Origin of the sequence: Haloarcula sp. CGMCC 1.2071, from assembly GCF_037078445.1 — an archaeon.
GTDB lineage: Archaea > Halobacteriota > Halobacteria > Halobacteriales > Haloarculaceae > Haloarcula > Haloarcula amylolytica.
In genome coordinates, this window is sequence record NZ_JAYMGY010000003.1 from 1 (window position 1) to 220974 (window position 220974).

Consider the following 220974-nt stretch of genomic DNA (forward strand, 5'->3'; position numbering starts at 1 on the left):
ATGCCGAAGAAGGCCGTCTGCGAGCCCAGCCCCACGAGCAGGTAATCGTACTCGACGGTGTCAGAATCGGCGAGGGCCACTTCCTGGGCGTCGGTGTCGATACCGACGACCTCGTCCTGGACGAACGCCGTCGAGGGCTGCTTGATTTCGTGGACGGGAATAGCGATGTTCTCCTGGACGCTCGGGTCCCGAATGCAGCGGTGGGACTCGTGCAAGACCAGATGATAGTCCGTCTCAGAAATCCAGGTCACATCGACGTCTGCCACACCGTCTAGCTCGTCCTCTAAACTCTTGATTGCCCCCGCGCCAGCGTACCCCGCACCGAGCACGACCACGTTCTCTGTCATACCGGAGACTCCGCAACCGACTGATACAAACCCTTTGAAATCCCTCTCAGCGGGGGAACGATTCTCCAGCGAGACTGTGGCAAATACGGTATGTCGCGGCCCCGGTGACCGCAGGAAAACAATTCAAAAGACCAGTGACACGTACTAGTGTTCCGGTTCGCCCGCCGGTGCCCGCATATCGTCGATAGCGAGGATGAGTTTGTTGTTGGTGTCGTCCTTGCCTTCGAGGGTCCCGATAATCTGGAGCTTCGACAGCGGTGTCGGACCGACTGTCACCGAGTCCCCCTCGTGGAATTCGGACATCGTACCCTGCAGCTGAATCTCCGCGCGGCATTCCTCGGGATGGTGGACGCTGGTCAGGTCGATCTCCTCGACGTTCGAGTGTTCGACGAGCTCGCCGTTGTGGCGCAGCGGAACCTCCGCGGCCTGGTCCATGTCCTGAATCTGGAGTGCGTCGTAGGCGTTGGCGGTGGGCTTGTACCCACCTTTGGGGCCGGGGACGCCCTCGACAAGCTGCAGGGCTTTGAGGCTCTGCATCTGGTTTCGAATCGTCCCGGGGTTGCGGTCGACCTTCTCGGCGATGTCCTCGCCTTTGACAGCGCTTTCACTTTCCCGATAGAGATTTACCAGTTCCTGCAGAATGTTCTTTTGACTGGGTGTCAGTTCGATAGATGACATAATCTGTTGTTCGGTACAGCCGTCCTTAAATGCGACGGTAAACCGTCTGGAACCGTCCCAGAATCGCGGAAAACGTTAGTACTTTATTCCAGCGCTGACCTGACACAGATATGGAAAATCAACGCGTTCTGGTGACCGGCGGTGGGGGGTTTATCGGGGCGAACCTCGCGAACAAACTGGCCGAGAACAACGAGGTCATCGCCCTCGATGACGGCTACCTCGGCACGCCGGAAAACGTATCAGAAGACGTAGAGTACGTCGAGCAGAGCGTCCTCGAAGACGACCTGCCGACCGACGTGGACGTGGTATTCCACCTCGCAGCGCTCTCGTCCTACGCGATGCACGAGGACAATCCCACCCACGGCGCTCGCGTGAACGTCGAGGGGTTCGTCAACACAGTCGAGCAGGCCCGGGACGACGGCTGTGACACCATCGTCTACGCCTCGACGTCCTCAATCTACGGCAGCCGGACCGAACCCTCGCCGGAGGACATGGATGTGACGGTCAACACCGGCTACGAGGCCTCGAAGATGGCCCGGGAGACGTACGCGGAGTACTTCCAGAACCACTACGACCTCTCGCTGGCCGGGATGCGCTTCTTCTCGGTGTACCAGGGCTACGGCGGCGCGGAGGAACACAAGGGCGAGTACGCGAACGTCATCGCCCAGTTCGCCGACGACCTTGCCGGCGGCGACGCGCCGAAGCTGTACGGCGACGGCGAGCAGACCCGCGATTTCACCCACGTCGACGACATCGTCCACGGGCTCGTTCTGGCCGCCGAACACGAACTGAACGGCGTGTACAACCTCGGCACCGGCGAGGCCTACGACTTCAACACCGTCGTCGAGATGCTGAACGACGAACTCGGTACCGATATCGAACCGGAGTACGTCGAGAACCCGATTCCCGAGGACGTCTACGTCCACGACACCTGCGCTGACTTCTCGCGGATGCACGACGCGACAGGCTGGGAACCGGAGATCAGTTTCGAGGAGGGCATCGAACTGGTCTGTGCGCCCTACACGTAAGTTATCGGAGAACAGGCAAACACTGATATTTAGTCCTGGCCCGTCGAAGCACGAGTATGGACACACAGGTTCGCGTCCTCGGCGTTCCGATGGACCTCGGCGCCGACCGGCGCGGCGTCGACATGGGCCCGTCAGCGATACGGTACGGCGGCCTCGCCGACCAGTTGGCGAGTGCCGGTATCGACTGTATCGACGGCGGTGACATCGCTGTGCCGCGACCGGAGGAATCCGACCCGGACGCGGGCGGTCTCCCATCCGGTCGTGCCAAGTTCTTCAGAGAGACGAAAGAAGTGTGCGAAGACGTGGCAACGGCCGTCGACGCCACGCTCATGGACGGCCAGTTCCCGCTCGTGCTGGGCGGCGACCACTCTATCGGTATCGGGACCATTGTCGGCGCAGCCCGTGATGATGAGGAACTGGGTGTCATCTGGTTTGACGCACATGGCGATTTCAACACGCCGGAGACCACGCCAAGCGGGAACATCCACGGGATGTCGCTGGCGGCTGTCCTCGGCGACGGGGCGTTTGCCGACCACGACTGGGCCCACACCCCTGCGGTGCGCGAGGAGAATGTTGTTCTCGTCGGCTTACGGGATGTCGATGACGGAGAGCGCCGCCGTTTGTACGAGAGTGACGTGACCGCGTTCACGATGTCGGATATCGACACCCGCGGCGCACCGGAGGTCGTCGCGGAGGCACTAGAAATCGCGACTGACGGGACGGACGGGATACACGTCTCGCTCGACCTCGACTGGCTCGACCCGACAGAAGCTCCCGGCGTCGGCACGCCGGTTCGCGGCGGTGTCTCCTACCGTGAGGCCCACATCGCGATGGAGTACGTCGCCGAGTACCACGACCAACTGCGCTCGATGGAAATGGTCGAGGTGAACCCGATTCTCGACGAACACAACCGCACTGCAGAACTGGCCTGTGAGCTCGTCGCCAGCGCCTTCGGCAAGCGCGTGCTGTAGCTATCCGAACCCCTCGTACTGCATTTCGGACTCGGGAATCCCGACGCTTCGCGCGGCCCGGACCAGCGTCGATACCATCGCGCTGATGCCACAGGCGTACAGTTCGACGTTCGCCGGATCAATGCGGGCGTCGACGCCGGACTGGGGGCGCTGCTCCCGAACGGCGTCGAACCGCGCCGGCAGGTCCGCACCCTCCAGTGCGTCGCTCGCGACGTAGTTGACGAACACCGACTGGACGTAGTCGGTCTCGCCGTCCCAGTCGGTCAAAAGCGGTTCGCGAGTGAGCGTCGGAACGAAATGGAAGTGGTCGTACTCGGCGTCGAGTCGCCGAAAGTGTTCACGGTGGGGCAGGTCGTCCTCCCAGCCACAGCCCAGAAACAGCCAGATGTCGCGGGGCTCGCCGTCGACCACGTCCCGCCCCTGCTCGAACGTGTAGTCGATCATGCTCTTGAACGGCGCGACGCCGGTCCCAGTCGCCAGAAAGACCATATCGCGGCTCGATGGCGGGTCCAGTACCATGTCGCCGTTCGGCCCGCGAACGACGACGTCCTCGCCGACGTCGACGTGTTCGAACAGCCCACTGGTCAGTTTCCCGCCGGGGACCAGTCGGATGCAGAACTCCAGTTCGTCCTCGCTCGGGGAATTTGCCAGCGAGTACGCCCGCGGCGTGCCGTGAAGCCTGAGCGTCACGTACTGGCCGGGCGCGAAATCGAGGTCTACGTCGGGTTTAACACGCAGTCGCAGCAGGGAGGGATAGGGGCGGTCGAAGCGCTCGGCCAGCGTCTCGATTCGCGCGAGCCGCCGTTTCGACGCCCCGGCATCGCGCAAGCGGTCGAACAACGCCGACCACCGGATTGTCGAGCCGTTTCGGGCGGCCGCCAACCACGACCGGTCTCCAACAGGTGCGATTTGCTCGCGGACCGCGGACAACACCTCGTTGTTGCGGTTACGGTCCATCGGTTCGACGAGCGTCACCCGTGCGTCCTCGGTGACCAGCGGCAACTGCGCCGCCCGGTCGTGCTGTGAGAGATGCCGGGGCAAGTCCATAAACGGGGTACGACACCGACACGGGTATGTCTGGCCCACCACCTTTTTCATCGTCGCCGTTCCTCGCTCGCTTTGCTCGCTGCGGGGACGGCTCCTCGAAAAACGTGGGCGAAAAAGGCGCGAATCGCGAAGCGATTCGCGTGAAACTCGGCGCAAGCGCCGAGTATGCTACTATTGGCTTGACGCCGCGCCGTCCGTCTCTTCGCCGCTTTCCGCCGGCACGACCGTCACACTTGCCACACGGTCGTCGTCTTCGAGACCCATAATCGTCACACCCTTGGTGTTCCGACCGACCTGGGACACGTCGCCGGCGCGGATACGCATAATCTGGCCCTGTTCGGACATGATGACCAGATGGTCCTCGTCAGTGACGGCCTTGGCGGTCGACACCCGGCCGTTCCGGTCGTCGGTCTTGATGTCGATGAGGCCCTTGCCGTAGCGGGATTGGGTCCGATACTCGTCGAGTTTGGTGCGCTTGCCGAAGCCGTGTTCCGTGACAGTCAACAGCGAGCGGCGGTCGTCGCCGTCGGTGGCGACCATCGCCGCGACCCTGTCGTCGCCCTGCAGTTTGATGCCGTTGACGCCGCGTGCGGACCGACCCATCTCGCTGACCTCGCTCTCGCTGAAGCGGATAGTCATCCCCGCCTCCGTGGCGATGACGAGGTCGCCGGTGCCGTCGGTGACGTCCACGTCGATGAGTTCGTCGCCGTCTTCGAGCTTGGCGGCGATGATTCCGGTCGAAAGGATGTTCTCGAACTCCGAACAGCAGGTCCGCTTGACGTAGCCGTTCCGGGTCACCATCGTGATACACTCGTCCTCGCCGAACTCGTCGGTCGAGACGACGGCGGTCAGTTCCTCGCCGTCGTCGAGGTCGATGAGGTTGATGGCGGACTTGCCCCGCGCTGTACGGGACATCTCCGGGATCTCGTAGGTCTTGAGCCGGTAGACCTGCCCCTGGTTGGTGAAACAGAGCAGGTAGTCGTGGCTGTTGGCCCGGAACACCTTCGAGACGCGGTCGTTCTCCTTGGGGTCTGCGCCGATGATCCCCTTGCCGCCGCGGTTCTGGGGATCGAAGTTCTCGACCGGCATCCGCTTGATGTAGTCGTCCTCGGTGATGACGACGACGCAGTCCTCCTCGGGGATGAGGTCCTCGTGGGTGACCTGGCCCTCGTCCTCGATGATGCTCGTCCGGCGGTCGTCGTCGTACTCGTCTTTGACTTCCTGCAGTTCGTCGGCGATGACGCTGTCGAGCTTCTCGCGGCTGTTGAGGACAGATTCGAGGTAGTCGATAGTGTTCTGTACGTCCTCGTACTCCTCCTCGATTTCCGTCGCTTCCATCGAGGTGAGCGAGCCGAGTTGCATCCGCACGATGTGAGCGGCCTGTTCCTCGGAGAACTCGAAGGACTCCTGCAAACCGGCTCGGGCGGCGTCGCGGTCCTCGCTGTTTTGGATGAGTTCGACCACGTCCTCGACGTTTTCCAGCGCTTTTAGCCGGCCTTCGAGGATGTGTGCGCGGTCCTCGGCTTCGGCGAGGTCGTACTCGGAGCGCCGGCGGACGACCTCGCGTCGGTGGTCGATGTAGTGCTGCAGGGTCTCTTTCAGCGAGAGGACTTTCGGTTGGCCGTCGACCAGCGCGAGGTTGATGACGCCGAAGGTGGATTCGAGATGGTGGTCGAGTAGGCGGTTCTCGACCACGTCGATGTTCGCCCCACGCTTGAGTTCGACGACGATTCGGACGCCGTTTCGGTCGGACTCGTCACGGAGGTCAGCGATACCCTCGATTTTCCCCTCGTTCACGTCGTCGGCGATGCGCTCGACGACGCGGGCCTTGTTCTCCTGGTAGGGGAGTTCGCTGATGACGATGCGCCCCTCTTCGGGGTCGACTTCGTATTCGGCGCGGACCCGTAAGCGGCCTCGGCCGGTCGCATACGCCGAGTAGATGGCGTCGCGGCCGACGATGTTGCCGCCGGTCGGGAAGTCCGGTCCCTTGATATGCTCCATCAGGTCCTCGACCGTGCAGTCGGGGTTTTCCAGCAGTTGGACCGTCGCGTCGACCAGTTCGCCGAGGTTGTGCGGCGGGATGTTGGTCGACATCCCGACGGCAATCCCCGAGGACCCGTTCAGCAGGAGGTTCGGGACTTTCGACGGCAGCACGTCGGGTTCCTGTAGGCGGTCGTCGTAGTTGCTGGAGAAGTCGACGGTGTCCTTCTCGATGTCTTCGAGCAGCTCCTCGGCAAGGGGATCCATCCGGGCCTCCGTGTACCGCATGGCGGCCGCGGGGTCGCCGTCCATCGAGCCGAAGTTCCCCTGGCCGTCGATCAGCGGGTACCGCATCGAGAAGTCCTGTGCCATCCGGACGAGCGTGTCGTAGATGGCCGAACCGCCGTGTGGGTGGTAGTCACCCATCGTGTCGCCGACAATCGAGGAGGACTTCCGATGGGCGGTGTTCGAGGAGACGCCCATCTCGTGCATTGCGTAGAGGATGCGCCGATGGACGGGCTTGAGGCCGTCCCGAACGTCCGGGAGTGCTCGACCCGCGATGACTGACATCGCGTAGTCGATGTAGGACTGCTCCATCTCGTCCTCGATGCGGACGTGCTTGATCTGCTCTGCCGGGGCGTTCGCGTCGTTAGCGTCGGAACTCATATATCGACCCACTCCGCTTCAGGCGAGTGCTCCTTGATAAATTCCTTGCGCGGTTCGACGGCGTCGCCCATCAGGATGTTGAACATCTTGTCGGCGGCCGCGGCGTCCTCGATGGTGATCTGCTTGAGAATCCGGTTGTCGGGGTTCATCGTCGTCTCCCAGAGCTGTTCGGGGTTCATCTCACCGAGGCCCTTGAACCGCTGGACGTGGGTGGGGTTGCCGTCACACTTCTCTTCGATGATCTTGTCCCGCTCTGCATCCGTCATCGCGTCGTAGGTGTCTCCACGGTAGCGAATCCGGTACAGCGGCGGCTGGGAGGCGTACACGTAGCCGGCTTCCAGCAGCGGCTTCATGTGTCGGTAGAACAGCGTCAACAGGAGCGTCCGGATGTGTGCCCCGTCGACATCCGCGTCTGTCATCAGGATGATCTTCTCGTAACGCAGGTCGTCGATGTCGAACTCGTCACCGATGCCGGTCCCCAGCGCGGTGATGAGGTTCCGGATTTCGTTGTTCTCCAGAATCCGGTCCAGCCGGTGTTTCTCGACGTTCAGAATCTTCCCTTTGATGGGGAGGATGGCCTGGAAATCCGGGTTTCGACCCTGTTTGGCGCTGCCGCCCGCGGAGTCACCCTCGGCGATGAACAGTTCGGCTTCCTCGGGGTCACGCGTCTGGCAGTCCGCGAGCTTGCCGGGCAGTGCGGTCGAGTCGAGCGCCGACTTCCGCCGGGTGAGCTCCTCGGCCTTCTGTGCGGCCTTCCGTGCCTTGGCGGCCTCGACGGCCTTCCCGACGATGGCTTCGGCCGTATCGGGATTCTCCTCGAAGAAGGTCGCCAGCCCGTCGTGCATCGCCGATTCGACGATGCCGCGGACCTCGCTGTTGCCGAGTTTCGTCTTGGTCTGGCCTTCGAACTGCGGGTCGGGATGTTTGACAGAAATGACGGCCGTCAGCCCTTCACGGATGTCGTCGCCTTTGAGCGTGTCGTCAAGGTCTTTCAGCAGATTATTGTCGGTCGCGTAGTCGTTGACGACCCGTGTGAGCGATGTTTTGAATCCTGTGAGGTGTGTCCCGCCCTCGCGCGTGTTGATGTTGTTGGCGAACGCGTGAATCGAACCCTGCAGGTCGTCGGTCCCCTGCATGGCGATTTCGACCTGGACCGGCCCCTCCGCGATCTCCTCTTCGTCCTCGAAGTAGATGATATCCCGGTGGAGCGGGTCCTTGGTTTCGTTCAGGTACTCGACGAACTCACGGATGCCACCGTCGTAGGCAAATGTCTCCGTTTCGCCGTCGCGCTCGTCGATGATAGAGATGGCGACACCGGAGTTGAGGAAGGCGAGTTCGCGCAGTCGAGACGACAGCGTCGAGAACTTGAACTCGCCGGTCTCGAAGATTTCGTCGTCGGGCCAGAACCGGACCGTCGTGCCCGTCTCCTCGTCGGGTTCGAGGTCGCGGACCTTCTTCAGGTCGTACTCGGGCTTACCGTGGTCGAAGCGCTGCTTCCAGAGCGCGCCGTCGCGCCTGACTTCGACTTCGAGCCACTTCGAGAGGGCGTTGACGACGCTCACACCGACCCCGTGGAGGCCACCGGAGACCTGGTAGGACTTGTTGTCGAACTTCCCGCCAGCGTGGAGAATCGTCATCACGACCTCGACGGCCGGACGGCCGTGCTCTTCGTGGGTATCGACGGGGATTCCCCGCCCGTCGTCGCTGACGGAGACTGAGCCGTCGTCGTGAATCGTTACGTCGATGTTATCACAGTAGCCGGCGAGCGCCTCGTCGATCGCGTTGTCGACCACCTCGTAGACGAGATGATGGAGGCCGCGAGCGTCCGTCGACCCGATATACATCGCGGGTCGCTTCTGGACGGCTTCCAGCCCTTCGAGGGTCTGGATCGACTTTGCGCCGTACTCATCAGACTCTCCTGACATAGGAACTTACCCGTCCTAATAGAGGGGGACGTATAAAGCTCCCGCACGCGCGCGGGACAGCGATTGTCGGGGACGGCGTTTACTTTCACTCCGGTGGCGATTACCTTTTAACCCCGACGCGGGTACGTACCGCACGACAATGACCTCGTATCAGTCGCGACTCGGCGAGGGCGAGGGGATCGCCGAGGAGTTGGCCGAATCCCAGCGGGCCATCTCCATTGCCGAGTTCTTCGAGAAGAACAAGCACATGCTGGGCTTCGACTCGGAGGCCCGGGCGCTCGTCACGGCCGTCAAAGAGGCCGTCGACAACGCGCTCGACGCCTGCGAGGAGGCCGGTATTCTCCCCGATATCTACGTCGAGATTCAGGAGTCCGGCGACTACTACAAGCTGGTCGTCGAGGACAACGGCCCCGGTATCACGAAGGAACAGGCACCGAAAATCTTCGGGAAGCTCCTCTATGGCTCCCGCTTCCACGCCAGAGAGCAGAACCGCGGACAGCAAGGTATCGGGATTTCTGCGGCCGTCCTCTACTCCCAGCTCACCTCCGGCAAGCCGGCGAAGATCACGTCCCGACCGAAGGGCCAGGACAAGGCGCAGTATTTCGAACTCATCGTCGACACGGACACCAACGAACCGGAGATCAGCGTCGACGAGACGACGACGTGGGAGCGGCCCCACGGGACACGAATCGAACTGGAGATGGAGGCCAACATGCGGGCCCGGTCGACGCTGCGGGACTACATCCAGGACACCGCCGTCGTCAACCCCCACGCCCGCATCGAGTTTGACGAACCGGGGCTGGACGAGTCCCTGAAGTTCGAGCGGGCCGAGCGCGCCGAACTCCCCGACGAGACCGAGGAGATACGCCCGCACCCACACGGCGTCGAACTGGGAACCCTGCTAAAGATGCTCGAAGCCACGGACTCCTACTCCGTCTCTGGGTTCATGCAGGAGGAGTTCACCCGCGTCGGCGGGAAGACCGCCGACAGCGTCATCGCGAACTTCAACGACCGCCACTACGGCCGCGGCATGGCCTGGCAGCCGCCGAAAGTCGGCGAGGACGCAGACATCGAGGCCGCCGTCGAGGACGCCGTGGCGAACAAAGGGGCTGAAACCACGGCGACGTTCGCCGCCGCTGTCTCCGATGCCATCCACGACCGCGACCGGGTCGCGTACCACGAGATCGAATCTATCGTCGATGCGGCAGCCGAAGACGCCGAAGCGGACAGCGACACCACCTTCGGCGCGACGGTTCGAGAGAACGCCGTCGACGCCGCCTGGGGAGCCGTTAGCGAGGATCTATCCAGCGACCTCTACGCCCTCGTCGACGACGTGACGACGAAACGCAAGGACGACGCCGCAATCGAGGGGCTGGCGAGCCGACTGGCCGACAAATTCGACGACGACGGCCGCCACCGGCTGACCCGCGACGGACTCCGGGGCTACATCGACCGCGCGGCCGACATGACCGAGGAGCAGGACGACGCCACCTTCGGCGACACGGCCCGCGAAAACGTGCTTGAGGCGCTCTGGACGGCCGCCGAGGGCGTTCCGGAAGAGCCGCCGAAGGTCTCAGACATCGCCGACGACCGCGACACCGCCAGCCAACTGCTATCGGCGATGCGCGAGACGGACATCATCGCACCGCCGACGGACTGTCTCTCCCCGATCAGCGCGGAACTCGTCGAGGAAGGACTCCGGAAGGAGTTCGACGCGGACTTCTACGCCGCCTCGACGCGGGACGCGTCGGTCCACGGCGGCGACCCGTTCATCGTCGAGGCCGGCATCGCCTACGGCGGCGAACTCGAAAGCGAGGGGACCGTTGACGTGATGCGGTTCGCCAACCGCGTCCCGCTGGTGTATCAGCGCGGAGCCTGTGCGACGACTGACGTGGTGAAGTCTATCCGCTGGCGCAACTACAACCTCGACCAGCCCGGCGGCTCCGGCATCCCGAAGGGGCCGGCCGTCATCATGGTCCACGTCGCCTCGACGAACGTCCCCTTCACCAGCGAGTCCAAGGACGCCATCGCGAACGTCCCCGAGATGGAAGACGAGATCGAACTCGCCATCCGGGAGGCCGCCCGCGAACTCAAGAGCTACCTGAACAAGCGCCAGTCGATGCAACAGCGCCGCGAGAAGCAGGACAAACTCGCGACCATCCTGCCGGAGATGGCCGAGAAGCTCACCGAAGTCACCGACAACGACGAACTCCACATCGACGACTCGCTGGCCCGTATCATGAACAACGTCCTCGTCGAGCGCGAAGTCGAGGACGACACGGTCCGGGTCCGCATCGAGAACAACGACGACACGAACGCGGACGTGGAACTGACCGACATCGTCACCGCCGAACCGCAGGTCGCCAACGGCGCGAACGTCGTCGAGATAGACGGCGAGTGGTTCGTCAAGTGGTCCCCGACCGTCGGGGCCGGCGAGACCGCCGTCCTCGAATACAGCGTGACCGACGAGGCCGAGTTCACCGTCTCGGTCGACGGCATCGAAGAGGAGAAACTCACGGTGAACGCCTGATATGAGCACCGACTCAGACACCACACCCGACACCGAGGAAGCGCGCGAGCAACTCATCGACCTCGCGGCGGACTTCTACGACCAGTTCGCCGACGGCGAGGTGCCGACGATGACCATCCCCACCCGGACCAAATCGAACATCGTCTTCGACGAGGACGAGCAGGTCTGGGTGTACGGCGACCGGAACTCCACGCGGTCGGCCAAGACGATCTCCGGGGCCGAAAAGATCCTGAAGGCCGTCTACACCATCGACTTCCTCTCCCAGCAACTAGAGGAGGACCGCTCCTCGACCCTGCGTGAACTGTACTACCTCTCGGAGTCCTGGGACCTCGACGAGGCCCAGTTCAACACGCAGGACGAGTCGAACAACCTCATCGAGGACCTCGAAATCGTCTCCGACGTCAAACGCGAGGACTTCCACATGCGTCCGGAGGAGTCCGGTGCGAAGGTGATGGGGCCGCTGCTCCTCCGCGAGCAGACCAACCGCGGCGACCGCGAGATCCACTGTCAGGACGACGTGGGACAGGGCGGCTACCAGATCCCGAACAACCCCGACACCATCGAGTTCCTCGACAACGACGCGAAGTTCGTCCTCTGCGTGGAGACCGGCGGCATGCGCGACCGACTCGTCGAGAACGGCTTCGACGACGAGTACGACGCGCTGGTCGTCCACCTCGGCGGTCAGCCCGCGCGGGCGACCCGGCGGCTCATCAAACGGCTCCACGACGAACTCGACCTCCCGGTCACGGTGTTTACTGACGGTGACCCGTGGTCGTACCGTATTTTCGGGTCGGTCTCCTACGGCTCCATCAAGAGCGCACACCTCTCTGAGTATCTGGCGACCCCCGAGGCCCAGTTCATCGGCATCCGCCCGGAGGACATTGTCGAGTACGAACTGCCGACGGACCCGCTGTCGGACTCCGACGTCAACGCCCTAGAGAGCGAACTGGAGGACCCGCGCTTCCAGACTGATTTCTGGGAAGAACAGATCGAACTCCAGTTGGACATCAACAAGAAGGCCGAGCAGCAGGCACTCGCGTCTCGAGGTCTGGACTTCGTGACGGAGACGTATCTGCCCGAGCGGCTGGACGAGATGGGCATACTGTAGGCACGGCATCGACGGAGCGTTCTCGGTTATTCTAGCGCGTACACGGTATCGGCAGCGGCGACGTAGGCCCCATTTTCGTCGACGGACAGATCGGTCAGGTCGCTCCCGACATCGAACGCCCACCGTTTCGTTCCGGCCGTCGCGTCGACTGCGAACTTGAATCGGTTCCGCGGGTCGCCGTCCGTCCACGAGTCCACGTACAGGGTGTCGGAAACGACCGCTGCCGGCACCACCCCTTCAACGTCTACGTCGGGCTCCCACGTCCATCTCTGTTCGCCGTTGCTACCGTCGTAGCCACGTATCTTGTCACCACCTGCATAGAGGACGCCGTTCTGAACCGGGGCTTGTTGGACGTAGCCGGACTGCTCCGCTTGCCACTGTTGCTCGCCACTCGCGGGGTCGAGCGCAGCGACGTGTGTGCCACCGATATAGAGCGTTCCATCGTGAAGTGTCGTCGATGCGACGGACCCCTCGTCGTGTCTCCAGACGGTCTCACCGGTGTCGGCAGCGACGCCGATTAGCGTGCCGCGGGTCTCGTCCACGTCGGCGGCATAACAGAGCGTGTCGTCGTCGGCGACCATCGTCTGGGAGTAGTAGTCGGAAACGTCAGTGACCCACTGTTGCTCACCGTTTTCAGCGTCGTACGCGTAGAACCGGCCGTACGACGCCACGTATATCGTCCCGTTGCGCACGACGCCTTCGTACTGGTCACCGACTTCGCCGGACCATTGTACCGACCCGTCAGAAACAGCGAGCGCGTAGAGCGTCCGTCCCTGCTTCGACGGGGCGTCGGTGTTGGTCCCGACGTACACCATCTCCTCGGTCGCGCCGAGCAACTCCAGCCACCACTCTCCGGGCGAGAACGTCCACTGCTTCGCGCCGCTTTCGGCGTCGAGTGCCACCACGATGTGATCCTCGTACAGCCCTTCTTTCCCGCTTACGACGAAGACGGTGTTCCCGACGCGTAGCGGCTGCGAGCGGATGGGGTCGCTCGCGTCGTATGACCACTGCTGGCTCCCGTCAGCAGTTGCGAGTGATTTGACCGTTCCCGACTCAGTCCCGACAGACAGACCGCTCCCCGTACTAACTGGCGGGGCAGTGATCGCTGAACCGAGTGATTGCTGCCAGGCGACGAACGGTTCCGTTTCCCCGCTACGCTTGTGGGCGGCCGTCCCAGCCTCTGATTCCGGTGTCGTCTCAGTTCCAATCGGTGAAGTCTCTATGTACCCGTTCGAACCGAGACAGCCAGCGGACGCCAGTCCGAGGGTCGCCACACAGCCACGAAGGTATCGCCGACGGGAGGAGGGCATTAGGAGTCCATCTCCTGTCTCTCGGTAAGTGTTTTCTGTCGAGTGGAAAACGGGAACAGTCGTGGTGAGACCGGTGCGCAATTAGTGTACTACCCGGAACGACTGACCGGCAAAACGAATCCGCGTTTGCTCGGTCGAGAATCCATCAGTCGCGATCGACTGACCGGTCTTGTGGCGGTAGTTTCAGCAGAGAGCGGACATGTCGCCGGAACCAGTTCCGTATGTTCGCACCGACCGGGGTGAACACCAGCGTCGCGGCGAGACAGATAGACACGAGTTGGACAGCAATCGTAACCCACGGTGTAAAGGTCGGAACGAAGACCGTAACGACCCCGACAGCCAAGACCAGATAGATACTCAGTTCCGCGACAAAATAGCCGAAACTGGCCCTGAGTGAGGGCTGAAAGCCGGCGGTCCAGAACGACACGACGACTATCGTTCCGAACAGCAGGCCGGCTCCCATCGTCGACAGCGGCAGTTCGGCCTGAATCGCATCGGCCACGGCAGAACCAAGGGACCACAGCGACGGCCCGACAAGGAGCCAGACAAGCAGTAGGTGACCGAGCGAGGGCGTTCGTTCGGCCGAGGAACGTGCTTCCCCTGCTCGGTCACTGGCGCGTTCCATGTCGGTGGTGTTCTGCTGAACCCTTCAATGTTGTTTTGACTGACAAATAGACCGACCACCGTCTCGGGTCGCCACAGACGGGTTCGCCAGTCAGTTCTCGTCAAGTACGACCGGGACGCCGCGTTTCGCGACGTCTTCGGCGAACGCACCGGAATCTGCCTCCAGTGACTCGAACGTGTTGTAGTGCATCGGCAACACGAGGTCCGGGTCCATCTCCTCGGCCAGGTCGGCGGCTTCGTGGCGGTTCATCGTGTAGTTCTTGGCGATAGTGGGGACGAACAGCGACACGTCGAGTTCGGCGTGGCCGTCCAGCACGTCGGTGTCGCCGGGCCAGAACGCGCGGGTGTCGTCCAGCGAGACGAGGAAGCCACAGCCGATACCCTTCGGGTGGATGGGGCTGCCGTCGTCTTTCACGTTCCGGCCGTCCTCGTGGTTGTACGCCGGCATGGTCCAGATGGGCACGTCGTCGACTAACACGTCGGCCTCCATCCCTACTTTGCGGACCTCGTAATCGAGGTCGGCGAGGCGGTCGAGGTCGCGGTCGGTCGCGTGGACGTTGATACCCTCGAATGCGACGACGGTGGCGTCCTCGCCCGCGACGCGGCGGATGCCGTCGGGGTCGTAGTGGTGGATGTGGGTCACACAGACGATATCCCCGTCTTTGGGGGCGTAGTCCTGCGTCGGTGGGTGGCCGACGCCGGGCGTGTCCGGTTCCCACTCGCCGGTCAGGACGCCGTACCGACCGGGGTCAAAGTAGACGACCGTCTCCTCGCCTTCCAGCCGCAGCGTCGCGTAGCCGAGCCACTCCGCGGTGATGCCGTCGTGTCTGACTGTCATGTACGGTCGTTCTCGGAGACGGCCATTACGCGTGTCGGTCCGTCGCGGACCAGCACCGGCGGCGTTACTGTGACGCCGCCAGCCGCTCGACGCGCCCCAGCGAGTCGGCGCTGTCAGGCGTCTTGTCCTCGCGGACGGAGAGGAACCGCGGGAACCGGAGCGCATAGCCCGAATCGTAGGACTGGGAGGCCTGAATCTCCTCGTAGCCGACCTCGAACACGATTGCTGGGTCGAGCACCACGTCGCGGCCGTCCTCGCTCCGGATGTGCGGTTCGAAGCGCTCGGTGAGGTCGTCCAGTTCCTCGTCGGTGATACCCGTGGCAACGTTACCGACGGTGGCGTAACCGTCGTCGGTCCGCACGGAGAGTTCGAACGAGCCAAGGACGTTCGCCCGGCGGCCCTCGCCCCACTCCGCGCCGGTGACAACACAATCCAGCGTCTCCACGTCGGGCTTGCGCTTGCGCCAGTGCTTGCCCCGCTTTCCGGGCGAATACGCCGCTGTCGGGTCTTTCAGCATGATTCCCTCCTGTCCAGCGGCGAGGGCTTCTGCCTCCAGGTCCGCGATCTCGTCGGGGTCGTCGGACAGCCACATCTGTGAGACGACATCTCTCCCGGCAGGGAAGAGCGATTCGAGGCGGTCGTGGCGCGTCTCCAGCGGGGCATCGAGCAGGTCCTCGCCGTCCGCGTGCAGGCAGTCAAAGGCGTGCAGGCGGACGGCCACGTCCTCGCGGGCCGCGGCCACGTCGTGCTTCCGGCGGAAGCGCCGCAGCACCTCCTGGAACGGGAGCGGGTCGCCGTCCGCGTCGACCGCGACCACCTCGCCGTCGAGGATCGCCGGCGTGTCCAGCGTCGATTCGACAGTGTCGACGACTTCCGGAAGCGGGTCCGTGACTTCCTCCATGTTCCGGGAGAACAGCCGGGCGTCCTCGCCGTCGAAGTGGATCTGCACGCGAGCGCCGTCGTACTTCCACTCGACCGCGGCGCGGTCCCAGTCGTCCAGTGCGCCGGCGACTGTGCCCGCCTGCGCCAGCATCGCCTGCACGGGCCGACCGATTTCGAGCGTGATAGTGGCCAGTCCGGACTCGCCCTCGTCGCGGGCCACTTCGGCGACCATGCCGTAGTCGTTCGACACCTGCACGGCCCGTTCGACGGCCGCGACCGGCACGTCGAAGGCCGCCGCGACGGCGTCCCGGACCGTCCCCTCGCCGACGCCGATGCGCATCTCCGAGAGGACGAGCCGTGCGAGGTAGCTGGCTTCGGCCGGCGAACACCGCGAGAACAGGCCAAAGAGGATGTCGACTTTCGTCCCCTGGCTCCCGCTGCCGTCGACGGCCGCCAGGTCCCGGAGCGTCTCGTCGAGTTCGGCGACGGTCAGTGCGTCGCTCCCGCTCCCGCCTGCTCCGAACGCGGCGAGTCCCCGCTGGCCGCCGAGGTCGTAGCTGGCCGCGACAGCCCCTATTTCGCCCATGTCGGCGAGGCGCTGCTCTACGTCGTCAGCGCTGACATTCTGGCCGGCCGCCCGGGCAATCGCCTCGTAGCAGAGCCGCGGCCCGATATCGAGCGTGCGGGACTCGTAGGCCGGAAACACCCGTCCCTGGACGAAGCGGGTGAGCGTTGGCAGGTCCGGCCCCGCATCTGTGAACAGGTCGGTCACTGCCTCAGCTATCGCGGTGTCGGCGCTCTCGGCTTCGATTGTTTCGGCCCGGTCGGCGAAGGCGGCGAACTCCATCAGCGCCTCCTACCCGATTGGGCACCGTAAATCCAGCGTCACTCGACCGTGTGTTCGACGGTGACGTTCTCGCCGGCTGTCGACGACGAGTATGGTCGGTCCGGCGATCCCGAATTGTCGCCGAAGGGGTAGTCGAGTTGCTGGTTCCCGTTGGTGTCCTGATGGGCGACGAGCACGAGTGACTGCCCGGTCGACGGCGGTCTGTCAAGCGTTATCTGTACGTCGCTGTGGGACCCCGAAGAGAGGTACTCGGAGGTCCCGAGCACCCGGCCGTCTTCCTCGAACTCGCGGACAACGATGAACCCCCCCTCTGACAGCGACGCCGATTCGACCGTTATCTGGTCGCCGGAGACGGCGGGGCTGGTGACCGTCATCGAGGCGACGGGCGAGGACAGCAGGATGAACGCGACGTACGCCACACCCAGCAAAATTGCGGCGTGTTTCGCGCCGTCCTTGAGCGTTCCCTCACCGAGTTGGCCGCCAATGAAGCCTGTGAGGACGGCCTGAATGAGGGCGGTGTGGAAGAACACGAGCGTGTACGCGGCTTTGTCCACGCGCCCGAAGCGGGCGAACTGGTCGACGTTGACGCCCAGTCGGTTCGACTCCCCGGCCGGCGTCGGCACGCTGGAGGGCAAACTCGGGACGAGCACCTCCTGGACAGCGACGATAATGACCAGAAACACCAGGAAGGCGACGTAGATGACGACGAGGTAGGTGAGCATCTGCTGGCGTCGCCGGCGCTTCAGCCGGAGGTCCGCCCGCGACTGGGTGGCCGCGATGCGGAACACCGGCCCGAGCTGGCCCGAGGCGTGCATCGCGTGGGTCAGCAGCGTCACGATCCGCGTGACGGCCGTGGTCTGGACCCGGCGGCCGAACCGGACGAGCGCGTCGTCGACGTTCGCACCCATCCTGATGTCGGCCCAGATGCGGTGCATCTCCTGGGTGAGCACACCGATGTCACTGCCGCGGACCCGGCGGAGGCTCTCCACGACGGTCATCCCGGCCTCGTTCAGGCTTGCCAGCCGTTCGAGCAGGTCCGGCGTCGCGTCCTCAATGCGGGATAGCCGCTGGGTGTAAATGAACCGCACCAGCGCGAACGGCCCCAGAATCAGCAGCACTGACTGGATGACGAGGTCGTCGAGGAGACGGACGTTGACCGTCGACGCCTGAAACGCTGTCGGGGCGCGGACGAGCAGCAGCACCACGGCGATTGGCACGGCGAGGTAGATGACGTACACGGGGTTCCAGACCAGCGACTGAATCGGGGAGCTGAGCAGCTCCCGCAGCGACTTGACGCGGTCGTAGAACCGGAGTCGGAGCCAGTTCGCCTCGTCGGCCGGGACGACGCCGCCGTCGGGCAGGCCGAGACGGCCGGCCCTCAGGCTGGGTTTCCCCAGCGTCGCCGTCTCGTACTTGTTCAGGATAGTCGTCGTCCCGCCGTTCCCGATGCCCAGCGACTGGAGCTTGCTATCGAGATACACCATGAACCCGACATTGGCCAGCGGGATGACGAGATACGCCATCAACTGCAACAGCCAGAGCGTGTCCGTCGTCGTCAGGCCGAAGACGAGCAGAATCGTCATCAGGAAGAGCACGGCGGCGACGAATACGGTGACGTACGCCTCGGCGACGGTGGCCAGCCGTTCGAGCAAGTCCTCCTGACGCTCGGCGGCCTCTTCCTGATGGCGCTCGTACTGCTCGCGGAGGAACGGGGCCAGCGACTGGCCGCTCTGGAGGACGCTGGAGAGGTTCTCGGTGAAGGTCTTGAACTGCTCACTGGGTGTCCGCCGGGAGACGTGTTCGAGCGCCGAGATCATGTCCCGGCCGAACAGGTCCATCTCCCTGACGGCGACGCCGACTTCCTTCGCCGTGTCGCCGTAGATTTCCTGATTGCGGGCCAGCACACGCATCACGTCCGGGAAGGACATCCCACCGCGGGACAGCGCGTACATGAAGGCGATAGTGCGGGCCATCCCCTCGTCGATGTTCCGACTCCGCACGTCCGCCTGATTCTTGAGCCGCTCCCAGCGGTAGAGGTACGTGAGTCCGGCCGTCGCTGCGCCCGATAGCACACCGCCGCCGATGAGTATGTAGAGGGTCTGAGTCGGTGTCAGGACGAGTTCGAACGTTCGCAGGCCGAAGGCGTTCACCATCGTCGAGGGAAGCCCCTGTGCGAGGTTCACCAGCACCGGCAGCACCAACAGAAAGCCGCCGATGGCGTACGCGCCGGTGATAGCGCCGGCGACGGCCCCTACACAGGCGTACACCAGCGTTCTGGCGGCGTACCCGCGATAGGTCTCGTCGATGTAGGCGGCTTCGAGCTGTCGTTCGCGTTTGGGCGATTCGCCCACGTACCGACCGAAGAGCCGTCGGGACAGCCGCGTGACGTTGCGGTCGAAGCGCTCGTTGACGGAGCTGTAGCCGATAAGCCCGAGAATCCCGACGACGACGGCGAGCGGTGCCAGACCGAGCGGGTTCAGCGCCATGTCAGGCTATCGCATCGTCGATGTTCGCCATGACCTGTTGCTTGTCCGCGTAGTACTTGTTGACCATCGCCGTGAACTTCCGGTAGTCGGTGATGCCTTCGGACTGGAGATAGCGGAGGAACCGCTGGCGGTTTCGGAGTTCGGTCAGCAGCTCCGACTGCGTCCAGCCGCGTTCCTCGCGGATTTCGTCCAGTAGCTCGCTGTTGTTCTCGGAGAAGCGGTCCTCGGTGGCCCGCCAGTTGTACGTCGTCGAGTAGTCCAGTTCGCCGGTCCGCTGGTCGATGCCCTCGATCTCGGCGAGCGTTTTCGCACGGCGGACGCGCTCGTCACCGGAGCGGGCCAGCACCTGCACACAGAGGATGTCGAGGCTCTGGACCATCGGCCGCGGGACGTTGATCGGCTCGTTCTCAAGCCGGTTGATGACGGTCTGGACCGAGTCCGCGTGCATCGTTGAGAACGTCGTGTGACCGGTGTTCATCGCCTGGAACAGCGTAATCGCCTCCTCGCCGCGGACCTCGCCGACGATGATGTACTCGGGGCGGTGCCGGAGCGCGGACCGCAGCAGGTCGTACATCGTGATGTCCGAATCGTCCAACCGCTCGCGGGTGACCGAGGAGAGCCAGTTGTCGTGGTACAGGGACAGCTCGCGGGTGTCCTCGATTGAGAGCACCTTCGACCGGGGCGGGAGGAACATCGCCAGCGCGTTCATCGACGTGGTCTTACCGGCGGCGGTCCCGCCGGCGAAGATGAGCGACTTGTTGGACTCGATAGCCAGCCAGAGGTAAGCGAGCATTTCGACGGAGAACGTGCCGTACTCGAGCAGTTCAATCGGCGTGAACGGTTCGTCGGCGTATTTCCGGATGGTGAACGCGGAGCCGCGCGGGGTCACTTCCTCGCCGAGCGCCAGTTCGATACGCGAGCCGTCCGGGAGCGTCGTCGAGACGACGGGGTCCGAGACGGAGACGTGCCGACCCGAGCGCTGGGCCAGTTGGATGACGAAGTCGTTCAGTTCGTCGGCGTCGTAGACGATGTTCGTCTCGATGTCCGTGTACCCGTCGTGGTAGACGAAGATGGGGAGGTTCGCCCCGTCACAGGAGATGTCCTCGATGTCCGGGTCGTGCATCAGGGGGTCGATGTGACCGTAGCCCTGGAAGGAGCGATGCAGATAATAAAACAGGCGGTAGAACGTCTCGGGCTCGATGACGACGCCGTACTCCTCCAGCCTGGCTTCGAGTTCTTCGGCGAGGACGCGCTCTGGGTCGGTGTCGACGTCGTCACGGTAGATGAGCGGGATGCGGATGTCCTCGAACAGGCGGTCGAGCAGTTCTCGCTCGATGTCGGTCAGCGACGGCTCGACGACCTGATACAGATGCTCGTCGCGCTCCGGATCGTGGTTGATAGAGGCGAAGGCGAAGGGGACGTTCAGCCAGTAGCGTTCGACCTCGTTGTAGCCGTCCAGGCCGTCGAACTCGACCAGTGACCCGTGGCGGCTGGGGTCGTAGTTCGCCGTCGGGACCGCCGACCCGCTCAGTACCGTCGCGGTCCGCGAGAGCCACGACTGGATGTGGCCGAGCGGGTCCGAAACGAAGTCACCGGGTTCGGGGGTTTCTGGGTTCGACATCGGTGGTCCATAGGGAGCGAACACGGCGCTCCGCGGAATATACCTCTGCTATCGTATCCACCTACTTAAATTCGCTCGCCAAATTATCAGGAGTATAATCGCCAGCGGTCGGACGAACGGGACGGCACTGCCCGTCAGGCTCGGTCGACGGTCAACAGGAGATAGGCGAACACGAGTGCGACGAGCGACCCGACGGGAACGGTGATGCCGGGAAACGACGTGATGAACAGCCCGCTGGCCGCGAGCGTGAGGACGCCCACGAGCCCCAGCAGCCCGCCGAACAGCCGGACAGGGTCGACGGGTAGGGTCGCTTCGACGCGGTCCTCAGCGGCGTAGTAGTAGAGACTGAGTCCGAGCGGGAGCAGGAAAACGGCCAGGGCTGCGACCCCGAGTGTTCCGGCGAGCGCAAGCGGGTCCGACTCCTGAAACGCGGCGACCTGCCAGGCCCAGAGAAAGGGCCGCTCCCCGGGGAGTGTCGCGCCGAAGATGAACTGGAACCGAAACGGGAGAAACCGGAGCCCGATGACAGTCAGCCCCTCAATCTCGAACAGTGACACCGACCACGGGGCCAGCCCCACGAGCCACGTCGCAAGCACCGCGAACTCGCCGGCGTACTCTGACTTCACCCAGGCCATGCTACTGTCAGAGGGTGGGCCGGTCCGGTAAAAGCTACCGATACCGACAGTCGGTGCGCCGTTACGTTCATTTGGCCGGGCCACGTACCGGTAAACACCGGAATGAGGCGTGATTACTTCACCGTCGACATCCAGGCTTCGGCCACCGACAACGACGACCCGACGATCGCGATCGTATACGATGGGCCGACAGGAGAGCTCCGCGAGCGCCTCACCAAAGTAGACGGCGGTACACTCGATGGCGAGGATATCGACGTGACCTTCCGCCGACAACCCGAAAGCGACGGCGTGCTCTCGCTGACGAACCGCCTCACCGGCGAGTACGTCTTCGAGGCAACAGCACCGACAGCGGACATCGACGCGCTCGTGTCCGCGGCGGACGCCCAAGAAGACCCACAGTTTACAGTCCGTCTCACCGACGGCGACGGCGAGTCACGGACCTACGAGCTGGGGACGCTACTCGTCTACGACCCCGACGGGAGCCTCCTGCGCGGGCAGAGCCTGATTCCCGGCGGCGTCGAGCTGTAGACCGCCTCCGCGCTGTTACACCCGTTCGACAATCGCCGGAAGGACATGCGTGACATCCGCACGAAGGACGTGCGCCGCACTCGCGTCACGCGGCGTCTCCTCGTAGTTTATCACGACCAGCGTGCTGCCCGCCTCTGCAGCGATTTTCGGAAGCAATGACGCGGGCTGTACCGACAGCGACGACCCCACGGCCAGAAACACGTCGCTGTCTCGGGCGAGACGCTGTGCTTCGTCCTTCTGCGTGAGCACAGCGTCGAGATGGCCCGCTGATTCGAGCCCCGCCAGCGCCTCGTGGGCGGCGTTGGGTTCGGGGTCTAAATCGCCGTAGATAGACTCCCGAAGCGATATTCGGTCCGCCCAGAAGCCTGCCGGGTCGGCGTCGAGTCGCCGGCGGTGGAAGTCCGCCGGGTCGTGGCGCTCCCAGATACCGTCGTCGCCGCGAAAGGAGGGGATGCCCGACGCCGTCGAGACGCCCGCGCCGGTGAGGGCGACGCCAGTTTCGGCGGTGCGAAGCGCCTCGGCCACAGCATCCAGCGTCTCGTCGTCGACGTCGTCGGTCCCGTGCCTGTCGTCGGCCATACGCTCGCTTCGCAGTGTGGCGCTGTGGGTCTATCGGATGTGACTCGGACAGTGAAGTCAGTTGTTGACGCCCCTTTGACGTCCCGACCCCCACGAACCAATCGTATCACGCCGCAGTGGGCCCCTGAATCGCTATCCCCACCCACAGAAAACTGGGGCGGATTCCGCGTGGTCGCAGGAAGAGAAACGGACGGATTTAAATCGCCACCGCTCGGCTTTCTGCATGACATGCGCTTGCACGAATACCAGGCGAAGCAAGTCTTCGCTGACGCGGGCATCCCGACGCCCGCCTCGCAGCTGGCCGAGACAGTGGACGAGGCCGTCGACGCGGCCGAGGAAATCGGATATCCGGTCGCCATCAAGGCACAGGTACACGTCGGCGGCCGCGGCAAGGCCGGCGGCATCAAGCTCGTCGAGTCCAAGGAAGAGGCTCGCGAAGCTGCCGAGGACATCATCGGGATGGACCTCAAGGGCTACCACGTCTCGAAGGTGCTCGTCGAGGAAGCCGTGGACTTCGTCAACGAGCTGTACGTGGGCGTGACGATGGACCGCAACGAGGGTCGCCCGGTCGCCATGGTCTCCACCAAGGGCGGCGTCAACATCGAGGAGGTCGCCGAAGAGAACCCCGACGCCATCGCCCGAGAGCACATCGACCCCGCCTTCGGAATGCACCCGTTCCAGGCCCGGAAGGTCGTCTACGAGGCCGGCGTCGACCGCGAGGTCGCAAACGACGTGGCGAGCGTCCTCACGACGCTGTACCAGCTCTGGGATGACCGCGACGGCGCGGACACGGAGATTAACCCGCTGATGATTACGGCCGACAACGAGGTCATCGCGGCCGACGCCGTCATGAACATCGACGGCGACGCCCTGTTCCGCCAGCCCGAGATCGCCGAGATGGGCGAGGAGGCTGCGGAGGGCGACGAACTCGAACAGAAGGCCGACGAGTACGGCTTCGACTACGTCCGACTGGACGGCAACGTCGGCATCATCGGCAACGGTGCGGGCCTCGTGATGACGACGCTCGACCTCGTGGATTACTACGGCGGCGAGCCCGCCAACTTCCTCGACGTGGGTGGCGGCGCGAAGGCCGACCGCATCGCGAACGCGCTCGATATGGTGTTCTCCGACGAGAACGTCGACTCGGTCGTGTTCAACATCTTCGGCGGTATCACCCGCGGCGACGAGGTCGCCAACGGCATCAACCAGGCGCTGGAGCAGTTCGACGAGATCCCGAAGCCGGTCACCGTCCGACTCGCAGGGACCAACGCCGAGGAGGGGATGGAGATTCTGAACGAGGACCTGGTCACGGTCGAGCACACGCTGGAGGACGCCGTTCAGCGTGCGGTCGAGTACGCAAAGGAGGTGGAAGCATGAGTGTTCTAGTCGACGAAGACACACGCGTCGTTGTACAGGGAATCACCGGCGGAGAAGGGAAGTTCCACACCGAACAGATGCTTGAGTACGGCACGAACGTCGTCGCCGGCGCAGTGCCCGGCAAGGGCGGTCAGGAGGTCGCCGGCGTGCCGGTGTTCGACACCGTGCAGGGCGCGGCCCGCGAGGAAGACGCCAACGCCGCCGTCGTGTTCGTACCGCCCGCGTTCGCGGCCGACGCCTGTTTCGAGGCGCTGGATGCGAAGGGCATCGACCTCGTCGTCGCCATCACCGAGGGTATTCCGACACAGGACATGGCCCGGGTCTACCGCAAACTGCAGGAGACCGACACGCACCTCGTCGGTCCGAACTGCCCCGGCGTCATCACGCCCGGCGTCGCCAAGCTCGGCATCCTCCCGGGGAACATCTTCTCGTCCGGGAACGTCGGTCTCGTCTCCCGCTCGGGGACGCTGACCTACCAGGTCGTCGACAACCTCACCAACCGCGGCATCGGCCAGTCGACGGCCATCGGTATCGGCGGCGACCCGATCATCGGGACGGACTTCATCGGCGCGCTCGAACAGTTCGAGGCCGATCCCGACACCCACGCCGTCGTCATGTGTGGCGAAATCGGCGGCGAGGACGAGGAAGAGGCCGCTCGCTACATCGGCGAGCACATGGACACGCCGGTCGCCGGTTTCATCGCCGGTCGGACCGCGCCGCCCGGAAAGCGGATGGGCCACGCCGGCGCTATCGTCTCCGGCTCCGGCACCGGGACCGCGCAGTCGAAGATCACCGCGCTAGAGGACAACGGCGTCCCGGTCGGTGACACACCGGAAGAAGTCGCCGACCACGTCGAAGACCTGCTGTAGGGCAGATTTAGGCGGCTTTCGCCGGACACTTTTTCTGATCAGTTCGAATAGGTTTGTGCGGACGGACAACGGCGTCCTCGCGAGCGAGTCGAGGACGACCAGCGGGAGACCTCGACGCGATACGGCGAACGCAGTGAGCCGTGATGCGGAGCGAGCGAGGGCTCGATAGACGAACGGAGCGAGATCGACCGATGGGAGATCTCGATGTGACGCGGCGAGCGAAGCGAGCCGTGGAACGGAGTGAGTCTATCGGTGTCCCGGTCGGTGACACACCGGAAGAAGTCGCCGACCACGTCGAAGACCTGCTGTAGGGCACCGTCGGTTTCTTGTCGCCCGTTTTCGTAGTGCCGGGGCATGACGCCTGCTCGTGGGACCGCCTATCTCGTAGCCGGTACCGAAGCGACAGACCTAGCTGCAGTTCTCTCCGAGGCGCTGCCAACGGACGGGGCAACAGCCGAGGCAGTCCGAGACACGAGCGTCGTACAGGACCGGCTGAGTGATGGGGATGTCAGAGGTGTCGTCGCCAGTGACGACGGCGACCACGACGGGGTTGCAGTATTCGAGGAACTGCGAGCGGCCGGGGCCGAGATTCCGATTGTGCTCGTCGCGACCGACCCCGAACCTGACCGGGTCACCGAGGCGCTCCGGGCCGGCGTCACCGATTACGTGACCGCGGAGACGCCGGCATCCCTGCTGGCCGCGAAACTCGAAGCGTACGCGACCCGGTGGCCGACCGACTGGCGGGTCGGTGCCGTACAGTGGGACGACATATCGAGCGGCGTCTCTCACGACGCGAAGAACCCGCTGAACGTCGTTATGGGCCGGTTAGAGCTACTCGACATCGGTGAGCCCCACGAAGACGCATTGCATCGGTCCGTTCGCCGAGTCGAGACGCTGCTCACCGACCTCTCGCGCATCGGGAGCACAGCGTGTCCTGTCTCGGAAACGGACTCGCTCTCGCTTTCTGACGTAGCCACTGAGGTCTGGGCCGCAGAGAGCTACGAGAATGCGACGCTGGAAGTGGTGACTGACGCGTCTGTCGACGCCGAAAACGACCGACTGCAGTTGCTCCTCCGCGAACTGTTCGACAACGCGGTCACACACAGCGAGGGACCCGTAACCGTCACCATCGGTGCCACCGAGTCCGGGTTCTACGTGGCCGACGACGGCCCGGGGATTCCCGAAGCGGACCGCGACGAAGTGTTCGACCAAGGCTTCGGGACGACGCGGGAGGGGGAGGGATACGGACTGTTCCTCGTCGACACTGCGGCGCGCGCCCACGGGTGGACGGTATCGGTCGGGAGCGGCGAATCCGGCGGCACGCGGATCGACGTGACGACAGCCTAGCGGTTTTCTCACCCACAATCGCTGTCGGTATCTGGAAGACGGCGGCTGGGCTGGTCCCGAACTGGCTGTTGCCGAGATATGTCGATAGCTATTCGGCCCTGACAACCATTACTGTCCAAGATATGAGATGTATGTGGTGCCGAAAACCGACGGACGGCGGCCGACCTGAACCTTCCGTCAACGGAAAGAAGCGGCCGTGAACGTTCCGGTATCGCTATAAGGGATGAATCTGTAGTTTCGAATATGCCTCATATTTGTCGGAACTGCAAGCGGACCTTCGGCACAGAACTCGAACTCGAACTCCACCGCGACACATGTTCGGACGGGCAGCTCTACTGCGACGAATGTGGCGACCGGTTTACCGAGCGAGCGGCAACGGAAGACGGCTGGCACTATCGATGTCCGAATGACGACTGTGACGGCACCGGGATCGACGACGACATCCACAAAGTATCGGACGCACGCGTAACCAAACAGTAGCTGGCAGGAAAACAGGCCGAGCCGACAGTAACACCGACGATAATGCTGGGAAATACGCCGCACACCTGTTCCGCTGGCCAGCAGATGTAAATGCACGTCTAACAAATCGATGCGGAAGTGACAGACCCAGATCGCCGCTCAGATCGCCTGCCAGCCCTTATTCAGGGAGTCGGGTGGCTGCTCCTCCTCGGAGGCGTCGCTAACTATTTTTATTTCTCTGATTCCGGCTTATCAGCGCTTGTTACTGCTGATTTCGTGGTCAGTATGCTGGCAATCGTTCCGTTTGCAGCGGCGATCATCGTCGGCGGGTTCTGGCTCAGTAACTCGGAGATCGATCCGGACCACTACCGGCGTATCGGGGTCTGGTTCGCTGGGGGGCTGGTTTCTTTTCTGCTGTTGAATGTGGCGATGATTCTAACCTGGCCAACGGGGTCGCTAAGTGAAGACATCGGCTGGGCGCTGTTTGCGGCTATCGTCGGCGGCTTCGGTGGCCTCATGATGGGAATCTTCGAAGCGCGCGCGATATCCCGAGCCGTCGAGGCCGAGCGACAGCGACTCCATCGGGAGGCCATCGAGCAGCGCAACGAACGCCTCGACGAGTTCGCGGCCGTCGTGGCACACGACCTCCGGAACCCGCTCAACGTCGCATCTGGTCAGCTGGAACTCGAACGAATGGACCGCGACTCGGAACAGCTGGAGACGGCTGCGACAGCGATGGACCGAATGGAAACGCTCATCGACCGGACGCTGACGCTGGCTCGAAGCGGACACGTCATCAGCGATACGGAGGCCGTTGATCTGGCAGAACTGGTCGATAGCTGCTGGGAGGCCGTGCCGACGATGGACGCGACGCTCGAAAACGAAGTGACAGCCGTCATCGACGCCGACCCGGATCGGCTCCGTCACCTGTTCGAGAACCTGTTTCGGAACAGTGTGGAACACGGGTCCACGAGCGCTCAAGCGAAGTCCGACGACGCCATCGAACGTGGCAGTGCTGACCTGACGATTCGTGTCGGCGAGATATCTGGTGGGTTTTACGTCGCCGATGACGGCTCCGGAATCCCGCCCGAAAAGCGTGATGCGGTGCTCGACGACGGCTACACCACCACGGACGGCGAAGGCGGGCTGGGGCTGGCAATCGTCCAGCGCATCGTCGAAGCCCACGGCTGGGACATCGACGTGACCGAAAGCGACGGGGGCGGGACACGCTTCGAGATTACGGACATCACGAGAACGGATAGCTCCGAGAAAGACACCTACACGCGCTCGAAGACGCCGATACAGCCCTGACGGGTCGACGCGGTCGCTGCCTACGCCTCGCGTCGCCGTGCGATAGCAGCGACGTGCTGGCACGCTCGGGCACACACCGGAGCGTAGCCAGTCGCCAGCGGCGGAATCTCGAACCCAACGACGGAGCCGGCAGCCCGTTCCTCGGCGAAGTGACCTGTTGCGGGGAGCCGAGCGACGTTCCACGTCCAGCGATACGGCGCACACGCCGTCACTTCAAACGGGAGCCACACCACGCCAGCAGCGCGAACGCGGCCGGTCGTCCCGTCATCGATGTATCGGGTGTCTGTCTCGACGGCTGTGACCGACGGCCCCCAGTCTGACCAGCAGTCGGTGTCGGTCAGGACATCCCACACGGTGTCGACCGACGCATCGACGTCGTGGCGGACGATCAGCCGTCGCCCGTCCGGTGTTTGCTCGAGTGAAACGCGGCTGCCGCCGAGTTCGAGTGCCATTATCAGAAGCAATAGGCCGGAGCCAAGGTATAGGTTGGTTCACTCACAATCAATCGCCAGATGATTGACGCCCGGGACATTCGGAAGGAGTACGGCGGTTTCGTCGCTGTACAGGGCAGTTCGTTTTCGGTCGACCGCGGCGAGGTGTTCGGTATCATCGGGCCGAACGGGGCCGGCAAGACGACGACGCTGAAGATGCTGGCGGGCCTGTTAGAGCCGACGAGCGGCTCCGCCGAGATAGCGGGGCTCGACACAGAAACCGCGGAGATGCGCCAGCAGCTGGGCTTTCTGCCCGAGGAATCGCCGCTGTACGAGGAGATGACACCGATATCCTATCTGAAGTTCTTCGCGGACCTCTACGACGTGGACCCGGACGTGGCGGAAGAGCGGATGCACGACACGCTGGACGAACTCGAACTCGAACACCGCGACCGGAAACTCGGCGACATGTCCAAGGGAATGAAACGGAAGGTCGCTATCGCCCGATCGCTCATCAACGACCCCGACGTGCTCATCTACGACGAGCCGGCATCGGGGCTGGACCCGCTGACGACGAACTACGTCATCGAGTTCACCGAGCAGTTGGCGAAAGAGGGTAAGACCATCGTTTTCTCTGCACACAATCTCTTTCACGTCGAATCTATCTGTGACCGGGTCGTCATCATGAACGAGGGCGAAATCGTCGCCCGCGGCGACCTCGAACAGCTTCAGGCCGAGTACGGCCACACGCGGTATCACGTCTACACCACCGTCGACGTGCCCGGCGCAGCCAAGGAAAACGGCACCTACGAGCGCGTCGTCGAGAGCATGGAGGCAGTCGAAACGACACGCAGGCAGGCCGAGAACCGGGGCGGCGACGTGGTCGACATACGGACGGAGGAGTCCAGCCTGGAGGAGGTGTTCCTCAACGTCGCCGAGGCCGGGACCCGCGGCACGCGGTACGTCGAGGAGGACGCGGAGTAGATGCAACCCGACAAGCTCCTGCGCGTCGCGAAGTGGGAGGTGACGAAAAACGCTGGCGGTGTCGACAAGCGGACTATCGTCGTGATGGCGCTGTCGCTCGTTGCGATGGGCGCGGTCGCCGCGATAGCCGTCAGCGGCGGTACCGGTGCGGGCATGGACGACGGCATCTACCGTATCGGCGTCGACGAGAGCAGTCCCTACTACGGCGTCGCGGCCGACGACCGGACGTTCGACATCCGTGAGCCTGACCCCACCGCCATCGAGCGACGCCAGCAGGAACTCCTGTATCGGGGAAGCCAGCTCCAGAGCGTTCCACGGACGGCCAAAGAGCGAGCGGCGCTGGCCGAACTCCGCGACAGTACGGCGCAGTACAACGACCGGACACTCGCTCGGGACGACAACCAGACCGCCGCGTTCCCCGTTTCTGTGACGCTCGTCTACGAGCAACAGTCGGGGAGCAGCCAGCTCGACCCCCGAGGCGGCGACAGCAGTGACGGGTCGGGTTCTGCGGACGGCAGTGGGACGAGTACCGGCGGCAGCGGTGACGGGTCGGACACGGGCGGCACTGGCGGCTCAGCCACGAGCAGCAGCGGTGACGGCGGAACCGCCGGTGGCAGCGGTGCGAACCTCGGCGCTATCGGCGCGCGATTGACCGGCGACGTGCAGGGTGGTACCCCCTCGGACATCTCGCCGCCGTTCCCCTTCGAGTCGCTCGTGCTCGCCTTCCTCTACATCGTCCCGATGAACTTCGTTATCCAGGCCTACGGCTCGTCGATGCTCTCCGAACGGCTGAACCGCCGCGGCGAACTCCTGCTGGTGACGCCCGCCTCGCGGGGGGACATTATCGGCGGGAAGACGCTCCCGTACTTCGTGGGTGCTGTCGGCGTAGCGGCGCTCATCACCGCGGCGCTGCGGTTCGGGAACATCGCGCCGGCGGGGAGCTACGTCGCGGTGCTGGCGGTGGTCCCGCTCGTCGTTCTGTTCCTCTCGGCGACGTTCTGCGGGGCGATGTTCGCCCGCTCGTTCAAGGAACTCACCTTCGTGACGGTGACGATAACGGTGACGCTGACCTCGTACGCGTTCGTCCCGGCCATCTTCACCGACGTGACGCCGATTGCGCTCATCTCGCCGCTGACGCTGGTCGTGCTCGACCTGACCGGCCAGTCGGTCGGGCTCTCGTCGTTCGTGTTCTCGGTGACGCCGCCGCTGCTGACCGGGCTGGTGCTGTTCGGTCTGGGAGCCGGTCTGTACCGGGAAGAGGATATGTTCACCCAGCGACCGATTCCGCTGAAGGTGCTCGACGCGCTGGCCGGTGGCATCAACTCCCGCCGGAGCGCGCTAAAGATGAGTATCATTCTGCTGCCGCTGGTCATCGTCGCCGAACTGGCAGCCATCGCGTTCCTGTTCGTCCTCGATTCGGTGTCGCTGAACGTCTTCGGGACGAACCAGTCGCTCGGCATCGTGCTCGTACTCGGCGTCATCGTCGTCGTCGAGGAACTGGCAAAGAGCCTGCACGTCTACGCCGGCTACGAGCACGCCCGCTACGAGCGGACGCTCCGGTCGGCGCTCGGCATCGGCGCGCTCTCCGGGCTCGGCTTCTTCATCGGAGAGAAAGGCCTGCTTATCGCCAGGCTCTCCGACCTCGAAAGCCTGCCCATCGGGGAAGCCGCCCTGCAGGGCGCGACGTTGCCTGCCGGCCTGCCGCTGTGGGTTGCTGGGTTGCTGTTCCTGCTCCCGCTGGCACTGCACACGGTGACAGCGGCCATCTCGTCGGTGGGCGCGAGCCGCGGGCGACGGGCCTATCTCGGTGGATTGGTGCTGGCTATCGTCATCCACTTCGCCTACAACTTCGCGGTGGTGAGCACCCTTGTCTGACGACCGCCCCATCTGGCGCGACCCGCGGGTCGTCGTGGCCCGGCGGGACATCCGGTCGCTGTCCCGCGAGAAGACCATCGTGCTGGCGCTGCTCATTCAGCTGTTCGTCGCGGGGTTCTCCTCGTTCCTCGTCGTCGGCCTCACGTCGCTGTACGACCCCAGCTCGGTCGCGGCCGGTGAGGTGGAGATGGCCGTCACCGGTGACGCCCGCGAGGAACTGGAGGCCGCGGCCGCTGAACAAGATGGGACCAGCGTCACCGCCTTCGAGAACGAGACCGCCGCACAGCGGGCGTTCAATCAGCGCCGGGTGGACGCGATACTGCGCGGCGACTACGTCCCGTCGACGCGCGGGCCAGGGGAGCAGATAGCGGTCACCGCTGTCGTGCCGGAGGGGAGCATCCGGTCGACGCTCATCGTCGTCGAAGTGCGCCGGGTCCTCAGCGGGCTGGAGCGCCAGGAGCGCCTGGAGCGGACGCCGTATCTCGATAAGCCGCCCGTGCCGCTCCCGGACACTGTCAGCGCGAGCCAGTACTTCGGGTTCACCTACACCATTCTGATTCCGCTGCTCCTGTTCCTCCCGCCGTTCATCAGCGGCTCAGTAGCCGTCGACACCGTCACCGAGGAAATCGAACGCGGGACGATGGAACTGCTCCGCGTGGCCCCGGTGTCGCTGCTCGACATCATCGACGGGAAGGCCCTGGGCATGGTGTTACTCGCTCCTGCGCAGGTGCTACTGTGGCTCGGATTGCTGTCCACGAACGGCATCGCCGTCTCGAACCCGGCGGCGATTCTGCTGTTCATCACTGCCGTCACCGTCGTCGTCGTGACGCTCGGGGTCGTGCTGGGCATCACGCTCCAGAACCGTCGCCCGGCGCAGTTGCTGTTCTCCGTGCTCACTCTCGTGCTGTTCGGCGGGGCCGTGCTCCTCCCGGAACACCCGGCGACCACGGTGGCGAAGCTTGCGGTCGACAGCCCGACCTTGCTGACCTACGGCCACGTCGGTGGCGCAGTGCTGGTGGCGGTCGCTGGCTACGCTGCCGCAAGGGTGTACATCGGCCGCATCGCCGCGGAAGCGCTGTAGAACGGAGGGAAGAAGAGCAGGCGTTACCCGTGGCCGTGTGGCTCCGCCGCCTCGTCGCGGATGACCATCACCTTCACTCGGCGGACGGCGTCGAAGTCCCGTAGCCGATAGGTGAGGTCCCGGACCCGCTCGGCCGGGCCGCGACAGAACAGCGATTCGAGACACCACTCGCCCTGATGGGTGTGACTGGTGTTGAGAATCACGTCCTGAAACGTGTGCTGGACGGCGTGGAGGTCCCGAATCACGTCGGCGTGGCGGTAGTCGAACCCGATCAGCGCTACCACGTCGCCGTCCATCGCCGCGAGCCGTGAGTGTCGCTCGACGTACTCCTCCATAGCCTCTCGCACCGCCCGCGAGCGGTTTTCCAGGTCCTGTTCGCGCCAGACGCGGTCGAACTCCGCGAGAAGGCCTTCGGGGATGTTGACGCTCGTTCGCATACCCGGATTGCCGTCGCCGGCCACAAAGGTCCCCGTATTACGCAGCCCTCGATTCCGTAGTAACAACCCTTAGGCAGGACCGTAGCGTCGGTGTGGTACATCGATGGCATACAGCGAGGCACTCGGCCTGTTTCTCGGGGCAATCGCCCTCGGCGCGGTTCACGGGCTCGAACCGGGCCACGGCTGGCCGGTCGCCGCGTCCTACGCCCTCGACCAGTCCAACGCGTGGCTGTCCGGCTTCGCGGCGAGCCTCCTGCTGGGCGTCGGCCACCTCGTCAGCAGCATCGCGATGGTGTTCGCGTTCTTCTACGCCAAGGCCTACTTCGACCTCACGCAGGCCAACGAGCCGCTGGAACTGGCCGCTGGCGTCCACATCGGCGGGCCGGTGAGCATCGTGGCCGGCTGTCTGCTTATCGTGCTTGGCATCCGTGAGTATCGGTACGGCCACGACCACGGGCATGGTGGGTCGACAGGAGACCCCAGACAGGGCGGGACGGCGGAGAACCACGACGGTGGAGCGCCGGCCAAACACGACCACACTCACTCTGAAACGCGTGCCCACCAACACCAGCACCAGCATCCCCGCGGCAGTGACCACTCTCATGGGACCGGCAGCGACGGCGACAGCGGCGGCCTATGGTCGCGGGTGTTCGGCAGACTCCCGCTCGTCGGCGGCCACTCCCACGCGCACGATGGTCTGGACGATGCCGCCGACCGGGGGCTGTTCGGCATCGCCTGGTTCGCCTTCCTGCTGGGGTTCGCCCACGAGGAGGAGTTCGAGATTATCGCCCTCTGTGCCGGCTCGCCGTACTGTCTCGAACTGATGAGCGCCTACGCGGTCACGGTCGTCGTCGCGCTCGTCGGCCTGACGATGGCGCTCGTCGCCGGCTACCAGCACCACGAGGCCGCCGTCGAACGGTATACGCCCTACCTCCCGTTGGTCTCCGCCGTCGTGCTCGTCACGATGGGTCTGGGGTTCGTGGCTGGCGTGCTCTGACGGACGGTTTCTCACCGCGGTCCGGCCGCTCGCCCCATCCTTTTTGCTCGGAGCGCCCGGGGTGGGGAACATGGAGTACACGACACTCGGGTCGACTGGTATGGAGGTCAGCCGGCTCTGTCTGGGCTGTATGAGCTTCGGAACCTCGGAATGGCGCGACTGGGTGCTCGACGAAGCGGAGAGCCGCGAGGTCATCGAGCGGGCCATCGACCTCGGCATCAACTTCTTCGATTCGGCCAACATGTACTCGATGGGCGAGTCCGAGCGCGTCCTCGGGACTGTCCTCGACGACTACGACCGCGACAGCCAGGTCGTGGCGACGAAGGGGTACTTCCAGATGGACGAGGACGACCCCAACTCCGGAGGGCTCTCGCGGAAAGCCATCGAGCAGGAACTGTCGAACTCGCTTTCCCGGCTCGGGATGGACACCGTCGACCTCTACCAGATACACCGCTGGGACTACGACACGCCAATCGAACAGACGCTCCGGGCGCTGGATGACGCCGTCCGGCGGGGACAGGCGCGCTACGTCGGCGCGTCCTCGATGTGGGCCCACCAGTTCGCTGACTCTCTCCGGACGAGCGAGCGCGAAGGATTGGAGCGGTTCGAGACGATGCAGAACCACTACAACCTGCTGTACCGCGAGGAGGAACGCGAGACGCTCCCGCTGTGCGAGAAGGAGAACGTCGGCGTGATGCCGTGGAGCCCGCTGGCCCGGGGCTATCTCACCCGCCCGCACGAGCAGGTCGAGGAGACGGTCCGGGGCGAGACGGACGATTACGCCCGCGAGCACCCCTACTTCGAGGGTAACGGCCGCGAGGTCAACGAGCGCGTACAGGAACTGGCCGACGAGTACGACGCCTCGATGGCACAGATCGCGCTGGCCTGGGTGCTCGACAAGGAGTGGGTCGACGCGCCGATTATCGGGACGAGTAGCCTCGAACACCTCGAAGAAGCGGTCGCGGCGCTCGAAATCGACCTCTCTGCGAGCGACGTGGAGTGGCTGGAAGACCCGTACGAACCAGTTCGGGTGTCTGGCCACGAGTGAGCCGCCGAAACGGTTAACCCGCTGTGTGATGAAGCACTAGTTTGAGGACAGGTAACAATGACCAATGCTCGGGGGCCGAGCAGCGAGACACTCGAGGAGACGGCGGGCAGTGACGCCTGCGTCTGCTCGATAGGTAACGCGGTCGAACACTACGTGACCGGGATACTGGGGCTCGTCGCGACGCTCGTCATCGGCGTGCAGGCCTACCCCTGGCTCCAGGCCACCGCCGGCCCGTCGTATCTCGGGTCGACGTGGCTGGTGTTCAGTTTCGCCGCGGTCTGGCTCGTCTGCTGGATCGCACTGGAAGTCGCCTGGGAGTGGCGCGCCGGGCGCGTACACCTGCTGTGACAGACCGCTAGTCGCGAACGCCAGCCGCGACTCGTTGCATCCCTTTGAAGTCGTCGTCGGAGTAGGCGATGAGTCGCACGTCTGTCAGGGAGTCGGGCTGGAAGTCGCTGGTCTCCTCGCAGATGATTCGGATACCCTCCTCGAAGTCGAATCCGGCGATACCACAGCCGATGGCCGGCAGGACCAGCGACTCACAGTCCAGCGCGTCCGCTTCTGCCAGTGCGTTCCGGGTTGCGGCGCGGATGCTCTCGGCGGTCGACTGGCCGGCCGGCGGCATCGCGGCGGCGTGGATGACGTACTCGGCGTCGAGGTCGTAGGCGTCGGTCGTCGCGACACCGCCGAGGTCGACCGGCCCCTTCGCGACGGCCTCGTCGTTCAGCCCCGACCCGGCCGCCCGCTTGAGCGCCCCGGCGACACCGGAGCCCATCTGCAGGCTCGTGTTCGCCGCGTTGACCAGTGCGTCCGCCGACTGTGCAGCGATGTCGCCCTGGATTACCTCGAACTCCATGCGCGATGCTGGGGGTGGAACGGTCAAAGTTTTAGCGCCGAAGCGACCGAGCGTATGGTAGTGAACTGTCACCGCGTCCCACGCCAGGCAGAAACCTGCTTGGCCCTTACTACCAGATATGGACCTGCTGACGATGACGTGGCGGGACGTGGGGTTCATGCACTGGCCGGTCGAGCCCGACATCGTCCAGTCGACGCTGCCGGACGGGCTCGCCGTCGACACGTACGACGGGCAGGCGTGGCTCAGTGTGGTCCCGTTCCAGATGGCGGACATCAGGCCGCGAGGCAGTCCGATCGGGCGGTCCTTCGGCGAACTGAACCTCCGGACCTACGTGGTCGCCGACGGGACGCCGGGGGTGTACTTCTACAACCTGGACGCCGACGATCGGCTCAGCGTCACGCTGGCCCGGCGGCTGTTCCAGTTGTCGTACTACCGGGCATCGATGCGGGTCCGGACCGACGGCGACAGCGTCGAGTTCCGGAGTAGCCGGACCAGTTCGCGCGCACCGCCGGCGGATTTCCACGCCACCTACGAGCCGACTGAGCCGCCGTCGACGCCCGAACCGGGCTCGGTGGAGTCGTTCCTCGTGGAACGGTACCGCTTCTACGCCGCGAGCGACGACAGGACGGTGTACTACGCCGACATCGACCACGAGCCGTGGCCGCTTCAGGCGGGACGAGCGGATATCCGGACGAACGGGCTCTTCGCCGCATCGGGGTTCGACAGTCCCGACGGCGAGCCGCTCGTCCACTACTGCGCCGAGATCCCGGTGACTGCGGGGCGACTCCACCGGCTCGACGGGGTCGCCCAGTACACTGATTAGCGTGTCGGCCCCAGTGAGGGTGTGGTCGCCCTCCGTCCGCTGCAGGTCACGCTCGACGACGTTTGCTTCTGTCATTGGCCGGTCCCCGAGACAGCGGTGCAGGCGGCAGTCCCCGACTGGCTCACCGTCGAGACGGTCGACGGCGACGCCTGGGTATCAGCCGTTGCGGCAACTGTCGACCGCGTCGAGACGTTCGGTATCGAGGTCGCCGGGCCGTCGGAGTTGCTCACGGTTCGGACCTACGTCCGCGGGCCGACCGGTCAGCGCGGGGTCTGCGTGCTGGCGCTGTTCGGTGACGACAGGCGGACAACGACGGCGGTTTCGGAGCTGTTTCGCATCACAGTCGGTGACGCTACCCCGCGAACGCTCTCAACGGCCGACCGTCGCCGGGTCCTCGACGCCGGGGAGCGGCGACTGTTCGAGTGCTGGTACACGGCTGGCGGTGAGCCAGTGGCGATTCCACCGGACTCACTGGCCTCGTTCCTCGTCGACCGACAACGGTACTTCACAACCGGGCGCTTCGGGACGCATCTCGTCGGCAGCGTCGGCCACGACCCGTGGCGACTCGACCGCGTTGACGCCACTGTGACCGGGTCAGTACCCTCACTGGTTGATATATCTGATCGTGAGGCAGAGCCGTTAGTCCATCACAGTCCTGGACTTCGGGTTTCGATTGCCCCACCGGTACCGCCCTAGCCGGGACCAGCGGGCAACCTAGCTCCCTTGAAATATAAGTACGGACAGGCCGTTGGGGGAACAAGGACCCTGCCGCCCATATGACATCTGAAAGTAATATACGAACGCTTGTTGTTGACGACAGCGATTTTTTCGCGGAGATGACCGCTGATACGCTCACGCAACAACACGGCATCGAGTCCGTTGCTGCAAACAGCGCTACGGAAGCGCTGGAGCGACTCGACGGGGGCGGGTTCGACTGCGTCGTCAGTGACTACGAAATGCCAGAGATGGACGGGCTGGAGCTCCTCGAAGCGATCAGGGAGACAAACCCGTCTATCCCGTTCATTCTGCTAACCGGGCGAGGGGACGAAGAGACGGCGAGCGCGGCTATTGCGGCGGGAGTCGCCGACTACCTCCTGAAGCTCGAAGTCGTCGAAGACAAGCAGTACGGTCGGCTTGCAAACCGGATCGAGAACGTCGTTTCACAGGAGCGAACGCGCAAGAAGTTCGAATCGCTCGTATCGGATTCGCCGGATGGTATCGTCCACCTGACGACTGACGGGACCCTCCTCTCAGTGAATCCCTCGATGGCACGCAGACTGGGTGCCGACCCCGATGCGCTCATCGGACAACAACTGAGCGAAGTGATGGACAGCGAGGCGGCCAGCCAGCGTCTCGAAGCCGGGAAAAGCGCGGTCGAGAACGGTACTGCGACACGATCCGAGGACGCCGTCGGGGGGCGGCATTACCACAACCAGTATATCCCCGTCGACAGCCACCGCAAAGCAGAGACGTTTCAGTTGGTCTCACGCGACATCACTGAACGCGTCGAACGCCAGCGCGAACTGGAGCGCCAGAACGAGCGGTTAGAGGAGTTCGCCAGCGTCGTCAGTCACGACCTCCGGAACCCGCTGAACGTCGCGCAGGGCGCGGTCGATTTGCTCGGGGAGCCTGCCGACAGCGAAGAGGCCGAACTGATCGCCAAGATCGACCGGTCGCTGGACCGGATGGGCTGTATCATCGAGGACGTACTCACACTGGCACGGCAAGGCCAGACTGTCAGTGATCCGAAGGAGACGGAGCTATCCACGCTGGCGTCGACTGCGTGGACCTGGATCGAGGCGGAACAGGCCTCCATGTCGGTCGAGTCGAGCACGGAACTCGCCGCCGACAGTGGGCGCGTGCAGGACCTGCTGGCGAACCTGTTTCGAAACGCAATCGAACACAACGACGGCGACGTCGAAATCGAGGTCGGACTGCTGGAATCCAACGACGGGTTCTACATCGCGGACAACGGCGAAGGTGTCGAGGAAGACGCCGACGACGTGTTCGAGATGGGCTACTCTTCGACGGAGGACGGAACCGGGTTCGGCCTGGCTATCGTCGAACAGGTCGCCGAGGCCCACGGCTGGGAAGTGTCACTGACTGATAGCGACAGCGGCGGGGCGCGCTTCGAGGTGACGGATGTCGAACTACACGACTGAGACGGACTTTTCACTGCCGGGTTCCGAGGAGGAGTAATGACAGTTGCGGGGGCTATCATCGACCTGGACGGAACGGTGTACCACGGTGACACGCTGTTGCCGGGTGCGGCATCGGCAATCGACGTGCTCAGGGAGCGAGGCCTGGGAATCTGCTTTTTTTCAAACAACCCCATCCACGACGGGAGCGAGTACGTCAAACGATTGCGAGGGCTGGGCGTCGACGCCCGCGAGGGGGAGGCCTGTTCCTCCGGCGTCGTCACCCGCGAGTACCTCGACGGGACCCACGCGGGAGACAACGTGTTCGTCATCGGGAGCGACCAGCTCCGTGCGCTGGTCGAAGGGACGAGCGCGCGCTTAGTCGAGAACCCCGCCGAGACCGACGTGTTACTGGCCTCCTGGACGGACGGCTTCCACTACCACGACATGGTCGACGCGCTCCGGGCCGTCGACGACGACACCGTCTTCCTCGGGACCGACCCGGACCGGACGTTCCCCGGCGAAGACGGCGACCCGGTCCCCGGCTCCGGGGCGATAATCAACGCCGTCGCCGGGGTCATCGAACGGGACCCGGACAGGATACTCGGGAAGCCTTCAGAGATTGCTGTTCAGGCGGCGCTAGAACGACTGGACTGTGCGCCGGCGGATTGTCTCATCGTCGGTGACCGGCTGGAGACGGACATCGCGATGGGCGAGCGGAACGGAATGACGACCGTTCTCGTTCGGACCGGCGTCTCCAACGAGCGGTCGCTGGAACGGAGCGCAGTGACGCCCGATTATGTCATCGACTCGTTAGCAGACATCGAGCAGGTGCTTACATCGCTCGACGAGTGACACGAAACTGGTAATTCACCTGCGACTTTATTTCGACGGCGACCGTAGCTTTGCCTGGTGTTTCCAATGGGCAAAGACATCCTCATGATCGTCGGCGATTTCGGCGAAGACTACGAGATAATGGTGCCGTTCCAGGCGCTGCAGATGGTCGGCCACGAGGTCGACGCGGTATGTCCCGACAAGGAGGCCGAAGAGACGGTCAAGACAGCGATACACGACTTCCGCGGCGACCAGACCTACATGGAGTCCCGGGGCCACGACTTCGTCCTGAACGCGACGATGGCCGACGTGACACCCAGCGACTACGACGCACTGTGTGTGCCCGGCGGTCGCGCCCCCGAGTATCTCCGGACGTACGACGAGGTCCTCGACGCGGTACGGCACTTCTTCGAGGAGGACAAACCCGTCGCGGCGCTGTGTCACGGGCCGCAGATTCTCGCCGCTGCCGACGTACTAGACGGCTACGAGATGACGGCGTACCCGGCCTGTCGCGCCGAGTGCGAGGGTGCCGGCTGCTCGTGGGTCGACGAGGTAGTCACCGACGGGAACCTCGTCACCGGACAGGCCTGGCCTGACCATCCCGAGTGGCTCGCGCAGTTCATGGACCTGCTCGGCGACGAAGTGTCCCACGGTGACCCGATCCCGGCCGACGATTGAACGCATTCGTTGGCTGAGCCATGCAGGATTGAGGAATTCATAACAAACAAATAACGCGGGCGTTTCCCTCCGTTGAGGCGGGTGGGTTCTGGCATAGTGCACCATTACGTTCGCCCGCCTCGTTTTACGTACGCTCGTCGTAACTATCGACAGGGTAGCACCAGATTTGTTACAGAGGGGCACGAAACGTCGGCTGCAATGCCCTCCAACACTTCACCACAGGACGACGACCGCGGCTGTCCGAAGTGCGGCCACACCGGCACTGACGTGGGTAACATCTCAACCACCGGCGGCGGCCTCTCGAAGATGTTCGACATCCAGACGAACCAGTTCCAGGTCGTCACATGTACGAACTGCGGCTACTCGGAGTTGTACCGTGACACAGGGTCCGCGGGCAGTGATCTGGCGGATATCTTCCTCGGCTGACGATGCCCGCCGTAACCGGGCTGTTCCTCGTGATCGCGTCGCTCGCGGTGGTCGCACCGCTGGTCCTGTACGCGCTGGTCCGAAGCGAGCACGATCAGCGCAACGAGATGGATCGCGAGACGGCCGAACGACTGGCCCGGCGTGATACGGACGACGACAGTCGGGTCCGGTGACCAACCCGGGACCGTCGCGTCGATTGCAGGGTTGAGTCGTTCGCGTACTGCCCACACTGATTCAGCGGCGCAAGAGCCTAGTACCGTTGTACCTCTGAATAAACTCCAAACAATGGGAAAGTGTACCGATGTCGAACCTTTTATCATAATTCTCGCACAACGTCCGACCATGGTTGACAAAGAAGACCTCCGCTCACAGTTCGTTGACGCGTTCCAGGAAGCAGACTACCCGATCTCCAGTCCGATGGACCTCGTTCCGGCACTCCCGGGCGGCCCGTCGACGAAGTTCGAGTCCGGCGACTTCTCGATGACAGCGATGGAACTGAACACGAAGCTCAACGGGGAGTTCCCATACGACAACGTCGACGCGTTCGTCGACGACGTCATGGCTTCGCTCGAAGATCAGGACCTCATCTGAGCGGGCCATACCGGCTCCGGCCGCTTCACCGGTCTCGTGCGATAACTCGGGAGATTCCCGGACGAACGGGTCGGTAGCCGTACCCGCCAGACCCTTGAGCTTTATCAGGGCAACGTCCCTAGTTGGTATATGGTCGGTTTGCCGGGGATCGAGACGCTCGTTCGGACGTTCGGACCGTTTCTCATCCCCGCAACGCTGTTCGTTCTGGGTGCCATCGGCTATCTGTTCCTGTGGCTCCTGACACGGAACCGACGAGAAACGTACGCTGCTGACGACTGACGGCGGTCGGTCGAATGTGTCCGGTGCGCACAAAGTTGTTGGAATCGCCAATCTTTTGGGTTAGATTCGTCTAATTTGGTGTATGTTGAGTGCCAAGATGGAGGATTATCTGAAGGCCATCTATCGCCTCGAGCGGGACGGCGACCCGCCGATTGCTCCGTCTACTATCGCCGAGATGCTGGACGTTACGGCACCGACGGTCACCAGTATGGTCGAGAAACTGGCCGACCGCGGGCTGGTCGAACGCGAGAAGTACAAAGGCGTGCGGACGACGCCGGAAGGCGAGACGGTGGCCCTGGAGATTATCCGCCACCACCGCCTGCTTGAGACGTTTCTCACCGAGCAGTTGGGGTACGACTGGGCCGAGGTCCACGAGGAGGCGGAGGTGCTCGAACACCACATCAGCGAGGAGTTCGAGCGCCGGGTCGCGGCTGTCCTCGACGAACCGGAGTTCGACCCCCACGGGGACCCGATTCCCAGCGACTCGCTGGACCCCATCGACGACGAGTCCGCGACGGCGCTGTCAGAACACGACGAAGGGGGACGACTCGAAGTCGCACGGGTCCGGGACCGAGACCCCGACGAACTCACGTATCTCTCCGACGCCGGCATCACGCCGGGAACCGTGCTGACTGTCGAGGAGGTCGCCCCCATCGGGATGGTGACGGTCCAGCTAGAGAGCGGGTCGTCAGTGTCGCTCCCGGACCACATCGCCGACGCGATTCAGGTCCGTGCACCGGACACGCAGGGCGAAGACGGAGTGAGCCAGGCGTGAGCGACGCGACGTGGCTGACAGTGGTAGCGATAGCGGCCGGTGCGCAGTTGGCGGTCCTCCCCGGCGAGAAGGTCCAGTTCATCATCGCCGGGCTGTCGACGCGGTTCAACCCGTTCCTCGTCGTCAGTGCCGCGGGCACGGCTTTCGCCGGCTGGACGGCACTGGAGATCTGGTTCGGTTCCGCGATCACGTCGCTATTGCCCGGCATCGTCCTCGAAAGCCTCACCGCTGGAATGTTCCTGCTGTTCGCGATACTACTGCTCCGCAGTGCCCCGGCGGCCGGCGCGGAGCAACAGGAACCCGCGTCCGGCTTCACCACTGACGGCGGACAGCTAGACGTTCGCGTTCCCGTCGTCGACTGGCAAGTGCCGAACAGGCTCGGCGGCTTCCTGCCCATCTTCGCGATGATGGCCTTCGGCGAGTTCGGCGACAAGACCCAGCTCATTACGATCACGCTCGCCGCCCAGTACAGCGCCCACCCCAGCGCCATCTGGGCCGGTGAGATGCTGGCCATCATTCCGGTGAGCCTCGCCAACGCGCTGTTCTTCCACCGGTTCGCCCATCGCTTCAATCTGCGAACGGCCCACTTCGTCGGCGCAGGGCTGTTCCTGTTTTTCGCCGCCGACTTCGCCCTGAGCGTGACGATGGGGTTCTCGCTGTGGGAAACGATGGTCTCAGGTATCGCGGCGCAGATGGGCGTTTGAGACGGTGTGATACCGGCTGCTGTGTGAACGACAGAAGACTTTTCGAGAACGGCCGAACAGTTCTGGATGATGCCCTCTAGACGCACCGTCCTCACAGCAGGAACACTCTTTGCCCTCTCGGGATGTTCAGCACTCAGTCCTGCGAGCGCTCGGCTTGCCGGCGTGCGGCTAACGAACACCGGTTCGACGACACAGGAGTTCGAATGCACGGTCACGGTCGACCGCGAAACGGTGTACGACGAGACACACACCGTCGCCGCCGAAGAGGACGGCGCAACCGTGGAACTGGACGATGTGCTTCCGGACGAACAAGGGACGATAACGATAGCGACGGCCATCGCCGGGACCGATTTCTCGGAGGAAACGACGTTCGACGACGACAACTGTTACGACGTCGTCGTCGAGTACACCGGTGACAACGTAGTCCACTGGCAGAGCGGGAGCAGCGACTGTGACGCGTTCCGATGACTCGCTCACAGGCCGGCGTGTAGCCACCAACCGCGGCTCTCAGTTGCGACCGTCGGCCCCAGTCGGGGTCGTCGGTCAGTCGTGACTGATGCTGTCGAGTTCCCGTGTCTCATCCGGAGCGGCCGTCTGTCGGACTTTCCCGGCAAGGACCGAGAGGACGTAGATCCCCACGGCGACGAGAACGATGACGCCGCCGGCCGTCGCACCGGCGTAGTACGAGATACCGATGCCGAGCACGACGGCCAGTTCGGCCAGCACAATCGAGACCAGGAGCGATTCCGAGAAGCTCCGGGACACCTGCGTCGCGCCGGCCACCGGAACGACCAGCATGGCCGCGACGAGGATGACGCCCATTATCTGCATCGCGCCGACGACGACGAGCGCCGTCAGCATCACCATGATCCGGTTGTACCAGGCCACCGGGAGCCCGGAAACGGCGGCGGCGGTCTCGTCGAACGTGACGTACAGCAACTGGTTGCGGGTGAGCGCGACCGTTGCGACGATAACGCTGAACAGCCCGAGCATGATGACCGCGTTCTCGGCGGACACCGTCGAGAGGTTCCCAAAGAGGTACTGATTGATACCGACGGCCAGGCCGCCGGCGTTGAGGCTGATGAGGACCGTCCCCAGGGCGAACCCCGTCGAGAGGACGATAGCCATCGACACGTCGTTGTAGGCGTCGGTCGCTTCGGAGATGAGTTCGATGAGCAGCGCCGCGATGACGGCCACGACGACGGCGGTGAGATACGGCGAGACGCCCAGCTCGAAGACGCCGTTGAGAAACAGCCCGACGGCGACGCCGGCGAAGGCCGTGTGGGCAAGTGCGTCCCCGATGAGCGCGAGTTGGCGGTGGACGAGGAAGGTCCCGATAAGCGGCGCGATGACGCCGACGCACAGCCCGACCAGTATCGCCCGGTACATGAAGGTGTACTCGGGGCTGATGAGTTCCAGCCCGGTCAGGTGGTAGAGCTGTGTCAGGAGCCAGTACCACAGTTCGAGGACCGGGACGAACGCCTCGTAGACGCCGCCGGCAAACGCGAGCGTCATCCGTTGCCTCCGGCCAGCGACTGTGCACCCGTCCCGAAGGCTCTGGCCAGCGCCGCGCTGTCGGTGAATTCCGCCGACGGCCCGTCGAAGTAGATTTCACCGTTCAGGCAGATGACCCGCTCCGCGTGTTCGGTGACGGCCTGCAGGTCGTGTTCGATGAGAAGGACGGTGATCCCCTCGGCGTGGAGCGAGTCGAGCAGTCCGTAGAAGGCGTCGACCGATTCGGTGTCCACGCCGACGGTCGGTTCGTCCAGCACGAGCAGGTCAGCCTCGCCCGCCAGCGCCCGGGCGATGAACGCCCGCTGGCGCTGCCCGCCGGAGAGCTGGGTGATTCGCCGGTCGGCGAAGGCCGACATCCCGACTGTGTCGATGGCCCTGTCGACGATACGCCAATCGGCCGCGGAGAGACGGCCGAACCCGACGTGTGGGAACCGGCCCATCTTCACCACTTCGCGGACCGTTATCGGCATCTCCCGGCTCGTCCCAGCGCGCTGTGCGACGTAGCCGACTCTGGCGCCGTCGTCGAATGCCGTCGCATCGACGCCGAACAGCTCCGCAGTCCCGGTATCGGGCTCCAGCAGGCCGAGCAGCAACTGCATGAGCGTCGACTTGCCGGAGCCGTTCGGGCCGACCACGGCGACGTACTCCCCGGCGTCGATACTGACACTGATGTCTTCGACGACGGGCGTGGAGGTGTACCCGAACGACACGTCCGCGAGTTCGACGACGGATGGCCTGTTCTCGTTCGATTCGGTCGTCGCTTCGTCGGCATCGTCTCGGTGGTCTGAGCGCATTGTCGATCTCATTCGAAGTTCCGCCAGGTCTCGCTCCAGCCGTCGGGACCCGCCTCTTCAGGTGCCGTGTTACCCAGAACGACCTCGAACGTCGGCATATTTATCCGATAGGCGATTTCCTCGTAGCCCCAGTCGTTTGCCACCCACTCCTCGCGGACGCCGGCATAGGGCGTCACCGGGTAGTAGGCTTCGACCGGTGTCTCGGCGATGAGCTGCTTTGCGGGCTTGCGCGTCTCGAAGACGCCGGCCCCGATATACCGGATGTCGTTGTCCTCGATGACCGATTTCGCCTCGGTGATGTCCGAGGGCTTCACGTCACCGCTGGCCGCGAGATTGACCACGAGCGGGCGCATCTTGACGCCGTAGCGCGAGCCGATGTACTGGAAGGCGTTGTGTGCCGCGAGCTGGACCACGTCCCTCTCGGCGCGGTCAAAAATCTCGGCGTAGTCCGCGTCGATGCGGTCGAGGACTTCGGAGTTGTACGTCTCGGCGTTGTCCCGGAGCGTGGATTCGGCGTCCGGTGCGAGCGCGACCAGCCCCTCGGTGATGTTGTCGACCGACTGTTTCGCGCGCCGCGGGTCGAGCCAGAAATGGGGGTCGCTGGCCCTGTTCTGTCCGACGCCCTCTTCGTCGCGGTCGAGACTCGCCGCGAGCGATTCGAGTTCGATACCCTCGCGGACGTTGATGAGTTCGGTATCGACGTTGTCGTCTTCGAGCGTCTGAATCGCGCGGTCGGCCCAGGGCTGGAAGTCCGGGCCGACGTGAATGAACGCGTCCGCGTCGATGATATCCCGCGTGATGCTCGCGTCCGGTTCCCAGCCGTGGCCGTGCAGTCCGGTCGGGATGAGGTTCTCGACCGTTATCGGCGTTCCGCGTGCGACCTCGCGGGCGAAGTCGTAGAAACTGAAGAAAGACGCCACCGCGACCGGTCCGTCCGCGCCACTGGTGCCGTCGCTGCTGTTCGATGCCGATTCCGTCCCGCCACCGGTCAGACAGCCGGCAAAGCCGGACGCGAGGCCCCCTGCGCCGGCACTGAGTACCTGCCTGCGGGTGACGCTATACGGCTGGTCGCCACAGGGTTGGTTAGTTGCCATGTGTGAGTTGCTGTCGGAGAAGAATATAATAGTTTCTATCTAATTATAGAATTAGACTAGTCTAATAAGATGCGCCACTCCTGTCTGAAATGTGATCTTTGGCACAGGAACAAGCGGACACAACGAATAAACCGGTGCTCGAAGTTGGTCCGATATGCCCGGACTCGACGATACCGATCACGAAATCCTCCGACTGCTGCTCGAAGACGCCAGACGACCCTACAGCGACATCGCCGAACGAGTGGACCTCTCGGCCCCTGCGGTCTCCGACCGCGTCGACCGGCTCGTCGAAATGGGACTGATACAGGGGTTTACCGTCGATGTCGACCGCTCACTGTTACAGGCCGGCGTGCCGGTCCTGATCGAAGTAGACGCGAAGCCGGGTCGGGCCGCCGACATCGCTACAGCGGTCAGCGACGCAGACACCGTCGAGCGGGTCTATCGGACCGCCGGCGGCCGGGTGGTACTGGCGGCGAACGTCTCCCAGTCCGACGCGAGCGAACTCCTCGCCGAACACGTCGACCTCGGGGACGTGGACCGCTACGAGGTGCGGATGATCGCAGACAGCGAGTGGACCGTCGGGCTGGGTGCGGCGGAGTTCGCGCCCGACTGCGCGGAGTGTGGCAACTCCGTCGACGAGGAAGGCGAACAGCGCACGCTCGACGGGGAGCGGTACTACTTCTGCTGTGGGTCCTGTGCGGAGCGGTTCGTCGACCAGTACGAGTCGCTGAAAGACGGGGTCTGAGCTGCGAGTGGTGCTTCGGAATAGTGTCTAAGCGACTGTTTGAGTTCACTTCTGAATCTAGTAGTCGAATCTGACCTTCGAATCGAAGGCACAAACCGCATGAATATGGGGGGCGTATAGTAAGACAAGATGAGTAACCGGACCACCCGGCTCGAACTGACGGGAATGAGCTGTGCCAACTGCGCGGGCACGATCGAGGAGTCGGTGGGCGAGTTGGACGGGATTGCGTCCGTCGACGCGAACTACGCCACCGACGAGGGGAGCGTCGAGTACGACCCTGACGTGGTGTCACTGGCTGATATCGTCGCCGCCGTCGAAGACGCTGGCTACGGCGTGGCGACGGAGACGGTGACCGTCGGCATCACCGACATGTCGTGTGCGAACTGCGCGGACACCAACGAGGAGGCGCTTGAAGCGACCGCCGGCGTCATCGAAGCCAGCGTGAACTACGCCACCGACGAGGCCCAGGTCACCTACAACCCGGCCGATGTGTCGCGTGCGGACCTCTACGACGCCATCGAGTCCGCCGGCTACACGCCTGTCAGAGAGGGTAGCGGGAGTGAAAACGTCGGTGACGGCTCCGGCGGGGAACAATCCGGCGTCGACCGCCGCGCCGCCGCGCGCGACGAGGAGACGCGCAAACAGCTCCGGCTCACGCTGTTCGGAGCGGTGCTCTCGGCCCCGCTCCTGCTGTTCATGGCGGACCACCTGTTCTCGCTCGGACTTATCCGCGATACGATTCTGGGGGTTCCGCAGGGCTGGGTCGCCTTCGCGCTCGCGACGCCGGTCCAGATTCTGCTGGGCAAGCCGTTCTACGAGAACTCCTACAAGGCCTTGGTCAACAACGGCCGGGCGAACATGGACGTGCTCATCGCCCTGGGCTCCTCGACGGCGTACCTCTACTCGGTGGCCGCGCTGTCTGGCCTCATCGCGAGCACGGGCCTGTACTTCGACACGGCCGCGCTGATTCTCGTGTTCATCACGCTCGGGAACTACCTCGAAGCCCGCTCGAAGAGCCAGGCCGGGGCCGCCATCCAGCAACTGCTTGAGATGGAGGCTGACACGGCAACGGTCGTCCGCGAGGACGGCAGCGAGGCGGAGATTCCCATCGACGAGGTGGGGGTCGGGGACCGGCTGAAAGTCCGCCCCGGGGAGAAGATTCCGACGGACGGCGTGGTCGTGGACGGCGGCTCGGCCGTCGACGAGTCGATGGTGACCGGCGAGTCCGTTCCGGTCGAGAAAGGCGAGGGCGACGAGGTCATCGGCTCGACGGTGAACCAGAACGGCGTCCTCGAAGTCGAGGCGACGAAAGTCGGCTCGGAGACCGCCATCCAGCAGATCGCAGAGCGGGTCCGGCAGGCCCAGTCCCGCCAGCCCGACATCCAGAACGTCGCCGACCGCATCTCGGCGTACTTCGTCCCGGCGGTCATCGCCAACGCCGTCCTCTGGGCGGTGCTGTGGGCGGTCGCGCCGGAGACGCTGGCCGCGGTCGTCGACGCGCTCCCGCTGTGGGGACTGGCCGCGGGCGGGCCGGCCGGCGTGGGCGTAAGCGAGTTCGCTATCGTCGTGTTCGCCTCCGCCGTGCTTATCGCCTGTCCCTGCGCGCTGGGGCTGGCAACGCCCGCCGCGACGATGGTCGGGACGGCCATCGGCGCGCGCAACGGCGTCCTGTTCAAGGGCGGCGACGTGCTCGAACGGGTACAAGACGTCGATACCGTCGTCTTCGACAAGACGGGGACGCTGACGAAAGGCGAGATGGAACTCACAGATGTCGAGGTCGTCGGCCCCGCTACCGACGGCGGGACGCTCAAGCCCGAGCGCGAACGGACCGAGGAGTTCGTCCTCGAAGTCGCCGCGAGCGCCGAACACGCCAGCGAACACCCGCTGGCCGAGGCCATCGTCGACGGTGCACGCGAGCGCGGTATCGAGGTCGAAGACCCCGACGAGTTCGAGAACGTCCCCGGCCAGGGCGTGAAAGCGACGACGCGCCACGGCCGCGTCCTCGTCGGCAACCGGAAACTGCTGTCCGAGGCCGGCGTCGACACCGCACCGGCGGAGGACCGGATGGACGCCCTCGAACGAGAGGGCAAGACCGCGATGCTGGTCGCGCTGGCCGAGGACGCAGGCGGCGACGGCACCGGGGACGACAGCGGCTCGGACTACCGGCTCCTCGGCATCGTCGCCGACGCCGACACGGTGAAAGAATCCGCCAAGGCCGCTGTTAGCGGCCTGCGCGAGCGTGGACTCGGCGTCTGGCTCATCACCGGTGACAACGCGCGGACCGCGCGCGCTGTCGCCGAGGAAGTCGGCATCGACCCCGACAACGTCATGGCCGACGTGTTGCCGGAGGACAAGGCCGACGCCGTCGACGAACTCCAGAGCGACGGCGACCAGGCGATGATGGTCGGCGACGGGGTCAACGACGCGCCGGCGCTGGCCGCCGCGAGCGTCGGCTGTGCCATCGGCTCGGGGACCGACGTGGCAATCGAGGCCGGCGACGTGACGCTGCTCCGGGACGATCCCGCCGACGTGGTCAAAGCCATCCGGATATCCGAGGCCACGCTCCAGAAGATAAAGCAGAACCTCTTCTGGGCGCTCGGATACAACACGGTGATGATTCCGCTAGCCTCGCTGGGACTGCTCCAGCCGGTGCTGGCCGCCGCTGCGATGGCCGCCTCGTCCGTGTCGGTGCTCGCAAACAGCCTCGCGTTCCGCCGCTACACGCCGGATTCGGAATACCGGCTGTTCGGCTTCCTCCGTCGCTGAGCGGGGACCGTCTCCAGCAGACTCATTTGTCGCCGGGCCTCACTTGCGAACAGTGACTGCCGAGGAGCGTATCGCCGACGAGCCGACGGGACAGACAGTGTCACAGCCGGGCGGTGTCGGCGTTCGGCTTCGGGCCCTCTGGCGAGCGCTCGTCATCGTCTGGCAGTTCGTCCCGCTGCTCTGGCAGTGGGGCCGGGACCGCAAGCGGTTCCTCCTGTTCGGTCAGTCCCGGTCGGTCGCGCCCGAGACGCGGACGCGGCGCGCTCGCTACCTGAAGAACACGTTCGTCGACCTCGGTCCGGCCTTTATCAAGCTCGGACAGATGCTGTCGACCCGGCCCGACGCCCTGCCGCGGGCCTACGTCGACGTGCTCTCGGAGCTACAGGACAACGTCCCGCCGGACGCGTGGGCTACTATCGAGCCTGTCATCGAACGGGAACTGGGGGACGACATCGACGCGCTGTTCGAGGAGTTCGACACGGCGGCCATCTCCGGGGCCTCGCTCGGGCAGGTGTACGAAGCGCGGCTCGACGGCCAGCGGGTCGCCGTGAAGGTCCTCCGACCAAACATCAGAACGCGCGTCGAATCCGACCTGCGGGTGCTGTCGACGCTGCTGCCGGTGCTCACCTACGGCGCTGACCCGGGCCAGGCGTTCACGCTGGAGAACCTCACCGAGGAGTTCGCGACGACGGTCCGCCGGGAGATGGACTACGGCCACGAGGCGCGGATGCTCCGGGAGATCGGCGACAACTTCGCAAACGACGACGACGTCGCTATCCCAGACGTCGTCGAGAGCCACTCGACGGACCGCGTGCTGACGATGACCTATCTCGACGGCGTGAAAATCGACGACGTGGAGCGACTGGACGAACTCGGCATCGACCGCCCGGCGCTCGTCCGGCGGCTCGAGGAGGTGTACATTCAGATGATCGTCGAGGACGGCCTCTTCCACGCAGACCCCCATCCCGGCAATCTGGCGGTCCAGCCCGACGGGACGCTCGTCTTCTACGATTTCGGGATGACCGGCTACCTCGGTCCCCGGACACAGGACCAACTGCTTGATTTCTACGTCGGACTGGCGACCGACGACGTGGACCGCGTGATGGACGCCTTCGTCGAGATGGGCGCGCTGGACCCGATGGCCGACCGTGAGGTGATGCGGGAGGCCTTCGACATCGTCATCGAGCAGTTCCGCGGCGAGGACATCAGCGAGTACCGCATCGAACAGCTGGTCGGCCAGTTCGAGACGCAGCTGTACGAGTTCCCGATGCGCCTGCCACAGGACCTGGCGCTGGTGGTCCGGGTAACGACGGTACTCGAAGGCGTCTGTCGGACGCTCGACCCCGAGTTCGACTTCATCGAGATCATCTCCGAGTACGTCATGGAGCAGGGCGCCGGGGACGACGTCCGGGAGCAGATCAAGACGGAAATCCAGGAGGCGGTGACGGACTCGACCCGGTCAGCCGTGCGGACAGCGCCGAAGATAGAGAACGCACTCGACAGGGTCGAGCGCGAAGAACTGCTCGTCAAGACCGTTCTCGAAGACTCCGACGGACTGAGCCGGGTGCTCGCCAAGCGGCTCCTGCTCGGTATCGTCGCCAGCGCCGGCGTGCCGGTGAGCGCCTACCTCTACACCGTGAACGGGATCCAGCCTGCCGGGCTTGCGCTGGGCGGGAGCGCCGCGGTGCTCGGGATTCTCGCGTGGTCGTTCCGCCGACGCCGCGGGCCGGCGCTGTCGTCGCCGCAGTTCACCCGCCACGAGATGCAACAGCGGCAGGCGGCCGACGCTGCAGAGGGAGAGGAGTAGCTGAACGGCGCTCGCGGCAGTACGGTCGCGCTCAGAGTTCGTCAGCGGCTGCCATCTTCCGAATCTCTGCGGCCCGCTCGCGTATCTCCGTGAGTTCCTCGTCGCTTTTGTTGTCGACGTGGCTGTACATCAGCCCCATCCGGTGATTCGACCGGAGCGTGTCCTCGTTTCGGGCAAGGAAGTCCCAGTACAGCGCGTTGAACGGACAGGCCCCCTCACCGGTCGTCTTCGTCTTGTAATACGGACAGCCCGAGCAGTAGTCGCTCATCTTGTCCACGTAGTTCGCCGACGAGGCGTAGGGTTTGGTGGCGAACACGCCCGCGCCGTACAGCCCCATCTCGACGACGTTCGGCGTCGTCACCCAGTGGAAGGCGTCGACGTAGCCGGCGTGGAACCAGCGGTTTAGCTGGGCCGGCTCGACGCCGTAGATGAGCCCGAAGTTCGCGAGAATCATCAGCCGCTCGATGTGGTGTGAGTAGCCCCGCTTCCGGACGCCGTCGACCACGTCGGAGAGACAGGCCATGTCGGTGTTCCCGTCCCAGTAGAACTCGGGCAGGTCCGCACTCGCGCCGAGCTGGTTGGCCTCGGCCAGGTCCGGCATCTCCCGGCGGTACACGTGCCGGAGGAACTCGCGCCATCCGAGCACCTGTCGGACGAACCCTTCAACGCTGTGCAGCGGCGCGTCGCCGTCCTCGTAGGCGGCGATAGCGCGTTCAATGACCTCGTCAGGGCCGAGGAGTCCCAGATTGAGCGACGTGGAGAGCAGACTGTGGCTCATCGCCCACTCCCCCTCAAGCATCGCGTCCTGGTACGCCCCGAACGCCGGTAGTCGGCTCGTAACGAAGTGGTCCAAGGCTCGGACGGCCTGCCGCCGAGTGACCGGCCAACGGAACGGGTCGGGGTCGGCCCAGTCACCGCCGTAGGGCTGCTCGTCGTAGCTGCCCTCGAACGTTTCCTCGACCCACTCGATGACATCCCGGGTCACGTCGTCCGGCTCGAACAGCGGTGGCTCCGCTGAGGTCCACTCATCGGGTGGCGTCTCCCGGTTCTGGTCGTCGTAGTTCCACTCGCCGCCGACGGGGTCGCCGTCGGCCATCAGATAGCCCGTTTCTCGGCGCATGAACCGGTAGAAGTCCTCGTGGCGGTAGCGTCCGTCCCCAACCCACCCGTCGAACTGTGAAGGGGGGCAGAGGAAGCGTTCGTCGGGGACGAACTCGACCGCTCCGCCAGCGTCGGCAACCAGTGATTCGAGCCGCGCCTGCGCGGACTCGGTCTGTGGTCGGTGAGTTACGAGCGTGTCGTCCGGATGGGCTTCGAAGTGTGCCGCCAGTCCGTCCTCGAAGGTCTCCGTCTGGCGGTACTGGACTGTCCGACCGGCGTCCCGGAGGTCGTCGCGAAAATGCCGCATTGCGCTGAACAGCAGAATCAGCTTGTGTGGGTGGTACGGCAGTTTGCGGGCGAACGACTGCGCCTCTATCAGGAGCACCGGCTCGTCGGGTCGGTTGTCGACGGGGCCGGACCGGCGGAGGAGGTGGTCGCCCCGAAGCCAGACGGTCATTTGTGTACGGACACTCCCATTGGCTGTACTGTGGGCCCGAGTCCGCATCAATCCCCGTCCGAACTGTGTTGGTATCGCCACACTGCAGGGCGGTACAAACCTCAATTATTGTTCCCGTCCAAACGACAGAAACGACTTCCTTATAAGTGAAGAGTCATAACTCTAGTTGCATGACAGACGACCTCGACAGGCGGACGTTCATCCGCGCGACGGCAGCCGTATCAGGCGCTGGACTCCTTGCTGGCTGTGGCGGGTCCGGCGGCGATGGTGGCAGCGGCGAAACGGAAGCCACCGAAGCAGAGGAGATGGCGACCACTGAAGCCGAGGAGATGGACACCGAGAGTAGCGGTGGGATGGAGACCGTCGAAGCATCGAGCGAAGTGGCGGACTACGTCGGCGAGTCGTCCAACTTCGACGGCAACACGGTCGTGATGACTGACCAGGACGAGGTCTCCGTTGCAGTCGGTGCCGAGGGGAACGGCGGCGCGTTCGCCTTCGATCCGCCCGCGATCAAAGTCTCGACCGGAACGACGGTCGTCTGGGAGTGGACCGGTGAAGGGGCCGGCCACAACGTCAAGTCCGAAGGCGACGGCCCGCTCGACTCGGGCTCGGCTGTCTCAGAGGAAGGGACCACCTACGAGTACACGTTCGAGGAAACCGGCACCTACCTCTACAACTGTGTCCCGCACAAGGCGCTCGGGATGGTCGGCGCAGTCGTCGTCGAATAACCCATAGTTAGCGGCCAGTTTTTATCGTTTTACTAGCGCGGAGCGACTGGTGACGTACAGCGAGTACGCGATGACCGCGAAGCCGACCGCGGTGAGCGCGTTCTCGAAGATCAGTGCAGCGTTGGTACTCAGGCCGAACAGCTGGTCAGCGACACCGGCGGTGAGCGACCCGACAGTAATGGTCGCGAATCCAATGGCGAGATAGGTGAGTCCGGTCGCCCGTGTTTTCAGTGCCGCGCGGGTTGCGAAGTAGGTGATGAGCCCGCCAAGCAACACTGTCACAGTCTTGAATCCGATGACGATGAGAGGGATATCTCCGTTCATAGTTCCTCGCTGACGCGCGACCACAGGAGTGCAAGCCGTTCGCTCGGCCGCTCCTCGGCCGGCAGAACGTCGATCTCGAACGCGCCGTCGGCGTCGACGCCAACGAACACGCCGCCACAGTCCCGGACGTACGCCGTCGCGTGATGGCCGTCGGGGCGCACCTCCGTCTCCTCGGCGACCAGTTCGGCCTCGCTCAGCTGTTCGAGCTTCCGGTACGTGCTTGTCTGGGGCAGATCACAGACCGAGGCGACCTCCTTGGCTGGCAGCGGCTCGTCGAGCACCCTGAGTATGTCACGACAGTCAGGGTCGGCGAGGGCGTCGAACAGCGCCTGTATCTCGCTCGCGTCGTTGTGTGCCACGGAGGGGCCCTCTCAGGTGGACGGTCGGGGGTGGTTCTGCGGGCGGTTCGATTTCGATATGGCGGGGCAGCGACGTGAAACCTGTGGGATACTGCGACTCCGGAGTCCTGCGATACTCCGGTAGCAGCTCCCACCCAGTGTCGGGAATATAAAACACCCTCAGATAAAGGGCGACCGTTTGTTTCCAGAATCTGGAAAGGGCACACCCCCTTTTCTAACACCCAATAACAACAATTAGCTTGCTATGCAACGGCCCTCCACTCGCAGACAGTTTCTCGCAGGCACAGGATTGGCAGCCCTCGCCGTTACCGCCGGGTGCGTGTCCTCGGGGAGTAGCTCTGAGCCAGCGGCGGAAACCGGTACCGAGACCGCGACCGCTACCGAAACCGCTACAGCGACCGAAACTGCAACGCCTGAATCGACACCCGAGTCCCTCGACGACTGGCTCGACGACGCCAACGGCTACGACGGCGAGATTCGCAGATACGGACCACAGTCCCGACCGACAATTATGCTTGGCGAGGAGACAGACGGTGGACTGGCGTTCAGCCCACCGGCCATCGAAGTTCCGCCGATGACAATAGTCCGATGGGACTGGACAGGACACGGCGGCCAGCAGAACGTCGTCGCGCTCGACGGAACCTTCGACAGCGGCCGGACGAACGCCCAGTCCGGGACGATGTATCACTACTTCTTCGAGGAGCCTGGCGAGTACCGCTTCGTCTCCGAACCCCATCGCGACGATGGCATGAAAGGTGCGATTATTGTGAAAGAGCCGCCGAGTTCAGGCAACGCAACTGTCGACGAGTGGCTCGCAGCCGCGAGTAACTTCGACGGCACCATTGCCGACCGCACCGACACTGACACTGCAACTGTTACGGCCGGTGCGGACGGCAACGGCGGTCAGTTTGCCTTCGACCCGCCTGCACTGAAGGTCTCGACTGAGACGACCGTCCGCTGGGACTGGACCGGCGACGGTGGCCCGCACAACATCGTCTCCAAAGGCGATGGCCCGCTCGATTCGGAACTCGTCGCCGACGAAGGGAGCACCTACGAGCATACGTTCGAGGAGACTGGAACGCATCTGTACTCCTGTAAACCCCACGAAGGAGTGGGGATGAGAGGCGCAGTCGTCGTCGAATAGCAATCATCGCGGACTAGCTTCGGAACTGCCGTGCTGGCCGCCTATGGGATCTTGACGCTGTGTTTGAGCGTGCCGATACCTTCGATTTCGACTTCGACCTCGTCGCCGTCGTCCATCGGTCCGACGCCTTCGGGCGTCCCCGTGGCGATGACGTCGCCGGGCTCTAAGGTCATATACGACGTTATCTCCGTGATCAGTTCCGGAACGGAGAAGATGAGATGCTCGCGGGAGGAGGACTGCTTCGTTTCGCCGTTCAGTCGGAGTTCGATGCTTGCGTCCTCGGGAACGTGCTCCGGTGTCGCGACGAGCGGGCCGATGGGACAGGCGTTGTCGAAGGCCTTGCCGCGGACCCAGTTCTGTTCCCGTCGCTGGTCGTCGCGGTTCGAGATATCGTTGACGCAGGTGTAGCCCGCGACGACGTCCATCGCGCCCGATTCGCTGACGTTCCGGCACTGCTCACCGATGACGACGCCGAGTTCGGCCTCGTAGTCGATGCGCTCTTTCCCCGAGGGCATCGTGAGGTGCTTGCCGTGGGACGCGACGGCGTTCGGAGCCTTCAGGAACAGCATCGGCCTGTCCGGGAGGTCCGAGTCCATCTCCTCGGCGTGGTCGGCGTAGTTGCGCCCGATACAGACGACTTTCGTCGGCTCGCAGGGCGGGAGGATGTCCACTTCGTCGGGGTCGTAGGACTCGTCGCCAAAGGCGATACGGCCGTACGGTCCGGCAGCGGCGGTGACGACGGGCTCGCCGTCCTCGACAGTCCAGCGGCCCCCCCGGACGTTCCCCGCGGTATCACGGAATCGAACGCGCTTCATGTCACCGTTCTCTCAGGGCCGACAGATAAGCGTTTAGGAGGGGGAAACCGGACCACAGCGGGCTGTTCGACGGCTGTCTACCCGGCCATCGTCGCCTGCGGTGTCGCGGTGTGCGGGAGTGTGACCGAACGGCTTTTGAGACGGGACGGGCTACGCTGGGCCGATGAACGTCCTCGTCGTTGGCGCCGGCGCGATGGGCCAGTGGTTCGCGCGCACGGTCCGAACCCACGCCGACGCGTCCGTCGCCTTCACCGACCTCGACCAGTCGGCCGCCGAAGCCGCTGCCGACGCGGTCGGCGGGCGCGCTGTCGCCAGCGACGCGGCCGAGACTTTCGACGTCGTCTGTATCGCGGTTCCGATGCCCGTCACCGAGACGGCCATCGACGAGTTCGCGCCGCTTGCCACGGGTGCAATCGTCGACGTGACGGGGAGCATGGCAGGTCCCATCGCGGCGATGCAGGACGCGATGCCCGACGGCCAGCGACTGAGCCTCCACCCGCTGTTCGCCCCCGAGAACGCCCCCGGGAACGTCGCCGTCGTCAACGACGCGTCGGGCCCCGAGACCGGGGCCGTCGTCGACGCGCTCGCCGAGGCCGGGAACAACTGCTTCGAGACGACGGCGGCGGAACACGACGAAGCAATGGAAACGGTACAGGCCAGCGCTCACGCGGCTGTGCTCGCGTTCGCGATGGCCGCCGCCGACGTGCCCGACCGGTTTCAGACGCCGATTTCGGCCGGCCTGTTCGACCTCGTCGAGCAGGTCACCGGCGGCGACCCGCGGGTGTACGCTGACATTCAGGCGGCCTTCGACGGCGCGGACGCGGTCGCCGACGCCGCCCGACAGATCGCCGACGCCGACGCGGACACCTTCGAACGGCTCTACGAGCAACTCTCATGAACCAGGACACACGCCAGCAGATACGCGAAAACGCCCAGTACCTCCGTAACGTCCGACCGCTGGACCCCGAGGAGCTACAGGAATACGTCGAGGGCCAGCCCCACCCCGCCGTCGTCAAGCAAGTACTCCGGGAGGAGGCGTTCGACCTGGGCATCGTCGAACAGGACGACGGGACCTTCGTTCCGGCACCCGAGGGACGGCTCTCGGTGGATTTCGACGGCGTCGAGCGGTTCCCCGACCGCTACGAACAGCAGGTCATCGACCTGTTGACAGAGTGGGGCGGGCTGGAGTGGCACAGCGGCGACAGCGGTGACGAACTCAGGGAGCGCATCCGCGATATCAAGGAGCGGTACCTCCAGGGCCAGCCCGTCGAGTACGACGAGGTGACCGCCCTTGGCTACGCCGTCTATCACTTGCCCGACTACTACGCTGTGGCCAAGTACGTCCTCGCGGACCTCGCCGCGGACGGCCTGCTCCCGTCGCAGCTCCGCGTGCTGGATGTCGGGGCCGGCGTCGGCGGGCCAGCGCTCGCCCTGCGTGACCTGCTCCCCGACGACGCCCTGCTGGACTACCACGCCGTCGAACCGAGCGCCGCCGCGGACGTGCTGGAGAGCCTACTAGAAGACAGCGGTCAGAACGTCCGCTGGGAGATTCACCGAGCGCTCGCCGAGGAGTTCGACCCGTCGTCGCCGATTCTCGACGACAGCGGTGGGGCTGGTGGCGACGACAGCGGCAGCGGTGCCGATGGCGGCGACACTGACGCCGAGGGCTACGACCTCATTATCTTCGGCAACGTCCTCAGCGAACTCGACGACGCGGCGGCGACCCTCTACCGGTACGTCGAGGCGCTTGCCGACGACGGAACGTTGCTGGCGCTGGCCCCGGCCGACCGCAACACGGCGATACAGCTCCGACAGGTCGAGCGCGAGGTGGCCGACGGCGGCCCGGCGACGGTGTACGGGCCGACGGTACGGCTCTGGCCCCACCAGTCCCCCGACAGCGAATCGTGGTCGTTCGACCGCAAGCCCGACATCGAAGTGCCGACGATGCAACAGCGCCTCGACGACCCCGCGGGCGGGACGGGCGAGTTCGTCAATACGGACGTGCAGTTCGCCTACAGCGTCCTGCGGACCGACGGCAAGCGAACGCACGACGTGACGCCGGACCGGGGCATCCACGCGCCGATGGCCGACGCCGAGAACTACGTCACCGACCGGGTGAACTTTCTGGGCGTGAAACTCAGTCACGACCTCGCCGAACGGGCGGAGGCCAATCCGCTGTATCTGCTGGGCGACGGGAGCCAACAGGTCGACCACTTCGCCGTGTTGACCGAGTCGTCGATACTGAACGAAGACCTCCGGAAAGCCGACTACGGCGACCTGCTGTCCTTCGAGAACGCGCTGGTGCTGTGGAACGACGACGAGGAGGCGTACAACGTCGTCGTCGACGGCGAGACGGTCGTCGACCGCGCCCGCTAGCGGTGGGCTTTTCTCGCAGACGGCCTGACGGAGCGTATGGACGAGCCGACGATTCTGCTGACCAACGACGACGGCATCGAGAGCGCCGGCCTCCGGGCGGTGTACGACGGCCTCTCGACAGTCGGCGACGTGACTGCGGTCGCCCCGGCGGAGGACCAGAGTGCGGTCGGTCGGGCTATTTCCCACGAAGTGACCGTCCACGAACACGAACTCGGTTACGCCGTCGAGGGAACGCCCTCGGACTGCGTCGTGGCGGGGCTCGAAGCGCTCGTCACCGACACCGACCTCGTGGTCGCGGGCTGTAACCGCGGGGCGAACCTCGGCGCGTACGTCCTCGGCCGCTCGGGGACCGTCAGCGCCGCCGTCGAGGCCACCTTCTTCGACGTGCCGGCGATGGCCGTCTCGATGTATATCCCGGTCCGCGAGGACGCTGCTTTCGCGGACATCGAGGCCAACGGCGACAGCTACGGCGAGGCCGCCAAGGCGACGACCTATCTCGCCGACCACGCCGTCGACGCCGGCGTGTTCGAGCAGTGTGACTACCTGAACATCAACGCTCCCGTTGCCGAGTGGGGCGACGCACAGATGACGGTCACGCGGCCCTCGCACGAGTACGAGATGGACGCCGTCCGCGAGGGCGACGCCGTGACGCTCCACGACCGCATCTGGGAGCACATGGCCGAGGGCGACATCCCCGACCCCGAGGGGACCGACCGCCGCGCCGTCGTCGACGGGAAGGTCAGTGTCTCGCCGCTGACCGCGCCACACACAACGGAACACCACGAGTCGCTCGACGCGCTCGCCGAGACGTACGAACCGGGCGACGACGGCGAGGCGGCCGACTGACCGGAAATGCGGTTCCGTAACGCCATCCTCTTCGTCGCGCTCGCCGTCGCCTGGGGCAGCGCCTTCACTGCAATCAAAGCCGGGCTGGAGTACTTCCCGCCGGTCCTGTTTGCGGCGTTCCGGTACGACCTTGCCGGGCTGTTGATGCTCGGCTACGCGGTGTACGCCACCGACCAGTGGGTCCCGAAGGGTCGGACTGACTGGATCGTCGTGGGCATCGGCGGCTCACTGCTGATCGCCGCGTACCACATCTTCCTGTTCGTCGGCGAGCAAGGGACCACCAGTGCCGCCGCCGCTATCGTCGTCAGCCTCTCGCCGATTCTCACGACTGGGTTCGCCCGCGCGTTCCTCCCGGACGAACGGCTCACGGCGCTGGGTATCGTCGGCCTGCTCATCGGGTTCGTCGGTGTCGGTGTTCTCAGCAACCCCGACCCGGGGAACCTCCTCGACCCGCGAACCGTGTCGCTGTTCCTGGTGTTCCTCGCGACCACGTCGTTCGCCCTCGGGAGCGTGCTGACCCGGCGGTTCGACGACGATTTAGAGATCGAGACGATGGAGGCGTGGTCGATGCTCCTTGGTGCGGTGCTTATGCACGGCGTCAGCCTCGGGGCCTCCGAATCGATTTCCGACGTCCAGTGGACTGCTGAGGCCGTGCTGGCGCTGCTGTATCTGGTTGTCGTCGCCAGCGCCCTCGGCTTTCTCATCTACTTCGACCTGCTGGAGCGGCTCGGGCCCATCGAGATCAATCTCGTCTCCTACGCCGCGCCAGTCGTCGCCGCCGCCACTGGGCTGCTGTTCCTCGGTGAGACACCGACGGTCTACACGGGTGTCGGATTCGCCTGTATCCTTGTCGGGTTCGGGCTGTTGAAACGGGATGCGCTGCGAAACGAGGTCGCACGATTCAGCGGGACGCCGAACCGAGGCGATTGAGTCAGTCGCCGTGGTCTGGCGCCGCTGGCAGGTCCCGGAGGAACGCGACGATATCGTCCCCCGCAGCATCGAGTCCCCCGCCCTGTGCGACTGTCGGCCGTCCGCCGCCACCGCCACCGAACTCCGCCGTCACGCTGTCGACCACTTCGCCGGCATCGACGCCGCCGGTCGTCGCAACGCCCAGATACTGGCCGTCAGCGTCCACCAGCGCAGCTACATCGATGTCGTCACCGACGGCTTGCTCCGCTCGGTCGGCCAGTCCGTTCGCGTTGAGCCCCGTGACAGTGCCGACGAGCCACGTCCGCCCGTCCGCTTCGATAGCGTCGTCGCGCAGGTCAGTGAGACGAGAATCGACGAGGCGCTCTCGGAGAGTTGACACCGTCTCCCGAAGATCGTCACATTCTAACTGGAGGCTATCGACAGCAGCCGGGAGTTCCGAAACGTTCGTATCCAGCGACTTGGCGGCGGTCATCGCCCGCTCGTGTTCGGTCGCGCGCTGGCGGATCGCTCGCGGCCCGACAGCGAACTCGACGCGAGTCAGCCCCTCGCCGGGGTTGGACCGGCCGAGCACCGTCACCGGTCCGATCTCCCGCGTGTTCCCGACGTGTGTCCCACCACAGGCTGCCACGTCCCAGTCTTCGATGGTGACGACACGGACCGTCTCGCCCTCGATTCCCTCTTCGGTCTTCGTGTTGAACGCGATGTCGTCGCGGTCCAGTGCCTCTCCACGCGGGATTTCTTCCCAGGTCACGTCGTAGGACTCCCAGACTGCGCGGTTGGTCAGCCGTTCGAGTTCGGTGAGCGTCTCGTCGTCGATTTCCGTTGTGGTTTCGAAATCCACCCGCACCTTCCCGCTGATAGACGGCCCGAAGGCAGCGGCTTCGTCGTCGTCCGAGACTGTCGCGCTGATATCGAAGCCGCCGTAGCCGAGATCCGACAGCAGCCGGCGACCAGCGCCGTAGAGGACGTGACTGGCCGTGTGGGCACGCATACAGTACGTCCGAAACGCCGCGTCGATCTGGCCCTCGACTGTCTCGCCCGGGTCGAACGCCGGCGGTTCGGCCAGTTTGTGGACGATATCGCCGTTTCGGTGCTGGACGTCGACGACTTCAACGCCACCGAGTGTTCCCCGGTCGGCCGGTTGGCCGCCGCCTTCGGCGTAGAAGTACGTCTCCGTTAGCACGACAGCGGTCGTATCGATACGGTCGACAGTCGACGTGAACGTCGTCACAGTGGGCTCGGACGCGGCTATTCCCGTCATCGGGCGTGGCTACGCCGGCGTGAACAAAAACATCTGGGCGTGCCCCGGACGAGCGTCCGGGACTGCGCGGCCGACAGGAGCGCAGTCCTCGTGCGTGCCAAGTCGGTGTGGCGATTTCGGGGACGACTCACCCTGAACCCACCAGCTATCGAAGGCGTAATCCACTGTTTGACACTGTATCGGGAATGGATACAGGGTCACTAATTAAATACTGGCAGCGACGCTTCCCACTCATGCTTGGGAGTGGGGGCCAATCGATAGTGCTCTGGCTGGTGGTGGTCTGGCTGTTCGCGGTTGGGCTGTTCCTGACGCTTCTGTACGCGTCCGGCAGGCAGGACCGGCGTGAGCAGACCCGCGCGTAATTGGGGCGAACGGACAGGGCAGGCGGTGGAACAGCGGCGTCAGACGCCCGGCAGACGGGCCATCAGAATTGGCGTCACGTCCTGCGGTTTTCACTTTCACCGTGAATTACCCGATTATATAGGGCCTGGCTCCCTGTCTGGCAATATGATCGAGCGATTACGCCGGGTCGTGGGGACTCGACAGCGGTCACATCTGGAGTGTCGACGCTGTGGAACCACTATCGAAACGGATAGCTCGACCTGCCCGGCCTGTGGCTCCGGCAACATCGCGCAGTACGAGCTCTGACCGCGGTCTCGACCGGTCGTTCTGCTGGTTTCCGTTTTCCAAACGCCGCCAGAAAGGTCTGAAACCGTTCGCTCAGCGACGCAAGAACGGGACAGTAGAAGCACTTACTGCTCGACAGATTCCCACACGTCAGACGAAATCTTCGCCGCAGAGTTGTCCGGATGTGTCATAGTGAGCTGGTCTCCAGATTCGACCGCGATGAGGTCAACAGTGTTGGTTTCCGTGTGATTTCGGGTCGGATAGGTAAACGGTCGTGACCGCGTCGGAAGGTCGCTAATCGACGGACACTCCGGCGGCGTAACGACGTCGTCAGCGAACCCATCGGTGTGAATCTTCGACTGTGGTTTGTCTCGACCACGCGTATCAAGCCACTCAAAACACCTCTCCCCAAGCGAAATGGTCTCAATGGCTGAGCGCACGCGGTACCTGACCCGGTCCAAAAGCGAGGGTGGCGGCACGTCGCCGTCGTCCGTCCTGGCCCGGGCACCCCGTGGCTCATCCATGGGTGTGAGACTCATAGACATAGCTAGGGAAGCACGGTACAAAACCGTTGTGTCGATCCGGTTTAGAGTTCGATTCGCTCGACGATCTGGTTGCCGTCTTCCCGGGTGTTGAGCGCGACGATACGGACGTGTTTCTCCAGGCCAGAGTCCCTGAGCTTGGCTTTCAGAAGATTGTCGACCTGATAGACGCCGGCCGCGTTGTTCATCGCAATTTCGACGAGGACGGGATAATCGTCGCCTGGGCTCAGCGTCACCGTCTCGATAGCCTGGCTGGAGACGGTATCGATACCGCGGCCGCCGCGTTTGTAGGGGATACGTGAACGGCCACGCTCCATGTCCAGCGCGTCGGCGACGCGAACGACGCCGGCTTCCAGCGTCAGCGGGTTTTCCTCGGTGTGATGGCAGAGTATAGCATGGAGAACCTCACCCTTTACCTGAACCGCCTGACGGATGCCGTAGAACTCCGGGAGGATGTCATCGAGGATGTCGGCCGCCAGCGGGATCGAATAATACGGGTGTGAATCGCGGTGGACGACGTGCCCGATGTCGTGGAGCGTCGTCGCAAGTGCGATGATGACAGCCTCGTCAGCCTCGTCCAGGCCGTGGTCGGCCGCACCGTTGAACTCGACGCCGCCCTGCTTGAGGAGGTCATACAGGCACAGCGCTCGGTTCCGAACGATACCGATGTGTTTCGCGCCGTGGTCGTTGTACTGTTTGCGCGCGACGGGGTTGATGTTCTGGGCTTCGAGATACGCCTGGATCTCCTCGTCAGTCGTGATGGTGTCGAGAACTGCGTTCAGTCGCCCGTCCGGGAACGCGTGGTCTGCCTCGGGGTCGTAAATACGGCCGCCGGTGTCGTCGTTGTCAACGCTCATACCACATCCCAGACGACCCACAGCGAAAAATCCCCCACCGGCGCGATCAGGTGGCGGCGTCGATGACTTCGTCGTAGTCCGGTTCGACGCCAGGGTCGTCGCTGACCCAGGCGTACGTGACTTCCTGGTCTTCGTCGATAACGAAGACGGCCCGCTTGGCGACGTTCGGAACGCCCAGCGCCTCGAAGTCCATCGAAATGTCGTAGGCGTCGACGATTTCGCGCCCGGAGTCGCTGACGAGGTCGAACTCGAGTCCCAGTTCGTCACGGAACGCGTTCTGTGAGAACGGCGTATCGATGCTGACACCGTACAGCGTCGCCCCCGCCTCGGTGAGTTCGTCGAGTCGGTCCTGGAACGAGTTCATCTCGTGACTGCAAACGCTGGTGAACGCGCCCGGGAAGAACGCGAGCACGACAGGCCCGTCGTCGAGCGCCTCGGACAGCGTTATCTCGTCAACGTCGCCGTTTGCGATCGGTGCCGTGAAATCGGGTGCAGCGTCTCCGACTGAGACCATACTGGCGACCTGGGTCGTGGCAGATAAAACCCTTTCCGACGCGGACGAGTCCCGAATCAGAACTGCGCGAACTTCGCCGTGACCTCGTCGATCCACTCCGGCAGTTCGCGGTCCGCGAGTGTCCCGTCCGCGTCGCGGGTCGTGACGATGTCTGCGATTTCGCCCTCGCGCGTGATATCGAGTCGCCACACCCCGTCAGCCTCGATATCGACCCGAACGACGTCCTCTCCGACCGGTTTGATCGGTCGAATTGTTACCTCTTCCCCGCTCCTGACTTCCATCGTGTGACTATCGGCCGGCATCTGGTCTCTCTGAGCGCCCGACGGTAGTTATATCCCCGGGCGGAGAGTGCACCTGCCCGGCGCTGTGGCTGGTGATACTGTCAGCTGTAACTATTTCAAGATATTCCTCACCCCGAGCGAAATTCTTCACAGACTTACAGCCGACAGTATGAGCAGTGGCTTAACCAGAATATAATAAATTGACAGGACCGTGTAGCCGGTACTGCGGGTGCGAACCCGCACGCAGGCAAACCCGACGCCGGACATGGCCACGGAAATCGTGTCACCTGAACAGCCCCAGCTATCGACTCAGTCCCGTGGACATGCTGCGGTGTATCTGTCGACGTGCCAACCCAAGCCAGTGACACCGGGAAGTCAGAGACCGAATACCTCGTGTTGCCGCTTCCGAGCCACACCCATTGCCCCACTCCTCCTGTGTCAGGCCTCGCCGTCGGTTCCCGGCGAGGCCGTTTCGACAGACCAAGCGGCCACGGCTCGGTTATGACTACCGGTCTGTCTGCTGCCCACGCCAGACAGTACTGGAGAGTCGGTCTCGACGGCAGTGACTCGCCTGCCAGGCCGTCCTGAGCAAAAAGGTTATAATAGCAACCACGTAACCTTCGGATACAATGTTAGGGACATCCGGAGTACTGTTCCCGGGGATGCCCGGGACGACGGAGATGATGGTCATCCTCCTCATCGCCGTCCTGCTGTTCGGCGCGAACAAGATTCCGAAACTAGCGCGGTCGACCGGCGAAGCCATGGGCGAGTTCCAGAAAGGGCGCGAAGAAGTCGAGCAGGAACTCGAAGAGATGCGTGACGGCGGCGCTGCAGAGGGGACCGACGCGTCTACCGTGGACTCGGCCGAGTCGACCGAGACGGCGACGGAAACCGAGACGTAATCTCGACCACTTCTCCGTTTTCAGCGGTCTGTAGTGATAACGAAAGGATTTTTCACCGTTCAATCGACCACCCGATAGGGCGTGTGGCCTAGTGGACCAGGGCGAGGGGTTCCTAACCCCTAGAACGCGGGTTCGAATCCCGCCACGCCCGTTTTCCGGCGAGCGACAGCGAGCCGTGAAAACGGCCCGGTGATTCGAACCCTACGAGACGAGCGGAGCGAGTCTCGGTCCGGTTCGAATCCCGCCACGCCCGCTCGTGGTTTCTCGCGTCCGCTCGAAACACACTCGCGGCCGTGGCGACCCTCGCGAAACCTTCGGTTTCGCTCAGTCCCGCCACGCCCGTTCTGCGACGAACGAGAGAGAGGAGCGAACCGAATCTTCGCCACCGGACAGACGACGCCTGAGATGCCAACGTATAAGTTTAGGCTTACCTAACTCCTGCTGAAATGGACCGGGAGCCGTCCGAGCGGGCGGATGTCTGTGTCGTCGGGGCCGGGCCGGCAGGGGCACTCGTCGCGAGCCAACTCGCCAGCGACGGTCGCGACGTGGTCGTGCTGGAGGCCGGGCCGCGGTTCGACAGGTCGAAGCGCGAGCAGCAGATGGAACAGGCGATCCGGCCCGGCGACCACGGCTCTGTCTGGGAGATGGGCGGGGACCGCGACGCATTCAGTGCGAGCGGCGAGCGGTACTACCCGCTGAATATCTCGCGAGTGAAAGGGGTCGGCGGGTCGACGCTGCACTGGCAGGGGATGGTGATGCGGTTGCACCCGTCGGATTTCGACGGGAGCCACGACACCGACGACCCGGCGTGGCCGATCAGCTACGACGACCTGCGGCCGTACTACGCCGACGCGGAGCGGGCGCTTGGAGTCGCCGGCGACGCCGACAACCCCTTCGCGCCGCCGCGAGACGGCGAGTACCCGATGCATGGCTTTCCGCCGTCGTACAGCGACTCACTGTTCGCCGAGGCCTGCGAACGGTTGGGCATCACGATGCACTCCGTGCCCAACGCTCGGAACTCCGAGCCGTACGACGGCCGGGGGCCATGCGTCGGCTACGGGACCTGCCAGCCGGTCTGTCCCTCCGGCGCGAAATACGACGCCAGCGTCCACATCGAGGACGCCGAAACCGAGGGGGCACGCGTCATCGACCGCGCGCCGGTCCAGCGCCTCGTGACCGACGCCGACGGGCGCGTCGAGGCGGCCGTCTACGCGACGCCGGACGGGACCGAACATCGCCAGACGGCCCGCGAGTTCGTCATCGCGGCGGGCGGCGTCGAGACGCCGCGGCTCCTCTTGCTGTCGACGAGCGAAGACCACCCCGAGGGGCTGGCGAACAGTTCGGGACTGGTCGGCCACTACTTCATGGACCACCTGTTTGCCGGCGCTGGCGGCACCCTCGACCGAGAAACGCGCCAGAACCACGTCGGCTTTCTCACGAGCGAGTGCCACCAGTTCTACGACGACCCCGGGCAGGCAGTCGAGCGCGTCGCGGACGGCGAGACGGTGATCGGGGCCACCGACGAAGCGCTGTCACCCCTCAAACTGGAGTTTCTGAACTACGCCGGCCCGTCGCCGGTCGAACTCGCGCTCTCCGGCGAGGAGTGGGGCGACACGCTGCTGTCGAGCCTCCGCGAGAGCTACGGCAACAGCATCGCGATGGGCGGGCTGGTCGGCCAGCCGCCGCGGAAGGAAAACCGGGTGACGCTGGACACGTCGACGACAGACGATCTCGGCAATCCAGTTCCGGACATCCAGTGGTCGTGGGGTGAGCGACTGGAACGGTCGCTCAGTCGTGCGAACGAGATTCAACACGCCGTGCTGTCGGAGCTGGGCGTCGACATCTCATGGACGGTCGGGCCGGCGGACACCGGGCCGGCGTACCACCACATGGGCACGACGCGGATGGGAACTGACTCCAAAAAGAGCGTAGTCAACCCACAGTTGCAGACCCACGACGTGGCGAACCTCTCGATCGCGTCCTCGTCGGTGTTCGTCACCGCCGGGTCGATGAACCCGACGCTGACTATCGCTGCGCTCGCGCTGAAGTGTGCGGACCACGTTGCAGAGCGGCTTTAGTCGGCAAGTTCGGAGAACATCGCCTTGCCCCGGCGAGTGACCGCCCCGAAACCGGGTGCACCGTGAGCGAGCCACACGGAAATGGCGAGGCCGAACAGCCCGAACTGGAACAGGACGTACGGCTCGATGGAGAGCGAGGCGAACTGCTCGACGAAGGAGGTGTCATTGGCGTACGGCGGCGGTGGCTGAAGCGGCCAGACGAGAAAGCGAAGCCACTGGAACTGTGTCAGATCACCGCTGAGCAGTCCCGCCACCGCTGTCGGACTCATGTCGGTCAAGGTGTGCGAACGCACCGATGGTGAATGCCTTTGAGAGGTCCGTTCTGCGATATCTGACGGCGAGTCGGTGCAGGACCACGGCGAGGATGAGGAGAGTGAACACCGAGTGAGCGAGCGACCGCCCGGACGGCAGGACGCCGAACGTCCAGGCGAGGGGCTTGTCGATCAGGTCCGGGAACTGCGACCCCACCGCCAGCGCGGTCAGCGTCGCCGCCGTCTGGCGACGGGTCGGGTCAAGGCGAGTGTAGACGACGTAAACGAGGTAGGCCACAGCGAGATGTCCCCACGGCCACATTGGGTACTGGTACGCCGGATGGTGATTTGTATCTGCTGATACAGGTCTGTCTGCATAGCGATCGGCAACCGATATGCCGGCCGTTCAGTACAGGCCGAGAATCGCGCCGGCGTCGAGCAGGAGTAGAATCGACACAACGGACGCTCCCAGCAGGAACGGGCGTGCGTTCCGGGCCGGCTCGCGCACCTTCTGCTGATTGAAGCCGTCACTGAGCTTCGAGGCCCCGACTTCGACGAGGCCGGCCAGGATGAACCACAGGACGATCATCGTGATGACGAGGTGGCCGCGCCCGGTCCCCGTCAGCGACTCGGCGGTGTAGCGGGTCGCTGCCAGATGCCCGCCCGTCAGAAACAGGAGCAGCGCGCTCGCCCGTGACACCGTCTTGAGCTTCCCGGTAATCGCCAACAGCGGCCCCGGCGAGGAGTCGCCGTTCAGCGCCGTCGGGAGGACGGCGTAGGTCATGAACAACACGGTTCCAGCCCACAGCGCGGCGAATATCAGGTGCACCCCGAAGACAGCCGCGTTTACGACACTCATATACGGCGGTTGGACGCGACCCCCTTCAACGTCGTGGGTTCGGTATGGTTACTCCGAGGAATCGAAGGCATCGAGGGCGTCCGCGTCACCGGACATATCGAGTTCTTTGACCGCGTCGGTGTCAGCCGAGATGTGCGTCTCGCGGTCGGTGTCGTAGTCCAGTTGGTCGATGAGGTGGACGAACGAACCGGGATCGGGGATGAGGAAGATGCGGAGCGAGAACGCCACGTCGCTCTCCTTGATGTCGACGAGCGAGTCGAGCACGATTGTCAGCGAGTCCCGGCGGACGTGCGAGAGGGCCTTGTCTGCGATTTCGGTCGCGTCGTCCTGTACGACCGTCGGCGTCCCCATGTTAATAGTCGCGTTCAGCGTGTTCGCGATGCCGTCGATGAAGCCCGAGGTGAGGATGTTGCACATCTCCTGCAGCGCGGACTCGTGGAGCTGTGTGAACCCGTCGTCGACGCTAGAGCCGGTCATCAGCTCCGCGATTTCGGCGGCCGTCTCCGTCTCGAAGGTCATCAAGAAGACGCCGTAGGGCGGCTCTGTCAGCCGGACGCGAGCGCTGTAAATATTCCCGCCGCCCATTTCGGTGGCGATGTCCTCCGGCTGGACAAAGGAGAGGCTCTTGATCTCGACGGCGGCGTCGACGCCGGCCAGCGTCGCCAGCGAATCGGCGACCTGTTCGGCCCCGTCCTGGATGAGCCGCGTAATGAGCGTGAGTTTCCGGATATCGATGAGAAGCGGCATTGGACGCAATCATGGTCTACGGTGTGTTACCGTTTTCGGTGGGGACGGACTCACGGGACTGAACGGTAGCCCACCGTAACGCTCATTACCACTGACTGACAGGGCTTCGGTGGGGAGCGTGCTATTCCGTGTCTCACCCGTCATCGACAGGTTTCACACGGGAGGCCGCCAGCGGATTTCTGTGCGTGACTGTCCGGGGAGCCGCGGCCACGCCCGATGTGAGCACGCTTAAGCCGCCCCGTCCGTTTTGCACAGCCATGGAACCACGGGACCTCTCCGCTCACACTGTCTATCGGGCAGGTCGCGGTATCGAGGAGGTCGCCCGGGAGCTCGGTCTCGACCCGGACGACATGGTGAAGCTGGCGTCGAACGAGAACATGTACGGGCCGAGCCCGAACGCCGTCGAGGCGATCCGCGGGGCGGCCGAGCGGATGCACTCCTATCCGAAGGCGTCCCACGCCGACCTCGTCGACGAACTGGCGGAGCTGTGGGACGTCACGCCCGAGCAGGTGTGGCTGAGCAACGGCGGGGACGGCGCGCTGGACTGCCTCGCCCGGGCGATGCTCGACCCCGGCCAGGACGTGCTCGTCCCGTCGCCGGGCTTCGCATATTACGCGATGAGCGCCCGCTATCACCACGGCGAGGTCAACGAGTACACGCTCTCGAAGGCCGACGACTTCGCACAGACCGCCGACACCGTCCTGAAGGACTACGACGGCGAGCGCATCGTCTACCTCACCAGTCCGCACAACCCGACCGGGGCGGAGTTTACGACCGACGCGGTCCGAACGATTGCCGAAGAGACCGACGAACAGACCCTCGTCGTCGTCGACGAAGCCTACGGGGAGTTCACCGAGCGGCCGAGCAAGCGGTCGTTGCTGGACGACCGTGACGACGTCGCGCTCCTGCGGACGTTCTCGAAGGCCTACGGGCTCGCGGGGATTCGCCTTGGGTACGCAGTGGTCCCCGAGGACTGGGCCGACGCCTACGCCCGCATCAACACGCCTTTTTCGGCGAGCGAGCTCGCCTGCCGGGCCGGGCTGGCGGCGCTCGATGACGACGAGCACGTCGAACGCTCCGTCGAAACTGCTTCGTGGGCTCGGGAGTACCTCTCCGCGGAACTCGACGCGCCGACCTGGGACAGCGCAGGGAACTTCGTTCTCGCAGAGGTCGGTGACGCGTCGGCCGTCGCGGACGCCGCACAGGAGCGGGGCGTCATCATCCGCGACTGTTCTTCGTTCGGGCTACCGGAATGTATCCGTATCACCTGCGGGACGCGCGAGGACACGGAACGCGCCGTCTCGGTACTGAACGAGGTCATCGAGGTGGTCGAGCCGTGAGAGTCGCCGTTACCGGGACGCCGGGCACGGGAAAGACCACGGCGACAGAGCACCTCGATATCGATCTCGACGTACTCCACCTCAACGACGTCATCAAGGAGGAGGGGTTCTCCACGGGCATCGACGAGGACCGCGGGAGCCTCGTCGCTGACCTCGACAGCCTGTCCGAGTGGCTCGACGGCCGCGACGACGTGCTGTTCGAGTCCCACCTCGCGCATCACTTTGACGCCGACCGAGTGATTGTGCTGCGAGCCCACCCTGAGACCATCGTCGAGCGGCTCCGGGAGCGCGGCGACGACGATTCGAAGGCCTACGAGAACGCGGAGTCCGAAGCCCTCGATGTCATCCTCGGGGAAGCCGTCGAGGAGCACGGCATGGAATCGGTGTACGAAATCGAGACGACGGACCGGGACCCCGACGCGGTGGCAAGCGAAATCCAGGCGGTCGTAGACGGAAAGCGCGAACCAAGCGCGGGCACCGTCTCCTACATCGACTGGCTATGACGCTCGACAAGTTCCGCCCGCTGGCCGACCGCGCGCTCGGGCCGTTCGTCAGCGCCGCCAAAGGAGTCGGCCTCTCCCCGAACGGCGTCAGCGTCATCGCGTTCCTGCTGGCCCTCGGAGCGGGCGGGGTGTACGCCGTCGCGGCGCGGGAACCCCTGCTGTATCTCGGCGGGGCCGTCCTCGTTTTCTTGAACGGCTGGCTCGACCTCGTTGACGGCGCGCTCGCGCGTGAGCTGAACGTCGCGTCTTCGGGCGGCGACCTGCTGGACCACGTCCTCGACCGCTACGCCGACATCGGTATCATCGTCGGCCTCGCCGCCGGCGTGAGCCAGTGGGAACTGGGCATCGCCGCCGTCACCGGCGTTCTGATGACTTCCTATCTCGGGACCCAGGCGCAGGCGGTCGGCCTCGACCGCGTGTACGGCGGCCTGCTCGGTCGCGCCGACCGGCTTGCGCTCGTCGGCGTTGTCACGGGCATCGCAGCGTTCGTCCCGACCGCGCTGGCCGGCCTGACGCTGGTCGGTTGGCTGCTGGTCGTGTTCGCCGTCGTCGGCCACGTCACCGCCGCACAGCGGTTCTACCACGCGATGCGGGCGCTCGACTGAACATCGGTTCAGCAATTGACGGACCGGCATCCCGCTGAGAACGACCAGTGCACTATTTATACTGATCAGCGTGGCGAATCCCCCGACACACCATGAACGGGGATGAAGCCGAAACTCCATGTCACAAACCATTAAATAAACATGTTGACAATCAAGGATAGCGATGGAACACAGTTACCGCTACCGTGCCTATCCGACAGAAGGGGTAGCGGACGAACTGGAACATCAGGTAAATATTCATCGCCAACTATACAACCACGTCCGATGGGACTACACGAACAGCCCCGTGGATGCTAAGCCGAGTGAGTTCGACCAGAACAACAAACTCCCTGAGTGGAAGCAAAAATGGCCAGTGTTCGCGGAAACGTATTCGAAAGCCGCGCAAGCTACCGTTGCCCGCTTCCACCGCAACCTCTCGAACCTTCGTAAACAAAAAGAGAACGGGCACACCGTTGGTCGTCTCAAACGGCAAGCACCCACCGATTACCGGAGCGTGACGTACAACCAGTCTGGTTTCGACCTCGATGAAAAGAGGGGCCAAGACGGGTTTGCGTACGTTCGCTTCAGCAAAGTCGGATGGGTCAAAATACGGTACTCCCGTCCAATCCCTGCTGGTTCCTCAATAAAGGAAGCCACGTTCAAGAAAGAGACTACCGGTGAGTGGTTCGTTTCCTTTGGGTTGGAAATCGACGACGCTAACTTGCCCGAGAAGCCCGATGTGGACTCACTCAACCCGAGCAACAGCGTGGGTATTGACCTCGGCATCTTGAACTACATCCATACCAGCGACGGGAAGACCGTGGATTGGCTCGATCTCGAAGGCGAATACGAACGACTCCGACGTGCGCACCGCAAACTCTCGCGGAAAGAACATGGGTCGAACAACTACGAGAATCAGCGAGTCGAAGTGGCGAAGGCCAAACGCGACATCCACCGGAAAGTACTGGACTACCAGCACAAAATAACGACGTGGCTCGTCAAGGAGTACGATGCCGTGTTTGTGGAGGACTTGAACGTTCAGAGTATGCTTCGAGCGGATGGAAACGGTCGGAACAAGCAGGATGCGGCGTGGCGACAGTTAATCACTTTGCTTGAATACAAGGGCGATCTGTACGGTACGCACGTTGTGCAGGTCGAAGCAGCAGGGACGACAAAAGAATGTGCGGTGTGTGGTGTGGAGTCATCGAAGTCCATCTGGGTCCGGGAACACTCCTGTCCATCATGTGGGTTTGAGACAGATAGGGATGCGAATGCAGCGATGAACGTCTTGCAAAGGGGGTTTTCTGAACTAGGGCTGGGATGGCCCGAATCAACGCCTGTGGAGACTGTGACCGCTACGGACACCGCTGATCTTCAGCAAATGTCTGCAAGTCACGTCATCGAAACAGGAAGCCTGTCTACGTGAGAACAGGATTCCCAGCGCCAGCGTGCGCAGGGTAACATTCAAACCGCGCCCCGTCCAAGCCGTCGGTATGGTTCAGTGCGAGATGTGCGGGACGGAGGTTTCGTCTCCGAACCGCGTCAAAATCGAGGGAGCCGAACTCGACGTCTGTGACGAGTGTACCGACTTCGGCACGGAGGTCAAGACGGAGGAGACGTCGTCCACGTCGACGAAGTACTCGACGTCGTCCTCCTCGTCATCGTCGTCGAGTTCGTCCTCCTCGTCGAGTTCCTCGGGTGGTGGCGGGTCCGGTGGCCGCCGTCGGGATATGTTCGACGAGATGGACGAGATCGCACAGGATTACCACGACCGGATCCGCAAGGGTCGGGAGTCCCAAGGACTCAGCCAGGAGGAACTCGCCAAGCAACTCAACGAGAAGGCGAGCCTGATTCGGAAGCTCGAACAGGGGAACTCCCTGCCCAGCGACGACGTCCAGAAGAAGCTCGAGAGCGCGCTCGACATCTCGCTGAGCGCCGGTGGCAGTGCCGACGAGACGGAGTGGTCCGGCGGCAGCAGCGACGGCGAGTACACGCTCGGCGATGTCGTGAAGCGGAAGGACTAGGTTACAGCTGGAGGTCGTCTTTCTCGACGTCGAGTTCGTCCGCGAGCGACTCGACGTTCGACGAGATGCGCTCGATCTCGTCTTGGAGTTCCTGATACCGCGTGCTATCTTCCAGTTCCCGGTCGGTCTTCTCGACGCGGAGGACGTTGCGCTTGAGCTTTTTCGACGTGAGTGTCCGGAGTCTGTCGTTGTACTCCCGGATCTTGTACAGCCGATCGACGACCTCCAGAAGGTCGTCGCGAGTGACCGGCTTGACGAGGTAGTCGTCGACGCGCATCTCGATGATGTCGAAGTCGGGGTCGATAGCGGTGACCATCGCGACGCGGCATCGAAGGCCTTTCTCCTCTATCTGTGCGAGCACTTCGTTGCCGGAGACGACCGGCATCCGGCGGTCGAGCAGCACCACGTCGATGTCGGGCGACAGCAGTTCCAGTCCTTCCTCGCCGCTGTAGGCCGTCTGAACGTGATACTGGTCGGACAAATAATCGGTGTACAGATCGGCCAGATGTTGCTCGTCTTCAACTATCAGAACGGTCGGTGTGTCGTCATCCCCTGCTGTCACGGCTTGTCTCGTTTCTTGTCTCGGCCGAAGCGTAATAATTGTCATCCCCGAGCGGTGGATCGAGATGGAACGACGGCGCAGTAGTAGGCACGCCAAACGGCGGCTTCGCAACCTATTTCCCCACAGCAGCCGGTGCGTTTCGTATGTTCGTCCTTGTCAATCTGAAGGCGTACCCCTGTGATCCAGTGGAAGTAGCGACCGCCGCTGCGGACGTCAGCGACGATTCCGGCGTTCGCGTTGCCGTCGCGCCACAGGCCGCACAGATCGGCGCTGTGGCGGAGACCGGCGTCGAGACGTGGGCCCAGCACGTTAGCGCTGTCGAGCACGGCAGCCACACCGGCAGTACGCTCGCCGAGGCCGCTGCGGACGCCGGTGCCGTCGGCACGCTCCTGAACCACTCCGAGAACCGACTCAAACTGGCGGACATCGACGGGGCGCTCGACGCCGCCGACCGCGCGGACCTCGAAACGATCGTCTGTGCGAACAACCCCGCACAGATCGGTGCGGCCGCCGCGCTCGACCCCGACGGCGTCGCCGTCGAACCGCCGGAACTCATCGGCACCGGCACGCCTGTCAGTAAGGCCGATCCGGACATCGTGACCGGCGCAGTCGACGCCGCCGCCCGCGTCAACGGTGACGTGGACGTGCTCTGTGGCGCCGGCATCTCGACCGGCGAGGACCTCGTCTCGGCGAGCGACCTCGGCGCGAGCGGTGTTCTGCTGGCGAGTGGCGTCGCGAAGGCCGACGACCCGCGTGCGGCGCTCGAAGACCTCGTCGAACCGTTACTGTAAAATCGCCGCTATCGCGGTACTACCTTTTCAGTCGCCGTTTCCGTCCAGAAACGCAGATTCGAGTCGGGAGACAACCGACTCTACCTCATCCTCGTCGAGTCGACGGTCGCTCTCTTCTCGAACCAGCGCCGCGAGCCGGGAATCGTACTTCCCGCGGCCAACGTGTTCGACCAGTTCGCGGAGCCGGAGTTCCCTGTTTCGCGCGTAGGCCGCCGTCCGGTCGCCGGAGCCGCCGGCCGAGAAGTGGGCGTTCAGCGGCGTTCCGGGGCCTTGCTCGCGGTAGTACGCGAGCATTCGGCGGGTCTTTCGGTCTAACTCTTCGATGTCGGCACGCAAGTCGCCGTAGACGGCAGGACCGTCGAAGTCGGACGGAGACTCGTCTTCAGCGGACCCAGTTGCCCCGTTCGACTCCTCGGCTTCGACGGCTTCGGCGATGGCTGCTCTCAGGTCCTCGTCGTCGGTGTCGGTCGTGTCTGTATCGGCCACCCCATTCACTGACACGGCCGCGGCACCGTTGTCTGCGCTGGCCCCGTTCGTCGCTGTGTCAGCGTTTGCGGCGTGGCCGTTCGTCTCCGCACCGTCACTGGCGCTGCCGCCGTTCATCGCGGCCCCGTCCTCGGCAAAGGCGCTGAACGCGTCGCCGAACCCGCCGCCGGACGTGGCGTCGGCAGTCTCGTCCGGCTCCGGGGACTGCTCGTCACGGGGGCCGTCGGCATCTGCCTCGCTATCTGAATCCGACGAGTCGGCGAACCGCTCGCGCTGGCGGCGCATTTTCTCCTGTTCCGTCCGGCCGGGGTTGTAGTCCTCGGCCTGGTCCAGCATCGCTTCGGTGAACTGCTCGGCCATCCGCGAGAGGTCGCGTGCGTCCTGCAGTTCCGCCTCCAGTTCGGCGATGCGGGAGTTCTTCTTGTCCAGTTCCTCGCGGAGTTCCTTGATGCGGTTCTCCGTCTCCTGCTGTTCCTCGCTGATGGTCTCCAGTTCGGAGACGAGGTCGTCGCTGACGGACTTGAGTTCCGGGCGCTCGAAGTCGTCGAGGCCGGGCGTCGCGCCGGCGTCGAACGTCTGCTTGCGGTGGAACTGGACCCGGCTGACCTGCTCGGCCCAGTCGTTCATCATGAACGCCTCCCCGTCGTCCAGGTCCTCGACGGCGTCCGCGTACTGGTTGTCGAGGATGCGCCCGACCACTTTCGTGTCGTTGTTCCAGGTCAGCCGATGCCAGACCAGCCAGTCGCACTGGGTGATGTAGTCCTTCTTCACGTCGGCCGGGCGCTGGCTGATGCCGACGATACCGAGCCCGTGTTTCCGGCCGCGCTTTCCGATCTTGATGAGCATCTTCCCGACCTCGCCCATCGACCCCTTCTCGGGCATCCACTCGTGACACTCCTCGACGAGCATCAGGAACGGCTGTTTCTGCTTTTTCGCCTTGGCGAACAGTTGCTTGGCGACCTCGGTCAGCAGCGTCTCTGCCTCCTCTTCGTCAAGGAACGACGAGATATCCAGAATGATCGGGACGTTCTGTTCCAGCGCCAGCGAGGCGATCTTGCCGGCGTGGTCTTCGGTGACTTGGATGTCACACTCCTCGTCGCCGCCGACGTGGAGGATCTCGTACTCCTCTTTCAGACCGTAGTACTCGCCATCGATGTCGACGATAAGCAGGCCGAACCCGTTGTCCAGCAGTTTCTCGGCGATGACACTCGCCGTGTTCGACTTCCCGGACCCGCTCTTGCCGGTGATGAACCCCCGGCCGGTCAGCAGTTCCACCACCGGGAGATTGACGGTCTCGCCCGGCTCACCGGTCCCACCCGGCCCCGCGCTCGTCGTCGCGACAGTTATCTGTTCGGTCTCTGCCATGCGTTTCTGTCACGAATGAGACGCGCAGGCCCCATAACTCTCCGTCAGACGCCCATCAGCTATGGAACAGGTCTGGACGCAAGGCAAACAGTTCGAAGCCAGTCCGAGGTTTCGTTCGCTCGGGCTTCAAATTCTCGTGTGCTATCGGGCTTCGGTTACCGACGCCGCTATGACTTCGTTTCGGGCGTCCGACTGGGGTCCCACTCGTCGTAATGGACCAGTTCCGTTCTGTCGATGCGACTACGCCAGCCTTCCCGTTGCAGTACCGGTTCAGCAGGGAAGCCGTCTTCCGGGTAGCCGACACAGAGGTAGGCCACAGGCTGAACGTGGTGTGGAATGTTCAACACCGCACGGAGTTCGTGGGGATACAGAAACGAGACCCAGCCGACACCGATGCCCTCGACACGGGCAGCGAGCCAGAGGTTCTGTACGGCGAGACACGTCGAATAGACGTCCATTCGCTGCATCGTATTCCGGCCGAGGACGTGTGGCGCATCGCGAGTGGGGTCACAGGTAACACAGATATTCACCGGGGCATCGGTTATCCCCTCCAGTTTCAACTGGCCGAAATCGGATTTGCGCGGCTCCTCGTAGCCTTCGCGTGCGGCGGCTATCGCCCGTTCGGCAATCGCGGCGACCGCTGACTTCGTCTGTTCGTCCTCGATCACGACGAAATCCCACGGTTGCGAGAACCCGACGCTGGGCGCGTTGTGTGCGGCATCAAGGATCCGCGTCAGAACGTCATCAGGAACGGAGTCCGCGGAAAATCGTCTGATATCCCGTCGCGAGTAGATGGACTTGTAGACCGCCTCGCGGTCGCGTGGTCCGAACTCAACCATATCTTCCCTGACAAACGACAGTTGTAAACCGGTTGTGCTGACCGACAGTGTCCCGGGTACGACGAGATGCGAACGCGAAACAGACTGTGAGCGGTGCCAGTCAGCCCGAGACGGGGTAACGGCTATTGTGGTGGGACACCTTGACACACTCGTTCGGTGGGGCTGTCCATGGACAGATACGAGACGTTCGTCGAGGACGGAACCGTGTACGTCGGGAGTGACGACGGCCTGCTGGAAGTGGCTCCGCTCGACGACATCGTCACGGCCGCCGGCGGGCCGGCCTGGACGATCACCTACTCCGAGGCCGAGAAGGAGCGGTACGCCGGGATGGATACCAGCGACGAGGGGCTGGTGGTCGACGTAGTCGATATGTTACACGCGATGACCCACAGCCAGCGGTTCGTCGACACGCTGGCCGCGCATCCGACAGCGGTCCCAGCAGACGACACTATCTCACCGCGAGCCGGTCTGTTCGTCGGAAAACTCCTGGAGAATCTGGAACACGGTGTCGCCTGAGAGCCCTTATACTGCCGGCTGTAAGCCTGTGAAGAATTTCGTCACCTCGGGGTGGCGATTATCTTGAAATAGTTACAGCCGACAGTATTAGAAATCCGCGAGCGTGGTCTGGCCGGGCGGGAGTGAAATGTGAGTGTCAGCGGGGTCTCCATCTTCATCTATCGCATCTCCGGCAACCTCGCTGTCACCGAACGTTCCGAGACCGACCTGTCCTTCCTCGTCCTGTTCTTTAGCCGTCTCCGAGCTGTTGTCGGCGACGGAGCTATCGGTCGTCTCCTCGGTTCCAGCGTCGCCGCTGAACCCGTCCAGATTGGCCTGCTCGCCGGCCGAGAAATCAAGGTTCGAGACGCGGACACCGACCTTCCGCACCGGGTCGTCGTCGAACTCACCGAGCAGGTCCAGCGCGACGCGCCTGACAAGGTCGGGCTCCTCGACCGGGCCGGGGAGCGACCGGGCGCGCGTGTTCACGTCGAACGGCGGCGTCACGACCTTGATGCCGATGGTCTGGTAGCGCGCGCCCTTTCGCTGTGCGCGGTCGGCGACAGCGTCGGCGAGGGTGCGAACCTGTCGACACTTGGCCTCCATCTCGGCCGTCGCGTCGGTGAACGCGGACTCCCGCGAGAGGCTCTTGGGGTCGCCTTTCGGAGTCACCGACCGCTCGTCCTCGCCGCGGGCGTAGCGTCGTATCTCGCGGCCGCGCTCGCCGAAGCGGTCGGCCAGCAGTTCCGGATCGGCGGCCGCCAAGTCTCCTGCGGTCTCGATGTCGAGCGAATCGAGTTCTCTGGCGGTGACCGGGCCGACGCCGTGGACGTCCTCGACGGGGAGGTCATCAAAGAACTCCCGGACAGCCCCGGGCTCGACGACGACTAGACCGTCTGGCTTGTCCCGGTCGCTGGCCACCTTCGCGGCGCTCATCGTCGGCGCGACGCCGACGCTCGCCGCCACGCCCACCTCCGATTCGATGGTGTCTTTCAGGTCTTGTGCCCACGACTCGACGGTCTCCCAGGAGACCTGTTCGGTCACATCCAGATACGCCTCGTCGATGCTCACCTCGCGGACGACGTCCGCTTCTGCATGGAGGATGTCCCGGACATCCGCGGCGACGGACTCGTAGAAGTCCATCTCGACCGGGCGGTAGAACCCAGCATCCTCGACATCGAGAGCCGGGTCCTCGACGGCGTCGACCTTCCGTGGGAGCCGCTCCAGCGCCTCAGAAATCGCCATCGCCGATTCGACGCCGTACGCCCGCGCCTCGTAGCTCGCTGTCGCGACGGCCCCGTGGGTCGCGCCGTTCTCGTAGCCCATCCCCACGACGAGCGGCTCGCCCCTGAGTGCCGGCTCCCGCCGCTGTTCGCAGGCGGCGTAGAAACAGTCCATGTCGACGTGCGCGACTATCTGCTCGGGTCCGCTGGTCCCGGGGAGCCGCGCGGCGTCCATACCCGACGCTACGCGTACTGGCAGAAAATCCCTCCGGCCCTCGCCGGCCCTATCAGGTCAACGTATGGACTGGTACATCGAAACCACCTCGAAAATCGGGAGCAGGGAAAGGGGTGGGGGTGGGGGTGAGGTGTCAGCTGCTCCGTCTGCCGTTAGTTCCAAAGCGATACGTGGCCGGTGGAGTGGCCAGTCTCCACCGGCGATGATCGTCCGCCGATGCCAATCCCGGATGGTACGACGGTCGTTCCCGCCGGGAGCGTAGGAAGCTCCATGTTAACAAAAGTCATGATAATACTTCAATGTTGGCCGAAGTTATGTCCGACTCACACTTTGAGGTTCCCCGGTCGCGCCCCGCTCGAAACGCTTTCAATCCTCTCCCCACGACTGCGACGTAATGACAGAACTGACGGACTCGCTGCCGGACAGACCGCTCTCGACGAGCGAGATCTCGGCCCTCGAAGCCCAGCACGACGACTACGGCTTCGCGCCAGTCGGGTTCTTCCCCGACCTCGACGTGGTAGCCGCGTTCGTCGTTATCATCGACGGCGACCGCGGCTACAGCCTCGGCTACGACCGCGACGGCGACGGCTGGGTCGTCGTCGAGTCCTTCGAGGATGGGGAAGACTTCGCCGGCGTCACCGACCGCCTCCAGGAGTGGATGGGCGACGACTGGGCGGAGTTTGAGGAGGCTGCCGTCGAACCGGAGTGACGGCGTCTGGGAGCTACGAAGATGGCTGCGAGACGTCGACGAAGTTCAAAACGCCTGATAACGCCTCGGCTGATCGTTTTTGCTGACACAGAATGCGGCGGCCGGGATTTGAACTCGACTGCAAATCCTCGCTGTCGCTCGGATTTCCGTAGTTCAAATCCCTCTGTACAGCATTTGCTGTTCGCGGTTGTGCTCACAGCAAAATGCGGCGACCGGGATTTGAACCCGATGGCGAGACTCGTTGCACTCGTCTCGCGTGATTCAAATCCCTCCGTACAGCATCCGCTCGTCACGTCCGTTCCTCGCAGGATGCGGCGACCGGGATTTGAACCCGGGCCATGAGCTTGGAAGGCTCAGGTCCTACCACTAGACCACCGCCGCCCATCGCTTCGCGTCTTCACGGCGTGCCTCGCGATTCCGTCGGAACCGCTCACCACTGCCGCACGCTCACTCGTGCGGACACAGACCAGATGGACTGTGTTTCGCCCGAGTGCGAACGTACACGTCCATAGATGGAAGGCAATTAAGTGCGTTTCCCTTCTGGCTCGACAACCCCGTAACAGTTGCCGCTTGACAGCTCCATCGAGACGAGTCGGAGGTCGCTGTCGGCGACATCGCGCTCGAACTCGGCCGGCGCGTAGATGTGGTAGAACCGCGGGACCGTCTCCCCGCCGGGGAGCGTCCAGTCGACAGTCGTGTCGAAGCCTTCGTCCGCGTCAGGGTCGGCGTCGAAGCTGTCGTGGGCCGTACTCCACGCGCTGACGAGCGCCCGAGCGCCCGGCGCGAGCACGCGGGCCAGTTCGTCCAGACTGGCGCGGCGGGCGGATTGTGACGGCAGGTGATGCAGCGTCGCGACGTACACCGCGAGGTCGACGGCCCCGGCAGCGAGCGGGAGTCGGGTCGCGTCGCCCTGCAGCAGCGCCACGCTATCGCCGACGCGGTCGGTCGCCGCCTGCAGGAGCGCGCGGCTGGCGTCGAGTCCGACGACGCGATCAGCGACCCCAGCGAGCAGTTCCGCGTGGCGGCCGTTGCCACAGCCGACGTCGAGCGCCGTCCCAACACTGCCGGACCCGTCGACGAACGATTCGACCTCCGGCCAGGCGTACTCCCGGGTCTTCGAGAAGTGGTCGCCGATGTCCTCGTACGTCCGGCGGACGGCGGCCCGCGAGCGCGCCGGGTCGTCGCTGTCGGCGCTCGGGTCAGAGGGTGGCATCGGACGACCGCGTCACTCCGCGCCGTACTTTTCCGGGTAGGCCTCGGCGAGGAGTTCGTCCTCGTCGGCCAGTCGCTCCCGAACCGGGTCGATAACGTCCGATATCGCGCCCGCGGCGGACGGCTTCAGGTCGGCGGGGTGGAGTTCGCCGCTGAGGAAGTCCGCTTCGACCTCGTCGTAGCTCTCGTAGGTGAGGTCGCCGCCGTACTCCTCCGGGCGCTCGACGACGAAGGACTCGCCGCGGACGTCCAGAACCGGGAAGACGAGATGATTGAGGTATTCCAGCACGCCGTTCTCCTCCACCTCGCCGGCCGGGCAGTACGCCTGCCCGATTTTCTCGTCGACCTCGGCCGGGCTGTCGGTGAGGTTCACCTTGGACGCTTCGTCGGAGGCGCTCATCTTGCCGCCGGAAAGGCCCGACAACAGCGGGGCAAACAGGCAAATCGGCGACTCGCCGCCGTGGTTCGGGAGGATTTCGCGGGAGAGCATGTAGATGCCGCGCTGGTCGACGCCGCCGTAGGCGATGTCGGCGTCGAGTGCCTTCACGTCGAGCGTCTGCATCAGCGGGTAGATGAGCCCGCCGAGGTTCGGGCTGTCGGACTCGCGGACGACCTCGCTGGCGGCGCGCTGGGTCCGCGAAATGGTCGTCTCGGCAGCCATCCGGTACATCTCGAGCGTGTAGTCCTCGTCGAGCTGGAAGTCGGTCCCGCGGACGAAGGTCACGTCTTCGGGGTCCGCGCCGGCTGCTTCAATCATACCCTCGATGGCCGTCTCGTAGTAGGCCGAGCGGGCGTCAAGCAGGTCGAACGGCGATTTGTTGTCGTCGAGGTGGGCGTGCAAGTCAGCGATGAGGACTGTCACGTCGACGCCGGCCCGCAGGAAGTCCGCGAGCTTCCGCATCGTCGTGAAGTGACCGATGTGCATCTCGCCGGTCGGCGCGTAGCCGATGTACGCCGACGGGTCGCTCTCCTCGAACAGCGTTCGCAGTTCGTCCTCGGTGACGACCTCTGTGGTGTGTTTCGTCACCAGATCGAGTCGCTCGGCGGTATCCATACCGATGTGTGGCCGGTCCGGCGATTAAAACGTTCCTGTCCGGTGTGACGGGCTGTCGGGGTGGGCCGTACTGTTTTACGACAGCGGGGCACAATCGGGGGTAGATGTCGCTCCTGTTCGACCACGTCATCGGGTCCTTCGACCTCGACGACGCCACGCTGTGTGTCCCCGATGACGACGCCCTCGACGACCGCGGCGATGTCATCCCCGCACGGCCCGTCGCCGAGTTCGCGAGCCACCACGACGGACTCGCCCACCCCGAGGAGGACTGGGTGTGCATCCCGCTGCACGAACCGGGTTCGGCGCGGCTCACCGGCGAGTTCGTCGCCTTCACCGACCACTCCCTTCACGGCGGAATATTCGTTTTCGAGCGCGACGGCGAACGTGACTTCGTCGACGCGGACGACTTCGGGGCCACGGGACTCGCCGACCGAATCCGCTTCTGGCACTCCGACTACGTCCCGGAGACGTACCCGCCCTCCTACGACTCACCGATAGACGACAGTGAGCCGCCGCGGAACCCGATACCGCGAGATGACCTGATTGCGGGCCTTCACGCACACGTCGAACGCGAACGCGAAGCGACTCGCCAGCACAACCGAGAACGGGCCGAGCGGCGCTCGCCGGGCGGGGTGTACGAGGCCGGTGGCGACGCGGTCCCCGAACTCCACGCACGGGGGAGGGACGACGGAACGTACCGGTTCCGCGTCGACCCGCCCGCCGACGTTGCCGCCGAATGGAGCGGCGACTGGGCCTTCGTCGTGGAATCCGTCTTCGGCATCCACCAGGGGAACGAGGTGCTGGTCCACGACGTGGACGGGTCCCGAGCGACCGGCCCGTTCCCGGTCGCGGCGACGGTCGAGCGTATCCGCGGGCGGTCGGTCTGGCTCGCGGTGAACTGGGCCGAGGTCGACGGCGCGACGACACTGGAAAGCGCGCTCACCGACGGTGACGCCACCTACGGACTCACAGCATTGCTCAACCCCGTTCCGTTCGACCGCGAACGGGAGGCGGTCGAGGCCTTGTCTGACCACCGCTTCCGGGACGTGCTCGCCGGCGACCGGCCGATAACCTTCTCGAACGGGGCGGCCGCCCGGAGCGACCAGTTCGACGGGGAACTGAATCAGGAGCAGCAACTGGCCGTCGAGCACGCGCTGCTGGCCGACGACCTGTTCTGTATCCACGGCCCGCCGGGAACCGGGAAAACTCGGACGCTGGTCGAAATCGTCCGGCGGGCCGCACAGGCCGGTGAAGACGTGCTGGTATGTGCGGACTCGAACCAGGCCGTCGACAATCTCGTGGCAGGGTCCTCGACGGATGACACGGTGGACCCGCAGTCGCTGCACGCGTACGGCCAGCACGGCGACGGCGACTACACCCTCGACCGCGTGAACGCGGGCCAGTCGTCGAACGGCGTCGTCCGGCGGGCCTACGGCGACGTACCCGGACGGGCCGACGTGGTGGCGGTGACGAACAACAGCGCCGCCACGCTCGCCCGAGAATTCGACCTGGTCGTGCTCGACGAGGCGACGCAGTCGACCTGCGCGGCGTCGTGTATCCCGCTGGTCCGGGCCGACCGCGCCGTGCTCGCCGGCGACCACCGACAGCTCCCGCCCTACAGCGCGAGCGACGAACCGCCGGCGTCGAGCTACGGCCACTCGCTGTTCGAGCATCTCTACTCCGACGGCGGCGTCTACGACGGCGTCGGCCTCCAGCTCCAGACCCAATACCGGATGCACCGGGACATCGCGTACTTCCCGAACCGGCGGTTCTACGACCGGACACTGCGGAACGGCCGGGCCATCGACCCGCTTGCGGACCGGCCGGCAATCGAGGGGTACAATGTCGGCGGCCGGGTCGAAACGGTCGGTCACTCCAAATCGAATCCCACCGAAGCCAGACTGGTCGCACATCTCGTTCAGGACCTGCTGTCGGACGTGCCCGCCGAGGAGATTGGCGTCATCACACCGTACAGCGCACAAGTGTCTCGCATTCGTGAAACACTCACGGAGCGTACTGACGATGCGGACAGCGTCACCGTCGACACTATCGACTCGTTTCAGGGCGGTGAACGAACGGCCATCGTCCTCTCGCTCGTCCGGAGCAACGCAGCCGGGAACGTCGGGTTCCTCGGGCGACCGGTCGACGGCCCCCGACGGTTGAACGTCGCGCTCACGCGGGCGAAGCGCTACTGCGCCGTCGTCGCCGACTGGCACACGCTCCGCTACGACGCCGACGGGAAGTGTACGGACCTCTACAGCGACTTCTACCAGTTTGTCTCGAACACTGACCGCCTGAACGACGTGGACCCCGAGTTCATTCCGGTATAGCCGGCCAGTTACCGCCCTCCTGCGATGGGTCCAAATACGTCCGACCCAACTGTCTCACATGTACACGGGGAAAACAGAGAAGGCCTGCTGTCTGTGCGGGAATCCCGACACGAAGACCCGTCTGGACCTGCCTCCGCGGGCGGTCCCACTGCTCAAGCACGCCGACCCCATCGCCTGGCAGGACATCGTCGGCGAGGTGTCAATCTACTTCTGTGACTCCGACTGGGAGACGGTGCGGGACCTCGTGTTAGAGACCGGGATGAGTCCGCTGTCCCGGTGTAACGCCGCCCGCGCCTCCTTCGACCTCCGGGAGGACTTCGAAGCGCTGCTGAACGACATCCGGGACGAGCCGGACCACACGGAGATCGAAGCGGAGATGCGCGCCGAAGCCGAGGAGACGCTGGCGAACCGCGACGACCCTTACGTCGAGGAGCGGGACCTTGTCGAGGCCCGCGTCATCGAATGGGTCTTCGAGGACACCGAGGTCGAGTAATCCTACGAAGGCAGCGGTACCGCTTTCGTATCCAAACTGTTTTGACCACCCACAGCCGTGTGTCAAGCGATGACTGTACGCGTAGGTGTGCTCGGTGCGACTGGCGCAGTCGGGCAGCGACTTATCCAACTGCTCGACCCCCACCCCGAGTTCGAAATCGCAGCACTGACGGCCAGCGACGCAAGCGTTGGCGAGACATACAAGGACGCCGCCAAGTGGCGTGTCGACTCCCCGATTCCCGAGGACGTGGCTGGGTTAGAAGTCCGCGCCACCGACCCGGATTCGGTACCCGACGACGTCGATCTCATCTTCTCCTCGCTCCCGTCGAGCGTCGGCGCGGAGGTCGAACCGGAGTTCTGCGAGGCCGGCTACACCGTCTCCTCGAACTCCTCGAACGGCCGGATGGACGAGGACGTGCCGCTCATCATCCCAGAGGTCAACGCCGACCACGTCGACCTCCTCGAAGTCCAGCGCGACGAACGTGGCTGGGACGGCGCGCTCCTGAAGAACCCGAACTGCTCGACCATCACGATGGTGCCGCCGCTGGCCACCCTCGACCGAGAGTTCGACCTGACCGATGTACGTGTCTCGACGCTTCAGGCCGTCTCCGGCGCGGGCTACTCCGGCGTCTCGTCGATGGAGATCATCGACAACGCCATCCCGCACATCGGCGGCGAGGAGCAGAAGATGGAGACCGAATCCCGAAAACTGCTCGGTTCGTTCGACGGCGCGGAAGTCCATCTCAACGAGATGGACGTGGCAGCCTCCTGTAACCGCATCCCGACGCTCGACGGCCACCTCGAAAACGTTTGGGCCGACACCACGGAGGACATCTCCACGGCTGATGCCGAGGCCGCGATGGAGTCGGCTACCGGTATCGACCTGCCGTCCTCGCCGGAGAAACTCATCACGGTGTTCGAGGAACCCGACCGCCCACAGCCGCGACTGGACCGCAACGTCGAGGACGGCATGGGCGTCGCAGTCGGTGGGTTCCGCGAGACGACCGACGGCGTCCAGTTCAACTGCCTCGCGCACAACACGATGCGGGGTGCCGCGGGCGCGAGCGTGCTGAACGGCGAACTGCTGAACAAGCGCGGCTACCTGTAAGGGCTATCGCGTTCGATTCAGCGATAGCACTTACAGCGCAATCTGGTTCCTGAGCCCGTCCCACTCGCCGGTTCGCTCGGCCCGCTGGACGTTCTCGGCGACGATATCTGCCAGTCGCTCGTAGTAGCTCGGCGTGTGACCGGCGTTGTGTGGCGTAATGAGGACGTTCTCGAAGTCCCACAGCGGGTGGTCGCCGGGCAGCGGTTCGGGGTCGGTCACGTCCAGCGCCGCGCCGTCGATGTGGTTGCGCTGGAGCGCACTGACCAGCGCATCGGTATCGACAACTGGGCCGCGGGCGACGTTGGTGAGCACCGCGCTGGGAGGCATCGTCTCGAACACCTCGGTATCGATGAGATGACGTGTCGCGTCGGTGAGCGGGCAGGCGAGACCGACGTACTCCGTGTCGGCGACGGCCTCGTGGATGTCGTCGAAGCCGTACACCTCGTCGGTCGGACCGCCCTTCTCCGGCGAGTAGCGAACGCCGACAGTTTCCACGTCGAATCCCTGGACGCGGTCGACGATGGCTTCACCGATCTCGCCGAGTCCGACGATGCAGACGCGGCTCCCAGCGAAGTCGTCGGTGTGGAAGGACTGCCAGACGTGGTCGCGCTGGTGGCGGCGGGCGGTGAAAAAGCCCCGGGCGAAGGCGAGCCACGAGCCGACGACGTTCTCGGCGACGTTCGGCCCGTGGACGCCGGAGGCCGTCGTGAGCGCAATGTCGCGGTCGGCCAGTTCCGAGAGCGGAAGGTGGTCGTATCCAGCGTATGTCCCTGCAAACAACCGCAGCGAGTCGGCAGTGTCGACCAGTTCCGGTGAGACATCGTTGCCGGTCAGGACCGTCGCGTCCGCGATCAAGTCCCGCTCGGCCTCGGGCGTCTCCGCGACGGCGATGTCCCACTCCGGCAGTCGCTCCCGGAGCGCTGCCGCGTACTGGTCGACCGGCATTCCGTGAACGTCGTATCGGGTCACGACGATGTCGGCCATTGAACCCCTCCTGTGGCGTGCGGAACCATACCGGCTGTCCACGCGGGGGCCTCAAAACGGTGCCGGCAGTCTGTTGACCGCGCTCCGGAGATATTGTTAGTATTACTGTATTTAGAGAACGGAGGAATTACCAGTCTAGATTAGTAAAATTTGTACTAATAGTATACCGATATCTTAGCATATTTGTAGGATGACCAACGTAGAACTTCGAAGGAATGGGGAGACCGACGAGCGTTGCGGTAATTGATGACGATACGGACTATAGACAGCTCTACAAACTTTGGCTTCCGGAGGAATACGAGGTTATAGAGGCCGGTAACGGCCGTACGGGGTTACAGCGGATTGACGACTCAATCGATGCGGTACTGCTGGACCGGCAGATGCCGGAACTAGACGGCGAAACCGTCGCCGCAAGACTCAGACAGCGGCCAGTTACCCCTGCGGTCGTGATGATAAGCAGCGTCAAGCCGGACGTGGATATTCTGGACATTCCCGTCGATTCGTATCTCAGAAAGCCCGCCGACCGGGATACCCTGTTGTCGGTACTCTCGGCAGTTCAGCGTCGGTGCGAATACGAGACGCAACGCCGGGAGCTCCTGGGACTTGCCGACCGACGAGCCACAGTCGCTGACGCAGTACGGGCGACGGCACTCGCGGAGAGCGAAGCGTACAAGCGGGCCGTCGAGCGGCTGGAACAACACAACGTGTCGCTTGCCGACACAGTGACCGAACCATAGCCTAATGTGGCCCAGTTGGGACGGATTGCTGTAGATTAGTTTCGGCTAGCTCCGGCCCCGGGGTCGGAACATCCCGGTAAATCGCTCTAAGACCCGTATCAGTCACAGGAGGGCATCAGACCGCGGATTCGATGCAAGACAATAGGTTTTAGCGGGCGCGGGACGCCGTAGCGGGTATGGAACACGTAGACGTCGCCATTGTGGGTGGTGGCCCGGCCGGGTCGTCGGCGGCCGAGGCTGCAGCCGACCACGGGGCCGACGCCGTCCTCCTCGAAAAGGGGGTCCCCAGAGCCGACCGCGAGGGGGCGGGGCCGGACTCGACGGACGCCGCCGGGCTGCTCGATTACTGGTTCGACATCATGGGTATTCCGCGGTCGGAGTTCCCCGAAGACGTGGTGCTGAGTGAACTCGACGGGGCGAAGTTCTACGGCCCCTCGACGGAGATGACGCTCACGGAGACCGGTATCAGTTCCAGCGCCGACGGCTTCGGCATCACGTTCCACCGGGCGCGGTTCGACGACTGGCTCCGCGAACGGGCAACGGAAGCGGGCGCGGACTACCGCGTCGGCGTCAGCGTCACCGGCGTCGAGACCGACCTGGGGAGTTCGCCGCGACACACCGTTCGGCTGGCCAACGGTGAAGACATCGCCGCTGAGTACGTGATTCTCGCGGATGGCCCACAGCGGACCGTCACTGGCGGGACGCTCGACCAGTTCCTCCCGGCCGGACAGACGATGGCCGACATCATGCCGTCGAACAAGGCCAACCACATCGCCTATCAGGAGCACCGACGGATGCCCGAGGAACTGTTCACGCCGGAGTTCATCGAGTTCTGGTGGGGCATGATGCCCGGCCACACTGCGTATCCATGGATTTTCCCGAACGACAACTCCGTCGCGCGCATCGGTCTGACGATGCCCATCGGGCTGGATATCGATGCCTACGACCGCAGCGAGTGGGACCTACTCAGAGAAAGCGACGACAGCATCCCACAGGGCCGGCAGTACATCGAGCGACTGCTCGAACGGGAGTTCCAGGCGTACGACCTCGAGGACTTCCCGCTCGTCGAGGACCGTGGGAAATCGAAGGGGACGGAGACGTACCCTATCTCCTCGACTCGGCCGATAGAGTCCCCGGTGGGTGCCGGCATCGCTGTGGCCGGCGGGGCAATGGGGACCACCTCGGCGTTCCACGAGGGCGGCGACCACGTCGCCGTTCGCACCGGGAAAATCGCCGGCCGCCTCGCCGCGAACGACCGCCTCGAACGGTACAACGACGCCTGGCACGACGCCATCGGCGACGAAATCCTCCGGAACGTCACCTTCGCGGACATGGTTCGGGACTGGCGGCCCACCGACTGGGACCGGGCCTTTACCACTGCCAATGACCTGATGGACGCTCGCGGAATCAAGGCCGACGCGGCGCTCCGTGGCGGCTTCAACGGCATCAAGATGGTGTTCTCCTACAAGCGGAAGAAGTTCTCCTACCGCAACGGCAAGTACGTCCAACTGCGCGAGGACGACTACGCCGTCTGAACGTCACCCTTAGGTGTGCGACCGGCGAACTACGAGTGCGTGCCTTCAATCCCCGACTGAGACCCGTTACCGGGACGATGACGACCCGGAGAACCCGGGCACGCGACATGACCGCGGTTCATACCGCACTTGGTCGCCTTCCGGCGACCCGCCCGGCACGAGGGTTTGCCGGCTGACGTGGCACACCGCCGAGGATGATGCCGGACGTTAGTGTTCCGGGCGTACATTTCGAGTCTACTAGTGGCAACATTTGGCATAATACGGACGGACACACAGTGGCTCTGGTGTGTCATTGAGATGGATTCCTCCGTGATGACACCCTGTTAGCCGGGTCTCCGGGAATCGTTGATAATTGTAGTCCCAACAGTAGGGCTGTCGAGTTGAGTCACATCTCTCAGATTTTCACAGTCTCGATAATGCGGCTGAGTGGCCACTATTGCCCGAGATTTGAAAATTTGCTCGGGGTGCGTTGTATGTTTCCGCAGCCGATGTCTGTATGATAAAGATATTTGCAGTAACATTTAAATATAGATTGGTTGACAGCATAGTTGTAGCTTAGATAATGTTCAGAAACAATCAGGATGGTTCGATTTCCGAGCGGCGTAGCTTCTTGAAAACGGTCGGTGCCGCTGGCCTCGCATGTCTCGCTGGCTGTAGTGGAGACGGCGGTAACGGCGCTGGTGGTGACGGGAATAGTGGCGGCGACGACAGTGGTGGAGACAGCGGTGGCAGCGACGGCAGTGGCAGCAGTACAAATTGGACAATTGGAACGTCGGGGCCGGAGACGGCGACTCACGCGTCAGGGGTGGCGATGGCACAGCTAATCTCCGAAAAGTCCGACAGCATCAGCATGAGCGCCCAGACAACCGGTGGGACCGCCGCAAATCCTCGGTTGATAGCGCAGGGGGACATCGACATCGCCCAGAGCACCGACTGGGCAGTCGCGCGCTCAAACAGCGGGGGAGACCCGTACGGGGAACCGGTCGGGAAGACGATGACGCAGGTGTTACCGTTCATGACCCTGGAGTACTACCTCGTCAGGCGGACCGGCGACGCACTCGAAGGCATCGAGTCGGTATCAGACATTCCCCAGGACGGGTCGGTCTCGATGGCGTTCGGTCAGCGCGGCGGGACGAACTACTTCGCGGGCCTCGACGGGTTCCGACTATCCGGCATCGACAACGTCGAGGACAAGTACGACCTCCAGTCGATGAGTTGGGGAGATCAGGGGGCGCAGTTCGCTGACGGCCGTCTCGATATGATGATGGTCTACGGAGTCAGCCGCGAGGTACTGACCGGGTGGGCGCAGGAGGCCGGCGCACAGGCCGACGTCGCAGTCGTCAACTGGGAGTTCGACGAGTCAGATTTAGCCAACTCCGATCTGCCCTACACGTACATCGAAACGCCGGCCAGCCTATGGGACGGTCAGGATATTCGAATGGACTCCATTCCCGCAGTCGGTGTCGGCTACGAGACTATCTTCCCGGCCGAGGTATCTGAGGAGTTGGGCTATGAGTTCGTCCGTACCGTCATGGAGGACATCGACGCGGTCCGTGAGGCGAGTTCAGTGCTCTCGCGCGCCGGTCCGGACTTCGCACAGGAATTCTTACTCCCCTCGCCGAACGCACCCGTCCATCCCGGCGCTGAGAAGTATTACAAGGAGCAGGACCTTTGGAAGGACGGACTGACCACACTTGAGGAGTATGAGGGGTAACGCGAGCGACCCGTCTCTCGGCCGGCCACCACATCAACGGCAGCCATGACGGGGGAACACACAACCGGGAGCTGGGTCGACCCGTCCCGGGTACGCATGGCCAAGTACGGGTTCCTGATAGCCTTGGGAGTCGCCTCGACGGTCTATCACCTCTGGTTCACCCAGCTGTTCCCGTTCGAACAGGACCAACACAAGATCGCCCACCTCGGATTCATGCTCGTCGGGGCGGCTGTCCTCGCGTATACCCCCGAACCCGAGACACGCCGGGAGCGGTTCGGAAACTACGCGACGTTACTCGAGGCCGCTCTCTCGGCTGTCGTCGCCGTCTACCTCTTTACGGCCTTCAACCGCATCGTCTACGAGCAACTCGGGATATACACCGACCTCGACTTGTTCATGGGGCTGTTGATCATCCTGCTGTTGTTGGATGTCTGCCGGCGGGTTTACGGTCCGATGCTATCGCTGGTCGGCGTAGCTGGCCTTGTCTATGCGCTGTATGGCCCGTATTTCCCGGGTATTTTGAACCACAATGGAGTTCAGGCCGAACGACTGGTGCAGGGTCTGACAGTTGAGTTCGGCAGCGGCGTCTTCGGCGTCATTGTCGAGGTTTCGGGGACGTTTATTATTATCTTCATGATTCTCGCAGGGCTGTTGGAAGCGTACGGCGCGCTGGAGTATTTCGTCCAGGTCGGAACGCTGATCGGCAAACGGGTCCGGTCCGGATTGGCGCAGATGACGACGGTCGCGAGCATGGGTATGGGGTCGGTCAACGGCAGCGCGGCCGCCAACGCGGCGACGACGGGCGCGTTTACGATCCCGTTGCTCAAGCGTCACGGGCTCGATAGAGATACCGCAGCGGCCTACGAGGCGGTGGCCTCCAGCGGCGGCCAGATTATGCCACCGATCATGGGTGCAGCGGCATTCATAATGGCCGAGATCACCGGGACGAGCTACCTGAAAATCATCGTCGTCGGGTTCCTGCCGGCACTCCTGTTCTACGGAACGGTCGCTATCGGTGTTCATCTGACGACCGTCAAAGAAGGGCTCACGAGCGAGATTGACGAGGAAGAACTGACCGACGTAGAGACGGTCGACAGGGATCGGAAAAACGCACTCGATAGGATCTTCGGCCGAACGACAACCGCTGTTTCCTTCGGTCAGATATCGGTTCGTAACCTGATCGTCGAGGGGCTCGCGCTGTGGGTCCCGCTGGCCGTTCTCCTGTACGCACTGGTCGTTCTCCTGTACGATCCGCTGTACGCAGGGTTCCTCTCGATAATGTCCGCGTTCCCGGCCGCGTTCGTCCAGGGGATCTTTTTTCGCGATGGCTACGGAATCCGCGACTTCCTCGTGGACACTATGGACGGCCTGGGCCGCGGGATGGAAAACGCAGCCCCGATCGCGGTGTCGCTGGGCGTGATGAACATCTTCGTCGGTGTGTTGAACCTCACCGGGTTCACGCAGGTGTTCGCCTCCAGCCTCGTTGAACTCTCGGGAGGCGTGCTCGCGCTGTTGCTCATGTTCGCGATGATCGCGGCGCTTCTCTTTGGTCTCGGGATGCCGACCGTCGCGGCCTACATCACGGCCGTGCTGCTGATCGCACCGGCACTGACCGAGGCCGGTGTCGACCTGCTCGCCGCGCACTTCTTCGTGTTCTACTTCGCGATTCTCTCGGCGCTGACGCCGCCGGTTGCCATCGCCTGCCTCGTCACAGCCAGGGTCGCAGGCGGGAATTTCTGGCGGACCGCCGGAAAGTCGCTCGTGCTCGGGGCACCGCTGTTTGTTCTTCCGTACATCTTCGTCGTCAACGATAGCCTGTTGTTCTGGTCAGTTCCGGCGACACCGATTACGTTCGTCGTCGTGGGAATCGGTCTCGTCGCTACCGCGACAGCGATGGTCAACTATTTCTCTGGCCAACTTCGAATCCCGAATCGCGCTGGATTACTGGTGGCTGCGGCAGCAGCGATGTTCGCTCCGCTGGTGCCGATGACCGTTGCCGTCCAGACCGTTGCAACACTCTCTATCCTAGCATTGCTGTACATAGCGGTGAAATACGACTCCGGAGCGGAAACCGGACAGTCCGAGCAGGCCTCAATCGACGACTGACCTACCCGGCATATCGGGTCTTCCGCTAGGCCCGACACAGTATCAGTCCCAGATGTCAGGGCTTTAGCGGCCACTGGATCTGTCCGTCGCGTCGGCTCAGTTCGTACTTGAGCCAGCGAGTGAGTAGTTCGACGAAGGCCTGTTCGTCCTGTCTGAACTGGCCCGACCGGGAGTCACGAGCAACGAAACAGACCGTCCCGAACAGTTCACTGTCGACTTCGATTTTCGCACCGAGGTAACAGCCGATACCGTACCGCTGGTATGCGGGGTCGTCACCCAGACCCTGCTGCTCGGCGTTGTAGACCGAGAGCAGACCGTCGGATTCGACAGTCCGTCGGCAGTAGGTCTCGGAAAGCGATGTGATGTCGCCGGGGGCAGTGAGAGACGGTTCGCCGCTGGTAGCGATGATTTCATGCGTTCCTGCCTTGGGATCGATTGCGACGAGATGGCCCTGATCGACGGCAAGATACTCGACACCGAGTTCCAGTACGTCGACTAACCGCTGTTCGAACCGTCGGTCTGTATCGTTCGTGACCTCGTAGAGTTTCTCTCGGTAGCGTTCGGCCGTCGCCTGTAGCCGCTCCCGTTCGATCTCCTCCGTGATGTCCTTGACCACTTTCGCAAAGCCACGGGAGTCGCCGTTTTCCCGGAGTTCAGTGATGGTCACATCTGCCCAGAACGTGCTCCCGTCTTTCCGAACCCGGAGCCCGCGGTCGGTGGCCTTGCCGCAGTCCCCGGCTTCTCGCAGCAGTTGCTCGGGAATGCCGTCGGCCACCTGTTTCTCTGTGTGAAACGTCGAGAAATGCTCACCGAGGATATCAGATTCCTCGTACTGCGTGATCTGTTTCGCACCGGCGTTCCACGACTGGATGAGGCCGGCGGGGCCGAGCAGAAACAGCGCGTAATTCTCGACCGCATCGACGAGTAGCCGGAACCGCTCGCGCTCGTGTCGCAGTTGCTTGTCGAGTTCTTCGCGGTCAGTTCGGTCACGGACCACGCAGACGGAGCCGTCATTTTCGATACTCGCGACGGTGTGTTCGCCGATGAACTGTGTCCCGTCGGCGCGTTCGAGCAGTGTCTCACCCGTCCACGTCCCGTTCTCGTTGACAGCCGGGAGTATTTCATCATCGACCGTTTTGAGGCTCTCTGCCGAGTGGATTTTCTGCCAGTGTTCGCCCAGAAGCTCGTCGCGCTCGTAGCCGAACGTGGCCGCGTAGGCGTCGTTCAAATAGGTGAACCGACCCTCGTCGTCGAGGGTGCTGATGCCGTCCCAGGCCGCGTTCATTGCGCGGTGACCACGCGTGACTTGCAGTTCGTCTCTGCGGGCTTCGACCGCGTTTTGCACCCTGTTCGCTAGCACCGTGTACTGGGACGTTCCCGGTTCCTTCTGGATATAGTCCGTGACTCCTGCGGAGATTGCTTCGGCCGCGATCTCTTCGCTGCCCTTCCCAGTGTAGAGGATGAACGGAAGCTTCGGTGCGTCCTCGCGAATCCGTTCGAGGAACTCCAGCCCGTTCATGCCAGGCATATCGTAGTCGCTGATAATACAGTCATACGTGTCCTGCGGGCGGTCCGTAATGACCTCGTCGGCCCGCATCGCGGTGTCGACGCTGAATGAATCCATGGCCCGCTCGAGATATACCGCAGTTAGATCGGCAAAGTCCGGTTCGTCATCGATATGTAAGACGCGCACTGAACCAACCATCTGTTTGAATGTTGTGCAAAAACGCTAATAAGACGTTTGTCATTTCAAAGTAATATAACCGATTCAGGTTCTGCTACTGGGTAAAAAGGCGAGGTACGTGGTAAAGTGGTCGTTCGTATATAGCGCCACTGTAAGCCCCCGTTTGAACTGTTTTAGGTTTCACACGATCATCAAGAATACCAGCTCCCTTGCGTGTGCAAGCCAGGCAACTAATCACATGATTTACAAACGTGCTATAGTACGGGCCTGCTGGGGCAGGGGCCGGTCAGAACCCGCTGTTACTGAGGACGCCCGCGGCGGACGAGAGTTCACCACTGAATTTCACGGTGACGTAGAGGCCAGTAAACAGCGTGGCGTTGTACGCGCCGTGGATGAGTGACGGAACGACGATGTTGTCCGTGTACTCGTAGGTTGCACCGAGGATGAGCGACGGAATGAGGAGGGCACACACCCCGACAAGTTTGCCCGTGACCGACCCGCCGCTGAGGGCGGGGTAATGAATGCCGGCGAAGATGACGCTCGCGATGGCGACGCCCGAAATCGGGCCGAAGTAGTCCCGAATGCGGCCCTGGACGACCCCACGGAACAGCAGTTCCTCGCCAGGGCCGATGAGGAGGAACGAGGCGGGAATCAACAGGAGGAGGACATCGGGGTTCTCCATGCCGATCTCCGCGGCCTGATTGGTTGCCGTTTCGATTCCGAACATCGAGACGAGCGTCGTGATGATGACGGCTACTACCACGAGTCCGACCATCGCGCTGGCGTAGCCCAGCACGACGATGGCGGCCTCGCGGAAACTCGGCACAGAAACACCGATATCGAACTCGCCGCTGTCCGCAGAGTAAGAGAACACCTCGCGGAGCTTCGTTCTGATCACCGGTCTGAGCTTGATGTACGTGTACGCGATGACCGGGCAGCCGATTCCCTGGACCGTTATCAGCCCGAGAACCAGCGTCTGTACTTGCGTTATTTGTACTCCTGCACCGAGTGACAGCGAAAATGCGATGGTGAGAAGCAGGATCGATCCGAATCCCAGGCCAATCACCCCCAGCGAGAGCGCAGAGAAGAGCGTAAACCCGTACTGGAAGGCCTGCAGGATCGGACTGTCGCGGGTCGCCGTTGCCATACACTGCCTTGGTCGTGGCGATGTGTAAACAATTCGTTTGGTGTTGGTGTCGTGACTGCCGGCAAAGACGCCTCAGTCGATCCGCTCCCCGGCCGTCACCGCGGTGTCGAGCCAGTTCGACTCCGGCGGGAGCGGACAGGAGAAGGTATCGCTATAGGCACAGAACGGCGAGTACGCGAGGTTGAAATCCAGCGTAATCTCGTCGCCGTCGCTCAGGTCGCGGTCGGGTTCCAGTTCCATGTATCGGCCGCCGTCGTAGCTCTGCTGTCCGGTGGTCTTGTCCCGGAACGGAACAAAGAGCGTCCGGGACTCGTCGGCGGCCTGCCGGAACGCGTGGAGTTCGCGGGACTCGCCGTCGAGGTCGAACGACAGCGTCGCGACGTGGAGATAGCGCACCGTTCGGTCGTCGCTCGTCTCCAGATCGACCGAGTCCGGCGTCTCGTGGACCGTAACCGTCGCCTCGACCCGATAGTCGTGGTCCGGGTCGAAGTAGCTGAGGCCGTCGAAATCGTCGCGGTCCTCCGGCGGAATCGGGGATTGGCGGTGCTCCGCGAAGAACCGGTCTTTCTCGTCCCGGTTGGCTTGCAACTGTGTCTCCCAGTCTTCGGTGACTTCGTCCATACAGAACCGTGGTAGCCACGCAGTTTCAGTCCGGCGACTCGGCGACAGACGAGCGATATCGCAGCGTGAGGGAGTGGGTACCTTATTATACACCTGGTCCAACTGGATAAATACACAGGGGTGTGTATGGAAGCGACGTTCTACGGTATTCTGGGGGTGGACCCAGATGCCACCGAGGAGACGATAGTCCGCGCCTACCGGGAACAGACGAAAGCGCATCACCCGGACGTGAGTGACGACCCCGCCGCGGGAGAACGGTTCAAGCGACTCACGCAGGCGAAGAACGTGCTCACGGACGAGGCCGAGCGGGAGCGATACGACCGGCTCGGTCACGACGCATACGTCAACAGGCACGTCGACAGCGGCGCGGACGGCGGAACAGCCACGGGCGGTGTCAGTGATATCGCACAGCAGTACGTCGACCAGCGGGCCGACACAGGGACGACGGGCGGGGCAACGGCGAAAGCGACACAGCGGCCCACCCAGACTCGTGGCGGAAGCACGGGCTACGGGACTGCCGCAGAGTACTACAAGCCCGGCCAGCGAGTCCGGCCGACACAGTCGTCGGGAGTCGAGACGCTGCTCGGTTCACTCCGCCGTGTCGGACCGTGGCTGTTCGTCCATCTGGCACTACTGGTCTGTACTATCATTGCCGCTGTACTGCTCGCAGTCGGTGGCCTCACCGGGGACCTCTCGCCGGTTGTCGCCGGCGTCATGGCCGTCTCGATGGTGACGATATCGCTGGTCGTCTCAACGACCCACATGCTCACACACATTTCAGGCTGACCGAGGAGGTGTGGTTCGAGCGATGGTAGTTTCGGATCGCCGTTTCGGATCGTCGCGAGGCGAGCGACTTGCAGAACAGCCACACTCACGCTAGCGGTCGGAACCAGACAGCAGTGACGAGGACGGCCAACAGGAGATACGACCCGCGAATTAGCAGCATCGTTGCGGTTTCGGGATCGCCTCGCTGGGCGATAGCCGCAACCGTCCCGAAGACGAGCGCAGCCGCCGCGGCGCTCGGCGGAACCCCGGGCAATGCCACGGACAGCCCGACAATTCCGAGGAGGCCCGCGCCGAACAGGCCGAACGCGAGCCGCCGAGCGCGTTGGTGGCCCAGGACGACGGCGACGGTCCGTTTCTGTATCGACCGGTCGTAGTCGTAGTCCTGCTCGTCGTCGATGATCTTGATGCCGGTCAGCAGCAGGAGGAACACGGCCGCGAGACCGAGTGCTCGCGGTGTCAGCGTCGTTACCTGAGCGTAGTAGCCGCCTAGCAACGCCAGCGCGATGCCCGACGGATAGCCCATCGTCGCGCCGACGGGGTTCATATCCAACTGCGGCGCGTGGGTGTAGCCGATGACCCAGGTCGGAAGCGTCAGCAGCGCCGCGCCGGCACCGACCAGCAGCCAGATGGCCGCCGCACAGAGCGCGAAGCCGACGCCGGCACCGACCAGCGCCATGCGACAGCCCGAAGCAGTGAGCGGATGGTCGTCGTCCTCGCCGCGGACGTGGAAATCGACGTAGCCGTCCTTGACGTGAGCCGTATAGACGGCGAAGAACATCGCACCCGCGTGGAGCGCTGCTACCGGTGGCCAGAATCCGCCGGAGAGCAACCCCCCGAACAGCGAGGTCGCAAGCGGTGGCAGCATGAACACCGGGTGAACCTGCGAGGCCAGGGCACTCACGGTCGCGAACGGACCGCTCTCGTGTCGGGCGACTGCCATACGAACTCAAGGCACGGCTGTGGGAAAAATCCCCATCCGCGTTGTTTCGGTACTACCGCCAGTTCGACCGGTCCAGCACGAACCCCGAGATGTGCGAGGCCAGTTCTCTGGCGGCCTGTTCCGTGTCCGCGTGGAGTTCGCCGGACACCGGGCCGGCCTCGCCGCCGACGCCCTCAGTCTCCGATATCGGGTCCGTGGTCGTCGGATACGGTCGACGGGACCGGACACGGTCACGAAGCGCCTGCACGGTGGTGTCCGAGAGTTCGTAGGACAGGTGCTGGAGGTCGTACCGGACGATGAACCCCCGCGTCGCGTCCCTGACGGCGAGGACTGGCTGTCCCCGGTCCCGGCACCGCTCCCAGATCTCGCGCTGGTGTTCCCGCGTGGCGTACACCGGCACGTTCGACGGTGCGAGGTGTTCCATTGCCCGTTCATACGGGCTGGAGGTGTATTATCTTTCGGCAGTGCCCGACTAGCCGGTCTACCCGCAGTAGCCCGGTGCCACGCTGGTGAGTCACTGCGTTTCGCGCCCGCAGGCAGAAATGCCACGCAGGAAATGTTTAGGGGAAGGGCTGTGTCCACAGGAGTGCTATGGCAGATATCGAAGTCGAGAGCACATGCGAGGAAGGATACACAGTAGAGAGCATCATCAACGGCGAATGGGAGCTCATCGTCGACGCGCTGAGCGAGAACGGACCGTCGCCGAACGAGGTGCTTGCCGCCGACTACGCCTCTTGTTACATCCCGGCGCTGCGCGTCGCCGCAGACAAGTATGGCCACGAGGACATCGGCAGCGTCGACGTCGAAGTCGCGGCGGGTCTCGACGAGGACGACGACCTGGAGTACATCGACTTCCACGTCGAAGTCGAGGAATCGCTTGCCGACGAAGAGCAGGACATCGTCGAACTCGCCGAGGACATCTGTCACGTCCACTCGGCGCTGCAGGACGAGCTGCACGCGGAAATCACCATCGAGTCCGGCGTCTGAGCGGGCAGGAACAGGGGGTGACGGTTATTTTCCGCTGATAGAAGACCTGTCGTCGTCACTCCGGGAACAGCAGTATGACCGAGGACGTGTTGTGATAGCCAGTGTAATCCTCGTCGGCCGAGCAGACTTCGCCGTAGGTCTCGAAGCCGGCGAAGGGCGCGTCGATAGCGCTGTGAATCGTGTCAACGGCGTCGTCGAAGTCGTCGCCGAGAATCATCGCCCGGCAGGCACAGTCGTACACGAACCCGCCCGCGACAGTTCCGCCGCGGAGTTCGTTGACGGCGTTGGTTGCGGCGTTCCGGACAGCATACACCTGATCAGATTTGTTACTATGTGTCACCCGCACTTGCGTCCCCTCGGAAACGGTGACAGCGAAATCCAGCGGCCCCTCGGTGTCGGTTGTATGGCCCGGCCACCGGATGTTGTACCCTTTCGTCGAGATGAGCTTGCTCTCGATGAAGGTCTTGATCCGAGAGGCGAGTCCGTCCGCATCCGCGTCCGGTTCAGACTCGATACCGAGTTCATAGCGGCCGAGCAGCATGACGAGGTCCTCGGACCCTGCTTCCAACTCGTCGACATCGATATCGTACGTCTCCATCGCATCCTCTCGGATCGCGTCCCGCCAGGCCTCGAACGCAGGTCTGCCGTCGAGTTCGTACACGGTGCTGCCCTCTGCTCGGGTCACCGTCATCGCTTCGGAGATCGGTTCGTGGCCGTGGTTGACTGTCACCGGGAGCGGGTCCTCTGAAGCAATGAGCGCGAGGACGACGGCGTCCGTCTCGACCTGGTCGTTCCGGAAGACGTGGGTCTGCTGTAACTGGAGGTCGTCGCCCGCAGACCCCCCGACGACAGGCGTCTCCTCGTCGTCGAGGTACTGCTCGGTAAGTCGAGTGACTTTGTTTCCGATTCCGGCCATGCCGTCGTGAAGGTTGATAAGCGTCCGGTGCGGGTACCCATCGACAGCAGGGTCCTCGCTCGCGGGGAGGTCGTGAACGGCTTCGAACAGACAGCGCTCGGGATCTGCGCTGAGTTCGGTCGAGAGGCTGGAGAAGAACTGCATCGAGTCCGACGAAACGACGCCGACTGTGACAGTTCCGTTCCCAGAACCGGCTTCAGTGAACTCCCCGGAGGACGAACAGCCCACGATTTCGGTATCTGAACCGACAACACTCCGAGCGCCCCACAGCACCGCCTCGTAATCGTATGTCGGGGAGCAGAAAATCTGACAGAAGTCCGGTTCGCTGGCCGAGATGGCGTCCATGGCTTCCCGTATGGCGTCCATAGCCGCGGCATCGCCAGAGTCCCCCGTCGCCTGCCCTGTCCCAAACTCAGTAGTCATTGAGATGCAAGTATATCGTGAGCTAACTTAACATATTGGAACCGTTTTGAAGACAATAAGACGTGGCAGTGGGTCGGTGGGGGACGTAACAGCCGGCCCAGAAACGGTGCTTTTTACCGTAGAACACCGCACGGAGCGGGAAACGCTCATACCGCCGGCCCGCAAACACCAGTCCATGAGCGATTCAAACTGGACCGATCGCATCGCCGGCGAACGGATGGCGGTCGACCAGCGGTTCAACGAACAGGTCAAAGCGTCGTCGTTCTCCAGCCAGCAGTGGGGGCTCGTGATGACTGCAGTCGAGTTCGAGATCGAGAACCCGGGCGACCCTGACGCCGCTCGGATCGTCGCCGATACCTCGAAGCTCTCTAGCGTCATGCCCGAGATGGAGCGGGTCGCCAACCAGGGTCCGATGGGCGGACCGGGCGGTGACCAGTCCGGGAGTTCGGGGGGCGGCCTCCTCTCGGGCGTCAAAGACGCGCTCGGACTGGGTGGGTCCGGCGGCGGCGGCAACAAACAACAGGAGGAAGAAGCAGCACGCCTCGCACAGGCGTACGCTGAGCAGTTGCAGGAGAAACTGGAGTCGAACGGGCGCTGGAAGTCCGTCTGCGAGCAGGCCCAGGGTTAGTACTCGTCGCCGCCGTGGAACAGCGTTAGCTCCTCGGCCTCGTAGATGTTGATGAGTTCCGTCACGATGTCGTCGTACGATTCGTCCTCGACGCGGAGATCGTCGAGGCGGTCCACTGTCTCGGCGTCCAGTTCCACGGATGGCATACCCGAACCTTTCACTGGAACACACTTAATTCCCGCCCTCGCTCAAAAACGAACGCGAACAGTAGTAACAAATCAGAACCGAAAACTGTTAATGGTCGTTCTCGGTAGAAACACGACACATGCGACCACTGGGTGACTCACCGCTCGTACGGAACGACAAGACGCTCGTGCTGGCCCACGACCACGGGCTGGAACACGGTCCCAAGCAGTTCAGCGGCGTCGAGGAGCGCCTCGACCCGCGTGAGGTGTTCGAGATGGCGACCCACGACGCCGTGACGGCGCTGGCCGTCGGCAAGGGCCTCGCCGAGACGTACTACCCGAGCTACGAGGACGACGTGAACCTGCTGGCGAAGCTCAACGGCGGGTCGGACCTCTGGATGGGCGACCCGTACTCGCCACAGAACTGGTCGGTCGACTACGCCGCCGAACTCGGTGCCGACGCCATCGGGTACACCGTCTATCCGGGCGTCAACCGCGAGACCGACATGTTCGAGGACTTCCGCCCGGTCCAGGAGAACGCCCGCGACCACGACCTGCCGATCGCGATGTGGTCGTACCCGCGCGGACAGGCCATCAAGGAGCACCGGAGCCCCTCGACCATCGCCTACGCGGCCCGCATCGGCCTCGAACTCGGCGCGGACTTCACGAAGGTCAAGTATCCGCGTGACAAGGAGGCGATGGCCCACGCCGTCCGCTCGGCGGCTGACAACCGCGTCCTGCTCTCCGGTGGCTCGAAGACCTCCGACCGGGACTTCCTCGAACTCGTCGAGGACTGCATGGACGTCGGCGTCTCCGGCCTCGCCGTCGGCCGCAACGTCTGGCAGCGCGATGACCCCTACGACATCCTGGACAAGCTCGAAGGCGTCATCTTCGAGGACGCGACAGCCGACGACGTCCTGTAGGCCATGGACGAGGAGACGCGCCGAGCCGTCGCCGCGGCGGACGAAGCGTTGCCCGATAGCGACGTGCTTCCCGGTGCTATCGACGCCGGCCGGGTCGTCTTCGGTTTCGACGGCTACCTCGACCGCGTCCGGGAGGTCGTCGCGGACCGCATCGACCCAGAGAGCCACGAGCGCCTCGCCACGTTGGAGGGCTTTGGCGACCGCATCGACCGCTCCGTCGCCGCCGACAGCTCCCTCTCCTTCGAGTGGCTCCAGCAGGGCAGCCGGACCGGCGGCCACACCAGCCACCTCGCGCGGGCCTTCGGCGGCTGGTCGTTCGACCCCGTGATGGTCGGGATGTACGGCGAGCCGGTCCACGACGCCTTCGAGGCGGAGTTCGGCGAGTACGACCTCCACTCGCTTGGCGACCCCGGCGTCACCGATGCCGTCGAGTTCGACGACGGGAAGCTCATGCTCACCGAGATCGGCGACACGATGTCGCTGGATTGGGCCGAACTCGACGCAGCCTTCGGCCACGACCGACTGGCCGGGAAGCTCGACGGCGCAAGCCTGTTAGGGACTGGCTACTGGTCCGAGACGCCGGACCTGCCGACCATCTTCGACGGCCTCCGTGACCTGTGGGGCGACATCGACGACCCGCCCGGGACCGTGCTCGTCGACCCCGGCGACGTGCGAAAGCTCGACGGCGACCGTCTCCGTGCCGGCCGGAAAGCCATCGGCCGACTGGATGAAGTGACCGACGTAGTGGTCTCCTCGAACCGGGCCGAGACTGGTGTTCTGGCGAACGCCTACGCCGGCGAGGCCGAGCGGTCGTTCACCGATGACGCCGAGGCGGTGTACGACGCCCTGGAGCCGACCTGGTTCGTCGGCCACGGCGTGGAGCGCTCGGTCGTCGTCTCACCGGACGGCACCGACAGTGTCGCCGTCCCCGCCGTTTCGGACCCGGAACTGACGACCAGCTCCGGCGACCACTTCAACGCCGGGCTGGGGCTCGCACTCATTGCCGGACTCCCGCCGGCGGCCGCCGTCGTCGTCAGCAACGCCGTCGCCGGCTACTTCGTCCGGACCGCGGACCAGCCGTCGCTGACCGACGTGCGCGCGTTCGTCGACGACTACCTCGAAAAGTTCTGAGTTGCAGTCTCCGCTTTCTACGACGCTTTTTCTGCCCGCTACAGTCGTCGAACCGTCACGCCGTCCCGGAGCGAGTCGATGTCGTTCAGGTCGGGAACGGCCGTGCCGGCCCGCTTGACGACCTGCGAGGAGACGGCCACGCCGGTCCGGAGCGCCGTCTCGTCGTCCGCACCGGCTTCCCAGGCGCTCAGCACGCCCGAGAGGAGCGCGTCGCCAGCCCCGACGGTGTCGACGACGTCGATGTCGAGGGCTTCGGCGTACAGCCGGCCTTCGTCGCCGACGAGGACCGCGCCGTCTGCGCCGAGGGAGGCCAGCACGCGGTCGAAACCCCGCTCCCGGAACGTGTCCGCCGCGTCCGCACACCCCTCGACGGTTGAGACATCGGCCCCAGTCGCATCGCCGAGTTCCGTTCGGTTCGGCTTACAGAGTCCGTACTGGGCATCGAGCTCCCGGAGGACGTCGCCGCCGGTGTCGACGATTGTCTCCCAGTCGCCGCCGCCCGCGATGCGGTCGATGGCATCGGGGGACAGCCCCGGCGGCAGGCTTCCACCGACGAGCACGCGGTCGGGGGACTGCGCTCGCACCCGTTCGAGCAGCGAGTCGACGACCGACTCGCCGACAGTCGGCCCGGCCTGGTTCAGTTTGTACTCCTCCGCGGCCGCGATGGCGGTGGTGTTGAGACGCGTCGTTCCGTCCACGTCGACGAAGGCCGTCTCGACGCCGTCGCCCTGCAGGGTCTCTCTGATGAACGACCCGGTGAACCCGCCCAGCAGTCCCGTCGCGACGCAGGGGCGGTCCATGGCCGTGAGCAACTGCGCGGCGTTGATGCCCTTCCCGCCCGCGTCGAACTGCGCCTCGTCGGCCCGCATCACACGGTCGGGAGCCATCTGCTCGTCGAACTGAATCGTCTGGTCGACGGCGGGGTTGTAGGTGACGGTGACGATCATGTGCTGACCTCCTCGACGGTCACGTCGGCGTCCGCGAGTGCCGTGGCGAGCGCCCCTGACGGGCTGGCGTCAGTGACCAGCAGGTCGACCTGGTCCAGATCGGCGAAGCTGACGAAGCTCCGGTCGCCGAACTTCGACGCGTCGGCGACCAGCACGACCCGGCGGGCGCGCTCGACCATGACTTCCTTGACGGCCGCCTCGTCTTCATTTGGCGTCGACAGCCCGGCGGCGCTGTCGAGGGCGTTCGTCCCCAGAAACAACAGGTCGAAGTTCATTCGCTCGATGGCTCGCTCGGCCATCGGGCCGACGAGCGCCCGGGTCCGCGGTCGGAGACTCCCACCGGTGAGCTTCGCATCGACGTCTCGCTCCGCCACATCAGTGGCGAGTTCCGGCATATTCGTCGCCGCGACGTAGTCGGTGTCCGGAATCGCGCGAGCGACTTCCATCGTCGTCGAGCCCGCATCGAAACAGACCACATGGCCCTCACGGACCTCCTGTGCCGCTCGCTCGCCGATGGCCTGTTTCTCCGCGTAGTGGTCAACCTCGCGCTGGCCGTACGGTCGTTCGGTCCCGGCGGAGGACGCCGGTACTGCGCCGCCGTGGGACCGCTTGATGCGGCCTTGCGACTCCAGGTCCCGGAGGTCACGGCGGATCGTCGCCTTCGAAAACTCGAGTTCCGCGGCCAGTTCCGACACTGAACAGCCGTCTCGCTCTGTCACCAACTGGACGATAGTGCGCTTTCGCTCGGCCGGGAGCATTCTCTCTGCTGTGATTGTTTCGCTTCGGTTTTACCTCTTTCTATCGGACTGTGCTTGTTTCTGCCCAGATAGAGTGCGAGAAAACTGCCTACAGCTCGTCGATAACCGCGGCGGTCACGTCCTTAGTGGATGCGTCGCCGCCCAGATCCGGCGTTCGGGGACCCGAGTCGAGCACGGACTCGACGGCCGACCGGACAGCATCGCCCTGCTCGTCGTATCCGAGGTGGTCGAGCAACATCGCGGCGGAGAGAATCATCGCCGAGGGGTTGGCAACGCCCTCGCCGGCGATGTCCGGCGCGGAGCCGTGAACTGGCTCGAACAGCGCGTTTTCCTCGCCGATGTTGGCCGACGGCAGCAGACCGAGGCCGCCGACGAGGCCGGCGGCGAGGTCCGACAGCATGTCACCGGCGAGGTTCGGACAGATGACGACGCCGTAGTCCTGCGGGTTCATCACGAGGTGCATCGCGAGCGCGTCCATGAGCGCGGTGTCGTATGACGCGTCCCGGTCCTCGCCGACCGCCGAGGCCGTATCGAGGAACAGGCCGTCCGTGGTGCGCATGACGTTGGCTTTGTGGGCAATCGTCACGTCGTCGTACCCGTTCCCCTTCGCGTAGCTGAAGCCGTACTCGGCGATTTTCTCGGAAGCGTCCTCGGTGATGACCCGGGTGCAGGTGGTGACGCCCTCAGAGATTTCGCTCTCGATGCCCTTGTAGACGCCCTCGGTGTTCTCCCGGATGAACACGATATCGGTGTCGGGCTGGACAGCGTCGAGCCCCGGATACGAGCGGGCCGGGCGGACGTTGGCAAAGGAGCCGACGACCTGCCGGAGGGGCAAGATGACGTCGGCCGCCGTCTCGCCGGCCGCGCCGAACAGCGTCGCGTCGGCGTCGGCCGCCAGATCGCGCGTTTCTTCGGGCAGCGCCTCGCCGGTTTCTGCCTTCACTGCGTCGCCGGCCGCACCTTCGACGAAGTCGAAGTCGACGGCATCGACGGCCTCCAGAACCTCGACCGCGGCGGGTGTGACCTCCTGTCCGATCCCGTCGCCGGGAATAACGGCTATCTCGTGTGTCATAGCAGGAGGCACGTAGTCGGCCGGTGAAAGTGATTCGGTTCGCTGTCTCACACGCAGCGCTCGGGCGGTGGCAGCGTCAGTCGAGCGGGAGTTTCCGGAGCGGATCCGAAGCGGTTGACTCCGGGGTCCGCCATACTCGTGGAACGCGTCAGCGGTGGACCGTCTCGACACGGCGAGCCAGAGGGTGACTCTGGGTCGAGACAGGGATGGCAGCGCGGTGGCACGGCTCCCCAGCGAGCGCATCGAACTGGTGGAGGGCCGAAGCGACGGGAACAGCGCGTCGCCAGGGACCGTGCGCACCCGAGTATTGTGGTGGTTAATATGTATTTACTACCACAATACTATGGAAACTACTGATACCATAGATACTACAGATACAAAAAATACAATCAATACTATCGGTCCAGCAGGGACCACTGCTGTCGAAGCAACGATACCAAGCGCCGGTCACGGCAGAGGGTGGCTTAGCTCAGAGTTTGTGTCGGAAGGCGTGGAGGACGTTCTGCCCGGTTTCGGTCAGTTCGACCTGTTTCGTCCGGCCGACATCGCTGACCGCGATGTACCCGTCTTCGACCAGCGGGTCGACGATGTTGGCGTTCAACAGCGCGAACTTCGCCTTCTCGTTTGCCGGGTCCGCGTCGTCGATGAACGAAAGCCCGGCGTCCTCGGCGAACCCGATGAGGTCTGACTTCTTGGCGGTGTAGGTGTCCGTGTTCGTCCGCTTGAGATAGTCCAGTACTGCGACCTGATCGCGGGAGATGGCTTCGATGGGGTACGACGGGAGGACCTCCGCGCGCTCCATCCCGCGAGTGAGTGGCTCCGCTGAAATCGGCGGGACGTGTTCTTCGGGATGGACGTAGTAGGCCGTCGCCGCCGTCGCCATACACGCGATAGCGCTTCCGATGGCCGCTACTTTCGGCCCGCTGGAGACGTTGACGCGCACGATATCTTCCGGATGGTCGGCGGTCAGCGTCGTCACGACCGCCAGCACGTCGTAGAGGTCATGTAGATCCGCGCAGTGCAGGTCGACACTGACGCCGTTGGCGTCCAGTTCTTCGACGAGCGCCTGCTGGTACGGCGTCAGCCGTGACGGCTCCGTCGTCGCTGTGAGGAGGTACACGTCGTCAGCGTTGTGCTGGTGAATCGGTTCGGCGATCCGGTCGCGTTCGTGCCCCAGCGGCGCGATGTGTATCTCCCGAATCTGGTCCATGCGAGAATGACGCGCCCCGCACAGCTATTGGTCTTGCCATCTCCGGGACAGACCTCTCCTGTGGCACGACCGTCGGATTACCGACCTGGCCGTGAACGGAAAATGATCGCGCTGCGCTCACGGCGCTGCCGTTCGCGCATACCGAGGTCGCGGGGCGACCTCGCGTTAATCGTCCGCTTCGATATCCGACCGCGTCTGATCCAGGTACGGCAACTGCGAGGCCGTCTCCTCGATAGCGTTCTGGTTGGCCTTCATCAGCGCCGTCGTGTCCCAGTTGCCCTCGACGAGGGCCTCACGCTGGGCGCGGTCGACGCTGACGTTGACCTCGTTGTCACCGTAGGTGACCGTCTCCGCCCGCACGTCGACTTCGATTTCGCCGTCGGGGTTGTCGTCAACCCACTGCTGGAGTGCGTTGATCGTCTCGTGGTCGGCGGTGACCGTCGGAATGCCGAGCGCGAGACAGTTCCCGGCGAAGATCTCGGCGAAGGACTCGCCGATGATGGCGTCGATGCCCCAGCGCATGAGCGCCTGCGGCGCGTGTTCGCGGGAGGAGCCACAGCCGAAGTTGTTGTTGACGACCATCACGTTCGAGTCCTGGAACCGCTCCTCGTTGAACGGGTGGTTCTTCTCGTTGTCCTCGTCGTCGAACCGCAGGTCGAAGAAGGCGAACTCGCCCAGACCGTCGAAGGTGACGACCTTCATGAACCGCGCGGGGATGATCTGGTCCGTGTCGATGTCGTTCCCGCGGATCGGGATGCCAGTGCCTTCGACGTAGTCGACCGACGGGATATCCTCGGTGGGGTCGGTCACGCCAGATTCACCTCCTTCAGGTCGCGCACGTCAGAGACCTCGCCAGTGATAGCCGCGGCGGCCACCATCCGTGGGTTCATCAGGACGGTCCGGCCGTCCTTGCTGCCCTGCCGACCGACGAAGTTCCGGTTGGAGGAGGAGGCACAGGCCTCGTCGCCTTCCAGCTGGTCCTCGTTCATGCCCAGACACATCGAACAGCCGGCGTTGCGCCACTCGAAGCCGGCCTCCTCGAAGATGTCCTTCAGGCCTTCTTTTCTAGCGGCCTCCTGAACCCGCTGGCTGCCGGGGACGACGAACGCTCGCACGTCGTCGGCGACCTCGCGTCCCTTGACGATACGGGCCGCGCGGCGCAGGTCAGGCAGTCGAGCGTTGGTACAGGAACCCAGGAAGGCCACGTCGATATCGTACCCTTCCATCGTCTCGCCGGGCTCGACGCGCATGTGGTCCTGAGCGCGGCGAGCGGTGTCGACCTTGTCGTCGGCCAGGTCCTCGGGCTCTGGAATCGGGTCGTCGATGCCGATGCCCTGGCCGGGCGTGGTGCCCCATGTCACGACCGGGTCCAGTTCGCTGGCGTCGATTTCGACGACGTCGTCGTATTCGGCGTCGTCGTCCGAGCGGATGGACTCCCAGTACGGCTTGAGTTCCTCGAATTTCTCGGGGTGCTCCTGGAAGTAGTCCGTCTCTTCGAGCCACTCGTAGGTGGTCTCGTCGGGGTTGACGTAGCCCGCGCGAGCGCCGCCCTCGATGGACATATTACAGATGGACATCCGGCCTTCCATGTCGAGGTTCTCGATGGTCTCGCCGGCATACTCGTACACGTAGCCGACGCCGCCCTCGGTTCCGAGCCGGCGGATGATTTCGAGGATGATGTCCTTGGCCTCGACGCCCTCGTCGAGTTCGCCGTTGACCTCGATTTTGCGGACCTTCTGTTTCTCCATCGCGATGGTCTGGGTCGCCAGCACGTCCCGAATCTGGCTGGTCCCGATACCGAACGCGAGCGCACCGAACGCACCGTGGGTGGAGGTGTGGCTGTCGCCACAGACGATGGTCTTGCCGGGCTGGGTGATGCCCTGCTCCGGGCCGATGACGTGGACGATCCCCTGATCGCCCGTCGTCGGGTCGGAGAACTGGATGCCGGCGTCCCGGACGTTCTCTTCGAGTTCGGCCATCATCGTCTCGGCCGCGTCGTCGCTGTAGGGCCGGTCCTGGTTCGCGGTCGGCACGATGTGGTCGACCGTCGCGTGGGTCAGGTCCGGGCGCGCGACTTCGAGGCCGCGCTCTTTGAGCATCCCGAAGGCCTGCGGGCTGGTGACCTCGTGGATGAGGTGCAGGCCGACGAACAGCTGGTCCTGGCCGTTCGGCAGGGTCGTGACTTTGTGCTGGTCCCATACCTTGTCGTACAGCGTTCCCTGGCTCATACTGTCTCGTCCCGCCCTTCAGTTCCGCGTTCGTACGCGCGAGTGACACCCTCGTCGGGTGCTTCGTGGTCGATGTCTTCCATCGTCTCGTCAGTCTCCTCCTCCTCCGCGTCGCGTTCGCCGCCGTCGGCGGCCACGACCGGGCCGCGGCGGAACACCGCGCCGAAGGTCCCGTTCGTCTCGGGGTGGGTGTGCTCGATGCTGCCCATCGTTGTGCGCGATTCGCTCTGTTCGCCGTCCGTTGGATCCGTGTGTTCGTTAGTCATCTGCTGGGGCTTCTGTCTTCTCGGCGTCGGCGTCCTCACCCCACGCGAACAGGTCGCGCAGGTTCTCGCCGACGGCTTCGATCTGGTGGTTCTGTTCTGCGTCGCGGTACTGCTTGTAGGCGGGCCGGTTAGCCTGGTTCTCGTTGATCCACTCGCGAGCGAACTCGCCGTTCTGGACCTCTTCGAGAATCTGCTCCATGCCCTCGCGGTCGATGACCTCTTCACCGCGGGTGAGACCGCCGTACTCGGCGGTATCGGAGACGGAGTTCCACATGCCCATGTGGCCGCCCTCGTACATCAGGTCGACAATGAGCTTCAGCTCGTTCAGACACTCGAAGTAGGCCATCTCCGGCGCGTAGCCGGCGTCGACCAGCGTCTCGAAGCCGGCCTTGACCATCTCGGTGACGCCGCCACAGAGGACGGCCTGCTCGCCGAAGAGGTCCGTCTCGACCTCTTCCTGGAAGGAGGTCTCGATGACGCCGGCGCGGGTGCAGCCGATGCCCTTCGCGTAGGCCAGCGACTCTTCCTTGGCGTTGCCGGTCGCGTCCTGATACACCGCGATGAGACCGGGCGTCCCCTCGCCGCGCTCGTAGGTCCGGCGCACGAGGTGGCCCGGCGATTTGGGCGCGACCATCGTCACGTCGACGTCTTCCGGCGGTTCGATCTGGCCGTAGTGGATGTTGAAGCCGTGCGCGAACTGGAGCGTGTCGCCGGCGTCCAGTTCGTCCTCGATGGCCTCGTAGACGGCCGGCTGAATCGTGTCAGGCACGAGCATCACGACGCGGTCCGCCTCGCCGGCGGCCACGTCGGGCGTCTCGACGCGGAGGCCAGCGTCCTCGGCGTCGGCCCACGACGACGAGTCCTCGCGGAGGCCGACAATCACGCCGACGCCGGACTCGTGGAGGTTCAGCGCGTGGGCGTGTCCCTGTGAGCCGTAGCCCAGCACGGCTACGGTTTCGTCGTCGATAGTCGATACGTCAGCGTCCTCGTCGTAGTAGACTGTTGTGGTAAGTTCGTCAGACATCTTTCTCTAGTGTTTTCGGGCCGCGTTCCAGTGCGGCGGCCCCGGTTCGCACGATCTCCTGCACATCGAACTGCTTGAACGCCTCGATGGCGGCGTCGATTTTCTGCTTGCTGCCCGTGATTTCGACGGTGACCGAATCGGTCGACGCGTCGACGGCCTGGCCGTCGTACATGTCGGCAACGGCGTTGACGTCGTCTGGCTTCTCGCCGCTGACTTTCACCAGTGCGAGCTCTCGCCGGACGGCCTCGCCTTCGAGTTCCCTGACCGAGATGACGGGCACGAGCTTCCGCAGTTGCTTTTTCGCCTGGTCGATTCCCGGTTCCGGTTCCTCGATGAGAATCGTCATCCGGGCTGTGTCGTCGTCGACCGTTGGCCCGACGGTGAGGCTTTCGATGTTGAACTGGCGTCGGCTGAACAGCGCCGACACCTCCGAAAGCACGCCCGGTCGGTGCTTGACCAGCGCTGACAGCACCGCCTGTCGCGGCTCGTGAGTCACTTCGGCCTCGGGGTCGACGCGGATGCCCTGCATGTTGCGTCGGCCCTTCGGGCGCATCCGTTCGTCCGGCGCGGGGCCTGGCATTCCTCCAGTCATTGTTAGATCATGTCCAGCTGGTCTTCGTTGAGCGCGAACTGGCCGTTGTCACCGCCGCTTGGCACCATCGGGAAGACGTTCTCCCCGGGGTCGATGTGGGCGTCGATGACGCTCGGGCCGTCGTAGTCGCGTGCTTCCTGTATCGTTTCCTCGACGTTCTCGTAGGATTCGAGCGTGAACCCGCGCGCGCCGAAGGCCTCGGCGAGCTTGTCGAACTGCGGAATCCACGGGTACTCGGAGGCCATCCGGCGACCCTCGTAGAAGCCGTCCTGCCACTGGCGGACCATCCCGACTGCCTCGTTGTTCAGGACGACGTAGGTGATATCGAGTTGCTCGCGCACCGCGACCGACAGCCCCTGGACGGTCATCAGGAACGAGCCGTCGCCGTCGAAGCAGACGACTTCCTGGTCCGGCGCGGCGAGTTTCGCGCCGATGGCGGCGGGCACGCCGTAGCCCATCGTCCCGAGGCCGTGGGAGGAGACCCACGTCCGGGGCTCGGTGTACTCCCAGAACTGGGAGGCCCACATCTGGTGCTGGCCGACGCCGGTACAGACGATGGTGTCGTCCGGCGTCATCTCCGAGAACTGCTCGACGACGTACTGGGGCTTCAGCGGCTCGTCGTCGGGCGTATCGTAGTCCATCGGGTACTCGTCTTTCCAGGTCTGGCACTGGTCGCGCCACTCGTCAGCGTCCGGCGCGCGCGGCATCGCGTCGAACAGTTGCCGGAGCACTTCCCGGGCGTCGCCGATGAGCGGGTAGTCGGCGTAGACGTTCTTGCTGATTTCCGCGGGGTCGATGTCGACGTGGATGACCTCCGCGTCGGGCGCGAAGGAGTCGACGCCGCCGGTCAGGCGGTCGTCGAAGCGCGTCCCGATAGCCAGCATGCAGTCGGTGTTGCTAATCGCCATGTTGGCGTAGCCGGTGCCGTGCATCCCGGCCCACTCCAGCGAGAGTTCGTGGTCCTCTGGGAAGGAGCCGATGCCGGGCATCGTCGTGATGACCGGGATATCGTACTCCATGGCGAACTCCCGGAGCGCGTTCGAGGCGTTCGCCTTGATGACGCCGCCGCCAGAGAGTATGACGGGGCGGTCGGCCTCGGCCAGCGCCTCGGCGGCCTCCTGGACGTTCCCGTCGTCGGCCTCCTCTGGCACCTCGTAGGTCTCCGGTGTCTCCGGCCTGCCGGGTTCGACCTCGGTCTCGCCCTGGGTCACGTCCTTCGGCAGGTCGACCAGCGTCGGCCCCTGCCGGCCGGCATCGGCGAGCGCGAACGCTTCGCTGACGTCGTCGCCGACGGTGTCGGAGTCGGCGGCGAAGTAGCTCTCCTTCGTGATCGGCTGGGTGATGCCGACGGTGTCGGTCTCCTGGAAGGCGTCGTTGCCGACGAACTCCGTCGGGACCTGGCCGGTCAACGCGATGACCGGATCCGAGTCCATGTTCGCGTCGGCGATGCCGGTCACGAGGTTCGTCGCGCCGGGGCCGGACGTGGCAAAACAGACGCCGGGGTCGCCGGTGACGATCCCGTACGCGTCCGCCGCGTGCGAGGCTCCCTGCTCGTGGGCCATCGTGACGTGGTTGATGTCGGAGTCGTACAGCGCGTCGTAGACGGGCATGATTGCGCCGCCCTGAACGCCGAAGACGTAGTCGGTCCCGGCGTTTTCAAGCGCACGGATGACCGATTGTGCGCCCGTTGTGACTGGTTCCTGTTCGGTCTCCGACTCTGTTTCTTCCGCTTCCTTGGGGACGGATGCGCGTTCGCTCATCGTGTCAGCCCTCCGTCTGTTCGTGTTCGGGGTCGATACCGCGGTGATGTGTATGCTGCGTGCATGACTGGTGACTCTGTGGTGTTCAGGCGAATCGATTCGGCCGGGGGTGAAAATGTGAAATGAGGGGCTATAGTGCCCCTACAATACGCACGCCGAGAATAGCGGTCGCGGTGCTGGCGGGTGGTCGAACCTGACGCCCAGCAGCCGCGGTCATCACATCCAAATGCAGTTCGTCCCGAATAATAAACGTTCTGTGATAGCCGTTGGCGGACAGCCGCTCGGAACCGGGTACTCACCGGTAGCTGCTCACTCGTAGTGACGGCCGGAAGCGAGGTCATCGACCTACGCCCGGACCTCCTCGCTTTCCTCGGTCACGCCGATCTCCTCGGCGAACCGTTCGAGCACCGACATGGTGACCTGTTCCTCCGCGCCGTACTCCTTGACGCGGCGGGTCACTTCTCGGACCTCCGCCTCGGTCGGGTCGTAGCCCGCGTCGACGAGCCGCTCCCGAACCGAATGGGCTCCGGTGTGCTTGCCGAGCACGAGTTCGCGCGTGGCCCCGACCATCTCGGGGGTCATGACGCCCGGCTCGAACGTGTCGGAGTTCTCGATGACGCCGGCGGCGTGGATACCGCTCTCGTGGGAGAAGGCGTTGCGCCCGACGACGGGCTTGTTCGCCGGCACCCCGATGTCGGACTTCTCCTCGACGATCCGCGACAGCTCCGTGATGCGGGTGGTGTCGATTCCGGTGTCGACGTCGTACAGCGACTCCAGCGCCATCACGACCTCTTCGTAGGCCGCGTTGCCGGCGCGTTCGCCGATGCCGTTGACCGACACCTGCGCCTGACTGGCTCCGGCCTCGAAGCCGGAGATGGCGTTGGCCGACGCCAGTCCGAAGTCGTCGTGCGTGTGCACGTCGATGTAGGCGTCGGTGCAGTCGTCGACGATCTCGATGAGGTCGTAGAACCGCCGCGGCGTGGCGACCCCACAAGTGTCCGGAATGTTGATCCAGTCCGCCCCCGCCGCGGACGTAGCCTCGATGACTTCGACGAGGAAGTCCTCGTCAGTCCGAGTCGCGTCCATCGGCGAGAACATGCACTCGACGCCCGCGTCTTTGATCATCTCGACACAGTCGACGGCGGTGTCGAGCGCCTCCTGGCGGGTCGCGTGCATGGAATCCTGCAACTGTACGTCCGACGTCGAGACGAAGGTGTGGACCATGTCCACACCTGAATCCAAGGCCGCCTCGATGTCTTTCTCGACCACACGCGCCAGTCCGCAGGTCGTCACTCGCGTGGACTCGGCGATGTCCCGAACTGCCTCGAACTCCGCGTCGGAGTTGACGGGGAACCCGGCCTCGATGACGTGGGTGCCCATCTCGTCGAGCAGCGCGGCTATCTCGCGTTTGTCCTCGTAGTTGAACGACGTACGTGGTGACTGCTCACCATCGCGCAGCGTGGTGTCGAAAATCCGTGCGTCTGTTATCTCAGACGTGGAATCCAGTGTGCCCTGGAAGAACTCGATCCGCCGGAGATTCCGACGTGCCCTCGTTGTTGGACATAAGCACCTGTATCTGGAGGCTTCCACTATTTATACTTGTTCATAAGGCGGGGAGACGTGCACACGGCACACGGTTGCGACCGCGGCCAGAGCGACTGCCGCGCGTCAGACGGTTTGGGGAGGATTTTTGCTCTGTCCGCGCATGGATGTGGCTATGAGCGATTTCGAGGGCCTGGACCTGCAGGCCGTGGAGGACCAGATGGACGAGGACCGGGACGGGGCCGGCAGCAACCGCGTCGTGCTGGGCGTCCTCGACGGGTCGGAACCGCCCGAGCAGTGGGTCAACACCATCGAAAACGGGTCAGTCCTGGTTCTCAACGTCGAAGGCGACCTGAACGAACTCGCCGCCGGGTTCGCCCGGCCGGTCCGGGAGGCCGGCGGCGAACTGATGCACTTCCGCGGCTTTCTGGTTGTGACGCCGCCGGGCGTCAGTATCGACTCCGAGCGGCTGGATTGACTGGCAATACAGACGGTGTCCTTCGTGCAGTCCTGCTGTAGACGACATGGTTCTAGGGCGAGCGTATCGAGCACAGCGGGGTTCGGCGTCTCAGGCACCGGGCAGTAGGTGCCACGATCGTTCAAGGAGAGAGAAATCGCTGCAGCAGTCCGTGCCACACGCGGATACCCCGGTCCCACGCTTGCCAGTAGGTGTCGAAGAACCGGGGCGAACCCCTGTCAGTGTGGCTCGGTCGGGTCGTGATCTGGGCGTGGCAGTCCGGACAGCGGTAGTGCGTGCCGCAGTGGCGCTCGACCACCATCCAGTCGCCGTCGTACCTGCTCTGGTGCCCACAGTCCGGACAGAACAGCGTTGCCTTCGGCGGAACGTCCTGCTCGGTCCGGGAGTCAGTCGGGGACATCCTCGGGTGAAACGTGGCCGCCGACACGAAAAGAACCTGCCTATGAGGAGTCTATACAGCTACTAATACGGGGGTAGTCATTATATTCGCTTCCAGCGGATTCAACCCCGGTACCACTGGCCCGCTACGCTAGCATCGGTGGCCCGCTACGCCGACACCGGCGGGTGCCTACGCCGACACCAGCGTCAGATAGTGACCGTCTCGGTCCCTGATTCGGACGCCGTCCTCGACCGAGGTGACCGAAAGCGCGTCGTCAGCGACTTCCCTGGCCGTCGATTTCGGATCTTCGGCGACGACGCCGAAGTCGACGTGAACCCCGCCGCGGGCGTCGGCGATGCCGAGCCGCGGTGACCACAGTTCCAGATCGAGATCGCCGGTCGAGAGCCGAACGCGGCCTTCGTCGCGGCCGTCGTCGACCATGTCGAACCCCAGCGAGGTGTAGAACGCCACGGCCGAGGACAGGTCCTCGACTTCGAGGACGAGTTCGAACAGGCCGGTGACGCCATCGCCGTCGACCGCCCGCTCGCCGAGTTCCACGCAGTTGCCCTGCGGGTCGTAGAAGTACAGCGAGCGCGCGTCCCCGAAGGTGTGTTCGACCAGGTCGAAGCGCTCGTCCAGCCGGCCGTACCAGTCGTCGTACTCCCGCTCGGGAATGGTCAGTGCGTAGTGGGTGTGGAGCCCGCCGCGCGGAACCGTCCCCGGCGCGCGGAGCCTGAGTTCGGTGTCGCCGGCCGCGAGCACGGCCTCGTCTGGGCTCTCTGAGAGTACGTCGAGTTCCAGAAAGGCCTCGTAGAACGCCGTTGCACGGTCCGGATACTTCACCTCCAGTGTGAGCCAGGCGGGCGAGGAGAGCATATCGGCACTTCGGTCGCCACCGACAAAGCCGCTGTGGACGACGTTTCGGAGGCGAAACAACCCCAGCACGCGAGTTTCCCGTTCTCGACCATTTATTCACGTCAGGCCCGTACAGAGGCGTATGCCAACCAACACGCAGGACGAAACGGCGGCGTGGCTGGAGACGAACCGCTGGGAGCGCGGCGTGAGCTACATTCCGTATCCCGACGAAATGATGGTCCGGGCGAGTCACGTCCTCGGGACGGATGCCGGCGTGTTCGTCGTCGACCCGATAGACGTCGACGGTATCGACGACCTGTTCGCCGAGTTCGGCGACGTGGCCGGCGTCGTCATCCTGTTAGACCGGCACAAACGCGACAGCGCCGCCGTTGCGAACCGACACGACGTGTCAGTGTACATCCCCGAGTGGATGTCGGGTGTCGAGGAAGACATCGACGCGCCGGTCGAACGCATGCACCGACAGCTGCCAGGCACGGACTACGGCGTCCACAAGATTATCAAGAACACGTTCTGGCAAGAGGCCGCGCTGTATGGCGACGAGGACGATACGCTGGTCGTCCCCGAGGCAGTCGGGGCGGCGGACTACTTCCTCGCCGGTGACGAGCGACTCGGTGTCCACCCAATGTTGCGCCTGTTCCCGCCGAAGAAGCTCTCCCGGCTGGACCCCGAGCGGGTCCTGGTCGGACACGGGGAGGGCGTGATGGAAGGTGCCGCCGAGGACATCGCGTACGCGCTCCGCGGGTCGCGCGGCCGGACGCCGGGCCTGTACGCGAAGAACCTCAAGTCGCTCGTGCTCGGCTAAACCGACGGAAGCGACGCCGTTTTACCCGGCCCGTGCGAAGGAGTGGCGTGGTCTACGTCACACGCGGACTCGTCGAGACGCTGTTACGGCTCGCCAGCGAAGCCGAACCTGACGACGTGACGATTTCGCTGGCCGTCACGCCGGCCGGAGAACTCCCGGATGCTGACTTACCGGACGAGACGCCGGTGTTCACTGACTTTTATCTCCCCTCAGCCGGGGCCTCGGTGAAGGCGGTGTTCGGCGTCGACCTTGGAACGCCGGCCGGCCAGACACAGGGCCGGTTCGTTTCCCACCCCGACGGGTACATGGGCGTCAGCAAGACCGACGACCTGCACGAGGTCATCTTCGTCGGCATCCCGCCGTGGGATATCGACGCCTTCGGGGCCTTCGACAGAGCCGGGCAGGAACAGGAGGTCACGGTTCTCGACGTCGAGCCTCCGGAAAAGTATCCGCAGTAGCGTTCCGTCTCCGGAGCGGTTACTCCAAGTAGCCCAGGTCCCGCAACTGGTCGGTGATATCCTGGAACTGCGCTTCGGTCAGTTCGCCTTCCCGCTGGTGCTGGACGACGATACTCCTGAGCAGGAACCGAACGAGGTCGGAGGTGCTGGAGAAACTCGTCCCTTCGATCGTCTCTTCGACGCGCTCCGCGAGGTCCTTCGGAATCGATACTGTGGTGTAATCGGACATATCGGCACGGAGGCATGCCGGCGGGATATGCGTTGTGTCCCAGCTTACCGCGGGTCCGTGGCCTCAGTGTCGAACTGGCCCATCGTGGCGTGATTGGTCGGCGAGAACATCTTCGGCGCACGGCGGGACTTGCTCTCCGCGTCGTCGAAGGGCAGCGTGGTTGTCGGGTACGAGTCGTCGTTTCGGGGGGTCGTGATTCGTGTTGTCATCCTGGGGGTCGTGTCGGCCGTCGTCGGTAGTTCGTGGGCGGTGCAGTGTCGGGTCGGCGCGAAAGGCGTACGTCGGATACAAGCATTGGGTACCCCCACCTTTCGACCCATTCATAATAAATGTTCATGATGGAGTTGCGGGAAATATAGGTGCATGGTAACAACCATCTTGGCAAAAGATGCTACATATTGAGACGGTGACCAGATGGAACGGCGCTGAAACGACCGGTTCAGACGACCAGCCGGACCTCGTAGTCGGTCAGGTTCTCGTACCCGTCGGCAGTGACGACGGCGATGTCCTCGATTCTGACGCCGCCCACGTCGGGGTCGTAGAGGCCCGGCTCGATAGTGACGATGTGCCCCGGTTCGAGGTCCCCACCGTTCGGTGACAGCTGTGGGAGCTCGTGGACGTCCAGCCCGACGCCGTGGCCCGTGCTGTGGATGAACCCCGTCTCCGTTCGTTCGTCGTCGCGCAGCGTCGGTTCGCCGGCGTCCTCGTACACGTCACAGACAGCGTCGTGTACGTCTTTGCCGGTCGCACCGGGTTCCAGCGCGTCGAACGCCGCTTCCATCGCCCGCTCAGTGAGGTCGTACCACTCGCGCACCGCGTCGCTCGGCTCGCCTTTGACGAACGTCCGCGTCATGTCGGCGTGGTACTTCGTCGTCTTGTCCTGCGGGAAGATGTCGATGATGACGGGCTCGTGAGCGACGAGCGGCCCGCTCCCGCGGTCATGGGGGTCCGCGGCGTCCGCGCCGCAGGCGACGATAGTCTCGTCCAGTGAACAGCCGTGTCGGAGCAGCGTCACCTCGATTTCCTCCTTCACGCGCTCGCTCGTCAACGTCTCGCCGTCAACTTCGAGCGTGTCGTCGGCAGCGATTTCCGCCGCTTCGAGCAGCGATTCGGCCGCCTGCATCGCTGCCTCGTTGGCCCGCTGGGCCGTCCGGATGTGATCTACTTCGGTCTGGGTCTTCGTCGCGCGGATTTCCGTGACGATGCCGTCGGTGTCGGCCGCCACGTCGACGCCGCGTGCGCGCAGACCGTCCGCCGTCCGGAGCGGGAACCGCGGCGGCACGGCTACGCTGTCCACGTCGTAGGCCGCGAGGAAATCCGCGAGGACGTGTGAGACTGCCTCGTCGGGGCCGTACTCCTCGACCTTCCCCTGGTGGTCGAAGTCGACGTACCGCTCGACGGTCTCGGCCCGCGACTCGCGCTTCGCCCGGCCGAACTCCAGGCTCCGCGGGAAGAGCAGATGCGTGTCGCCGTCGTACAGTGTGATGAACGGGTCCGGCGCGTCGAAGCCGGAGAGATAATACTGGTCTGACGCCTCGGAATCCGCGTCGATGAGGTAGCCGTCGACGCCGGCGTCGTCGAGATACGCGTCCAGTGCGGAGAGGTCTGGTTCCATACGTGCCAGTCTGGCCCCCATCCCCATATACGTCTCCCACTGCGCCGCTCCGTATCCCGAGATGTGCCGACGAATACCATACCGATGCAGTTTGGCCGCCCATTTATTGACGCTCCAGCCCCTCAATACTAGTAATGAGTGACCTGTCCGGTGAAGACGTGACCGTCGTTGGCGGCGGCATCGGCGGCCTCTCCGCTGCGTGCTACCTGGCGGACGCAGGCGCGGAGGTCTCGCTGCTGGAGAAAAACGAGCAACTCGGGGGCCGCGCCTCCCGGCTGGAGGTGGACGGGTTCCGGTTCGACATGGGTCCGTCGTGGTACCTGATGCCCGACGTGTTCGAGCGGTTCTTCGCGTACTTCGGCAAGGAGCCGCGGGATTACTACGACCTCCAGCGGCTCGACCCCCACTACCGCATCTTCTTCAAAGACGGCGACCAAATTGACGTGACTGGCGACAACGACCAGATGGCCCGGAAGTTCGAAGAGTACGAGCCCGGCGCGGGCGAGGCCTTCCGGGACTACCTCGCAACGAGCGAACGGCACTACGAGACGGCGATGAACAAGTTCGTCTACGAGGACCGCTCGGAGCTGCGCGACTGGATTGACCTCGACGTGATGACCGCCGCTCCGGTCGGGCTCCAGCTCATCGGCTCGATGCAGGGCCACGTCGAGGACTACTTCGAGCACCCGAAGCTCCAGCAGATCATGCAGTACACGCTGGTCTTTTTGGGTGGATCGCCCCGGACGACGCCAGCCCTCTATAATATGATGAGCCACGTCGATTTCAACCTCGGCGTCTACTACCCCGACGGCGGCGTCGGTGCGGTCGTCGACGGTCTGGTCGAACTCGGCGAAGAACTCGGCGTCACCTACGAGACCGACGCCGAGGTCGACGAAATTTCCCGGCGCAAAGAGGGGTTCCTCGTCGAGACGGTTCACGGCGACACCACCCATCCCGACGAAGTGGTCGTCAACGCCGACTACGCCCACGCCGAGCAGGAGCTCCTGCCAGAACACGAGCGCCAGTACGACGACGACTACTGGGACGACAAGACCTACGCGCCGTCTGCCTTCCTCATGTACATGGGCGTCGAGGGCGACGTGGAGCCGCTGAAACACCACACGCTCGTCCTGCCGACGGACTGGGACCCCCACTTCGACGATATCTTCGAGGAGCCGGCCTGGCCCGACGACCCGGCCTATTACCTCTGTGTCCCTTCGAAGACTGACGACAGCGTCGCCCCCGACGGCCATTCGAACCTGTTCGTCCTGGTTCCAATTGCGCCGGGGCTGCACGACGGCGACGAGATCCGCCAGGAGTACCGCGAGAAGATTCTGGCCGATATCGCCGACAACACCGGCGTCGACCTGCGCGACCGAATCGTCTACGAGAAGCAGTTCGCCGTCTCCGACTTCGGCGAGCGGTACAACGCCACCGAGGGCACGGCACTCGGTCTGGCGCACACGCTCCGCCAGACGGCCCTCTTGCGGCCCAACAACCGCTCGTCGGCCGTCGACGGCCTCTACTTCACGGGGTCGTTCACGACGCCCGGCATCGGCGTGCCGATGTGTCTCATAAGCGGGGAGCACACCGCGGAGGCGCTCATCGAGGACATCGCCTGAGTAATGCCAGAACTCCCGACCGACCGCATCGAAGCCGTCATTCCGCCGGAGGAGACGCTGGTGGGGTACCTGTTGCGCCTCTCCCGACCGCGCTTCTGGCTCTACCTCGGCGGCCCGGTCATCGTCGGCGTCAGCTACGCGGCCGACGGCCCGAACGAGCTGTTCTCGCCGCTGGCTGTCGCGCTGTTTCTGTACTTCACCATCCCCGGGAACGTGTTTCTCTACGGCGTCAACGACATCTTCGACGCCGACATCGACGAGCACAATCCCAAGAAAGACGACGGCCGGGAGGTCAGCTATCGCGGGGACAGCGCCGTCACAGCCATCGTCGTCGCCAGCGGCGCGCTCGCGTTGCTGTTCGTCCTTGGGCTGCCGATGCTCGGTGTCGTCGCCCTGCTCGCGTGGGTGGTGCTCTCGGTGGAGTACTCGGCCCCGCCGCTGCGGTTCAAGACGACGCCGTTTCTGGACTCCATCTCGAACGGCCTGTACATCCTGCCCGGTGTCATCGGCTACGCCGCTATCGAAGGCGTTGCCCCGCCAGCGACGGCGGTCACCGGGGCGTGGCTGTGGGCGATGGGGATGCACACCTTCTCCGCGATTCCCGACATCGAACCCGACCGCGAGGCCGGTATCCAGACGATGGCGACGTTTCTGGGCGAGTCAAACACCTACTACTACTGCGTGATGTGCTGGCTCACGGCCGCGTTCGTGTTCACGTACACGCACTGGGTGTTCGGCCTGCTGCTGCTCGTCTACCCCGGCCTCGTCTTCGGGATTCTCGGTATCGGCGTCGACATCGACGAGGCGTACTGGTGGTATCCCGCGATCAACACCGTCGTCGGCATGGGTTTCACACTCATCGCCCTGTGGGTGATGCTGTATGGCTAGCGGCGAAGACCGGACCATAGCGGGCTGGACACTCCCGGAGACGAAGACCGACGCGACCGCGCAGTTCGACCAGTTCGTCACTGAGAACCGCTTTACCATCGCCGTCGTCTTCCCGCTCGTCGGCGCGGTGACCTTGCTCGCAAGCGCCGAGGGAATACTGCCCGACCCGCTCGCGTTCAACCCCTACTTCGTCCTCTTTGGGACGTTCGTGATGCGATTACCCCTCGTGGCCGGCGTCTTCCCGCTCGTGGACCGCCGGGCCGGGCTGGCGCTGGTCGCGCTGACACTCTATTCCTACGGCATCGAACTCGTCGGCGTGCGGACCGGCTGGCCCTACGGCGAGTTTACGTATGGCGTCGACCTCGGTCCGATGCTTCTGGGTGAGGTGCCGTTCGGGCTCCCGGTGTTTTTCTTCCCGCTGGTCCTGAACGCCTACCTGCTCGTCCTGCTGTTGCTCGGCAACAGAGCGGCGTCAGCCGCGGTGCGGCTGCTGGCGACACTGGCGACGGTGATGCTCGTCGACCTGGTGCTCGACCCTGGCGCTGTGGCAATCGGCTTCTGGATTTACGAGACGCCCCAGTTCTACGGCGTCCCATGGCAGAACTACGCCGGCTGGCTCCTGTCGGGGTCGGTCGCCGTCCTGCTGTTCGACCTCGGGTTCGACCGCGCGGGGCTCCGACGGCGGCTCCGGGACTGCCCGTTCATGCTCGACGACCTGGTGAGCTTCGTCCTGCTGTGGGGCGGTATCAACCTCTTTTACGCGAACTGGGTGCCGGTCGGCCTGGCCGCGCTGCTGGGGGCCGGCCTCCTCTGGACGGACCGCTTCGACTTCGACCTCTCGGAGACGCGACTCGGCCGTGCCGTCTGGCGGTGAGTCCTGTTGGCACGCCGTCGCTCCGCCGACCACGACCGAGGAGACAGGCCAAGCGTTTAAGCGAACGCGTAGGTAGGAGGACGTATGGAGCGAATCCCGTTCGGAATCCGGCAGCTCGACTCCATCATCAACGGTGGAGCGCCCGCCGGGAGCGTCGTCCTGCTCTCCGGCGAGGCCGGCGCTGGCTCCCGGGAGTTCATGCATACGAGCGCACTCATCAACGGGCTCGAACAGGTGGACGGGGAGCTACACGACCTCTACTACGGCGACCGCTCGGCCGACGCTGTTGCCCCCGAAGAAGTCCACTACATCTCTTTTACCGCAGGCGAGGCGCAGCTGGTCAGCGAGATGCGGCTAGCGATGGACGACGACGTGGTCGACAAGGGGAGCCAGGCGGTCGAGTTCCACGACCTCTCGGAGCGGTACTTCCACATCAGTCCGGTGCCGCGGGACTGGTACGCCAGCGAAACCGCGTCAATCACCGACCTCCGGGCGCGCCACGAGCGGGAGGACCTGCTCGGCACGCTCGGCATGGTCCTGAACGAGGTGGCGACGGGGAACCTCGTCGTCATCGACTCGCTATCCGACCTCGTCAGCGCGACGGACGAGGAAGTCAGCTGGTCGGACATCAGCTCGCTCGTCCAGGGAATCCAGAAGGCGGCCCACCAGTGGGGAGGCCTCATCCTCTTACACGTCAATCCGGAGACGCTGTCGTCGGTGCAACACGGGCAGCTCGTCGACGCATCTCACGGCACGATGGAGTTCGCGTGGGAGTCCGGCGGTTCCACCCGGGCCCGGACCCTCGTCGTCCAGCAGTTCCGCGGCGTCCTCTCGCAGATAGAGGACGAGGACATCGTACAGTTCGAGACCGAACTGGGCGATGCCGGCTTCGATATCAGCGACGTTCGTAAGATTCGATAACGATAGTCAGCGAACCACCCTCTGTAACTGTCGACAGAAAACAACGAGCGGCGTGCTGACGGTTCGCTCCCGCTCTCGGTATCTGAAATCGGCGGTAAACCCTTATCAGTCTTGTTCGTCAAGGGTGTCGTAATGTCCTCCGAGTCGACTGATGACGGAGGAGTGTACGTCGAGCTATCTGCAGATCTAGACGAGTGGCTGACCGAGCAGGCCGAGACGCTCGGCGTGCCTCGCGACGCCGTCATGGAGCAACTGCTGGCCGCATACATGACAGCGGCCGATTCGGACGATGGGATTGACGACCTCATTCAGCCATCGGCGGACGAGTTGGATGCCGTCGTCGCCGCGACCGTGGACGAGAAGCTGAACGGCTCAGTCGAAGCGGCGACCGAGAGCGCTGTCAGTTCACAGCTCCCCGACATCGTCGACACGGTGGAACGCCAACTCACCGAGCGGTTCGACGCGCTCGAAGCGGACTTTCAGACGAAAATCGAAGACGTTCGCGAGCGCGTCGTGCAGGTCAAACGGGAGGCCGACGCGAAAGCGCCGGCCGACCACGGCCACGAGGAGTTCGACCGTATCGATGCACTCACACAAGAGATCGAAGATATCGAGGCGGAACTCGCCGCGCTTCGGGGCGACGTGACCGAGTCGCTCGAAACAGAGAACGAGCGAGTCGCTGACATCGACAGCCGACTCGACGATGTCGAAGACAAACTCACCCGCGTCGCCTGGGTCGTCAGCGACCTCCGCGACGACCAGGGCGGCCGGGACCAGAATCAGAAAGCGGTCGACCGGCTGAAACGCGCCGCGGCCCAGGAGAACATCTCGACGGCACGCTGTTCGAACTGTGACGAGCAGGTCGAGATCGGACTGTTGACCGAACCCCAGTGTCCACACTGCAACACGACGGTGTCGGACGTCCGGCCCGAGGGCGGCATTATCCGCTCGAAGGCGCGGCTGGTGGCCGCAGCACAGCTTGAACCGGGCGAGACCAATGAGTGACGACGAGCAAGACCCCTTCGAGGAGCTTGACCCGGGCGACGACCGCGAGGGCGACCCGTTCGAGCGTCTCGGTTCGGAGCCTGACGACGCGGACGGCTCGACAGACGCACGCCAGCCACCCGACGACGGGTGGCCGGGCAGCGAACCGAGCGACGAACCGGCCGACGGTGCGTCCGAGGCGGAACCCGATGCAACCGATGCTGACGACCTGCTCTCGGCCGTCGACACGGAAGAGTTCCGTTCGGATTCGGCAACTGAATCAGACAATCCCCTTTCCGGGTCATCACCCGACCCGGACGACCCCTTTTCGGAAATGGACAGCCGCGGCGACGACCCCTTTGGAAGCGGTGAGAGCGTATTCGAGCGGGTCGACGTCGATCACATCGACGCGGACAAGGTGTGGGCGGAAATCGCTGCGGACGACGATAGCGAGACCACGCCGGAGAGCCGGTATGCGGAGGTGTCGAAACACCGCTACTGCGAGCAGTGTGAACACTTCTCCGCACCGCCGAACGCACACTGCACGAACGAGGGGACCGAGATCATGGAGTTCCTCGACATGGAGACGGTCCGGCTGCTTGACTGTCCGGTCGTCGCCGAGCAACACGAGATCGAGGACGAGCAGTAACGGCTTTTTGCCTCGATATCCGACGAGCGTGTATGCAGTTTTGCGACGACTGTGGCTCGATGATGCACGGCGACGGTGACGAGATGGTCTGTCAGTCCTGTGGCGCGCGGGTCGCGAAAGACGAGGACCGCGCGGCCGAGTTCGTCAGCACGGACGAACAGAGCGGCGACGAACTGATAGAGACCGAGGAGGGTTCGAACTTCGAGGGCAAGCCGACGGCTGACGACGTGACCTGTGAGGAATGCGGACACGGGAAAGCGTGGTACACGATCAAACAGACCGGGTCAGCCGACGAACCGCCGACGCGCTTTTTCAAGTGCCAAGAGTGTGGCCACCGATGGCGTGAGTACAACTAGAGCAGCGAATCCAGAATCCGGAGCTCTTCCTCCTCGGATATCTTGTCGGAGTCCATACACGCGTGGACGACCTTGTGGACGAGTTCGGGGTCCTGAAACGGCTGTGGCGAGCCGCCGCCGTCGGTGACGGTTTCGACCTGGCCTTCGAGTTCGGCCAGTTGCTCGGAGAGGTCCTCGACGGTCGACTGGAACGTAGTCAGCGTGGTGTTCACTTCGCCGGCCGCTGTCTCGACTTCCGTTGGCGAGCGGTCGCCGTCGTCAGACGCAGTATCAGGGCCTGACGCTTGACTGTTGGCTCCGTCGGGGTTGTCTGTTGACTCCGGCGATTGGGTATCGGGTGCCTGGGTTGCTGAATCGTCCGATATCGTCGCTGGTTCGGCTTCTCCGTCGCTGAACACAGCGTTTGCGAACGCTTCTCGGTTCGCCCAGTCGAACCCGTCGATTCCGTTGACGCGGTTGCTCACCGTCGAAGCGGTGACGCCGAGCTTCTCCGCGAGGTCTCGCTGGGATGCGGTGGGGTGTTTCTGGATTGCTCGGATCGTCTCACGTTCTGTCGATGAGAGGTCCGCAGGGGCGGGGTACGACTGCGACTCGGCTGACGGTTCACTCTGTGACTGGTCGGCCGTTTCCGTCTCGTCGGCCTCAGCCGGGTCGCCGTGTTCCTCAAGAACTCGCTCGACCAGTTCCGCTGTCGCACTCGGTACTTCGGCCGCAAGCTCTGCGATGGATGCCTCGGGGTTCTCAGCCGCTACATCGAGTATTTGCTTGTGACGCATCGATTTAGGGGCCGTTCGGCCATTCGTTGATTTGCTCATTGATATCACCACGTAGGGATGGTACCGCCACCCGATCCCCCAACCTGATACACATTTGACTGAAACCAATGGAATTGTCAAAAGCTTTTGGTTAGTCACAAACATTAATTAAGATGTTATTTAATCTGACATCGCCTGCCTCATCAGCGACACAGACGACCCAGATCAAGGAGACAGGTCTATTCCGGGCCGAACTGGAAACAGTCGGTCAAAACTGAACCCGTGCCTTCTGAAAGCATTTATCGGGGGCAGGGCAACGCAGAGCCATGTACCGCCGTCGTGTTCTGGCACTCTGCGGACTGGCTATCACCGGTGCAGGATGTCAGGGTGAAACCGAGGACACCGGGTCAGTGACGCCGGTGCCGTCACCGGCCGTCAGCGAACCCGATACTGGGTCGCCGCCCGGTGTGGCTGTCACGGACGCCGTGGTGGCGCCGGGCGTCGTGATTCCCCGCACTGACTCTATCAGCGTTGAACCGACAGCCGGCCAGTTTCTCGTCCTCACGACGACCGTCGAGGGCTCGGGAGTGGACCGGGGCGCGTTCTCGCTCAGATTCGACGGGTCGACGTACAGCCCCGAGACGTTCAGGAACGGTCTGTATCGCGACGGCGAGTGGGGCCGACAGTTCACCGAGGCCGGCGGGCCGCTGGTCTTTGACCTGCCCGAAACCGGTTCAGCCAGCGACACCCGACTGTCCTGGCCCGGCGGGGAGTGGACGCCGCCGAAGACAGTTCAGAACAGACTCGAAGCACCGTTGCCGTCGTTCGACGTTACTCTCGACGGACCGGAGCGCGTCACTGAGCCAGCCATGCCGACGCTTGAGATAACAGTCACGAACGCGGGCGACACTGCGGGTCGGTACGTCCTCGCACTCAACCGAACCGGCCCGCGAGTCGCCTACGCGCCTGTCGGCCGGTTTGATAGGGTACTGGAGCCAGGAGAAACAGCGGGCATCACGCACGACGCTAAGACACCGTACGTCGACGATACGGAGCCGCGTGAAGTCACGTATCATCTGCGGGCCCCGGACGATAACAACGACGTGACACACCGGATCAAGCCGGTCGACGAGGAAACCGCGACAGAGTCGTAGCGACTCATCGGTTCGAAAGCCGTCTTTCCGTCGCAGAAAGTCACCGGGCAGCCGTGTGTTGGCGCAGGAGCGCCGCCTCAGACCCCTTCGAGGTCGGACCGATACTCGTTGATCTGGTCGTCGGCGTCGTCGATGGCTTCGGTCACGTCTTCCGCGTCGCCACTGCTGAGGTCGTTGAGCGCCGACTGGATGCGGGCGAGTCGGCCGTGGTCCGGGCCGCGTTCGTCGGTCGCAAGGGAGTCAAGCTGGGCAGCGAGTTCGGCGAGGCGCTCGCTCGCCTCGTCGCTGTCAGTGTCTTCGGCCGCCGATTCGAGCAGTTCACTCGCGGACGCGAGTTCGTCGCGTGTCATACGTGGGGATTTACAGATGGGGACTAAAACGGTTCGGCTTACGGAAGTGGGTTTATTTAAATAGATCAGTGGGCATCGAGCAGCCGGGTATGACTGGCCGGTTCGCTGCCATCGCGATGTCAATGACCTGCGGTCGACAGGACGGGAAACGTTTACCCCGCACCCGCCCGCAGACGCGCCATGGCAAATTTCCTCTTTTGTTCGTTGGACGCGGCGCTCATCGGCGACATCGCCTGGCAGGTCAGCCGAGAAGGGCACGACGTCCGGTACTACATCGAAGCCGACAGCGATCAGGAGATTGCCGACGGATTCGTACCGAAAACCGACGACTGGCGGGGGGACCTCGACTGGGCCGACGTCGTCGTCTTCGACGACATCTGGGTCGGTGGCGACATCGGTACCGGCGAACTCGCCCGGGAACTCCGGGCTGAAGGCCACGCCGTCGTTGGCGGGACACCCAACACAGATGCGCTCGAAGAGGACCGCGGCTACGCCATGGAGGTCCTCGAAGACCACGGTGTCAACACTATCGAGCATCACGTCTTCGAGGACTTCGACGCCGGCATCAAGCACGTCCAGGAGAACCCTGCGCCGTACGTCATCAAACCGCTGGGCGAAGTCCAGAACGTCAAACGACTGCTCTACGTCGGCAACGAGGACGACGGCAGCGACATCGTGGACGTACTGGAGGCGTACAAGAAGGCGTGGGGCCATCGGATGAAGGGTTTCCAGCTCCAGCGGAAGGTCGAGGGCGTCGAAATCGCCGTCTGTGGTTTCTTCAACGGCGAGTCGTTCGTCGAACCGATCAACTTCAACTTCGAGCACAAGAAGCTGTTTCCGGGCAACATCGGTCCCTCGACCGGCGAGATGGGGACTTCGATGTTTTGGGCCGGCCGGAACGAACTGTTTGCGGAGACACTCGGCAAGGTGGAAGGCTGGCTCGCCGACGAGGGCTACGTCGGCAGCATCGACATCAACTGCATCGTCAACGAGGACGGCATCTATCCGCTGGAGTTCACGCCGCGGTTCGGGTACCCCACAATCACGCTGCAAGAGGAGTCGTTCGAATCGGAAACAGGCCAGTTCTTCCTCGACCTGGCGAACGGGCGCGACCCCGGTCTAGAGGTACACCGTGGATATCAGGTCGCGGTTCGGGTCGTCCTCCCGCCGTTCCCGTTCGACGACCAGAAGACGTACGACGAGAACTCCCGCAACGCCGCGGTCGTCTTCGGATCCGACAGCCGCGAGGGCATCCACATCGAGGACGCGAAGCGCGTGTCTGTTGCGGGCACGGACCGCGCGACCGGCGAGAGAAGCGAGCCGGGAGCGGCGGTCGACGGGCAGTGGCGGGTCGCCGGCGAAAGTGGGATGCCGCTAGTCGTCACAGGCAAGGGCGAAACGATGCAGGCGGCGCGAGAACAGGCGTACGAACGCGTCGACGACATTCTCATCCCGAACTGCTACTACCGCGACGACATCGGCGAGCGGTGGATAGAGGGCGACGGCGACCGCCTGCAAGCATGGGGCTATCTCGGCCCTGCTGTGTAGCGACGTACAGGATAGCGTTCCTGTCTGGCCGAGCTTTGGCACGCGCCGAACGTGGACCTTTATGTGTGTAACACATACCCATGATTGACGAATGGACGCACAAACTGAACGGTCGCCGCTACACGTCTCGCACACCGACCACGACGACGGCTGGACGGTCGCCGTCGACCTCGACTCGCTTCAGGTCAGCGACGACCATGTGACAGTCGATATCATCGGGACGGAAGCCATCGTTGCTGTCGACGCCCCGCACCTCCAGACCGAGTTCGATGTCGACCTGCCGGCAGCCGGCGCAGTCCAGACACTCAGGAACGGCGTGCTCACGCTATCGAAGCGGAGCTAGCGCTGTCGCGGGCCACTTGTTCAGCCGCAGTCTCGCAGTTGTGACAGCAGCATAATACGATGTGACTCCACAAGGGATTTGAGCGTGATGCTGGAAGCGTTCAGTGATGACCACCCCTCCCGACCGGGACCCGCCGACGGTTCTGGGCTCGGTGCCACCGCTTCGTGCGTGGATTCGAACGTTTCTCATCGGCCTCTGTATGGGCAGTGCGGACGGCGTCCCCGGCGTCTCCGGGGGCACAATCGCGCTTATCGCCGGGGTCTACGAGCGACTCATCGCCGCGATTACCGCCGTTACGCCGGGCCGCATAGTACGATTCGTCCGCGCGCTCACACCGCTAGACGGCGGTGTTGATGTACGCGGTGCGTTCTCGGAACTCCTCGAACTCGACATCTGGTTCCTCCTCGCGCTGGTCGCCGGCGTCGGCACCGCCGTCGTCATCGTGACACACATCGTCACCGTCGCCAGCCAGGAGACGCCGGCGTTGCTTTTCGGCTTCTTCTTCGGCCTCATCGCCGCCTCCGCGCTCGTCCTGCTACGCGGTCTCTCAATCGAGACGCCACTCCAAGCCGCGGCGGGCGTCGTCGGGTTCCTCGTCGCCTTCCTAGTATCGGGTATCTCGGCTGGGGGCGACGGCACCGGCGGGAGCCTGCTCCTCGTCTTCGTCGCCGGGATGATCGGCGTCAGCGCAATGATCCTCCCTGGCATCTCCGGGTCGCTGCTGCTCGTCATCCTCGGTCAGTACACCCGGATGACGAGGGCGCTTAGCGAGTTCATCGACGCGCTCATCGCGCTTGCGACGGGCGGCTCGGTCGACGACGTGACCGCGACGGCCGTTCCCGTCGTGACCTTCATCGTCGGCGGACTGGTCGGTCTGTTCACCATCGCACGGGTCGTCCGTCGCGCGCTGGATTACAACCGGCGGGCGACGCTTGCCTTCCTCGTCGCGCTCGTCGTCGGCGCACTGCGTGCCCCCGTTGTGGAGGTTCGGGGCGAAGTCGGCTTTTCGACCGATGTTCTCATCGCGTTTGTCGCCGCTGCCGCCGTCGGCGCGGCCTTCCTGCTCGTGCTCGACTGGTACGCCGTGGACCTCGATCTCGACAAGATCTAAGGCCCTTAGAAGCCCCAGGCGCGACGGTACTGCGGCGGTCCCTCGATTTCGTCGGTCGCGTCGAGTTCCCTCGCTGCGGTCATCGTGAAGTACGGGTCCCGGAGGTGTTCGCGGCCGACGATGGCCATGTCTGCCCGGTCGTTGGCGACGACGGCTTCGGCCTGTTCGGGCGTCGTGATGCCGCCGACAGCGCCGACGGCGATGTCGGACTCCGTTTCCTCTCGAATCCGCTCGGCGTACCGGAGCTGGTAGTTCGGGCCGGCGTAGTCGGGGCGGGACTCGGGGTGGATGCCGCCGCCGCTCACGTCGATGAGGTCCACGCCGATGTCGGCGAGTCGGTCCGACAGTCGCACGGAGTCCTCGACGGTCCAGGAATCGCGGTCGGGGAGCCAGTCCGTCGCCGAGATTCGGACGAACACCGGCTTGTCGTCGGGCCAGACCTCGCGGACGGCGGTCGTGATTTCGCGGACCAGTCGCGTGCGCCCCTCGAAGTCGCCGCCGTAGTCGTCCTCGCGCTGGTTCGTCACCGGCGAGAGGAACTGATGCAAGAGGTAGCCGTGGGCGGCGTGGACCTCTGCGACTTCGAATCCGGCGTCGAGCGCGCGCTCGGCGGCGGCGCGGAACGAGTCGATGACCGCCTCGATGCCGTCCTGATCGAGCGCTGTTGTCGGCGGTGCCTCGCCGTCTTCGTACGGCCAGGGGTCGTCACTCGGTCCGACGACTTCCCAGCCGCCGTCGTCGGGCTGGAGCGGGTCGTGGCCGTCCCACGGTCGTTCGATAGAGGCTTTCCGCCCGGCGTGGGCCAGCTGGATAGCCGGTACGCTGCCCTGTTCAGCGATGAACTCCGTAATCGGTTCCAGCGCTGCCGCGTGCTCGTCGCTCCAGATACCCAGGTCCTCCGGGGAGATACGGCCGCGGGCTTCGACAGTGGTCGCCTCAGTCATGACCAGGCCCGCGCCGCCAACGGCGCGTGAACCGAGGTGTGTGCGGTGCCAGTCGGTGGCGAGGCCGTCGCGGGCCCCACAGGAGTACTGGCACATCGGAGACACCATGGCGCGATTCGGGACAGTCGTCTCGCGGAGTTCCAGCGGTGAGAACAGTGCAGTCATCGACGGGGGTTTGCTGCCGAGACGGATAACCGCACTGGCGGCTGCAAGAGTCGTCGTTAGTGCCGGTAGCTCGTACTGAAAAGCCACACAGCCCGGCTTCTATTCAGTCAGTGAGGCACCGGTGTTCCGGGGCGCGACGACGCGAGCCGTTCCCTCGACGCCGGCCGCATCGAGTGCCAGTGCGCCCGCTTCGCGAGCCTCCGACTCGTAGTCTGCCGTCGTCAGGCCCCAGACGGTCGGTCCCCAGGAGCTCTGGCCGGCTCCGGAGATGACCGGGGCGCTCGACAGCGACTCGACGAGTGCGCCGGCGGGCGGGCGGTAGACGCCGCCCTGTTCGTCGGCGTACCACGCGCCGTTGAGCCGGCCCAGCCGCGCCGCGGCGTGGCCGAAGTCGCCGTGGTCTCTGGTGGCAATCGCGGGGAGCAGCCGCCGGGTCAACAGCGTCGAGATCTCGTCGGCGATGCCGGGGTCGGCGCGCTCGACGGCCTGCCGCATACTCTGGTCCTCCGCGCTGCCGCTCTGGCCGGGGTCGGTGTCCGGGACGACGATGACAAAGCGCCAGTGTGCGGGGATGTCGTGATGGGCCAGCACCGGCGGCACGTCCCAGTCACCTTCGGCTGGCGGTTCGGCAGTGAAGCGCTCCGTCGGGTGCCCGCCGTCGATGACAAACCCACCCGATTCAAACGCGGCCACGCCGACGCCGCTCCGGCCGCCCCGGCCCAGTTGCGGCGCGTAGGTCCGGGCGTCGGCGGTCCGGTCGTAGGCCCGAACGACGGCGATGAGCGTCGCCAGCGAGAGCTGCGTCCCGCTCCCGAGGCCGACGTGTCGCGGGAACCGCTCCTCGACAGAGACAGCAGCGCCGGGTACGTCGAGCGCGTCGACCACGCGCCGGACGTACGGTTCGGCCGCCGCGTCGTCACACTGGACCGTGTCGGCCCGTGTCGCCTCGACGGTCAGCCGCGGCTCGTCGAGAGCGAGCCCAACGCCACCGTAAAGGCGCTCGTGGGCGAGTGAGAGGTTCTGAAACCCGAAGTGGAGTCGCGCGGCGGTCGTGACCGTCGGCATACGCCGGCGGAAGTCCCCGACGGAAAAGAAGCTGCTGTCACCGGTGGGTTTCGCCGCGCTCTTGTGTGGGACGTTACCGCGAGTACAAGTTATTTAAGGTTGCTCACGGCGACGCTCACATATGAGCAAGCAGGAACGGCAAGAACGGCCGGAGAAGGACCCGGATCTCCGGAGTACCGAAGTGACAGAGGGCTACGAGAAGGCCCCTCATCGCGCGATGTTCCGCGCGATGGGCTACGACGACGAGGACCTGTCCTCGCCGATGATCGGCATCGCGAACCCCGCCGCCGACATCACGCCGTGTAACGTCCATCTGGACGACGTGGCTGACGCTGCCTACGACGGCATCGACGACACTGAAGGGATGCCAATCGAGTTCGGGACGATCACCATCTCCGACGCCATCTCGATGGGGACCGAGGGGATGAAGGCGTCGCTCATCTCCCGCGAAATCATCGCCGACTCTGTCGAACTTGTCACCTTCGGCGAGCGCATGGACGGCATCGTCACCATCGGTGGCTGTGACAAGAACATGCCCGGGATGATGATGGCCGCTATCCGGACGGACCTGCCAAGCGTCTTCCTCTACGGCGGCTCCATCATGCCCGGCGAGCACGAGGGCCGCGAGGTCACCATCCAGAACGTCTTCGAAGGCGTGGGCGCGGTCGCCGACGGCGAGATGAGCGAGGGCGAACTCGACGAGATGGAACGCCACGCCTGCCCCGGTGCGGGCTCCTGTGGCGGGATGTTCACCGCCAACACCATGGCCTCCATCTCCGAAGCGCTCGGCTTCGCGCCGCTCGGGTCGGCCTCCCCGCCGGCCGAACACGAGTCCCGCTACGAGGAGGCCCGCCGGGCCGGCGAACTCGCCGTCGAGGTGGTGCAGGAACGCCGCAGTCCCTCCGACTTCCTCACCCGCGAGTCCTTCGAGAACGCCATCGCCCTGCAGGTCGCGGTCGGCGGGTCGACCAACGCCGTCCTCCACCTGCTCGCGCTCGCGGCGGAGGCCGGCATCGACCTCGACATCGAGACGTTCAACGAAATCAGCGCCCGGACGCCCAAGATCGCCGACCTCCAGCCCGGCGGCGAGAAGGTCATGAACGACCTCCACGAGGTCGGCGGCGTCCCGGTCGTCTTGCAGGCGCTGAACGACGCCGGCCTGCTCCACGGCGACGAACTCACGGTCACGGGCAACACGATCGAAGAGGAACTCGAACGCATCGACCCGCCCGCGATCGAGGACCTCGACGTGGACTACCTCCACACCGTCGAGGACCCGATCCACGAGCGCGGTGCGATCCGTATCCTCTCGGGCAACCTCGCGCCCGACGGCTCGGTCATCAAGATCACGGGCGAGGACCACCTCCATCACGAGGGTCCGGTCCGCGTGTTCGAACAGGAAGAGGGTGCTATGGAGTACGTGCAGGAAGGCCGCGTCGAGTCCGGCGACGTGATCTGTATCCGCAACGAGGGGCCACAGGGCGGTCCCGGTATGCGTGAGATGCTGGGCGTGACCTCAGCCGTCGCCGGCCAGGGTCACGCCGAAGACGTGGCGCTGTTCACCGACGGCCGCTTCTCCGGCGCGACTCGGGGCTTCTCTATCGGCCACGTCGCCCCCGAGGCGTTCGTCGGCGGCCCCATCGCCGCGCTGGAGGACGGCGACACCGTCACCATCGACATCGACGACCACGAACTGTCGGTCGACCTCACCGACGAGGAGATCGAGCAGCGCCTCGAAGACTACGACCCTGAACCGACGTACGACAGCGGCGTGCTGGCGAAGTACCACAGCGACTTCGGCTCCGCGGCGAACGGCGCGGTGACGAACCCCGGCGCGAAGTGGGACTGAGACTGTACCGAATTTCGCCACCGCGAATATCTTGAGCTAGCCACAGCCAACAGGGTGGGAAACCGACGACAGTGGCATCGGGTAGCGGGTCGACTGACGAACGCCGCCGGAGCAGATCACCGGCAGAACTAGGCGCCGTCAGAACCGAACGGAGTCGTCAGCGTGGCGGCACAGACTTATGTCCGTGTGACCGTGATGAGCCCCTCTTTGAGCGCCGCTTCGAACCGCTCGTCCAGTGTCATCTGGTCCCAGCCGTCCGGCCGGTCCTCTGTGGCGATCTCAGAAAGTGACTCGACCAGCGACCTGTGGAGGAACCGACCGTTCTCGCCGCACTCGCTGCAGGTCCTGATGATCGACCGAACCTCGAAGTTCCGCTCGACGGCGTCCTGGCATCGGGCGCACACGTACGTTTCGGACACACCTGACTATACGCCGCCCGGATACTCGGATGTTGTGACTCCTTTCATCTATATATCATGATCGCCTGTCGACTACACCGACGACGGCCCGTTCTATCGAATATCACCGTACAGTTCTCTTGTCGGGAGATAACCATCGTGACATGAGATGCGCCTATAGCGAGCATTTCAGTTCACTTAATCGTGCAATCCAGAAGGCGGCTGGTCGCTTCTGGCAGCGGTGTCCAGTATCGGCTGGAGGGGGTCGTTCCGCTGTTGTATCCTGTTTTATTTTCATCATGACTGCTAAACCTATTTACAATCCCGGGACAAATCGTGGGCGTGTTGATGTCCCCGCCGACCGTCCTCCTCATCGCTGCCGAGACTTCTGCCGGAGAGCAGTTACAGGCGGCACTTGAACAGGCAGCAATCGACGCAACGGTCGAGACGACAGAGCCCGAATGCGTCGATACGACACTGCTACGTACCGCGGTTGACTGCCTCGTCGTCCCGGTGACGTGTGGAGGGATGGCGGGCGGTCATCTGGCGGAGGCAGCCACCGGGCTCTACCCGAACCTCCCGGTGATCATGTACGGCAGTGAGGCGGACCGTGGAGATCACATTCGGACGGTCGACGACGATCTCGGGTCGCCGGAACTGGCAGCCGCAGTCGATGCAGCACTCGAAGACAGCGAGACGATGGCCGCCCGACCGGCTTCCCGGCCGGAGACGATTCTCGCCACGATGTTCGAACGGTACTCCGAGCACCTGTACGTGAAAGACGATGACAGGCACTATCTGTTGCTCAACGATTCGTCGTACGCCCCGCCGGAACTGCTCGGCCGGCGAGACGAAGACGGGCTCCCCGCCGGGGCGACGTATCTGGATGCAGCACGCGGTGACGACCTACAGGTCATCAACGACGGGGCCGACGTCCTGGACATCCACGAGTTCTCGCCGTCGATGGGGAAACACCTCCAAACGTCGAAGATACCCTGGTACGACGAGACCGGCGAGCTAATCGGCCTCATCGGTATCACGCAGGATATCACCGACCAGAAAGAGCGCGAACGTCTCCTCAGACAACAGAACGAACGTCTCCGGAAGGTGGCGCTGCTGGCCGCACACGAACTCCGAAACGAACTCCAGGTGTCGACCGGCCATCTCTCGCAGGTCGAGGCCGACGACGAACACATCGACGCTGTGGAGCGTTCTATCGACCAGCTCTCCGGTATCGTCGACAAGGTCGTCTCGCTGGCGTCGAGCGACTCGCCAGCGTTCGAGCCCGAACAACAGTGGCTCTCGACAGTCGTCTGGGACGTGTGGAGTTCGCTATCGCTCGAAGCCGCATCGCTCGAAGTGACATCGGACAGGAGACTGCTGGCGGACGCGGAGTCGATGCGCCTGTTTCTCGAGATTCTGCTCTCGAACGCCGTCGAACACGGCGGCCCCGACGTCGCGATTCGCGTCGGTGCCACGTCCTCGGGATTCTTTGTCGCGGACGACGGGCCTGGCGTCGACGTCTCGCCACCGGAGCGGGTGCTCGAAGCGGGGTACGCATCAGAGAAACAAAACAGCGGGTTCGGGCTCTACATCGCCAACCGGATCGCGAAAGAACACGGCTGGTCGCTGTCCGTCGATGACAGCGAGGCGGGCGGCGCGCGGTTTACCGTGACCGACGTGGAACGACCGGATTAAAGCTCGAAGCTCTCGTCGCCGTCGAGGACGTGGACCTCGGCGTCGCTGCCGGTGCCTTTGACCTCGTTCACGAAGTCTTGCGTTTCGATTTCGATTGGTGGGAACGTGTCGTAGTGCATCGGGAACGCGTGGTCGACGTCCAGCCAGTCGACGGCGACGGCGGCCTGCATCGGCCCCATCGTGAAGTGGTCGCCGACCGGCACCGCCGCGGCGTCCGGTTCGAGGAACGGGCCGATGACGTCGCGCATCTCCGTCATGAGACCGGTGTCGCCGGCGTGGTAGAACGTCGTCGACTCCGCGTCGCTGACCTGTGTGGGCTTCGTGTCCGAGATGATGAAGCCACCCGGCATCCCGCCGCTCGTGCCGTAGCTGGTGTCCATGCCGTTCGTGTGGTCGGCGCGGTGCATCGTGACGAACGCGTCGCCGATTTCGACGGTCCCGCCGAGGTTCATCCCCATGCCACCGACGGCGTCGAAGTCACCGAAGTTGTCTTCGCAGTACTCGACGATTTCCGGCGTAGCCACGAGCCCACAGCCCTCGTAGCGGTCCACGTCGCCGATGTGGTCGGCGTGGCCGTGGGTCAGCAACACGTAGTCCGGGTCCAGTTCCTCGGGGTCCGTGTCCGTCTTGGGGTTATCGAAGAACGGGTCGATGAGCAATTCGGTGTCGTCGACTGTTACGTGCCACGTCGAATGGCCGTACCATGTGAGCTCCATGTCGGATGCACGCTACTCCCGGCGTCCACTTAATACTACAGTCGCCCGGGGCGGACGATCATTCCTGACTACGCCCCGTCACCGTTCTCCGGCCGGACCCGCGAGAGCCGCATCGCGTTCCCGGTCACGGCCGTCGTCATGCCTGCGTCACCCGCGAGCACGGCGACCCAGATAGGGACGAGGCCGAACGGGACAGCGACCGCCAGGCCGGCCTTGACCGCGAGACTGGCCCAGATGTTCTGCCGGATGACGCCGTTTGCGTCGTTGGCCAGTTCGTACAGGTACGGGAGCTTCGAGAGGTCGTCGCTCATGAGGGCGATATCGGCAGTTTCGAGGGCGGTATCTGTACCGGCGGCCCCCATCGCGACGCCGACGGTCGCGCTCGCCAGCGCCGGCGCGTCGTTGATACCGTCCCCGACCATCGCGACACCGTCGTATTCTTGGACGAGGTCGTCGATAGCGGCGACTTTCTCGTCGGGCAGGAGCTCGGCCTGGTAGTCGTCGACACCCACTTCTCGGGCGATAGCTCCCGCAGTACGCTCGTTGTCGCCGGTGAGCATCACCGTCCGCTCGACGCCCAGGTCGCGGAGCCGTGAGACGGCGGCTTTCGCTTCCGGGCGCACCTCGTCGGCGACGGCGATAACACCCTCTATCTCGTCTTCTGTCCCGACGATGACGACCGTTTTGCCTTCGGCCTGGAGTTCCGGAACCGTGTCCGCCAGCAGGTCCAGGCAGTTGTGGCGCTGACAGAGTTGCTGTGCCATTTTCGTGACGACGCCGCCGTCGGTGGTCGCGTGGACGTGCGAGAGGTCGAACCCGAGGTCGTCGAACAGCCCCGGCTTGCCGGCGTAGTGAGGCGTCCCGTCGAGGTCCGCCCGGACGCCCTTCCCGGTGATGCTCTCGAAGTCATCGACTTCGGTACTTTCGACGCCAGCAGTGCCCGCCTCGGCGACGATGGCCTCGCCGATGGGGTGTTCGCTCCGCTGTTCGAGGCCGCGGGCGCACTGCAGGACCTCCTCCTCGGTGTTCCCGTTGAGCGGAATCACGTCGGTGACAGTCAGTTCGCCCTTCGTGAGCGTGCCCGTCTTGTCGAACGCGACCACGTCGACCGCGCCCATCGCTTCGAGGTGGTTGCCGCCCTTGATGAGCACGCCGTTCTTCGCGGCGCTGGTGATGCCCGAGACGACCGAGACTGGCGTCGAGATGACGAACGCGCAGGGACAGGCCAGCACCAGCAGGGTCAGGCCGTACACGACGGCGGTCGACCACGTCACCTCGAACACGGTGGGGGACGCCAGTGTCACAAGGACGGCGAACGCGACGACGACCGGCGTGTAGTACGCCGAGAAGCGCTCGACGAACTGCTCGCGCTCGGTCTTGTTCGACTGGGCGTCCTCGACCATCTGGACGATGCGCGAGAGCGTGTTGTCGCTGGCCGCCGCCGTGACCTGTACTTCCAGATACCCCTCTTCGTTGATTGTCCCGGCGTACACCTCGTCGCCCTCGGTCTTGTCGACCGGGACGCTCTCGCCGGTGATCGGTGCCTGATTGACCGCGCTGGTCCCCTCGATGACCGCCCCGTCCATCGGTATCTTCTCACCGGGCCTGATGACGACGACATCACCGACCTGCACGTCTCCGACGGCCATCACCTGCTCGGTGCCATCCCGCTTGACCGTCGCTTCGTCGGGCGAGAGGTCCATCAGTTCCGCCAGAGAGTTCCGCGCGCGGTCCATCGAGTAGCGCTCCAGTAGTTCCGCGACGCTGAACAGGAACGCCAGCGTGGCGGCCTCGAAGTACAGCGCCTCGCCGAAGGCCAGACTGGCTGTGAGCGCGCCCAGAATGGCGATGGACATCAGCAGGTCGATGTCCAGGTTCCGGTTTTTCAGGGAGTAGTAGCCGCCACGCAGGATTTCCTGGCCGCCCGTCACGACCGCGATGAGAAACAGAATGTCGGCGGCGTGCAGCGGCGACCCGAAGACGCTCCCGACCTGCGTGTTCACGCCGGCCAGCAGGAACTCGAAGAGGAGGCCGAACGCGACGAACACGCCGCTGACCCACGTCTTCAGCGCCCGCGAACTGGTCCAGAGCGAGCCGTTCTCGTCCGTCTGCCCGGTCGCCGTGTCGTCCTCGCCTGTCGTCTCCGTGACCTCGTACCCGGCGCTCTCGATTGCCGCCACGAGGTCGCCCTCCGTCGTCGCGTTCCGGTCGTATGTGACGACGGCCGTCCCGGTAGTCGGGTGCGTCTCGACGACTCTGAGACCGTCAACCCTCCCCAGCGCGCTCTCGACCTTGCCGGCGCAGGAGGCACAGTCCATATCCGGGACCCCGAACCGCAGCGTCTCGCCGCCGTCGTCTGCGACGGTGTAGCCCGCCGCTTCGACGCGCGCCGCTATCGCGTCCACGTCCGTTTCGGCCTCGTCGTACTCGACGGTGAGCCGGCCCGTCGCTACCTGCGCGTCGACGCCCTCGATGCCCGTCAGTTCGCGGACGCTCGATTCTACCTTTCCAGCACAGGAGGGACAGTCCATTTCGGGGACAGACAGCTGCGCGACGCGGGCCCCATCGTGTGAGCCCGTCGCTGTCGGGTGACTATCGGCATTCGAGCAGCCACATCCATCGCCATCCGAACAGCCGTCGGACTCCGTCATTACCGGTGCTAGGCTACCCGATCTTATTAATTCAACTGCTAAAACCGGCGCTCTAAGTGGGATTAGTTAATAAATAAACTCGGTTTTGTTATTAATCTGGCCGGCATCGACCGCACTGTTGGCTGTGCTGGCTGAGACATTTCCCTCAGTCGAACGGCGTCGTCCGGGTCGGCTTGCCCTGTGCGTAGCGGATCCAGCGTCGCATATGTCGGCCGACCGCCCAGAACAGTACCACAGTCATCGCCAGTAGGGCCGACAGGAAGACGATTCCCAGCCGTATCGGCTCCTCGGTCGGGAGGCCGATGAGCAGTACGATTGTCCCGACGAGTGCCATCTCGACACCACATCGCAGACCGGGCAACACGAACCCCGGTGTCGGCGTTTTCGTTCCCGATGAATCCTCTGCCATGCCCCCCCGTATGCTATCGGGACGATTGTAGTTTATGCCCGTCTTCGATGGCGAACTGAAAGTCACGACACACCGCAATCGAGCACCCGGGTGCGGTAGAGAGACCTGACCGTGCCTTTTTCGCAGCCCAGGCCTACGCCCCAGTATGAACCAGTCTTTCACGCGCCGGGCGATGTTAGGGGCTCTCGGGACGGCCGTGGCGGCCACGGCTGGCTGTCAGAGCCCCGGGACCAGCAGCGATTCGGACGGTAACACCGCCGACCAGTCGGGGTCGGCCGACGCGGTCGCGCAGTCCGACAGCGTCTACGCCGACGTCTATCAAGAGGTCGCCGATGCCGTCGTCTCGATCAGGGTGTACGCCGAAGACTCGCGTGGTGGGCAGGGGAGCGGCTTCCTCGTCGACGACGAACACATCGTCACGAACGAACACGTCGTCGCGGGCGGGGACGAGTACTACGTCCGCTTTGCCGACACCGGCTGGCGTTCCGCTTCCGTCGTCGGCGCGGACGTGTACAGCGACCTGGCGGTCCTCCGCATCGGCGCGACACCGGACGTGACACCTCTCTCGTTTGTGGAGACCGAGACGACAGTCGGGACCGAAGTCGTCGCTATCGGGAACCCGTTTGGCCTCTCCGGCTCGGTGTCCGCGGGCATCGTCAGCGGCGTCGACCGCACGCTCCAGAGCGCGAACAACTTCTCCATCGCGGACGCGGTCCAGACCGACGCACCGGTCAACCCGGGGAACAGCGGCGGGCCGCTGGTCACGCTTGAGGGCGACGTGGTCGGTGTCATCAACTCCGGCGGCGGCGACAACGTCGCCTTTGCCATCTCGGCCCCGCTCGCCCAGCGTGTCGTGCCGTCGCTCATCCAGACCGGCGACTACGACCATCCGTACATGGGTGTTGGCCTCCAGAGCGTGTCGCCGCGGATCGCCGAGGCGAACAACTTAGACCCCGGGTCCGGGGTGTACATCACCCGTGTCGTCAGTGGTGGGCCAGCGGCGGGCGTCCTACAGGGAAGCGACGGGGCGACGACGATTTCGGGGACGGAGATTCCCACTGGCGGTGACGTGGTCAGACAGATGGACGACACGCCGACGCCGACGCGGCAGGCGCTTGGGAGCTTCCTCGCGCTGGAGACTAGCCCCGACGAGACGGTCGACGTACTGGTCGAGCGCGACGGGACACAGGAGACAGTCGAACTCACGCTCGGCTCGCGCCCGGAGCCGTAACGAGCGTCGGCGGCCGAATCTGCTGCTCCGACCGTGGTTACCGCGTCCGGAGCCCGCCCTGTTCGTTACGGCTGCCGCCGGTCAGTACGTAGCTGACGGCGGCAGCGAGGGGCAGTGTCACCGGGAGCCCCGCGACGAGCAGGCTGATACCGAGGCCCCTATTGCCGAACACGTAGAGCGCAACGCCGGCCGCAGTGACCACGACGAAGTCCGCGATGGTCGCCAACGCGGCCAGTCGGAGGCGGGCCGCGCGGTCGGAGAGTTCGCCCGCCGCCGCTCGGTCGCGGTGCCACAGCAGGACGTAGCCGGCGAGCAGTCCGGTCAGGCCGGCCGAGACGCCCACTGGCAGGCCGATAAGCAGCGAGAACTCTATCTGTGGTTCGAAGCCGGCGGTCACCGAGACGGTCGTGACGGCAAACGCAAGTACGCCGAGGAGCAGCGCGACGACGATGCGGACGTGCGTGTTCATACGTCTCAACTGCACGACTGTCCACAAATAGTCCACCGCTGTCACAGAACAGAATGTCGGGCGGTACTTCGCACAGCGGCCTGTTCCAGCCCGTCGCGTCGGCTTATTCTAACGGTTCGGCGGCGTCCTGTTCGACCAGCGGGTCGGCGTTGTCGGCCGGCAGCGTCACCACGTCGTCCGTCGAGAGGTCGTACTCGCGCTGGTCGACGCCGAATATCTCGCCCACGTCGTCCGTGATGCGGACCGTCCGTCGGTCCACGTCAGCGGCTCCAGCGGTATCTGAACTGGCTGGTGACTGCGGTCCGCCGTCGGCGTGCGTCGGGTCCGCCGCTGGTCCGGAATTGGACTCAGCGCCGGGTTCGGCCGGTGGGACCGGTACGTCGTCACCGGCGGCCGGCACGTCTGCCGGATCGGACTGACTGTCGACAGTGGGATTGCTGCCCGTATCCAGGTCCGGCGGCGTCGGTGTGTCGGGTTCCTCCGCTGGCTCCGACTGGTCCCCGCCGCTGCCCATCATGTCGGCCGCGTCGACACCCGTGTCCGGCGTCGATGGGGGCTCGGGCGGGTCGGCCGTGTCGGCTGCCGGTTCGTCCGCCGTCTGACGTGGCTCCGGATCGGGGGCCTGTCGCTCGTCCGAGTTCGGCTCGTCGCCGACCGCGCCGGTCGGGGCCTCCCCCGCGATGACGTCGAGGACGTGGCCCCGGTTGGACTCGATAGCCTCGACCATCGTCTCGAACAGGTCCCGCTCCTCGCGTGTGAGGCCGTCGTCCTCGGTCGGCATGTCCGCCGCGGCCAGCGACGCCATCTTGACGATCTTGCCGACGCGGCGTTCGTAAACGGCTTCGACGGTCTGCTCGGCGGTCTTGATATCGTCGGTCAGGCGGTTGACCTCGGGCGAGTCGAACGGGTCCTCGGCGCGCTCGGCCGCGCGGTCGCGCTCCGACCGGAGCTGTTGAATGAACTGGCCGGCGTCCTCGTAGAACGTTTCGCGCAGCTGCTGGAGCTGGTCGGTCTGGCGTTCCCGCGATTGGACGGACTGGAGTTCGTCTACGTTCATTCTTTCCCCTTCTCGGCGCGGCCACGGGCCATGAGAAACACGCCCACGTGCTCTGGTACAGTCTGATTACCCGCCTCCAGTGTAAAGCTATCGCCATCCAGCTCGACGAGGCCCCCGTCAGTCACCTCGACGGTGATGTCGTGGCCCCGGAACGTCTCCGGCACGGGGTCGACCAGCGGGTCGAACGCGTCGATGTCCTCGCGGTCGATGCGCTGGACTTCAAGCCCGCTGCCGCCGTGTAGCGACCCGGGCAGGCGGATGAGCCGGTTCGTGTCCGTCGTCACCGGTTCGTCTATCGGCGCGTTGTCCGCCGCGACGACCTCATGAAGGAGGATCTTCGCCAGCTGGTAGAACGCCGGATGCACGTCGATGTTGCCGGCCTCCAGTTGCTCGTAGTTCGACCGGGCCGCGTTCAGCGCCGCCGTCGCCTTCCCCTCGCCGATGCCGTCGTACTCCTGCAGTTGTTCGAGCGCGTCCGCCTCCTCCATCGCGAGGAGGTCGTCGACGACAGTGAGCATGTGGCGGTGCGCGCGGGCGCTCCAGCCGCCCTCCGTCGAGAGCGTCCGCTTCTGTGCCGGACTGGACCGGCCGGCCGTGCCGGCGACGGACTCCTCGTCGACGAGTTCGTCGAACTCCAGGCCGATACCGCGGACGTAGTCGACGATTTCCCGGCGGGCGTCCCGTTCGAGGCCGCGGATGCGCTCGTCTCGGACGTGGACGTGGTACCCCCGACCGCCGGAGAAGACGACGGTCAGGTCCTCGAAGCCGAAGTCGTCTTCCAGGAAGTCAAGCAGTCGAAGCAGCGCGTCCTTGCACTTTTCGAGCATCTCGGCGTAGGTGTCCTCGCCAAGCACCACCGAGGGCAGGTGGTCGGCGTCGAGGTCGAACACGAGGTCCGAGGAGCGCCAGCCCTTGTCCGACATCGTCGAAGCGCTCGGTTCGTCGTAGCGGCCCGCGGAGAAGTAGACGTGGCGGGGCTTCCGGCGACCGAGGAAGTCCTCGATCTCGCCGAGGTCCAGCAGCGAGCGATGGCGGACCATCGTCTCGCCGGGGCCGTCGGTCCAGGGAATGAATCCCCATTCACGTTCGTTCGCGGCCGGCGGCGGCGTTACTGACGCCTGTCGGTAGTGATCGCCGAACCGGCCACGGAGGTACGCGCGGGTCCGCTCTTCCATCGGCTACCTCGTTGGGGAGGTCCCTTGAAAAGCGTTCGCTTAGCTACGCAGGAACTTCGACAGTTTGTCCGTAATCGAGTCCTCGCCGAGCTTGAGGTAGTAGGCGTCGCCGCCGTCCTCGTAGTAGTTGTCGATGCGCCGCCGGATCTCGAAGCCGATGTGTTTGTAGAAGCCGATCGCCTCCCGATTCGTCGCCCGGGCGTGGCAGGTCACACTGCCGTAGTCCTCGGCGACGCGGGCGACGAGTCGCTTGCCGAAGCCGTGGCCCCTGTACTCGTCGTCGACCGCGAGAAAGAGAATGTAGCCGTCGCGTCGAACCGCGGCGAAGCCGATGAGGCTGTCCGTCGACCGGTCGATGTAGAGATAGGTGGTCGACCGTCGGTAGGCGTCGCGAAAGAACCCCCGCCGCTGTCGCAGGACCCCGTCGGATTCGCGGATGTTTTCCTTGAGCCGCCACGCCGCGTCGACGTGTTCGTCGTCCCCGCGTTCGACGATCTGTGTCTCGATGTTGACGCTCACTGCCGTATAAGTAGTGGAGGCGTAGATATAATTCCACCGCCTACAGAGGTGGGCTGTCGAACCGGCAGGGAACGAACGAAGGATTAGGTAGCTAGCCCACGAATTGTCAGGTATGAAGACGCGTATCCCGAGTCTCGCCGGAACTGTCGCGCTCGTTCTCACTCTCTTTTCGCGACCCGCGGCGGCACACGTCGACTACGTGACCGGGGGGCCGGGGGAGGCCCTCGACGCGGTGGCGTTTGCGATATCCGTGCTGTCGAACCCGGTTAACGCGGCCGTTTTCGGCGCCTCGGGGTTCGCCGTGACTGTCGGCCTCGCGGCATATCTCTGGGTCCGACCCACGATTACGGACATCGTCATCCTCCGGGACGTACTCGTCGGCTACGCGGACCTCGTCCCGTGGATGCTCCGACTCAGCGTGGGGCTGCCGCTCGTCGGCGCTGGCTTCCAGGGATACCTGTTCGCTCCCACAGTGACGTTTGACCCGACCACGAACCCGCTCGTCCGTGCCCTGTTTATCGGGCTGGGGTTCACGCTCCTGTTCGGGCTCGCGACCCGTATCGTCACGACTATCGGTCTATTGACTTACGGATGGGCACTGACCGTCGACCCGGGCGTCGTGCTCGCTATGGAGTACGTCCCGGCCTTTCTGGCACTGTTGATTCTGGGCGGTGGTCGCCCGAGCGCCGACCACATGCTCCAGCAGGTCGCCAGCACCGACGGGACCTACTACGGCCGCGTCGACCCGGTCCACTATCTCAAGGGCTTTCTCGACTCGGCGACGGCACCGTACCGCGAGTACGTCCCGGTCATCGTCCGGGTCGGCATGGGTGTGACGTTCATCTACCTCGGACTGTTCCAGAAACTCGCCGACCCCGGCCAGGCGCTGCTGGTCGTCGAAAAGTACGATCTCACCGCCGTCGTGCCCGTCGACCCCGGCATGTGGGTGCTCGGCGCCGGCCTGACCGAGGTGCTGGTCGGTCTGGTGTTGATCTTCGGCTTCATGACCCGCGGGGCCGCGGCCGTCTCCTTTATTCTGTTCACCACGACGCTGTTCGGCCTGCCGGACGACCCGGTGCTCGCGCACATCACGCTGTTCGGAATGGCCTCAGCGGTGTTCACGATGGGTGCCGGGCCGCTCTCCTTCGACGACTGGTTCGGTCGGCCGGCACAGAGCGACCGTGAGACCGTCGCTTCGGCGGACTGACTGGTCTACAGCAGTACCGCCGTCAGTTCGCGCCGTCCCACTGGTCTAGCTGGGTCCGGTTCCCGCTCGTGTTGTGGTATATCGTAATCGTGTCACGGGCGCTCACCCGCCGCTCGTAGGCGTTCCCGCTGCTCAACTGCGCGATGTCGCCCGGACCGATCATCGCGTCGGGCTCCCGGTTCGCCACCTGTGCCCAGGTGACCGTTCTGCTCGGTCCTTCGAATTCGACGTTCCCCGCTTCGAACTCGTCGCCGCGGGCGTGTGTAACGATGAGCAGTTCGTTGTCCTCGACGTAGTCGTAGCTGAAATTCGCCTGCGGGCCGCCGCCGTCGTCGTCCTCGATGACGAGGACGTTCAGCCCGACGATAGCCGTCACGAGTAGCGTCAGTCCGATGAGCACGGCAACGCCGATGCCCTCCGTCATCCCGACGGTCTCAGTCCTGAACTGTCCCATAGCCGTCTATCACCCCTAATGTGAGACGGCGTTAAATGCTGTTCGACGGCGAGGGGAAGACACATATCGGTCCAACTCACAGCCACCGGTATGATAGACGAGACTGTCGAGGAGATCTCGGAGATGCAGACCCACAGTTCCTCCGTGGTCGCAGTCAAAGCCGCCCAGGCGCTCCGGGACCTGACTGACAGGGAGTACCCGACGGTCGAGGACTACCTCCGCTCGCTCGACCGGAACAGCAGCGCCCTCCGGCGGGCGAACCCCTCCCACGCCTCCCTCCATACCACTCAGCACAAGATCGTGACCACTGTCTCGGATGCGGACCCCGACGATGTGGCGACTGCCAAGGAACTGACTACCGAGGCTATCGACGACGTTGTCGACTCGGTGGAGTCGTCGAAAGACCGCGCCGCTGCACGCGCCGTGTCGGAGATCGCCGACGACGACGTGCTGTTGACCCACGACTTCTCCTCGACGGTCCTTGCGGCCATCGACGACGCCATCGAGGCCGGCCACAGCTTCGAGGTGTACGTGACGGAGTCGCGACCACGCTTCCTCGGTCGAAAGATGACGCGACACCTCTCTGACCGTGACGGCGTCGACGTCACGCTCATCGTCGACAGCGCCGCCGGCCACTTCATGTCACAGGTCGACCGCGTGCTCGTCGGCATGGACTGCATCGTCGACGACACGCTGTACAACCGCATCGGCACCTATCCGATTGCGACGGCGGCGGCGGACAACGACGTGCCGGTGACGGTCGTCGGGGCCGCCGCGAAGTACGTCGACGGGGCCTTCGCCTTCGAAAACGAGATCCGGTCACCATCTGAGGTACTCCGGGAACCCGCGGAGGGGTTCGAGGTCGCAAATCCGGCCTACGACGCCACGCCGACGCACCTGCTTGATACGGTCGTCACTGACGACGGAATCCACGAGTACTGATACTGTCGGCTGTACGTCTGTAAAGAATTTCGCCACCCGGGGTGGCGAATATCTTAAAATAGTCACAGCCAACAGTATGAGGCGGACTGCTGTCTTTTCCGCATCCAGCAGGACGGGTCCCGGCGACGGAAAGCGGGGTCGAAGGTTCTTGTTGCTGGCAGTGAAGAAGCCACGTATGGACGACACTGCCCTCCTCCGCCAGACGATCCGTCGGTGTACCGCCGTACTCGTTGCAACGCTTTCCACCCTTGGAGTGAGTCTGCAAAGTCCTGAAGAAGCGAGCTACTTGCTCATGCTGGCCATCGTCTCAATGGTGTATCTCGCCGTCGAGTTCATCAAAGTGAGTCCGCCCGCTGAGAACCCGGGAAGTCCCTCGTCTACAGACGGCGAGAAGTAGTTACGCAGTCTATCGCTGTTGGACGACGGTGTCACAGTCCGGACACCGGAGCTGTAGACTGTGTTCCGTTGCTTCGGCGGTCCAGTCGCCCGTCACTGCGCTCTCGTGACCGCAGTGGGGGCAAAACAGCGATGTCTTGGACCGCGTCTGTGGCGGTGGGTCTGAGTCGACCGCGCTGGTCGTGTAGATTTCGGTGGAGGTCATCAAGGAAAGGAACGCGCTGTACGCTGAAAAAGGTGTCGGCGAAATGTTTTATTGTTCACGCACAATATGGAATTGATATAGTTTTAATCCACGAAAACATGGATGAACGTTCCAAATTTTAGCAATTACATATACATTCGGTCATCAGACATTCGGTCGGAATCGGCGGCTTCCATCCGCTCAGCGAGTGCCTGATAGTGGGCTTCGATATTCGCGGCAAAGGCCTCTAGCGGACCGGTGTCGATCTGGATCGCATGGGTCTCTTTCAGTGCGGTGAGCAGTCTGATTGCGGCCGCAGCATCGGGCGCTTGCGGATGTGTCGGCGTTGTGAAAACGCCGGTCGAAAGCGAGCCGTCGATACCCATGGTGACAAGCTCCGCACTCAGTCCGTCGAGGAACCCGCTCCCCATCGGCCTGATGTCGGTATCGTCGAGATACGCTTCCCGATACGCTGGCGTTGCGATGTAAAACGGGGCGTGGTCGTCGGGCCCGTGCGCGATGGGGACGCCGGTGAGCATCGTAATGTTCGAAGCGTCCAGTTTTTCCCCGGCAGTCGTGATTGCCTCGGCAAGCGACTTGGCTTGGGCTGGTGGCACGAACCGTTCGCCGACTAAGACTGCAAACGACGCTGCTTCGTCGACATACAGCCGCGTGTGATGTCTCGGGGATCCGTTCTCGAATGGGGTAATGAACGGCGGTCCCGGCGTCCGTAGATGACCGACCTCTCGCATCGAATGCTGGTCGGCGAGATAATCGACGGCCGTGAGGCCGGCCAAGCCGTACTCCGAGACGCCGACTGCCAGCGTATCGACCGGTGGTCGGTCGTCCGAGAGGACCACCGAGATGTCATCGGAAGACATGTTTTTTCAGACGGGCCGCAAGGGGTAATACTGTCGGCTGTAAGTCTGTGAAGAATTTCGCCACTTCGGGGTTGCGGATGTCTTGAAATAGTTACAGCCGACAGTATAAGTAGTTCGGGAGGGGAACCCTTTTCTCGGGGCGGTGTCGATTCCATGGCATGCGTTTTGGCCCTGTCTGGCCGTTGCAGACACCCACCCCGACGCCGACCGAAGCCGCGACGGAAGTGGCGACAGAGGTAGCCACTGACATCGGAGGATTTCTCCCCTTCGAAATTCCGATGTGGATTGCCAACATAGGGAAATCCCTGATCGTCATCGGGCTTGCAATCGTCGTTTCTCGCGTTCTCGTCCGTCTTCTGGGTCGGCGCGTCGCTCAGCAGTTCCGGCGGCCAAGTCTCACTCGAACAGCGCTTCGCGGTATCCGTGCTGGTGTGTACATTTTCGCGTTGCTGACCATTCTGGGAATTTACGGTCTGCAACTGGGTGATATCGCACTCTCCGTCACTGTCTTCTCCGCCGTTGTTGGTGTCGTGCTGGCCCCAATTCTCGGAGGCCTGATTTCCGGTGTGTTCCTGCTCGCCGACCAGCCCTACGAGATCGGTGATATGATCGAACTCGCCGACACTGGCCAGCGAGGCTTCGTCGAGGACATCACGCTCAGACACACGAAGATGTTCACGCTCGACAATACGTTTCTCGTCATCCCCAACGGGGAGATCCGCCAGCGGGACGTTATCAATTACTCGGCGGAGGACTCACGGACACGGCTGTCGCTCGACGTCCTGGTCACGTACGAGAGTGACATCGCCGCCGCGCGGACCCTCATCGAAGCGGCGGCTCGGGAGGTGGACAACGTCATCTCCGGCGGGCCGGACATCCGTGTCGGCGCGGCCCGGTATCCCGCCTCGCCGACTGTGTATATCAACGAGTTCGCCGACCACGGCGTGTTGCTGACGCTCCGGTACTGGGTGACGGAACCGTACAAACTGCTCGCCGCACGCTCGAGGGTCCAGACGAACGTCTGGCGACGGCTCGAAGACGCAAACGTCGAAATCGCCTACCCGCACTCGCACCTGTACTTCGACGACACCAGCGGGGAGATGAACGTCTCACTCAACGACGGACTGAGCGGACTGAACAATGGTGGCCGGAGCCACGCGGCCACCGGTGACTCGCCCGTCCCACCCCGTCAGGACCCCGACGACCTCGCTGACGAGTGACGGCTGGACTGGGCATCCGGCTCGACAGTGACGATTTCGCAGTCGAGTTCCTCGCGGAGGAACTGTTCGACGTCGGGGTCGTCGACCAGCCGCCGGATCATCTGTCGCCAGCGACTCGCCTGTTTACTCCCGATAACGACGATATCGGCGTCCTGTGCGGCGACCTCGTCGAGAATCGTCTCTTCGACGAGCATCCCCGACCGGACGACGTACCGCGTCCGCGGGACGTGGCCGAACGACTGCTCGACGGCCTGTTTGAGTTCCGTCCGGTCGACCCGGTGGCTGTTCTGGTAGAGGTTAACGTGTAAGACGGTGAGGTCCGCGTCCTCCTCGTCGGCGATCTGAATGGCCTCCGCAAGCGTGGCTCTGGAGTTCTCCGAGAGCGGGTATCTGACTGGGACGACGACCTGTGGCATCGGCGAGATGTACCGTGCCGAGGTTTAAATCGCTAGCGACGAGTGAGTCGCCCGTCGACAGTCGGGGCGATATCGGTCTCGCGGACGTAGTCGGCCAGCGCCTCGTACTGTACGTCAGCGACGCTGACCCGATGAGACTCGGTCAAGACAGGAAATTCTCGCTCCGTGTAGTAGAGGTAGTTGCTCGTCGCGAGCGTGTACGTCTCGGTGTCACGGACCGGTCGGCCGTCGATTCGCAGTCGCTCGATAGTCTGCGTGTCGTCGTTCCAGACCAGTTCGACGCCGCTGAGGTGGGCGTGCCACCAGTCCGGTTCTCCGAACTCGACCTGTCGCCCGCTGCCCTGTCGACACAGCGTCCGGAGCTCCGCGCCCGTCAGTTCGGCGACGGTCAGGGGTTCCTCGAAGGGGACGATAGAGACCATATCGGCGACCGTGAGTGCCCCGTCCAGCGGGACCGTGTCGTTCCGGAGGCCACCGCTGTTCTGGAGGCCCACGTCCGCGCCCGTCGCCCACCGGTACGCGTCCGCGACGAGGTTGCCGAGGCGGCACTCACCGCCGTAGGTCGTCGCCCGGCTCCGGTCCAGCGGTTCCTCGACGTGCCCGACGACCTCGTCGAGTCCCGCAGCGGAGAGTCTGTCCTCGATGGCCTCTGCGACGTGGTCGTCGACGGGACCGTCGGCAGTCTCGCGGAACTCCGCAGTCGGTTCCGGCCCGCCGAGGTCGACCTCGACGACGGTCTTGCCGTTGGCTCCCGGTCTGGTGAGCAGTGTGCCGGCGACACGGTCGATGCGGCGCTCGTGGACGTGCCCGCCGAGGATGACGTCCACGTCGCAGGTGCGGGCCAGTTTCTCGTCAGTACGGCCCAGATGGGAGAGCACGACAACAACGTCGGCCCCGTCCGCTCGAAGTGCCGTGGCCGCCTCAGCGACGGCTTCGAGGGGGTCCGTGAACGTCAGCGTCGTCGCCTGTGGATTAGCTGCGGCCGTGTCGGGGTCGGTCACGCCGACGAAGCCGAGCTGTTGCCCGTCGACGGTCCGGCTCGCCCACGGCCGGGTCAGTCGTCGGGCGAACCGCTCGCCGTCCTGTTCGACATTCGCAGTCAGCCACGTCTGGGGCGACCTGGCGATGATGTCCCGCGTCGCGTCGAGTCCGTAGTCGAAGTCGTGGTTGCCAAGCGTCTCGAACGCGGGTGTCAGCGCAGTGAAGAGGTCCAGCGACTGCTCGCCGTCGGTGACCAGCGACAGCACCCCCGGACCGGTGTTGTCCCCGGTGCCGACCACCAGCGCATCCGGGCCGTCAGCGGCGGTCACTGTCCCCGCAAATCGCCCGATCCGTTCGGGTGTATCGTACGCTTTCTCCACGTCGGAGTACTGGATGATCCGGGGACTCACACCCGCAGTTCAGGGGAACCAGCCATTAATGGTTTCCGCAGTGATTTAGCCGCTGGCCCGTCATGCGTACGTATGGACGCACTCGAAGGTCCCGACGGCGAGACGCTGTACGTCGACAGGAGCGACGGCGACATCGGCAGGAAAGGCGCGTTTCATGTCGTCTACCGCGATGACGACCGCGAGCGACGCTGGGGCTACTTCTGTAGCAACTGTGAGACGTTCAACAACGCGATGGACTCGATGGGCCGCATCCGCTGTAACGACTGCTCGAACCTCCGCAAGGCTGAGGAGTGGGACGCGGCCCACGAGTAACAGTCGGGTCCGGGTGACAGACCCGTGCTGTTCTGCGTTTTTCGACGGCTGTGTCGCCGGCCCAACTGTCAGCCACATAGCTAGTGGGAACGTTTATCAGATAGCCGGTGGTACTGACTCTCAGATGGGGGCCGTTACCACATCACTCGACGAGCAGGCCCGGTCGATATTCGACGACCTCGGATACACCGTGTCGCGCACTGGCACCGAACTGCGAGCGGAACGCGACTGGCGCGTCGTCACTGTCTCAGTGCTCGACTCGCAGGACCCGATACCCGAGGGCGGCGATTTGCGCTGTTTCGTCACACGCACGGGCGAGGCAACGCACCTCAGCCGCCGTCTCACTCGACGAGACGTATCCTATGACTGGGCCGTCATCGGTATTACCGAGGACGGTGACTACGAGGTGGTCCGTCACCCCGGCGACACAGCCATATCGGCTGACGCCAACACTTAGGGGGCTCTCCGTCCACCATCCGGCGTGCAAGTCGGTGTCATCAATCGAGCGCTCGAACAGCTAGTCACGAACGTCGTCGACGCGCTCCCGCGCCTCATAACCGCGTTCGTCTTTCTCGCGATAGCTGCGGTCGGTATCAAAGCCATCATGTTCGTCGTCCGGGCGGTTCTGAAGCGGTCGCTGCCCGGCGAGTCGCCCGTGTACCGCCAGTTTCTCGGCGTCATCGTCCTCGTGTTCCTGTGGTTCGGCGTGGCGCTATCCTTCCTCTCTATCATCGGCCTGACCGCCATCGCCACGTCGCTGGGCACGGCGACCGGCTTCCTCGCGCTCGGCGTCTCCTACGCGCTCTCGGAGATGATCAAGGACGCCGTCGCCGGCGTCTACCTCCTCCGCGACCCCGACTTCAACCCCGGCGACACCATCAAAACCGGCGACACCACCGGCGAGGTGGCCGCCATCGAACTCCGGAAGACGCGGTTCCGGGTCGACGGCGATACTGTCGTCAGGGCCAACGCGGCCATCGAAGAACGCTGGACGAAAGTCGATTCCGCGTCCTGAGCGGGCCGAGTCCCGCGCTATCCCGTCACACATGGAGTTTAAGCGTATCGCCGTCGTACTCGGCGTATGTTCGTCGGGCACGCGCTGTTCGCGTTCGCCCTCGGAGGCCTCGCCGCGTGGTGGCTTGGACTCTCCCGCGAGCGGGCGGTCCAGTTGGGCGTCATCGCTGGCCTGTTCGCCGCGGTTCCCGACGTTGACATCGTCTACGCCCCCTTCGGGCTGCTCGTCGGGGCCGCCGAGAATCTGACGGCGGACGGCTTCTGGGAGACCGCGAACGTCGTCCACCGCGGGCCGACGCACTCGCTCCTGCTGGGGGCGGCACTCGCCGCCGCGGCCGGTCTCTGGGCGACCGAATCACGGCCCGCCCGAATTGCATCGCTGGCAATCGGCGTCGCAGCGACTGTTCTCACAGGCGTACTCAGCGGCCCCATCGCAGGGCTCGTGATGCTCGTGTTCGTCCTGGCCGTGCTCGGTGTCGCCACGGTCGCACAGTCCCGCGATATCAGCCCCCGGACGGTGGCCGGGCTGGCCCTACTTGGACTGCTCACCCACCCGTTCGGTGACCTCTTCACCGGCGGCCCGCCCCCGTTCTTCTACCCCTTCGACGTGAGCCTCGTCGCCGAGCGGGTGATACTCCACCCCGACCCGACGACGCACCTCCTGGCGGCGTTCGCTATCGAACTGGCGACGGTCTGGCTCGCCGTGTGGACCTACGTCCACCTCCGTGGATACACGCTGACCGAACTCGTCCGTCCCCGGGCAGCGCTGGGAATCGGCTACGGGGCGGCCGTCCTGTTCTTGCCCGCCCCGACGCTCGAACGGTCGGCGCACTTCGTGTTCAGCGTCCTCGCGCTGGGCGTCGTCGGGGCGCCGACCCGGCCGTTCAGTGACGGCGTCGACTGGCTGGAGACGGTCGTGACGGGGCTGGCGGCGGTGACCATCGCTGCGCTCGCGTATGCCATGGCGTATGGGGCTATCTGAACAGCCCACGCCGCCGGCATCGGTCGATAGGGTTTTTCGAGTCGCGGCTCACCTGACACTATGAGCCGAGACGTAGCGCGGTTGCTCCGGGACAGGCGCGTCAACGCCCTCGCGGCGTGGTGCATCGTCGCCATGCTCGCCGCCGTTTCTGTGACGAGTGCTGTTCAGGCCGACGTGCTGTGGGCCGGGTTCGCGGCTGCCGTCGCGGCACTGGCGCTGTTTCCGCCGGTTCTATTGCGTAACCGGGACGCCATGCTCCCCTGGGAAATCCTCCTGTTGGCGGCGTTGCCCGTCGTCGGCCGCCTGTTTGCGACGCTCTCGATGACCGGTAATCTCGCGACCTACCTCTCGGTCGCCGCCATCGCGCTCATCCTCGCCGTCGAACTCCAGCTCTTTACCCCCGTCCGGATGACGCCCCGGTTCGCCGTCGTCTTCGTCGCCATCACCACGATGGCCACCGCCGGCGTCTGGGCGGTCGTCCGCTGGGTGGCCGACCAGTTCCTCGGGACCACCTTCATCCTCGATCCGACGGTGTCAGAACACGTCATCGAGGAAGCGGTGATGTGGGAGTTCGTCGCGTCGACCATCGCCGGTATCGGCGCTGGCGTGGTGTTCGCGTACTACGTCCGACAGCAGGCCGGGACCAGTCGCGTCCCCGAGGAGGTCCAGCCGGACGTATGAAGGTCCGTGACCGCCTCCGAATCAGTCCGGCGACACAACAACTGCTCTCGCGGGCCCTGTCACTCGCACTCATCGGGCTCCTGGCGGTCGGTATCGAGCGGGGCAACGTCGGCATCATCGTCAATTCGGGTGTCGCCATCCTCGTCACGCAGCTCCCGGCGCTGCTGGAACGTGACTACGGCATCACGCTCGACCCCGCGCTGACGCTGTGGATTACGTCGGCGGCGTTCTTCCACGCGCTCGGAACTGTCGGGTTGCCTGGGTCCGAAGAGAACTTCTACGTCACCATCTGGTGGTGGGACCACTTCACCCACGCCCTCTCGTCGTCGGTCGTCGCCGCAGTCGGGTACACGACGGTTCGCGCACTCGACGAGCACACCGACGAGATCTCGATCCCCTCGCGGTTCATGTTCGTGTTCCTCCTCCTGTTCGTGATGGCCTTCGGCGTGCTCTGGGAGGTCATCGAGTTCTCGATCACGCTCGCCGCATCGGCGACCGGGAACGACACGATTCTGACACAGTTCGGTCTCAGCGACACGATGCTCGATCTCGTGTTTGACGCTATCGGTGCGATTATCGTGGCGATCTGGGGGACGGCACACCTCACCGGCGTGGTCGGTCACGTCGAGTCGTTGCTCGACCGGCAGTCGCAGTGACCTGTCCGTACTTTTATGCCATGTCCGTGTGAACAGGTCTCACGAAAATGGTTTTCAAGAAAATCACGCTGATCGGGACCAGTTCGGAAAGCTTCGACAAAGCCGCCGACGACGCCATCGAACGCGCGGAGGCGACACTTGACAATCTCAAGTGGGTCGAGGTAGAGGAACTCGGCGTCGAGATCGCCGGCGTCGAGGGCCGCGAGTACCAGGCCGAGGTCGTCGTGGCGTTCGAACTCGAAGAGTAGCTACGTCCGGAAGGACTCGCCACAGCCGCATTCGCTGACCACGTTCGGGTTCTTGACGTGGAACCCGGCCCCCTGCAGGCCGCCCTCGTAGTCGAGTACCGACCCCTCGATGTAGTCGATGCTGGCGTCGTCGACGAACACGCGGAGCCCGTTGCGCTCGAACACTTCGTCGTCTTCTTCAGGTGCATGCTCGAACCGCATCCCGTAGGAGAGGCCGGCACAGCCGCCCTGCTGGACGTACAGGCGAAGTCCGGATTCGTCGACGTCCATCCCCTCGCTTTCGAGGAGGTCCAGTGCCTCTCCCGCTGCCTGCTCGGTGACGGCTACGTCCTCGCCCCCGAGGTTCGGATCGCCGTCGTCTGCTGTGCTGCTCATACACAAGTATCCACGCCCGAACGTGTTAACAGTGACGCCGGTGGAACGGTTCGGAGAGATACACCCTGTTACTCTCTAGGAAAGCCCCGGAACCGCGTTACTCCTCGAACCGTTTGCGGACGCTCTCGGCGTGGGCTTCCAGCCCTTCGGCTTCGGCGAGGGTCGTAATCGTATCCGCGATGTCGTCCAGTGAATCCTCGGAGAGCCGCTGGACCGTCGTCGACCGGACGAACGTGTCCACGGAGAGGCCGCCGGTGACCCGCGCGTTGCCGCCAGTCGGCAGGACGTGGTTCGTGCCGGTAGCGTAGTCGCCCGCCGCAACGGGGCTGTACGGGCCGAGGAACACGGACCCGGCGGAGGGAATCCGTTCGAGGAGTGATTCGTCGTCGTCGGCCTGAATCGAGAGGTGCTCGGCGGCGTACTCCTCGGCGAAAAGGACGGCCTCGCTCATCGAGCGAGCGAGGAGAACGCCGGACCCGTCGTTGTCCAGTGCGGCACGGATAACTGCCTCGCGCTCCCGGCCGTCGGCTTGCTCGTCAACGGCGTCGACGACCTGATCAGCAAGCTCTTCGTCGTCGGTGACGGCGACGACCGAGGCGTTCTCGTCGTGTTCGGCCTGGGCGACGAGGTCTGCCGCGACCAGTTCCGGGTCCGCGTCACCGTCGGCGACGACCATGATTTCGGAGGGGCCGGCGAGGAAGTCGATGGCAACGTCGCCGCGGACCTCGGCCTTCGCCGCCGTGACCCAGCGGTTGCCGGGGCCGACGACGATGTCGGTCGCGCTGACGGTCTCGGTCCCGTAGGCCAGCGCCGCGATGGCCTGTGCGCCGCCGACCTGATAGACGGCGTCGGCACCCGCGACGTGGATGGCGGCCAGCGTAACGGGGTTGACCTCCTCGGCCGGCGGCGTGGCGACAGCGACGTGCTCGACGCCGGCGACCTTCGCCGGGATGACGCCCATCAGCGCGCTGGAGGGGTAGGCCGCGGTCCCACCGGGCGCGTACACGCCGGCGCTGTCGAGCGGGCGATAGCGGCGGCCGAGTTCCCGCCCCTCGAAGTCGTCGCGCCAGTCTTCGGGGACCTGCCGCTCGTGGAACGCGCGGATGTTCGCCGCGGCGTCCTCGATGGCCTCGCGCACGTCGTCGTCGATTTCCTCGTAGGCTCGCTCGGCGGCGTCCGTGATGTCGATGTTGCCCACCGACACGTCGTCGAACTCCTCGGCGAAGCGCCGGAGCGCAACGTCCCCTTCCTCGTGGACCTGCGAGACGATGTCGCGCACGTCGTCTCTGACGGCGTCGACGCCGGCGTCGCGGTCGAAGAAAGCGGCCCGCTCGTCGGGACCCAGGTCGGCTATCGTCCGTACGTTCATACCCCTGATTCGGGACGGGGCAAAAAACGGGTTTCCCTTCTCGTCAGCGTTTTCCGGCACTCGGGCGTACACCGCCTATGGCTTCAGTCGACGACCACCGTCGCCGGACGACCGACCTCCCTCCGGCGACGACCGAGTATTTCGCGCCCGAATTGGCGACTATTGATAGCTATCTGGAGACCGTCCCACCAACTATCGACACGGCGGCCGGCGACGCCGCAGTCGGCCCGATACACACCCTTCCGTGGTTCTACGTCGCCGACCTGACCGGCTGGCGCGGCAGCACGCTCGCCCGGCTGCTGGCCGCAGAGCGAGACGCCGCCTGCTACGAACTCTCGGCTGGCGCTGCGGACGCGCTTCCGGCCCTGTGGTCTCTCATCGACGAGAGCGGTGACGGGCCCGTCGTCCTCCACCTGGAACTGCAGGGCGAGGACGGGCGGATTCCGCGCACGCTACGGGAGGCACTCCGGCGCGGCTACGAACACAGCCCAGACGGCTGGGACGAGCCGGTGCGCGGCGAACCGGCGAACCTCTACGTCGTCTTCACCGATACGAACCCCTCGAAGCGACTGGCTGCGTCACTCCCAGCTGCAACCACGCCCACCACCGGCGCGGTCCTCTCGTATGCGCCCCGCCGGAGTATGCTTCCGGAACGGCCCGACGGGACGACCGTGCTCTCGGACCCGCCGGCGCTCCACGACCGCGAGGCCGAACTGGAGAGGTTCCTGCTGGCCGCGCTCGCCGAATACGGCGATGATGACGCTAGAGACCAGTACGTCGACCACGCCGTCGAAATTCTGTCGATCACCCACTCGCTCATCGGGAAGCGCGACCTGCTGTTCGACGTGTCGCCGCGGCCCGCACTGAAATACGGGGCTCTCTTGGACAGGCTTTCGGTCGGTGCGGCGACGGAGCGACTCGGGCGGGACGTGCTCGGGCAGGTACCACAGAGCCCCGGGAGCGAGGATATTCGGGCGACGCTGCAGGACTTACTGCCGAAGTAGGTGGCCGAGAAGGCGGTTATAGCGCCGGCCGCACTCGCTCAGTTCGCGTCGCTGACGATTTTGATGACCGCTCCCTCTTCGAGTTCCGTCTCGTCGCTGATACGCCGGTTCTCGCGGGCGTCGACGGCGTGGATGTACCCGTCGCCGATGTCGGAGTGGACGGCGTAGGCGAGGTCTTTGGGCGTCGCGCCCTGGCGCAGCAGGAACGCGTCGGGGAGGACGTTCTCTTGGCCGTCGGTCCAGTGCGTTTCGTTCTGGACGGGGTAGGCCGTCAGGTGATCGAGCAGGTCGTAGACGGCGGTGTCCATCGCGCCCTGAACGCCGGTGCCGCCCCACTCGTCCATAACGTCGCGGATGCGGTGCAGCCCCTCGCGTTGCTGGTCGCTCACGTCGCCGACGATATCGAAGTCCGGGTCGCCGGGGTCGTAGTCGATGACGCCGGCCTGTGCGGCGTTTCGCAGCGCGAGTTCGCCGTCGGCCGTCGCGGGCACGACCACATCAGCAGCCTCCTGCAGGGCCTCGATGTTCCCCTCCGGGGCGATGTCGGCCTTGTTCGCGACGACGACGAGGGGCTTCGTCCGCTGGCGGATCTCCGTCGCCAGCGCCTCGCGGTGCTCGTCGGTCCAGGCGATGGGGTCCTCGGGGTACTCCAGATCCCGCAGCGTCCGCGCCACGTCGAGTTCGGAGGCCCCGACGCCGGCCAACATGTCCACCAGCGACTCGTCGAGCTTGAAATCCGGCGAGCGGGACTGGCGTTCGATTGATTCCCAGTTGCGCTCGACGATGCTGGCGAGCCACAGGTCCATCTCCTCCTCGATGAAGTGAACGTCCTCGACGGGGTCGTGTTCGCCGACCTCGACAGGTTCACCCTCTGCATCAGTTCCGCCGGAGGCGTCGACGACGTTGAGAATTACGTCGGCGGTCGATAGCTCGTCGAGGAACTGGTTCCCGAGGCCGCGACCCTCGTGGGCCCCGGGGACGAGGCCGGCCACGTCGATGAGTTCCACCGGGACGTAGCGCTTGCCGTCCCGGCAGTTGTCGTCGCCACAGCGCTCCTCCCGGTCGAGACAGGGGCACTCCGTTCGGACGTGGCTGACGCCGCGATTGGCGTCGATGGTGGTAAACGGGTAGTTCCCCACGTCCACGTCGGCCATCGTCGCCGCTTTGTAGAAAGTAGACTTGCCGGCGTTCGGTTTGCCGGCCAGCGCGATAGAGAGCATGGCAGATTCTACCAGTGGCCGCCGAAAGGGGGTTTCGGTTCGGGGCCTACAGGCTGACCCACTCGCCGCGCTCGTCACTTTGCTCGATTGCGTCGAGGACCCGCTGTGCGGCGAGGCCGTCGGCGAAGGACGGCTCCTGTTCGCCGCCGTCGGCGACGGCTGAGAGGAACTCGAAGTTCTCGTGGACGAACGTGTGCTCCCAGCCGATGACGTGGCCGGGTGGCCACCAGTGGTCGACGTAGGGGTCGTCCTCGTCGGTGATAAGCACCTGCTGGAAGCCGCGGTCGCCCTCGGTGAGCACCTGCAGTTCGTTCAGCCGTTCGAGGTCGAACTTGATTGCGCCTTTCGACCCCTCGATTTCGATGGTGTGAGCGTTCTTGTGTCCGTTGGCGACGCGGGAGGCCTCCAGCGTTCCCATGGCGCCGCTGTCGAACGAAACCTGTGCGCTGTAGGCGTCGTCGACGGTCACCGGGCGCGTCTCGTCGCTTCCCTCTACGGGGCGTTCCTCGGTGAACGTTCGGAGATGCCCGCTCACGTCGGTTATTTCGCCGGCCGTGTCACCCAGCAGGAACCGGGCCAGATCGACCGTGTGCGATCCGAGGTCGCCGAGTGCCCCGCTTCCGGCCATCTCCGCGTCGTTGCGCCAGGACCACGGGGCCTCGGGGTCGACCAGCCAGTCCTGGAGGTACTGCCCGCGGAAGTGATGAATCTCGCCGAGTGTGCCGTCGTCGATGAGCCCCTTCGCGTACTGGATGGCCGGGACGAAGCGGTAGTTGAACGCCGCGCCCGCGGGCACGCCAGCGTCCGCGGCGGCCTCAGCCATTTCCTCCGCCGTGTCGAGCGTGGGCGCGAGCGGTTTCTCACAGAAGGTCGGCGTGCCGGCCTCCAGCGCCGCGATTGACGGCTCTGCGTGGACGTGGTTCGGGCCGAGGTTGTAGAACACGTCTACCTCGTCGACGATATCCCGCCAGTCCGTTGCAGTCCGGTCAAAGCCGAACTGGTCGGCTGCGTCGGCCAGTGCGTCCTCGTCGCGGCCGACGAGTACGTCCTTGTTGACCGCCGGCGCTTCGGGGAAGAACATGGGCAGGCGGTCCAGCGCGTTCGCGTGGGCCTTTCCCATGAATCGATAGCCGAGCATGCCGATATCGAGGGTCATGCCATCACCTCAGTTGTACCGCGAGTGAGCGAAGCGAACGAGCGGCCTTTTTCGCCACCGAAAGACTCGCGTCGCTCGTCTTTCGAGCCTTGCTTCACTTCGTTCAGCAAGACCACGTTTTTGCCGCGAGTGGTGGCCGAAGGCCACCCGAGCGGGAAAAAGGTGGCCGTGAATCGATAGCCGAGCATCCCAATGTCCAGTGTCATGCGCGGCTGTTCACTCGGGGCCGAAATAACACTCATGGTGACGGCAGGGCGGCGGGCCGCACCGAGGGAAAAGCCAAAACCGGATGCGTGCGTTGACAGCGCATGGCCACTGAAACGACCGTCCGCATCGAGGACATCATGTCGACGCCGTTAGAGACTATTTCTGCCGACGAAACCGTCAAAGCGGCTGCGACGCAGATGCAAGCGCAGAACATCAACGGCATCTTCGTCCCGGGGGCGCAGGCGGGCATCATCACGACCACGGACATCGTCGACGCCGTCGCGGCCGGGAAGGACCTCTCGTCGGCGACCGTCGGCGACGTGATGACGTCGCCGGTCGAGCGGGTGACGACCTCGCTCGAACTCGGCGAGGCCGCAGCGATGATGACGACCTACGACATCAAGCACCTCCCCGTCATCGACGAGCATCAGGACTACGTCGGCATGGTGTCGTCGACGGATATCACGAAGGCACTCTCCTGAAGACGGGTTTTCCGGCAAACTTCGGCGGGGCTCAGATAAAGTCGTCCAGAGCGGAGCGGTCGCCGTCGTTGTCGCCTGTTCCGGGCAGTGCATCGGCGATAGCCGAGGTGAACGAGCCGAGGCCGCGCGTCTGATACCAGACCGTTCCGGGGCCGGTGAAATCCATCACGATCCCTTCGCCGCTGAGTAGCGTCGATTTCAGGCCGCCGACGCGGTGGGCGTCGAAGTTGACCGACTCCTCCCAGGCGACGACGTGGTCGTTGTCGATGGTGTAGGACTCGCCGGCGTCGAGTTCGACGGTTTCCAGCCCGCCGAAGGCCTCGATGAGGACGTTTCCGGTCCCCTTTAGCGCCAGCGGCGTGATGCTCGCGCCGGCCAGCATCGACTTGATACCACCGAACTCGGAGTCGATGTCGATATCCGGGTCGGCTGCGAGGAACGCCCCGTCGACGGCGTACAACGTCTCGCCAGTGAGTTCGTGGTGGTGGACGTCACCGGGCGTCGGCGGCGCGAGGGTTACGGTCCCGGGGCCGCCCTTAGCAGTGAACTCGTTCGCCAGGAGCGACTCACCGCCGAGCATCGACTTCGCGGAGCTGAGGAGGCCGTCCCGGCTGGTCGTCGTCTCGATTTCGATGGTCGGCGAGTGGCTGACCATCGCACCGGGTTCCGCGAGTATCGATTCGCCGCTGTCGAGGGCAACGCGGACGTGCGTGTACGAGGGCTTGTGTGTGAGTTCGATGTCCATAACGTGTCACTGGATACGGTAATCCAGTCGGAATATCTCCCAGACAGTATATAAGTATGAGTGCCAGAAAAAGACCGCACTACCGCCCGTATCGCTTACTCAGCCCAGTAAGCGTCACCGGGCTGTGTCTCGAAGACGGCGCGGTCGAGCACGTCGACGGCCTTCTCCAGTCCCTCGCGTGCGCTGGTCAGCGAGTCCTCGTGTTCGATGGAGAGCGCGCCGTCGTAGCCGATCATCCGCAGCGTCGACACCACGTCCTTCCAGTGGGATTCGTCGTGCCCATAGCCGATAGAGCGGAACAGCCACGACCGGTCCGCTTCGTCTGTGTACGGTGCGGTGTCCAGCACGCCCTTCTCCCGGGCGTTCGACTCGTACACTTTCGTGTCCTTGGCGTGGAAGTGATGGATGGCGTCGTGTTCGCCGAGCAGGCGGATGGCCTCGGTCACGTCGATGCCCTGCCAGTACAGGTGCGACGGGTCGAAGTTCGCGCCGATGCGGTCGTTCGTCCGCCGGCGCAGTTCCAGCAGGCTGCGGGGCTCGTACACCAGCATGTTCGGGTGCATCTCGATGGCGACGTCCACGTCGTGTGCGCCGGCGTGGGCCGCGAGGTCCGACCAGTACTCGTCGGCGACGCGCCACTGGTACTCGTGGGCGTCGGCGTGTTCGGTCGGCCACGGCGCGGTAATCCAGTTCGGCACCTCGTCGTCGGGGCCACCGGCGGGCAGGCCAGAGAACCCCGTGACGGTGTTCACGTCGAGCTGGTCGGCCAGCCGAATCGCTTCCCTGAGTTCCCGGTCGGCCTCGGCGGCCTGCTCGTCGTCAGGATGGAGCGGATTGTTGTGGGTCGCCAGTGCGCTCACCCGAAGGCCGTGCTCGTCCAGGAGTGCCTCGAGTTCGGCCTGCTTCTCCTCGTTGTCGAGATACGCCTGGCGGTCGAGGTGGTCGTCACCGGGGAAGCCGCCACATCCCAGTTCGACCGCATCGATCCCCAGGTCGTCGAGGTACGCCAGCGCCTCGTCGAGCGACTGCCCGCCCAGGGGAACCGTCAGTACACCGATATCCATGGCCGGGGATACAACCGGTGTTGAAAAAAACGTACTGCCGTCACCGCGCCCCATCTGGTCGACCAGCAAGCGGTACGGACCGGAGACAGGACCGTGATAGACTGTGGCGTAAAGGCTTAACCCGGGGCGTACAGTGGTTTACTCATGATTGTGGCCGTACTCGGCACCGGACGACGAGGGCGGGATATCGCACAGCGATGTGTCCGTGCGGGCCACGAGGTGCGTCTTCGGGGGACGGATGCGACGGCTGTGATGGACCGCGTCGACGAGATTCGGCACGCACTCAACGGGGATGTCTCGGCCGGTATCGACGGAACCACCGGACTCGAAAGTGCCGTCAGCGGCAGCGATATCGTCATCGACGCAACCGATGGCGAAACGGACAGCCACCGGGAAGTCGTCGCCGAAACTGAGACGATGGTCGAGGATGCGACGCTCATCGCCGTCAGCGACACGTCGCTGTCGGTGACCGCAGTCGCGACTGGCCTGCTGAGTCCGGACCGAGCAGTCGGACTCAACCTCGTCGATCCACCAGATGGCGCTATCGTCGAGGTCGTCATCGCCGAGCAGACGACGGCGGCGACCCGCGACCGAGTCACCGACTTCGTCGAGAGCTTGGACGCGTCGCCGGTCGTCGTCCGCGACACGCCGGGATTTGCCGCGCTACGCCTCGAACTCGCTACCATCGTCGAAGCCGTTCGGATGGTCGAGGACGGCGTCGCCGGGATTCGGGACATCGACCGGACGTTCGAGCGCGGCGATTCGGACCGCGACGGGCCACTCGTCCGGGCCGACCGCCACGGGCTGGAAACAGTGCTAACCGCGCTCGAAGACCTCGCCGACCGGCTCGACGAGCGGTTCGAACCGCCGGCGTTGCTCCGACAGAAAGTCGAGGACGGGCAACGTGGCGCTGTCGCTGGCGAGGGATTCTACGTCTGGGAAGACGGTACCCCGACGGCCGGTGCCGAACCGGACCCGGACGTGCCAACACGAGATAGCGAGTCCGATATCAGATGAGTTCGCAGGAGGACCCACCGGCCGAACTGGACCCAGAAGACGACGAATTCGCGGCCCTGTTCGACGAACTTCAGGAGCTCGAACAGCTCGTCGACTCCGAGGACGAGCGACGGCAGGTCCGGGACGCGATGCGCGCGGCCGCGGACTCTCAGGACCACGAACCCGCGACCTTCGGCCGGGTCGTCTGGGGCTTTGGCCGGTCAGACCTCGCGGAGGCACTGCTGGGTTCGCTGCTGTTCGGGATTCCCATGGCGGTCGAGGGCGGAACTATCGACGCCGGCCGGCATATCGCCCAGCACCCGCTGTATCTCGCCGCGACAGTCGCTATCGCTGTCGGGCTGGTCATCTCCATTCTGTACGTGGCCGAGTTTCAGGACGTTCGGGTGGCGAACCCGATTTTCGGATTCATCCCGCGGCGACTCGTCGGCGTCACCGGGACGGCACTCGTCGTCTCCGTCGCACTGCTTACTGGCTGGGGGCTGGTCGAGTGGTCGACCGACCCCGCGGTCGTCTACGAGTCGGCCTGCATCTGTGCTGTGGCGTTCGTTCCGATGGCAATCGGCGCTGCGCTCGGGGACATCCTGCCCGGGAACTAGGGCCATGCCAGTCACTCGCGGTGGCGGTCGCGTTTGGCAATCGTTAAAAGCCGCGGTCGGATACGGAGTGGTATGAGCGAGAGCCAACAGAAACAGGCGCGCAAGTGCGTCTCGTGTGGCATCAACATCGCCGGCACGAACGCCGCCGCGTTCAAGTGCCCGGACTGTGGCCAGCAGATCTACCGCTGTGCCACCTGCCGGAAGCAGAGCAACCTCTACAAATGCCCGGACTGCGGCTTCATGGGGCCATAACAATGGGGAAAGTAGCAGCCAAGATCAAGGTCATGCCGGAGAGCCCCGAAGTCGACCTCGACGACCTGCAGGAGCGTCTCGAGGGCGTGCTTCCGGAAGGAACGAAGATCAACGGGTTCGAGCGCGAGGACGTCGCCTTTGGCCTCGTCGCGCTGACGCCGACAGTCATCGTCCCTGACGACACCGGTGGGACGGAAGCCGTCGAAGAGGCCTTTGCGAACGTCGATGACGTCGAGTCGGTCTCCGTCGAGAGCACCGGTCGCCTGTAATCGACTCGCCGCTGTAGTTTTCCACTCGGTACCGTAGCAACTGCAAGAGCGTGACCAGTGACGGTCGCGGAACGCACGTTTTATTAGGGCGACCGGATTAGCGAGGAGCAAGAATGCCTAGTTCAAACGGACCTCTCGAAGGAACACGAGACAAGCTCAAGAACAAGCCCCGCGACCGTGGCACCTCGCCACCACAGCGCGCCGTCGAAGAGTTTGACGACGGTGAGAAAGTCCACCTCAAGATCGACCCGTCAGTGCCGAACGGCCGCTTCCACCCGCGGTTCGACGGCCAGACCGGAACCGTCGAGGGGAAGCAGGGTGACGCGTACAAGGTCGACATCGTCGACGGTGGCAAGGCGAAGACCATCATCGTCACCGCTGCGCACCTGCGCCGACAAGAATGACGATATTCAAAGAGAAGGTCAGTGAGGAGTTCCTGACGGTCGCGGAGACCAAGGAGATACTCGAAGACCTCGAGATGGAGCGCGCGGCCGAGGAGGACCGCGAGATGCGCTACGAGCTCAAGCGGGCTATCGAGCACGTCAACCGCTTTGCCGTCCTCGACCCCGAGGAGTCGCTGCAGCTGGTCGAAGACCTCGAAGAACTCGAAAAGGTCGACACGCCGACGGCCTACAAAATCGCGAACCTGCGGCCGCTGGACCGCGACGAGCTCCGCGCCGTGTTCGCCAAGGAGCGATACACGCTCGATGGCGACGAACTCGACGAGATTCTCAACATCGTCAAGCAGTACGCGTAGCGAGGACAATCGTCAGTTCGGCTCTTCGCCGCTCTATCCCTACTTTCACGGACGAGCAGCTACGCGGTCGAGATCTAGTTTTCGCTGCCGCTGGACCGAAGCGAAGATAGCGACGGCGCTCCGTGTCGCGGTTCGGGGCATCCACCGGCATTAAGTGTGCTGTGGTCGTACTGCCTGGCATGACTGAATCGGAGAGCGGCGGCGACTCTATGATGGCGGCTGTCCTCGATGTCCTCCCACACGGGCGGCCCGGAGACGACCGGCCACAGCACCAGAAGGAGCCGCTCGCGTATGCGCTCGACGTCGAGGAGTTCTACATTTACGAGCTCCAGCTCGACGACAAGGACGTCGATATCGCGTTCGGTGACCGCGTTGACCTGACGGAGTTCGGCCGCGTGACGGAAGTCGAGTTCGAAGATATCCCGAGCGGCGCCCGTTCGGAACTCGACTACGCTGTCGAGGAGATCGTCGAAGCGAACGAACAGCGGTTCGTCGACTTCTACAACGACGCCCAGCCGATCACGCTGCGGCTCCACCAGCTGAACCTCCTGCCGGGCATCGGGAAGAAGCTCCGGAACACGCTTCTCGACGAGCGGAAGCGAAAGCCCTTCGAGAGCTTCGAAGACCTCGAAGAGCGCGTCAGCGGCCTCCACAGCCCCAAGGAGACGCTTGTCGAGCGGATACTCGAAGAGCTACAGGACGACGACCTGAAGTACCGGCTGTTCGTCCGGCGCGAGGAGCAGTCCTCGTAACACTGTCGGCTGCAAGCAGCGAAGCTGACAGCCACCAGTATAAGGCGACCCTTTTCTACCGCGACCCGCTACGGCTCGCTAATGACTACGACCGAGACTGGGAGTCGGGATCCTGACGCGCTCGTCCGGCGGGCCGGCAAACGGGCCGATACCCGACAGGACCAGCACTTTCTCGTCGACGACCGGGTACTGGACCGCATTCCGGAGTACGCGATGGACGCGGACGTCGACCTCTCGCACGTACTTGAAATCGGTGCTGGCCCGGGTGCGCTGACGGACCGCTTGCTCGCAACGGCTGAGACGGTGACCGCAATCGAACGCGACCCGGACTTCGCGGCCCACCTCCGCGAGGAGTTTACCGAGGAGATAGCAGCGGACCGCCTCGCCGTTGTCGAGGGCGACGCGCTCGAAGTCGACCTGCCGGATTTCACGGCCAGCATCTCGAATCTCCCCTACGGCGCGTCCTCGGAGATCGCCTTCCGACTGCTGCCCGAGCAGCGCCCGCTCCTGTTGATGTTCCAGCGGGAGTTCGCCGAGCGGATGGCCGCCGACCCCGCGACGGACGACTACGGGCGGCTCTCGGTCACAGCAGGCCACTACGCCGACGTGGAGATTGTTGAGACAGTGCCGCCAGAAGCGTTCGACCCGCAACCCCGCGTCACCAGCGCGCTCGTCCGGACGACGCCGAGGCAACCCGACTACACCGTCCCCAGCGACGAGTTCTTCATGGACTTCCTGAAGGCGGTGTTCACCCAGCGCCGGAAGACGATGCGCAACGCCGTCCGGAACACGGCCCACATCTCCGGACTGGGCGACCCCGACGCGGTGGTCGAGGCCGCCGACGAGGACCTCATGAGCGCCCGCGCCGGAAAGCTCACGCCGGCCGACTTCGCTACGCTGGCGACGCTCGCCTACGAAGTCGGCCAGCCGGAGGCCTGAGATGGGTGAGGAGTCCGACGGTCGGGATGCGGCCGACGGAGACAGCGGCACCGGTGACCGTCCCTCGTTGGCTGACCAGCGGGGCGTAGAGTCGGTGTACCAGCCCGCAGAGGACTCGGACCTGCTGGCGCGAACGGCCCGCGAGCGAGTCGATGCGGGCGACACCGTCCTCGACGTGGGGACGGGATCCGGCTACGTCGCCGCGACACTCGCCGACGCCGGAGCGCGGGCGGTCGGCATCGACGTGAGCCCGCTGGCCTGTCGAGAAGCGGCAGAAAACGGCGTCCCGGTCGTTCGCGGCGACCTCGTCGAACCGTTCCGGACGAATGCCTTCGACCTCGTAGCGTTCAATCCGCCTTACTTGCCGACGCCGTCCGAACAGGAGTGGGACGACTGGATGGAACACGCGCTGTCGGGCGGGGACGACGGCCGTCGCCTTGTCGACCCGTTTCTCGAAACCGTCGAGCGCGTGCTGGCTCCGGGCGGCGAAGCGCTCATGCTCGTCAGCAGTCTCACGGACCCGGACGCGGTACGAGCGTACGCGAGCGAACACGGGCTGGCGAGCGAGCAGCTTGCGAGTGAGAAACACCCATACGAAGCGCTCGTCGTCCTGCGGTTCTATCGAGATTGATTACTGCTAGGCATTTAATCGAATAGGAAATATTAAAGCCCGTCATTTCCTACTCCACGGCAATGACACAGGTAATCGCCACGACCCCTGGGCTCTTTCCGCTCCCGGACTGGGCCAAGGACGAACTGGCAGATCTGAAAGGCCATCAGAAGACCGACCTCATCTCGGGCGACGAGTCCGGCGAGGTCGTCGCGGCCTACGACCAAGCGCGCGAGGAAGTCATCTCCATCCAGCAGGACGCCGGGCTCGACCGCGTCGTCGAGGGCCAGTTGCGCTGGGACGACATGCTCGCGCACCCGCTCGCGGTCCACGACAATGTGGAGACCAAAGGTATCGTCCGCTACTACGACAACAACAACTTCTACCGAGAGCCGGTCGTGCAGGGCGACCTCGGTGCTGACGGCGGCGACGTCGCCGCAGACCTCGGTGCCGCAGCCGACCACGTCGACGACGGCCTGCAGGCTGTGCTCCCTGGCCCGTACTCGCTTGCGGACCTGGCGACCGACGAGCACTACGGCGACGACGCCGAGTTCCTCGACGCCATCGCCGAGTTCCTCGTCGAGGAAGTGAACGCCTTCCCCGACGTGGAGACGCTGTTCCTGCTCGAACCGTCGCTAGTCGAGAACGCGCCCGAAGACGGTGAGGACGAGCGTGCCGCCGACGCCATCGACGCCGTCGCCTCGGCCGCCGACGCCGAGGTCGTCGCTCACACCTACTGGGGTGCAATCGAGGAGAAGGCCTACGCGCACCTGATGGACGCCGATGTGGATGCCATCGGCTTCGACCTCGTGGCGAACCACGACCAGACAGTCTACAACGTCCAGGAGTACGGCACGAAAGACGACGTGGCGCTGGGCGTCGTCGACGGCCAGAACACGCTGGTCGAGTCCCCGGAGACGATTCGAGACCGCATCGACTGGTTCGAACAGCAGACCAACACCGCCTACGACACCGTCTACGCGACGGCGAACACAGAAACGTTCTATCTCCCGGTGAACAAGTTCGAAGACAAACTCGAAGCGCTCGCAAACGCCGCGGACCTGGAGGCGGCGGAGGCATAAAACGATGACAGGACCACGAGACCAGTTCAAACCGGCGGATCACCCGAACGACCACTTCCTGCTGACGACCGTCGTCGGCTCCTACCCCAAACCCAAGTGGCACGACCGTGCCCGCGAGCTGTTCGAGGACGAGGACGCCGACTTCGGCGAGGACGAGTGGGAGGAATCGAAAGACGACGCCTCGCGACTCATCACCCACGAGCACGAGCGAGCGGGCCTCGACGTCATCTGTGACGGCGAGATGCGCCGCAACGAGATGGTGGAGTACTTCGCTCACCGTATCGACGGCTACGAGTTCAACGGCCGCGTGAAGGTGTGGGGCCACAACTACTTCGACAAGCCCAGCGTCGCCGACGAGGTCGAGTACGGCGAGCAGTGGCTCGTCGAGGAGTTCGAGTTCACCGACGAGGTCGCCGAGCGGCCGGTCAAAGTCCCGATCACGGGACCGTACACGCTGGCGAACTGGTCGTTCAACGAAGTGTACGACAGCGAGGAACAGCTGGCCTACGAACTGGCTGACCTCGTCAACGAGGAGATCGAGGCGCTGGTCGAGGCCGGCGCTCGCTACATCCAGATCGACGAGCCCGCACTGGCCACGACGCCGGACGACCACGCTATCGTCGGCGAGTGTCTGGAGCGCATCGTCGACGAGATCCCCGACGACGTGCGTCTCGGCCTGCACGTCTGTTACGGCGACTACTCGCGCATCTACCCCGAGATTCTGGACTACCCGGTCCACGAGTACGACCTGGAACTCGCCAACGGCGACTACGACCAGCTCGACGTGTTCAAAGAGCACGAGTTCACGAAGGACTTCGCGATGGGCGTCCTAGACGCACACACCGCGGAGGTCGAGTCCGTCGAGGAGATCAAGGAGAACATCAAGAAGGGGCTGGAGGTCGTCCCGCCGGAGCGACTCACCGTCTCGCCGGACTGCGGCGTGAAGCTCCTGCCCCGCGAGGTCGCCCGCGGCAAGATGGAGAACATGGTGCAGGCGGCTCGCGAAATCGAAGAAGAGCTGGACGCCGGCGAGCTAGAGGTCGTTGCGAGTGGTGCGGAAGCGCACGCTGACGACTAGCGAGATTCGAGCGGAGCGAGAATCTCGGATAGCGAGCGGGGAGAGCGAGGCGCACTGCGCCTCGAAAATGAACGGCGGAGCCGTGAACGTAGCGACCCGCGAGCAGCGCGGTTGGAGCGGTCAACAGGAGTCCAAATGCAGCGTGGACCCGACTACCCGTATTTTCGACGAAGGTGGGCTGTGATTTCGGCAGCTATCGAATATTCTCGGGCGCACCGGTCACGGAACCGGCAAATGTAGCAGACACGTATGCGACCATCCCCGGTGCGGGATCGAGCAAGACATGTGGAGCCTCTGGCCAGCGTGACCTCGAACAGGTCATCACGGGGATGCTTGAACACCAAAGCCCCGAATAGACAAGTATACGATTCCTTATAAATTTGTGAATTACTCGTCCCAACTGAAAGGAACTGGCCACTAATTTGTTCGACAGATATCGAAATCAACATCGACCTAAGAGGAAAATAATTGTTGACGTACTAATAATATAAGGGGCTTCCGTATTCAGGTAAATACCCCATATTATGAATATAGAGGCACTAATACCGCTGATTCTCTATTCCAAGATTATGTTATATGCTAGCGTGTAAGTCTGGGAAAGAGTTTTGAGGGTCTCTGGAGAAGCTAGCGATGTGAAAGCTATGACAGGGGACACACATCTTCGGGCGGAACTGTATCTTCGTGGAGATACCTACGGCACGTTCGACGCCCAACAGCAGGTACTCAATCGGGTCAAGCGACTGGAGGCCAACGGCGTGTTCAGCGAGTCGATGGTCGCCGGTGAGTGGCAGCGGATCAGGACGATGGCGGAGGACAAGCGGTCGGAAGCCATCCAGACCTACGAGGAGTTCACAGACTGGGCAGGCCAGAACGGCCACTCGCTCGAACCGGCCTTCGAACGACGGAATCGGAGCTACGTCGGGATGGACCGCGTCGACGACGTCGTCGTGTTCCCGGTCGTCTCGCTTGCGATCTACGACGGCGACGACCTGGAGGGCGTGTTCCCGTGTTCGGACAACGAACGGACCTACACCGTCGGCGACGCGCTGGAGGCCTTCGAGCGCGGCGACGAAAACTGGCTCGCGCAGTTCGACTCGCTGTCGGTCGACCGGACCGACCCGTTGCTGGAACCGGGCGTCGACGCGACGATCTAACCGCGTAGCGCGTCGACCGGTTCTTCGCTCGCCGCTTTCCAGGCCGGATACAGGCCGCTGACGATGGCCGTCAGCACGCCGAACGTAAACGCCGCGCCGACGTACCAGGCGTTTGGCAGCCTGAAGACGGCCATCGCGTCGCCGACGGCGTAGTGGTTTATCGCCAGCCCGGCACCGACACTCAGAATGACACCAGCGATGCCGCCGAGGAACCCGAGCAGCGTCGCTTCCATCAACATCACCTTGAGGACATCCCGCTTCTGGTAGCCGACCGCTCTGAGGACGCCGATTTCCTCCCGGCGTTCGACGGTGGACATCAGCATGACGTTCAGGATGGAAATTCCGGCCACGAGCAGCGAAATCGACGCGATGCCGGCGAGGACGGTGTTGATTATCTGGAACTGCTGTTCGATGCTATCGACAAGCGAACCCAGTTCTCGGACCCAGACCCGCTCCTCGCGGTCGTTGAGCGAGTCGCGTATCCCCCTAGCCGTTTCGTTGGCCTGCGTCCCAGTGGACTCGATAACGTACACTTCCGAGTAGCCACGCTGGCTGAACGACGTAGCCGGCATGATGATTTGGTTGTCGGGGTTCGTCGAGGAGAACGGGTCGCCTTCTTCGAGCACGGCCCGGATACGGACGCTGGTCCCGTTGACAGTAATCTGGCTCCCGGGATGCAGGTCGTGCTCCTCCGCGACGTCTGAACCGACGAGGGCACCGGACCGGAACGGCGAGACCCGTCCCTCCTTGGCCTCGTACAACGTCGCCGGGTCCTCAACGCCGTATATTTGTTCCCTGACTGCATCCTCGCGGTTGTACGACACCGGCTCAATGCGCGTCTTTACCGGCGAGACAGTCGCCGTCGGACTCGCCTCTCTGCGAATCGTACGGATATCGCGTTCGGTGAGTTCAGTGATGTTTTCGCCGGAGTTCGGGTACACCGTGAGCTGGTTCCCGACGCTGCCGAGGTTCTGGGTGAACGAGTACTGGAGCGCGACGCCGAACATCCCCAACGAAGCGATGGCGACGACGCCGATGACGATACCCAGCGACGCCAGCAACGACCGCATTTTCGTCCGCGTGAGGTTGCGCCGCGCCATCAGCGCGGCCGGGAAGAACCTACCCGCCATTCTTCCGTTCCCTCCCGATGGTGCCGTCGACCAGATGGACGGTCCGGTCGACGTATTCGTTGACCAGGTCGTCGTGGGTGACTGCGACGATTGCCACGTCGTCCTCGTCAGCGATGCGGCGGAACTCGTCGAGTATCTGTCGCCCGGTTTCGCTGTCGAGATTGCCCGTCGGTTCGTCGGCGAGCACGACCTTCGGGCTGTTGATGAGCGAGCGCGCGATAGCGACGCGTTGCTTCTGGCCACCGGAGAGTTCGTCGGGCTTGTGGTCGAGTCGGTCACCGAGTCCAAGCCGCTCCAGAAGCGTTCTGGCCCGTTTTGTCACTTTCGGGTCACTGTCCAACAGCAGGGGGACCTCGACGTTCTCGACGGCAGTCAGCGTCGGCAGGAGATAGAAGTGCTGGAACACGAACCCGATCGTTCGCTTGCGGAGCGCGGTCCGCTTGCTGTCGCCGAGTCCGGTCACGTCCTGCCCCTCTAGCAGGACGGTCCCTTCCGTCGGCGTATCAAGTAGTCCGAGGATGTTCAGCAGGGTCGTCTTGCCACTGCCGCTGGGCCCCATAATCGAGACGAACTCGCCGGCTTCGAGGGCGAAGTCGATACCCGCCAGCGCGTAGAGGGTCTGGCCGCCGGTACGATAGCGCTTGACCAGTCCCTGTGCGTCGATGACCGTCATACCTCGATATCGTCGTCATCGCGGCGGTAGCGACGCACGAGGACACCGACGACGACCAGTAGCGCCAGACCGCCGGCGACGAACACCGGCAGCATACTGTTCTGGTCACCGCCCTCGCTGTCGCCGTCCTGCTCCGGCTGCTGTGCCGAACCGCTCATCCGGTCGAGATCGACGTCGAACGTCTGTCGCTTCCGCGTGTCGTCGACGAGGTACGTCACCTCCAGTGGTACCGATGTGACGTTCCCCTCCGTCCGTGCGTACACGTCGAAGGAGACGAAGTCGCTGGCCGGGACCGTGCCGACGAAGTAGTCGCGGTTCGGCGTCGCCGGAGTGACGGTCTCGGTATCGACGACACTGACGAGGACGCTGTCAGCGGATGTCGACCCGACGTTGCTCGCACTCCCGGAAATCTGGAGGCGACCACCCTGTCGGATCACGTCCAGACCGGTGAGGTCTATCGTCCCCGGAACTGATCGGAGCGTCGTTTCGGTGGTCGTCTGCTCCGCTTCAGTTCCGAGTTCGTAGTTGGCCGTGACGGTGACGTCCGCCCGGGGTTCGTCCATCGTGGCGTTCAGTCGCACCTGCCGGGTCGTACTGGCCGAGATGTTCTCGAGCAACACGCGCTGGAACGACGCGTTCTCGGACGTTGCACTGATCATGACATCCGAGAGCGGAGCGTTGGCCCCGTTAGAGACAGCGACTCGCAGCGCGCGGTCGGTGCCGCTACCGACCGCAGACGTATCGAGTTCCACGCTGTTCCGGAGCGGGTCCGACTCGATGACTGTCGTCCGGGTCGTGTTGCGAGTGGTATCTCCGTCAACGGTGTAGCTGATCGTTGCAGTCAGCGGATGTTCGCCGGCGGATTCAGGTCGGAACCGGAACGGGGCCGTAACCGACCCGTTCTGTGCGACGCTCGACCGGACCGTCCGGCTCTGTGTCATCTCGACGCCCTCGCCCTCGACGACGACTTCGACGTTCGTTATCTGGGTGTCGAGCCCGTTTGCGACAGTGACTTCGCCGGTCGATTCAACGCCGGCGACGGAGTCGTTGGCCGTGATATCTACCTGCGGGTGCCGGTCCTGAACGTTCAGTTTCACCGGATATCTGAGTTCGACGTTCTCGCCCGTCCCGCGGTCACGGCCGTACACGATCACGCGGAGGTCTTTGCTGCCGGACGAATCAAACGATGCAGTCAGGGGTACTTCCAGCGTGCTGCCCGGCGAGATCGAGCCCAGATTCGAGACGCGCTCGTATTCTGTGACTCCTCTTCCGCCCGACTTCCGGATCGCGATGTCGTTGATTTCGAGCGGGGCGTCGCTACTCTCTAGATTTCGGACAGTCGTGTCGAACGTGATGGTTTCGCCCGGTGCTGGTGACGACGGCGACACCTCGACGTTCGATATCGACGCGTTGACGCTCGCGCCGGCGACTGAAAGCGGAAGCGAGCCGACGACGACTAAGCAGGCGAGTACAGCCACACCGTGGCGCATCACGCAGTCACCTCTACCTGCCGTAGTCGTCTGCTGGCCCAACCACTCCTCGGGAGGACGCTATCGGGGACCGTTGCCATGTGCGCCGGTCCGTTCCGGGCAATGTTAAATATGCTGCATATCTCTCGTACGGGCTGGTGTCGCTATGTCCCTCCCGGGAGTGGGAAGGGGCGACACCAGCCCGTATCAGTGGGAAACTGCTATCACAGCGCCACCCCCAGCGGTGGACATGCGCGTCATCTGTGCCGGCCACGTCAACTGGGACGTGACGCTCCACGTCGACCACTTCCCGAAGCCCGACGGCGAGGGGAGCATCACCGACCGGTCACAGTCCAGCGGGGGGAGCGCGTCGAACGCGGCCGTCGCACTCGCCGGACTTGATGCGGACCCGCTGGTCCTCGGGAGCGTCGGCCGGGACGACCACGGCACCAAGGCTCGGGGCGAACTGGCGGCGGCTGGCGTCGAGACGCTACTGGTCGAGTCGGACGAACCGACGGCGGTGAAATACCTCATCGTGGACGAGAACGGCGACGTCGCGGTGCTTGGAAACGACGGGGCCAACGAGGCGTTCAGTGCGTCGGACCTCCCGGCCGAGACCCTGGCCGAGGCGGACCACCTCCACCTGACCGGCCAGGACCCCACAACCGCTGCGACGCTCGCCCGCGACGCTGCGGCCGCGGATGTCCCGGTGAGCTTCGATCCCGGCCGCCGGCTCCCGTACCGCGATTACTCGGCGGTGCTCTCACACGCGGATATCCTGTTTTGCAACGACCGGGAGGCCGACCACGCCGAGGACAGCGGCCTTTTCGACACAGTGCCGACGGTCGTCGTCAAACACGGGGACTGCGGCGCGACAGCCTATATCGACGACCGGACAGTCACGAACGCCGGGTATCCCATAGAATCTGTGGACACCGCAGGCGCGGGGGACGCGTTCGCCGCCGGGTATCTTCTCGCCAACGCACAGGCGACCGACCCGGAGCGGGTTCTCGCGGTCGCCAACGCCTGTGGCGCGCTCGCAGCGCAGTCACCCGGCGCACAGACGACACTCGACTGGGAGTCTGTGTGGGACCTGGTCGACAGCGGGCAATCACCCGAAACGGCCTAATCCGCCTGTATCTCCTCGACGAGCCGCTCGAACTGCTGGCGGTACTGGGCTTCGGCGCGAGCGGCGGCGAGACCGGACTCGTCGGCGAAGACGGCCTCGAAGCCGGCCATCCGCCACAGGAGCGTCGAGAGCTGATAGAGGGGGCGTCGCTGCTCGTAGCCCTCGTCGAACGCCATCGGGCGCATCTCCTGATAGCCCTCGTGGAACACCGTCCGGAGCGAATCGCGCAGCTCCGGGTCCTGAAACGACGAGTCGATGAAGAGGAACTCGGTCTGTGCGAGGTTGTACTCCGGCAGCGCCGCGAGCACGTCCTGCCAGTCGAGGACGGCCGTAATCGGCGCATCCGCCGTCTGCTCGAACATCAGGTTCGCCGGCCTGAAATCGTCGTGTACCAGCCGCGGAACGCCGTCCTCGGGCACCATACTCAGGGCCGGTTCGATACAGTCCCACGCCCGGTCTGTCATGTCCTCGAAAGGCGTCCCATCGAGATGAGAGAGGTGGGATCTGGTGAGGCTCTCGAAGTACTCCCGCCAGTTACCCATCCAGTCACTCACGATGATCCGGTCGTCGTGGAGCGTGAGTCGGCCGAACGCTTCGAATCCGATTTCGGAGTGCATGTCCCCGAGAATCCGCCCTGACTGGGCGAGCACCCGCCGTCGGTCCTCGGTCGAAAGCCCGGCGAACTCTTCGGCCAAGTTCTCGCCGTGGATGCGTTCAGTGACGAAATACGGCGGCACGTCGGCGTCGGGGTCGTCCTCGTAGACGAGGATGCGTGGAACAGGGACGTCGGTCCGGGCGGCGACGAAGTCGTGGAGACAGGGTTCGACGGCGAACGGGACATCGCCCTGTGGCTTGAATTTCACGACCACCTCGTACGCCTCGCCCTTGTGGCGTAGCGTCACCATGTAGACATCGCTCTGGTGGCCCCCACCCGGTGTCTCGAACTGAAACCCCTCGTAATCCGGGCCTGACTCTGTCAGCACGGCTTCGATGTCCTGTTCCGGAGTCTGCACTGGCGTACCATATAGCGGGCGAGCAAATAAATCTGTCAATCCCGTCGTGGACAGCACTGATACCCGATTCGGGCGTTGTCGGTCGACCCGGTTCGGACGCTATCAGTCGCCGTCTCCGCGCTACCAGGAGTGAAACGGTGAAACCGGTTTCGTCCCGTCGGTCACTTCGAATCGTGCGCCGCCGGCCCTGCTCTCTGTCACCGAGATGTCCCAGCCGTGGGCGTCGATTATCTGCGTTACGATAGACAGGCCAAGGCCGGTGTCACTCCCTGAAAAGCTGTCTACTGAGAGAAGGGAGTCTAGTTCATCGGAGGGGATGCCGGGCCCGTCATCAGCGACGTAGAAGCCGGTCACGCGGCCCTCGGTTCGCTCGTCTGCAGTGTCTATCTCGGTTGTCCCGTCGTCGAGAATCGGACCGACCCAGACGGTCACGTCGTCGCCCGCGTGGTCCGCCGCGTTCCGAAAGAGGTTCTCGAACACCTGTTTGAGGCGGTTCTGGTCACCGAACACCGGGGCGGACCCTTCGACCCGCAGCGTTGCGTCAGCCGTTCTGGCCATCTCCCAGGTCTGTTCGACAATGGTATCGAGCGAAATGGCGGTTCGGTCTTCGACCGCATACCCCTTCTTTGCGAGGGTCAGCAGGTCGTCGATGAGCGCTTCCATGCGAGCCACACCTTCCTCCGCATCTTCGAGATGGGACAGGTCGCCGGTCTCTCGCACGAGTTCGAGTCGCCCCTCGACGACGTGGAGGGGATTTCTGAGGTCGTGGGAGACGACGCCGATGAACTGTTCCATCCGGTCGCGCTGGACGCGGAGGTCGTGCTCGCGCTCGGCTTTTTGCAGTGCCGCCTGGACGTGCGTCGCGTACATCCGGGCGAGTCGAAGCGTTTCGCCGTCAAACGTAACGGGGGCGAGGGACCCGATGTTGATAACGCCGTACTCGGCAAGCGGCAGGATTATCTCGCTGCTGACGGGCGAGTTCTCGTTGTACTGGCGCTGCTCGTCGTCGAGTTCGGAGTACGTCCGAACTTCGTCCTGCTCGAACGCCTCCCACGAGAGACTGTTGCCGGGCCGGTAGGTGACCGGCCAGTCGAATACCTCGTCCGCCCGCTCCGTCGACGCCGCCAACTGCAGTTCCGACGCGTCGCTGTCATACAGCCACAGCGCTCCGAGTGGCAATTCGAACACAGACGAAATCCCCGACATTGCGATCTCGCATATCTCACGCTCGGACTCCGCAGCCATCAACTGCTGTGTTACGGCCTCGAACGAATCGAGATCGAATGCGACCATTAACTCCCCACCCATCCCGTATAATTCATGCAACTGTATATATAAAACGCGGTGATCTCGTGTCAGTGATACGTACCATAGCGTCGTCGGTCCGCCGATGTCGCGGGACCTTTGTATCCACAGTCCTCAGGGAGCGGTATGCGAACGGTCGAAATCGACGGCCTCCCGGTGGGTGATGGGCACCCGACACGCGTCATGAGCGTGTTGAACATGAGTTCGAACTCCGGGTACAAGCCGAGCGTGTATCTGGACCCCGCGGAAGCCGCCGAGGCTATCGAGGAGAACCTCGTCCCCGCCGGCGCGGACATCATTGATGTCGGCCTCCAGTCGGCCAACCCCAAGTACGAGTCCAAGCCGGTCGAGATGGAGAAAGACCGGCTCGAAGAGGTCGCGCCGCTCGTCGACGAACTCGACGCCGACGTGCCGCTGTCGCTCGAAACTCGGTACGCAGAAGTCGCCGAGGAAGCCATCGGCCACGGCTTCGACCTCATCAACGACGTGTGTGGCTTCGCCGACCCGGACATGAAAGGCGTCGTCGAAGACCACGACATGCCGGTCGTCAAGATGGCCAGTCCGCCGGACCTGGCCCGGCCCGGCGCGCTGAAGAGCATCGACGACATCTTCGAGGCGCTCCAGCGGGACGGGTTCACGGACAAGACCATCATCGACCCCGCTTTCGGCGGCTGGTACGACGGCAAGGAGTTCGAGGACAACTGGGAGATGTTCCGCCGTCTCCGGGAGTTCCGCGCCTTCGACAGACCGATGCTCACCGCGACCAACCGCGAGGACTTCCTCGGCGACCTGGCCGACCAGCCCGAGACGGAGAACCAACTCGCCGTGTCACTGGCCGCGGCGACGATGGAAGTCGAACGCGGGGCGCACATCATCCGCACGCACGACACACGCGAGACCCACGACGTGGTCAAGGTGGCCGACGCGCTCGGCGACGAGCGGACGACGCGAGCGGAAACCGAACCCGGCCCCACCGTGGCGGAACTGACTGACGTGACACTACGGGAGGTGGCTCGCCATCAGGCACTCGGTGAGACGGTCGCCGGCGGCACCGACGACGGCGCGACGCTGACGTTCCTGCTCGGCGACCTGACCGACGCCGCACGAGCAAGCCTCCGGGCCGTCGCCGAGGTGACCGACGTAGTGGTCGTCGAGAAAGACGGCGACAGTCTCTACGTCGGCGGTGCCGCGGCCGCGCTGAAAGTCGTCACCGACAGCCTCGCGGAGGACGGCCATCGGGAACTCGCTGGCGAACTGCGAGCGTCGCTGTCGCGGCGCGTGTAGGTCGGTTCCGGGGCCGACTTTTACACTAGATCGTCGTGGAGGTCGTGGAACGACCCGATAGTGAGGTCCGGCTCTCCGGCGAAGGCGTCCCACGGGCCGTCGTCGCGGTTGACCCAGACGCCCTGCATCCCGGCGTGCATCGCGCCGTAGACGTCGAAGTAGCCCGCGGTGACGTGGGCGATTTCCTCGATATCAGTCTCCGTTCGCTCCGCTGCGTGGCGGTACAGTTCGGCCGCCGGCTTGAACGTCTGGATCTCGTCGGCGCTGACGGTGTCTTCGAGCAGGCCACCGATGCCGGCGAAGTCGACCATCGATTCGAGCATCTCGGGGTTGCCGTTCGAGACGACATAGAGGTCGTAGCCGGCGTCGTAGAGCCTGTTCATGCCGTCCCGCACGTCGTCGAACACGTCGAGTTCGTGGTAGACCGCGAGAATGTCGTCGCGCTCCTCCGTCGTGATGTCGACGCCGTGGGCGTCCAGCGCATACTGGAGCGCGTCGCGGTTCATCTCGTAGAACGGCTTGTAGGCGTCGATCTGGTTGGCGAGGAACGTGTACGCCAGCGAGCGGGAGCGCCAGAGCCGGGACACCGGCTGGGGGTCGTCCACCCGGTCGGCGAGGGCTTTCTGGGCTGCCTCGACATCGACGATAGTGCTGTACGAGTCAAAGGTAATCGTCGTCACGCGGTCCGGGTCGAACGGCATAGGTACCCGTAGAAGCGGGTGCCTCATATAGCCGGTCGCCGAGTCGAGCGTCCAACCGTCCGGTACGGGCACACTCTCAGCGTCATGTGTGACGTGACTGCCCCCTGCTCAGTGGGCAGACATCTCAGACAGGACGCTGACACAGTACACGTCGACGATGATCCGAAGGATGCCGACGGCACCGGGATTAGCTCCTCTAGAGACGCTAGCGACCCGGCCACCGCGCTGTGAATAAACCGCGGACAACGGGCGACACTCCCCCTCTCATGTGGCTTTATCTCCCGTGCGGCCGCACTGCGAGCCATGTCTCAGGTACGTACGTTCCAGTTGCTGACAGGCGTCCAGCCAGTCGTCGCTCGACGCGTGGAGGGCGGCAGATGACAGCGCGGGATGTCTATCTCCCGGTCGCGGCACAGCCGTCGGTCGACACGCTGGTCGAGATGAGTCAGCAGGCCGAGGACAGTGGCTACGACCGGGTCTGGCTCCCGGAGACGTGGGGGCGGGACGCGGTGACGACGCTGACTAGCATCGCCGAGCACACGTCGACGGTCGGCCTCGGGTCCTCAATTCTGAACGTGTACTCGCGGTCGCCGGCGCTGCTCGGCCAGACCGCGGCGACGCTGCAGGAAGTCTCGGACGGCCGTTTCCGGGCCGGCGTCGGCCCGTCCGGCCCCATCGTCATCGAAGGCTGGCACGGCCGTGAGTTCGAGAATCCGCTCAAGTACACGCGGGAGACCGTCGACATCATGAAACTGGTGCTCTCCGGGGAAACCGTCGACTACGACGGGGACATCTTTTCGCTGTCCGGGTTCCGACTGCGCTGTGAGCCGCCCGAACCCGCGCCGCCCGTAGACGCCGGCGGCCTCGGCCCGAAGTCGGTCGAACTCGCCGGTCGCTTCGCCGACGGCTGGCACGCGCTGATGCTGACCGCCGACGGCCTCCGAGATCGACTGGAAGACTTCGAGCGCGGAGCGGATCTCGGCGACCGCGACCGGTCAGACCAGCGGGTGACGCTGTCGCTGACGTGCTGTGCGATGGACGACCGGGAGCAGGCCCGCGAACTGGCCCGTCAGCACGTCGCGTTCTACATCGGCGGTATGGGGACGTTCTACCGCGACGCGCTGGCCCGCCAGGGGTACGAGGACACCGCCTACGAGATCGCCGAGCAGTGGGGGTCGGGCGACAAAGCGGCTGCCGTCGACGCGATCAGCGACGAGCTACTGGACAGCATCGCCGTCGCCGGTACGCCCGAGGATTGTCGCGACCACATCACACAGTTCGAAGACATCGATGGCGTGGACGCAATCAACATCTCGTTCCCCCGCGCTGCCGAACCGGACACTATCGACACGACCATCGACGTGTTAGCGCCCTGAGTCGGGGACTCGGCGTCAGTCGGTAGCGACTGGCTCGATGTCGTCACGTCGGCCGTCGAGCACGTCGAAGCGCTCGCCGCGGCGCTGTTCCAGCCAGCGGAGCAGGCGCTCGGCCCAGCGGAGTTTCTGTCGCTTTTCCGCAGTCACGGACGGGTCGTCGAAGTCCCAGCCGGGGAACACCAGCGAGGCCGCGCCGAAGTGGTCCGCGAGGAACGCGGCGCGGTCGCCGTCGGTGAAGCCGCCGTAGTTGTGGACCGGCGGGGCGGGGGCCGCCTGTGTCGTCGGCACGACGAACTCGCTGTCGTAGGCCGGAATATGTGTCTCCAGTGCCGGGATGTTGTCGCCGTGGGCGTGGGCGACGACCGGCGTCCCGTCGGCGGTCAGTTCCCGTCCGGTATCGGCGTTCTTGTCCAGGTCCGTGATCATGCAGTCGATGGCCACACCTTCCGTCTTGAGGCGGTCGGCGGCCGTGGAGGCCGCGAAGACCACGTCAGCATCGACTGCCCGGTCGGCCTCGGCTTCGAGTGATGGGCCGGCCCCGGCGACGGCAACCGTTGCACCGTCGAGTCCGAGTCGCGCCGGGTCGTACGTGCTGTCGTCGCCGAGCAGTGCGGCGAACCGATCGCGGGCACGCTCGTCGCCATCGCGAGGATAGCCGAAATCATCGAGGATATCCTCGTACACTGGTTCCCAGGTGTGAAATTCCATCTGTTGTCAGACACCACGGAGTGAACGTGCTTCTGTCTTGTTCACCTAGCCAGTCATACCGCTTTCACACTACCAACGCCCCACAGCGTAGCTGTCGCTATCGAATTCGTGTCCAGATAAACCGAGTTGAGCCGAAATGGCACGTCCGTGTACCCCTACCCGGGTGCCCTTTCGGCTTTCACCCCTTTCTTTCGAGGCCTCCGGTATAAGTTTTCTCTTACCGTCAGACATGGAGGACAGGCGTCACAAGCCCGAGGACTTGTTACGTTGGGAACACGATTCAGTAGTCCACGACAGTCTCAAGGCAGGGCAGCACTTACCGCAGGCAAATGGTCTCGGAACTGTCAGTAAACGCGCAAGACGGTGCAGTTCCGGACTCGCTGGTGGTCGTTTCGAACCGTGAACCGTATAGCCACGAGCGGGACGACGACGGCGAGATACGGGTCCAGTCCGCGGCGGGTGGGCTGACGAGCGCACTCGACCCGGTGATGCAGTCACGGGGCGGCACCTGGGTCGCCTGGGGCAGCGGCGACGCCGATATGGCCGTTGCCGAGGAGGGCATCGTCGAAGTGCCGCCGTCTGCCCCCACATACGACCTGAAGCGCGTCCCCCTCTCCGACGCGGCGGTGCAGGGCTACTACTACGGCTACGCCAACCAGGTGCTCTGGCCCCTCTGTCACGAGGACACGGGCCGAATGTGGGCCGAACCCGCCTACTGGGAGCAGTACCGCGCCGTCAACGAGCAGTTCGCCGAGGCCGTCGATGCGGTCGCCGACGCGGGCCAGCCGGTCTGGTTCCAGGACTACCACCTGGCGCTGGCACCCAGACTGGTCCGACAGCGGCGACCGGATACGACGCTGTTGCAGTTCTGGCACATCCCCTGGCCTGCACCGTCGGTGTTCCGGCACTGCCCCCACAGCGACGCGCTCCTCGACGGGTTGCTGGCCTGTGACGTCATCGGCTTCCACACGGCGGCCTACGCCGAGCAGTTCCTGCAGTGTGTCGACAGCGCGTTCCCCGGGGCGAGCGTTGACACGGACAGCGGGACGGTCACCCGCGGTGGCGACAGGACACGAGCCGTCGCGAACCCGCTGGGTATCGACGTCGAGGCGGTTCGGGACCGGGCACAGGACGCGGACGTGACCAGTATCCGAGATACCGTGCTTGGCGGCAGTCGCTCGGACACGTCGATCAGCCTCGCGCTCGGCGTCGAACGGCTCGACTATTCGAAGGGCATCCCCGAACGGATCGAGGCGCTGGCACACCTCTGGGACCGGCGACCGGACCTGCGAAGCGAATTCACGTACGTCCAGAAGGCGAGCCGAACCCGGGAGGGGATCGCCGCCTATCGCCGGTACCGCGCGGACGTGGTCGATGCCGTCGAGCGCGTCAACGACCGCTTCGGGACCGACGACTGGCAGCCCATCGTCTACACCGAGGCCAAACTCGACAACGAGACGCTCGCCGGGCTGTACCGGGCCGCCGAGGTCGCGGTGGTCACGCCACACCGCGACGGGATGAACCTCGTCGCCCACGAGTACCCGGCGGCCTGTGTCGACGGCGACGGCGCGCTCGTGTTGAGCGAACTGGCCGGCGCGGCGACCCATCTCGACGGCGCGCTGACGGTCAATCCGCACGACATCGAGGCGATTGCGGACGCCATCGAGCGGGCGCTTGAACTGGACGAAGCGGAAACAAGGGACCGGCTGTCGCGTCTTCAGCACGGCGTCGAGGCGCTCGACAGTTCACAGTGGGTCGCCAGGCAGTTCAGCGCCGTGCAGTCGCCGTAGTTTTCCCGTCGTTCGTCAATTCGCTGCGTTTGACAGCCAGTCCGGTTCCGCGACGGTGGTGTCGTCGACCTTCGAGACGGAGAGCGACAGCGTCACCGTCACCGGCCGGCCGTCCCGCTCGGTCGTCACGCGGTACTGGAACGACCGGACGACGCCGTCCTCGTCGACGAGGACAGTCGCACTGGCCGAGTCCGTCGTCCCGTTGGCCGAGACGTTCGTCGAGACAGCGTCGTCAGCCGCGAAGCCGGTGACGTCGCTCCCGGTCGCTTCGAACCGCGAGACGCTGTCACCGTCGACCGTCTCGGTTCCGGCGTAGGTCCAGTTGATGTCCGACCCGAGCGACTGCAGCAGCGAACGGTCGATGACGCTGCTTTCGTTGACGGGCTGGACCTGGCCGTCGTACGGCGGTGTCGCGGAGCGGTAGTCCGTCATCGTGTCGTCACCGCGGGTGAGAACTCGACGCTCGGCGGTGGTCCCGTCGGCCGTGTAGGTCGTCGTCGCCAGCGTGTCGCCGCTGGCCTGGACCAGTTCGCCCGTCGACAGCGACCGGTCGCTGTCGCGGTCGATAGCGACGGTCCGGTTGATGAACACCGACCGGTTCTCGCCGTCGCGGACCGTCGAGAGCTGGAACGACAGCGAAGTGGTGAACGACGAGTTCGACAGCGTCTCGAAGTGCCCGCGTTCGATGGCCGCCGCGTCGAACCCGGACGACCCGGGTGCAGGGCCGTTGGCATCAATCTGCGTCGCCGTTACTTCGGTGTCCGTACCGTCTGTGCCCGGATCAGTACCCAACAGCCCGCTACAGCCGGCGGACGCTGTCAGTAGCACTACGAGTGCAAGCGAGAGGTGGCGGCGTTCGAGTAACATACCGGAGCCACTGTATCGGTGAACTATTTCGTTATGGCCGTTCAGCTGTCACGTTCTGGCTGTCAACGGGTTACGCACAGGCCTACCTGAGGGCACGGCTACCGGTGCGAATCCATGATTCGTGCCGGCCCCGTCGGACCAGCGTCAGACGCGCGTCATGCGCGTCATGAGGGTTTAAGACCGACGAAACCGCTATGTATACCGTGCCTCTCGGCTCCGACCCGCTGTCCGAACTCGACATTCCCGACGGGACGACTGTCGAGGAACACGACCTGGTGACCGACGGTGACGTCATCGTCGGCGGCCAGTCGACCGTGGAGTTCGGCGTGCGCGGGCGGACGGTCATCGCCGACGAGCGGGTCCGCTTTGGCGGCCACATCGAAGCCGAAGGTGACTGTCGGCTGGACATGTGGTGTGATGTCGCGGACAACGTCCTCGTCGGTGAGGACGCCTACATCGGCGAACGGGTACACATCGGCGGCGAACTCCGTGTCGCGGGCGACCTGGATATCGGCGACGACGTGGACATCGAGAACGGGTTCGAGGCGAACGGCTGGATCGTCATCCGCAATCCGATGCCGACCATCGTCTTCCTGTTCGTCTACCTCTCGCAACTCCTCCGCATCGGCGAGGAAGACGCGGCCGAGGAAGTAATCGACGAGATGCTAGACGACGGCGGTGACGAGCACGACCCGGTTCTGATTCCACGCGGTGCGAGCGTCTCGGACGACGCCTGGCGCGTCTCGACGCCGGCGACGGTCGGCGACGACTGTCGGCTCCACGGCAACATCCGCGCGAAGTCCCTCGAAGTCGGCCGTGACACGGTCGTCTTCGGGAGCCTCCGCGCGAAAGACGATATCGTGGTCGGCCGGGGCACGGAGATCAAAGGGGACGTAACGACCCGCAGCGGCACCGTCCGCGTCGGCCCGGGCGCGAAGATCTGGGGCGACATCTCGGGGACGACCGTCGAACTCCACGAGAACGCGACGGTCGACGGGACAATCCGCACCAGCGAGGAGATGCGGATGCACACCGAGGCAGTGCTAGACCGCCCGGACGAATCCGCTGCGGCGATGGCCGAGATGGCCGAATCGCTCGAAGCTGACACTGACACTACGGAGCCAGCCGACGAACGAAGCGATTCAGACAACAGCGAGTCGGCGGCCGATGCAGCAGCCGACGACCCCGCCACTGCGGACAGTGCGGCAACCGACGGCGGGGATGCAGACGGAGTGACAACCGGCAGCGATGCTTCCGAGGACGGTCCCGACGTCGAAGAGGCGGCGGAGTCGGCAGAGTAACCGCTCGGACGCTATTTTGCGTGGCGAACGCTCGCTACACAGCGTCAGCGTTCAGTCGCGTCACTCACGGCCGTCGGCGGTGAAACCCCGTGTCCCGGTCCGTCGATATCGATATCCGGGCCGAACGACATCGACGGCGGGCACTCGTCAAACAGCAGGTGGCCGTCCAGATCGACGTAATCGAAGGCACCAAGCCCAGCGGCGAGGTGGGCGCTCGTCGCGATCCCGGTCGCGCCTTCGAGCATGCAGCCGAGCATACAGTCGAGGGAGGCGGCCTCGGCGATGGCCGCAATCGCCGCTGCCCCGAGGAGCCCCGATTTCCCGAGTTTGACGTTGATCACGTCGGCAGCCCCGTCGCGAACCACGGCCGTTGCGTCTGCCGGCGTGAACACGGCCTCGTCCGCGGCGACGGGAACCGGGAGTCTGTCGCGTGCCCTCGCAAGACCGCGAATGTCGTCTTTCGGTGTCGGCTGTTCGACCAGGGCAAGGTCGACCCCGGCCGCGGTCACCTCGTCGACAAACGTCGCTGCGGCCTTCGGCGTCCAGCCCTGATTCGCGTCAACCGTGATCGTCGCGTCGGGCGCTGCATCCGCGACCGCAACTGTTCGGGCCACGTCGGCGTCGATTTCGCCGCCGGTTTTGACCTTGATGTGGTCGAAGCCGGCAGCTGCGGCGCGCGTGGCTCGTTCGGCTGCCGCGTCGGGCGTGACTATCGGAACGGTGATATCAGTCGTAACTGTGGTCGGCGCGCCGCCGAACAGTTCCGAGAGCGGGATACCACGGTCACGACAGTACGCGTCCAGCAGTGCCGTCTCGACGGCGAACAGCGCCGAAACCGCTCCGGGCACTGCTGCCCGCAGGTCACTGACAAGTTCGCGGTAGTCGGCGAGGGCCGCCCCCTCAAGCAGCGACGTAACCGACCGGGCAGTCGCCACGGCGGCCGCCTGCGTCTCGCCGGTCACCGGCGGCAGCGGGGACCCCTCTCCGTAGCCGACTACACCTGAGTCCGTCTCTACTGCGACGACCAGGTTCCGCGCTTTTGCTCGGGTCCCGAGCGATATCTCGAACGGTTCGCGGAGTTCGCGGTCGAGCGCCGCGACGGAGACGCGGTCGATACGGGTCATAGTGCCTCCAGAACGGCCGTGATGAGTGTCTCCGGGCCGTCGTCGTCGTAGATGTTCGCCGCTGGGAGGCCTGTCCGAGCGGCTTCTTCCTCCGGATCGCCCCAGGTGGAGAGCGCGGCGACTGTCGTCTCTGTGAGGTCGGTAATCGCGCGGCGTTCGGCCTCGACACCGGCCACAGTGAGGTCATCGAAATGTGACCGGGCCTCCCGGGAGGGGTCGTCGGCCAGCACGACTGCATCGGGGGCCGCCCCGTGAAGCAGCCCGAGCGTCACCCCGCCGTAGGCGGTGTGCGTGAGCGCGGCCTGCCCTTCGACGAACACGATATCGTGGTCCGCTGCGACGTCGAGCACCATGTCCTCGACGACGCCCGAAACGAAGTCGGCCGGAACCCGGTCGATGACGACACCGCGGTCCGCGCCGACGAGGATACCGGTCTGTCCCGTCGCGACCCAGCCGGCGTCGAGTCCGGCATCGGTCGCCGCCCGGTACAGTTCGAAGGTCGTCGTCCGCTTCCCGACCGCACAGTCGGTCCCCATCGTCAGGACGACATCCGCGTCGGCTTCGCTCCCGCGGCCGTCACCGAGCGTCAGGTCGGCGACGGACGGCGGTTTCCGGACGTCGACGAGGTCGACACCGTGTTGCTGGGCGCGCTCGGTCCAGGCTGGGCGCTCGCTCAAGAAGACGTGCAGGCCGGAGACGACGTCACAGCCCCGTTCCATCGCACGCTGGATAGCCTCGACCCAGGCCGCCGGGAGGTCACCGCCGGCGGGCGCGACGCCGATGACGAGGACGGCCGCGTCCGGGGCTCGGTTCAGCGCTTCGGTGACGGTTTCGACGACCGGCACGTCGTCGGCCGCCGGCCAATCGAGGGCCGCGCCGGCGTTGGGGCTCGGACACGTCGAGTCCACGACGGCCTGCGCGTCGAACAGCTCTCCGTGCATGACGATCCCGTTGGCCGTCTTGCCTTCCGGTTGTCCGAACTCCCCCTCTGCGAGCACAACGGCGGGCGTGCCTTCGTCGTATTTTCGACGCAAGTCCATACTGATGTAGATCGCCGACGTGACTGACAAACCAGAGCCTTACATGTGTGGCACCCGGTGAGACCACTGGAGGACGATTCCCCGTGGTGAAAGCAAACACAGCCAAGCACGGTCACGCCGCAGAACCCGGAGAGAACGATGGGAGTTGACAGCTCCGATGCGACCGCTAACTCGGCCAGCGGTGGTCTCCAGCTGACACTCGAACTGGAGCATCCCGACTGCTGGATGCGGGAAGTGACGGCGGCCACCTCGGCCAGACTGCTGGTCAACGCGGCGTATCTAGTGGGCGAGCAGGTCAAGGCCCACGTCGTCGCATACGCGGAGTCGGCGGACGCAGTCGACGCGCTCGTTGCGGCGACTCGGGCGTCCGATCACACATATGCGGTTACAGAGATGGACACCCGTCGCAGCTTCGGCGGGATATCGGCACCGGTAAACAAAGCGACGAGCACGCTGCTCGTCGAGTACGGCCCCGAGGAGAGCATCCACGACGCGCTGGTCTCACACGGGTTCATGAATCAGGAGCCGATCCGAATCCGCGACGGGACCGAGTACTGGACGGTCGCCATCGACGAATCGCGGGCGACGATACAGGAGAAACTCGACGCCGTGTGTGCACAGAAGGACGCGTCGATCACCGTCACACAGATTACGTCCGCGACCACCGGGAGCAGGGAGCGCGACGGGCTGGCTATCCGGCAGCTTTCGGACAAGCAGCGGGAAGTGTTCGAACTGGCCCGCAAACGCGGCTATTACGACTACCCGAGAGCGGTAAGCGGGAGCGAGTTGGCCGACGAACTCGGTATCGCGAAGACGACGTTCCACGAACACCTCCGGAAAGTCGAGGCCACGCTGCTCGGCCCGAGAGACGCTGACCGGTACTGACGACGGGACGGCGTCGACCCGTGCTTCGCCTTGCCGGGTCCGGACTGTCAGAGCCAGCGTCCCGGTCCCTGTTCCGTATTTGTGACCCCCAGCGCGACTGAACGCCTACTGGACCGCGAGCGCGACTGAACGCCTATTGCACTCCGAGTTCCGACTCCAACTCCTCGACGACGTCCTGCAGCATCGACGCGAGTTCCTCGTTCGGCGGCAGCCGATACAGCGGGCCGGAGATGTCCAGTGCGCCGAGGACGCCGCCGTGTGGAGCGGTGACCGGTACGCCGACCGAGCGAAGCCCCTCGACCGCTTCCTGATCGTTCACCGAATAGCCGCGCTCGTTCGTGCGTTCGATATCTTCCATGAGGGTTTCGCGGTCGGTGATTGTATACTCTGTCTCGGCGGGCAGCCCCCACCGGTCGAGAATCTCGTTGACTCGGGTCTCCGGCAACGCGGCGAGAATCGCCTTGCCGACTGCCGAGTTGTGCAGGTAGTAGTACCGGCCCACCTGGAACCCTTTCGAGGGGACGTTTGCGACGACGTTGAACAGGGTTATCGCACGCCCGTACTCTTCGACGGCGAACGTGACTTCCTCGCCACAGCTATCGGCGAGTTCGTGTGTTTTGCGACGGGCGACCTCGTACCACTCGTTTCGGGTCCGAGCGCCCTCTCCGAGGTGGAACAGCTTCATACCGAGTCGGTACTGCTCGCCTCGTTTGACCAGATACTCCTGATCTAGGAGTGTCTTGAGGTGAACGTGAATGGTACTCGTCGAGAGGTCCAGCCGGTCCGCAAGCTCACTCATTCGAGCCTCCCCCAGCTCGTTTACCGCATCGATGATCGCGAGGGAGGTTTCGGTCGTCTGGAGACGACGACCGCTAGAGCTGTCCATACCACTGTGGACTTGGTAGTAGTATAAAAAGGTCCGGACATAGTGGAACCGGTTCTGTGGATATTATGTGTAGATGTGATAGCTACTGAGAGGGGAAATTACCTAAGGTTATATTTTATAATCTCACGCCCGAAATTAGTCCGTCTCCCCGGATTTTGTGCGATATATAAGGTTAGGACGCTGTCCGAAATCCAATAGAAGTGGACTTTTATATAGCTACAGCGGCCGGGACGAGACAAGACTTCACCAGAGGCGGCACCTGTGATTTGTTACCGGAGAGATAGTTATTATCATGATCTTTTGCGTGTGTATCTGACGAGGCACAGAATGCATGTCAGACACGGATAGTGGCGATGGGACAGAGATCGAGGAGATCTCTGGTCCGGACGTCGAAGCAATCGAGTTCTACGGCGGACGGTGGATGAGCGTCATTCCCATAGGGTTGTTTATCCTGTGGGCAATTGTCCAGAGTGGCCTGTTCGGTATCGGGGACACGACTGGACTCGTCGCGGGGATGCTCGTGGCGCTCATCGTCGGGATGTTCTTCGCCAAGGGAGACTGGAAGAACTACGCGAACACCATCTTCGATGGGATGACGAAGCGGGTCGCCGCGACGGCAGTCGTCGCGTGGCTCTGGGCAGGAATGTTCTCGAACACGCTGCAGGCAGGTGGCTTCGTCGGCGGACTCGTCTGGGCAGCGAACGCGGCCGAAGTCGGGGGCGCGCTGTTCCCCGCCGCCACCTTCATCCTCGCTGCGCTTTTCACGACCGGTATCGGTACCGGGTACGGCGCGGCAGTCGCCTTCTCGGCGCTGTTCTTCCCGGCCGGCATCCTGCTCGGTGCGAATCCGGTGTTGTTGTTCGGAGCAATTCTCTCAGGGGCTGTCTTCGGCGATAACCTGGCACCAGTCAGTGATACGACAATCGTGAGTGCGGTGACGCAGGACGCCGACATCGGCGGCGTCGTCGCCTCGCGGTTCAAGTACGCCATCATCGCTGCGGTGCTGGCGCTCGCGGCGTACGTTTTCGCCGGGAACGCGATGCCCGGGCTGGACATCTCCCAACAGGCGCAGGACCTGTTCGTCCAGAACAGCGAGCCGGCGGGACTGTTGCACCTCATCTCCATGCTCGTCGTCATTGTGACGGCAGTCATGGGCCGACACATTGTTGAGGCGATCTCGTGGGGACTCATCGTTGCTGTTGCCTTCAACATCGTCTTCGGTCTCGCACCGCTGAGTGCCGTGTTGCTGTTCAAGGTCCCGGAAACGTCAGCAGCCGCGAGCTGGGCCGGCTCGCTTCCCATCGCGGAAGTGGTCGCGCCGCAAAACGCCGGCGTCACCGGGTCGATCTACAACGGTGCAGCCGGGTTCTTCCCGCTGATCGTGCTCGTGTTGCTCATCGTCGCCGGGTCAGAGATCATGATCCGTGGCGGTGGCTTCGAGGCGATCCAGGAGTGGCTCCTCGAAAACGTCGCAACGGGCGTTCGCAAGGCCGAAACGACGATGGTGGTCGGCACTGCCCTCGTCAACTCGATGATCACGATCAACACGGCCGCAGAGATCGCGATCGCGCCGTACATCGCCCGCATCGGCCAGCGGTACAACATCAACAGCTACCGTCGAGCGAATATCCTCGACGCGAACACCTCGGCGCTCGGGTACATCTTCCCGTGGGGTGGCGGCGTTCTCATCGGCTTTGCGACGCTGCAGGGCCTCCCGAACCAGTACGAGTGGTTCACCAGTGCGATGGTTGTCAACCCCATTGATGTCTGGCCGTACGTCTTCCACGGCTGGTTCCTGTTCGGTGTGTTCCTGCTCTCCGCACTGACCGGCTTCGGGCTCGAATACACCACTGACCGCAAATCCAAGGATGTGACCCGTCTATGAGCATATTCAGTAAGTTCCTCACCGGAATGTCCTTCAGGACGACCACGCCGACGTTCGAGGCGGGCGAAGAGATAGAGGTGTACGTCACGGAACTCGACGAGGAATCCGGCGAGTTGGTCGCACTGGTCGGCGAGACCCGCCTCTACTTCGAGAACGGTGAGGCAGACATCGTCGGCTGTCGCGTCCTCGCGAAGGTCGAATCGTTCGACGACGCGGAGCACCGCGGCCGTCTCACCCACCTCAAGACGCTGTCTCGGGGGTCGTTCTAGGATTGCCAACGAGCGCCGAGACGGATATTGAATCAGTATAGCGCGATCGAATAAACCGATATCACAGATTCGAACCACTATGAGCAACTCACTATATTCGACAGCACGACAGGACAATCAGACGACTATCGTCCCCAGTACGGACATCGAGGCGGCCGTCGAGATGGCCGACCTCGTGCCGGCCATCGAGGCCGCGTTCGCCGCATACGAAAACGACACGGCGCAGATGCCGCCGAAGTCCTACATCGACCTGCCACAGCACAACGGGGACTTCCGGTCGATGCCGGCCTACCTCGAAACGGACGACTGGGAAGCGTCGGGCATCAAGTGGGTGAACGTTCACCCGGACAACCCCGACGAGTTCGACCTGCCGACGGTGATGGGGACGCTCGTGTACACGGACCCCGAGAGCGGGTTCCCGCTTGCGGTGATGGACGCCACGACGTTGACGATGAAGCGAACCGGGGCGGCCGCCGCCGTGGCGACGGACCACCTCGCAGTCGAGGACGCGTCCTCGCTGGGCATCATCGGTGCCGGCGTCCAGTCGTACACGCAACTGGAGGCCATCTCGCAGGTGCGACCGATAGAGTCCGTTATCGTCAGTGACCTCGACGACGACCGCGTCCAGCGGTTCATCGATACCTTCGGCGACGAGTTCGACGTGCGAGCTGGGACCATCTCCGAGGCGGCCCAGTGTGACGTCCTGTCGACGGTCACGCCGGTCGAGGACCCCATCGTCACGCTCGACGACCTCGGAGAGCACACTCACGTCAACGCCATGGGTGCCGACGCCGAAGGAAAGCAGGAACTCCACACGGAGGTCATCCGCGAGGCGACCCTCGTCATCGACGACTTCGAGCAGACGACCCACTCCGGCGAGATAAACGTCCCCTGGAGCACGGGCGAAATCGACGAGTCTGATATCGACGCCGAACTCGGCGAGATCGTCGTCGGGAACGCGCCGGGCCGCGAGGACCTGTCCGGGATTACCGTCTTCGACTCGACCGGGCTCGCGATTCAGGACATCGCTGCCGCACGCATCGTGTACGAATCGCTCGGTGACGATAGCGGCTACCGCCTCGAAATGGTGTAACTCCGGCGGTCTGTAGTATCGTATCAGCTGGCCGTTCACCCACTGCTATCGAGTGACGCACAGACAACTGTGGCACGCAGTTGTGGCCCGGAACGATTTATATGTGCCATACGACGAGGGCGTATGCGACGCGTCATCATCGACACGGACACCGCGGGCGACGACACACAGGCAATTTTGCTGTCCTGCCTCAGTGATCGAGTTACCGTCGAGGCAGTCACAATCGTCGCCGGCAACGTGCCCTTCGACAGAGAGGTCGAGAACGCGAAATACACGCTCGATCTCGCCGATTCTCTCGACGTACCCGTCTACGAAGGGGCGAGACAGCCGCTTCTCAAGGAGTTCGAACACGCGACGTACATTCACGGCGAGGACGGCCTCGGCGGGGACGTGTTCCCCGACACCGGTATCGAGTCGGCGGCAGGGTTTGGCCCCGACGAGATCGTCGACCGCTGTCGAGCGGCCCCGGGTGAAATCACACTGCTCTGTATCGGACCGCTGACCAATCTGGCGCTGGCGTACGCCCGTGAGCCCGACCTTCCAGACCTCGTCGACGAAGTGTGGGTGATGGGCGGGAACGTCAACTGTGAGGGGAATATTACTCCCGCCGCGGAATTCAATCTGTGGGTCGACCCCGATGCTGCCAAACGCGTGTTCGACGACTTCGAGGTGACGCTCGTCGACTGGGGCGTGTGTCTTCGGGATGCGGTGTTCGGCACTCCCGAGTTCGAGGCGGTCTCGGCGTTCGACACGGAACTGGCGTCGTTCTTCGAGTCGGTGACCGAGAAGGCCCGGGCGTTCAACAGCGAGGGTCCCGACGACCCCGGATGGACGGCACTCCCGGACAGCGTCACCGCCGCATTGCTTGCGTACCCGGAACTCCGCGAGGAGGTGTCGACGTACCACGTCGCGGTGGACGACCGCGATGGGCTCACCTGCGGGTACACCAGCGTCGACGTCAACGGCGTGACCGACGGCGAGCCGAACACCCACGTCGTGGAGTCCGTCGACAACGACGCCTTCCAGTCGGTCATGTACTCGCTGCTCCAGTCCCGGGACCCTGACAGCGGCATCGCCGAGTGAGTCATACTGCCGGCTGTACGTCTGTGAAGAATATCGCCACTTCGGGGTGGCGAATCTCTTGAAATAGTTACAGCCAGCAGTATCAGGAGCGGCGTCGGGAGCGATAGTAGCGAACGGTGTGTGTCGTCGTTGCCGCTGTGCGAGACCTGTGGCGCCGGTCCTGTCGCCGCGTGTTGTCCCTGGTTTTTACTGGGGGCCGGAGGGATGTCAGGGTATGACGCTTACAGACCGTCTCGACCAGTACCGCCGGACAGCGGGGCTCGAAGCCGTCTGGTTCGCCCGACCGAACTCCTTCGCGTGGCTAACCGGAGGTGGAGACAACGTCGTCGACCGGGAGGGCGACGTCGGCGTCGCCGCCGCTGGCTACGACGGTGACGAGGTCCGGGTCGTCACCGACAACATCGAAGCGCCGCGGCTACGTGACGAGGAACTCGGCAGCGATGTGGCCGTCGAAACGTTCGACTGGCACGCACAGTCGCTGGCCGAGGCTGTCGCCAAAGCGAGCCCGACGCCGGCGGCGGCGGACTTCGACGTCCCCGGTTTCGAGTCAGTCGACGCCACACAGCTCCGACAGCCGCTGACCGAGACCCAGATCGAGCAGTGTCGTGACCTCGCGCGAGACACGGCTGAAGCAGTCGAAGCTGTCGCGCGGAACGTCGAGCCGTCCCACACCGAACTCGATGTGACCGCCGTGCTCCGACAGAAGCTCGAAGGCCGAGGCATCGCTACGCCCGTCGTACTCGTCGGTAGCGCCGAGCGGGCACAATCCTACCGCCATTACACCTCGACCGAAACTGAACTCGGCGACTATGCGCTCATGTCGGTGACCGTCCAGCGGAACGGGCTCCACGTCAGCACCACCCGAGCGGTCGCGTTCGACCCGCCGGAGTGGCTGGTGGAGCGAACCCGCAAAGCCGCCTGCGTCGAGACCACTGCACTGGCCGCGACACAGGCAGCCGGCCAGAATGGTGGCACAGCGGGCGACGTGTTCGACGCTATCCAGAACGCCTACGCCGAGGTCGGCTGGGAAGGCGAGTGGCAGAACCATCACCAGGGGGGTGCGACGGGCTTCGCCGGCCGGGAATGGATCGCCACGCCCGGAAGCGGGGTCGAGGTCGCGTTGCCACATGGGTACGCGTGGAACCCGACTATCGACGGCGCGAAGAGTGAGGACACCTATCTCGTCTCGGCCGACGACATCGAACTCCTGTCCGCGACCGGCGACTGGCCGACCGAGACGGTCTCGGCAGTCGGCTACGACCTCGAACTGCCGCGACACACGGTGCTGGAACTGTAGCGGTACTGCAGCCATCTCTAGCCGGCGGGGCCAAGGAGTTTACAACGGGTGTTGTATGAACCCGTGGATTTAAGCAACGCGTCAGGCTACCCCTCTGTATGACCGCAGAGCGCGCCTGGTGGAAGGAAGCAGTCGTCTACCAGATCTATCCCCGAAGTTTCAACGACAGCGACGGCGATGGCGTCGGCGACTTGCAGGGCATCATCGACCGCCTGGACTACGTCGCCGACCTCGGCGTCGACGTCATCTGGCTCAATCCGGTGTACGACTCCCCGCAGAAGGACAACGGTTACGACATCAGCGATTATCAGGCCATCTACGACGAGTTCGGGACGATGGCCGACTGGGAAGCGCTACTCGAAGCGGTCCACGACCGGGATATGCGGCTCGTCATGGACCTCGTCGTCAATCACACCTCGGACCAACACGAGTGGTTCCGGAAGTCCCGCCAGCGCGACCCGGAATACGAGGACTACTACATCTGGCGCGAGGGCGGAACAGACGAGGACGGCGAGCCCACGCCACCGAACAACTGGGAGTCCTTCTTCGGGGGCTCCGCCTGGGAGTACGACGAGGAGCGCGGCGAATACTTCCTCCACCTGTACGACACCTCACAGCCGGACCTGGACTGGCGCAACGACGCCGTTCGACAGGACGTCTTCGACACCATCGAGTGGTGGCTGGAGAAGGGCATCGACGGCTTCCGGATGGACGTCATCAACCTCCTGTCGAAAGTCGAGGGGCTGCCCGACGGCGACCCGGACAGCGAGTGGGTCGGGTCCGAACAGTTCATCGACGGGCCGGAGATGCTGTCGTATCTCGACGCAATGGACGACGAGGTGCTGTCGAATTACGACGTGATGACTGTCGGAGAGATGCCACAGCTCACCGTCGAGTCGGCCCGCGAGTACGCCGGCGCGGACGGCCCGCTGGACATGGCGTTTCACTTCCAGCACACGAAACTCGACTACGCTGACGGTGAGCGGTGGTCGGTCGGCGACTGGAGCCTGCCGGAACTGAAGCGTATCGTCGACCGCTGGCAGGACGGGCTGGCGGCGGACGGCTGGAACACGCTGTACTGGGAGAACCACGACCAGCCGCGGAGCGTCTCACGCTACGGCGACACCGAGAACTACCGCCGGGAATCCGCGAAGCTGCTCGGGACGTTCATCCTCACGCTCCGTGGCACGCCCTACATCTACCAGGGCCAGGAACTCGGGATGACTAACGCCGACTGGGACACGATGGACGACCTCCGCGACGTGGACGCCATCAACCACGCGCGGGAGCTACTCGACCGGGAGGGCGTCGAGGGCTACGAGGACGTGAAAGACGTCGTCGGCTACCGGACCCGCGACAACGCCCGAACGCCGATGCAGTGGGACGACTCGCAAAACGCCGGGTTCACCGACGGCGACCCCTGGATTCAGGTCAATTCGAACTACAGGGAGATCAACGCCGCCGACCAGCAAGCCGATGCGGATTCCGTCTACAACTACTACCGGCGACTCATCCAGTTGCGCTCCGACAGGGACGTGCTGGTGTACGGGGACTACACCGACCTGCTCCCCGAGCACGAAACCGTCTTCGCCTTCACGCGGTCGCTGTCGACGGACTCGGGAACCGAGAAAGTCCTCGTCGTCCTGCACTTCGACGACGCGACGGAAACCTTCGACCTCCCGGTCGAGTACGCCGATGCGACGCTGCTAGCGTGCAATTACGACCACGACGACCCGGACCCGGAAACGGTGACGCTCGCGCCGTACGAGGCTCGCGTCTACGAGCTGTTCGATTGAGTCCTTCGTACTACCTGAATCCCGCCGCGGGGCCGTGGCGAAGCACAGATTCAAGACGCGTCCGTCACCAGCAGTGGTATGTACCTTGCCGACGAGACCTGGCCGGACCTCGGCGACTATTTCGAGACGGAGTCGCTGGCGCTCGTCCCGCTCGGATCGACCGAGCAACACGGGCCACATCTCCCGCTGGCGACGGACCACCTCATCGGGGAAGCCTTCGCCCGGGAAGCCGCCGACAGGACTGGCTACCTCTGTACCCCGACGATCAATGTCGGCGTGAGTCCCCATCACAGACAGTTCAACGGGACAATGTGGGTCGACGCACCGGTGTTTCGTGACTACGTCGAGTCGTTCACCCGGAATCTGGCGTACCACGGCATCGACCGGGTCATCTACGTGAACGCCCACGGCGGGAACGTCGAGCACCTCCGGGAGGTCGGCCGGCGGCTCCGGGACGACGAACTGCTGTACGCCATCGAGTGGATGTGGGACGAGAGTATCCCGGACCTCGTAGACGACCTGTTCGAGCAGAACGGGCCACACGGCGGGCCGAAGGAGACGGCCATGATTCAACACCTGCGCTCCGAGCTGGTTCACGACGACCGCCTCGAAGACGCACGGGACGGCGGGATTCCGAGCGTCGAGGCTGCGGAGACAAAGAAGTACGGTTCGCGAACCTTCTACGACGCCGCTGATAACACCGGCAACGGTGTCCTGGGCGACCAGACCGACGCAACGGCCGAGAAGGGGGCCGAGATGTTCGAGGCCGCGACCGAACAGCTCGTCAGGCTCTGTGAGTGGCTGGACGCCCAAGCGTTCGACGACCTGCTCCCAGAGCCACACGTCTAACGCCGGGCTGTCGGCACCCGAGAACGATTCCCGCTCTCCGGGGCTGCCGTTCGATAGCCAACCCCCGGTAGTTGGGTTTTTGCGACAGGCGGGAGTACGGGATGTATGGCCCTCCTCCTGTTTCCCGGGATGCCCGGTACTACTGAACTGTTCGTCATGCTCGTCATGATGGGGATGTTTCTCGTCGTTCCCCTCGCACTCGTCGTGGCCGCGTATCTGTTCGGCAAGCGCCGCGGCAGAGCCGAAGTGAGCGAGTCGGGCGATTCATAACCAATCGCCAGACGGCGGCCAATCGGCGCGTAATGGGCCTGTCGCGGCGAATCGACTCGTTTATCGGTCCCACTCTATGAGGGAGATGTGTGTCCCCACCGAGTCCCCATCCCGAGTCGCTTCGTAGCCGAGCGTTCGAAATAACGGTTGATGACGGACGAGAGACCTTCAACGCGCTCAGTATCGAGCACGCCGATTGTGAGACGGAATGGATCATCTCCGACACGGTGTATGCGCTCGAAAATATGCGGTAACAGGTAGCAAACTGTTGCGTTGTGGCGTTACGATAGTGGACCCAACTGCGTCGGAACGGTGACGCCGCTGTGTCTGTACCGCCGGTTCTTCGTGTGAGTCATTCCGCCGAGAATCGCCGCCAGACTGGCATGAAGACGCCGTAGAACGAGCCAAAAACCAGGACACCAGCCGCGATAGCTAATTCTCGCCCTGCCACGCCGAATACGTCGTACAGAGTCCGGAGGACGATGAATACCCCGAGTCCCCAGACAGCGAAGGCGGCACGCTCTTTCCAGGAGAGGCCACTTCTGTGGAACACACGCTGTCTCCGCAATAGACGGTATCAAAGCCTGTGGTTCGACGCGATATCGGACCGCGAGTATGAGGGGATGATAACACACGCTGCACAGATCACAGCAGCTGTAACTGGGATGGGTCGTGCTGGTTCCACAGAAGTCCGTTCCCGCCCTCACTCGGTCGGGATAGGGCCGGTCCCGATGACGTCCCGAACCGCGCTTTCGAACTCCTGACGGTCGGCGAAGTACGGGATGTCGACGTCCTCGAGCACCGTTGCGAGTTCCTGCGGGCCGTCCGGCGTCCGAATCGTCGTGTCCCCTTCGCGGCTGACGATGGTGCTGTGTTCGATGCCCCAGGTGAGCCGGGCCGAGACGCGGGCCAGCGGCGCACCGGCAACGTCTGGTCCGTCGCCGAGTTCGACAGCCGGCTCCTCCGCGTCCTCGCTTTCGTCGTCGCTCATACCCGAACTGTTCCCGTGGGTCCGATTAGTGCTTTCGGAACGGCTCGCGCACTTGGTGAATCACGCGCGTGCCCGCGTCATGCATCTGTCTGACGGGTAGTTTTATCGGATGTAGCAGTAGTATACTGCATGACTAGTCTCACCGACGTGTACGAAGGGGAGGTTGGGCGCGTCGCATCGCGCCGCCAGCAACTCGTCGGGACAGCCCTGTTTCTCGTTGGTGTTGCCGGACTCGTCGGGGCAATCGCGCTCGCAACGACCGGCATCGGAAACAGATACGGGCTGGACGCCTACGCAGCCAGGCGGATCGCCGGCGTCATCGCCGGGCTCGGGCTGCCGTCGGTCATCCTCGGCGTGTTCGCGGTGTTACCGGCCAGTCGTCGAATCCGGCTGACCGCCCTCGGTGGCACGGGCGTCGCAACAGTCGGCGTCGTGCTGTTCCGGTCGCTGTATCCCTACAGCTGGACCAGCAGCGACCCGCTGCTGGCACTGCTCACCGGCGTCGTCTACTTCGCCGGTATCGTGACGACGTTCTGGTGCCTGTTCGCGTCGCTTGCGACGTTCAAGACGCGAAACGACCCCGGCGGGACGGCACGCATGGAAGTGACCGAGGAAGGGACGATCCGTCTCGTCGAGGAAGCCCGGACGCTGCCGGGACTGGGTGGCATCGGGTTTTTCGGACAGGACCCGGACGGCACGGTCGAGACGCAGACGAACCGAGCGAGTGCGACCGACGAGGGCGCTGTCAGCGACGGCGGGACCGGACAGCGCTCGGGCACTACGCGCACGGCCAACGGCCGCAGTCGGCAGCCGACGGGCGGCACGCAGTCTGACCGCAGCACGCGGTCCAAGCGACGGTCGGACAGCGGCACGGCGACGGAGCGACAGTCGGACCGTCGGGCGACCACTGGCTCGAACACCGGCCAGCAAAACACCGCGTCGCGTGGGACGAACCGAACCGGCCCTTCCGAGAACGCGCTCGACCCGAAAATAGCCGAAGCCGGTCCGGAAGCGTCGCCGTCGACCGACGGCGGCACGGCGACGACAGGGCACGACGCGATCACCGAGACGGCGGTCCACCAGGGCGAACCGGACACCTACTGCGGGAACTGCCGGCACTTCGAGTACGTGATGCAGGACGGCGACATCGAGCCGTACTGTTCGTTCCACGGCGAGGTCATGGACGACATGGAACCCTGTTCGGCGTGGGTTCGCAACGACTGATACCGTCGGCACTCCGATTTTGCTAAGCTTCCGCACTGCACAGCGATGGGGACCGACAGAACGGCCTGGGCGAAACCGGGTATTTAACACGGTCGGCAGGCAAACGGTGGTACTACAATGGAGTTTTGCGACGAATGCGGTTCGATGATGAAAACGGACGACGAGCGCTGGGTCTGTGGCAGTTGCGGCTACGAGAAGGCTCGAAACGCCGAAACCGAACAGGAGATGGCCGTCACCACGCAGGGCCAGGAGGAGTCGGAAGTCGTCGACACCTCCGAGGTCGACGCCGAAGACATGGGACCGACGACGGGCGCACGCTGTCCCGAGTGTGGCAACGAGCGGGCCTTCTACGAGATGAAGCAGATCCGCGCGGCCGACGAGTCCGAGACGCGCTTTTTCACCTGCACCGAGTGCGAACATAAGTGGCGCGAGGACGACCACTGAGGCCGGACCGTGCCCACTGACCCCGCGTTCCCGGACGTTCCCGCGGACCGGCTGTGCGACGGCGGCTGGGAGCTCGTCGACGAGAGCGTCGAAACCGTCTTTCAGTTACCGACGGCCCGCGTCGAGGGCGCGACGAAAGTGTACGACGACGCCGAAACGCGCGAGGCGGTCAGAGACGCGGTCGGGTTCGACCACCAGTGGCGGTTCTTCTTCGCGACCGCGCTATCGTTTACCCCGCCGCTCGCGCCGGGTATCGGACCGGCGATGATTCTGCCGACAGTTCGCTCAGAAGCGCAGTCGGCCTTCGCCGAGGAGTTGGCCGACAGAGGGTTCGTATCAGTCGAGCGCGGGCGGAGCGAGCGGGTCCGCGTCGACAGCGGCGACCGGGCGCGGCTCCGGACCTACAGCGCCGAGCTCGACCTCGAAGCGGTCGATGCGACGCTGTCGATCACCGGGTGGGTCGGCGTCTGGCACGGCGATGGGTTCCGTATCGCCGCCGGCGCGTACCCCGACCAGTCGCTGTCGTCACTGCTCGGCATCGAGACCCCCCCTGACCCCCTCCAGCGGTCGCCGTCGGACTACCGGGCCGAACTGCTTGACCTCATTCGCGCCGTGGCGTAAGCGCCAGAAGCGCGCCGTCGAGGAACAGCTCTATCGGCCCGAGACCGAGCCGTTTTGCGGGCGAACTCGGAACGGCGTCCGCGCCGAGGCGGGCCACGGGCGCTCCGCGAACGCGGATTTCAGCCGTCAGTCCGGCCGCAGTCAGCGCCGCGGCGGCGTCTCTTCCCTCGACCGGTCGGTCCCGCCAGAGGGCGAACGCCGCCCCGAAAGACGGTAGGTCGACGGCGACGAGGTCGTCGTACCCGCGAACGCTGAACGCGACCCCGTCCCGCTCGACGGTCAGGTCGGCGTCGACGAGCAGGTCCGGCTTTCCCTCGACCTGGTCGAACAGATCACCGACCGCCTTCGCCGTGGTGACCACTGTCAGTCGTTATCGCGTGTCGTGATAGTCAGCGTGCCATCGACCCGCCAGCGAGCGTGCTCGGCGTCTTCGCCGGCCTTGCTCGGGACGTCGACTTCCATGTCGTCGAAGTCGTACGTTATTTCCGCATTACGACCAGTCAGGCGGTCATAGAGCCCGATCGCGAGGTCTGGCCAAGTTGTCGTCTCCATCGGCGTTTCTGATTCGCTCATGCAGTACAGTGTACGTGCTACTACATGTTTAAAGTCGACCCCAACAAGAGGGGTTGAGAGGGGTGACCGGAGCCGTCAGGGCCGCCGCGCGAATGTCAGGTAGCCGGTATGCCCGACGCCACCGGTCGATGGGCGGGAGCCGCGGTCGTCGAAGTCCATCTCCCGCTGGATGGTGTCGAGCGTCTCGACGCCGTCGAGGCCGACCTCGGTGGCCGTCGCCACGACCTCGCGCGTGTTCTCCACAAACGGGGAGTACACCGCCAGCGATCCGCCCCGGTCCAGCAGCGTCGGCGTTCGCTCGACCACAGTCGGGGCGTCCTCGGTGTCGAGGGTCAGCACGTCAAAGCCCGAGAGGTCGTCGAGGTCGTCGGTGATGTCGCCGGTCCGGACCTCGACGGTGTCCGCGACGCCAGCGATCTCCATGTTCTGGCGCGCTACCTCAGCGAATTCGGGGTCCTGCTCGTAGGTGACCACGTCAGCGCCAATGCGGCCCATGTACGCGCTGAGGATGCCGGTCCCGGTGCCGGCGTCGAGGACGCGGTCCGCCGCGGCCACGCCGGTCTTGCCGACGACCAGCCCCACGTCGCGGGGCATCATCGGCGCGCCGGTGCGTTCGAGGTGGGTGAACAGGTCCGGGCCGCGCAGCCGACGGACGGTGAAGCCGGTCCCCAGATGGGTCTCGACGACATCGCCCGGTTCCACGTCCTCGGGGACCTCCAGAATTCCGAGGTCGGACTCGAAGCGCTCGCCGGGGTCCAGCAGGTACTCGCGGTCTTCGTGGACGAAGAGATACGCCACGTTACTCCAGTTCGTCGACCGCGTCGGCGAGGTCGCCGTCGTTGGCTTCCAGCGCTTCTCGCGCAGTGTCTTCGTCGACGCCCGCCCGCATCGCGACGAGTTCGACGTCGTCCTCGTCGACGCCGGAGTCGCTGCCGCTCTCGTCTGCGTCGTCCGCAGCCGCCGCGGCCGAGCCCTCGCCGGAGCCGAGTTCGCGGCTCTCGGGTTCGCCGACGACCTGGTACGTCTTCTGGCCCTGCGCTTCCATGAGCTGGACCTCCGCGTCGTCGAAGACGAGCTCCTCGTCCGGGGTGCGGATAATTACTTCCTGCGCATCGATGTCCTCCATGTCGATGCCCATCTGTTCCATCATCTGCTTCATCTTGCGCGGGTTCATCCCGCCGCCTCCGCCAAACATACGTGTGACTGGCGGGGCAGGGCAGAAAAGCGTAGCGACCCGGGCTCGGACTGGAGTCCGTCGCGGGGCAGGCCGGTCGACCGGGCGAAACCGGCACGCTCCCACGGCTTCGTAACGATTCTAAGGCTCGCCCGTCCATCCCCGCCGTGTCACTGCTGTCCATCTTCGCCACGGCCATCCTCCCGGTCGTCGCCGTCGCTGCGGCCGGCTTCGCGCTCGGCCGGGTGAAAGGTACGGACCCGGACGCGCTCAACACCATCACGGTGTACGTCCTCGCGCCCGCGCTGGTGGTCCACAGCCTGACAACGTCCTCGCTGGCCGGCGATACGATTCTGAGCGTCGTCCTCGCTGTCGTGCTGTTCACCGCGGCGATGCTTCTCATCGCGGAGGGCGTCGGCCGCCTCACGGGGCATTCGGAACCGCTGCTCGGCGCGTTCGTCCTCGTCGCTATCTTCCCCAATACCGGGAACTACGGCATTCCGCTGGCGGATTTCGCCTTCGGCGCGACCGGGCGCAGCACGGCCGTCCTCGTGACCGCGCTGCAGGGCGTGCTACTCTACACCGTCGGCATCTACATCGCCGCCCGGGGTAGCGGCGACAGCCCGATCGCGGATATGCGCCGTGTGTTCGGCGTGCCGCTCGTCTACGCTGTCGTCGTCGCGCTTGCACTCCGATGGGTCGGCGCAGTGCCGCCCACAGACTCGACAGTGATGCAGACACTCGAACTGCTTGGCAACGCCTCGATTCCGGTGATGTTGCTCATTCTCGGCATCCAGCTATCGAACGTCGACGGGAACAGCGATTTCCGGTCGGTCGGGATCGCCAGCGCGTTGAAACTCCTGCTGGCGCCAGTGCTCGCGTTCGCCGCGGTGCTCGTGGTCGGGTTCCAGAACCAGACAGTCGCGCGGGTGGTCGTGCTCCTGTTGGCGACGCCGACCGGCGTGACGACCATCATCCTCGTCGGCGCGTTCAGCCATCAGACTGGCGACCGCTCGCCAGGCGAATTCGTCAGCGCGACCGTGTTCCTGACGACCGTCGTCAGCGCGGTGACGGTGACGGTTCTCGTGTGGCTGCTGCAGTCCGGACTGGTGCTGTGACTACTCCTCCCAGTATATCCGTATCTCCTCGGCGGTGATGTCGACGAAGTGGTTCGAGCCGTTTCTGACCGCATACCGACCGATAGTCCGGTCGATGGTCCGGCTGGGGCCACCCTCCACCTGGACAGTGATCGTGTATTCGCCGGTCGCACCGATCATCGGGTCATACTCGACCGACTCGCCGGCAGCCAGCGTCGCCGTCTCGTCCAGTACCGCCGTTTCGTTTCTCGTGATAGTGAGTGTGACAGTCTGCTCGCTGTCCGTGTCGTTGTCGACGACAAACAGGATCGGGTCGTCCGGAGCGGGCGTTACTGTCGGCGTCGGCGTGTCCTGCCGTGTACTGGTCACTGCCGTTGTCGGCTGTTCCTGTGGCGTCGTTGTGGCTGTCGATGATGTCGAATCGTCCGTCGACGTGTCGTCACCGGGCGCACTGCAGCCGGCAACTGGGGAGAGCGCAAGCGCGGCGAGGAGCGTGCGGCGGCGCATATCGCTCGTCTCGAAGGGAGCAGCAAATGCTTTCTGTCATACTAATCCTTGTCGACCATCCTGGATAGTGCCAACCCACGAGGGCGGCACGCCCCGGCGATCGCCACAAAACCCGTCAGTCCTCTGCGCCCTGCCGGACCTTCACGGCCATCCCCGTCTCGAAGTCGTCCATGCCGCCGCCGGGCAGTTCCGCGCGGCCGACGGCGAGTAGATAGCCGTCCTCGTGGACGACGAGGGCTTCGTCGCCCGGACGGAGAGCGCTGTCGGCGGACTGGACGAACTTCGCGAAGGCGTTGCGGCCCTCACGGATGAAGGGCTCGCTCTCGTCGCCGACGACCACGCGGTGTCGCGGCCCGTCGAAGGCATCGAGGAGTCTGCTCCCGCCGGCGAGTCCGAGTCGGAAGCGTCCGTCGTCGCCGTACGTGGCGATGCGGCCGTCCGTGGCATGGACCTGTCGCGGCCGGCCAGAGCTTGTGTGTGTTACGTCGAGGGCGTCAGCGCCGGTGAACAGCGCTGTCCCGCCGCCACCGCCGAACTGGTAGTCGGCCGCGCGCCGGAGCCCGCGGAACTCGTCGTCACTCATTGCCCGTGTTCGATGCCGGGTGATAAACCGCCTTTCGGTTCTGTCCGTACCACTGTCCGGCGCAGTCTGAAATGAAATGGTCGCCCAGCCGTGGGTGCCCGAACCACGGCCGACCGAAATCGTGTGGCGATGGTGAATGCCACTCCCCCAATCCGTTCCGAATCAACGGTCCGGCCCTATGGGTGACGGAGTCCCGAACCGGAATGCCATTGGTTCGCTCCGTCAGTCGCCCCGGCCCGAGTACACGGGGCGTGTGCCTCTGTATCCGATCCGCGGTCAGCGATCCGACCACGACGCCTGGAACTGCAGTGGGTCTCCATCTCGCGCCTGTTCCGTGACGAGCGCGAGGGTGTACCGACTATCCTCAGCATATGACAACACGCCGTCTCTGTGACCCAACTGGTCGGGGGAACTACACGGGGATGTGTTTGCTGCTTCAGTTATGCAGGTGGGCCGGAATTTCCGTTCTGCCGGGCCGAAGCGGTGGCGTCTCTCAGGAACGATGTGGGCATTGCTTCCTAGTACCATACTTTCCTCCGTCGATTTTGGGGAAATTTATACCGGATGCCTTCCAAGTGACGGGTGACATGGCTACAGACACGCAAAAAGTGATTCTGGGCGCTGCGCTGCTGGCGATCAGCACCGTGCTCATCCTTGGTACTGGGGCAATCGACATCGGCATCCCGGCCGCTGCCGGAGCGCTGGCTGCACTGGGACTGGCCGCCGGAGCCCTCCTCGTTGGAACGTCAGAAGACGGTCGCCCGGTCTGACCGCGGAGGTATTTTTCCGTCGAGGGTAACCCAGATGAGAGCAGCTGTGAGGCCGTCGCACTGTGAGAAGGTATCCGGTACCGTGGTTGGCTAACGGAGACACGGTGGCAGAGTGAGCGCCCACACTGGGTGGGCTATAGCAGGAACCGGTCGGAATCGTCGCTCATATCGATAAACCCGTCAACGGCCGCTTTGAGATCTTCAGAGGACGACTCCTCGAATCCCATCGCTTCGACACGACAGCCCTCGTGGCGGAGATACCGACACACGCGAGCGAAGTCTCCGTCGCCGGTACAGAGCACGACCGTATCGACGTGATTCGCCAGCGAAACCGCGTCGAGGCTCATCCCGACATCCCAGTCGGCCTTCTTCGACCCGTCCTGAAACGTCTTGATGTCCTTGATACGCGTCTCGAAGCCGATGTCGACGAGCGCTTCGAAGAACGACTCTTCTTCGGGTGAATCCGCGCGGATGACGTAGGCGATTGCGCGGGTCAGTTCGCGGCCGTCAACGGCCTCTTCCAGTAGTGCCTCGTAGTCGATGTTCCGCGAGTAAAGACTCCGGGCAGTGTGATAGAGGTTTTGCGCGTCGGCCAGTACGGCCACGCGCTGTCCCGGCTGGGAAACTGTCATATCAGGTATTGGCTACCGCCCGGAATATGCTTTCGGGATACAAACGTGAAAGAACGGCGTAATTATGCCCCAACTAACCAGTTGTTGTCGCTTCAGCAGTTCTGGTCGCGGATAGAACCTGTCAATAAAAGGGGCGGAGTACCGAGGCGTGCAGTCAACTTAGTGAGCATTGCGTTTCACTCAGACAAGCGCGGAACAGCCTACTTCTGGAGGTCAAACGCAACTGCTACCGGAGTAGCTGTCCAGTAGACGAACCGATACCGACCGGAGACGAGTTCAGGACACACAGTAAAATCTTTCTCGCCGGGAACCACCCCATCTTCGGTCAGACGGAGCGACCATTCAAATACCTCCCCGGGTGCTGCCTCAGTACCCATATCCACGTATTGAAACTCATCGTCCCCGGTCTGTCCACGGACATCTTGCCAGCCATCTTCAGTGAGCAGTTCGATCTGGTACATATACTTAAGACCCAGAGTGAGGGTGCTATCAGACGTGTTTGTCAGCGTAATTTGGGCTGTGTCACCGTATTCAAACGCTGTCCCATCAATCCGTAGTGACACATATCCAGTATCTCCCCACGGAACGGAGCCTTCGTCATACATTGGCGGGTGGCGAGTGAAGTTGCCCTTCTCACACGAGAGGTCTTTTACCGGGGACTCAGGACTCTCAGCTGGCCGAATGTGACCACTGAGTTGACGCTCTGTCATCTCTTCGGTATTTCCAGCTGTTTGTTGCTCAGTGTTCTCGGTTTCCGTTTTTGCAGCTGTCTCGGTCGGATCACTGCTGGTACTTGAACAGCCGGCGAATCCGAGGACGCTGGAGGTGGCTAAAACATAGTGTCTTCGACGCATACCTGCCGATATTATGTACCTTGCAGTATGTGTTTTTTGACCGATACTTATGTGTTATTGTCAGAATGTAATGTGTACACCTCTGACCGCTTGTTTCAGACAGGACGCAAATACCAAAATACAGTCGGGCCTGCTCCAGCAGCGTCTCCCAGACAAGCCGAGGGAAACGCTGGCGTACTGCCACACGATGGGGGTCCCGCCGTCTCCATGCGACGACTCGATAAGGCTTCGAATGCACTGTGAAAGGCGACAGCGAGAACACAAAAGCTAAGTCGGTCACGCTTGGTTACTCAACCATGCGACGACGCCGTCAGTCCGGAACCGTTTCGTGGCTCCCCGGCGAGGGCGTCGTCCGCGCGAAACGCAAGCCGACGTTTTAGCGGCTCGTGGCGGACGTGGCGACTCCGTCTCGGGCCAGGTCGTTTGACACACAATAGCCGGCGGTATCAGCCGGCCTTCGCACCGTTTCCGACCGGACAACCGAACCCACAGCGACACCACACACTCAGCAATGACAGCTATCGACTTCCGCGGCGTGTTCCCGGCGATGTGCACGCCGTTCCACCAGGACGGCAGTATCGACTTCGAAACGCTCCAAGAGGACGCCCAGCGGCTCGAATCCGCCGGCGTCGACGGCCTCGTTCCGGTCGGCTCGACCGGCGAATCGGCGACGCTCTCCCACGACGAACACATCGAGGTCGTCGAGGCGGTCATCGACGCCGTCGACGACGTGCCGGTCATCGCCGGCTCGGGGTCGAACAACACCAAGGAAGCACTGGAGCTGTCCCGGCGCTCCGCCGAGGCCGGCGCTGACGCCCTGTTGCTCATCTCGCCGTACTACAACAAGCCCGAACAGCAGGGGTTCGTCGACCACTACACGACCCTGGCTGACGCCGTCGACCTGCCACAGATCGTCTACAACGTCCCATCGCGGACGGGCCAGAATATCGAGCCGGATACGGCGGTCGAACTCGCATCCCATCCGAATATCCGGGCCTACAAGGCCGCGAGCGGCGACATGAACCAGATTTCCGAGATCATCGAACGCACGCGAGAAGAGGACTTCGCGGTGCTGTCCGGCGACGATGGGATGACGCTACCGATGCTGTCGGTCGGCGGGACCGGCTGTATCTCGGTCTCGGCCAACATCGAACCGGAGCGCACCTGCGCGATGGTCGGCGCGGCGCTGTCCGGCGACTTCGAGCGAGCGCGAGCGATCCACCACGAACTCGGCCCGCTGTTCCGCGCGATGTTCGTCGAGACAAACCCCATCCCGGTCAAGGAAGCGATGCGGATTCGGGGCTACGGCCCGGCACATCTCCGCTCGCCGCTAACCCGCCTGTCCGACGAACACCTCGACCACCTGCGTGACGTGCTCGCGACGCTCGAAACCGAAGACCTCGAAGACGAGTACGCGGAGGCCGAGCGATGACGCGGGTGGCGGTCAACGGCGTCACCGGGCAGATGGGTGGGGCCGTCGTCGAGGCCGCCACCGACAGCGAGGTCGTGGTCGGCTTTGCGACCAGCGAGACGGACGCGGTCGACGGCGTCCCGGTCGTCGACCCCGCCGATGCCGCCGAGGCGCTCCGGGAGTACGACGTGGACGTTGTCGTCGACTTCGCCGTCCCCGAGGGCGCGCTGACCGTCGCCGAGGCCTGCGTCGAAGCGGGCGTCCCGATGGTCGTCGGAACTACCGGCTTCGACGATGACGGGCTGGCCCGACTGCGAAACGCCAGCGATGAGATTCCGCTGCTGAAGGCGACCAACTTCTCGCAGGGGATTCAGGTCCTCCAGCGCCTCGTCAGTGAGGCGGTCGCCACGCTCGACGACTACGACCTCGAACTCATGGAGACCCACCACAACCGCAAGGTCGACGCGCCGTCGGGGACAGCCAACAGTATCCTCGACGTGATCCAAGAGGAGCGCGACGTAGAGCCGGTGTACGGCCGGGAAGGGCACGCACCGCGCGACGACGACGAAATCGGCGTGTTCGCCAGGCGAGCCGGTGACATTCGCGGGGAGCACGAACTCGTGCTGGCCGGCAACGACGAAGTCCTCTCGCTGTCGCACCGGGCCGAGGACCGCGGCGTGTTCGCTGCCGGCGCACTCGATGCGGCGACGTGGCTCGTCGGCCGCGACGCCGGCTGGTACGAGTTCGGCGACGTTGTAGACGCCTGAGCGAGAACGGGAGGGAAACACGGGACGGTTTTCAGTGGTCTACTCGCGGCAATTGATTGCGGTTCTATAGTAACAATTGAAACGATTTACACACTGATCGCACTGCCGTCGTGCGATCAGGTGTGCATTGATTTTCAATGGCTACTATAGACGGATCGGTGAGCGGCTCCCATATCGACACCCGGTGTTCGGAAAATATGAATATGTGATAATACACACTCGAATACCTCTCTCAATACCACGGTCAGCCTTATATGCCGGAGTTGCCGCGTATCGTGTATGGCTACGAACCAGCGCGTACAACTACCAGCGACCGATTGCCCGCGATGTTCCAGCGAATTCGAAGCGACGGCACCGCGCATCAGTATGTGCCGGGAATGCGGGTACATCCCCGGCCGCGGGTCCGACTGAGAGAACGACAGACGGAAAATGCGGCGTGGTAACACACCCATCCCGAAACCCCGATAGGTAAGCCCCCGGCGTCGCAACCGGGTGGTATGAGCCTCGAAGCCGATATCGACGACCTCTGGCAACGGAAACAGGACGGGCTGACGGCCGCCGAAGCGACCGACGACCACCTCGCCGTACTCGATGAATTCCTCGCGGCGCTGGAAGCGGGGGAGGTCCGCGCCGCGGAGCAGTCCGGCGGCGAGTGGGAGGCGAACGCCTGGGTCAAGCAGGGCATTCTACTGAACTTCGGCCTGCGCGAAACCGTCGCCCGCGAGTACGGCGGCGTCGACTACCACGATGTACTCCCACTCCGGGAGACCGAGGACCTCGGCGAGCGCGGGACCCGCAACACGCCGGACGGCACGACCATCCGCCGCGGCGCGTACCTCGGCGAGGACTGCATCATGATGTCGCCATCCTTCGTCAACGTCGGGGCGTACGTCGGCGACGGCACACTCGTCGACTCCTGTGACACCGTCGGCTCCTGTGCGCAAATCGGCGAGAACGTCAAACTCGGCGCGAACACGCTCATCGGCGGCGTCCTCGAACCGGTCGAGAACGCGCCGGTCATCGTCGAGGACGAGGTGTCGCTGGGCGCTGGCTGTCGCGTCACCAGCGGCTTCGTCGTCGGCGAGGGGTCGATTGTCGGTGAGAACACGCTCCTGACGCCGCGGATTCCCGTCTACGATCTCGTCGAGGACGAGGTACTGTACGGCGAACTGCCGCCGGAACGGCGCGCGTTCCAGCGCTTCGTCGACTCCTCCGTCGGCGAGAACGATCTGATTCCCGGCGGGGCGTACAAGCCCGCTGTGGTGGCGACTGACGTCGAGGAGGAGACGCTGGAAGCGACGGAGAGAGAAGACGCGCTTCGGGAGTAGCGAGGAAGCGACCGTAGGGAGCTTCCTCGACGGAGCGGCGACCGGCGGGAGCCGTGGAGTAGCGAGGGCCGCACGAAGTGCGGTCCGCGGTAAAGCGAGCGGAGCGGGACCGAAGGGCCTGCAGGCAATCGGGCGGTATCACCGCCCGACGACGATGCGCGAAGCGAACAGTGAGCAGCGAGAAGTGACCGCAGGGAGCACTCTCGGTATCATCTCGTCCGGCGGGCAGTGGAGGGTGCTTTGAGTACGCCGAGTTCATCGTGAGAATCCACTCAACGAAATCAGTGGGCATTCCGAAAATACGGGGACAAACCGTGGATATCGAAGCGGAACCCTTGTTAGCCGCCGACGCTATGGTTTCCCCAATGAGCCACGATTCGCCGCCGGTCCGCCGCCTCGCGGACTGGGACCACGAGCGCCTCGAGGCGGTCGCTGCCGAGCACGGCACGCCGCTGTACGTCGTCGACCTCGACCGCGTCGCCGAGAACTACGAGCGGTTCGCCGCGGCGTTTCCCGACGCCCACGTCATGTACGCCGCGAAGGCCCACACCGGGCAGGCTGTCCTCTCGAAGTTACTGGAGACGGGAGCCGACATCGAATGTGCGGCATGGGGGGAACTCCAGCGGGCCATCGACGCCGGCGCGGACCCGAACACGCTCCAGTACACGGCCGTCAATCCGCCGGATCACGACCTCGACTGTGCCGTCGAACTGGCTGCAGAGCATCCCGGACTGACGATTACGGGGGGCGCGCGGGACACCTTCGACCGACTCGAAGAGCGCGGCTACGACGGCCGCGTCGCCATCCGCATCAACCCCGGCATCGGAACGGGCCACCACGAGAAAGTCGCGACGGGAAAGGACGCCAAGTTCGGCATCCCCTACGACGAGGTGCCCGAAGTAGCAGCCGACGTACGCGGGCGCTTCGACCTCGTCGGCCTCCACGCCCACGCCGGCAGCGGCGTCCTTCACGACGACCTCGACGACCACTGCCGGGCCATTGCCAAGGTCGCTAACATGGGCCGAGAGATCATCGCTGACGGCGCGGACCTGGAGTTTGTCGACTTCGGCGGTGGCTTCGGCGTCCCCTACAGAGAGACTGTCGAGCCGCTGGACATGGATACCGTCGGCGAGAAGGTCCGCGAGGCGGTCGGGGACCTCGACGCACAGGTCAAACTCGAACCCGGTCGGTACGTCGTCGCCGATGCCGAATGCATCCTCACCGAGGTCAACACGGTCAAGGAGACGCCGGCGACGACCGTCGTCGGCGTCGACGCCTCGCTGGCGACGCTCATCCGGCCGGCGATGTTCGGCTCCTACCACCCGATTCGGAACGTCACCGCGCCGGACCGCGAGGCCGAACCGGTGTCGGTCGGCGGCCCCTGCTGTACGAGCGCCGACGTGTTCTGCACCGACCGGCCCATCGCACGGCCCGAACGGACTGACCTGCTCGCCATCGGCAACGCCGGGGCGTACGGCTACGAACTGGCGAACCAGTTCCACTCCCAGCCCCGCCCTGCCGAGATCGCCTTCGAGGGCGGCGAAACGCGGCTCGTCCGCGAGCGCGAAGATCTGGCGGACGTGACCCGCATGGAACAGTAATGGCGTTCGACATCCCCTCGTTCCACCGGCAGGCCGTCGAGACGCCGTCGCACGAGAGCGTCGAAGACATGCGCTCGCTGCTGGTCGACACGCTCGAAGACGCCGGGGAGTACCCGGACGTAGACGACCTCGGGAACGTCGTCGCCTCACGAGGTGACCCCGACGGGACGCATATCCTGCTTAACACGCACATCGACACCGTGCCGCCGCATCTGCCCTACGAGCGGCGGGCGGAACCACCGGGGCTGGACGAGACTGTCGATGGCACCGGCGGCGATGGGGACGGCGACATCGTCTGTGGCCGCGGGGCCTGTGACGCGAAAGGCCCGCTCGCGGCCCTCCTCGATGCGTTCCTCACCGTGACGCCCGACGACGGTCAGGTCACGCTGGCGATTTCCACCGACGAGGAGACGACACAGACCGGCGGCGCACACCTCGCCGAGACCATCGACGCCGACGGCTACATCGTCGGCGAGCCGACCGGCCTCGACGTGTGTACCGCCGCTCGCGGCCAGTTCGAAGGCACGGTCACCATCCACGGCGAGAGCGCCCACGCCGCCGACCCCGGCAGTGGTCACAACGCGATCCGTGCCGCCGCACCGATTCTACAGGCGATAGAGTCATATGATGACAGCGAGGCGCGAAGCGCCTCGGGAACCGCGAGCGGTGACGAGGGGGAACCGCGAGCCCGGGGGCCCGGCGAACACGAGACGCTCGGCTACCCCATCCTCACCCCGTCGATGGTGGAGGGCGGCGAGGCGACCAACCAAGTCCCAGCCGAATGCACCATCACGTTCGACCGTCGGAGCGTCCCGCCGGAGACCAGCGAGTCCTTCTGTGCTGACCTGCAGGCCCACCTCGAACAGTGGCTCCCGGATTCGATGAGTCTCACCGTGGACCTCATTCGCCCGGACACGCCGTTCCCCGAGGCGTTCGCGACCGACACCGACGCAGAACTGGTCCGCACACTGCAGGAAGCAAGCGGCGGCGTGGTCCGGCAGTTCGGGGCCGCGACGGAAGCTTCGTATTTCGCGAGCAACGGGCCGACCGTGGTGTTCGGTCCCGGCGACCTGAGCGACGAGAGGGGGGCTGTCGCTCACTCGAAACGGGAGTACGTCCGTCTCTCAGAGGTTCGGACGGCCGCGCGAGCCGTGCGGGAGACGGTCGAGCGACTGGTCTGAGGCGGACAATCACGACCTACGCCGACCGCCGCTGGACGATATCCGAGAGCGCCGTCGTCGCTTCTTCGTCCGTCACGGTCTCGAACTCCTCGTAGTAGTCCGCGGTGGCCTGGAACGCTGCCGGTTTCAACGGGACGACGACGTCGTCAGTCCACCGCTGTACCTCCTCGAGCACGTCCGGCGGCGCGACGGGGGCGGCGGCGATAACCTCGTCGGCACCTGCTTTCCGCAGTCGCTGGGTGGCGACGCGCATCGCCGCCCCCGTCGGAATCCCGTCGTCGACCAGCAGGACCCGCTTGCCGGCCACGTCGAGCGGCCCCCACGTCTCGCCATAGGCGACTGCCCGGGTCTCGACGGTGTCGCTCGCGTGTGTCTTGGCTTCCTGAACGTACTCCCAGTTCACGTCCAGAAACCGCATCATCGGGCTGTTGATCCACGAGAAGCCGCCCGGCGCGACGGCCCCGATAGTCAACTCAGGGTGGTTTGGAGCACGTATACGTTGTATGACAATGACATCCATCGGGAGTCCGGTCGCGTCAGCGACCACGTTGCCGACGGGGACGCCGTTCGGTGCGAGCGTGACGACGATATCGCCGACGACATCCCGCCGGCGCAGCGCGGCCACGAGCTGTTGCGCCGCATCCGAGCGGTCTGTGAACATACCACACTATACGGAATCGTACATCCTAACCATTCCGGTCAGTTGTCACCGGGGCTGGCGGCCGACCGAGCGGGTGGCTGCGTCACCGGCTCAGTCCTGTGGTGCCGGCTGCTCCGGCTCCTGGCCGAGGTCCAGCGTCTCCTCGACCTGCGTGTAGGTCAGCACGAGTCCGACGAACGCGAGCGCGGCACCGGCAGTGAAGGGCGTGCTGAACGACCCGAAATTGTACAGCAGGCCCGACGCCAGCGGTCCGACAGCGACGCCGAGGCCGAACGCCATCGTCAGGACGGACAGCGTCGTCCCGGACCCGCGCGCGCCGGCCAGGTCACCGGCGAGTGCGAGCGACGGGGCGAACACGAGCGCGACGGCGATCCCCTGGATGAACCGCGCCAGGAGCATGAGCCACGGGCCAGTCACGACACCCTGTGCGAACACCGACGGGACGAGGATGACGAACCCGGCGACGATGAACGGCCGCCGGCCGAACCGGTCGCTCGCTCGGCCGATAGGCACCTGAAAGACGACGTTCGCGATGACGACGGCGGCGAACTGGACGCTGAAGAACAGGGTCGACTCGTCCAGCCGCATTCGAACTGGTCCTTCGAGCGTGGCAAACAGGGCGATAGTGGCCGCCATCATGAACGTGCCGACGCCGAGGACGAACACTGAATCGAGCCCCTCCCCCTCTCGGTCCAGAATCGCTATCGAGAGGTCTTTGCCCGCTTCGGCATCGACCGGCGGATCCTGAATCAGGGCCCACACGAGGACGAAGCTCACGACAGCGCCCAGGACGGCGATGGCGAAGGCGGCGGTGAAGCCGGAGACGGCGGCGCCGGCGAACCGGTAGGTCACCACGTCGTTCGCGGCGAGCCCGCCGGTGATGACGACGCCGGCGATTATCGGCCCGAAGCCGAAGCCGATGAGCCGGAAGGTGTTGAACACGCCGAAGTTCCCCCCGCGCTCGGCGTCGCTCGCGGCGTAGTCGTTGACGAGTGCGACCGTCGCCGGAATCGTGAACGCCGCCCCGATACCCTGAAACGCCCGGGCGGCGAGGACCGTCCAGTACGAGGAGAGGAACGGGTAGGCCGCGCTGCCGATAGCGAACAGCACCAGCCCGGTGAGGACGAAAACCCGGCGCTTGCCGGTCCGGTCAGAGAGCCGCCCGGTGAAGGGCTGGCCGAAACTGTTCAGCAGGCCAAAGAGGGAGAGCACCAGGCCGATGAGCGTCTCCGTCTGAAGCGTGAACCCGAGCACCTGTTCGCCGACGATACCCGCAAGGGACACCTGCCCGCTGGCGATGTACAGGGGGAGGACGATAATGAGAAACGAGTTGCCCAGCGCGTCCGCCATCCGGGCGAACGCGAGCGTCAGGACTCGCGTGTCAGTGCCGAGGACCATCTACCCCTGACGAAGGCGGCCACGCCCCTCATAGTTGCGTTCGCCGCGGTGGTACGTCGACCCGAAAACAGCACCGGCGAGGCAGCGACTCTCAGATGTCGTCGGCCTGCTGCGCCGCGATGCCCGTATAGTCGGTCGGCGTCAGCGCCTCCAGTTCGGCTCGTACCTCGTCGCTCACGTCGAGGTCGGCGAACATCTCGTGGAAGTCCTCGATGGAGACTTCGCGGCCCCGAGTGGCCTTCTTCACCTGCTCGTAGGCGTCGGCGTACCCCTCGCGCCGGAGGATCGTCTGGACGGCCTCGCCGATGATTTCCGGCGTGGCGGCCAGGTCGTCGCGCATCACCTGCTCGTTGGGGACGACCTTCGCCAGCCCGTTCTGGCACTTGCTATAGCCGATGAGGCAGTGAGCGAAGGCGGCCCCGATGTTGCGCTTGACCGTCGAATCCGAGAGGTCCCGCTGGAGCCGGGAGTTCGTGACGTAGTCGCCGAGGAAGTGGAGGTCGGAGTTCGCCTTCGAGAGGTTCCCCTCGCTGTTCTCGAAGTCGATGGGGTTGACCTTGTGTGGCATCGTCGACGACCCCGTCTCGCCCTCGACGGCCTCCTGGCCGAGGTAGCGGTCCGAGACGTACAGCCACACGTCCAGATCGAGGTCCAGCAGGATGTTGTTCGCCCCCCGGAGCGCGTCGAACAGGACCGCGAGGTCGTCACAGGGGTTGACCTGCGTCGTCAGCGGTTCGTGGTCCAGACCGAGGTCGCCGACGAAGGACTCTGCAAAGGCCTGCCAGTCCACGTCGGGGTAGGCGGCGACGTGGGCCGCGTAGGTTCCCGACGCGCCGGCGAGCTTTCCGGAGAGGGCGTCGGCGGCGCGCTCTACGCGGCCGATGGCCTGGCCCAGCCGCGAGGCGTAGACGGCCATTTCCTTGCCGAACGTCGTCGGCGTCGCGGGCTGGCCGTGGGTGCGGGCCAGCATCGGCACGTCGGCGTAGGCGTGGGCCATCTCCACGAGCGTGTCCCGAATTTCGCGGAGTTCCGGCACCAGCACCTCCTCGGCGGCAGGCTTGACGAGCAGCCGCTGAGCGAGGTTGTTCACGTCCTCGCTGGTCAGCCCGAAGTGAATCCAGTTGGCGGCGTCGAGGTCCTCGGGCATACCCAGCCGGATGAAGTACTCGATGGCCTTCACGTCGTGATTGGTCGCCGCGTACTCGCCGTAGCCCTCGGTTTCGAGCTGTTTGACGACGCTCGCGTCCTCGTCGTCGAACGCCTCGTACAGCGCCCGGAGCGTCGCGCGCTGGCCGTCGTCGATTGACAGCGACGTGGCGTCGAGGTCGGCGAGCGCGATGAGATACTCGACTTCCACTTCGACGCGGGCGCGCATCAGCGCCCGCTCGCTGGCGTACGGGACGAGCGGCTCGGTGTAGCGGGCGTATCGGCCGTCGAGCGGCGAAACGGCGGCCAGTGGCCCTCTCTCGGTCATACCGGAGTGTGCGCGGGAGGCGCGAAAAAGCGTGTCGTTCTCCCCCAACGGCGACGCGGTGCGACAGCGACGCGTAGTGTGGCGGCGGGAAGGGTGGAGAGTCGGGGTTCGGGTAAAAAGGAGGTGCGTCGTTAGTTGCTGAACTCGTTACAGACCGGGATACCGACCGTGTTGTAGTCGCTCATCGCGGCCAGTTCGTCGGGCACCTGGTGGATGTCGACCGTGTCCTCGACCAGCGCGGTCGGGTCGAGTTTGCTCGACTCCACCATGTCCAGCATTTCGCTGTACCGCGATGGCTGGAGGCCGAGCGACCCCTTGAAGTCGATTTCTTTCGCCACGAACTCGTCGGTCGGGAGCGACACCATCCCCTCCTCCTCGCTGGTGGTCAGTCCGATCTGGACGTGCGTGCCGCCTTTGCGGAGCGAGTTCACCGCGTTCTGGCAGGTCGTTGCGATACCGAGCGCGTCCGCAGACACGTCGGCACCGCCGTCAGTGATGTCCCTGACCTCCTTTGCGGGGTCGTCGACCTCCTGTGCGTTGACCGTGGCGACAGCGCCGAGGTCTTCCGCACGGTCCAGTTTCTCGTCCATCAGGTCGACCCCGATGACGTTGCCGCCGAGGGCGTTCGCGATGTGGACCGCCGAGAGCCCGATGCCACCGCAGCCGTGGATGACCACGTCGTCGCCGGCACTGACCGGCGCGCGGTGGGCCATCGCGTGGAACGAGGTCATGAACCGACAGCCCATTCCGGCGGCCGATTCGGCGTCGATATCGTCCGGGAGCGGAACGGCGTTGAGGTCGG

General features: G+C 64.3%; 237 protein-coding genes, 2 tRNA genes and 1 pseudogene (1 of these 240 only partly in view). 129 read left to right on the top strand and 111 right to left on the bottom strand.

Going from position 1 to position 220974, the window contains the following annotated elements:
- The coding region (locus VI234_RS07305; protein WP_336329639.1) for an FAD-dependent oxidoreductase at positions 1-347 on the bottom strand (347 nt) is incomplete at its 3' end.
- Positions 348-491: 144 nt separating this feature from the next.
- On the bottom strand, positions 492-1025 hold the full coding sequence (locus VI234_RS07310) for an Rrf2 family transcriptional regulator (RefSeq protein WP_004515710.1): 534 nt from the start codon (positions 1023-1025) through the stop codon (positions 492-494).
- Positions 1026-1135: 110 nt separating this feature from the next.
- Here VI234_RS07310 and VI234_RS07315 point away from each other — a divergent pair, with 110 nt between their 5' ends.
- The gene (locus VI234_RS07315) at positions 1136-2053 is read left to right on the top strand and encodes an NAD-dependent epimerase/dehydratase family protein (protein ID WP_336329640.1); all 918 of its coding nucleotides are present in this window, start codon (positions 1136-1138) and stop codon (positions 2051-2053) included.
- A gap of 56 nt (positions 2054-2109) precedes the next feature.
- Entirely contained in the window at positions 2110-3024 is a 915-nt protein-coding gene (gene rocF / locus VI234_RS07320) for an arginase (protein ID WP_008309767.1), read from the top strand.
- Here the strand turns inward: rocF and VI234_RS07325 are convergent, their stop codons facing one another.
- The 3 genes from VI234_RS07325 to gyrB all read right to left on the bottom strand — a co-directional run bounded on the left by VI234_RS07325 (position 3025) and on the right by gyrB (position 8642).
- Positions 3025-4071 carry an FAD-binding oxidoreductase gene (locus tag VI234_RS07325; protein ID WP_008309769.1) on the bottom strand — a complete coding sequence of 349 codons (1047 nt, stop codon included), beginning with the start codon at positions 4069-4071 and terminating at the stop codon, positions 3025-3027.
- 171 nt (positions 4072-4242) lie between these two features.
- The gene (gene gyrA / locus VI234_RS07330) at positions 4243-6717 is read right to left on the bottom strand and encodes a DNA gyrase subunit A (protein ID WP_008309771.1); all 2475 of its coding nucleotides are present in this window, start codon (positions 6715-6717) and stop codon (positions 4243-4245) included.
- Positions 6714-8642, bottom strand: a complete 1929-nt coding sequence (gene gyrB, locus VI234_RS07335) for a DNA topoisomerase (ATP-hydrolyzing) subunit B (RefSeq protein ID WP_008309773.1) — start codon at positions 8640-8642, stop codon at positions 6714-6716. Before gyrB ends, gyrA begins: the two co-directional genes overlap by 4 nt.
- A 139-nt stretch (positions 8643-8781) precedes the next feature.
- Between gyrB and VI234_RS07340 the strand changes: the two genes are divergently transcribed.
- Both VI234_RS07340 and VI234_RS07345 read left to right on the top strand, forming a co-directional pair.
- A complete protein-coding gene (locus VI234_RS07340) occupies positions 8782-11172 on the top strand; it encodes a DNA topoisomerase VI subunit B (RefSeq protein WP_336329641.1) in 2391 nt (796 codons plus the stop codon).
- A gap of 1 nt (position 11173) precedes the next feature.
- On the top strand, positions 11174-12280 hold the full coding sequence (locus VI234_RS07345; RefSeq protein ID WP_004962323.1) for a DNA topoisomerase IV subunit A: 1107 nt from the start codon (positions 11174-11176) through the stop codon (positions 12278-12280).
- A 26-nt stretch (positions 12281-12306) separates the two neighbouring features.
- On the opposite strand, the gene VI234_RS07350 is transcribed toward VI234_RS07345, so the two are convergent.
- The 7 genes from VI234_RS07350 to VI234_RS07380 form a co-directional block, all read right to left on the bottom strand.
- Positions 12307-13590 carry an outer membrane protein assembly factor BamB family protein gene (locus VI234_RS07350; protein WP_336329642.1) on the bottom strand — a complete coding sequence of 428 codons (1284 nt, stop codon included), beginning with the start codon at positions 13588-13590 and terminating at the stop codon, positions 12307-12309.
- A 145-nt stretch (positions 13591-13735) separates the two neighbouring features.
- Positions 13736-14215, bottom strand: coding sequence for a hypothetical protein (locus tag VI234_RS07355; protein WP_008309781.1), 480 nt, complete (start codon positions 14213-14215; stop codon positions 13736-13738).
- 90 nt (positions 14216-14305) lie between these two features.
- Entirely contained in the window at positions 14306-15052 is a 747-nt protein-coding gene (locus VI234_RS07360; RefSeq protein ID WP_336329643.1) for an MBL fold metallo-hydrolase, read from the bottom strand.
- Positions 15053-15116: 64 nt separating this feature from the next.
- On the bottom strand, positions 15117-16781 hold the full coding sequence (gene ligA / locus VI234_RS07365; RefSeq protein WP_336329644.1) for an ATP-dependent DNA ligase LigA: 1665 nt from the start codon (positions 16779-16781) through the stop codon (positions 15117-15119).
- A gap of 38 nt (positions 16782-16819) precedes the next feature.
- Positions 16820-19267: a type II secretion system F family protein gene (locus tag VI234_RS07370; protein WP_336329645.1), complete on the bottom strand. Its 2448-nt coding sequence runs from the start codon at positions 19265-19267 to the stop codon at positions 16820-16822.
- A 1-nt stretch (position 19268) separates the two neighbouring features.
- Positions 19269-20888: a type II/IV secretion system ATPase subunit gene (locus VI234_RS07375; protein ID WP_336329646.1), complete on the bottom strand. Its 1620-nt coding sequence runs from the start codon at positions 20886-20888 to the stop codon at positions 19269-19271.
- Positions 20889-21022: 134 nt separating this feature from the next.
- Positions 21023-21523: a TIGR04206 family protein gene (locus VI234_RS07380; protein ID WP_336329647.1), complete on the bottom strand. Its 501-nt coding sequence runs from the start codon at positions 21521-21523 to the stop codon at positions 21023-21025.
- Between the two features lie 102 nt (positions 21524-21625).
- Here VI234_RS07380 and VI234_RS07385 point away from each other — a divergent pair, with 102 nt between their 5' ends.
- Positions 21626-22051 (top strand): DUF5793 family protein, encoded by a 426-nt coding sequence (locus tag VI234_RS07385; protein ID WP_008309791.1) that lies wholly within the window; start codon positions 21626-21628, stop codon positions 22049-22051.
- Positions 22052-22066: 15 nt separating this feature from the next.
- Here VI234_RS07385 and VI234_RS07390 read toward each other — a convergent pair whose 3' ends face one another.
- Positions 22067-22630 (bottom strand): SIR2 family NAD-dependent protein deacylase, encoded by a 564-nt coding sequence (locus tag VI234_RS07390; protein WP_336329648.1) that lies wholly within the window; start codon positions 22628-22630, stop codon positions 22067-22069.
- A gap of 228 nt (positions 22631-22858) precedes the next feature.
- Between VI234_RS07390 and sucC the strand changes: the two genes are divergently transcribed.
- The 5 genes from sucC to VI234_RS07415 all read left to right on the top strand — a co-directional run bounded on the left by sucC (position 22859) and on the right by VI234_RS07415 (position 27993).
- Entirely contained in the window at positions 22859-24007 is a 1149-nt protein-coding gene (gene sucC / locus VI234_RS07395; RefSeq protein ID WP_336329649.1) for an ADP-forming succinate--CoA ligase subunit beta, read from the top strand.
- Positions 24004-24876 (top strand): succinate--CoA ligase subunit alpha, encoded by an 873-nt coding sequence (gene sucD, locus VI234_RS07400; RefSeq protein WP_336329650.1) that lies wholly within the window; start codon positions 24004-24006, stop codon positions 24874-24876. Before sucC ends, sucD begins: the two co-directional genes overlap by 4 nt.
- A 354-nt stretch (positions 24877-25230) precedes the next feature.
- Positions 25231-26223 carry an ATP-binding response regulator gene (locus VI234_RS07405; protein ID WP_336329651.1) on the top strand — a complete coding sequence of 331 codons (993 nt, stop codon included), beginning with the start codon at positions 25231-25233 and terminating at the stop codon, positions 26221-26223.
- A gap of 243 nt (positions 26224-26466) precedes the next feature.
- The gene (locus VI234_RS07410; protein WP_004593153.1) at positions 26467-26703 is read left to right on the top strand and encodes a hypothetical protein; all 237 of its coding nucleotides are present in this window, start codon (positions 26467-26469) and stop codon (positions 26701-26703) included.
- A 264-nt stretch (positions 26704-26967) separates the two neighbouring features.
- Entirely contained in the window at positions 26968-27993 is a 1026-nt protein-coding gene (locus VI234_RS07415) for a sensor histidine kinase (protein ID WP_008309799.1), read from the top strand.
- A gap of 20 nt (positions 27994-28013) precedes the next feature.
- Here VI234_RS07415 and VI234_RS07420 read toward each other — a convergent pair whose 3' ends face one another.
- Positions 28014-28445, bottom strand: a complete 432-nt coding sequence (locus tag VI234_RS07420) for an SRPBCC family protein (RefSeq protein ID WP_050037836.1) — start codon at positions 28443-28445, stop codon at positions 28014-28016.
- A gap of 60 nt (positions 28446-28505) precedes the next feature.
- On the opposite strand from VI234_RS07420, the gene VI234_RS07425 reads away from it, so the two are divergent.
- The 3 genes from VI234_RS07425 to VI234_RS07435 are packed head-to-tail and all read left to right on the top strand — an operon-like array spanning position 28506 to position 32364.
- Positions 28506-29408, top strand: a complete 903-nt coding sequence (locus tag VI234_RS07425) for an ABC transporter ATP-binding protein (protein WP_008309802.1) — start codon at positions 28506-28508, stop codon at positions 29406-29408.
- Positions 29409-31283, top strand: coding sequence for an ABC transporter permease (locus tag VI234_RS07430; RefSeq protein WP_008309804.1), 1875 nt, complete (start codon positions 29409-29411; stop codon positions 31281-31283). It begins immediately after the preceding gene.
- Positions 31276-32364: an ABC transporter permease gene (locus tag VI234_RS07435; protein WP_008309806.1), complete on the top strand. Its 1089-nt coding sequence runs from the start codon at positions 31276-31278 to the stop codon at positions 32362-32364. The genes VI234_RS07430 and VI234_RS07435 overlap by 8 nt, the downstream gene beginning before the upstream one ends.
- Positions 32365-32387: 23 nt before the next feature.
- On the opposite strand, the gene VI234_RS07440 is transcribed toward VI234_RS07435, so the two are convergent.
- Positions 32388-32801 (bottom strand): CopG family ribbon-helix-helix protein, encoded by a 414-nt coding sequence (locus tag VI234_RS07440; RefSeq protein WP_336329652.1) that lies wholly within the window; start codon positions 32799-32801, stop codon positions 32388-32390.
- A gap of 103 nt (positions 32802-32904) precedes the next feature.
- Between VI234_RS07440 and VI234_RS07445 the strand changes: the two genes are divergently transcribed.
- From VI234_RS07445 to VI234_RS07455, 3 genes are all read left to right on the top strand, one after another.
- On the top strand, positions 32905-33798 hold the full coding sequence (locus VI234_RS07445) for a hypothetical protein (protein WP_336329653.1): 894 nt from the start codon (positions 32905-32907) through the stop codon (positions 33796-33798).
- Between the two features lie 70 nt (positions 33799-33868).
- Entirely contained in the window at positions 33869-34846 is a 978-nt protein-coding gene (locus VI234_RS07450) for an aldo/keto reductase (protein ID WP_336329654.1), read from the top strand.
- A 57-nt stretch (positions 34847-34903) separates the two neighbouring features.
- Positions 34904-35194, top strand: coding sequence for a hypothetical protein (locus VI234_RS07455; protein ID WP_008309814.1), 291 nt, complete (start codon positions 34904-34906; stop codon positions 35192-35194).
- Between the two features lie 7 nt (positions 35195-35201).
- On the opposite strand, the gene VI234_RS07460 is transcribed toward VI234_RS07455, so the two are convergent.
- Positions 35202-35702 (bottom strand): macro domain-containing protein, encoded by a 501-nt coding sequence (locus tag VI234_RS07460; protein WP_008309817.1) that lies wholly within the window; start codon positions 35700-35702, stop codon positions 35202-35204.
- A 118-nt stretch (positions 35703-35820) separates the two neighbouring features.
- On the opposite strand from VI234_RS07460, the gene VI234_RS07465 reads away from it, so the two are divergent.
- The 12 genes from VI234_RS07465 (at position 35821) to VI234_RS07520 (ending at position 43418) form a co-directional block, all read left to right on the top strand.
- Positions 35821-36525: a YqjF family protein gene (locus VI234_RS07465; protein WP_336329655.1), complete on the top strand. Its 705-nt coding sequence runs from the start codon at positions 35821-35823 to the stop codon at positions 36523-36525.
- Positions 36526-36546: 21 nt separating this feature from the next.
- Complete coding sequence (locus tag VI234_RS07470) at positions 36547-37221, top strand: DUF2071 domain-containing protein (protein ID WP_336329656.1); 675 nt, start codon at positions 36547-36549, stop codon at positions 37219-37221.
- Between the two features lie 80 nt (positions 37222-37301).
- Positions 37302-38687: a response regulator gene (locus VI234_RS07475; RefSeq protein WP_336329657.1), complete on the top strand. Its 1386-nt coding sequence runs from the start codon at positions 37302-37304 to the stop codon at positions 38685-38687.
- A gap of 36 nt (positions 38688-38723) precedes the next feature.
- Positions 38724-39518, top strand: coding sequence for an HAD-IIA family hydrolase (locus VI234_RS07480; protein WP_008309822.1), 795 nt, complete (start codon positions 38724-38726; stop codon positions 39516-39518).
- A 66-nt stretch (positions 39519-39584) separates the two neighbouring features.
- Positions 39585-40175, top strand: coding sequence for a DJ-1/PfpI family protein (locus tag VI234_RS07485; RefSeq protein WP_008309823.1), 591 nt, complete (start codon positions 39585-39587; stop codon positions 40173-40175).
- Positions 40176-40373: 198 nt separating this feature from the next.
- Entirely contained in the window at positions 40374-40601 is a 228-nt protein-coding gene (locus VI234_RS07490; protein WP_008309824.1) for a zinc ribbon domain-containing protein, read from the top strand.
- Positions 40602-40603: 2 nt separating this feature from the next.
- Positions 40604-40774 carry a hypothetical protein gene (locus VI234_RS07495; RefSeq protein WP_008309825.1) on the top strand — a complete coding sequence of 57 codons (171 nt, stop codon included), beginning with the start codon at positions 40604-40606 and terminating at the stop codon, positions 40772-40774.
- Between the two features lie 169 nt (positions 40775-40943).
- Entirely contained in the window at positions 40944-41192 is a 249-nt protein-coding gene (locus VI234_RS07500) for an MTH865 family protein (RefSeq protein WP_008309827.1), read from the top strand.
- 129 nt (positions 41193-41321) lie between these two features.
- Positions 41322-41471, top strand: coding sequence for a hypothetical protein (locus VI234_RS07505; protein ID WP_008309829.1), 150 nt, complete (start codon positions 41322-41324; stop codon positions 41469-41471).
- Positions 41472-41553: 82 nt separating this feature from the next.
- Positions 41554-42246, top strand: a complete 693-nt coding sequence (locus tag VI234_RS07510; RefSeq protein WP_049942917.1) for a metal-dependent transcriptional regulator — start codon at positions 41554-41556, stop codon at positions 42244-42246.
- Positions 42243-42950, top strand: coding sequence for a TMEM165/GDT1 family protein (locus VI234_RS07515; protein ID WP_008309834.1), 708 nt, complete (start codon positions 42243-42245; stop codon positions 42948-42950). Before VI234_RS07510 ends, VI234_RS07515 begins: the two co-directional genes overlap by 4 nt.
- Before the next feature lie 69 nt (positions 42951-43019).
- Positions 43020-43418, top strand: coding sequence for a hypothetical protein (locus VI234_RS07520; protein ID WP_049942918.1), 399 nt, complete (start codon positions 43020-43022; stop codon positions 43416-43418).
- A 75-nt stretch (positions 43419-43493) separates the two neighbouring features.
- Here the strand turns inward: VI234_RS07520 and VI234_RS07525 are convergent, their stop codons facing one another.
- Genes VI234_RS07525 through VI234_RS07535 form a run of 3 tightly spaced genes read right to left on the bottom strand, consistent with a single transcriptional unit; the run spans position 43494 to position 46353 of the window.
- Positions 43494-44465 carry a metal ABC transporter permease gene (locus tag VI234_RS07525; RefSeq protein ID WP_008309836.1) on the bottom strand — a complete coding sequence of 324 codons (972 nt, stop codon included), beginning with the start codon at positions 44463-44465 and terminating at the stop codon, positions 43494-43496.
- Entirely contained in the window at positions 44462-45259 is a 798-nt protein-coding gene (locus tag VI234_RS07530) for a metal ABC transporter ATP-binding protein (protein ID WP_008309838.1), read from the bottom strand. Before VI234_RS07530 ends, VI234_RS07525 begins: the two co-directional genes overlap by 4 nt.
- An 8-nt stretch (positions 45260-45267) precedes the next feature.
- Entirely contained in the window at positions 45268-46353 is a 1086-nt protein-coding gene (locus VI234_RS07535) for a metal ABC transporter substrate-binding protein (protein WP_336329658.1), read from the bottom strand.
- Between the two features lie 154 nt (positions 46354-46507).
- Between VI234_RS07535 and VI234_RS07540 the strand changes: the two genes are divergently transcribed.
- The 3 genes from VI234_RS07540 to VI234_RS07550 all read left to right on the top strand — a co-directional run bounded on the left by VI234_RS07540 (position 46508) and on the right by VI234_RS07550 (position 51671).
- Positions 46508-47098, top strand: a complete 591-nt coding sequence (locus VI234_RS07540; protein WP_008309842.1) for a winged helix-turn-helix transcriptional regulator — start codon at positions 46508-46510, stop codon at positions 47096-47098.
- 129 nt (positions 47099-47227) lie between these two features.
- The gene (locus tag VI234_RS07545; protein ID WP_336329659.1) at positions 47228-49864 is read left to right on the top strand and encodes a heavy metal translocating P-type ATPase; all 2637 of its coding nucleotides are present in this window, start codon (positions 47228-47230) and stop codon (positions 49862-49864) included.
- A gap of 52 nt (positions 49865-49916) precedes the next feature.
- Positions 49917-51671 carry an ABC1 kinase family protein gene (locus tag VI234_RS07550; RefSeq protein ID WP_336329660.1) on the top strand — a complete coding sequence of 585 codons (1755 nt, stop codon included), beginning with the start codon at positions 49917-49919 and terminating at the stop codon, positions 51669-51671.
- A 31-nt stretch (positions 51672-51702) separates the two neighbouring features.
- On the opposite strand, the gene VI234_RS07555 is transcribed toward VI234_RS07550, so the two are convergent.
- On the bottom strand, positions 51703-53229 hold the full coding sequence (locus tag VI234_RS07555) for a cryptochrome/photolyase family protein (protein ID WP_336329661.1): 1527 nt from the start codon (positions 53227-53229) through the stop codon (positions 51703-51705).
- A 170-nt stretch (positions 53230-53399) separates the two neighbouring features.
- Here VI234_RS07555 and VI234_RS07560 point away from each other — a divergent pair, with 170 nt between their 5' ends.
- Entirely contained in the window at positions 53400-53957 is a 558-nt protein-coding gene (locus tag VI234_RS07560) for a halocyanin domain-containing protein (protein ID WP_336329662.1), read from the top strand.
- 21 nt (positions 53958-53978) lie between these two features.
- Here VI234_RS07560 and VI234_RS07565 read toward each other — a convergent pair whose 3' ends face one another.
- Positions 53979-54281 carry a DUF7521 family protein gene (locus tag VI234_RS07565; protein ID WP_336329663.1) on the bottom strand — a complete coding sequence of 101 codons (303 nt, stop codon included), beginning with the start codon at positions 54279-54281 and terminating at the stop codon, positions 53979-53981.
- Positions 54278-54640 carry a winged helix-turn-helix domain-containing protein gene (locus tag VI234_RS07570; protein ID WP_008309854.1) on the bottom strand — a complete coding sequence of 121 codons (363 nt, stop codon included), beginning with the start codon at positions 54638-54640 and terminating at the stop codon, positions 54278-54280. The genes VI234_RS07565 and VI234_RS07570 overlap by 4 nt, the downstream gene beginning before the upstream one ends.
- Positions 54641-54959: 319 nt before the next feature.
- Here VI234_RS07570 and VI234_RS07575 point away from each other — a divergent pair, with 319 nt between their 5' ends.
- Positions 54960-55784, top strand: coding sequence for a halocyanin domain-containing protein (locus VI234_RS07575; RefSeq protein ID WP_049942920.1), 825 nt, complete (start codon positions 54960-54962; stop codon positions 55782-55784).
- A 41-nt stretch (positions 55785-55825) separates the two neighbouring features.
- Here VI234_RS07575 and VI234_RS07580 read toward each other — a convergent pair whose 3' ends face one another.
- Positions 55826-56599, bottom strand: a complete 774-nt coding sequence (locus VI234_RS07580) for a fumarylacetoacetate hydrolase family protein (RefSeq protein ID WP_008309856.1) — start codon at positions 56597-56599, stop codon at positions 55826-55828.
- A gap of 163 nt (positions 56600-56762) precedes the next feature.
- Between VI234_RS07580 and VI234_RS07585 the strand changes: the two genes are divergently transcribed.
- Genes VI234_RS07585 through VI234_RS07600 form a run of 4 tightly spaced genes read left to right on the top strand, consistent with a single transcriptional unit; the run spans position 56763 to position 60751 of the window.
- Positions 56763-57497 carry a prephenate dehydrogenase/arogenate dehydrogenase family protein gene (locus VI234_RS07585; RefSeq protein WP_336329664.1) on the top strand — a complete coding sequence of 245 codons (735 nt, stop codon included), beginning with the start codon at positions 56763-56765 and terminating at the stop codon, positions 57495-57497.
- Positions 57494-58975 carry a small ribosomal subunit Rsm22 family protein gene (locus tag VI234_RS07590; RefSeq protein ID WP_336329665.1) on the top strand — a complete coding sequence of 494 codons (1482 nt, stop codon included), beginning with the start codon at positions 57494-57496 and terminating at the stop codon, positions 58973-58975. Before VI234_RS07585 ends, VI234_RS07590 begins: the two co-directional genes overlap by 4 nt.
- A 36-nt stretch (positions 58976-59011) precedes the next feature.
- Positions 59012-59821 (top strand): 5'/3'-nucleotidase SurE, encoded by an 810-nt coding sequence (gene surE / locus VI234_RS07595; protein WP_008309862.1) that lies wholly within the window; start codon positions 59012-59014, stop codon positions 59819-59821.
- Positions 59822-59827: 6 nt separating this feature from the next.
- Positions 59828-60751, top strand: a complete 924-nt coding sequence (locus tag VI234_RS07600; protein WP_008309863.1) for a DMT family transporter — start codon at positions 59828-59830, stop codon at positions 60749-60751.
- A 1-nt stretch (position 60752) separates the two neighbouring features.
- Here the strand turns inward: VI234_RS07600 and VI234_RS07605 are convergent, their stop codons facing one another.
- Positions 60753-62012, bottom strand: a complete 1260-nt coding sequence (locus VI234_RS07605) for an alanyl-tRNA editing protein (protein WP_336329666.1) — start codon at positions 62010-62012, stop codon at positions 60753-60755.
- Positions 62013-62245: 233 nt separating this feature from the next.
- Between VI234_RS07605 and VI234_RS07610 the strand changes: the two genes are divergently transcribed.
- Entirely contained in the window at positions 62246-62374 is a 129-nt protein-coding gene (locus tag VI234_RS07610) for a hypothetical protein (protein WP_275039407.1), read from the top strand.
- A 390-nt stretch (positions 62375-62764) separates the two neighbouring features.
- On the opposite strand, the gene VI234_RS07615 is transcribed toward VI234_RS07610, so the two are convergent.
- The 4 genes from VI234_RS07615 to VI234_RS07630 all read right to left on the bottom strand — a co-directional run bounded on the left by VI234_RS07615 (position 62765) and on the right by VI234_RS07630 (position 64854).
- Positions 62765-63163, bottom strand: a complete 399-nt coding sequence (locus VI234_RS07615; RefSeq protein WP_008309870.1) for a hypothetical protein — start codon at positions 63161-63163, stop codon at positions 62765-62767.
- A gap of 62 nt (positions 63164-63225) precedes the next feature.
- Positions 63226-64038 (bottom strand): HD domain-containing protein, encoded by an 813-nt coding sequence (locus VI234_RS07620; RefSeq protein WP_008309871.1) that lies wholly within the window; start codon positions 64036-64038, stop codon positions 63226-63228.
- A gap of 46 nt (positions 64039-64084) precedes the next feature.
- Positions 64085-64552 carry a peroxiredoxin gene (locus tag VI234_RS07625; protein WP_008309872.1) on the bottom strand — a complete coding sequence of 156 codons (468 nt, stop codon included), beginning with the start codon at positions 64550-64552 and terminating at the stop codon, positions 64085-64087.
- Positions 64553-64608: 56 nt separating this feature from the next.
- Positions 64609-64854, bottom strand: a complete 246-nt coding sequence (locus VI234_RS07630; protein WP_008309874.1) for a hypothetical protein — start codon at positions 64852-64854, stop codon at positions 64609-64611.
- Between the two features lie 641 nt (positions 64855-65495).
- On the opposite strand from VI234_RS07630, the gene VI234_RS07635 reads away from it, so the two are divergent.
- The 3 genes from VI234_RS07635 (at position 65496) to VI234_RS07645 (ending at position 67813) form a co-directional block, all read left to right on the top strand.
- The gene (locus VI234_RS07635; protein WP_004962460.1) at positions 65496-65735 is read left to right on the top strand and encodes a twin-arginine translocase TatA/TatE family subunit; all 240 of its coding nucleotides are present in this window, start codon (positions 65496-65498) and stop codon (positions 65733-65735) included.
- 77 nt (positions 65736-65812) lie between these two features.
- Positions 65813-65886 (top strand) — tRNA-Arg (locus VI234_RS07640).
- A 295-nt stretch (positions 65887-66181) separates the two neighbouring features.
- Positions 66182-67813, top strand: coding sequence for a GMC family oxidoreductase (locus VI234_RS07645; protein WP_336329667.1), 1632 nt, complete (start codon positions 66182-66184; stop codon positions 67811-67813).
- Here the strand turns inward: VI234_RS07645 and VI234_RS07650 are convergent.
- From VI234_RS07650 to VI234_RS07660, 3 genes and pseudogenes are all read right to left on the bottom strand, one after another.
- A pseudogene (locus tag VI234_RS07650) lies at positions 67810-68386 on the bottom strand (metal-dependent hydrolase). The gene VI234_RS07645 and the pseudogene VI234_RS07650 overlap by 4 nt on opposite strands.
- Positions 68387-68470: 84 nt before the next feature.
- The gene (locus tag VI234_RS07655) at positions 68471-68923 is read right to left on the bottom strand and encodes a hypothetical protein (RefSeq protein ID WP_008309881.1); all 453 of its coding nucleotides are present in this window, start codon (positions 68921-68923) and stop codon (positions 68471-68473) included.
- Positions 68924-68971: 48 nt separating this feature from the next.
- The gene (locus VI234_RS07660; protein WP_004515646.1) at positions 68972-69670 is read right to left on the bottom strand and encodes a chemotaxis protein CheC; all 699 of its coding nucleotides are present in this window, start codon (positions 69668-69670) and stop codon (positions 68972-68974) included.
- A 257-nt stretch (positions 69671-69927) separates the two neighbouring features.
- On the opposite strand from VI234_RS07660, the gene hisC reads away from it, so the two are divergent.
- The 5 genes from hisC (at position 69928) to VI234_RS07685 (ending at position 74121) form a co-directional block, all read left to right on the top strand.
- Positions 69928-71010, top strand: coding sequence for a histidinol-phosphate transaminase (gene hisC / locus VI234_RS07665; RefSeq protein WP_336329668.1), 1083 nt, complete (start codon positions 69928-69930; stop codon positions 71008-71010).
- Positions 71007-71513, top strand: coding sequence for an adenylate kinase family protein (locus tag VI234_RS07670; protein WP_336329669.1), 507 nt, complete (start codon positions 71007-71009; stop codon positions 71511-71513). The genes hisC and VI234_RS07670 overlap by 4 nt, the downstream gene beginning before the upstream one ends.
- Positions 71510-72118, top strand: a complete 609-nt coding sequence (locus VI234_RS07675) for a CDP-alcohol phosphatidyltransferase family protein (RefSeq protein ID WP_008309889.1) — start codon at positions 71510-71512, stop codon at positions 72116-72118. The genes VI234_RS07670 and VI234_RS07675 overlap by 4 nt, the downstream gene beginning before the upstream one ends.
- Positions 72119-72281: 163 nt before the next feature.
- Positions 72282-73523, top strand: coding sequence for an RNA-guided endonuclease InsQ/TnpB family protein (locus VI234_RS07680; RefSeq protein WP_336329670.1), 1242 nt, complete (start codon positions 72282-72284; stop codon positions 73521-73523).
- Positions 73524-73590: 67 nt separating this feature from the next.
- Positions 73591-74121, top strand: coding sequence for a multiprotein bridging factor aMBF1 (locus VI234_RS07685; protein WP_336329671.1), 531 nt, complete (start codon positions 73591-73593; stop codon positions 74119-74121).
- Position 74122: 1 nt separating this feature from the next.
- Here the strand turns inward: VI234_RS07685 and VI234_RS07690 are convergent, their stop codons facing one another.
- Entirely contained in the window at positions 74123-74728 is a 606-nt protein-coding gene (locus VI234_RS07690; RefSeq protein ID WP_049942921.1) for a response regulator, read from the bottom strand.
- Between the two features lie 98 nt (positions 74729-74826).
- Between VI234_RS07690 and tpiA the strand changes: the two genes are divergently transcribed.
- Positions 74827-75474: a triose-phosphate isomerase gene (tpiA, locus tag VI234_RS07695; RefSeq protein WP_008309909.1), complete on the top strand. Its 648-nt coding sequence runs from the start codon at positions 74827-74829 to the stop codon at positions 75472-75474.
- A 27-nt stretch (positions 75475-75501) separates the two neighbouring features.
- On the opposite strand, the gene VI234_RS07700 is transcribed toward tpiA, so the two are convergent.
- Together VI234_RS07700 and bluB are read right to left on the bottom strand one after the other, a co-directional pair.
- Positions 75502-77325 carry a helicase HerA domain-containing protein gene (locus VI234_RS07700; RefSeq protein WP_008309911.1) on the bottom strand — a complete coding sequence of 608 codons (1824 nt, stop codon included), beginning with the start codon at positions 77323-77325 and terminating at the stop codon, positions 75502-75504.
- A 167-nt stretch (positions 77326-77492) separates the two neighbouring features.
- Positions 77493-78164 (bottom strand): 5,6-dimethylbenzimidazole synthase, encoded by a 672-nt coding sequence (gene bluB, locus VI234_RS07705; RefSeq protein ID WP_336329672.1) that lies wholly within the window; start codon positions 78162-78164, stop codon positions 77493-77495.
- Positions 78165-78332: 168 nt separating this feature from the next.
- On the opposite strand from bluB, the gene VI234_RS07710 reads away from it, so the two are divergent.
- The gene (locus VI234_RS07710; RefSeq protein WP_336329673.1) at positions 78333-78680 is read left to right on the top strand and encodes a hypothetical protein; all 348 of its coding nucleotides are present in this window, start codon (positions 78333-78335) and stop codon (positions 78678-78680) included.
- Between the two features lie 87 nt (positions 78681-78767).
- On the opposite strand, the gene dinB is transcribed toward VI234_RS07710, so the two are convergent.
- Positions 78768-80117: a DNA polymerase IV gene (gene dinB, locus VI234_RS07715; RefSeq protein ID WP_336329674.1), complete on the bottom strand. Its 1350-nt coding sequence runs from the start codon at positions 80115-80117 to the stop codon at positions 78768-78770.
- A gap of 394 nt (positions 80118-80511) precedes the next feature.
- Between dinB and VI234_RS07720 the strand changes: the two genes are divergently transcribed.
- Positions 80512-80826, top strand: coding sequence for a hypothetical protein (locus VI234_RS07720; protein WP_008309918.1), 315 nt, complete (start codon positions 80512-80514; stop codon positions 80824-80826).
- Positions 80827-81136: 310 nt separating this feature from the next.
- Here the strand turns inward: VI234_RS07720 and VI234_RS07725 are convergent.
- From VI234_RS07725 to VI234_RS07735, 3 genes are all read right to left on the bottom strand, one after another.
- A tRNA-Gly gene (locus tag VI234_RS07725) sits at positions 81137-81207 on the bottom strand.
- 142 nt (positions 81208-81349) lie between these two features.
- Complete coding sequence (locus VI234_RS07730; RefSeq protein ID WP_336329675.1) at positions 81350-82039, bottom strand: class I SAM-dependent methyltransferase; 690 nt, start codon at positions 82037-82039, stop codon at positions 81350-81352.
- A gap of 12 nt (positions 82040-82051) precedes the next feature.
- Positions 82052-83092: a tyrosine--tRNA ligase gene (locus VI234_RS07735; protein ID WP_008309921.1), complete on the bottom strand. Its 1041-nt coding sequence runs from the start codon at positions 83090-83092 to the stop codon at positions 82052-82054.
- A 104-nt stretch (positions 83093-83196) separates the two neighbouring features.
- Here VI234_RS07735 and VI234_RS07740 point away from each other — a divergent pair, with 104 nt between their 5' ends.
- The 3 genes from VI234_RS07740 to asd all read left to right on the top strand — a co-directional run bounded on the left by VI234_RS07740 (position 83197) and on the right by asd (position 87022).
- Positions 83197-85422, top strand: a complete 2226-nt coding sequence (locus VI234_RS07740) for an AAA domain-containing protein (protein ID WP_336329676.1) — start codon at positions 83197-83199, stop codon at positions 85420-85422.
- Between the two features lie 58 nt (positions 85423-85480).
- On the top strand, positions 85481-85915 hold the full coding sequence (locus VI234_RS07745; RefSeq protein WP_008309925.1) for a hypothetical protein: 435 nt from the start codon (positions 85481-85483) through the stop codon (positions 85913-85915).
- Between the two features lie 69 nt (positions 85916-85984).
- Positions 85985-87022, top strand: coding sequence for an aspartate-semialdehyde dehydrogenase (asd, locus tag VI234_RS07750; protein ID WP_008309926.1), 1038 nt, complete (start codon positions 85985-85987; stop codon positions 87020-87022).
- Between the two features lie 30 nt (positions 87023-87052).
- Here the strand turns inward: asd and VI234_RS07755 are convergent, their stop codons facing one another.
- The gene (locus VI234_RS07755) at positions 87053-88006 is read right to left on the bottom strand and encodes a D-2-hydroxyacid dehydrogenase (protein WP_336329677.1); all 954 of its coding nucleotides are present in this window, start codon (positions 88004-88006) and stop codon (positions 87053-87055) included.
- A 215-nt stretch (positions 88007-88221) separates the two neighbouring features.
- Here VI234_RS07755 and VI234_RS07760 point away from each other — a divergent pair, with 215 nt between their 5' ends.
- The 4 genes from VI234_RS07760 to VI234_RS07775 all read left to right on the top strand — a co-directional run bounded on the left by VI234_RS07760 (position 88222) and on the right by VI234_RS07775 (position 94098).
- Positions 88222-88743 carry a response regulator gene (locus tag VI234_RS07760; protein ID WP_336329678.1) on the top strand — a complete coding sequence of 174 codons (522 nt, stop codon included), beginning with the start codon at positions 88222-88224 and terminating at the stop codon, positions 88741-88743.
- 176 nt (positions 88744-88919) lie between these two features.
- Complete coding sequence (locus tag VI234_RS07765) at positions 88920-90278, top strand: NAD(P)/FAD-dependent oxidoreductase (RefSeq protein WP_336329679.1); 1359 nt, start codon at positions 88920-88922, stop codon at positions 90276-90278.
- A 562-nt stretch (positions 90279-90840) separates the two neighbouring features.
- On the top strand, positions 90841-91992 hold the full coding sequence (locus VI234_RS07770; RefSeq protein WP_080504305.1) for a TAXI family TRAP transporter solute-binding subunit: 1152 nt from the start codon (positions 90841-90843) through the stop codon (positions 91990-91992).
- A 45-nt stretch (positions 91993-92037) separates the two neighbouring features.
- A complete protein-coding gene (locus VI234_RS07775; RefSeq protein ID WP_008309938.1) occupies positions 92038-94098 on the top strand; it encodes a TRAP transporter permease in 2061 nt (686 codons plus the stop codon).
- Between the two features lie 55 nt (positions 94099-94153).
- Here the strand turns inward: VI234_RS07775 and VI234_RS07780 are convergent, their stop codons facing one another.
- The 3 genes from VI234_RS07780 to VI234_RS07790 form a co-directional block, all read right to left on the bottom strand.
- On the bottom strand, positions 94154-95803 hold the full coding sequence (locus VI234_RS07780; protein WP_336329680.1) for a PAS domain S-box protein: 1650 nt from the start codon (positions 95801-95803) through the stop codon (positions 94154-94156).
- A 265-nt stretch (positions 95804-96068) separates the two neighbouring features.
- Positions 96069-96929, bottom strand: coding sequence for a CPBP family intramembrane glutamic endopeptidase (locus VI234_RS07785; protein ID WP_151146654.1), 861 nt, complete (start codon positions 96927-96929; stop codon positions 96069-96071).
- Between the two features lie 72 nt (positions 96930-97001).
- Positions 97002-97550 carry a DUF1684 domain-containing protein gene (locus VI234_RS07790; RefSeq protein ID WP_336329681.1) on the bottom strand — a complete coding sequence of 183 codons (549 nt, stop codon included), beginning with the start codon at positions 97548-97550 and terminating at the stop codon, positions 97002-97004.
- Positions 97551-97676: 126 nt separating this feature from the next.
- Here VI234_RS07790 and VI234_RS07795 point away from each other — a divergent pair, with 126 nt between their 5' ends.
- Complete coding sequence (locus tag VI234_RS07795) at positions 97677-98336, top strand: DnaJ domain-containing protein (RefSeq protein ID WP_008309946.1); 660 nt, start codon at positions 97677-97679, stop codon at positions 98334-98336.
- 85 nt (positions 98337-98421) lie between these two features.
- Here the strand turns inward: VI234_RS07795 and VI234_RS07800 are convergent, their stop codons facing one another.
- Together VI234_RS07800 and VI234_RS07805 are read right to left on the bottom strand one after the other, a co-directional pair.
- Positions 98422-99276, bottom strand: coding sequence for a UbiA family prenyltransferase (locus VI234_RS07800; protein WP_336329682.1), 855 nt, complete (start codon positions 99274-99276; stop codon positions 98422-98424).
- Positions 99277-99328: 52 nt separating this feature from the next.
- On the bottom strand, positions 99329-99700 hold the full coding sequence (locus VI234_RS07805) for a hypothetical protein (protein ID WP_008309949.1): 372 nt from the start codon (positions 99698-99700) through the stop codon (positions 99329-99331).
- A 167-nt stretch (positions 99701-99867) separates the two neighbouring features.
- On the opposite strand from VI234_RS07805, the gene VI234_RS07810 reads away from it, so the two are divergent.
- Positions 99868-100263, top strand: a complete 396-nt coding sequence (locus VI234_RS07810; protein ID WP_121510886.1) for an OsmC family protein — start codon at positions 99868-99870, stop codon at positions 100261-100263.
- A gap of 55 nt (positions 100264-100318) precedes the next feature.
- Here the strand turns inward: VI234_RS07810 and VI234_RS07815 are convergent, their stop codons facing one another.
- Positions 100319-101602 carry an FIST signal transduction protein gene (locus VI234_RS07815; protein ID WP_336329683.1) on the bottom strand — a complete coding sequence of 428 codons (1284 nt, stop codon included), beginning with the start codon at positions 101600-101602 and terminating at the stop codon, positions 100319-100321.
- A 175-nt stretch (positions 101603-101777) separates the two neighbouring features.
- Here VI234_RS07815 and VI234_RS07820 point away from each other — a divergent pair, with 175 nt between their 5' ends.
- Complete coding sequence (locus VI234_RS07820) at positions 101778-102230, top strand: DUF5799 family protein (RefSeq protein ID WP_336329684.1); 453 nt, start codon at positions 101778-101780, stop codon at positions 102228-102230.
- Here the strand turns inward: VI234_RS07820 and VI234_RS07825 are convergent.
- A complete protein-coding gene (locus VI234_RS07825) occupies positions 102227-102376 on the bottom strand; it encodes a DUF7557 family protein (protein ID WP_008309953.1) in 150 nt (49 codons plus the stop codon). The genes VI234_RS07820 and VI234_RS07825 overlap by 4 nt on opposite strands.
- Before the next feature lie 119 nt (positions 102377-102495).
- Between VI234_RS07825 and VI234_RS07830 the strand changes: the two genes are divergently transcribed.
- The gene (locus tag VI234_RS07830; RefSeq protein ID WP_008309955.1) at positions 102496-103278 is read left to right on the top strand and encodes a class I fructose-bisphosphate aldolase; all 783 of its coding nucleotides are present in this window, start codon (positions 102496-102498) and stop codon (positions 103276-103278) included.
- A gap of 3 nt (positions 103279-103281) precedes the next feature.
- Positions 103282-104409, top strand: coding sequence for a hypothetical protein (locus tag VI234_RS07835; RefSeq protein WP_336329685.1), 1128 nt, complete (start codon positions 103282-103284; stop codon positions 104407-104409).
- Between the two features lie 38 nt (positions 104410-104447).
- Here VI234_RS07835 and pfkB read toward each other — a convergent pair whose 3' ends face one another.
- From pfkB to VI234_RS07890, 11 genes are all read right to left on the bottom strand, one after another.
- On the bottom strand, positions 104448-105356 hold the full coding sequence (pfkB, locus tag VI234_RS07840; protein WP_008309959.1) for a 1-phosphofructokinase: 909 nt from the start codon (positions 105354-105356) through the stop codon (positions 104448-104450).
- On the bottom strand, positions 105353-106114 hold the full coding sequence (glpR, locus tag VI234_RS07845) for an HTH-type transcriptional regulator GlpR (protein ID WP_008309961.1): 762 nt from the start codon (positions 106112-106114) through the stop codon (positions 105353-105355). The genes pfkB and glpR overlap by 4 nt, the downstream gene beginning before the upstream one ends.
- 88 nt (positions 106115-106202) lie before the next feature.
- Complete coding sequence (locus tag VI234_RS07850; protein ID WP_336329686.1) at positions 106203-107186, bottom strand: isocitrate/isopropylmalate dehydrogenase family protein; 984 nt, start codon at positions 107184-107186, stop codon at positions 106203-106205.
- A gap of 469 nt (positions 107187-107655) precedes the next feature.
- Positions 107656-108396: an HFX_2341 family transcriptional regulator domain-containing protein gene (locus VI234_RS07855; protein ID WP_008309964.1), complete on the bottom strand. Its 741-nt coding sequence runs from the start codon at positions 108394-108396 to the stop codon at positions 107656-107658.
- 165 nt (positions 108397-108561) lie between these two features.
- A complete protein-coding gene (gene leuD / locus VI234_RS07860; protein ID WP_008309966.1) occupies positions 108562-109206 on the bottom strand; it encodes a 3-isopropylmalate dehydratase small subunit in 645 nt (214 codons plus the stop codon).
- Positions 109203-110624: a 3-isopropylmalate dehydratase large subunit gene (gene leuC / locus VI234_RS07865; RefSeq protein ID WP_008309968.1), complete on the bottom strand. Its 1422-nt coding sequence runs from the start codon at positions 110622-110624 to the stop codon at positions 109203-109205. The genes leuD and leuC overlap by 4 nt, the downstream gene beginning before the upstream one ends.
- Entirely contained in the window at positions 110621-110890 is a 270-nt protein-coding gene (locus VI234_RS07870; protein WP_336329687.1) for a hypothetical protein, read from the bottom strand. The genes leuC and VI234_RS07870 overlap by 4 nt, the downstream gene beginning before the upstream one ends.
- Positions 110883-111914 (bottom strand): ketol-acid reductoisomerase, encoded by a 1032-nt coding sequence (ilvC, locus tag VI234_RS07875; protein WP_336329688.1) that lies wholly within the window; start codon positions 111912-111914, stop codon positions 110883-110885. Before ilvC ends, VI234_RS07870 begins: the two co-directional genes overlap by 8 nt.
- Positions 111907-112494 (bottom strand): acetolactate synthase small subunit, encoded by a 588-nt coding sequence (gene ilvN / locus VI234_RS07880; RefSeq protein ID WP_008309974.1) that lies wholly within the window; start codon positions 112492-112494, stop codon positions 111907-111909. The genes ilvC and ilvN overlap by 8 nt, the downstream gene beginning before the upstream one ends.
- A gap of 14 nt (positions 112495-112508) precedes the next feature.
- Positions 112509-114266: a biosynthetic-type acetolactate synthase large subunit gene (gene ilvB, locus VI234_RS07885; RefSeq protein ID WP_336329689.1), complete on the bottom strand. Its 1758-nt coding sequence runs from the start codon at positions 114264-114266 to the stop codon at positions 112509-112511.
- 345 nt (positions 114267-114611) lie between these two features.
- Positions 114612-115856, bottom strand: a complete 1245-nt coding sequence (locus tag VI234_RS07890; RefSeq protein ID WP_008309980.1) for a LeuA family protein — start codon at positions 115854-115856, stop codon at positions 114612-114614.
- A gap of 127 nt (positions 115857-115983) precedes the next feature.
- On the opposite strand from VI234_RS07890, the gene VI234_RS07895 reads away from it, so the two are divergent.
- A complete protein-coding gene (locus tag VI234_RS07895; RefSeq protein ID WP_008309982.1) occupies positions 115984-116286 on the top strand; it encodes a DUF5779 family protein in 303 nt (100 codons plus the stop codon).
- A gap of 121 nt (positions 116287-116407) precedes the next feature.
- Here the strand turns inward: VI234_RS07895 and VI234_RS07900 are convergent, their stop codons facing one another.
- Positions 116408-116686, bottom strand: a complete 279-nt coding sequence (locus VI234_RS07900) for a hypothetical protein (protein ID WP_008309984.1) — start codon at positions 116684-116686, stop codon at positions 116408-116410.
- Between the two features lie 168 nt (positions 116687-116854).
- Positions 116855-117541, bottom strand: a complete 687-nt coding sequence (locus tag VI234_RS07905) for a VOC family protein (RefSeq protein ID WP_044952185.1) — start codon at positions 117539-117541, stop codon at positions 116855-116857.
- Between the two features lie 121 nt (positions 117542-117662).
- Between VI234_RS07905 and VI234_RS07910 the strand changes: the two genes are divergently transcribed.
- Both VI234_RS07910 and VI234_RS07915 read left to right on the top strand, forming a co-directional pair.
- On the top strand, positions 117663-118343 hold the full coding sequence (locus VI234_RS07910) for a hypothetical protein (RefSeq protein ID WP_008309986.1): 681 nt from the start codon (positions 117663-117665) through the stop codon (positions 118341-118343).
- 47 nt (positions 118344-118390) lie between these two features.
- Positions 118391-118801: a hypothetical protein gene (locus VI234_RS07915; RefSeq protein WP_008309987.1), complete on the top strand. Its 411-nt coding sequence runs from the start codon at positions 118391-118393 to the stop codon at positions 118799-118801.
- Between the two features lie 19 nt (positions 118802-118820).
- Here VI234_RS07915 and VI234_RS07920 read toward each other — a convergent pair whose 3' ends face one another.
- The 3 genes from VI234_RS07920 to VI234_RS07930 form a co-directional block, all read right to left on the bottom strand.
- A complete protein-coding gene (locus VI234_RS07920) occupies positions 118821-119030 on the bottom strand; it encodes a ribbon-helix-helix domain-containing protein (RefSeq protein ID WP_008309988.1) in 210 nt (69 codons plus the stop codon).
- Between the two features lie 44 nt (positions 119031-119074).
- The gene (locus VI234_RS07925; RefSeq protein WP_008309989.1) at positions 119075-119239 is read right to left on the bottom strand and encodes a hypothetical protein; all 165 of its coding nucleotides are present in this window, start codon (positions 119237-119239) and stop codon (positions 119075-119077) included.
- Positions 119240-119469: 230 nt separating this feature from the next.
- Entirely contained in the window at positions 119470-120645 is a 1176-nt protein-coding gene (locus VI234_RS07930) for a Xaa-Pro peptidase family protein (protein ID WP_336329690.1), read from the bottom strand.
- Positions 120646-120779: 134 nt separating this feature from the next.
- Between VI234_RS07930 and crtD the strand changes: the two genes are divergently transcribed.
- From crtD to VI234_RS07965, 7 genes are all read left to right on the top strand, one after another.
- The gene (gene crtD / locus VI234_RS07935; RefSeq protein ID WP_008309991.1) at positions 120780-122267 is read left to right on the top strand and encodes a carotenoid 3,4-desaturase; all 1488 of its coding nucleotides are present in this window, start codon (positions 120780-120782) and stop codon (positions 122265-122267) included.
- A 3-nt stretch (positions 122268-122270) separates the two neighbouring features.
- A complete protein-coding gene (locus VI234_RS07940) occupies positions 122271-123155 on the top strand; it encodes a prenyltransferase (protein ID WP_336329691.1) in 885 nt (294 codons plus the stop codon).
- Positions 123148-124029 carry a bisanhydrobacterioruberin hydratase gene (gene cruF / locus VI234_RS07945; protein WP_336329692.1) on the top strand — a complete coding sequence of 294 codons (882 nt, stop codon included), beginning with the start codon at positions 123148-123150 and terminating at the stop codon, positions 124027-124029. Before VI234_RS07940 ends, cruF begins: the two co-directional genes overlap by 8 nt.
- A gap of 84 nt (positions 124030-124113) precedes the next feature.
- On the top strand, positions 124114-124950 hold the full coding sequence (locus VI234_RS07950; protein WP_008309997.1) for an RAD55 family ATPase: 837 nt from the start codon (positions 124114-124116) through the stop codon (positions 124948-124950).
- A gap of 132 nt (positions 124951-125082) precedes the next feature.
- The gene (locus VI234_RS07955; RefSeq protein ID WP_008309999.1) at positions 125083-125955 is read left to right on the top strand and encodes a hypothetical protein; all 873 of its coding nucleotides are present in this window, start codon (positions 125083-125085) and stop codon (positions 125953-125955) included.
- Positions 125948-126583, top strand: coding sequence for a hypothetical protein (locus tag VI234_RS07960; RefSeq protein WP_008310002.1), 636 nt, complete (start codon positions 125948-125950; stop codon positions 126581-126583). The genes VI234_RS07955 and VI234_RS07960 overlap by 8 nt, the downstream gene beginning before the upstream one ends.
- Positions 126584-126615: 32 nt before the next feature.
- A complete protein-coding gene (locus tag VI234_RS07965) occupies positions 126616-126939 on the top strand; it encodes a transcription factor S (RefSeq protein WP_008310004.1) in 324 nt (107 codons plus the stop codon).
- Here the strand turns inward: VI234_RS07965 and VI234_RS07970 are convergent.
- Complete coding sequence (locus VI234_RS07970; protein ID WP_008310006.1) at positions 126936-127715, bottom strand: winged helix-turn-helix domain-containing protein; 780 nt, start codon at positions 127713-127715, stop codon at positions 126936-126938. The two genes, VI234_RS07965 and VI234_RS07970, sit on opposite strands and share 4 nt — an antisense overlap.
- 305 nt (positions 127716-128020) lie before the next feature.
- Between VI234_RS07970 and VI234_RS07975 the strand changes: the two genes are divergently transcribed.
- Entirely contained in the window at positions 128021-128848 is an 828-nt protein-coding gene (locus VI234_RS07975) for a hypothetical protein (protein ID WP_008310008.1), read from the top strand.
- Positions 128849-128925: 77 nt separating this feature from the next.
- Here the strand turns inward: VI234_RS07975 and VI234_RS07980 are convergent, their stop codons facing one another.
- Positions 128926-129198 carry a DUF7553 family protein gene (locus VI234_RS07980; RefSeq protein ID WP_008310011.1) on the bottom strand — a complete coding sequence of 91 codons (273 nt, stop codon included), beginning with the start codon at positions 129196-129198 and terminating at the stop codon, positions 128926-128928.
- 180 nt (positions 129199-129378) lie between these two features.
- Between VI234_RS07980 and VI234_RS07985 the strand changes: the two genes are divergently transcribed.
- The 3 genes from VI234_RS07985 to VI234_RS07995 all read left to right on the top strand — a co-directional run bounded on the left by VI234_RS07985 (position 129379) and on the right by VI234_RS07995 (position 132200).
- Positions 129379-130746 (top strand): phosphoribosylglycinamide synthetase C domain-containing protein, encoded by a 1368-nt coding sequence (locus tag VI234_RS07985; protein WP_336329693.1) that lies wholly within the window; start codon positions 129379-129381, stop codon positions 130744-130746.
- Positions 130747-130837: 91 nt separating this feature from the next.
- Positions 130838-131089, top strand: a complete 252-nt coding sequence (locus VI234_RS07990; protein WP_008310015.1) for a DUF7127 family protein — start codon at positions 130838-130840, stop codon at positions 131087-131089.
- 106 nt (positions 131090-131195) lie between these two features.
- Positions 131196-132200 (top strand): DUF368 domain-containing protein, encoded by a 1005-nt coding sequence (locus VI234_RS07995; RefSeq protein ID WP_336329694.1) that lies wholly within the window; start codon positions 131196-131198, stop codon positions 132198-132200.
- A gap of 5 nt (positions 132201-132205) precedes the next feature.
- Here the strand turns inward: VI234_RS07995 and VI234_RS08000 are convergent, their stop codons facing one another.
- Together VI234_RS08000 and VI234_RS08005 are read right to left on the bottom strand one after the other, a co-directional pair.
- The gene (locus VI234_RS08000) at positions 132206-133309 is read right to left on the bottom strand and encodes an NADH:flavin oxidoreductase/NADH oxidase (RefSeq protein ID WP_336329695.1); all 1104 of its coding nucleotides are present in this window, start codon (positions 133307-133309) and stop codon (positions 132206-132208) included.
- A 99-nt stretch (positions 133310-133408) separates the two neighbouring features.
- Positions 133409-134374, bottom strand: a complete 966-nt coding sequence (locus VI234_RS08005) for a beta-ribofuranosylaminobenzene 5'-phosphate synthase family protein (protein ID WP_008310018.1) — start codon at positions 134372-134374, stop codon at positions 133409-133411.
- Between the two features lie 121 nt (positions 134375-134495).
- Here VI234_RS08005 and ilvD point away from each other — a divergent pair, with 121 nt between their 5' ends.
- On the top strand, positions 134496-136223 hold the full coding sequence (gene ilvD / locus VI234_RS08010; RefSeq protein ID WP_336329696.1) for a dihydroxy-acid dehydratase: 1728 nt from the start codon (positions 134496-134498) through the stop codon (positions 136221-136223).
- A 176-nt stretch (positions 136224-136399) separates the two neighbouring features.
- On the opposite strand, the gene VI234_RS08015 is transcribed toward ilvD, so the two are convergent.
- Positions 136400-136642, bottom strand: coding sequence for a hypothetical protein (locus VI234_RS08015; protein ID WP_008310020.1), 243 nt, complete (start codon positions 136640-136642; stop codon positions 136400-136402).
- 327 nt (positions 136643-136969) lie between these two features.
- Here VI234_RS08015 and VI234_RS08020 point away from each other — a divergent pair, with 327 nt between their 5' ends.
- Positions 136970-138319: a hybrid sensor histidine kinase/response regulator gene (locus VI234_RS08020; protein ID WP_336329697.1), complete on the top strand. Its 1350-nt coding sequence runs from the start codon at positions 136970-136972 to the stop codon at positions 138317-138319.
- Here the strand turns inward: VI234_RS08020 and VI234_RS08025 are convergent.
- From VI234_RS08025 to VI234_RS08035, 3 genes are all read right to left on the bottom strand, one after another.
- Positions 138316-139035: a metal-dependent hydrolase gene (locus VI234_RS08025; protein WP_008310025.1), complete on the bottom strand. Its 720-nt coding sequence runs from the start codon at positions 139033-139035 to the stop codon at positions 138316-138318. The two genes, VI234_RS08020 and VI234_RS08025, sit on opposite strands and share 4 nt — an antisense overlap.
- A 68-nt stretch (positions 139036-139103) precedes the next feature.
- Complete coding sequence (locus VI234_RS08030) at positions 139104-141686, bottom strand: heavy metal translocating P-type ATPase (protein ID WP_336329698.1); 2583 nt, start codon at positions 141684-141686, stop codon at positions 139104-139106.
- A 145-nt stretch (positions 141687-141831) separates the two neighbouring features.
- Positions 141832-142095, bottom strand: a complete 264-nt coding sequence (locus tag VI234_RS08035) for a hypothetical protein (RefSeq protein ID WP_014039944.1) — start codon at positions 142093-142095, stop codon at positions 141832-141834.
- A 145-nt stretch (positions 142096-142240) separates the two neighbouring features.
- On the opposite strand from VI234_RS08035, the gene VI234_RS08040 reads away from it, so the two are divergent.
- The gene (locus VI234_RS08040; RefSeq protein WP_336329699.1) at positions 142241-143326 is read left to right on the top strand and encodes a S1C family serine protease; all 1086 of its coding nucleotides are present in this window, start codon (positions 142241-142243) and stop codon (positions 143324-143326) included.
- A 37-nt stretch (positions 143327-143363) separates the two neighbouring features.
- Here the strand turns inward: VI234_RS08040 and VI234_RS08045 are convergent, their stop codons facing one another.
- The 4 genes from VI234_RS08045 to VI234_RS08060 all read right to left on the bottom strand — a co-directional run bounded on the left by VI234_RS08045 (position 143364) and on the right by VI234_RS08060 (position 146546).
- Complete coding sequence (locus VI234_RS08045) at positions 143364-143795, bottom strand: hypothetical protein (RefSeq protein WP_008310032.1); 432 nt, start codon at positions 143793-143795, stop codon at positions 143364-143366.
- 103 nt (positions 143796-143898) lie between these two features.
- Positions 143899-144852, bottom strand: coding sequence for a hypothetical protein (locus VI234_RS08050; RefSeq protein ID WP_008310034.1), 954 nt, complete (start codon positions 144850-144852; stop codon positions 143899-143901).
- A complete protein-coding gene (gene priS, locus VI234_RS08055) occupies positions 144849-146027 on the bottom strand; it encodes a DNA primase small subunit PriS (RefSeq protein WP_008310036.1) in 1179 nt (392 codons plus the stop codon). The genes VI234_RS08050 and priS overlap by 4 nt, the downstream gene beginning before the upstream one ends.
- A gap of 39 nt (positions 146028-146066) precedes the next feature.
- Positions 146067-146546, bottom strand: coding sequence for a GNAT family N-acetyltransferase (locus tag VI234_RS08060; protein ID WP_336329700.1), 480 nt, complete (start codon positions 146544-146546; stop codon positions 146067-146069).
- Positions 146547-146658: 112 nt separating this feature from the next.
- Between VI234_RS08060 and VI234_RS08065 the strand changes: the two genes are divergently transcribed.
- Positions 146659-147753, top strand: a complete 1095-nt coding sequence (locus VI234_RS08065; RefSeq protein WP_008310039.1) for a DoxX family protein — start codon at positions 146659-146661, stop codon at positions 147751-147753.
- Positions 147754-147775: 22 nt separating this feature from the next.
- On the opposite strand, the gene VI234_RS08070 is transcribed toward VI234_RS08065, so the two are convergent.
- Entirely contained in the window at positions 147776-148207 is a 432-nt protein-coding gene (locus VI234_RS08070; RefSeq protein WP_008310041.1) for a type IV pilin, read from the bottom strand.
- A 90-nt stretch (positions 148208-148297) separates the two neighbouring features.
- Here VI234_RS08070 and VI234_RS08075 point away from each other — a divergent pair, with 90 nt between their 5' ends.
- Positions 148298-149149 carry a translation initiation factor eIF-2B gene (locus VI234_RS08075; RefSeq protein WP_336329701.1) on the top strand — a complete coding sequence of 284 codons (852 nt, stop codon included), beginning with the start codon at positions 148298-148300 and terminating at the stop codon, positions 149147-149149.
- Positions 149150-149324: 175 nt separating this feature from the next.
- Entirely contained in the window at positions 149325-149546 is a 222-nt protein-coding gene (locus tag VI234_RS08080) for a hypothetical protein (protein ID WP_336329702.1), read from the top strand.
- 9 nt (positions 149547-149555) lie between these two features.
- On the opposite strand, the gene VI234_RS08085 is transcribed toward VI234_RS08080, so the two are convergent.
- Together VI234_RS08085 and VI234_RS08090 are read right to left on the bottom strand one after the other, a co-directional pair.
- Positions 149556-149750 carry a hypothetical protein gene (locus VI234_RS08085; RefSeq protein WP_008310046.1) on the bottom strand — a complete coding sequence of 65 codons (195 nt, stop codon included), beginning with the start codon at positions 149748-149750 and terminating at the stop codon, positions 149556-149558.
- 125 nt (positions 149751-149875) lie between these two features.
- Positions 149876-150610: a proteasome assembly chaperone family protein gene (locus tag VI234_RS08090; RefSeq protein WP_336329703.1), complete on the bottom strand. Its 735-nt coding sequence runs from the start codon at positions 150608-150610 to the stop codon at positions 149876-149878.
- 158 nt (positions 150611-150768) lie between these two features.
- On the opposite strand from VI234_RS08090, the gene VI234_RS08095 reads away from it, so the two are divergent.
- A complete protein-coding gene (locus VI234_RS08095) occupies positions 150769-151830 on the top strand; it encodes a mechanosensitive ion channel family protein (protein WP_336329704.1) in 1062 nt (353 codons plus the stop codon).
- Here VI234_RS08095 and VI234_RS08100 read toward each other — a convergent pair.
- Positions 151800-152246: a universal stress protein gene (locus VI234_RS08100; RefSeq protein ID WP_008310051.1), complete on the bottom strand. Its 447-nt coding sequence runs from the start codon at positions 152244-152246 to the stop codon at positions 151800-151802. The genes VI234_RS08095 and VI234_RS08100 overlap by 31 nt on opposite strands.
- A 32-nt stretch (positions 152247-152278) precedes the next feature.
- Positions 152279-153637, bottom strand: coding sequence for a bifunctional metallophosphatase/5'-nucleotidase (locus VI234_RS08105; RefSeq protein ID WP_336329705.1), 1359 nt, complete (start codon positions 153635-153637; stop codon positions 152279-152281).
- A gap of 72 nt (positions 153638-153709) precedes the next feature.
- Between VI234_RS08105 and VI234_RS08110 the strand changes: the two genes are divergently transcribed.
- The 7 genes from VI234_RS08110 (at position 153710) to VI234_RS08140 (ending at position 157530) form a co-directional block, all read left to right on the top strand.
- Positions 153710-153949 (top strand): DUF5816 domain-containing protein, encoded by a 240-nt coding sequence (locus VI234_RS08110; protein ID WP_336329706.1) that lies wholly within the window; start codon positions 153710-153712, stop codon positions 153947-153949.
- A 124-nt stretch (positions 153950-154073) separates the two neighbouring features.
- Positions 154074-154406 carry a DUF7116 family protein gene (locus tag VI234_RS08115; protein ID WP_008310056.1) on the top strand — a complete coding sequence of 111 codons (333 nt, stop codon included), beginning with the start codon at positions 154074-154076 and terminating at the stop codon, positions 154404-154406.
- 24 nt (positions 154407-154430) lie between these two features.
- Positions 154431-154964 (top strand): mechanosensitive ion channel domain-containing protein, encoded by a 534-nt coding sequence (locus tag VI234_RS08120; RefSeq protein ID WP_008310057.1) that lies wholly within the window; start codon positions 154431-154433, stop codon positions 154962-154964.
- Between the two features lie 66 nt (positions 154965-155030).
- A complete protein-coding gene (locus VI234_RS08125; protein WP_008310058.1) occupies positions 155031-155945 on the top strand; it encodes a metal-dependent hydrolase in 915 nt (304 codons plus the stop codon).
- A 60-nt stretch (positions 155946-156005) separates the two neighbouring features.
- Positions 156006-156626: a hypothetical protein gene (locus VI234_RS08130; RefSeq protein WP_049942928.1), complete on the top strand. Its 621-nt coding sequence runs from the start codon at positions 156006-156008 to the stop codon at positions 156624-156626.
- On the top strand, positions 156623-157282 hold the full coding sequence (locus VI234_RS08135) for a hypothetical protein (RefSeq protein WP_008310060.1): 660 nt from the start codon (positions 156623-156625) through the stop codon (positions 157280-157282). Before VI234_RS08130 ends, VI234_RS08135 begins: the two co-directional genes overlap by 4 nt.
- A 47-nt stretch (positions 157283-157329) precedes the next feature.
- Positions 157330-157530, top strand: coding sequence for a dodecin (locus VI234_RS08140; protein ID WP_004593332.1), 201 nt, complete (start codon positions 157330-157332; stop codon positions 157528-157530).
- Here VI234_RS08140 and VI234_RS08145 read toward each other — a convergent pair whose 3' ends face one another.
- Complete coding sequence (locus VI234_RS08145) at positions 157531-157905, bottom strand: HesB/IscA family protein (RefSeq protein ID WP_008310062.1); 375 nt, start codon at positions 157903-157905, stop codon at positions 157531-157533.
- A 97-nt stretch (positions 157906-158002) separates the two neighbouring features.
- Entirely contained in the window at positions 158003-159274 is a 1272-nt protein-coding gene (gene hisD / locus VI234_RS08150; RefSeq protein WP_008310065.1) for a histidinol dehydrogenase, read from the bottom strand.
- A 77-nt stretch (positions 159275-159351) separates the two neighbouring features.
- On the opposite strand from hisD, the gene VI234_RS08155 reads away from it, so the two are divergent.
- Positions 159352-160278, top strand: coding sequence for a hypothetical protein (locus VI234_RS08155; protein WP_336329707.1), 927 nt, complete (start codon positions 159352-159354; stop codon positions 160276-160278).
- Between the two features lie 38 nt (positions 160279-160316).
- Here VI234_RS08155 and VI234_RS08160 read toward each other — a convergent pair whose 3' ends face one another.
- From VI234_RS08160 to VI234_RS08170, 3 genes are read right to left on the bottom strand one after another with little or no spacing between them, the layout of a single operon-like run.
- Entirely contained in the window at positions 160317-161498 is a 1182-nt protein-coding gene (locus VI234_RS08160) for a redox-regulated ATPase YchF (RefSeq protein WP_336329708.1), read from the bottom strand.
- Between the two features lie 46 nt (positions 161499-161544).
- On the bottom strand, positions 161545-162654 hold the full coding sequence (locus tag VI234_RS08165; protein WP_336329709.1) for a Gfo/Idh/MocA family protein: 1110 nt from the start codon (positions 162652-162654) through the stop codon (positions 161545-161547).
- On the bottom strand, positions 162651-162860 hold the full coding sequence (locus tag VI234_RS08170) for a hypothetical protein (protein WP_008310072.1): 210 nt from the start codon (positions 162858-162860) through the stop codon (positions 162651-162653). The genes VI234_RS08165 and VI234_RS08170 overlap by 4 nt, the downstream gene beginning before the upstream one ends.
- Positions 162861-162962: 102 nt before the next feature.
- On the opposite strand from VI234_RS08170, the gene VI234_RS08175 reads away from it, so the two are divergent.
- Positions 162963-163343, top strand: coding sequence for a CBS domain-containing protein (locus tag VI234_RS08175; RefSeq protein ID WP_008310074.1), 381 nt, complete (start codon positions 162963-162965; stop codon positions 163341-163343).
- 31 nt (positions 163344-163374) lie between these two features.
- Here the strand turns inward: VI234_RS08175 and VI234_RS08180 are convergent, their stop codons facing one another.
- Complete coding sequence (locus VI234_RS08180; protein ID WP_008310076.1) at positions 163375-164088, bottom strand: TIGR00266 family protein; 714 nt, start codon at positions 164086-164088, stop codon at positions 163375-163377.
- Between the two features lie 95 nt (positions 164089-164183).
- The gene (locus VI234_RS08185) at positions 164184-165152 is read right to left on the bottom strand and encodes a sugar phosphate isomerase/epimerase family protein (protein WP_008310077.1); all 969 of its coding nucleotides are present in this window, start codon (positions 165150-165152) and stop codon (positions 164184-164186) included.
- A gap of 144 nt (positions 165153-165296) precedes the next feature.
- Here VI234_RS08185 and VI234_RS08190 point away from each other — a divergent pair, with 144 nt between their 5' ends.
- The 12 genes from VI234_RS08190 (at position 165297) to VI234_RS08245 (ending at position 173658) form a co-directional block, all read left to right on the top strand.
- On the top strand, positions 165297-166169 hold the full coding sequence (locus VI234_RS08190; protein WP_336329710.1) for a 3-hydroxyacyl-CoA dehydrogenase family protein: 873 nt from the start codon (positions 165297-165299) through the stop codon (positions 166167-166169).
- Positions 166166-166765 carry a hypothetical protein gene (locus VI234_RS08195; protein ID WP_008310081.1) on the top strand — a complete coding sequence of 200 codons (600 nt, stop codon included), beginning with the start codon at positions 166166-166168 and terminating at the stop codon, positions 166763-166765. Before VI234_RS08190 ends, VI234_RS08195 begins: the two co-directional genes overlap by 4 nt.
- Positions 166766-166837: 72 nt before the next feature.
- Positions 166838-167017 (top strand): HVO_2753 family zinc finger protein, encoded by a 180-nt coding sequence (locus VI234_RS08200; protein ID WP_004516620.1) that lies wholly within the window; start codon positions 166838-166840, stop codon positions 167015-167017.
- Between the two features lie 2 nt (positions 167018-167019).
- Entirely contained in the window at positions 167020-167286 is a 267-nt protein-coding gene (locus VI234_RS08205; protein ID WP_004593354.1) for an elongation factor 1-beta, read from the top strand.
- A gap of 113 nt (positions 167287-167399) precedes the next feature.
- The gene (locus tag VI234_RS08210) at positions 167400-167690 is read left to right on the top strand and encodes a 50S ribosomal protein L21e (protein ID WP_004593356.1); all 291 of its coding nucleotides are present in this window, start codon (positions 167400-167402) and stop codon (positions 167688-167690) included.
- The gene (locus VI234_RS08215; RefSeq protein WP_008310086.1) at positions 167687-168043 is read left to right on the top strand and encodes an RNA polymerase Rpb4 family protein; all 357 of its coding nucleotides are present in this window, start codon (positions 167687-167689) and stop codon (positions 168041-168043) included. Before VI234_RS08210 ends, VI234_RS08215 begins: the two co-directional genes overlap by 4 nt.
- A 179-nt stretch (positions 168044-168222) precedes the next feature.
- Positions 168223-168795 carry a DUF655 domain-containing protein gene (locus VI234_RS08220; protein ID WP_008310088.1) on the top strand — a complete coding sequence of 191 codons (573 nt, stop codon included), beginning with the start codon at positions 168223-168225 and terminating at the stop codon, positions 168793-168795.
- A gap of 81 nt (positions 168796-168876) precedes the next feature.
- A complete protein-coding gene (locus VI234_RS08225) occupies positions 168877-169734 on the top strand; it encodes a 16S ribosomal RNA methyltransferase A (RefSeq protein WP_008310091.1) in 858 nt (285 codons plus the stop codon).
- A 1-nt stretch (position 169735) separates the two neighbouring features.
- A complete protein-coding gene (locus tag VI234_RS08230) occupies positions 169736-170365 on the top strand; it encodes a HemK2/MTQ2 family protein methyltransferase (RefSeq protein ID WP_336329711.1) in 630 nt (209 codons plus the stop codon).
- A gap of 62 nt (positions 170366-170427) precedes the next feature.
- Positions 170428-171426 (top strand): 5-methyltetrahydropteroyltriglutamate--homocysteine methyltransferase, encoded by a 999-nt coding sequence (locus VI234_RS08235; protein ID WP_336329712.1) that lies wholly within the window; start codon positions 170428-170430, stop codon positions 171424-171426.
- Between the two features lie 4 nt (positions 171427-171430).
- Positions 171431-172504, top strand: a complete 1074-nt coding sequence (locus VI234_RS08240) for a methionine synthase (RefSeq protein WP_008310097.1) — start codon at positions 171431-171433, stop codon at positions 172502-172504.
- Between the two features lie 641 nt (positions 172505-173145).
- Positions 173146-173658, top strand: coding sequence for an HTH domain-containing protein (locus VI234_RS08245; RefSeq protein ID WP_008310099.1), 513 nt, complete (start codon positions 173146-173148; stop codon positions 173656-173658).
- Here VI234_RS08245 and VI234_RS08250 read toward each other — a convergent pair.
- Genes VI234_RS08250 through VI234_RS08260 form a run of 3 tightly spaced genes read right to left on the bottom strand, consistent with a single transcriptional unit; the run spans position 173655 to position 176951 of the window.
- Complete coding sequence (locus VI234_RS08250; protein ID WP_336329713.1) at positions 173655-174788, bottom strand: ABC transporter permease; 1134 nt, start codon at positions 174786-174788, stop codon at positions 173655-173657. The two genes, VI234_RS08245 and VI234_RS08250, sit on opposite strands and share 4 nt — an antisense overlap.
- Positions 174778-175461, bottom strand: coding sequence for an ABC transporter ATP-binding protein (locus VI234_RS08255; RefSeq protein WP_014039908.1), 684 nt, complete (start codon positions 175459-175461; stop codon positions 174778-174780). The genes VI234_RS08250 and VI234_RS08255 overlap by 11 nt, the downstream gene beginning before the upstream one ends.
- Positions 175458-176951: a hypothetical protein gene (locus VI234_RS08260; protein ID WP_336329714.1), complete on the bottom strand. Its 1494-nt coding sequence runs from the start codon at positions 176949-176951 to the stop codon at positions 175458-175460. Before VI234_RS08260 ends, VI234_RS08255 begins: the two co-directional genes overlap by 4 nt.
- A 229-nt stretch (positions 176952-177180) precedes the next feature.
- Between VI234_RS08260 and VI234_RS08265 the strand changes: the two genes are divergently transcribed.
- Positions 177181-178059 carry a carbohydrate kinase family protein gene (locus tag VI234_RS08265; protein ID WP_336329715.1) on the top strand — a complete coding sequence of 293 codons (879 nt, stop codon included), beginning with the start codon at positions 177181-177183 and terminating at the stop codon, positions 178057-178059.
- Here VI234_RS08265 and VI234_RS08270 read toward each other — a convergent pair.
- On the bottom strand, positions 178056-179072 hold the full coding sequence (locus VI234_RS08270; RefSeq protein ID WP_008310108.1) for a phosphotransferase family protein: 1017 nt from the start codon (positions 179070-179072) through the stop codon (positions 178056-178058). The genes VI234_RS08265 and VI234_RS08270 overlap by 4 nt on opposite strands.
- 120 nt (positions 179073-179192) lie before the next feature.
- On the bottom strand, positions 179193-180365 hold the full coding sequence (locus tag VI234_RS08275; RefSeq protein WP_336329716.1) for a sensor histidine kinase: 1173 nt from the start codon (positions 180363-180365) through the stop codon (positions 179193-179195).
- A 138-nt stretch (positions 180366-180503) separates the two neighbouring features.
- Here VI234_RS08275 and VI234_RS08280 point away from each other — a divergent pair, with 138 nt between their 5' ends.
- Positions 180504-181661 (top strand): dihydropteroate synthase, encoded by a 1158-nt coding sequence (locus VI234_RS08280; RefSeq protein ID WP_008310110.1) that lies wholly within the window; start codon positions 180504-180506, stop codon positions 181659-181661.
- A 20-nt stretch (positions 181662-181681) separates the two neighbouring features.
- Here VI234_RS08280 and VI234_RS08285 read toward each other — a convergent pair whose 3' ends face one another.
- Complete coding sequence (locus tag VI234_RS08285; protein ID WP_336329717.1) at positions 181682-182362, bottom strand: haloacid dehalogenase type II; 681 nt, start codon at positions 182360-182362, stop codon at positions 181682-181684.
- A 377-nt stretch (positions 182363-182739) separates the two neighbouring features.
- Here VI234_RS08285 and VI234_RS08290 point away from each other — a divergent pair, with 377 nt between their 5' ends.
- The gene (locus VI234_RS08290; RefSeq protein ID WP_008310112.1) at positions 182740-183738 is read left to right on the top strand and encodes a TIGR04024 family LLM class F420-dependent oxidoreductase; all 999 of its coding nucleotides are present in this window, start codon (positions 182740-182742) and stop codon (positions 183736-183738) included.
- A gap of 15 nt (positions 183739-183753) precedes the next feature.
- Here VI234_RS08290 and VI234_RS08295 read toward each other — a convergent pair whose 3' ends face one another.
- On the bottom strand, positions 183754-184446 hold the full coding sequence (locus VI234_RS08295; protein ID WP_336329718.1) for a 6-hydroxymethylpterin diphosphokinase MptE-like protein: 693 nt from the start codon (positions 184444-184446) through the stop codon (positions 183754-183756).
- Between the two features lie 329 nt (positions 184447-184775).
- Here VI234_RS08295 and VI234_RS08300 point away from each other — a divergent pair, with 329 nt between their 5' ends.
- Positions 184776-186236 carry an alpha,alpha-trehalose-phosphate synthase (UDP-forming) gene (locus tag VI234_RS08300; protein ID WP_008310115.1) on the top strand — a complete coding sequence of 487 codons (1461 nt, stop codon included), beginning with the start codon at positions 184776-184778 and terminating at the stop codon, positions 186234-186236.
- A 15-nt stretch (positions 186237-186251) separates the two neighbouring features.
- Here the strand turns inward: VI234_RS08300 and VI234_RS08305 are convergent, their stop codons facing one another.
- Positions 186252-187103: a DUF7537 family lipoprotein gene (locus VI234_RS08305; RefSeq protein ID WP_336329719.1), complete on the bottom strand. Its 852-nt coding sequence runs from the start codon at positions 187101-187103 to the stop codon at positions 186252-186254.
- 194 nt (positions 187104-187297) lie between these two features.
- Between VI234_RS08305 and VI234_RS08310 the strand changes: the two genes are divergently transcribed.
- The gene (locus VI234_RS08310; protein ID WP_008310119.1) at positions 187298-188404 is read left to right on the top strand and encodes a polymer-forming cytoskeletal protein; all 1107 of its coding nucleotides are present in this window, start codon (positions 187298-187300) and stop codon (positions 188402-188404) included.
- A gap of 44 nt (positions 188405-188448) precedes the next feature.
- Here VI234_RS08310 and VI234_RS08315 read toward each other — a convergent pair whose 3' ends face one another.
- Both VI234_RS08315 and VI234_RS08320 read right to left on the bottom strand, forming a co-directional pair.
- Entirely contained in the window at positions 188449-189528 is a 1080-nt protein-coding gene (locus VI234_RS08315; protein ID WP_336329720.1) for a dipeptide epimerase, read from the bottom strand.
- Positions 189525-190568 (bottom strand): DUF1611 domain-containing protein, encoded by a 1044-nt coding sequence (locus VI234_RS08320; RefSeq protein WP_336329721.1) that lies wholly within the window; start codon positions 190566-190568, stop codon positions 189525-189527. Before VI234_RS08320 ends, VI234_RS08315 begins: the two co-directional genes overlap by 4 nt.
- Positions 190569-190706: 138 nt before the next feature.
- Here VI234_RS08320 and VI234_RS08325 point away from each other — a divergent pair, with 138 nt between their 5' ends.
- A complete protein-coding gene (locus tag VI234_RS08325; protein ID WP_008310124.1) occupies positions 190707-191453 on the top strand; it encodes a helix-turn-helix domain-containing protein in 747 nt (248 codons plus the stop codon).
- A gap of 133 nt (positions 191454-191586) precedes the next feature.
- Here the strand turns inward: VI234_RS08325 and VI234_RS08330 are convergent, their stop codons facing one another.
- The gene (locus VI234_RS08330; RefSeq protein ID WP_008310125.1) at positions 191587-192339 is read right to left on the bottom strand and encodes an IclR family transcriptional regulator; all 753 of its coding nucleotides are present in this window, start codon (positions 192337-192339) and stop codon (positions 191587-191589) included.
- Between the two features lie 331 nt (positions 192340-192670).
- On the opposite strand from VI234_RS08330, the gene VI234_RS08335 reads away from it, so the two are divergent.
- From VI234_RS08335 to VI234_RS08375, 9 genes are all read left to right on the top strand, one after another.
- Positions 192671-194224, top strand: a complete 1554-nt coding sequence (locus tag VI234_RS08335) for a Na+/H+ antiporter NhaC family protein (protein ID WP_008310127.1) — start codon at positions 192671-192673, stop codon at positions 194222-194224.
- Positions 194221-194493, top strand: a complete 273-nt coding sequence (locus VI234_RS08340) for a DUF7513 family protein (protein WP_008310128.1) — start codon at positions 194221-194223, stop codon at positions 194491-194493. The genes VI234_RS08335 and VI234_RS08340 overlap by 4 nt, the downstream gene beginning before the upstream one ends.
- 79 nt (positions 194494-194572) lie before the next feature.
- The gene (locus tag VI234_RS08345; RefSeq protein WP_336329722.1) at positions 194573-195586 is read left to right on the top strand and encodes an ornithine cyclodeaminase family protein; all 1014 of its coding nucleotides are present in this window, start codon (positions 194573-194575) and stop codon (positions 195584-195586) included.
- Between the two features lie 123 nt (positions 195587-195709).
- Positions 195710-196669, top strand: a complete 960-nt coding sequence (locus tag VI234_RS08350; RefSeq protein WP_336329723.1) for a nucleoside hydrolase — start codon at positions 195710-195712, stop codon at positions 196667-196669.
- A 214-nt stretch (positions 196670-196883) separates the two neighbouring features.
- Positions 196884-197966 (top strand): M24 family metallopeptidase, encoded by a 1083-nt coding sequence (locus tag VI234_RS08355; protein WP_008310135.1) that lies wholly within the window; start codon positions 196884-196886, stop codon positions 197964-197966.
- Positions 197967-198064: 98 nt separating this feature from the next.
- Positions 198065-199762: a glycoside hydrolase family 13 protein gene (locus VI234_RS08360; protein ID WP_336329724.1), complete on the top strand. Its 1698-nt coding sequence runs from the start codon at positions 198065-198067 to the stop codon at positions 199760-199762.
- Positions 199763-199840: 78 nt separating this feature from the next.
- Positions 199841-200611 carry a creatininase family protein gene (locus tag VI234_RS08365; protein WP_336329725.1) on the top strand — a complete coding sequence of 257 codons (771 nt, stop codon included), beginning with the start codon at positions 199841-199843 and terminating at the stop codon, positions 200609-200611.
- A 105-nt stretch (positions 200612-200716) separates the two neighbouring features.
- A complete protein-coding gene (locus VI234_RS08370) occupies positions 200717-200881 on the top strand; it encodes a hypothetical protein (protein WP_008310141.1) in 165 nt (54 codons plus the stop codon).
- 89 nt (positions 200882-200970) lie between these two features.
- On the top strand, positions 200971-201135 hold the full coding sequence (locus VI234_RS08375) for a hypothetical protein (RefSeq protein ID WP_005535361.1): 165 nt from the start codon (positions 200971-200973) through the stop codon (positions 201133-201135).
- 98 nt (positions 201136-201233) lie between these two features.
- Here the strand turns inward: VI234_RS08375 and VI234_RS08380 are convergent, their stop codons facing one another.
- Both VI234_RS08380 and VI234_RS08385 read right to left on the bottom strand, forming a co-directional pair.
- A complete protein-coding gene (locus VI234_RS08380) occupies positions 201234-201434 on the bottom strand; it encodes a hypothetical protein (protein WP_008310143.1) in 201 nt (66 codons plus the stop codon).
- A 150-nt stretch (positions 201435-201584) separates the two neighbouring features.
- Complete coding sequence (locus tag VI234_RS08385) at positions 201585-201872, bottom strand: DUF5789 family protein (RefSeq protein WP_008310145.1); 288 nt, start codon at positions 201870-201872, stop codon at positions 201585-201587.
- 129 nt (positions 201873-202001) lie between these two features.
- Here VI234_RS08385 and VI234_RS08390 point away from each other — a divergent pair, with 129 nt between their 5' ends.
- The 3 genes from VI234_RS08390 (at position 202002) to VI234_RS08400 (ending at position 204161) form a co-directional block, all read left to right on the top strand.
- Positions 202002-203096 (top strand): DUF7139 domain-containing protein, encoded by a 1095-nt coding sequence (locus tag VI234_RS08390; protein WP_336329726.1) that lies wholly within the window; start codon positions 202002-202004, stop codon positions 203094-203096.
- A 117-nt stretch (positions 203097-203213) separates the two neighbouring features.
- A complete protein-coding gene (locus VI234_RS08395) occupies positions 203214-203540 on the top strand; it encodes a transcription factor S (protein WP_005535365.1) in 327 nt (108 codons plus the stop codon).
- A gap of 9 nt (positions 203541-203549) precedes the next feature.
- Positions 203550-204161 (top strand): hypothetical protein, encoded by a 612-nt coding sequence (locus VI234_RS08400; RefSeq protein WP_336329727.1) that lies wholly within the window; start codon positions 203550-203552, stop codon positions 204159-204161.
- On the opposite strand, the gene VI234_RS08405 is transcribed toward VI234_RS08400, so the two are convergent.
- The 4 genes from VI234_RS08405 to VI234_RS08420 all read right to left on the bottom strand — a co-directional run bounded on the left by VI234_RS08405 (position 204142) and on the right by VI234_RS08420 (position 205929).
- Positions 204142-204522 carry a hypothetical protein gene (locus tag VI234_RS08405; RefSeq protein WP_336329728.1) on the bottom strand — a complete coding sequence of 127 codons (381 nt, stop codon included), beginning with the start codon at positions 204520-204522 and terminating at the stop codon, positions 204142-204144. The two genes, VI234_RS08400 and VI234_RS08405, sit on opposite strands and share 20 nt — an antisense overlap.
- A 2-nt stretch (positions 204523-204524) precedes the next feature.
- A complete protein-coding gene (locus VI234_RS08410; RefSeq protein ID WP_004962941.1) occupies positions 204525-204734 on the bottom strand; it encodes a hypothetical protein in 210 nt (69 codons plus the stop codon).
- Positions 204735-204809: 75 nt separating this feature from the next.
- Positions 204810-205532 carry a methyltransferase domain-containing protein gene (locus VI234_RS08415; RefSeq protein ID WP_004962944.1) on the bottom strand — a complete coding sequence of 241 codons (723 nt, stop codon included), beginning with the start codon at positions 205530-205532 and terminating at the stop codon, positions 204810-204812.
- 1 nt (position 205533) lies between these two features.
- The gene (locus VI234_RS08420; protein WP_008310152.1) at positions 205534-205929 is read right to left on the bottom strand and encodes a nascent polypeptide-associated complex protein; all 396 of its coding nucleotides are present in this window, start codon (positions 205927-205929) and stop codon (positions 205534-205536) included.
- Between the two features lie 146 nt (positions 205930-206075).
- Here VI234_RS08420 and VI234_RS08425 point away from each other — a divergent pair, with 146 nt between their 5' ends.
- Positions 206076-207026, top strand: a complete 951-nt coding sequence (locus tag VI234_RS08425) for an AEC family transporter (RefSeq protein WP_336329729.1) — start codon at positions 206076-206078, stop codon at positions 207024-207026.
- On the opposite strand, the gene VI234_RS08430 is transcribed toward VI234_RS08425, so the two are convergent.
- Together VI234_RS08430 and VI234_RS08435 are read right to left on the bottom strand one after the other, a co-directional pair.
- Complete coding sequence (locus tag VI234_RS08430) at positions 207027-207512, bottom strand: hypothetical protein (protein ID WP_336329730.1); 486 nt, start codon at positions 207510-207512, stop codon at positions 207027-207029.
- Positions 207513-207627: 115 nt separating this feature from the next.
- On the bottom strand, positions 207628-208095 hold the full coding sequence (locus tag VI234_RS08435; protein WP_336329731.1) for a PUA domain-containing protein: 468 nt from the start codon (positions 208093-208095) through the stop codon (positions 207628-207630).
- A 587-nt stretch (positions 208096-208682) separates the two neighbouring features.
- Between VI234_RS08435 and VI234_RS08440 the strand changes: the two genes are divergently transcribed.
- A complete protein-coding gene (locus VI234_RS08440) occupies positions 208683-208865 on the top strand; it encodes a hypothetical protein (RefSeq protein ID WP_336329732.1) in 183 nt (60 codons plus the stop codon).
- A 134-nt stretch (positions 208866-208999) separates the two neighbouring features.
- Here the strand turns inward: VI234_RS08440 and VI234_RS08445 are convergent, their stop codons facing one another.
- Both VI234_RS08445 and VI234_RS08450 read right to left on the bottom strand, forming a co-directional pair.
- Positions 209000-209497 (bottom strand): LabA-like NYN domain-containing protein, encoded by a 498-nt coding sequence (locus tag VI234_RS08445; protein ID WP_004516675.1) that lies wholly within the window; start codon positions 209495-209497, stop codon positions 209000-209002.
- A gap of 200 nt (positions 209498-209697) precedes the next feature.
- Positions 209698-210351: a hypothetical protein gene (locus tag VI234_RS08450; protein WP_336329733.1), complete on the bottom strand. Its 654-nt coding sequence runs from the start codon at positions 210349-210351 to the stop codon at positions 209698-209700.
- A 511-nt stretch (positions 210352-210862) separates the two neighbouring features.
- Here VI234_RS08450 and dapA point away from each other — a divergent pair.
- The 6 genes from dapA (at position 210863) to VI234_RS08480 (ending at position 216639) form a co-directional block, all read left to right on the top strand.
- The gene (gene dapA, locus VI234_RS08455) at positions 210863-211783 is read left to right on the top strand and encodes a 4-hydroxy-tetrahydrodipicolinate synthase (RefSeq protein WP_336329734.1); all 921 of its coding nucleotides are present in this window, start codon (positions 210863-210865) and stop codon (positions 211781-211783) included.
- Positions 211780-212529, top strand: a complete 750-nt coding sequence (gene dapB, locus VI234_RS08460) for a 4-hydroxy-tetrahydrodipicolinate reductase (protein WP_336329735.1) — start codon at positions 211780-211782, stop codon at positions 212527-212529. Before dapA ends, dapB begins: the two co-directional genes overlap by 4 nt.
- Before the next feature lie 279 nt (positions 212530-212808).
- Positions 212809-212940, top strand: a complete 132-nt coding sequence (locus tag VI234_RS08465) for a hypothetical protein (RefSeq protein WP_275039408.1) — start codon at positions 212809-212811, stop codon at positions 212938-212940.
- Positions 212941-213026: 86 nt separating this feature from the next.
- Entirely contained in the window at positions 213027-213857 is an 831-nt protein-coding gene (locus VI234_RS08470; protein ID WP_336329736.1) for a 2,3,4,5-tetrahydropyridine-2,6-dicarboxylate N-succinyltransferase, read from the top strand.
- 365 nt (positions 213858-214222) lie between these two features.
- Positions 214223-215458 carry a diaminopimelate decarboxylase gene (gene lysA / locus VI234_RS08475; RefSeq protein ID WP_336329737.1) on the top strand — a complete coding sequence of 412 codons (1236 nt, stop codon included), beginning with the start codon at positions 214223-214225 and terminating at the stop codon, positions 215456-215458.
- The gene (locus tag VI234_RS08480) at positions 215458-216639 is read left to right on the top strand and encodes a M20 family metallopeptidase (protein WP_336329738.1); all 1182 of its coding nucleotides are present in this window, start codon (positions 215458-215460) and stop codon (positions 216637-216639) included. The genes lysA and VI234_RS08480 overlap by 1 nt, the downstream gene beginning before the upstream one ends.
- 16 nt (positions 216640-216655) lie before the next feature.
- On the opposite strand, the gene VI234_RS08485 is transcribed toward VI234_RS08480, so the two are convergent.
- From VI234_RS08485 to VI234_RS08500, 4 genes are all read right to left on the bottom strand, one after another.
- Positions 216656-217300, bottom strand: coding sequence for a phosphoribosyltransferase (locus VI234_RS08485; protein WP_336329739.1), 645 nt, complete (start codon positions 217298-217300; stop codon positions 216656-216658).
- Positions 217301-217390: 90 nt separating this feature from the next.
- Entirely contained in the window at positions 217391-218698 is a 1308-nt protein-coding gene (locus VI234_RS08490; RefSeq protein WP_336329740.1) for an MFS transporter, read from the bottom strand.
- 91 nt (positions 218699-218789) lie between these two features.
- The gene (gene purB, locus VI234_RS08495) at positions 218790-220172 is read right to left on the bottom strand and encodes an adenylosuccinate lyase (protein ID WP_336329741.1); all 1383 of its coding nucleotides are present in this window, start codon (positions 220170-220172) and stop codon (positions 218790-218792) included.
- Positions 220173-220303: 131 nt separating this feature from the next.
- A protein-coding gene (locus VI234_RS08500; protein ID WP_336329742.1) for a zinc-dependent alcohol dehydrogenase family protein crosses the window boundary here: on the bottom strand, positions 220304-220974 show its 3' portion. It continues 397 nt past the right edge of the window; only the last 671 of its 1068 coding nucleotides appear in the window; its start codon lies beyond the right edge, outside the window; the stop codon is at positions 220304-220306.

Excerpts from the sequence above, each read along its gene's own strand:
- VI234_RS07310 (WP_004515710.1), bottom strand. The coding sequence starts at position 1,025 with ATGTCATCTATCGAACTGACACCCAGTCAAAAGAACATTCTGCAGGAA.
- VI234_RS07315 (WP_336329640.1), top strand. The coding sequence starts at position 1,136 with ATGGAAAATCAACGCGTTCTGGTGACCGGCGGTGGGGGGTTTATCGGG.
- rocF (WP_008309767.1), top strand. The coding sequence starts at position 2,110 with ATGGACACACAGGTTCGCGTCCTCGGCGTTCCGATGGACCTCGGCGCC.
- VI234_RS07325 (WP_008309769.1), bottom strand. The coding sequence starts at position 4,071 with ATGGACTTGCCCCGGCATCTCTCACAGCACGACCGGGCGGCGCAGTTG.
- gyrA (WP_008309771.1), bottom strand. The coding sequence starts at position 6,717 with ATGAGTTCCGACGCTAACGACGCGAACGCCCCGGCAGAGCAGATCAAG.
- gyrB (WP_008309773.1), bottom strand. The coding sequence starts at position 8,642 with ATGTCAGGAGAGTCTGATGAGTACGGCGCAAAGTCGATCCAGACCCTC.
- VI234_RS07340 (WP_336329641.1), top strand. The coding sequence starts at position 8,782 with ATGACCTCGTATCAGTCGCGACTCGGCGAGGGCGAGGGGATCGCCGAG.
- VI234_RS07345 (WP_004962323.1), top strand. The coding sequence starts at position 11,174 with ATGAGCACCGACTCAGACACCACACCCGACACCGAGGAAGCGCGCGAG.
- VI234_RS07350 (WP_336329642.1), bottom strand. The coding sequence starts at position 13,590 with ATGCCCTCCTCCCGTCGGCGATACCTTCGTGGCTGTGTGGCGACCCTC.
- VI234_RS07355 (WP_008309781.1), bottom strand. The coding sequence starts at position 14,215 with ATGGAACGCGCCAGTGACCGAGCAGGGGAAGCACGTTCCTCGGCCGAA.
- VI234_RS07360 (WP_336329643.1), bottom strand. The coding sequence starts at position 15,052 with ATGACAGTCAGACACGACGGCATCACCGCGGAGTGGCTCGGCTACGCG.
- ligA (WP_336329644.1), bottom strand. The coding sequence starts at position 16,781 with ATGGAGTTCGCCGCCTTCGCCGACCGGGCCGAAACAATCGAAGCCGAG.
- VI234_RS07370 (WP_336329645.1), bottom strand. The coding sequence starts at position 19,267 with ATGGCGCTGAACCCGCTCGGTCTGGCACCGCTCGCCGTCGTCGTCGGG.
- VI234_RS07375 (WP_336329646.1), bottom strand. The coding sequence starts at position 20,888 with ATGTCGAACCCAGAAACCCCCGAACCCGGTGACTTCGTTTCGGACCCG.
- VI234_RS07380 (WP_336329647.1), bottom strand. The coding sequence starts at position 21,523 with ATGGCCTGGGTGAAGTCAGAGTACGCCGGCGAGTTCGCGGTGCTTGCG.
- VI234_RS07385 (WP_008309791.1), top strand. The coding sequence starts at position 21,626 with ATGAGGCGTGATTACTTCACCGTCGACATCCAGGCTTCGGCCACCGAC.
- VI234_RS07390 (WP_336329648.1), bottom strand. The coding sequence starts at position 22,630 with ATGGCCGACGACAGGCACGGGACCGACGACGTCGACGACGAGACGCTG.
- sucC (WP_336329649.1), top strand. The coding sequence starts at position 22,859 with ATGCGCTTGCACGAATACCAGGCGAAGCAAGTCTTCGCTGACGCGGGC.
- sucD (WP_336329650.1), top strand. The coding sequence starts at position 24,004 with ATGAGTGTTCTAGTCGACGAAGACACACGCGTCGTTGTACAGGGAATC.
- VI234_RS07405 (WP_336329651.1), top strand. The coding sequence starts at position 25,231 with ATGACGCCTGCTCGTGGGACCGCCTATCTCGTAGCCGGTACCGAAGCG.
- VI234_RS07410 (WP_004593153.1), top strand. The coding sequence starts at position 26,467 with ATGCCTCATATTTGTCGGAACTGCAAGCGGACCTTCGGCACAGAACTC.
- VI234_RS07415 (WP_008309799.1), top strand. The coding sequence starts at position 26,968 with ATGCTGGCAATCGTTCCGTTTGCAGCGGCGATCATCGTCGGCGGGTTC.
- VI234_RS07420 (WP_050037836.1), bottom strand. The coding sequence starts at position 28,445 with ATGGCACTCGAACTCGGCGGCAGCCGCGTTTCACTCGAGCAAACACCG.
- VI234_RS07425 (WP_008309802.1), top strand. The coding sequence starts at position 28,506 with ATGATTGACGCCCGGGACATTCGGAAGGAGTACGGCGGTTTCGTCGCT.
- VI234_RS07430 (WP_008309804.1), top strand. The coding sequence starts at position 29,409 with ATGCAACCCGACAAGCTCCTGCGCGTCGCGAAGTGGGAGGTGACGAAA.
- VI234_RS07440 (WP_336329652.1), bottom strand. The coding sequence starts at position 32,801 with ATGCGAACGAGCGTCAACATCCCCGAAGGCCTTCTCGCGGAGTTCGAC.
- VI234_RS07445 (WP_336329653.1), top strand. The coding sequence starts at position 32,905 with ATGGCATACAGCGAGGCACTCGGCCTGTTTCTCGGGGCAATCGCCCTC.
- VI234_RS07450 (WP_336329654.1), top strand. The coding sequence starts at position 33,869 with ATGGAGTACACGACACTCGGGTCGACTGGTATGGAGGTCAGCCGGCTC.
- VI234_RS07455 (WP_008309814.1), top strand. The coding sequence starts at position 34,904 with ATGACCAATGCTCGGGGGCCGAGCAGCGAGACACTCGAGGAGACGGCG.
- VI234_RS07460 (WP_008309817.1), bottom strand. The coding sequence starts at position 35,702 with ATGGAGTTCGAGGTAATCCAGGGCGACATCGCTGCACAGTCGGCGGAC.
- VI234_RS07465 (WP_336329655.1), top strand. The coding sequence starts at position 35,821 with ATGGACCTGCTGACGATGACGTGGCGGGACGTGGGGTTCATGCACTGG.
- VI234_RS07475 (WP_336329657.1), top strand. The coding sequence starts at position 37,302 with ATGACATCTGAAAGTAATATACGAACGCTTGTTGTTGACGACAGCGAT.
- VI234_RS07480 (WP_008309822.1), top strand. The coding sequence starts at position 38,724 with ATGACAGTTGCGGGGGCTATCATCGACCTGGACGGAACGGTGTACCAC.
- VI234_RS07485 (WP_008309823.1), top strand. The coding sequence starts at position 39,585 with ATGGGCAAAGACATCCTCATGATCGTCGGCGATTTCGGCGAAGACTAC.
- VI234_RS07490 (WP_008309824.1), top strand. The coding sequence starts at position 40,374 with ATGCCCTCCAACACTTCACCACAGGACGACGACCGCGGCTGTCCGAAG.
- VI234_RS07495 (WP_008309825.1), top strand. The coding sequence starts at position 40,604 with ATGCCCGCCGTAACCGGGCTGTTCCTCGTGATCGCGTCGCTCGCGGTG.
- VI234_RS07500 (WP_008309827.1), top strand. The coding sequence starts at position 40,944 with ATGGTTGACAAAGAAGACCTCCGCTCACAGTTCGTTGACGCGTTCCAG.
- VI234_RS07505 (WP_008309829.1), top strand. The coding sequence starts at position 41,322 with ATGGTCGGTTTGCCGGGGATCGAGACGCTCGTTCGGACGTTCGGACCG.
- VI234_RS07510 (WP_049942917.1), top strand. The coding sequence starts at position 41,554 with ATGTTGAGTGCCAAGATGGAGGATTATCTGAAGGCCATCTATCGCCTC.
- VI234_RS07520 (WP_049942918.1), top strand. The coding sequence starts at position 43,020 with ATGCCCTCTAGACGCACCGTCCTCACAGCAGGAACACTCTTTGCCCTC.
- VI234_RS07525 (WP_008309836.1), bottom strand. The coding sequence starts at position 44,465 with ATGACGCTCGCGTTTGCCGGCGGCGTCTACGAGGCGTTCGTCCCGGTC.
- VI234_RS07530 (WP_008309838.1), bottom strand. The coding sequence starts at position 45,259 with ATGCGCTCAGACCACCGAGACGATGCCGACGAAGCGACGACCGAATCG.
- VI234_RS07535 (WP_336329658.1), bottom strand. The coding sequence starts at position 46,353 with ATGGCAACTAACCAACCCTGTGGCGACCAGCCGTATAGCGTCACCCGC.
- VI234_RS07540 (WP_008309842.1), top strand. The coding sequence starts at position 46,508 with ATGCCCGGACTCGACGATACCGATCACGAAATCCTCCGACTGCTGCTC.
- VI234_RS07545 (WP_336329659.1), top strand. The coding sequence starts at position 47,228 with ATGAGTAACCGGACCACCCGGCTCGAACTGACGGGAATGAGCTGTGCC.
- VI234_RS07555 (WP_336329661.1), bottom strand. The coding sequence starts at position 53,229 with ATGACCGTCTGGCTTCGGGGCGACCACCTCCTCCGCCGGTCCGGCCCC.
- VI234_RS07560 (WP_336329662.1), top strand. The coding sequence starts at position 53,400 with ATGACAGACGACCTCGACAGGCGGACGTTCATCCGCGCGACGGCAGCC.
- VI234_RS07565 (WP_336329663.1), bottom strand. The coding sequence starts at position 54,281 with ATGAACGGAGATATCCCTCTCATCGTCATCGGATTCAAGACTGTGACA.
- VI234_RS07580 (WP_008309856.1), bottom strand. The coding sequence starts at position 56,599 with ATGAAGCGCGTTCGATTCCGTGATACCGCGGGGAACGTCCGGGGGGGC.
- VI234_RS07585 (WP_336329664.1), top strand. The coding sequence starts at position 56,763 with ATGAACGTCCTCGTCGTTGGCGCCGGCGCGATGGGCCAGTGGTTCGCG.
- VI234_RS07590 (WP_336329665.1), top strand. The coding sequence starts at position 57,494 with ATGAACCAGGACACACGCCAGCAGATACGCGAAAACGCCCAGTACCTC.
- surE (WP_008309862.1), top strand. The coding sequence starts at position 59,012 with ATGGACGAGCCGACGATTCTGCTGACCAACGACGACGGCATCGAGAGC.
- VI234_RS07600 (WP_008309863.1), top strand. The coding sequence starts at position 59,828 with ATGCGGTTCCGTAACGCCATCCTCTTCGTCGCGCTCGCCGTCGCCTGG.
- VI234_RS07605 (WP_336329666.1), bottom strand. The coding sequence starts at position 62,012 with ATGACGGGAATAGCCGCGTCCGAGCCCACTGTGACGACGTTCACGTCG.
- VI234_RS07610 (WP_275039407.1), top strand. The coding sequence starts at position 62,246 with ATGCTTGGGAGTGGGGGCCAATCGATAGTGCTCTGGCTGGTGGTGGTC.
- VI234_RS07615 (WP_008309870.1), bottom strand. The coding sequence starts at position 63,163 with ATGGATGAGCCACGGGGTGCCCGGGCCAGGACGGACGACGGCGACGTG.
- VI234_RS07620 (WP_008309871.1), bottom strand. The coding sequence starts at position 64,038 with ATGAGCGTTGACAACGACGACACCGGCGGCCGTATTTACGACCCCGAG.
- VI234_RS07625 (WP_008309872.1), bottom strand. The coding sequence starts at position 64,552 with ATGGTCTCAGTCGGAGACGCTGCACCCGATTTCACGGCACCGATCGCA.
- VI234_RS07630 (WP_008309874.1), bottom strand. The coding sequence starts at position 64,854 with ATGCCGGCCGATAGTCACACGATGGAAGTCAGGAGCGGGGAAGAGGTA.
- VI234_RS07635 (WP_004962460.1), top strand. The coding sequence starts at position 65,496 with ATGCCCGGGACGACGGAGATGATGGTCATCCTCCTCATCGCCGTCCTG.
- VI234_RS07645 (WP_336329667.1), top strand. The coding sequence starts at position 66,182 with ATGGACCGGGAGCCGTCCGAGCGGGCGGATGTCTGTGTCGTCGGGGCC.
- VI234_RS07655 (WP_008309881.1), bottom strand. The coding sequence starts at position 68,923 with ATGAGTGTCGTAAACGCGGCTGTCTTCGGGGTGCACCTGATATTCGCC.
- VI234_RS07660 (WP_004515646.1), bottom strand. The coding sequence starts at position 69,670 with ATGCCGCTTCTCATCGATATCCGGAAACTCACGCTCATTACGCGGCTC.
- hisC (WP_336329668.1), top strand. The coding sequence starts at position 69,928 with ATGGAACCACGGGACCTCTCCGCTCACACTGTCTATCGGGCAGGTCGC.
- VI234_RS07675 (WP_008309889.1), top strand. The coding sequence starts at position 71,510 with ATGACGCTCGACAAGTTCCGCCCGCTGGCCGACCGCGCGCTCGGGCCG.
- VI234_RS07680 (WP_336329670.1), top strand. The coding sequence starts at position 72,282 with ATGGAACACAGTTACCGCTACCGTGCCTATCCGACAGAAGGGGTAGCG.
- VI234_RS07685 (WP_336329671.1), top strand. The coding sequence starts at position 73,591 with ATGGTTCAGTGCGAGATGTGCGGGACGGAGGTTTCGTCTCCGAACCGC.
- VI234_RS07690 (WP_049942921.1), bottom strand. The coding sequence starts at position 74,728 with ATGACAATTATTACGCTTCGGCCGAGACAAGAAACGAGACAAGCCGTG.
- tpiA (WP_008309909.1), top strand. The coding sequence starts at position 74,827 with ATGTTCGTCCTTGTCAATCTGAAGGCGTACCCCTGTGATCCAGTGGAA.
- VI234_RS07700 (WP_008309911.1), bottom strand. The coding sequence starts at position 77,325 with ATGGCAGAGACCGAACAGATAACTGTCGCGACGACGAGCGCGGGGCCG.
- bluB (WP_336329672.1), bottom strand. The coding sequence starts at position 78,164 with ATGGTTGAGTTCGGACCACGCGACCGCGAGGCGGTCTACAAGTCCATC.
- VI234_RS07710 (WP_336329673.1), top strand. The coding sequence starts at position 78,333 with ATGGACAGATACGAGACGTTCGTCGAGGACGGAACCGTGTACGTCGGG.
- dinB (WP_336329674.1), bottom strand. The coding sequence starts at position 80,117 with ATGGACGCCGCGCGGCTCCCCGGGACCAGCGGACCCGAGCAGATAGTC.
- VI234_RS07720 (WP_008309918.1), top strand. The coding sequence starts at position 80,512 with ATGACAGAACTGACGGACTCGCTGCCGGACAGACCGCTCTCGACGAGC.
- VI234_RS07730 (WP_336329675.1), bottom strand. The coding sequence starts at position 82,039 with ATGCCACCCTCTGACCCGAGCGCCGACAGCGACGACCCGGCGCGCTCG.
- VI234_RS07735 (WP_008309921.1), bottom strand. The coding sequence starts at position 83,092 with ATGGATACCGCCGAGCGACTCGATCTGGTGACGAAACACACCACAGAG.
- VI234_RS07740 (WP_336329676.1), top strand. The coding sequence starts at position 83,197 with ATGTCGCTCCTGTTCGACCACGTCATCGGGTCCTTCGACCTCGACGAC.
- VI234_RS07745 (WP_008309925.1), top strand. The coding sequence starts at position 85,481 with ATGTACACGGGGAAAACAGAGAAGGCCTGCTGTCTGTGCGGGAATCCC.
- asd (WP_008309926.1), top strand. The coding sequence starts at position 85,985 with ATGACTGTACGCGTAGGTGTGCTCGGTGCGACTGGCGCAGTCGGGCAG.
- VI234_RS07755 (WP_336329677.1), bottom strand. The coding sequence starts at position 88,006 with ATGGCCGACATCGTCGTGACCCGATACGACGTTCACGGAATGCCGGTC.
- VI234_RS07760 (WP_336329678.1), top strand. The coding sequence starts at position 88,222 with ATGGGGAGACCGACGAGCGTTGCGGTAATTGATGACGATACGGACTAT.
- VI234_RS07765 (WP_336329679.1), top strand. The coding sequence starts at position 88,920 with ATGGAACACGTAGACGTCGCCATTGTGGGTGGTGGCCCGGCCGGGTCG.
- VI234_RS07770 (WP_080504305.1), top strand. The coding sequence starts at position 90,841 with ATGTTCAGAAACAATCAGGATGGTTCGATTTCCGAGCGGCGTAGCTTC.
- VI234_RS07775 (WP_008309938.1), top strand. The coding sequence starts at position 92,038 with ATGACGGGGGAACACACAACCGGGAGCTGGGTCGACCCGTCCCGGGTA.
- VI234_RS07780 (WP_336329680.1), bottom strand. The coding sequence starts at position 95,803 with ATGGTTGGTTCAGTGCGCGTCTTACATATCGATGACGAACCGGACTTT.
- VI234_RS07785 (WP_151146654.1), bottom strand. The coding sequence starts at position 96,929 with ATGGCAACGGCGACCCGCGACAGTCCGATCCTGCAGGCCTTCCAGTAC.
- VI234_RS07790 (WP_336329681.1), bottom strand. The coding sequence starts at position 97,550 with ATGGACGAAGTCACCGAAGACTGGGAGACACAGTTGCAAGCCAACCGG.
- VI234_RS07795 (WP_008309946.1), top strand. The coding sequence starts at position 97,677 with ATGGAAGCGACGTTCTACGGTATTCTGGGGGTGGACCCAGATGCCACC.
- VI234_RS07800 (WP_336329682.1), bottom strand. The coding sequence starts at position 99,276 with ATGGCAGTCGCCCGACACGAGAGCGGTCCGTTCGCGACCGTGAGTGCC.
- VI234_RS07805 (WP_008309949.1), bottom strand. The coding sequence starts at position 99,700 with ATGGAACACCTCGCACCGTCGAACGTGCCGGTGTACGCCACGCGGGAA.
- VI234_RS07810 (WP_121510886.1), top strand. The coding sequence starts at position 99,868 with ATGGCAGATATCGAAGTCGAGAGCACATGCGAGGAAGGATACACAGTA.
- VI234_RS07815 (WP_336329683.1), bottom strand. The coding sequence starts at position 101,602 with ATGACTACTGAGTTTGGGACAGGGCAGGCGACGGGGGACTCTGGCGAT.
- VI234_RS07820 (WP_336329684.1), top strand. The coding sequence starts at position 101,778 with ATGAGCGATTCAAACTGGACCGATCGCATCGCCGGCGAACGGATGGCG.
- VI234_RS07825 (WP_008309953.1), bottom strand. The coding sequence starts at position 102,376 with ATGCCATCCGTGGAACTGGACGCCGAGACAGTGGACCGCCTCGACGAT.
- VI234_RS07830 (WP_008309955.1), top strand. The coding sequence starts at position 102,496 with ATGCGACCACTGGGTGACTCACCGCTCGTACGGAACGACAAGACGCTC.
- VI234_RS07835 (WP_336329685.1), top strand. The coding sequence starts at position 103,282 with ATGGACGAGGAGACGCGCCGAGCCGTCGCCGCGGCGGACGAAGCGTTG.
- pfkB (WP_008309959.1), bottom strand. The coding sequence starts at position 105,356 with ATGATCGTCACCGTCACCTACAACCCCGCCGTCGACCAGACGATTCAG.
- glpR (WP_008309961.1), bottom strand. The coding sequence starts at position 106,114 with ATGCTCCCGGCCGAGCGAAAGCGCACTATCGTCCAGTTGGTGACAGAG.
- VI234_RS07850 (WP_336329686.1), bottom strand. The coding sequence starts at position 107,186 with ATGACACACGAGATAGCCGTTATTCCCGGCGACGGGATCGGACAGGAG.
- VI234_RS07855 (WP_008309964.1), bottom strand. The coding sequence starts at position 108,396 with ATGGACCAGATTCGGGAGATACACATCGCGCCGCTGGGGCACGAACGC.
- leuC (WP_008309968.1), bottom strand. The coding sequence starts at position 110,624 with ATGAGCCAGGGAACGCTGTACGACAAGGTATGGGACCAGCACAAAGTC.
- VI234_RS07870 (WP_336329687.1), bottom strand. The coding sequence starts at position 110,890 with ATGACTAACGAACACACGGATCCAACGGACGGCGAACAGAGCGAATCG.
- ilvC (WP_336329688.1), bottom strand. The coding sequence starts at position 111,914 with ATGTCTGACGAACTTACCACAACAGTCTACTACGACGAGGACGCTGAC.
- ilvN (WP_008309974.1), bottom strand. The coding sequence starts at position 112,494 with ATGCCAGGCCCCGCGCCGGACGAACGGATGCGCCCGAAGGGCCGACGC.
- ilvB (WP_336329689.1), bottom strand. The coding sequence starts at position 114,266 with ATGAGCGAACGCGCATCCGTCCCCAAGGAAGCGGAAGAAACAGAGTCG.
- VI234_RS07895 (WP_008309982.1), top strand. The coding sequence starts at position 115,984 with ATGAGCGATTTCGAGGGCCTGGACCTGCAGGCCGTGGAGGACCAGATG.
- VI234_RS07900 (WP_008309984.1), bottom strand. The coding sequence starts at position 116,686 with ATGTCCCCGACTGACTCCCGGACCGAGCAGGACGTTCCGCCGAAGGCA.
- VI234_RS07905 (WP_044952185.1), bottom strand. The coding sequence starts at position 117,541 with ATGCTCTCCTCGCCCGCCTGGCTCACACTGGAGGTGAAGTATCCGGAC.
- VI234_RS07910 (WP_008309986.1), top strand. The coding sequence starts at position 117,663 with ATGCCAACCAACACGCAGGACGAAACGGCGGCGTGGCTGGAGACGAAC.
- VI234_RS07920 (WP_008309988.1), bottom strand. The coding sequence starts at position 119,030 with ATGTCCGATTACACCACAGTATCGATTCCGAAGGACCTCGCGGAGCGC.
- VI234_RS07925 (WP_008309989.1), bottom strand. The coding sequence starts at position 119,239 with ATGACAACACGAATCACGACCCCCCGAAACGACGACTCGTACCCGACA.
- VI234_RS07930 (WP_336329690.1), bottom strand. The coding sequence starts at position 120,645 with ATGGAACCAGACCTCTCCGCACTGGACGCGTATCTCGACGACGCCGGC.
- crtD (WP_008309991.1), top strand. The coding sequence starts at position 120,780 with ATGAGTGACCTGTCCGGTGAAGACGTGACCGTCGTTGGCGGCGGCATC.
- VI234_RS07940 (WP_336329691.1), top strand. The coding sequence starts at position 122,271 with ATGCCAGAACTCCCGACCGACCGCATCGAAGCCGTCATTCCGCCGGAG.
- cruF (WP_336329692.1), top strand. The coding sequence starts at position 123,148 with ATGGCTAGCGGCGAAGACCGGACCATAGCGGGCTGGACACTCCCGGAG.
- VI234_RS07950 (WP_008309997.1), top strand. The coding sequence starts at position 124,114 with ATGGAGCGAATCCCGTTCGGAATCCGGCAGCTCGACTCCATCATCAAC.
- VI234_RS07955 (WP_008309999.1), top strand. The coding sequence starts at position 125,083 with ATGTCCTCCGAGTCGACTGATGACGGAGGAGTGTACGTCGAGCTATCT.
- VI234_RS07960 (WP_008310002.1), top strand. The coding sequence starts at position 125,948 with ATGAGTGACGACGAGCAAGACCCCTTCGAGGAGCTTGACCCGGGCGAC.
- VI234_RS07965 (WP_008310004.1), top strand. The coding sequence starts at position 126,616 with ATGCAGTTTTGCGACGACTGTGGCTCGATGATGCACGGCGACGGTGAC.
- VI234_RS07970 (WP_008310006.1), bottom strand. The coding sequence starts at position 127,715 with ATGCGTCACAAGCAAATACTCGATGTAGCGGCTGAGAACCCCGAGGCA.
- VI234_RS07975 (WP_008310008.1), top strand. The coding sequence starts at position 128,021 with ATGTACCGCCGTCGTGTTCTGGCACTCTGCGGACTGGCTATCACCGGT.
- VI234_RS07980 (WP_008310011.1), bottom strand. The coding sequence starts at position 129,198 with ATGACACGCGACGAACTCGCGTCCGCGAGTGAACTGCTCGAATCGGCG.
- VI234_RS07985 (WP_336329693.1), top strand. The coding sequence starts at position 129,379 with ATGGCAAATTTCCTCTTTTGTTCGTTGGACGCGGCGCTCATCGGCGAC.
- VI234_RS07990 (WP_008310015.1), top strand. The coding sequence starts at position 130,838 with ATGGACGCACAAACTGAACGGTCGCCGCTACACGTCTCGCACACCGAC.
- VI234_RS07995 (WP_336329694.1), top strand. The coding sequence starts at position 131,196 with ATGACCACCCCTCCCGACCGGGACCCGCCGACGGTTCTGGGCTCGGTG.
- VI234_RS08000 (WP_336329695.1), bottom strand. The coding sequence starts at position 133,309 with ATGACTGCACTGTTCTCACCGCTGGAACTCCGCGAGACGACTGTCCCG.
- VI234_RS08005 (WP_008310018.1), bottom strand. The coding sequence starts at position 134,374 with ATGCCGACGGTCACGACCGCCGCGCGACTCCACTTCGGGTTTCAGAAC.
- ilvD (WP_336329696.1), top strand. The coding sequence starts at position 134,496 with ATGAGCAAGCAGGAACGGCAAGAACGGCCGGAGAAGGACCCGGATCTC.
- VI234_RS08020 (WP_336329697.1), top strand. The coding sequence starts at position 136,970 with ATGTCCCCGCCGACCGTCCTCCTCATCGCTGCCGAGACTTCTGCCGGA.
- VI234_RS08025 (WP_008310025.1), bottom strand. The coding sequence starts at position 139,035 with ATGGAGCTCACATGGTACGGCCATTCGACGTGGCACGTAACAGTCGAC.
- VI234_RS08030 (WP_336329698.1), bottom strand. The coding sequence starts at position 141,686 with ATGACGGAGTCCGACGGCTGTTCGGATGGCGATGGATGTGGCTGCTCG.
- VI234_RS08035 (WP_014039944.1), bottom strand. The coding sequence starts at position 142,095 with ATGGCAGAGGATTCATCGGGAACGAAAACGCCGACACCGGGGTTCGTG.
- VI234_RS08040 (WP_336329699.1), top strand. The coding sequence starts at position 142,241 with ATGAACCAGTCTTTCACGCGCCGGGCGATGTTAGGGGCTCTCGGGACG.
- VI234_RS08045 (WP_008310032.1), bottom strand. The coding sequence starts at position 143,795 with ATGAACACGCACGTCCGCATCGTCGTCGCGCTGCTCCTCGGCGTACTT.
- VI234_RS08050 (WP_008310034.1), bottom strand. The coding sequence starts at position 144,852 with ATGAACGTAGACGAACTCCAGTCCGTCCAATCGCGGGAACGCCAGACC.
- priS (WP_008310036.1), bottom strand. The coding sequence starts at position 146,027 with ATGGAAGAGCGGACCCGCGCGTACCTCCGTGGCCGGTTCGGCGATCAC.
- VI234_RS08065 (WP_008310039.1), top strand. The coding sequence starts at position 146,659 with ATGAAGACGCGTATCCCGAGTCTCGCCGGAACTGTCGCGCTCGTTCTC.
- VI234_RS08070 (WP_008310041.1), bottom strand. The coding sequence starts at position 148,207 with ATGGGACAGTTCAGGACTGAGACCGTCGGGATGACGGAGGGCATCGGC.
- VI234_RS08075 (WP_336329701.1), top strand. The coding sequence starts at position 148,298 with ATGATAGACGAGACTGTCGAGGAGATCTCGGAGATGCAGACCCACAGT.
- VI234_RS08080 (WP_336329702.1), top strand. The coding sequence starts at position 149,325 with ATGGACGACACTGCCCTCCTCCGCCAGACGATCCGTCGGTGTACCGCC.
- VI234_RS08085 (WP_008310046.1), bottom strand. The coding sequence starts at position 149,750 with ATGACCTCCACCGAAATCTACACGACCAGCGCGGTCGACTCAGACCCA.
- VI234_RS08090 (WP_336329703.1), bottom strand. The coding sequence starts at position 150,610 with ATGTCTTCCGATGACATCTCGGTGGTCCTCTCGGACGACCGACCACCG.
- VI234_RS08095 (WP_336329704.1), top strand. The coding sequence starts at position 150,769 with ATGCGTTTTGGCCCTGTCTGGCCGTTGCAGACACCCACCCCGACGCCG.
- VI234_RS08100 (WP_008310051.1), bottom strand. The coding sequence starts at position 152,246 with ATGCCACAGGTCGTCGTCCCAGTCAGATACCCGCTCTCGGAGAACTCC.
- VI234_RS08110 (WP_336329706.1), top strand. The coding sequence starts at position 153,710 with ATGGACGCACTCGAAGGTCCCGACGGCGAGACGCTGTACGTCGACAGG.
- VI234_RS08115 (WP_008310056.1), top strand. The coding sequence starts at position 154,074 with ATGGGGGCCGTTACCACATCACTCGACGAGCAGGCCCGGTCGATATTC.
- VI234_RS08125 (WP_008310058.1), top strand. The coding sequence starts at position 155,031 with ATGTTCGTCGGGCACGCGCTGTTCGCGTTCGCCCTCGGAGGCCTCGCC.
- VI234_RS08130 (WP_049942928.1), top strand. The coding sequence starts at position 156,006 with ATGAGCCGAGACGTAGCGCGGTTGCTCCGGGACAGGCGCGTCAACGCC.
- VI234_RS08135 (WP_008310060.1), top strand. The coding sequence starts at position 156,623 with ATGAAGGTCCGTGACCGCCTCCGAATCAGTCCGGCGACACAACAACTG.
- VI234_RS08140 (WP_004593332.1), top strand. The coding sequence starts at position 157,330 with ATGGTTTTCAAGAAAATCACGCTGATCGGGACCAGTTCGGAAAGCTTC.
- VI234_RS08145 (WP_008310062.1), bottom strand. The coding sequence starts at position 157,905 with ATGAGCAGCACAGCAGACGACGGCGATCCGAACCTCGGGGGCGAGGAC.
- hisD (WP_008310065.1), bottom strand. The coding sequence starts at position 159,274 with ATGAACGTACGGACGATAGCCGACCTGGGTCCCGACGAGCGGGCCGCT.
- VI234_RS08155 (WP_336329707.1), top strand. The coding sequence starts at position 159,352 with ATGGCTTCAGTCGACGACCACCGTCGCCGGACGACCGACCTCCCTCCG.
- VI234_RS08160 (WP_336329708.1), bottom strand. The coding sequence starts at position 161,498 with ATGCTCTCTATCGCGCTGGCCGGCAAACCGAACGCCGGCAAGTCTACT.
- VI234_RS08165 (WP_336329709.1), bottom strand. The coding sequence starts at position 162,654 with ATGACCCTCGATATCGGCATGCTCGGCTATCGATTCATGGGAAAGGCC.
- VI234_RS08170 (WP_008310072.1), bottom strand. The coding sequence starts at position 162,860 with ATGACACTGGACATTGGGATGCTCGGCTATCGATTCACGGCCACCTTT.
- VI234_RS08175 (WP_008310074.1), top strand. The coding sequence starts at position 162,963 with ATGGCCACTGAAACGACCGTCCGCATCGAGGACATCATGTCGACGCCG.
- VI234_RS08180 (WP_008310076.1), bottom strand. The coding sequence starts at position 164,088 with ATGGACATCGAACTCACACACAAGCCCTCGTACACGCACGTCCGCGTT.
- VI234_RS08185 (WP_008310077.1), bottom strand. The coding sequence starts at position 165,152 with ATGGATATCGGTGTACTGACGGTTCCCCTGGGCGGGCAGTCGCTCGAC.
- VI234_RS08190 (WP_336329710.1), top strand. The coding sequence starts at position 165,297 with ATGATTGTGGCCGTACTCGGCACCGGACGACGAGGGCGGGATATCGCA.
- VI234_RS08195 (WP_008310081.1), top strand. The coding sequence starts at position 166,166 with ATGAGTTCGCAGGAGGACCCACCGGCCGAACTGGACCCAGAAGACGAC.
- VI234_RS08200 (WP_004516620.1), top strand. The coding sequence starts at position 166,838 with ATGAGCGAGAGCCAACAGAAACAGGCGCGCAAGTGCGTCTCGTGTGGC.
- VI234_RS08205 (WP_004593354.1), top strand. The coding sequence starts at position 167,020 with ATGGGGAAAGTAGCAGCCAAGATCAAGGTCATGCCGGAGAGCCCCGAA.
- VI234_RS08210 (WP_004593356.1), top strand. The coding sequence starts at position 167,400 with ATGCCTAGTTCAAACGGACCTCTCGAAGGAACACGAGACAAGCTCAAG.
- VI234_RS08215 (WP_008310086.1), top strand. The coding sequence starts at position 167,687 with ATGACGATATTCAAAGAGAAGGTCAGTGAGGAGTTCCTGACGGTCGCG.
- VI234_RS08220 (WP_008310088.1), top strand. The coding sequence starts at position 168,223 with ATGACTGAATCGGAGAGCGGCGGCGACTCTATGATGGCGGCTGTCCTC.
- VI234_RS08225 (WP_008310091.1), top strand. The coding sequence starts at position 168,877 with ATGACTACGACCGAGACTGGGAGTCGGGATCCTGACGCGCTCGTCCGG.
- VI234_RS08230 (WP_336329711.1), top strand. The coding sequence starts at position 169,736 with ATGGGTGAGGAGTCCGACGGTCGGGATGCGGCCGACGGAGACAGCGGC.
- VI234_RS08235 (WP_336329712.1), top strand. The coding sequence starts at position 170,428 with ATGACACAGGTAATCGCCACGACCCCTGGGCTCTTTCCGCTCCCGGAC.
- VI234_RS08240 (WP_008310097.1), top strand. The coding sequence starts at position 171,431 with ATGACAGGACCACGAGACCAGTTCAAACCGGCGGATCACCCGAACGAC.
- VI234_RS08245 (WP_008310099.1), top strand. The coding sequence starts at position 173,146 with ATGACAGGGGACACACATCTTCGGGCGGAACTGTATCTTCGTGGAGAT.
- VI234_RS08250 (WP_336329713.1), bottom strand. The coding sequence starts at position 174,788 with ATGGCGGGTAGGTTCTTCCCGGCCGCGCTGATGGCGCGGCGCAACCTC.
- VI234_RS08255 (WP_014039908.1), bottom strand. The coding sequence starts at position 175,461 with ATGACGGTCATCGACGCACAGGGACTGGTCAAGCGCTATCGTACCGGC.
- VI234_RS08260 (WP_336329714.1), bottom strand. The coding sequence starts at position 176,951 with ATGCGCCACGGTGTGGCTGTACTCGCCTGCTTAGTCGTCGTCGGCTCG.
- VI234_RS08265 (WP_336329715.1), top strand. The coding sequence starts at position 177,181 with ATGCGCGTCATCTGTGCCGGCCACGTCAACTGGGACGTGACGCTCCAC.
- VI234_RS08275 (WP_336329716.1), bottom strand. The coding sequence starts at position 180,365 with ATGGTCGCATTCGATCTCGATTCGTTCGAGGCCGTAACACAGCAGTTG.
- VI234_RS08280 (WP_008310110.1), top strand. The coding sequence starts at position 180,504 with ATGCGAACGGTCGAAATCGACGGCCTCCCGGTGGGTGATGGGCACCCG.
- VI234_RS08285 (WP_336329717.1), bottom strand. The coding sequence starts at position 182,362 with ATGCCGTTCGACCCGGACCGCGTGACGACGATTACCTTTGACTCGTAC.
- VI234_RS08290 (WP_008310112.1), top strand. The coding sequence starts at position 182,740 with ATGACAGCGCGGGATGTCTATCTCCCGGTCGCGGCACAGCCGTCGGTC.
- VI234_RS08295 (WP_336329718.1), bottom strand. The coding sequence starts at position 184,446 with ATGGAATTTCACACCTGGGAACCAGTGTACGAGGATATCCTCGATGAT.
- VI234_RS08300 (WP_008310115.1), top strand. The coding sequence starts at position 184,776 with ATGGTCTCGGAACTGTCAGTAAACGCGCAAGACGGTGCAGTTCCGGAC.
- VI234_RS08305 (WP_336329719.1), bottom strand. The coding sequence starts at position 187,103 with ATGTTACTCGAACGCCGCCACCTCTCGCTTGCACTCGTAGTGCTACTG.
- VI234_RS08310 (WP_008310119.1), top strand. The coding sequence starts at position 187,298 with ATGTATACCGTGCCTCTCGGCTCCGACCCGCTGTCCGAACTCGACATT.
- VI234_RS08315 (WP_336329720.1), bottom strand. The coding sequence starts at position 189,528 with ATGACCCGTATCGACCGCGTCTCCGTCGCGGCGCTCGACCGCGAACTC.
- VI234_RS08320 (WP_336329721.1), bottom strand. The coding sequence starts at position 190,568 with ATGGACTTGCGTCGAAAATACGACGAAGGCACGCCCGCCGTTGTGCTC.
- VI234_RS08325 (WP_008310124.1), top strand. The coding sequence starts at position 190,707 with ATGGGAGTTGACAGCTCCGATGCGACCGCTAACTCGGCCAGCGGTGGT.
- VI234_RS08330 (WP_008310125.1), bottom strand. The coding sequence starts at position 192,339 with ATGGACAGCTCTAGCGGTCGTCGTCTCCAGACGACCGAAACCTCCCTC.
- VI234_RS08335 (WP_008310127.1), top strand. The coding sequence starts at position 192,671 with ATGTCAGACACGGATAGTGGCGATGGGACAGAGATCGAGGAGATCTCT.
- VI234_RS08340 (WP_008310128.1), top strand. The coding sequence starts at position 194,221 with ATGAGCATATTCAGTAAGTTCCTCACCGGAATGTCCTTCAGGACGACC.
- VI234_RS08345 (WP_336329722.1), top strand. The coding sequence starts at position 194,573 with ATGAGCAACTCACTATATTCGACAGCACGACAGGACAATCAGACGACT.
- VI234_RS08350 (WP_336329723.1), top strand. The coding sequence starts at position 195,710 with ATGCGACGCGTCATCATCGACACGGACACCGCGGGCGACGACACACAG.
- VI234_RS08355 (WP_008310135.1), top strand. The coding sequence starts at position 196,884 with ATGACGCTTACAGACCGTCTCGACCAGTACCGCCGGACAGCGGGGCTC.
- VI234_RS08360 (WP_336329724.1), top strand. The coding sequence starts at position 198,065 with ATGACCGCAGAGCGCGCCTGGTGGAAGGAAGCAGTCGTCTACCAGATC.
- VI234_RS08365 (WP_336329725.1), top strand. The coding sequence starts at position 199,841 with ATGTACCTTGCCGACGAGACCTGGCCGGACCTCGGCGACTATTTCGAG.
- VI234_RS08370 (WP_008310141.1), top strand. The coding sequence starts at position 200,717 with ATGGCCCTCCTCCTGTTTCCCGGGATGCCCGGTACTACTGAACTGTTC.
- VI234_RS08385 (WP_008310145.1), bottom strand. The coding sequence starts at position 201,872 with ATGAGCGACGACGAAAGCGAGGACGCGGAGGAGCCGGCTGTCGAACTC.
- VI234_RS08390 (WP_336329726.1), top strand. The coding sequence starts at position 202,002 with ATGACTAGTCTCACCGACGTGTACGAAGGGGAGGTTGGGCGCGTCGCA.
- VI234_RS08395 (WP_005535365.1), top strand. The coding sequence starts at position 203,214 with ATGGAGTTTTGCGACGAATGCGGTTCGATGATGAAAACGGACGACGAG.
- VI234_RS08410 (WP_004962941.1), bottom strand. The coding sequence starts at position 204,734 with ATGAGCGAATCAGAAACGCCGATGGAGACGACAACTTGGCCAGACCTC.
- VI234_RS08420 (WP_008310152.1), bottom strand. The coding sequence starts at position 205,929 with ATGTTTGGCGGAGGCGGCGGGATGAACCCGCGCAAGATGAAGCAGATG.
- VI234_RS08430 (WP_336329730.1), bottom strand. The coding sequence starts at position 207,512 with ATGCGCCGCCGCACGCTCCTCGCCGCGCTTGCGCTCTCCCCAGTTGCC.
- VI234_RS08435 (WP_336329731.1), bottom strand. The coding sequence starts at position 208,095 with ATGAGTGACGACGAGTTCCGCGGGCTCCGGCGCGCGGCCGACTACCAG.
- VI234_RS08440 (WP_336329732.1), top strand. The coding sequence starts at position 208,683 with ATGGCTACAGACACGCAAAAAGTGATTCTGGGCGCTGCGCTGCTGGCG.
- VI234_RS08445 (WP_004516675.1), bottom strand. The coding sequence starts at position 209,497 with ATGACAGTTTCCCAGCCGGGACAGCGCGTGGCCGTACTGGCCGACGCG.
- VI234_RS08450 (WP_336329733.1), bottom strand. The coding sequence starts at position 210,351 with ATGCGTCGAAGACACTATGTTTTAGCCACCTCCAGCGTCCTCGGATTC.
- dapA (WP_336329734.1), top strand. The coding sequence starts at position 210,863 with ATGACAGCTATCGACTTCCGCGGCGTGTTCCCGGCGATGTGCACGCCG.
- dapB (WP_336329735.1), top strand. The coding sequence starts at position 211,780 with ATGACGCGGGTGGCGGTCAACGGCGTCACCGGGCAGATGGGTGGGGCC.
- VI234_RS08465 (WP_275039408.1), top strand. The coding sequence starts at position 212,809 with ATGGCTACGAACCAGCGCGTACAACTACCAGCGACCGATTGCCCGCGA.
- VI234_RS08470 (WP_336329736.1), top strand. The coding sequence starts at position 213,027 with ATGAGCCTCGAAGCCGATATCGACGACCTCTGGCAACGGAAACAGGAC.
- lysA (WP_336329737.1), top strand. The coding sequence starts at position 214,223 with ATGAGCCACGATTCGCCGCCGGTCCGCCGCCTCGCGGACTGGGACCAC.
- VI234_RS08480 (WP_336329738.1), top strand. The coding sequence starts at position 215,458 with ATGGCGTTCGACATCCCCTCGTTCCACCGGCAGGCCGTCGAGACGCCG.
- VI234_RS08485 (WP_336329739.1), bottom strand. The coding sequence starts at position 217,300 with ATGTTCACAGACCGCTCGGATGCGGCGCAACAGCTCGTGGCCGCGCTG.
- VI234_RS08490 (WP_336329740.1), bottom strand. The coding sequence starts at position 218,698 with ATGGTCCTCGGCACTGACACGCGAGTCCTGACGCTCGCGTTCGCCCGG.
- purB (WP_336329741.1), bottom strand. The coding sequence starts at position 220,172 with ATGACCGAGAGAGGGCCACTGGCCGCCGTTTCGCCGCTCGACGGCCGA.